Below are 224,352 nucleotides of genomic sequence, written 5' to 3'. Positions count from 1 at the left end.
CGGGCGCCGCCCGGCACGCCGGCAGGCCCGGGGTCACCGCCATGCTCAAGCACGCGGCCCGCTGACCCATGAACCGACTGAGCGCACTCGGCGCCGCCCTCCCGCCCGGCATGGCCGCCGTCGGCATCGGCACCGCCGTCCTCGGTGCCGCCTCCTACGTGCACCTCGCCGTCGCCGGCCACAGCCTCACCACACCGGACATGGCCGCGGTCTCCGTGCTGTGGACGATCGTGATGTCCGTCGGCATGGGCCTGTTCTTCCCCCTCGAACAGGAACTCACCCGGATCGTCGCCGCCAGGGCCGCCCACGGCAGGGGCGCCACCCCGGTGCTGCGCCGCGCCGCCGTCCTCACCACCGGGCTGCTGGCGGCCGTCCTCGGCGTGCTCGCCCTCCTGGCCGGACCCGTCGCGGACCGCTTCTTCGGCGGGGACCTCGCCATGGTCGCCGCACTGGGCGGCGCCTTCGCGGGCCTCGCCCTCACCTTCACCACCCGCGGGATCCTCGCCGGCCTCGGCCGTTTCACCGCCTACGGAACCCAGCTCGCCGTCGACGGCGGGGCCCGCATCGTCCTCGCCCTGCTCTGCGGCGCGGCCGGACTCCACTCCGCCCTGGCGTTCGCCCTCGTCCTCACCGTCGCGCCGCTGCTCTCCCTCGTGGTGACCCTGCCCGCGACCCTGCGCGCCTGCCGCCCCGGCCCACCCGTCGCCTGGCCCGACCTCGTCCGGGGCCTCGGTCCGCTCGTCGCATCGACGCTGCTCGCCCAGGTCATGGTCAACGCGGTCGTCATGAGCGCCCAGCTGCTCGCCCCCACGCAGGCCGCCCTGGTCGCGGCCCTCCTCAACGCCCTCGTGCTGGCCCGGATCCCGCTGTTCGTGTTCGCGGCCGTCCAGCCGACCCTGCTCTCCGGCCTCGCCGGCGTCGATGCCACCGGCGACCGGGAGGGCTTCGCCCGGATGCTCCGCCGCGCCTGTGCCGTCGTCACCGGCCTCTCGGTGCTCGGCGGGGTCGTGGCCGTCCTCGCCGGGCCCTGGCTCATCCGGGTGCTGTTCGCGGCCCCCGACGTCCTGACCCGCCCCGACTTCCTCCTGCTGTCCCTGGGCACCCTCGGCTACCTGCTCGCGCAGGTCCTCGGGCAGGCCCTGATGGTCCGCCACCGGCACCGCGCCCAGCTCGCCGGCTGGCTCGTCGGCACCGCCGCCCTGGTGGCCGTCACCCTGCTGCCCGGCGATGTCGCCACCCGGGTCACCTCCGCCTTCACCGCCGGCACCGCCACGACGGCGCTCGTCATGCTGTGGGCACTCAACCGGCCGGGTGGCGGCGAATCGGCCCCCGGACACGCAGAAGGAATTCCGCAGGACGTCGAATCGGCGAATCGCTGAACGCACAAGGTGGCCCGGAGGAGTTCTCCGGGCCGCCTTGTCGTGGAATTCGACCGTCGAATCAGAAGTGCGGGTCGAGCAGGCTTCCCCACGTCCAGGTGCCGGTCGTGTAGATGGCCAGGTTGTGGGAGACGGTGGCGGGCGCCCAGTTGGTCCCCTGAGCCTGGAGGGTGGATGTCTGCACGTAGTACCCGTCCTTCGGGACCAGGCAGTCCTTCCAGGTGTAGGTGGCGGCTCCGAGATAGATGTCGCGGGCGTTCGTCTCGGTCGGCACCCAGGACCACGTGTACGTGCCCGACGCCAGGTAGATGTCGCGAGTGGTGCAGGACGTCGCCATGTACGAGCCCGGGTTCGCGGCCAGGTACTGGGTCCGCGTGTTGGAGGCCGTGGCGGCAGCCTCCGCCGTGCCGGAGAGGGCCAGCACCCCGGCGGCCGCAGCGGCCGCGGCGACGGCCACACTCTTCTTGAGCATTGTGTTCCCCGCCCTTGCCGATGGATCGAAAAGCGCTCGAAGATTCGCGCGGGGAATAAATGGTGTCAATGCCTTTTCGAAGTCCGGCGGCAGGCCGCTGGATTTTCGCCAATTCCCGCCGTGGAACCGCCGCCGGAAACGGCATCGACCTTGGGCGATGCTATTTCGCGGGGCCGCTCTCCGGTGGCGGAACGGCCGAAAAGGTTCGTCCGGCGACGGAAGACGCCCCGCAGCCGCAGTGCGGGGGCCTCCACCAGGTGCCAGGACAGCACTGCGGCCGCACCGGCGCACAGCACGGACGACACCAGGTAGGGCGCGTACCCCCAGTGGTTCGCCCCCAGCTCCGCCAGCACCTGCTGCGCCGGGAACGCGTAGACGTACAGGCCGTACGAGTAGTCGTGCCGCCGGCCGACCGCCCGCAGCGGCGCCGGGGTGTGCTCGGCCGCCCACAGCAGCAGGTACGCCAGCGCGGGCAGGCCGACCACCGTGAAACCCCCGCAGCGCAGCGACACCGCGAGGACCACCGTTGCGACGGCCGCCGCCCCCGCTCCGCCCCGCCGCACTGCCCCCGGGTGGAACGCCGCGGACGCCCCGAGCGCGAAGGCGAGGAACAGCGGCACCAGCTGCGCGGTGCTGCCGGTGCCGAAGACCGGCAGGTCGAAACCGATGCCGTCCGGGGCGTACGTCGGAGCGCGCAGGCCCGGGTACCCCGGGGCCGCCGCGGCCAGCACCGCCCAGCAGCCGACGGCGAGCAGCGGCACCAGCAGCCGGCCGGCCCGGCGCAGCAGCCCGGCCGCCGCGAGGACGGCCACCACCAGGTACGCGAGCACCTCGTACCGCAGCGACCAGAGCGAACCGTCGAAGGCGTAGGGATGGGGGACTGCGCCCAACAGCCCGCCGATCCCGTACTGGTGCACCGTCACGAGCCAGTTCGCCGCCAGGTATCCCCACGGCCCGTCGGGCCGCCCGAAGAGGTCCGCCACCCCCGCGCCCTCGTGCCACGCCACCGCGGGGGCGACCACCAGGGCCGTCACCAGCAGGCAGCACCACAGGCCCGGGAGGAGCCGCAGCGCCCGGTGCAGCAGGAACCGCCCGACCGGCAGCCGGACGGCGCTGCGGGTGACGAGCAGCCCGGACAGGACGAAGAACCCGCACACCGCCAGGGTGCCCAGGTCCGTCTGGCCGCGTGTCACCCCGGTGCCGGGGTTGCCGCCCCCGAAGCCGAGCGGCCGGGCATGGCTCGCGACGACCGCCAGGGCCAGGAGCAGCCGCAGGAGGCCGAACCCGTTCTCGCGCGACCGGCCCGGGCCGGGCGTGCCGCCCGTCCCTGCCGACAGGCCCGCGCCGGCCACGCCCTTCACCGCGTCCACTCCGCCACTCCGCACCCCTGCCGCCCCCGCGGGCCCACGCCCCTGTCAGACTTCGTGCCACAGGACCATGCCGCGCACCGACCGGAGAGATCGTATGGGAATCACCGCAGCCGTCCGCCGCCGCCTGGGCAAGTACGAGGTCCCGGCCGCCGAGCTGTACCGGTCGGTGTTCATCGATCTCGACAGCCTCGCCACCACGCTCCTCAGCCTCTCCACGCCCGGGCGGATCCTGGAGATCGGCTGCGGCGACGGCGCCGTCGCCGAGCGCCTGGTCGGCGCCCTCCCCGAGGCCGAGTACCTCGGCATCGACGTCATGGACAGCCCCGGCCGGCTCTTCCGCGGCGACCGCGGCCGGGCCACCTTCCGCTCGGTGTACTCGCACGACCTCCGCGCCGAGGAGCCCGGGCTCTTCGACCTCGTCCTCGTCGTCGACGTGCTGCACCACGTGCCGCCGGCCCACCGCGACGCCCTGCTGCGCGACGCCGAGGCGCTCCTCGCCCCCGGCGGCACGCTCATCGTCAAGGAGTGGGAGCGCCGCTCCGACATCGCCCACCTGATGGCCTACACCGCCGACAAGTACGTCTCCGGCGACAAGAACGTCGTCTTCGGCGACCGCGACCAGCTGCTCGCCACCGTCACCGCGGCGCTGCCCGGGATGTCGATCGTCTGCGAGACCAGGGTGCCCCCGAAGCGGAACAACATCCTCTTCGCGCTGCGCCGCACCGAGGGCTGAGCCGCGCGGCCCGGACGCCCCGATTGGCGTTCGGGCTCCGCCGTATGGCAGTATGTCCAAGTTGCTCGGTTGAGTGCCGATGCTGCGCGCCTCCCGCCGGGAGGACCGGAAGCGAGTCCCACGTACTCGTCGTTCCCGTGATGGCCGTTCATACGTCCGCGTTCGCCGCTTCTGCGGTGGGCGTGTGGGCGTAGTGGTGTGTAAGCGACACCGCGGCAGCTGCGGGGCGGACGTACGGGAATCTTCCGGGAAGCGTGGGCGGGGCCTCGACCCGGCGCCTGGTGGGTGCAAGACCTCACCGACCGAAAGCAGGAACCGAAGAGGGAAACCTCTTTGGTTTTTTGCAAGCGGCAGGGCGACACGCCCGACCGCGGGGGTCGGAGAGGGTAACCATCCGGAGGCGCCGCCGGACCAGTCCACTCGGACGAATCCGGTCGCAGAAGCAACAGACGACAGAAGGACTACTGAGTAGCCATGGCGGGACAGAAGATCCGCATCCGGCTCAAGGCCTACGACCACGAGGTCATCGACTCCTCGGCGAAGAAGATCGTCGAGACGGTGATCCGTACTGGTGCGCAGGTCGCAGGCCCGGTGCCGCTGCCCACTGAGAAGAACGTGTACTGCGTCATCCGCTCGCCGCACAAGTACAAGGACTCGCGCGAGCACTTCGAGATGCGTACTCACAAGCGTCTGATCGACATCCTCGACCCCACGCCGAAGACGGTTGACTCGCTCATGCGTCTCGACCTGCCGGCCGGTGTCGACATCGAGATCAAGCTCTGAGAGGCACACCGAAGATGGCTAAGCAGATTAAGGGCATCCTGGGCGAGAAGCTCGGCATGACCCAGGTCTGGGACGAGAACAACCGGATCGTTCCGGTGACCGTCGTCAAGGCCGGGCCGAATGTCGTGACCCAGGTCCACACCGCCGACAGCCCGGCCGGCTACGACGCCGTCCAGATCGGCTTCGGCGAGATCGACCCCCGCAAGGTGAACAAGCCCCTCGCGGGTCACTTCGCCAAGGCCGGTGTCACCCCGCGCCGCCACCTGGTCGAGCTCCGTACCTCGGACGCGTCCGAGTACACCCTGGGCCAGGAGATCACCGCCGAGCTGTTCGAGGCGGGTGTCAAGGTCGACGTGACCGGCACCTCCAAGGGCAAGGGCTTCGCCGGTGTCATGAAGCGTCACAACTTCAAGGGCCTCGGCGCCGGTCACGGCACCCAGCGCAAGCACCGCTCGCCCGGTTCCATCGGTGGCTGCGCCACCCCGGGCCGCGTGTTCAAGGGCCTGCGCATGGCGGGTCGGATGGGCCACGAGCGTGTGACCACCCAGAACCTGACCGTGCACGCGGTCGACGCGGAGAAGGGCCTGCTGCTCATCAAGGGCGCCGTCCCGGGCCCGAACGGCGGCCTCGTCCTCGTCCGCACCGCGGCGAAGGGGCTGTGAAGGATATGACCACCATTGACATCCTGTCGCCGGCCGGCGACAAGGCCGGCAGCCTCGAGCTGCCCGCCGAGATCTTCGACGCCAAGGTCAGCATCCCGCTGATGCACCAGGTCGTCGTCGCGCAGCTCGCCGCTGCCCGCCAGGGCACCCACAAGGTGAAGCGCCGTGGCGAGGTCCGTGGTGGCGGCAAGAAGCCGTACCGCCAGAAGGGCACCGGCCGCGCCCGTCAGGGCTCGACCCGCGCGCCGCAGTTCGCCGGCGGTGGCGTCGTGCACGGCCCCGTGCCGCGTGACTACTCGCAGCGGACCCCGAAGAAGATGATCGTCGCCGCGCTCCGCGGTGCGCTCACCGACCGGGCTCGCCACGAGCGCATCCACGTGATCACCGCGGTGACCGCGACCGATGCGCCGTCGACCAAGGCCGCCAAGAGCCTGTTCGGCAAGATCTCCGAGCGCAAGAACGTCCTCCTGGTCGTCGAGCGCGAGGACGAGCTGGGCCTCAAGTCCGCTCGCAACCTGCCGAACGTGCACATCCTGGACGCCGGCCAGCTGAACACCTACGACGTGCTCGTCTCCGACGATGTGGTCTTCACCCAGGCCGCCTTCGAGCGCTTCGTGGCCGGTCCGGCCGCGTCCGCCAAGGCCGTTGCCGCTGAGGGCGAGCTCGAAGGGAGCGCCGCCTGATGGCTGCGGAGATCACGAGCAAGACGTACACGGACCCCCGTGACGTCCTGATCAAGCCGGTTATCTCGGAGAAGAGCTACTCGCTCCTCGACGAGAACAAGTACACGTTCGTCGTGTCTCCGGACGCCAACAAGACCCAGATCAAGCAGGCCGTCGAGGCGGTCTTCTCGGTCAAGGTCGAGGCCGTCAACACGCTCAACCGGCAGGGCAAGCGCAAGCGCTCCCGCACCGGTTTCGGCAAGCGCAAGGACACCAAGCGCGCCATCGTGACGCTGGCCGAGGGCAACCGCATCGACATCTTCGGTGGTCCGGTCTCCGCCTGACGGAGAACGTGATCGTCGTTAAGGACGAGGACGAAAATGGGTATCCGCAAGTACAAGCCGACTACGCCGGGCCGCCGCGGCTCGAGCGTGGCCGACTTCGTCGAAATCACGCGGTCCACGCCGGAGAAGTCGCTGGTTCGCCCGCTGCACAGCAAGGGCGGCCGTAACAACGCCGGTCGTGTCACCGCCCGCCACCAGGGTGGCGGTCACAAGCGCGCCTACCGCGTGATCGACTTCCGTCGTCACGACAAGGACGGCGTGCCGGCCAAGGTCGCGCACATCGAGTACGACCCCAACCGCACCGCGCGCATCGCGCTCCTGCACTACGCGGACGGCGAGAAGCGCTACATCATCGCCCCCCGTGGCGTCGCGCAGGGTGACCGGATCGAGAACGGCCCCGGGGCCGACATCAAGCCGGGCAACAACCTGCCGCTCCGCAACATCCCGGTCGGTACCACCATTCACGCGGTGGAGCTCCGTCCCGGCGGTGGCGCCAAGCTGGCCCGTTCCGCGGGTTCCGGCATTCAGCTGCTCGCCCGTGAGGGCCGCATGGCGCACCTGCGCATGCCCTCCGGTGAGATCCGCCTGGTCGACGCGCGCTGCCGCGCCACCGTCGGCGAGGTCGGCAACGCCGAGCAGTCGAACATCAACTGGGGCAAGGCCGGCCGCATGCGCTGGAAGGGCGTCCGCCCGACCGTGCGTGGTGTCGCCATGAACCCGATCGACCACCCGCACGGTGGTGGTGAGGGTAAGACCTCCGGTGGTCGCCACCCGGTCTCGCCGTGGGGCAAGCCCGAGGGCCGTACCCGTCGCCCGAACAAGGCGTCGGACAAGCTCATCGTGCGCCGCCGCAAGACCAACAAGAAGCGCTAGGAGCAGGTCAGATGCCGCGCAGTCTCAAGAAGGGCCCCTTCATCGACGACCACCTTCAGAAGAAGGTGGACGTGCAGAACGAGGCGGGCACGCAGAACGTCATCAAGACCTGGTCCCGTCGTTCCGTGATCTCCCCGGCCATGCTCGGGCACACGATCGCGGTTCACGATGGCCGCAAGCACGTCCCGGTGTTCGTCACCGAGTCGATGGTCGGCCACAAGCTCGGCGAGTTCGCTCCCACGCGCACCTTCAAGGGGCACGTGAAGGAAGACCGCAAGTCGAAGCGTCGCTAGTCGCTCCGCGGGCTTGAGCTCAGCGCCAGACAGACTTAAGTGACTTACTCCATTAAGGGGACAACCATGGAAGCCAGGGCCCAGGCGCGGTACATCCGCGTCACGCCCATGAAGGCCCGCCGCGTGGTGGACCTCATCCGCGGCCTTCCGGCCACGGAGGCCCAGGCCGTCCTGCGTTTCGCTCCGCAGGCCGCCACCGTGCCGGTCGGCAAGGTGCTCGACAGCGCCATCGCCAACGCCGCGCACAACTACAACCACTCCAACGTGGACGACCTCTACATCTCCGAGGCGTACGTTGACGAGGGCCCGACCCTGAAGCGGTTCCGTCCGCGCGCCCAGGGCCGTGCCTACCGGATCCGCAAGCGGACCAGCCACATCACCGTGGTCGTCAGCAGCAAGGAAGGGACCCGGTAATGGGCCAGAAGGTTAACCCGCACGGGTTCCGCCTCGGCATCAGCACGGACTTCAAGTCCCGCTGGTACGCCGACAAGCTGTACAAGGACTACGTCAAGGAAGACGTTGCCATTCGTCGCATGATGACGAAGGGCATGGAGCGCGCCGGCATCTCCAAGGTCGAGATCGAGCGCACCCGCGACCGCGTCCGTGTGGACATCCACACCGCCCGCCCCGGCATCGTCATCGGTCGCCGTGGCACCGAGGCCGACCGCATCCGCGGCGACCTCGAGAAGCTGACCGGCAAGCAGGTCCAGCTGAACATCCTCGAGGTCAAGAACCCCGAGCTGGACGCCCAGCTCGTGGCTCAGGGCGTCGCGGAGCAGCTGTCCTCCCGCGTCTCCTTCCGCCGTGCCATGCGCAAGTCGATGCAGGGCACCATGAAGTCCGGCGCCAAGGGCATCAAGGTCCAGTGCTCCGGTCGTCTCGGCGGCGCCGAGATGAGCCGTTCGGAGTTCTACCGCGAGGGTCGCGTGCCGCTGCACACCCTCCGTGCGAACGTCGACTACGGCTTCTTCGAGGCCAAGACCACCTTCGGCCGCATCGGCGTGAAGGTCTGGATCTACAAGGGCGACGTCAAGAACATCGCCGAGGTCCGCGCTGAGAACGCCGCTGCCCGCTCGGGCAACCGCCCGGCCCGTCCCGAGGGCGGTCGTCCCGCCCGCGGTGGCGAGCGCCGTGGTGGCGAGCGCGGTGGCCGCGGCCGTCGTCCCGCCGCTGCCGAGGCCCAGGCCCCGGTCGCCGAGGCGCCCGCCGCTGAGAACACCGGAACGGAGGCCTGACCCCAATGCTGATCCCCCGTAGGGTCAAGCACCGCAAGCAGCACCACCCGAAGCGTCGCGGTGCTGCGAAGGGCGGCACCGAGCTGGCGTTCGGCCAGTTCGGCATCCAGGCCGTGACCCCGGCCTACGTGACGAACCGTCAGATCGAGTCCGCTCGTATCGCGATCACCCGTCACATCCGTCGTGGCGGCAAGGTCTGGATCAACATCTACCCGGACCGCCCGCTCACCAAGAAGCCGGCCGAGACCCGCATGGGTTCCGGTAAGGGTTCGCCGGAGTGGTGGATCGCGAACGTGCACCCGGGTCGGGTCATGTTCGAGCTGTCGTACCCGAACGAGAAGGTTGCTCGCGAGGCGCTCACCCGTGCCGCGCACAAGCTGCCGATGAAGTGCCGGATCGTCCGGCGCGAGGACGGTGAGAGCTGATGTCGGCCGCTACCAAGGCTGCTGAGCTTCGCCAGCTGGACAACGAGGGCCTCGTTGCCAAGCTGCGTGAGGCCAAGGAGGAGCTGTTCAACCTCCGCTTCCAGGCGGCGACCGGGCAGCTCGACAACCACGGCCGGCTCCGGCTGGTCCGTAAGGACATCGCGCGGATCTACACCCTGATGCGCGAGCGCGAGCTGGGCATCGAGACGGTGGAGAACGCCTGATGACTGAGAACACCAACGAGACGCGCGGTTTCCGCAAGACCCGTGAGGGTCTCGTCGTCAGCGACAAGATGGACAAGACCGTCGTCGTCGCCGTCGAGGACCGCGTCAAGCACGCTCTGTACGGCAAGGTCATCCGCCGTACGAACAAGCTGAAGGCGCACGACGAGCAGAACGCGTGCGGTGTCGGCGACCGTGTCCTCCTCATGGAGACCCGGCCGCTGTCCGCGACGAAGCGCTGGCGCGTCGTCGAGATCCTCGAGAAGGCCAAGTAACGAAGCCGATGAGGTACGGCCGTATGTGCACCAGGTCTCCGCAGGCCATCTGCGGGGCTGCTGGTGTGAGCAGCGGCCGGCCCGTCGACTCTCGTTGACGATCAGGAGAAAGCTGTGATCCAGCAGGAGTCGCGACTGCGTGTCGCCGACAACACGGGTGCCAAGGAGATTCTCTGCATCCGCGTTCTCGGTGGCTCCGGTCGCCGCTACGCCGGTATCGGGGACGTCATCGTCGCGACCGTCAAGGACGCGATCCCCGGCGGTTCGGTGAAGAAGGGCGACGTCGTCAAGTGCGTCATCGTCCGCACCGTGAAGGAGCGCCGTCGTCCGGACGGTTCCTACATCCGCTTCGACGAGAACGCCGCTGTCGTTCTCAAGAACACCGAGGGTGACCCCCGTGGTACCCGCATCTTCGGCCCCGTGGGCCGCGAGCTGCGTGACAAGAAGTTCATGAAGATCATCTCGCTCGCGCCGGAGGTGCTCTAATCTCATGGCGAACAGCATGAAGATCAAGAAGGGTGACCTGGTCCAGGTCATCACCGGCAAGGACAAGGGCAAGCAGGGCAAGGTCATCAAGGCCATCCCCGCTGAGAACAAGGTCCTCGTCGAGGGTGTCAACCGGGTCAAGAAGCACACCAAGCCGGGCCCCGGCACCCAGGGTGGCATCGTGACCGTCGAGGCCCCGGTGCACGTCTCCAACGTCCAGCTGGTCGTGGAGAAGGACGGCAAGAAGGTCGTCACCCGCGTCGGCTACCGCTTCGACGACCAGGGCAACAAGATCCGCGTTGCCAAGCGGACGGGTGAGGACATCTGATGTCTGAGACGACTGTTGAGAAGGTGGCCCCCCGCCTCAAGGAGCGTTACAACTCCGAGGTCAAGGGTCAGCTGCAGGAGCAGTTCTCGTACGAGAACGTCATGCTGATCCCCGGCCTGGTCAAGGTCGTGGTCAACATGGGTGTCGGCGAGGCCGCCCGTGACAGCAAGCTGATCGAGGGCGCGATCAAGGACCTGACCGCGATCACCGGTCAGAAGCCGGCCGTGACCAAGGCCCGTAAGTCGATCGCGCAGTTCAAGCTGCGCGAGGGCCAGCCGATCGGCGCCCACGTCACCCTCCGTGGTGACCGCATGTGGGAGTTCGTGGACCGTCTGGTGTCGCTGGCTCTGCCGCGCATCCGCGACTTCCGCGGCCTCTCCCCGAAGCAGTTCGACGGCCGTGGCAACTACACCTTCGGTCTGACCGAGCAGGTCATGTTCCACGAGATCGACCAGGACAAGGTCGACCGTCAGCGCGGTATGGACATCACCGTCGTGACCACCGCTCAGACCGACGATGAGGGCCGGGCGCTCCTGCGCGCTCTGGGCTTCCCGTTCAAGGAGGCGTGAGCCATGGCGAAGAAGGCCCTTATCGCAAAGGCCGAGCGTAAGCCGAAGTTCGGTGTCCGGGCGTACACCCGGTGCCAGCGCTGCGGCCGCCCGCACTCGGTGTACCGCAAGTTCGGCCTGTGCCGTGTGTGCCTCCGTGAGATGGCGCACCGCGGCGAGCTGCCGGGCGTGACCAAGAGCTCCTGGTAATCCAGGCGCCCTAGGCACACCATCGCGATGCAGTGTGCCCGGCTCCGCCGCACTTTTGGGCTTCCGTCCGGAATCCCGTAAGGTGGTGGGGTCGGGCCCCTGCCGCGGCATCTCCGCAGATGCTCGCGGCTCTCGTATGAGGGCTCGCACCCATGTCTTACTACGTCGTAGGTCCCCTGCGCTTGTGCCCCTTTCGCACTCCCCGGAGTGCGCGGAGGGGGACCTGGTGCGGAGAAACCACGGCGAGAGAGGCCTGAGGCCACCATGACCATGACCGACCCGATCGCAGACATGCTCACTCGTCTGCGTAACGCGAACTCGGCGTACCACGACTCCGTCGTGATGCCGTCGAGCAAGATCAAGGCGCACGTCGCCGAGATCCTGCAGCAGGAGGGCTACATCTCCTCCTACAAGGTCGAGGACCCGTCCGAGGGCGAGGTCGGCAAGAAGCTGACCATCGAGCTCAAGTTCGGCCCGAACCGTGAGCGCTCCATCGCCGGCATCAAGCGCATCAGCAAGCCGGGTCTGCGTGTTTACGCAAAGTCCACCAACCTGCCGAAGGTGCTCGGCGGCCTGGGCGTGGCGATCATCTCCACGTCGTCCGGCCTCCTGACCGACAAGCAGGCCGCCAAGAAGGGCGTAGGCGGAGAAGTTCTCGCCTACGTCTGGTAATTCGGGAAACGGAGGTACAGCAATGTCGCGCATTGGACGGCTGCCCATCCCGGTTCCCGCCGGCGTGGACGTCACCATCGATGGCCAGACGGTCTCGGTGAAGGGCCCCAAGGGCACCCTCACCCACGTCGTCGCCGCGCCGATCGAGATCGGCAAGGGCGAGGACGGCACGCTGCTCGTCACCCGCCCGAACGACGAGCGTCAGTCGAAGGCCCTGCACGGCCTGTCGCGGACGCTGGTGGCGAACATGATCACCGGCGTGACCGCGGGCTACCGCAAGTCGCTGGAGATCAGCGGTGTTGGTTACCGAGTCGCCGCGAAGGGCTCCGCCATGGAGTTCTCGCTCGGCTACAGCCACCCGATCCTGGTCGAGGCCCCGGAGGGCATCTCCTTCGTGGTCGAGTCGCCCACCAAGTTCCACGTGGACGGCACTGACAAGCAGAAGGTCGGCGAGGTCGCTGCCAAGATCCGCAAGCTGCGCAAGCCCGACCCGTACAAGGCCAAGGGCGTCAAGTACGCGGGCGAGGTCATCCGCCGCAAGGTCGGAAAGAGTGGTAAGTAAGCGATGAGCGTCTCTGTCAAGATCGGCAAGGGCAACGCCTACAAGAACGCCGCCCGCAAGCGCCGCGCCATCCGCGTTCGCAAGCGCGTCACCGGCACCGAGGTGCGTCCGCGCCTCGTCGTGACCCGCTCGAACCGCCACATGGTCGCCCAGGTCATCGACGACGCCAAGGGTCACACCCTGGCGTCGGCGTCCACCCTCGACGTGTCCATCCGCGGCACCGAGGGCGACAAGACCGAGCTGGCCAAGAAGGTCGGAAGCCTGGTCGCCGAGCGCGCCAAGGCCGCCGGCGTCGAGTCGGTCGTCTTCGACCGCGCGGGCAACCGGTACGCCGGCCGCATCGCCGCCCTGGCGGACGCGGCCCGCGAGGCCGGGCTCGACTTCTAAGCCGCTCGTCGACTCTGTCGGCGGACGTAAACGAGAGAGGTAATTCCAATGGCTGGACCCCAGCGCCGCGGTAGCGGCGCCGGCGGCGGCACCGGCGGCGAGCGGCGCGACCGTAAGCGTGACGACCGGGGCAACGCCCCCGCCGTCGAGAAGACCGCTTACGTCGAGCGCGTCGTCGCGATCAACCGTGTCGCCAAGGTTGTCAAGGGTGGTCGTCGTTTCAGCTTCACCGCGCTGGTCGTGGTGGGCGACGGTGACGGCACCGTGGGTGTCGGTTACGGCAAGGCGAAGGAGGTTCCGGCCGCCATCGCCAAGGGTGTTGAGGAGGCCAAGAAGAACTTCTTCAAGGTCCCCCGTATCCAGGGCACCATCCCGCACCCCGTCCAGGGCGAGAAGGCCGCCGGCGTCGTGCTGCTGAAGCCGGCGTCCCCCGGTACCGGTGTTATCGCCGGTGGCCCGGTGCGTGCCGTCCTGGAGTGCGCCGGCGTTCACGACATCCTGTCGAAGTCGCTCGGCTCGGACAACGCGATCAACATCGTGCACGCCACGGTGGCCGCTCTGAAGGGCCTCGTGCGCCCCGAGGAGATCGCCGCCCGTCGTGGCCTGCCGCTGGAGGACGTGGCCCCCGCCGCTCTGCTGCGGGCCCGCGCGGCTGGGGTGAGCGCCTGATGGCTCGCCTGAAGGTCACGCAGACCAAGTCCTACATCGGTAGCAAGCAGAACCACCGTGACACCCTGCGTTCGCTCGGCCTGAAGCGGCTGAACGACACCGTGGTGAAGGAGGACCGCCCGGAGATCCGCGGCATGGTCCACACCGTTCGTCACCTCGTCACGGTCGAGGAGGTGGACTGACATGGCGGACTCGCCGATCAAGATCCACAACCTGCGGCCCGCCCCCGGAGCCAAGACCGAGAAGACCCGTGTGGGTCGCGGTGAGGGTTCCAAGGGTAAGACCGCCGGTCGTGGTACCAAGGGCACCAAGGCCCGTTACCAGGTTCCGCAGCGCTTCGAGGGTGGCCAGATGCCGCTCCACATGCGCCTGCCGAAGCTGAAGGGCTTCAAGAACCCGGCCCACAAGCAGTTCCAGGTCGTGAACCTGGACAAGCTGGCCGAGCTCTACCCGCAGGGTGGCGAGGTCACCGTGGCCGACCTGGTCGCCAAGGGTGCCGTTCGCAAGAACGAGCTCGTCAAGGTCCTCGGCCAGGGCGAGGTCTCGGTCGCGCTGCAGGTGACGGTCGACGCCGTCTCCGGCTCGGCCGCCGAGAAGATCGCCGCCGCCGGCGGCTCCGTCACCGAGCTCCTCTGAACTCGTTGACCCACGTGGGCCCGTACCTCTCTCGGGAGGTGCGGGCCCGCTGCTTTACCCGCCCACGGGAAATCTGACGTGTGCTCAACACCGGCCAAAACCGGGCATCCCGGCCGGTCGGGGCCCGATGGCGCCGGGACGCGCTTCACCGACGTTGCCGCACACTGTTAGAGTCCGTTGGGTTCCCTTGTAGGCTGCGGGTCAGGCATGCCTGTGCAGTCGTACGGGAGCCAGGAAACCCACACACCCCCCCATCAGGACCGACCCTCCCGCCGTCACCGTGCGGGAGGCGCAGGAGGCACCGTGCTCAGTGCGTTCGCGCGGGCGTTCCAGACGCCCGACCTGCGCAAGAAGCTGCTGTTCACGCTGGGCATCATGGTGCTGTTCCGGCTGGGCGCACACGTTCCGATCCCGGGCGTGAACTTCGTCGCTGTCAACCAGTGCATCAAGGACACCTCGTCCAGTGGCCTCTTCGGCCTGGTGAACCTGTTCAGCGGCAATGCGCTGCTGCAGCTGACGATCTTCGCGCTCGGCATCATGCCGTACATCACGGCCAGCATCATCCTCCAGCTCCTCACCGTGGTGATTCCGCGGCTCGAGGCGCTGAAGAAGGAGGGCCAGGCCGGCCAGGCGAAGATCACGCAGTACACCCGTTACCTGACCATCGGCCTGGCCGTCCTGCAGGGCACCGGCATCGTGGCGACCGCCCGCAGCGGTGCGCTGTTCCAGGGCTGCTCGGTCGCCAACGAGGTCGTCCCGGACGGCAGCGTCTTCCGGATCGCCGTGATGGTCATCACCATGACCGCGGGCACCACCGTGATCATGTGGCTGGGTGAGCTCATCACCGACCGCGGCATCGGCAACGGCATGTCGATCCTGATCTTCACCTCCATCGCGGCCGGCTTCCCCGGCTCGATGTGGGCGATCAAGCAGTCCGGCAAGATCGGCGACGGCTGGGTCGAGTTCTTCAGCGTCATCGCGATCGGCATCGTGGTGGTCTGCCTGGTGATCTTCGTGGAGCAGGCCCAGCGCCGCATCCCGGTGCAGTACGCCAAGCGCATGATCGGGCGCCGCGCCTTCGGCGGCACCTCGACCTACATCCCGCTGAAGGTCAACCAGGCCGGTGTGATCCCGGTCATCTTCGCCTCGTCGCTGCTCTACATCCCCGCGCTGGTGGTTCAGCTCACCAACAGCAAGGCGGGCTGGGCGAACTGGATCAACGGGCACTTCGTCAAGGGCGACCACCCGATCTACATGGCGACGTACTTCGTCCTGATTGTCTTCTTCGCGTTCTTCTACGTGGCCATCTCCTTCAACCCCGAAGAAGTTGCGGACAACATGAAGAAGTATGGTGGGTTCATCCCGGGCATCCGGGCGGGCCGACCGACGGCCGAGTACCTGAACTACGTGCTCACCCGAATCACGTGGCCAGGATCGTTCTACCTGGGCCTTATCGCGCTGATCCCGATGATCGCCCTGGTTGCCTTCAACGCGAACCAGAACTTCCCGTTCGGCGGCACCAGCGTGCTCATCGTCGTCGGCGTCGGACTCGAAACTGTGAAGCAGATCGAGAGCCAGCTCCAGCAGCGCAATTACGAAGGGTTCCTCCGCTGATGCGTATCGTCCTCGTCGGACCTCCCGGGGCCGGGAAGGGTACTCAGGCGCACGTGCTCGCCAAGACCCTGTCCATCCCGCACATCTCCACTGGCGACCTGTTCCGCGCCAACATCAGCCAGGGCACCCCGCTGGGGCTCGAGGCCAAGGCGTACATGGACGCGGGTCGGCTGGTGCCGGACGAGGTCACCATCGGCATGGCCAAGGACCGGATGCTGCAGCCGGACGCCGCGAACGGCTTCCTGCTCGACGGCTTCCCGCGCAACCTGGGCCAGGCCAAGGCCCTGGACGAGTTCCTCGCCGAGCAGGCCATCGTGCTCGACGGCGTGCTCGACCTGGAGGTCCCCGAGGACGAGGTCGTCAAGCGGATCGCCGGCCGCCGGCTGTGCCGCAACGAGGGCAGCCACGTGTTCCACGTGGTCTACAACCCGCCGAAGACCGAGGACGTCTGCGACGAGTGCGGCGGCGAGCTGTACCAGCGCTCGGACGACACCGAGGAGGCCGTGCGGGTCCGCCTGGAGGAGTACCACTCCAAGACGGAGCCGATCATCGGCTACTACGCCGACCAGGGCCTGCTGGTCACCATCTCCGCCCTCGGCAAGGTGGACGAGGTGACCGAGCGCGCGATCGGCGCCCTGGAGCAGAAGAAGTCCGCCTGAGACGGCCCGCAACGGCCGGGAGCCCCCTCACGGGGCCTCCCGGCCGTTGCGGCGTCGTACGGTGGTAGCGAGTGCACGGCCGCCCGGCAAGGACCGGGCGGCGTCCGACAGTGGAAGGCGTGACCAGATGGTGGAGATCAAGACCCCCGAGCAGATCGCGAAGATGCGGGCGGCCGGGCTGGTCGTCGCCGAGGCGCTCAAGGCCTGCCGGGAGGCGGTCGCACCGGGCATCACCACCCAGGAGCTCAACGACATCGCCGACAAGGTCATCACCGACCACGGCGCGACCTCCAACTTCCGTGCCCACCACGGCGGCCTCTGGTTCCCCGGGGTGATCTGCGCCTCGGTCAACAACGAGATCGTCCACGGCATCCCGGGGGAGCGCGCACTGGAGGAGGGCGACCTCATCTCCATCGACTGCGGCGCGATCCTGGACGGCTGGCACGGCGACGCGGCGATCACCGTCGCGGTCGGCGGGACCGCCCCGGAGAACCTTCAGCTGAGCCGGGTCACCGAGGGCTCGATGTGGGCCGGCATCGCCCAGATGAAGAAGGGCAACCGCCTGGTCGACGTCTCCCGGGCGATCGAGGGCTTCATCCGCCGCCAGCCGCTTCCCCCCAAGGGCAAGTGGGGCATCGTGGAGGGCTACGGCGGCCACGGCATCGGCACCGCGATGCACATGGAGCCGCACGTGCTGAACTACGTCGCCGGCCGCGGCAAGGGCCCCAAGCTCGTCCCCGGCACCGTGCTCGCGATCGAGCCGATGGTGACGCTCGGCACCCCGCACTCCACCGTGGTGGAGGACGACTGGACGGTCGTCACCAACGACGGCACCTGGGCCTCGCACTGGGAGCACTCGGTGGCCGTCACCGAGCAGGGCCCGCTGGTGCTGACGGCCTTCGACGGCGGCCGCGCCGAGCTGGCCAAGCTGGGGGTCACCGCCGCCCCGGACCCGCTGGCCTGACATCACGTGCACGAGCGAAGGGCCCGGAGGTTTCGCCCTCCGGGCCCTTCGCCGTATTTTGTCTGCTGACAGCCGTACGAGGAGAAGAGACAGCAGTGCTCAAGGGCTTCCGTGACTTCATGATGCGCGGGAACGTCATCGACATGGCCGTCGGTGTGGTCATCGGTGCGGCGTTCACCGCCGTCGTGACCGGCTTCGTGTCGGCCTTCCTCACCCCGCTGGTCGGTGTGGTGGTCGGCGCCGCGGGCGACTTCAGCAGCTACTCGGCCCACATCGGCGGGGTGGAGTTCAAGTACGGGCAGTTCCTCAACGTCCTGATCGCCTTCCTCATGACCGCGGCGGTGCTCTACTTCTGCGTGGTGCTGCCGGTGACCAAGGCCACCGCCCGCTACATGCCGAAGAAGCCGAAGACCCCGAAGCGCCCCTGCCCCGAGTGCCTGACCGAGATTCCCGAGGCCGCCCGCCGCTGCGCGGCGTGCACCGCGGTGGTCGAGCCGGTCGTGCCGGTCCCCGCTCAGTACCGAGGGTGACCGCGCGGGCCGTTTTGGCGTCCGCTTGGAGCCTGTCGTAGACTGATGCGTCGGCTCCTCGTAGCGTGCTTCGGCACGCCCTCTTCTCGGCAGGAATCCCGCAAGGGCTACCGGACGGGGTGGGGTGGACCCAGGCTCGCACGAGCGTGCCGCATGCGGTAGCCGGCCCCGGAAGGTGGATCTCGCAGTTCATGGCAAAGAAGCAAGGCGCCATTGAGATCGAGGGCACCGTGATCGAGTCTCTTCCGAACGCCATGTTCAAGGTCGAGCTGCAGAACGGTCACAAGGTCCTCGCGCACATCAGCGGCAAGATGCGGATGCACTACATCCGTATCCTCCCGGACGACCGGGTCGTGGTGGAGCTCAGCCCCTATGACCTGACGCGTGGCCGGATCGTCTACCGCTACAAGTAAACAACCGTCAGATCTAGACCCGGAGAACCTGAAGCATGAAGGTCAAGCCGAGCGTCAAGAAGATCTGCGACAAGTGCAAGGTGATCCGCCGCCACGGCCGGGTCATGGTGATCTGCGACAACCTGCGCCACAAGCAGCGCCAGGGCTGATCTCTCCCCAGCATTTCTCGTAGTACTTCGCGCGACGCGCACAACGTCATACGCGGGCTGCCCGATCCGACCCCCTGGGACGGACTGCCACCCCCGGTCAGAGGCCGGGGCTCCCTCGCCGAGAGGCGACGGAGCAGGCGGCACGCAAGACCTCTGAAGAACCACAGGAGCCATGAATGGCACGCCTCGCCGGCGTTGATCTCCCCCGCGAGAAGCGGATCGAGATCGCCCTCACGTACGTGTACGGCATCGGCCGCACCCGCGCCCAGCAGACCCTCGCCGAGACCGGCGTGAGCCCCGACGTCCGGGTTCGCGACATCTCCGAGGAAGACCTCATCAAGCTGCGCGAGTACATCGACGCCAACTACAAGGTGGAGGGTGACCTCCGCCGTGAGGTCGCCGCCGACATCCGCCGCAAGGTCGAGATCGGCTGCTACGAGGGCCTGCGTCACCGTCGCGGTCTGCCCGTCCGCGGCCAGCGCACCCACACCAACGCGCGTACCCGCAAGGGCCCGCGTCGCGCGATTGCCGGCAAGAAGAAGCCGGGCAAGAAGTAGTCCGTCCCGTAACCGGACATCCCTCCGGCCCGCGGGTTAGCGGACCGACCACCTCATCAGGAGAACAGACTTATGCCCCCCAAGGGTCGTCAGGCTGCCGGCGCGAAGAAGATCCGCCGCAAGGAGAAGAAGAACGTCGCTCACGGGCACGCCCACATCAAGAGCACGTTCAACAACACCATCGTTTCGATCACCGACCCCGCGGGCAACGTGATCTCCTGGGCCTCTGCCGGCCACGTCGGCTTCAAGGGCTCGCGCAAGTCCACCCCGTTCGCCGCGCAGATGGCCGCCGAGGCCGCCGCGCGTCGTGCGCAGGAGCACGGCATGCGCAAGGTCGACGTCTTCGTCAAGGGTCCGGGCTCCGGCCGTGAGACCGCGATCCGCTCCCTCCAGGCCACCGGCCTCGAGGTCGGCTCGATCCAGGACGTCACCCCCACCCCGCACAACGGCTGCCGCCCGCCGAAGCGCCGCCGCGTCTGACGCTGCGCCTTCGGGCACACGGCAGGCCCTCCCGGGTCCGCAGTAGTACGTGCGTCGGCCTCCCGCCTGGTGCGGGAGGCCGTACGCTTGAGTCCATCGGCATCAAATAGTGGGTGCCGAAGACAACTGGAGGAACACACCTCATGCTGATCGCTCAGCGCCCCTCGCTGACCGAAGAGGTCGTCGACGAATTCCGCTCGCGGTTCGTGATCGAGCCGCTGGAGCCGGGCTTCGGCTACACCCTCGGCAACTCGCTCCGCCGCACGCTCCTCTCCTCGATCCCCGGCGCCGCTGTCACCAGCATCCGGATCGACGGTGTCCTGCACGAGTTCACCACCGTGCCGGGCGTCAAGGAGGACGTGACCGACCTCATCCTCAACATCAAGCAGCTGGTCGTCTCCTCGGAGCACGACGAGCCGGTCGTGATGTACCTGCGCAAGCAGGGCCCCGGTGTGGTCACCGCCGCCGACATCGCCCCGCCGGCGGGTGTCGAGGTGCACAACCCCGAGCTCGTCCTCGCCACCCTCAACGGCAAGGGCAAGCTGGAGATGGAGCTGACCGTCGAGCGCGGTCGCGGCTACGTCTCCGCCGTCCAGAACAAGGCCTCCGGCCAGGAGATCGGCCGCATCCCGGTCGACTCGATCTACAGCCCCGTGCTGAAGGTCACCTACAAGGTCGAGGCCACCCGAGTCGAGCAGCGGACCGACTTCGACAAGCTCATCGTCGACGTCGAGACCAAGCCCGCCATGCGTCCCCGCGACGCCATGGCCTCGGCCGGCAAGACCCTGGTGGAGCTGTTCGGCCTCGCCCGCGAGCTGAACATCGACGCCGAGGGCATCGACATGGGCCCGTCCCCGACGGATGCCGCCCTGGCCGCCGACCTGGCGCTGCCGATCGAGGAGCTGGAGCTCACCGTCCGCTCCTACAACTGCCTCAAGCGCGAGGGCATCCACACCGTGGGTGAGCTCGTCGCCCGCTCCGAGGCCGACCTGCTCGACATCCGCAACTTCGGTGCGAAGTCGATCGACGAGGTCAAGGCGAAGCTGGCCGGCATGGGCCTGGCCCTCAAGGACAGCCCGCCCGGGTTCGACCCGACCGCTGCCGCCGACGCCTTCGGCGCCGACGACCTGGACGACCAGGGCTACGCGGAGACCGAGCAGTACTAAGGATTTGGGCCGGGGGCGGTCCCCAGCGGACCGCCCCCGTCACCATGCAAGTCGTACGGGCACAGTGCCCGTACGCCCGCTGCGGTACCTGGTACGGCCGCAGTCGGAGATACGAGGAGTCATTCCATGCCGCGTCCCACCAAGGGTGCCCGCCTCGGCGGCGGCCCGCACCACGAGCCCCTGCTGCTCGCCGGTCTGGCCCGTGAGCTGTTCCAGTACGGCCGCATCACCACCACCGAGGCCAAGGCCCGCCGCCTGCGCCCGCTGGCGGAGAAGCTGATCACCAAGGCGAAGAAGGGCGACATCCACAACCGTCGCCTGGTGCGCAAGACCATCACCGACGTCTCGGTGCTGCACACCCTCTTCACCGAGATCGCGCCGCGCTTCGAGAACCGCCCCGGCGGTTACACCCGCATCACCAAGATCGGCACCCGTCGCGGCGACAACGCCCCGATGGCCGTGATCGAGCTGGTCGAGGGCGAGATCGCCACCAAGGCCACCGTCGCCGAGGCCGAGGCCGCTGCCAAGCGCGCGGTCAAGGAGGCCGAGGAGGCCAAGGTCGAGGAGACCAAGGCCGACGAGGCCGAGGCCGCGGAGCCCACCGAGGCCTGACGCCCCCAGGTGTCACCCGGGCCCGCCCTCCCATCCGTGGGGAGGGCGGGCCCGAGCAGTTCCCGCAGGCAGCCCTCCCAGGAGTACGAAGTGGCCAACGACTGTGCCGAGCAGCCCCCCGTCAAGGACGGGCCGGCCGAGGGCTTCCGCCGCATCCGGCTCGACCTCGCCTATCACGGCGCCGAGTTCTCCGGCTGGGCCCGCCAGCGCGGCCGGCGCACCGTGCAGGAGGAGATCGAGAACGCCCTGCAGATCGTCACCCGCAGCGCCATCGGCTTCCCGCTGACCGTGGCCGGCCGCACCGACGCCGGCGTGCACGCCCGCGGCCAGGTCGCCCACGTCGACCTGCCCGAACAGCTGTGGGCCGAGCACGGCGAGAAGCTGCTCCGCCGCCTCGCCGGCCGCTGCCCGCCGACATCCGGATCTACCGGGTCTCCGAGGCACCGCACGGCTTTGACGCCCGCTTCGCCGCGATCTGGCGCCGCTACGCCTACCGGGTCGCCGACCACCCCGGGGGCGTGGACCCGCTGCTGCGCGGCCACGTCCTGTGGCACGACCGCCCGCTCGACATCGAGAAGATGAACGAGGCCGCCCGGCTGCTGCTCGGCGAGCACGACTTCGCCGCGTACTGCAAGAAGCGCGAGGGCGCCACCACCATCCGCACCCTGCTCGAACTGCACTGGGACCGCGTGCCGGTGGACGGCTACGCGACCCAGGAGGGCTCCCTCGCCGTCGCCACCGTCCGCGCCGACGCGTTCTGCCACAACATGGTCCGCTCGCTGGTCGGCGCGATGCTGCTGGTCGGCGACGGCCACCGTCCGGTCGACTTCCCCGGCCAGGTGCTGGCCGGCCGGGTGCGCAACTCCGCGGTCAACGTCGTCCGCCCGTACGGCCTGACCCTGGAGGAGGTCGGCTACCCGGCCGACGGCGAACTCGCCGAGCGCAACCGCCTCGCCCGTCGCATGCGGACCCTGCCCGGACAGGCCTGACCGGCCGCCGGCGGTAAAACGGTTTGGGCCCTGGCTCACCCGCTTGGCACAATCCGGAACCATGGGACACGTCGAGATTTCGCACCTTGAGTACTACCTGCCGGACGGGCGGGTGCTGTTCGCCGACGCGTCCTTCCGGGTCGGCGAGGGCGCCGCGGTCGCCCTGGTCGGCGCCAACGGAGCCGGCAAGACCACCCTGCTGCGCATGATCGCCGGCGACGTGCAGCCGCACGGCGGCAGCGTCACCGTCAGCGGCGGCCTCGGGGTGATGCGCCAGTTCGTCGGCACCAGCGGCCGCGAGGACCGGCGCGACACCCCCGGCGCCCTGCCCGCCGATGCCTCCGTCCGTGACCTGCTGGTCTCCGTCGCCCCCGAGCGCATCGCCACCGCAGCCCGCGCGGTGGACGCCGCCGAGCTCGCCATGCTCGCCCAGGACGACGAGAAGACCCAGATGCGCTACGCCCAGGCGCTCGCCGACTGGGCCGACGCCGACGGCTACGACTACGAGACCGTCTGGGACGTCTGCACCACCGCCGCCCTCGGGATGCCCTTCGACCGGGCGCAGTTCCGCGGCCTCAACACGCTCTCCGGCGGCGAGCAGAAGCGGCTCGTCCTGGAGGCGCTGCTGCGCGGCCCCGAGGAGGTCCTGCTGCTCGACGAGCCGGACAACTACCTCGACGTCCCCGGCAAGCGCTGGCTGGAGGAGGCCATCAAGGCCACCAACAAGACGGTGCTGTTCATCTCGCACGACCGGGAGCTGCTCTCCCGCACCGCCGAGAAGATCATCAGCGTCGAGTCGGGTGCGGCCGGCAGCAGCGTCTGGGTGCACGGCGGCGGCTTCGGCTCCTTCCACGACGCCCGCCGCGCCCGCTTCGAGCGCTTCGAGGAGCTCCGCCGCCGCTGGGACGAGGAGCACGCCAAGCTCAAGAAGCTCGTCGTCACCCTCCGACAGGCCGCCGCGGTCAGCCACGAGATGGCCTCCCGGTACTCCGCCGCGCAGACCCGGCTGAAGAAGTTCGAGGACGCCGGCCCGCCGGAGGCGCCGCCGCGCGAGCAGTCCATCAGCATGCGGCTCAAGGGCGGCCGCACCGGCGTCCGGGCCTTCACCATGGAGCGCCTGGAGCTCAGCGGCCTGATGAAGCCCTTCGACCTGGAGGTCTTCTACGGCGAGCGGGTCGCGGTGCTCGGCTCCAACGGCTCCGGCAAGTCGCACTTCCTGCGGCTGCTGGCCGGCGACGACACCGTGAAGCACGGCGGCGCCTGGAAGCTCGGCGCCCGCGTGGTGCCCGGCCACTTCCGCCAGACGCACGCCCACCCCGAGCTGCTCGGCCGCACCGTGCGGACGATCGTCGAGGAGGAGCACGCGCTCGGCCGCGGCGCCGCGATGGCGGCCCTGCGCCGCTACGAGCTCGACCGCCAGGAGGAGCAGAAGTTCGAGTCGCTCTCCGGCGGCCAGCAGGCCCGGCTGATGATCCTCAAGCTGGAGCTGTCCGGCGCGACGGCGCTGCTGCTCGACGAGCCCACCGACAACCTCGACCTGGAGAGCGCCGAGGCGCTGCAGCAGGGCCTGGAGGCGTTCGACGGCACGGTGCTGTGCGTCACCCACGACCGCTGGTTCGCCCGCAGCTTCGACCGCTTCCTGGTCTTCGGCTCGGACGGCCGCGTCTACGAGTCGCCGGAGCCGGTCTGGGACGAGACCCGGGTGGTCCGTGACCGCTGAGGCGTTTTGACCCCCCGCGGAGCGCCCGGTAAGCTGACCACTTGTTGTGCGTATTGGCTCGCTCTATCTCACGTGAGAGGTCGGTACGCCGGAGACATCAGGCTGACGATCAGCGGCTCCCCTTGAATTGCGTCCAAGGTGGGTCGGGCTGTTCTTTTCGTCCGGTGCTCCTGTCAGGACCCACTCACTGAAAAGCGAAGGCTACGACCGTGCGTACGTACAGCCCCAAGCCCGGCGACGTCCAGCGTCAGTGGCACGTCATCGACGCGACCGACGTCGTGCTCGGCCGCCTGGCCTCCCAGGCCGCCAACCTCCTGCGGGGCAAGCACAAGGCGATCTACGCGCCGCACGTTGACACTGGTGACTTCGTCATCATCATCAACGCCGACAAGGTTCACCTGTCGGGCAACAAGAAGACCCAGAAGATGGCCTACCGCCACAGCGGCTTCCCGGGCGGTCTCCGCTCGGTCCGCTACGACGACCTCCTGGACAAGAACCCGGAGAAGGCCGTCGAGAAGGCCATCAAGGGCATGATCCCGAAGAACAGCCTCGGCCGTCAGATGCTCTCGAAGCTCAAGGTCTACTCGGGCGACCAGCACCCGCACGCTGCCCAGCAGCCGGTGCCGTTCGAGATCACCCAGGTCGCGCAGTAATTCCGGCCGACAGACCCCATCACTGAGTAGCGAGAGCTGAGGAACACCGTGGCCGAGACTGCCATCGAGAACACCCTCGAGGTCGACTTCGACGAGAACGTCGAGGAGTACACCTCGGAGACCGAGTACACCACCGAGTCGCTGGCCGGCCGCTTCGGCGAGGCCATCCCGGGCGCCGGCCTCGGCCGCCGCAAGGAGGCGATCGCCCGCGTGCGCATCGTCCCGGGCACCGGCAAGTGGAAGATCAACGGTCGCACCCTGGAGAACTACTTCCCCAACAAGGTGCACCAGCAGACCGTCAACGAGCCGTTCAAGCTCCTCGAGCTCGACGGCCGTTACGACGTCGTGGCCCGCATCGCGGGTGGCGGCGTCTCCGGTCAGGCCTACGCGCTGCGCCTCGGCGTGGCCCGTGCCCTCAACGAGGCGGACGTGGACAACAACCGCGGCCCGCTCAAGAAGGCCGGCTTCCTGACCCGTGACGCCCGCGCCGTCGAGCGCAAGAAGGCCGGTCTGAAGAAGGCCCGCAAGGCGCCGCAGTACAGCAAGCGCTAATTGCACCCCGGGGGTGCGTGCCGCTCCGGTGGTGCGCACCCCCGGTGCAACCCGTACGCCCCGGAGTACCTCGTGTACTCCGGGGCGTCGTGCTCTCCCGCCCGGTGCGGACGGCGGGAGAGTGGAGAACCAACGAGCAGGGCGAAAAGGACGGGAACAGTGGGACGACTCTTCGGTACGGACGGGGTACGCGGCGTGGCCAACGAGGGCCTGACCGCCGAACTGGCTCTCGGCCTGTCGGTCGCCGCGGCGCATGTGCTCGGCGACGCCGGCGCCTTCGAGGGGCACCGGCCGGTCGCCGTGGTCGGCCGCGACCCGCGGGCCTCCGGCGAGTTCCTGGAGGCCGCCGTCATCGCCGGCCTCGCCAGCGCCGGCGTCGACGTCCTGCGGGTCGGCGTGCTGCCCACCCCGGCCGTCGCCTACCTCACCGGCTCGCTCGGCGCCGACTTCGGCGTCATGCTCTCCGCCAGCCACAACGCGATGCCCGACAACGGCATCAAGTTCCTCGCCCGCGGCGGCCACAAGCTGGACGACGCCATCGAGGACGCCATCGAGGAGCACTACAACCGCTACGGCGTCGGCGACGAGAACTGGAAGCGCCCCACCGGCGCCGCCGTCGGCCGCGTCCGCCAGTACACCGAGGGCTTCGACAAGTACGTCGCCCATCTGATCGCGGTGCTGCCCAACCGTCTGGACGGGGTCAAGGTCGTCATCGACGGCGCCCACGGCGCGGCCGCCCGGGTCGCTCCCGAGGCCTTCGCCCGGGCCGGCGCCGAGGTCGTCTACACCCTGGGCGCCGAGCCCGACGGCCTCAACATCAACGACGGCGTCGGCTCCACCCACCTCGACAAGCTCCGCAGCGCCATGAAGGAGCACCGCGCCGACCTCGGCATCGCCCTCGACGGCGACGCCGACCGCTGCCTGGCCGCCGACGCCGACGGCAACGAGGTCGACGGCGACCAGATCATCGCCATCCTCGCCGTCGCCATGAAGGAGGCCGGCACGCTGCGCCGCAACACCGCGGTCGCCACCGTGATGTCCAACCTGGGCTTCAAGCTGGCCATGCAGCGCGAGGGCATCGACCTGGTGGAGACCGCGGTCGGCGACCGCTACGTGCTGGAGGCGATGAAGCAGCACGGCTTCGCCCTCGGCGGCGAGCAGTCCGGCCACGTCATCCTGCTCGACCACGCCACCACCGGCGACGGCACCCTCACCGGCCTGATGCTGGGCGCCCGCCTGGCCGCCACCAAGCAGTCGCTGGCCGACCTCGCGGCCGTGATGACCCGCCTGCCGCAGGTCCTGATCAACGTGAAGGGCGTGGACAGGAGCCGGGTCGGCACCAGCGCCGAGCTCACCGCCGCGGTCGCCGAGGCCGAGGCCGAGCTGGGCACCACCGGCCGGGTGCTGCTGAGGCCGTCCGGCACCGAGCCGCTGGTCCGCGTCATGGTCGAGGCCGCGGACGAGGCCCGGGCCAAGGCCGTCGCCGAGCGCCTCGCCGACGTGGTCAAGACGCACCTGGGATAACCGCCGAGGGGCGCGCGGACTGCGCGAGGCGGTGGGCGACAACTCGTCACCCACCGCCTCGCGCAGTCCACGCGCCCCTTGTGGCGTTCCGTCAGAGTTTGCGGAGCAGGGCCCGGCGGACCTTGTGGTCCTGGCCCTTCTGCAGGATCAGGGTCGCCCGGCCGCGGGTCGGCAGGACGTTCTCCAGCAGGTTGGGCTTGTTGATGGTGCGCCAGACCTGTCGGCCGTAGTCCATCGCCTCCTCCTCCGGGACTTCGGTGAAGCGCCGGAAGTAGGAGTTCGGGTCCTGGAAGGCCGTCTGGCGGAGCTTGCGGAAGCGGTCCAGGTACCAGCGCTCGATGTCGTCGGTGCGCGCGTCGACGTAGATGGAGAAGTCGAAGTAGTCGGCGACGGCCAGCCGGGTCCTGCCGTCGTTGCCGGGGAGGGCGGGCTGAAGGACGTTCAGGCCCTCGACGATGAGGATGTCCGGGCGCTCCACGGTCAGCCGCTCGCCGGGCACGATGTCGTACACCAGGTGCGAGTAGACCGGGGCGGTCACCCGCTCCTTGCCGGCCTTCACGTCGGCGACGAACCGCATCAGCGCCCGCCGGTCGTAGGACTCCGGGAAGCCCTTGCGGGCCATCAGCCCGCGCCGCCGCAGCTCCGCGTTGGGCAGCAGGAAGCCGTCGGTGGTGACCAGCTCGACCCGCGGATGCTCGGGCCAGCGGGCCAGCAGGGCCTGCAGCAGTCGGGCCGTGGTCGACTTGCCCACCGCCACCGAGCCGGCCACGCCGATGATGAACGGCGTGCGGGTGCGCTCGGTGTCCGGGGTGTCCAGGAAGGTGCCCAGGGTGCCGCGCAGCTCGTGCGTCGCATGGATGTAGAGGTTGAGCAGCCTGGACAGCGGCAGGTAGACGTCCCGAACCTCGTCCAGGTCCAGCGCGGTGCCCAGGCCGCGCAGACGCTCGACCTCGTCGGCCGTCAGCGGCAGAGGCGTGCGCTCCCGCAGCGCACTCCACTCGGACCGGTCCAGATCCACGTACGGGGAGGGGGTGGGAGCCTGGGAGGCGCCCCTCGTACAGAGTTCGGTCAGCACAATGTCCATTGTGGGCCGTCGCGGCCTGCCGGGATGCTGTGTCCTCGGTCACGCGGGGTGTCCGCAAGGCGTGACCGGGGTGAGCAGCGAGCGTGACCTCGGTGAACGAAACGCCGCATATGCTGGCACGCATGTGCGGAATCGTTGGATATGTGGGGTCCCAGACGGCCCTCGACGTAGTGATTGCAGGTCTGCAACGGCTGGAGTACCGGGGTTACGACTCCGCCGGTGTGGCCGTCCAGACCCAGGGGCTCGACGGGCAGTGGAGCCTCGCCACCGACAAGCGGGCCGGGAAGCTCGCCAACCTCCAGAAGTCCCTCGCCGAGACCCCTCTTCCGGCGGGCACCACCGGTATCGGCCACACCCGGTGGGCCACCCACGGCGGCCCGACGGACGCCAACGCCCACCCCCACCTGGACGACGACCGCAAGGTCGCCGTCGTGCACAACGGCATCATCGAGAACTTCGCCCAGCTGCGCGCCGAGATCGCCGAGCGCGGCCACACCCTCCGCTCCGAGACCGACACCGAGGTCGTCGCCCACCTCCTCGCCGAGGCCTACGACGGCGACATGGCCGAGGCCATGCGCGTGGTCTGCCGCCAGCTGGACGGTGCCTTCACCCTCGTCGCCGTGCACGCCGACGCGCCCGACGTGGTCGTCGGCGCCCGCCGCAACTCGCCGCTGGTCGTCGGCCGCGGCGAGGGCGAGAACTTCCTCGCCTCGGACGTCGCCGCCTTCATCGCGCACACCCGCGAGGCGATCGAGCTCGGCCAGGACCAGGTCGTCGAGCTGCGCCGCGAGGGCGTCACGGTGACCGACTTCCACGGCAACCCGGCCGAGGTCCGCGAGTACCACGTCGACTGGGACGCCTCCGCCGCCGAGAAGGGCGGCTACGACTACTTCATGCTCAAGGAGATCGCCGAGCAGCCGAAGGCCGTCGCCGACACCCTCCTCGGCCGGATCGGCACCGACGGCCGGCTCACCCTCGACGAGCTGCGCATCTCCGACCAGGTGCTGCGCGAGGTCGACAAGGTCGTCATCGTGGCCTGCGGCACCGCCTTCCACGCCGGCATGATCGCCAAGTACGCGATCGAGCACTGGACCCGCATCCCCTGCGAGGTCGAGGTCGCCTCGGAGTTCCGCTACCGCGACCCGATCATGGACGACCGCACCCTGGTGATCGCCATCTCGCAGTCCGGCGAGACCATGGACACCCTGATGGCGCTGCGGCACGCCCGCGAGCAGGGCGCCAAGGTGCTGGCCATCTGCAACACCAACGGCTCCACCATCCCGCGCGAGTCGGACGCGGTGCTCTACACCCACGCCGGCCCCGAGGTCGCGGTCGCCTCGACCAAGGCGTTCCTCACCCAGCTGGTCGCCTGCTACCTGGTCGCGCTGTACCTGGGCCAGGTCCGCGGCACCAAGTGGGGCGACGAGATCTTCACCATCATCCGCGAGCTCGGCGACGCTCCGAAGCAGGTGGAGCAGGTGCTGGAGACCATGGAGCCCGTCCGCGAGCTGGCCCGTTCGCTGGCCGACGCCCGCTCGGTGCTCTTCCTCGGCCGCCACGTGGGCTTCCCGGTCGCCCTGGAGGGCGCGCTGAAACTCAAGGAGCTGGCCTACATGCACGCCGAGGGCTTCGCCGCCGGTGAGCTCAAGCACGGCCCGATCGCCCTGATCGAGGAGGGCCTGCCGGTCGTCGTGGTCGTCCCGTCGCCGCGCGGCCGGTCGATCCTGCACGACAAGATCGTCTCCAACATCCAGGAGATCCGCGCCCGCGGCGCCCGCACCATCGTCATCGCCGAGGAGGGCGACGAGGCCGTCGTCCCGTACGCGGACCACCTGATCCGCATCCCGGCGACCCCGACGCTGCTGCAGCCGCTGGTCTCCACGGTGCCGCTGCAGGTCTTCGCCTGCGAGCTGGCCACCGCCAAGGGCCACGAGGTCGACCAGCCGCGCAACCTGGCGAAGTCGGTCACCGTCGAGTAGCCGGCCCCGCCCGACCGGGGCCCCTGCGGTGGCTGTGCCCTACCGCAGGGGCTCCGTGTCGAGCGCGAACGAGAACGGTGCGGGCAGGTCGAGGGGCTTGCCGAAGGCCGCCTGGACGTGGACGGTGTAGTCCCCGTCCGCAGGGTCGGTGAACAGCGTGGCCCGGCCCTCGTCCCGGTCGATCAGCAGGTAACAGGGGATGCCTGCGGCGGCGTAGCCGAGGCGCTTGGCTCCGCGATCCTTCTCGGGGCGGGTGGAGGTGATCTCGAAGACCAGGAGCACACCTGCGGCGTCGGCCCACGGCGCGGCGTGTTCGAAGTGCCCCACCGGGCTGATCGTCCCGTCCGGAATGAACCGGCCGGACGGCGTGATGAGCCCCTTCATGCCCGACAGGTCGAGTTCCGCCGCCGATCTGCGCATGAACTCCCGGGCGAGCAGCGCGAACACGGTCTCGTGAGATCCGTCCGGTGGCGATGTCACGACGATCTCCCCCTCGATGAGCTCGGCCTTGAAGCCCGGCGGGGTGTCCAGCTCCAGGAACGTCCGGAGCAGGTCGTCCGCAGGCAGCGGGTGCTCGACAGCCGGCATGGCAACCATGGCCCTTCTCCCTCCTGCCGATCGGCGCCGTGGCACACGGTAGGCGTACGGATCGGTACCGGAGGGGGCTCGCAGCGGTTCTCACTCGAAAGTGTGCCGTACAGTCCCGGGCAGCGGCCGGTGTCGGAGAAGGAGTACGCGGGTGATCATCGGGGTCGGGATCGACGTCGCGGAGATCGAGCGGTTCGGGGTTTCGCTGGAACGCACCCCGCACCTCGCGGACCGGCTGTTCACCGAGGCCGAACTGACACTGCCGTCCGGGGCGCGCCGCGGCACCGCCTCGCTCGCCGCCCGGTTCGCCGCCAAGGAGGCGCTGGCCAAGGCCCTCGGCGCGCCCCCCGGGCTGCGCTGGACGGACGCCGAGGTGCACACCGAGGACTCCGGCCGGCCGGTGCTCAAGGTCACCGGCACGGTCGCCGAGCGGGCCGCCGCACTGGGCGTCAGGTCGTGGCATGTGTCGCTGAGCCACGATGCGGGCGTAGCGTCGGCGGTAGTGATCGCCGAAGGCTGACGCCAGCCACGGGAGGCCGCCTTGCGCCGTGCACACACCGTCGACCAGGTCCGGGCCGCCGAGGCCGACCTGATGGCCCGGCTGCCGGAGGGCGCGCTGATGCAGCGGGCCGCCGCCGGCCTCGCCGCGACCTGCGCGCGCCTGCTGCCGCGGGTCTACGGCAGCCGGGTGCTGGTGCTGGCGGGCAGCGGGGACAACGGTGGTGACGCCCTGTACGCGGGTGCGCGGCTGGCCCGCCGCGGAGCACGGGTGTCCGCGGTGCTGCTCAACCCGGAGAAGGCGCACGCCGGCGGCCTCGCCGCACTGCGGGCGGCCGGCGGCCGGGTGACGGCGGATCAGGGCGAGTTCGAGCGGGCCGACCTGGTGCTGGACGGCATCGTCGGGATCGGCGGCCGCGGCGGGCTGCGGCCCGAGGCCCAGCCGTACGCCGCACTGCCCCGGCGGGGACGGGTGGTCGCGGTGGACGTGCCGAGCGGCGTGGACCCGGACACCGGCGAGGTGCCGGGGGTGGCGCTGCGCGCGGACGTGACGGTCTGCTTCGGCACCCACAAGCCGGGGCTGCTGGTCGATCCGGGCGCCTCGTACGCCGGTGTGCTGCAACTGGTCGGGATCGGTTTGGAGCTGCCGCCGGCGCCGGTGGCCGTGCTGCAGCACGCGGACGTCGCCGCGCTGCTGCCGCTGCCCGGGGCGGAGAGCGACAAGTACCGGCGCGGCGTGGTCGGGGTGGCGGCCGGTTCGGCGCGCTACCCGGGGGCGGCGGTGCTGGCCGTCGCCGGGGCGCTGCGCGGCGGGGCCGGCGCGGTGCGCTACGCCGGGACGGCGGCCGCCGAGGTGGTGCGGCGCTTCCCGGAGGCGCTGGTGACCGAGGGCGGGCCGCGGGAGGCGGGCCGGGTCCAGGCCTGGGTGGTCGGCCCGGGCTCCGGCGAGGGCGCCGAGGGGCTGCTGCCGCAGGTGCTGGCGGCCGACGTGCCGGTGCTGGTCGACGCGGACGGCCTGACCGAGCTCGCCCGGCTCGGCCCGGCCGCACTGGCCGGCCGGACGGCGCCCACCCTGCTCACCCCGCACACCGGCGAGGCGGCCCGGCTGCTCGCGGGCGCGGACGGCGGAGCGCCGCCCGCCGCGGACGGCCTCGCGGCGGCCCGGCTGGCCACCGCACGGCGGCTCGCCACCGCCTACCGGGCCACCGTGCTGCTCAAGGGCTCCACGACGGTGGTCGCCGACCCGGAGGGCGCCGTCCGGGTGAACCCGACCGGCACGTCCTGGCTCGCCACGGCCGGCAGCGGCGACGTGCTGTCCGGGCTGGCGGGCGCCCTGCTGGCGGCCGGCCTCGGGCCGCTGGACGCCGGCTCCGCGGCCGCCTACCTGCACGGCCTGGCCGGACGCACCGCCGCGGACGGCGCCCCCACCGCCGCCCTGGACGTCGCGGAGGCGCTGCCGGAGGCCTGGCGGGCGGTGCGCTCGGCGGCGGGCGGCCGCTGAGCCCGCCCGCGCCGCCGCGGGCCCGGAGCGGTACGGTGCCGCGGAACCGAATGCTCCGTTTCGTGCGTCTCCCACTGACGACCGCCGTGCCCGGCCGGGGTCGTGAGCCGGGCAGCGGCGCCGGTCTGGGAGACTGATACGCGATGACAACTGCGAAGACGACCGGGACGACCGCCCTCACCCGCGGGGTCCGCGCCGAGGCCGCCATCGATCTGGCCGCCCTGCGCGACAACCTCGCCGCACTGGGGGCGCGCACCGATGCCGCGCTGATGGCCGTGGTCAAGGCGGACGCCTACGGCCACGGCGCGCTGCCGTGCGCCCGCGAGGCGGTCGCGGCAGGCGTCCGCTGGCTCGGCACGGCCACCCCCGAGGAGGCGCTGGCCCTGCGCGCCGCGGGCATCCATCCGGACCAGGCCCGCATCCTGTGCTGGCTGTGGACACCCGGCGGCCCCTGGCAGCAGGCGTTGCGGGCGCACGTCGACGTGTCCGTCAGCGGCCTGTGGGCGCTGGACGAGCTGCTCGCCGCCGTCCGCGAGACCGGCGTGCCCGGCCGCGTCCACCTGAAGGCCGACACCGGCCTCGGCCGCAACGGCTGCCAGCCGCACGACTGGCCCGTCCTGGTCGACGCCGCGCTGCGCGCCCAGGCCGAGGGCATGATCGAGGTCGTCGGCCTGTGGTCGCACTTCGCGGCCGCCGACGAGCCCGGCCACCCCTCCGTCCAGGCCCAGCTGGACTCCTTCGCCGGTGCCGTCGCGCACGCCGAGGGCCGCGGGGTGCGCCCCGAGGTCCGCCACCTGGCCAACTCGCCCGCCACCCTGCTGCTGCCGCAGTCGCACTACGACCTCGTCCGGCCCGGCCTGGCCATGTACGGCCTGTCGCCGGTGCCCGACATCGGCACCCCGGCCGACTTCGGGCTGCGCCCGGTGATGTCGCTCAGCGCGCGCCTCGCCCTGGTCAAGACCGTCCCCGGCGGGCACGGCGTCAGCTACGGGCACCACTACACCACCCCCGGCGACACCACCCTCGGCCTCGTCCCGGTCGGCTACGCGGACGGCATCCCCCGGCACGCCTCCAACACCGGCCCGGTGCAGATCGCCGGCAAGTGGCGCACGGTCGCCGGCCGCGTCGCCATGGACCAGTTCGTGGTGGACCTCGGCGGCGACACCCCGGCCGTCGGCGAGGAGGTCCGGCTCTTCGGCAGCGGCGAGCACGGCGAACCCACCGCCGAGGACTGGGGCCGCGCCTGCGGGACCCTCTCGTACGAGATCATCACCCGGATCGGCTCCAGGGTCCCGCGTCGCTACATCGGCGACAGCGCGTGGACGGGAGCCCGATGACCCAGCCCGCCGACGGCAGCCCCGTCGCCGCGGTGGCCAAGGCCGCCGGGGCGGCCTCCGGCGGCGTGAGCCGGGCCGGGCTGATCGGCATATCGCTCGGCGTGGTCGCGGCCGGCGCCGCCGCGGGCGTCGCCATCGAGCGGCTCACCGTCGGCCGCTCCATGCGCCGCAGGGCCCGCGAGGAACTCGACGCCGCGGCCCCCTACGGCTCGCTGCGCGGCCGCCCGCGCACCGTCGCCGCACCCGACGGCACCGAGCTGTACGTCGAGCTCGACGGTACCGGCTGGGCCGAGCCCGCGCCCGAGCCGGCCGGTGAGGAGGGCCGCCACCGGCGCGCCTGGTTCACCCGGCGGCGCGGCACCGGGCCGGTCGACCGCACCGGGCTGCCCGGCCTGCTCGGCGGCACCGGCGCCCTCACCCGCGCCGACCGGCGCCCCGGACGGGCCGCCGCGGAGGCGCCGCCGCAGCTCACCGTGGTCTTCTGCCACGGCTACTGCCTCAACCAGGACAGCTGGCACTTCCAGCGCGCCGCGTTCCGCGAGGGCATGCGGCTGGTCTTCTGGGACCACCGCAGCCACGGCCGCTCCGAGCGGTCCCGCTCCTACCTCGCCGGCGAGCCCGCCTCGATCGACCAGCTCGGCGCCGACCTCAAGGCCGTCCTCGACGCGGTCGCCCCCGAGGGCCCCGTCGTGCTCGTGGGCCACTCCATGGGCGGCATGACCGTGATGGCCCTCGCCGACCAGTACCCCGAGCTGTTCCGCGAGCGCGTCGCCGGCGTCGGCCTGGTCGGCACCCTCGCCGGCGACTGGAACTCCGTCACCCTCGGCCTCCCGCCGGCCGGCGCCCGGCTGCTGCGCAAGCTCGCCCCCGCCACCGTGAAGCTCCTCGGCCGCCAGGTCGAGCTGGTCGAGGCGACCCGCAGGTTCGGCGCGGACGTCGCCGCCGTCTTCTACCGCCGCTTCTCCTTCGGCTCCAAGGACGTCGACCCGCAGGTCGTCCGGTTCGCCGAACAGCTCCTCGACGCCACCCCGATCGACGTGGTCGCCGAGTTCTACCCGGCGTTCGGCCTGCACGACAAGAAGGCCGCCCTCGCCGCCCTCGACGGCATCCCCGTCCTCGTCCTGGCCGGCAGCGAGGACCTGCTCACCCCGCCCGCGCACAGCGAGGAGATCGCCCGGGCGCTGCCCGGCGCCGAACTCGTCGTCCTCCCCGAGACCGGGCACCTGCTGATGCTGGAACGCCCGGACGAGGTCGACCGGCACCTGTCCGAGCTGCTGCACCGCGCCGCCGACCACGCCCGGGCCGTCCCGCCGCCCGCCCTGCGCCCCGACCACTGACCCGCGGCGCCCGCCGCCACCCGGAAGGACACCGACACCCCCATGGGCAACCAGCTCACCCTCACCGTCGCCACCCCCGAGCGGATGGGCCGGCTCGGGCAGGGGCTCGCCGCGCTGCTGCGCCCCGGCGACCTGGTGCTGCTGCACGGGGAGCTCGGTGCCGGGAAGACCACGCTGACCCGCGGCCTCGGCGAGGGCCTGGGGGTGCGCGGCGCGGTCACCTCGCCGACCTTCGTGATCGCCCGGGTGCACCCCTCGCTGAGCGGCGGCCCGGCCCTGGTGCACGTCGACGCGTACCGGCTCGGCGGCGGCCTGGACGAGATGGAGGACCTCGACCTCGACGTGTCGCTGCCGGAGTCGGTGGTCGTCGTCGAGTGGGGCGAGGGCAAGGTCGAGCAGCTCAGCGAGGACCGCCTGGAGGTCCGCATCGACCGGGCCATCGGCGGCGCCGCCGCCCACCCGGACGACCTGGACCCGCGCCGGGTCACCGTCATCGGCCTCGGCGGCCGCTGGGACGGCATCGACCTCACCGCCCTCGACAAGGGCTGACCCCGCGCCCGCAGGGGCGCCGCCGTGCGACACCTTCCGACACTTGCCGACACTGTGTCGGCAAGGTGTTGCGGCCCGGGCTGCCCTCGTGGTGGGATGGGAGCTGCGGTTAGGTCTGCCTAACTAGGGAGGCGCCCCATGGCGAGCACCACCCCCGCTGCGGCACCCGAGCCGCAGGACCGTCCCGACGAGCCCGCGATCCTGGCCGACCAGGTCCCGATGCGGGCCCTGCTGGCCGCCTGCGCGTCCGCAGCAGCCGTCTCCACCCCGCCCGCGCGGCCCCGGCCCGCCGCCCGCCCGGAGCCCGCCGTCCCGCCGCGCGCAGCCTGACGGGTGCCCCACCGGGGGCCGGTGCCTACGGCGCGACGACCACCCGGGTGCCGGTCGGGGCGAAGTCCCAGAGCAGCTGGCCGTCGGCCCGCGCCGAGCGGATGCCGCCCGTCCGCAGCTCCGGGTCCGGCGGCGCCGTCGACCCGTCCACGGCCGCGCCGAAACCGAACACCACGCCGCCCTGCTGGGTGAACCGCACGACGTGCTCGATCTGCCGGCCGTCGGTGCCCTTCCCGGTCGCCGTCCGGCTGTACACGCTGTAGTTGCCCGGGGTGGGCTCCGTGGACCCCGGCGTCACCGCGAACGAGGCCTGCAGCTGCGGCGTCTTGCGCGGGTCCACCAGCCAGACCCGGTGCTCGGAGACCGAGTACACGACGCGGTAGCCCGTCCCCGAGGAGGCGGGCAGCGCGGGAGCGGAAGGCGCGGGGGCGGCGCTCGGCGTCGCCTCGGCGGGCAGGCCGGTGGCCGCCCGGGCCGCCTCGGCCCGCGCCTGGGCGCCGTCCGCCTGGACGGCCAGCAGCGCCACCACCGCCATGGCCCCCGCCGTCAGCCCGGCCACCACCACGCCAGGACCCATCCTCACCACGCACGCTCCCGCCGCTCGCTCCACGCGTCGGCCCCATCGTGCCAGGTCCGTGCCCGCCCGTAGGCGCGATCCGATGGTGTGTTCCCCACCCCGCCCCGGGCCCCGCCCGCACCGGCGGGGCAGCACCCCCGGCGGACCCTCTAACCTTGGTGCCGTGCTGCTGCTCGCGTTCGACACCGCAACCCCCGCCGTCACCGCCGCCGTCCACGACGGCACGACCGTCCTCGCCGAGTCCTACGAGGTCGACGCCAGACGGCACGGCGAGCTGCTCCTGCCGACCATCGGCGACGTGCTGCGCACCGCCGGCGTCGACAAGCGCGAGCTCACCGCGATCGCGGTCGGGGTCGGCCCCGGCCCGTACACCGGGCTGCGCGTCGGCCTGGTCACCGCGGCCGCCCTCGGCCACGCGCTCGGCCTGCCGGTGCACGGCGTCTGCACCCTGGACGCGATCGCGCACCAGGCCCGCATGGAGGGGCTCACCGGCCCGTTCACGGCGGCCACCGACGCGCGCCGCAAGGAGGTCTACTGGGCCGCGTACGACGAGGACGGCACCCGCACCGACGGCCCCTCGGTCGACCGGCCCGGCGACCTCGCGCCGCCGCAGCGCTCGGTCGGCGCCGGCGCCCTGCTCTACCCGGACACCTTCCCCGGCGCGACCGGCCCGGAGCACGTCACCGCCGGGGCCCTCGCCGACTTCGCCGCCCGCGAGCTGGCGGCCGGCCGGGAGCTGCTGCCCAACGCCCCGCTGTACCTGCGCCGCCCCGACGCCCAGGTCCCGGCCGGCTACAAGGCGGTGCTCCCCGCATGACCGGGCCGTTGGCCGCGGACCGGGACGTCCGATGGACGTGATCCTCCGCCCCATGCGGTGGTGGGACATCGAGCCGGTCATGGAGCTCGAACTGCGGCTCTTCCCCGAGGACGCCTGGTCGCCCGGCATGTACTGGTCCGAGCTGGCCGAGGCCCACCCTGGCGGCTCCCGCCACTACACCGTCGCCACCACCGAGGAAGGCGCGATCGTCGGCTACGCCGGACTGATGGCCGTCGGCGCGGAGAGCGACGTCCAGACCATCGCCGTGGACGAGCGCCTGCAGGGCGCCGGCCTCGGCACCGCCCTGCTGACCGACCTCGTCGAGGAGTCCGCCCGCCGCGGCTGCACCGAACTGCTGCTGGAGGTCCGGGTGGACAACCTGCGCGCCCAGAGGCTGTACGAGCGGTTCGGCTTCCAGCCGGTCGGCGTCCGCCGCGGCTACTACCAGCCCGCGAACGTCGACGCGCTCGTCATGCGCCTAGACCACCCCACGCACGATTCGAAGGACCCGAAGAATGGCTGACGAACCGCTCGTCCTCGGCATCGAGACCTCCTGCGACGAGACCGGCGTCGGCATCGTGCACGGCACCACGCTGCTCGCCGACGCCGTCGCCTCCAGCGTCAACGACCACGCCCGCTACGGCGGCGTCGTCCCCGAGATCGCCAGCCGCGCGCACCTGGAGGCGATGGTCCCCACCATCCAGCGCGCCCTGGACACCGCCGGCGTGAAGGCCACCGACCTCGACGGCATCGCCGTCACCGCCGGCCCCGGCCTGGCCGGCGCGCTGCTGGTCGGCGTCTCCGCCGCCAAGGCCTACGCCTGGGCGCTCGACAAGCCGCTGTACGGCGTCAACCACCTCGCCTCGCACATCTGCGTCGACCAGCTGGAGCACGGCCGGCTGCCCGAGCCGACCATGGCGCTGCTGGTCTCCGGCGGCCACTCCTCGCTGCTGCTGTCCGCCGACATCACCAGCGACGTCCGCCCGCTCGGCGCCACCATCGACGACGCCGCCGGCGAGGCCTTCGACAAGGTCGCCCGGGTGCTCGGCCTCGGCTTCCCCGGCGGCCCGATCGTCGACCGCACCGCCCGCGAGGGCGACGGGAAGGCCATCGCCTTCCCGCGCGGCCTGAGCGCGGCGAACGACCCCGCGTACGACTTCTCCTTCTCCGGCCTGAAGACCGCCGTCGCCCGCTGGGTGGAGGCCAGGCGCCGGGCCGGCGAGGAGGTGCCGATCGCCGACGTCGCCGCCTCCTTCCAGGAGGCCGTCACCGACGTGCTCACCCGCAAGGCCGTCCGGGCCTGCAAGGACAACGGCGTCGACCACCTGATGATCGGCGGCGGCGTCGCCGCCAACTCCCGCCTGCGCGAGATGGCCCAGCAGCGCTGCGACAAGGCCGGCATCGTGCTGCGGGTGCCCCGCCCGGGCCTGTGCACCGACAACGGCGCGATGGTCGCCGCGCTCGGCGCCGAGATGGTCCGGCGCAACCGCACCCCCTCCGCCTTCGACCTGTCCGCGGACTCCTCGCTGCCGGTCACCGAGGTGCACGTCCCGCACACCGAGTTCCACGCGCACGCCCACGAGTCGCTCGGGTGACCCGGGCCCACATGTGGGAGGCCCGTGCCGCCGAGGGGCGGGCCGCCGAGCTGGAGCACTGGGTGCGCGAGAGGGCGCTGCCCGGCCTGCGCGCCGCCGGTCCCGAGCGGCTGGAACTCTTCACCGCCGCGGGCGACCGCGTCCTGCTCATCACCTGGTGGACGGGCGAGCCGGGGCACGTCCCCGATCCGCCGGACGGGTTGCTCGCGCGACCCGTCCACCGGTGGTCGTTCACCAGTACGCACGTCGAGTAGCGTGCTTTCCTGAGAAATCGCTGACCCGGTACTGCGGCCGGGCTGGGTGGGGGAGCGCGCGTTGCCGAAGAGGTCCTTGTCCTGCGTCCTGGGGGCAGCGGCCCTCCTGGCGACCCTGACGGCGTGCGGCAGCACCCCGCGCAGCGCGGCGCAGGCCCCGCCGGCCCGCACCACCGCGCCCGCGAGCGGCGCGCCCGCCACCACCGCGGCGGCCGCCCCCGCCGGCGATCCGGCCGCGGCCCCCGCAGCGGCCTGGGCCAAGTGGGGCCTCAAGCCGCTGCCCGCCGCCCCGGCCGCGCCCGCCGACAAGCCGGTCAAGCTGCCGGCCACCGGGCCCGTCCCGGTCTTCAGCGAGGTGCCGACCACCGACAAGGTCGTCTTCATCACCATCGACGACGGCGCCGAGAAGGACCCGAAGTTCGTCGAGATGGCCACCGACCTCAAGGTGCCCTTCTCGATGTTCCTGACCCGCAACATCGTCCGCAGCGACTACGGCTACTTCAAGCCGCTGCAGGCCCTCGGCAACCGCATCCACAACCACAGCACCGACCACCCCGCGATGAGCGGCCTCTCCGCCGACCGGCAGAAGGCCGAGGTCTGCGACGCCCAGAGCGCTCTCACCGAGCAGTACGGCACCGCCCCGCTGCTGTTCCGCCCGCCCTACGGCGACGGCGCGCACAGCCCCGGCCTGAACAGCGCCGTCCGCCAGTGCGGCCCGCGCGCCGTGGTGCTCTGGCGCGAGTCCATGCAGATCCACGACATGCAGTACCAGTCCGCCGACAAGAAGCTCCGCCCCGGCGACATCATCCTCGCCCACTTCCGCGGCCCCAAGGACCTCAAGGGCGAGACCATGACCAAGATGTTCGGCGAACTGCTCGCCCGCATCCAGGAACAGGGCTTCTCCGTCGGCCGCCTGGAGGACTACATCGCCGCCGGCTGACCCAGCATCATCAGCGGCCCGTGGTCCGTGCGGCTCAGAATCACCGTCACCTCGTGCGGCCCGCTCGGCTTCAGCTGCCGGCGCAGCTCCTCCGGCGTGATCGAGATCCCCCGCTTCTTGATCACCACCGTGCCCGCCCCGCGCTCGCGCAGCAGCGCCTTCAACCGCTTCACGTTGTACGGCTGCACCTCGCCGATCTCGTAGGCGTGCGCGAAGCGGGTGGGCACCAGCTCGTCCGCCGTCACGTACGCGATCTGCGGGTCCACCAGCCGGCCGCCGACGTGCTCCGCCACGTCCGCCACCAGCCCGGCCCGGATCACCGCGCCGTCCGGCTCGTACAGGAAGCGGCCCACCGGGCCCGCCTCCGCGCGCTCACCGGTGCCCGACAGGCTGTGCCCGCCCGGCAGCACCGTCGCCCGGTACGGCGCCGCAGCGGCCGTGCCGAACCAGATCACCGCCTCCTTGACCTCCCCGTGGTCGGAGACCCACTCCGCCTCGGCCCCCTCCGGCACCAGCTCGTGCGGAATGCCGGGAGCGACCTTCAACGCCCCGAACGGCGTGCGCCGCGCCGTCTCCAGCGCCCAGGACAGCGGCGGCGAGTACGCCTCCGGGTCGAAGACCCGCCCCCGCGAGGTGCGCCGCGCCGGATCGGTGAACACCGCGTCGAAGCCCTCGACGTCCACCTCCGTGACGTCCGCGCAGCGCACCTCCACCAGGTCGGCGAGGCCCAGCGCGGCGGCATTCGCCTCCGCCACCGCACAGGTCAACGGATCCCGGTCGACGGCCAGCACCGACACCCCGGCCCGGGCCAGCGCGATCGCGTCCCCGCCGATGCCGCAGCACAGGTCGGCCAGCCGCCGCACCCCCAGGCCCGCGAACCGGGCCGCCCGCCACTCGGCGACGCTGCGCCGGGTCGCCTGCTCCACGCCGTTCGGGGTGAAGTGCATGGCGTCGGCGTCCGCGCCGAACTTCGCCCTGGCCCGCTGCCGCAGCCGCGCCTGCTCCAGCGCCGCCCGCACCAGCTCCGCGGGGTGGCTGCGCCGCAGCCGGGTGGCCAGTGCCAACTCCTGGTCGGGGGTGAACTCCCGCAGTTCGGCGAGCAGGGCCCGCCCCTCGTCGGTCAGCAGCGCCCGGAACGATTCGATCTCCACCCGGCCATTGTCCCCGGGCCCGGCGGCGGGCCGCCGCTCAGCGGCCGAGCGCCGCCAGTGCGGCCGCGACCAGCACCGGCCCGAGCACCACCAGCGAGACCGGGGCGATCCGGTAGCCCCGGCGGGCGGTCGCCGCCATGCCCACCAGCGGCACCGCCACCGCGGCCAGCAGGATGCCGACGCACATCGCCACCGCGCCGGCGCCGCTCCCCGGTGTGGCGAGTGCGAACACCAGGGCGACGGACGCGTAGACGGCGAGGCAGCCGAGCGGCACTTCGAGGGCGAGCAGCCAGGCGGTGTGCAGGAGGTCCCGGCGGACGGACGGTCGGATCGTTGCCATGGGGCAAGCCTGTCGCGGGCGGTGCGCACGCACATGAGTACGACTACTCAGCTTCCCCCGGGGGACACGGGGCGACTCCGTTGGCACTCTGGTTGACTGAGTGCTAACCGCGGCCTATGGTCGTTCCTGGCACTCCCCCTGGGGGAGTGCCAATGCGACGGAGCGCGCCTGACCCCCGCGACGGCAGGCCTGCGGACATCGCCCTTCCCTGTTAGACAACCCCGTAATCTCCGAAGGGGAGCTCGGACGTGACCACCAGCAGCAAGGTTGCCATCAAGCCGCTCGAGGACCGCATCGTGGTCCAGCCGCTCGACGCCGAGACCACCACGGCCTCCGGCCTGGTTATCCCGGACACCGCCAAGGAGAAGCCCCAGGAGGGCGTCGTCCTGGCCGTCGGCCCGGGCCGCTTCGAGGACGGCCAGCGCCTGCCGCTCGACGTCGCCGTCGGTGACATCGTCCTGTACTCCAAGTACGGCGGCACCGAGGTCAAGTACCAGGGCGAGGAGTACCTCGTCCTCTCGGCTCGCGACGTTCTCGCCATCATCGAGAAGTAAGTCGTAACGGCCCGCCCCGGAACCGCGTCAGCTCTGACCCGGGCCGGGGCGTGCTTGTTGGTCAATCCGTAAAACCCTGAGGAAACGGGAACATGGCGAAGATCCTGCAGTTCGACGAGGACGCCCGCCGCTCGCTGGAGCGCGGTGTCAACAAGCTTGCCGACACGGTGAAGGTGACCATCGGCCCCAAGGGCCGCAACGTCGTCATCGACAAGAAGTTCGGCGCCCCCACCATCACCAACGACGGTGTGACCATCGCCCGCGAGGTCGAGCTCGACGACCCGTACGAGAACCTCGGCGCACAGCTCGTCAAGGAGGTGGCCACCAAGACCAACGACGTCGCTGGTGACGGCACCACCACCGCGACCGTGCTCGCCCAGGCCCTGGTCAACGAGGGTCTGCGCAACGTCGCCGCCGGCGCCGGCCCGGCCGCCCTGAAGAAGGGCATCGACAAGGCCGTCGCCGCCGTCTCCGAGCACCTGCTCTCGGTGGCCCGCGAGATCGAGGGCAAGGACGACGTCGCCGCCGTCGCGTCCCTCTCCGCCCAGGACACCCAGGTCGGCGAGCTCATCGCCGAGGCGATCGACAAGGTCGGCAAGGACGGTGTCATCACCGTCGAGGAGTCCAACACCTTCGGCGTCGAGCTCGAGTTCACCGAGGGCATGCAGTTCGACAAGGGCTACCTGTCGCCGTACTTCGTGACCGACGCGGAGCGCCAGGAGGCGGTCCTCGAGGACCCGTACATCCTGATCAACCAGGGCAAGATCTCCTCCATCCAGGAGCTCCTCCCGCTGCTGGAGAAGATCCTGCAGGGCGGCTCCCGCCCGCTGCTGATCATCGCCGAGGACGTCGACGGCGAGGCGCTGTCCACCCTCGTGGTCAACAAGATCCGCGGCACCTTCAACGCGGTGGCCGTCAAGGCCCCGGGCTTCGGCGACCGCCGCAAGGCGATCCTCGGCGACATCGCCGTCCTCACCGGCGGCACCGTCATCTCCGAGGAGGTCGGCCTCAAGCTCGACCAGGTCGGCCTGGACGTGCTCGGCACCGCCCGCCGCGTCACCGTCACCAAGGACGAGACCATCCTCGTCGACGGTGCCGGCGACTCGGACGCCGTGGCCGGCCGCGTCGGCCAGATCAAGGCCGAGATCGCCGCCACCGACTCCGACTGGGACCGCGAGAAGCTGCAGGAGCGCCTGGCCAAGCTGGCCGGCGGCGTCTGCGTCATCAAGGTCGGCGCCGCCACCGAGGTGGAGCTCAAGGAGCGCAAGCACCGCCTGGAGGACGCCATCTCCGCGACCCGCGCCGCGGTCGAGGAGGGCATCGTCGCCGGCGGTGGCGCCTCGCTCGTCCACGCCGCCAAGGTCCTCGAGGGCGGCCTCGGCCTGTCCGGCGACGAGGCCACCGGTGTCGCGGTCGTCCGCAAGGCGCTCGCCGAGCCGCTGCGCTGGATCGCCCAGAACGCCGGCCTGGAGGGCTACGTCATCACCTCCAAGGTCGCCGACCTGGAGACCGGCCACGGCTACAACGCCGCCACCGGCGAGTACGGCGACCTGGTGAAGGCCGGCGTCATCGACCCGGTCAAGGTCACCCGCTCCGCCCTGGAGAACGCCGCCTCCATCGCCTCCCTGCTCCTCACCACCGAGACCCTCGTGGTGGAGAAGAAGGAAGAGGAGGCCGACAACGGCCACGGCCACTCGCACGGCCACGGCCACTCCCACTGACCCCGAGTCGGCCACCCCGGAGGCCCGGCCCTCCCGCCCCACGGCGGGAACGGCCGGGCCTCCGGCGTTTCCGGAAGCGGGGGCATGCCGACGCACCCCCGGGACGCCCCTGCCCGGCCGGTGCCCGCCATCCGCGGCGGTCGGTTCCGCCGGGGTCAAAGGGTGGCTTATAACTGAGCCATGATCGAGGCCCGCCACCTTCGTGTTCTCCGCGCTGTCGCCCGGACCGGCTCCTTCTCCGCGGCCGCCCGCGAACTCGGCTGCACCCAGCCGGCCGTCAGCCAGCAGATGAAGGCGCTGGAGAAGTCGGTGGCCACCCCCCTGGTGGTCCGCTCCGGGAAGGGCATGCAGCTCAGCGAGGCGGGCGAGGTGCTGCTGAAGCACGCCTCCGGCATCCTGGCCGGTCTGTCCGCCGCGGAGGAGGAGGTGGCGGCGATCGCCGGCCTCCGTTCGGGCCGGGTGCGGCTGGTGTCGTTCCCGACGGCGAGCTCCACGCTGGTGCCGCGGGCGGTGGCCCAGGTCAGGGCGGCCAGCCCGGGGATGCGGGTGTCACTGGTGGAGGCGGAGCCGCCGGAGTCGCCGGGGATGCTGCGGGCGGGGGAGTGCGAGGTGGCGCTGGCGTTCCGGTACCCGGACTCGCAGGGCGGTGCCGCGGTGGCACCCTCCCCGCACGCCTCGCCCCGCGAGGCCCGTGCGGCGGCGGTGCTGGAGGCGGCCGCCTCGGCCGCGGCGACCGACTGGTCGGACCTGGTGGTGCAGCCGCTGCTGGACGATCCGCTGGTGGTGCTGGTGCCGGCGGGCCACCGGCTCGCGGACCGGGACGGCCGGCAGCCGGTGGGGCTGGGGGAGCTGGCGGACGAGCCGTGGATCGCGGGCTGTCCGCAGTGCCGCGGGCACCTGGTGGAGCTGTGCGCCGGGGCGGGCTTCGAGCCCCGGATCGACTTCGCGACCGACGACTACCCCGCGGTGGTGGGCCTGGTGGCAGCCGGACTGGGGGTCGCGGTGCTGCCGGGCATGGCGCTGGACGCGGTGCGCCGCGAGGGGGTGGCGGTGGTGCCGTTGGCGACCACCGCGGGGGAGCCCGTGCGGCGCGAGGTGGTGGCCCTGACCCTGCCGGACCTGGCCGGGGTGCCCGCGGTGGGCCTGATGCTGGATCAGCTCACGGCAGCGGCCGCCGCCCGCTGACCGGTCGGCGGCCGCCCTGCCTGGTCGCCGCTGAAACGTTTCTCCATTCTCGGTCCGGCCGGACCCCGGTGCGCCGAGTCTGACCGCACCTCACCGCCGGACGTTCGCCGGCATGGCCAGCGGCACCTCGGCCAGCTGCCGGTTGCGGGAGCGGCCGAGCAGTTCCTCGCGCTCGTCCTCGGTCAGGCCGCCCCACACGCCGTACGGCTCGCGCACGGCCAGTGCGTGCGCCGCGCACTCGGCCCGCACCGGGCACCGCATGCAGACCTCCTTGGCACTGGCCTCGCGCGAGCTGCGCGCGGCCCCGCGCTCGCCCTCGGGGTGGAAGAAGAGAGAACTGTCGACGCCGCGGCAGGCGGCGGAGAGCTGCCAGTCCCAGAGGTCTGCGTTGGGGCCGGGGAGGCGGGAGAAATCTGCCATGGCTCATTCCCTTCAATGACTCAGGACTCGGGCTCGGATCGACGGCTGCAAAAAGGACTCGGGGCCCGCTAGCTGCGGCGAGGCTGCACGGGGCCGGTACGGACACCTGGAAATATGACTTACGCCACTCACCAGGACAAGTCACCCACACACCGACACAACAGTCAATGACCGTATGGAAGCTATAAAAACGGACAAACGGGGCATGGTGGTGGTCAGGCTCCGCGTGGCAATCGGGTGGCAGTGCGCCGGGTCGTCCCGGGGTGCGAGCCCGGGGCTCCGGGCGTACGCACCTCCCGGGCGGCGCGCCGGCTGCAGGAAACTGCGGCGTGTGCACCGCGCGGTGGCTGATCGGTGATGGGTCGGCCACGTACAGTGGTGGGGATGGCCCCGAAGGCCGTAACTCATTCGAGTGACGGTCGTTGGATGTACGGAGGCGGTTAGCGGGCGCCGGACGCCGGGAACGATCGCGGGTGGCATCGGCGATCAGAACGGGGTCCGTCGCCAATCGGCCGTGTCGGAGAGAGTTCGTACCAGCCAGGAGGCTCAACGTGACGCGGATCAGCTGCGGAGGACGGTCATGACATCCGTCCTCGTCTGCGACGATTCCCCGCTCGCCCGGGAGGCGCTTCGCCGAGCGGTCGCGACCGTGCCCGGCGTCGACCGGGTGACCACTGCGACGAACGGTGAGGAGGTCCTCCGCCGCTGGGTGGCCGACCGCTCCGATCTCGTTCTGATGGACGTCCGGATGCCCGGCCTCGGCGGGGTGGAGACGGTCCGGCGGCTGCTGTCCGCCGACCCGGGCGCCCGCATCATCATGCTCACCGTCGCCGAGGACCTGGACGGCGTCGCCCTCGCGGTCGCCGCCGGCGCCCGCGGCTACCTGCACAAGGACGCCTCGCGCGCCGAGCTGCGGGCCACCGTCACCCAGGCGCTCGCCGACCCGACCTGGCGCCTCGCGCCGCGCCGGCTCCGCAGCCCCGACATGGGCGCGGCCCCGACGCTGACGGCGCGTGAGATCCAGGTGCTGGAGGGCATGAGCCACGGCCGCAGCAACGCGGAGATCGGCCGTGAACTGTTCCTCTCCGAGGACACCGTGAAGACGCATGCCCGGCGCCTCTTCAAGAAGCTCGGCGCATCGGACCGCGCGCACGCCGTGGCGCTCGGCTTCCGCTGGGGCCTGGTCCGCTGACAGGGAGCCGCTTTTGCGGCTCCCCGAGCTCGGACGTGTGACGTCGTGGTCCCGAGGCTGCACCATGGAGGAGTGGAGCACCTCGGGGACCAGCGGACGGGTACTGCGGAGACGAGTGCAACCGCAGCAGGAACGACGGGCACAGGGGCGGGAGGCGGCGCGGTGGGTATGGCGATCACGCATAACGTTCCGGTGCACAACTCAGGACGCGATGCCGCGTTCGTCGGACCGACCAGGCACCATGGACCGATGCGTGACGACGAGGCCGCCGCCCCCGGCGAGGCCCGGCCCGACGAGGCACAGCCCGGCGGTTCGGGCGCCGCGCCGTACGCCGCGCCGGGCGCGCCGCGCCGGCCGGTGCTCGGCAACGGGCCGTCGCCGCAGCTCAACGAGGTCGTCGCGGCCGCCGTCGCCGGCGAGGGCCCGGCCGTCGACGCCCTGCTCGCCTACGTCCACCCCCTTGCACTGCGCTACTGCCGCGGCCGGCTCGTCCGGCTGCCCGGCGGCGCCCGGCACCACGTGGACGACGTGGTGCAGGAGGTCTGCGTCGCGGTTCTGTGCGCGCTGCCGCGCTACCGCGACGAGGGCCGGCCCTTCGAGGCCTTCGTCTACGGCATCGCCGCCCACAAGATCGCGGACCTGCAGCGGGCCGCGATGCGCGGCCCCGGCTCCACCGTGATCCCGCCCGGCGACCTGCCGGAGACCCCGGACGAGTCGCTCGGCCCGGAGGAGCGCGCGCTGCTCAGCAGCGACGCCGCATGGATCAAGGAGCTGCTCTCCAACCTGCCGGCCCGCCAGCGCGAGCTGGTGCTGCTGCGGGTCGCCGCCGGCCTGTCCGCGGAGGAGACCGGCGAGGTGCTCGGGATGTCCCCGGGGGCCGTCCGGGTCGCCCAGCACCGCGCGCTCAGCCGACTTCGCGCGCTTGCGGAAGAGTCCTCCTGACTTCTGCGTTGTCAAGGAGAGCGCCAACCGACACTCCGGACACCAGTACCATGAGGTATCGGCGCCTGGGCAGGTCGCCAAAGTTTCGTGGGTGCGACCGGGGTTCCCTTGGAGGAACCTCCAAGCATTGCGGTGTCTTGGCGGTCCGCCCGTGCCGGTGCGCGCGGGTGCGGCGACGGTTCTGACCCAGGCCGACGCCCCGCCCTCCTGAGACCAACGCTCCGGACACCCTCAGCCGGAAGCGATCAGATCAACGGCCGCCACGGAAGGTCCCCACACGATGTCTTACAACGCCGCAGGCGTACCCGAGAAGTTCGCGATGCTCGGACTCACGTACGACGACGTCCTGCTGCTGCCCGGGGCCTCCGAGGTGCTGCCGAACCAGGTCGACACCTCCTCACGGGTCTCCCGCAACGTCCGGGTGAACATCCCGCTGCTGTCGGCGGCGATGGACAAGGTCACCGAGTCCCGGATGGCCATCGCCATGGCCCGCCAGGGCGGCGTCGGCGTGCTGCACCGCAACCTGTCGATCGAGGACCAGGTCGGCCAGGTCGACCTGGTCAAGCGCTCCGAGTCCGGCATGGTCGCCGACCCGATCACCGTCGGCCCGGAGGCCACCCTCGCCGAGGCCGACGCGCTCTGTGCCAGGTTCCGGATCAGCGGCGTGCCCGTCGCCGACCCCGAGGGCCGGCTGCTGGGCATCGTCACCAACCGCGACATGGCCTTCGAGTCGGACCGCAGCCGCCAGGTCCGCGAGATCATGACCCCGATGCCGCTGATCACCGGCAAGGTCGGCATCTCCGGCGAGGACGCCATGGCGCTGCTCCGCCGCCACAAGATCGAGAAGCTCCCGCTGGTCGACGACGACGGCCGGATCAAGGGCCTCATCACGGTCAAGGACTTCGTCAAGGCCGAGCAGTACCCGAACGCCGCCAAGGACGCCGAGGGCCGCCTGCTCGTCGGTGCCGCCGTCGGCGCCTCCGCCGAGGCCTTCGACCGCGCCCAGGCCCTGGTCGGCGCCGGCGTCGACTTCCTGGTGGTCGACACCTCGCACGGCCACAGCCACAACGCGCTGGCCTGGATCGCCAAGATCAAGTCGGCCGTCAAGGTCGACGTCATCGGCGGCAACGTCGCCACCCGCGACGGCGCCCAGGCGCTGATCGACGCCGGTGTCGACGGCGTCAAGGTCGGTGTCGGCCCGGGCTCCATCTGCACCACCCGCGTCGTCGCCGGCATCGGCGTCCCGCAGGTCACCGCCATCTACGAGGCCTCCCTCGCCTGCCGCGAGGCCGGCGTGCCGGTCATCGGCGACGGCGGCCTGCAGTACTCCGGCGACATCGGCAAGGCGCTCGCCGCCGGTGCCGACACCGTCATGCTCGGCTCGCTGCTGGCCGGCTGCGAGGAGTCGCCCGGCGAGCTGCAGTTCATCAACGGCAAGCAGTTCAAGTCGTACCGCGGCATGGGCTCGCTCGGTGCCATGCAGTCGCGCGGCCAGGGCCGCTCGTACTCCAAGGACCGCTACTTCCAGGCCGAGGTCGCCTCGGACGACAAGCTCGTGCCCGAGGGCATCGAGGGCCAGGTGCCCTACCGCGGCCCGCTCTCCGCGGTGCTGCACCAGCTGGTCGGCGGCCTGCGGCAGACCATGGGGTACGTCGGCGCGGCCACCATCGCCGAGATGGAGAGCAAGGGCCGCTTCGTCCGGATCACCGCGGCCGGCCTCAAGGAGAGCCACCCGCACGACATCCAGATGACCGTCGAGGCCCCGAACTACACCAGCCGCTGATCCGGCGGGCAGGTCGGTTCGACCACCGGGGCGCGGGGACCGCGCGCGGCGGGAGGTGCAGGCAGCACCCTCCGGCCCGCGCGGTCCCCGCGCCCCTTTCTCCGGTCCGCCGTGTCGCGGACGGTGGGGCGGGCGTCCGGGCAGGTGCGGGATACTGGGGGGCGGCCCGGGGTGACCCGGCCTGGAGAAGCAAAGCAGCAGAAGGGCTCGAAGTGACTGAGATCGAGATCGGGCGAGGCAAGCGCGGCCGCCGGGCGTACGCCTTCGACGACATCGCCGTCGTCCCCAGCCGCCGTACGCGTGACCCGAAGGAGGTCTCGATCGCCTGGCAGATCGACGCCTACCGCTTCGAGCTGCCCTTCCTGGCGGCCCCGATGGACAGCGTGGTCTCGCCGCAGCAGGCCATCGCCATCGGCCGCCTCGGCGGTCTCGGTGTGCTCAACCTCGAAGGCCTGTGGACCCGTTACGAGGACCCGCAGCCGCTGCTCGAGGAGATCGCCGCGATCTCCGACGAGGCCGCCGCGACCCGCCGCCTCCAGGAGATCTACTCCGAGCCGATCAAGGCCGAGCTGATCGGGCAGCGCATCAAGGAGGTGCGCGACTCCGGCGTGGTCACCGCCGCCGCGCTCTCCCCGCAGCGCACCGCCGAGTTCTCCAAGGCCGTGGTCGACGCCGGCGTCGACGTCTTCGTCATCCGCGGCACCACGGTCTCCGCCGAGCACGTCTCCTCCGCCGCGGAGCCGCTCAACCTCAAGCAGTTCATCTACGAGCTCGACGTGCCGGTGATCGTCGGCGGCTGCGCCACCTACACCGCCGCGCTGCACCTGATGCGCACCGGCGCGGCCGGCGTGCTGGTCGGCTTCGGCGGCGGCGCCGCGCACACCACCCGCAACGTGCTCGGCATCCAGGTGCCCATGGCCACCGCGGTCGCCGACGTGGCCGCCGCCCGCCGCGACTACATGGACGAGTCCGGCGGCCGCTACGTGCACGTCATCGCGGACGGCGGCGTCGGCTACAGCGGCGACATCGCCAAGGCCGTCGCCTGCGGTGCGGACGCCGTGATGATCGGTGCCGCGCTCGCCCGCGCCACCGACGCCCCCGGCAAGGGCCACCACTGGGGCATGGAGGCCGTCCACGACGACGTGCCGCGCGGCAAGAAGGTCGACCTGGGTACCGTCGGCACCATCGCGGAGATCCTCACCGGCCCGTCCCACACCCCGGACGGCACGATGAACCTCTTCGGTGCGCTGCGCCGCGCCATGGCCACCACCGGCTACTCGGAGCTCAAGGAGTTCCAGCGCGTCGAGGTGACCGTCAACCCGGCGCTGAACCACGGCTGATCCGGTCGGCGCACCTGCGCCTGCGAAGCCCCCGGCCGCTGCGGCCGGGGGCTTCGGCGTACGCGGTGAAGGCCTGTCAGGGGTGGCCCCGGGTGGAGTGATCGTGCAGTCGGGTGGGAGGATTCGTGAACATGTACGAGCCGGTGGGACGACCGACCCGCTCGCGCCAGTGCTTTTTCGGCCACGAACGGGACCCCGGCCGGTTGCCGACCGTCCGAAGCCTGCGGGGCCGATTGGTCCAGGGCCGAAGCGACAGGGGATGATGGACACTTGGCGTTCTGAGCCCCGGGTGGCGCCGCCCGCTGCGGCCCGACGCGCCGTCATGAACACACGGCCAGCAAAACATGGGGGAGCGCACCGATGACGCAGCCGCAGGAGCCCACCGGCCGTCTGCTCGCCGGCCGGTACCGGTTGAGCGAGGTGCTCGGCCGTGGCGGGATGGGCACGGTCTGGCGGGCCGAGGACGAGATGCTCGGCCGGATCGTCGCCGTCAAGGAACTGCGGATGACCGACGCGGTCGACGAGGACGAGAAGCACCGCCTGATCGTCCGGACCCTGCGCGAGGCCAAGGCCACCGCCCGCATCCGGCACACCGCCGCCGTCACCGTCTTCGACGTCGTCGAGGAGGACGAGCGGCCCTGGATCGTCATGGAGCTGGTCGAGTCCCGCTCGCTCGCCGACGTCGTCAAGGACGACGGCCCGCTGAAGCCCGCCCGCGCCGCCGCCATCGCCCTCGACGTCCTGGGCGTGCTCTGCGCGGCCCACGAGCACGGCATCCTGCACCGCGACGTGAAGCCCTCCAACGTGCTGATCGGCGACGACGGCCGGGTGGTGCTCACCGACTTCGGCATCGCCAGCGTCGAGGGCGACACCTCCGTCACCTCCACCGGCATGCTGGTCGGCGCCCCCTCGTACATCTCGCCCGAGCGGGCCAGGGGCAGGAAGCCCGGCCCGCCGGCCGACATGTGGTCGCTCGGCGGCACCCTCTACGCGATGGTCGAGGGCAACCCCCCTTACGACCGCGGCTCGGCGCTCGCCACGCTCACCGCCGTGATGACCGAGGACCTCACCCCGCCGGCGAACGCCGGACCGCTGCGGCCGGTCATCGAGGGGCTGCTGGAGAAGGACCCGGAGAAACGGCTGGACGCCTCCGCGACCCGCGCCATGCTGCGCCGGATCGTCGCCGAGGACACCGCGCGCGCCGAGGCCACCACCCAGCAGGCCGTTCCGCTGGCCGGAACCGGGCGCACCACCGCGGCGCCCGCAGCCGCCTCGGCCGCGGCGACGGCCGCAGCCGCAGCGGCGGCGCCGGCCGCCGCGAAGCAGCCCGCGCCGGCGAAGCCCGCAGCCGCACCGCCGACCGCCCCGCCCGCCGAGCCCAGGCGGGGCGGCGTCGGGACCGTCCGGGTCGGCAGCCGCTCGGCCGAACCGCTGCCGGTCGCCGCCGCTGCCGTGCCGCCGGCCCCGCCGACCGAGCCGATGCCCGCCGTACCCGGAGGGGCGGGCGGGAACGGACGGCAGGGCGGTATCCCGCGCCCGGCCCTGCTGGCCGGCGGCGCGCTGCTGCTCGTCCTGGTGCTGGTCGGCACCGTCCTGCTGATGCGCGACACCGGCGGCGGCAAGCACAAGGCCGGCCGGTCCACCGACTCCGCGGCCTCGGCCTCCGCCCCCGCGACCACCGGCGGCTCGGCGGCCCCGGCCGTCTCCCCGCCGTCCGGCGCGCCCTCCTCCGCGACCCCGGCCTCCCCCTCGGCGAGCGCGCAGGCCCCGGACACCGCCGCCCCGGGCACCCCGGCCCCCGGCACGCCCGCCCCCGGCGGCGACGGCGCCGTCCCGGCGGGCTACCGGACGGTCCGCGACGGCTCCGGCTTCTCGATCGTGCTGCCCGACTGGATGGCCGACAAGGGCCAGGACTACGACGCGACCAGCCGCAAGTTCGAGGGCAACGGGCTCAAGCTGGTGGTCGACTGGAAGGTCGGCGCAGGCGAGAGCGCGCTCGCCGACTGGGAGGCCAGCGAGCGCAGCCAGACCTTCCGCAACTACAAGCGCGTCCAGCTGAAGGGGATCACCTACCGGGGCTGGACCAACGCCGCCGACTGGGAGTGGACGTACGGCAGCAGCGCCACCTACCACTCGCTGAACCGGGGCTTCGTCACCGGCGAGGGCAAGTACGGCTACGCCCTCTACTGGACGAGCACGGACGCGGACTGGAACTCGGCGGCCAACGCGGCGGCCCGCACGACCGGCTTCGCCACCTTCCAGCCGGCCCCCTGACACCCCGACACGCAGGCGGCCCGGACGCGCACCACCGTCCGGGCCCAGGGCGTGTTTTCAAAGGTCATGGGTGCACCACAAGGGGCGACCCAAGCACCTTTGAAGACCCGCCCTGGCGCCGGTCAGCCGATCAGGCGCTGCTTGGCCCGGGTGAACTCCTCGTCGGTGAGCGCACCGGCGGAGTGCAGCGCGGCCAGCCGCTCCAGCTGGTCCAGCAGGTCGGCCGGGGGTGCCGCAGCGGCCGGCGCGGCAGTCTGCGCCTCGGCGGCCAGGCGGCGGGCCTCCGCGGCCGCGGTGCGCACCCGCTCGGCGAACGGCTCGGCCTTCACGACGTCCTCGAAGCGGTGCGCCCCGGTCAGCGCGACCACCTTCAGCACCTCGCCGTTGATCCGGGAGCGGGTCACCGTCACGTCGGTCACCGCGGTCAGCGCAACCGGCACCGGCGGCTTGCCGTCCTTGAGGAAGAGCAGCCGATGGCTGGTCAGCACCAGGGCACCCTTGCGGAAGTGGTCGGGGTGGCGTCCGGCGGTCGCCGCGACGGGCTCCTCGCCCGGTACGGCCCCGGCCTCCACGGTGCGCACGGCCGCGTTCCTGGCGTCCTGGTTGTTGCCGCTGCCGAGCACGTCGAAGGCCACGTCGATCAGATCCGTCCAGTCCATGCTGCGAGCTTATGGTGTGCGGCGACGTACCCTGGCCGGGTCGAGAGGAAGTCGGACATGCAAGCGGCCCCCGGTCAGCTGGTGTCCGGACGGTACCGGGTGACGGACCGTCCGACGGGAGCCGGCCTGCCCGCACAGGACGTGCACACGGGCGCGCCGGTGCTGCTGCACGCCCTCGACCTGCCCGAACTCCTCGTGCCCGGGCAGCTGTACGACGAGCCGGACCCGCGCGAGGGGCACCGGCTCGCCGAGCGGGTCGCGGCCGCCGCCGAACGCGCGCCCCGGCACCCCCGGCTGCTGGTGGAGCCCGGCGCGGCGGCCGAGCAGGGCGTGCTCTGGATCGCGTCCGAGCGCCTCGCGGGCGCGCCGCTCGCCGAACTCGCCGGGGCCGGCCCCGTCCCGCCGTACCGGGTCGCGGAGCTGGCCGCCGACCTCGCCGGCGCCCTGCGCGCCCTGCACGAGGTCGGGACCACCCACGGCAACGTCACCGCCGACGCGGTGACCGTCTGCGAGGACGGTGCGGCGATGCTCGGCGGGCTGCTCCTCGGCACGGCCGAGGAGGCGCTCTGCGAGGAGCTCGGCGGCGGGGTGCCGCACCGGCTGTACGAGGTGCGGGCCGACCTGCTCGGCCCCCGCGCCGAGCGTTGGCCGGCCGACGCCGGCCCGCCCGCCGACTGCTGGGCGCTCGGCGTGCTGCTCTACCGGCTGCTGACCGGCCACGGCCCCTACCCGGAGGGCGACCTGCCGACCCTGCTCGCCGCCGTCCGCGACGGGCGCCGCTACCCGGCCGACGGCTGCGGGCCGCTGCGCGGCCTGGTCGAGGAGCTGCTGGACCTCGGGCCCGAGGCCCGGCCCACCGCGGCCGCCGTCCAGCAGCGCCTGCGCGCCCTGCTGGCGGGCGCCCCGGAGCCGTTCGGGCCGACGGAGGAGACGCCGCTGCTCCCGGTGCCGCGCCCGGCCGGCCCGGTCGTGCCGCACCCCCGCGGGCGGGCCCGGGGCGAGGGCCGGCTGCCGGTGCCGCGCGGGCCGTCCCGGGTGCCGCCGGCGCTGCTCGGCCCGCTGCTCGTCGGCGGGGTGATGCTGGCCCTGCTGGCCGCCCTCGCCGCGGTCGTCCTGACGGCCGGCTGAGGCGGAGCGGCGGCTCCGGGCCCCTTTTTTCGGGCCCCGGCGCAGGGCCGCCTAATCTGTGGTTGGAAGATGTCCGTGCGGTGAGTCTGCGGTGCACCGATACCTCCGTCACGGTGACGGTGGACTGAGTATGGGGGAGCGGTCGCCATGGGCGTGCAGGACCGGTCGACGGAGGGCGCGGACACCGGCCGGGTACTGGCCGGCCGCTACGCACTGGGGGACCGCCTCGGCCGCGGCGGCATGGGCACCGTGTGGCGCGCCCGCGACGAGATGCTCGACCGCGAGGTGGCGGTCAAGGAGCTCACCGTCAGCCACCTGCCCGAGGAGGAGCTGGAGATCCTGCAGTCCCGCATGAAGCGGGAGGCCAGAGCGGCCGCCAGGATCAAGCACCCCGGTGTGATCACCATCCACGACGTCCTGGAGGACGACGGCCGGCCGTGGATCGTCATGGAGCTCGTCGACGGGCGCTCGCTCGCCGACGTGATCAGCCAGGACGGCACGCTGCTCCCGCGCGAGGCCGCCGAGGTCGGCCTGCAGGTGCTCGCCGCACTGCACCGCGGCCACCAGCTCGGCGTGCTGCACCGCGACGTCAAGCCGGCCAACGTGCTGCTGGAGAAGGGCACCGGACGGGTCGTCCTGCTGGACTTCGGCATCGCCACCTTCGAGGGCTCCACCGAGCTCACCCGCCCCGGCGACCTGGTCGGCTCGCCCGACTACCTGGCGCCCGAGCGGGCCCAGGGCGAGCGGCCGGGACCTGCCTCCGACCTGTGGGGCCTCGGCGCCACGCTGTACGCCGCGGTGGAGGGCGAGTCGCCGTTCCGCCGCACCTCCCCGCTGACCACCCTGGCCGCCGTCGTGGGCGACCCGCTGCCGGAGCCCCGCCGGGCCGGTGCGCTCGGCCCGGTGCTGGCCGCGCTGATGACCAAGGACGCGGCCCAGCGGCCGACCGCCGACGAGGCCGCCAGGATGCTCCGCCAGGTGACCGCCGGGCACACCATCGGTATGAAGGCGCAGCCCGGCCCCGCGCACCGGGTGCCGACCCAGCAGGTGCCGGTGGTCGACCGGACGGAGTCGCCCGCGCGCCCGGCCGCCGGAGCCGTCCCGACCGCGCCGACGCTGCCCGTCCCGGACGGTGCCGCACCGGCCGCCGCTGCCGCACCTGCCGCGGCCGTCCCGGGGGCGGCCGTCCCGCCGGTGGAGACGACCCTGCCCGTCGGGCCCGCGGCGGGCGGCGCCGGCAGGCGGGGCCGCCGCACCCGGATCCTGCTGGTCGCCGCGCTCGTCGTCGCCCTGCTGGCCGCCGGCGGCGTGTACGCCTACCAGAACCGCTCCGGCACCGGCGCCACCCCGGACGACGGGAAGAGCACCGGCACCCCGCAGATCACCGTGCCGACGACCGGCCCGTCCGACACCCCCGGCCCGGCGCCCAGCGGCTACAGCTGGAAGCAGGACGCGGCGGGCTTCCGCTTCCCGGTGCCGAACGCCGTCAACGGGAAGCCGTGGCTGCGCTCCACGGACAACAACGAGATCTACTACAGCCCCGACAACAAGGTGCACTACCTGCAGTTCGCGGTGACGGTCGGTCAGCCGCTCACCCCGCTCGAGCACTTCGAGCAGATGGAGGAGAGCATCGCCAAGAACCGGCCCGCCTACCGCCGGGAGAGCCTGAGCGAGATCAAGGTCAACGGCCAGGAGGGCGCGGTCTGGGAGTTCAGCTACCAGTCGCTGGACGGCTCCGGCCGCCGCCACCTCAAGGAGGCGGAGTTCCGCACCGAGGACGGCACCTCCTACGACGTGCTGGTCGCCTCGCCGGAGAAGGACTGGCAGGAGGCGCTGCGCCGCTTCACCATCGTGCTGAACAACTTCTCGGTGGAGCGCTGATCCGGCACGGGGCGTGACCGGACCGCCACGGAAAATGGGTGTTACCGGCGGGTACACATCCGGGCCGGGAGGGCCTAGGCTGCGCTCCATGACGGACACCACGGCAGACACCCAGGCCCGGTCCACCGACGAGGCCGGACGCAACCCCGCCGCCCCCGGCGCCGCCCGCACGGTCGCCTCGGCCGTCACCCCCGCCCTGGTCGCCCGGCTCGCCCGCGGCATCACCGTCGGCGAGGACGCCGAGCTGGTGGTGACCGCCGCCCCGCTCACCGGCGAACCGCTGGCGAGCCTGCCGCAGTCCACCCCGGCCGACGTCGAGGAGGCCTACCGCCGCGCCCGCCGCGCCCAGAAGGCCTGGGCCGCCCTGCCCGTCCGCCGCCGCGGCGCCGTCCTGCTGCGCTTCCACGACCTGCTGCTGGCCCGGCAGGACGAGGTCCTCGACCTGATCCAGGCCGAGACCGGCAAGACCCGGCTGCACGCCTTCGAGGAGGTGCTGGCAGCCGCCTCCGCCGCCCGGCACTACGGCCGCAAGGCCGCCTCCTACCTGCGCGACCGCCGCCGCGGCGGCGCACTGCCGGTGCTCACCCACACCCTGGAGGGCCGCCGCCCCAAGGGCGTGATCGGCCAGATCTCCCCCTGGAACTACCCGCTGGAGCTGTCCGTCAGCGACGCGCTGCCCGCCTTCGCGGCCGGCAACGCCGTGGTCAACAAGCCGGACACGCAGACCGCGCTCACCGCGCTGTGGGCCCGCGAGATCCTCGTCGAGGCCGGCCTGCCCGCCGACCTCTGGCAGATCGTGGTCGGCGACGGCCCGGTGGTCGGCCCGGCCGTGGTCGAGCACGCCGACTACGTCTCCTTCACCGGCTCCACCCGCACCGGCCGCCAGGTCGCGCAGCAGGCCGCCGGCCGCCTGGTCGGCGCCTCCCTGGAGCTCGGCGGCAAGAACGCCCTGCTCGTCCTCGCCGACGCCGACCTCGACCGGGCAGCCGAGGGTGCCGTCCGGGCCTGCTTCTCCTCCGCCGGCCAGCTCTGCATCTCCATCGAGCGGCTGCTTGTGCACCGCTCGGTCGCCGACGAGTTCCTCGCCCGCTTCACCGCCCGCACCAGGGCGCTGCGGCTCGGCGGCGGCCTCGCGTACGGCGCCGACATGGGGTCGCTGGTCTCCGGCCGCCAGCTGGAGACCGTCACCCGGCACGTCGAGGAGGCCGTCAAGGCCGGCGCCACCGTGCTGGCCGGCGGCCGCCCGCGCCCCGACCTCGGCCCGCTGTTCTACGAGCCCACCGTGCTCGACGGCGTCACCCCCGGCATGGCGGTCTGCACCGAGGAGACCTTCGGCCCGGTCGTCTCGGTCTACCGCTTCGACACCGAGGACGAGGCCGTGGAGATCGCCAACTCCACCCCGTACGGCCTGAACTCCAGCGTCTGGACGAAGGACGCCCGGCGCGGCCGTGCCGTCGCCGCCCGGCTGCACACCGGCACCGTCAACGTCAACGAGGCCTACGCCGCCGCCTACGGCTCGGTGGCCTCCCCGATGGGCGGCATGGGCGACTCCGGCCTCGGCCGCCGGCACGGCGCCGAGGGCATCCTGCGCTTCACCGAGGCGCAGACCGTCGCCACCCAGCGGCTGCTGCCGATCGGCCCCTCGCACGGGCTGGACGACGAGCGGTTCGCGGCCCTGCTGACCACCGGCCTCAAGGCCCTCAAGGCCTTCGGTTTCCGGTAGGCCCGCACGCGCCGGGGCGGCCCCCACCCGGCCGCCCGCGCCGGGCCGTACCGCGGACCACCCCCACCCTCGAAGGAGCAGCGGCACCATGGCGGACAACGGCGGATTCGACTACGACGTGCTGGTGGTCGGCTCGGGATTCGGCGGCTCGGTCGCCGCCCTGCGCCTCACCGAGAAGGGCTACCGGGTCTGCGTCCTGGAGGCCGGCCGCCGCTGGTCGGCCGACAGCCTGCCCAAGAACTCCTGGGACCTGCGCAACTACCTGTGGGCGCCCGCCCTCGGCCTGTACGGCATCCAGCGCATCCACCTGCTGAGCAACGTGCTGGTGCTGGCCGGCGCCGGCGTCGGCGGCGGCTCGCTCAACTACGCCAACACCCTGTACGTCCCGCCGAAGCCCTTCTTCGAGGACCGCCAGTGGGGGCACATCACCGACTGGCAGGAGGAGCTCGCCCCGTACTACGACCAGGCGCAGCGGATGCTCGGCGTGCGGCTCAACCCGACCGTCACCGCCGCCGACACCCACCTGAGGACCACCGCCGAGCGGATGGGCGTCGGCGACACCTTCCACCTGGCCCCGGTCGGCGTCTTCTTCGGCGACGGCAAGGACTCCGACGGCAGCTGCTCCGCCGCCCCCGGCGGCGAGGTGCCGGACCCGTACTTCGGCGGCGCCGGCCCCGCCCGCCGGGCCTGCACCGAGTGCGGGGAGTGCATGACCGGCTGCCGGCACGGCGCCAAGAACATGCTGATCGAGAACTACCTCTACCTGGCAGAGCAGGCCGGGGCCGAGGTACGGCCGCTGACCACCGTGACCGGCCTCACCGAGGACGCCGACGGCGGGTTCTCCGTCACCACCGTCGCCACCGACCGCCGCCGCAAGGGCCCGCGCGCCGTGCTGCGCGCCCGCCAGGTCGTCCTGGCGGCCGGCACCTACGGCACCCAGACGCTGCTGCACACCATGCGCGACACCGGCCGGCTGCCGCGGATCTCCGCCAAGCTCGGCTTCCTGACCCGCACCAACTCGGAGTCGCTGGTCGGCGCGCTCACCGACAACCGCCGCTACCGGCGGAAGACCGGCGCGGACAAGGCCGACTTCACCCGGGGTGTGGCCATCACGTCCTCGATCCACCCGAACGAGAACACCCACATCGAGCCGGTCCGCTACGGCAAGGGCTCCAACGCCATGGGCCTGATGACCATCCTGCAGTTCCCGCACCGCCGCTCCAACCTGCTGTCCTACCTGGCCACCACCGTCCGCCACCCGGTGCTGTCGGCCCGCAACCTGTCCAAGTACCGCTGGTCGGAGCGGACGATCATCGGCCTGGTCATGCAGTCGCTGGACAACTCGCTGACCACCTTCCGCAAGCCGAAGGGCCTCGGCCGCGGCCTGCTCACCGCGAAGCAGGGCCACGGCGCACCCAACCCGGAGCACATCCCCGAGGGCGAGGAGGCCGCGCGCATCCTCGCCGACGAGATCAACGGCTTCGCCGGCACCAACATCGGCGAACTGATGCGGATGCCGATGACCGCGCACTTCCTCGGCGGCTGCCCGATCGGCGAGGACGCCGAGCACGGCGTCATCGACCCCTACCACCGGCTGTACGGGCACCCCGGCATCCACGTGGTGGACGGCGCCGCCGTCTCCGCGAACCTGGGCGTCAACCCCTCGCTGACGATCACCGCCCAGGCCGAGCGCGCCATGTCGCTCTGGCCGAACAACGGCGACGCCGACCAGCGGCCCGCCCAGGGCGGGGCCTACCGCCGGGTGGCCGCCGTCGAGCCCAAGCAGCCGGCCGTCCCCGCCGGGGCCTTCGGTGCGCTGCGGCTGCCCCTGCTGCCCGTCCCGACGGTGCCGGCCCGCAAGGACCCGGCCCGGCCGGCGGCCGATTGACACCCCTCCGCCCCCGGTGGGAGAACGGTGTTTCCGACCGTCGGGCGGGGGACTTGGGGGAGCGCCATGCCGATCTGCACGGGCTGCGGGGCGGCCTCGGCGGGGTGGGCGCGCAGCTGCGCCGCCTGCGGCCGGACCTTTCCGCCCGCCCGCTCCGACGACGGCCACCGGGCCGGCGCGGCCGGACGGATCGGTGAGATCGGCGAGGTCGGCGAGGCCGTGGAGACCGCGCCGGACGGCCGCTGGGGCCTGGGCGTCCCGTACCGCCCGGAGCGGCCCTGGGCGGCCGCGGGCAGCAGGCTGCTCGCCGACTGGCTGCCCGCGCTGAAGGCCGTCGCCGCCCCGACCGGCCTGCTGGTGGCCGCGGCCGTACTGCTGGCCCTGCCCGAGCACCTGCTGTGGCCCGTCACCGCCGAGTACGGAGACCGCCTGCGCGCCTCGCTGGCCCTGGTACTGACGGCGTTCGGTGCACCGCTGCGCCTGCAGGCGGGCCCCGGCGCCGACCTGTGGACACCGGGGCCCGGCCTCCAGCTGCGGGTCGTGCCGCTGCTGGTCGGCGCCGGCTGGCTCGCCCTGCTCGGGCTCGGCCTGCGGGCCCGGCGGCGTGCGAACGGCCCTGCCGACGCCGGGTCGGTGCTCGCCGAGTCGGCGCGGACGGCGGCCGCGGCCGCGGCCGGCGCCCTGCTGCTGGGCGCCGTCGGCCGGGTCACCCTGCTGCCGAAGGGGGCCGGTCCGCAGGAGGGCGGCGCGACGGTCGAGCCGGGGCTGCTGACCGCCGCCGCCGGTGCGGCGCTGGCCGCCGCCCTGCTCGCCGCGGCCGTGCACGGCTCCGGCCCGGTGCGGGCCTGGTTCGCGCGGCACGCCGTGCTGCACGGCCTGCCGGGCGCGGCCCGGGCGACCGGCCTCGCGCTGGCGGGCACGCTGGGTGCGGCCGGCGCCGCCGTGCTCGTCCTGGCCGCGGTGCTGCCGCAGGCGCCGCCGGTGTGGGTGTGCCTCCCGCTGGCGGTCAACGGCGGACTGTTCCTGCTCGCCCTCGGTTCGGGCGCCGTCCTGCAGTTCCGCGACCGCGGCCCGGGGGCCGGCTGGGAGCGCGAGCTGTCGCTGTTCGACCCGGACGGGACGGCCGGGCCCTGGCCGTGGGCGGTGCTGCTCGCGGCGGCGGGCGCGCTGCTGCTGGCCCGGTCGGTGCACCGGCAGCGGCTCGGCCCGGCGGACCGGCTGACGGCGGCGGCGCTGTACGCCTGCGCGCTCACCGCCCTCGACGCCGTGGCGGGGCTGTCGGTCCGTTCCGCGGCGGCGCCGGGCGGTGACGCCGGGGCCTCCTGGGCGATTGCGGCCGACACCGCCCTGATCGCCCATCTGCTCTGGGCGGCGGTCGGAGCACTCCTGCTGCCGCCGATCTTCGCCCGGCTGCGACCGGCGCACGGGGAACCGCCCGCGCCGGCGCACGGCCCGGCCGACACGCCCCCGCCGCTCGGGCCCGCGGTGCCCTTCGGGGGAGAGGTCCTGGACTCGCACCGGGACCGGCACCGCACCTGATCGGTCGCCCGGGTCCGGACAGGGCAAAGGGCCCCGCGGGGGAACGGGGCCCTTTGTCGTTCAGCACGCGGCGTCAGGGCTGCGCCGGGTGCTGGGGTGACGGCGCCGGGGGAAGTGCGCCGTCGTGTCGAATGGCTTGGGAACGGCGGCAGGTCGCCCGGTGGTGTACGGGCCCCGCCGCGTGCGCGGGCCGGGTCGGCCCCTCACGGAGCGTGAGGTGATAACCGTTGTCGTCGCCGGGCCGCGGACTCTCCGCAGCACCGGCCGCGCCGCCCTCGCGAGGCGGTCGGCCAACCCCCACAACCAGCATCGTGATGGACGGAAGCCGTACTGTGCAACCGATTCGGCGCAGTTCGACAGAGTCCGTTTCCCGTTGGTGATCCCTCCGTCCCTCCGGCCGGCGGGGCGGCGCGGGTGCCGCCCCGCCGGGGCCGGGCGGGAGTGTCGACTACGCTGCGTAGTAGTTGCAAGCAGGGGCGCACAGGGGCGTGCACAGGGCGGCCGAAGGGTGGGACGGGGCGGCCGAGGAGTGGTACGGCCCGTGGGTACGGGCGGGGCGCAGATGTGCCCGAGAGGCGGGGAGGTCGGCGCCGGCGCCGACCTCCCCGCCCCGACGGTCCGTTCCGGTCGCGGCCGGGGTCGCTGTCCCCTGCTGCCCGGCAGCCGCACCGCCGCGCGGTCCCACGGCGGGCCGTCGGCCCGCCACGCGCGGGGGTGGACCGGATCGGGTCCACGCGTGGTCCTGCCGACCGTCCGGTGCGGCCCGAGCCTGGCGGGTTCGGTGCGGTCCGTACGGTCATGCGGTGCAACGATTCGCCTGACGGCCGGTCACGGCCGCGGCGGTCGGCAAGCGGGTGAACCGCCGACCTGTGGGCGCAGAAGGGGCGTCGGAACGGCGGCCCGGCCGCCGGGCGGTCCGAGCGTTCGAGCCGCCCCGGTAGACTCGGCTGCAGACACTCCCCACACCCGCCGGAAGGCCGTCCGTGTCCTCTGCTTCCCCGGACCAGTCCGCAACCGAGAACGACACCGTCCTGGTCGTCGACTTCGGTGCCCAGTACGCCCAGCTCATCGCCCGCCGGGTGCGTGAGGCCCGGGTCTACAGCGAGATCGTGCCGAGCACCATGCCGGTCGCCGAGATGCTCGCCAAGAACCCGAAGGCGATCATCCTCTCCGGCGGGCCGTCCTCGGTCTACGAGGAGGGCGCGCCGCGGCTCGACCGTGCGCTGTTCGAGGCCGGTGTCCCGGTCTTCGGCATGTGCTACGGCTTCCAGCTGATGGCGATCACGCTCGACGGCACCGTCGACAACACCGGTGCCCGTGAGTACGGCCGCACCCCGCTGACCGTCAGCCGCACCGGCTCCACCCTGTTCGAGGGCGTCCCGGCGCAGCACTCGGTGTGGATGTCGCACGGCGACGCCTGCTCGGCCGCGCCCGAGGGCTTCACCGTCACCGCCTCCACCGACGTGGTCCCGGTCGCCGCCTTCGAGAACGACGACCTCAAGCTGTACGGCGTCCAGTACCACCCCGAGGTGCTGCACTCCGACCACGGCCAGCAGATCCTCGAGCACTTCCTGTACCGCGGCGCGGGCATCGCGCCGGACTGGACGACGCACAACGTCGTCGACGAGCAGGTCGCGCTGATCCGCGCGCAGGTCGGCGACAAGCGCGCCATCTGCGGCCTGTCCGGCGGTGTGGACTCCGCAGTCGCCGCCGCCCTGGTCAACAAGGCCATCGGCGACCGGCTGACCTGCGTGTACGTCGACCACGGCCTGATGCGCAAGGGCGAGACCGAGCAGGTCGAGAAGGACTTCGTCGCCGCCACCGGCGTGCAGCTGAAGGTCGTCGACGCCAAGGAGCGCTTCCTGACCGCGCTGGCCGGGGTCAGCGACCCGGAGCAGAAGCGCAAGATCATCGGCCGGGAGTTCATCCGGGTCTTCGAGCAGGCGCAGGCCGAGATCGTCGCCGAGGCCGGCGAGCACGGCGAGTCGGTGGAGTTCCTCGTCCAGGGCACCCTGTACCCGGACGTGGTGGAGTCCGGCGGCGGCACCGGCACCGCGAACATCAAGTCGCACCACAACGTCGGCGGCCTGCCGGAGGACCTCCAGTTCCAGCTGGTCGAGCCGCTGCGCAAGCTGTTCAAGGACGAGGTCCGGATGGTCGGCCAGGAGCTCGGCCTGCCCGGGGAGATCGTCCAGCGCCAGCCGTTCCCCGGCCCGGGCCTCGGCATCCGGATCGTCGGCGAGGTCACCGAGGAGCGTCTGGACCTGCTCCGCGAGGCCGACGCCATCGCCCGCGAGGAGCTCACCGCGGCCGGCCTCGACGGCCAGATCTGGCAGTGCCCGGTCGTGCTGCTCGCCGACGTCCGCAGCGTCGGCGTCCAGGGCGACGGCCGCACCTACGGCCACCCGATCGTGCTGCGCCCGGTCTCGTCCGAGGACGCCATGACCGCCGACTGGTCGCGCCTGCCCTACGACGTGCTGGCGAAGATCTCCACCCGGATCACCAACGAGGTCCGCGACGTGAACCGCGTCGTGCTGGACGTCACCAGCAAGCCGCCGGGCACCATCGAGTGGGAGTGATCCCGCCGGCCGATCGAACGGCCGATTGAACAACCGCGCCGCCGCTTCCGTACCAGGGAGTGGCGGCGCGGCTGTGCACGCCGCCGGACCTGCCGCGGAAGTCGAGCGGCAACGGGCAGAATCGGACCGGACCTGTCAGCAGTTGACAGGCCGTGAGGGAAGGGCGACGGCATGACCGGGGCGCACGACGGACACGGACGGCCCGACGGCACCGCTCGGCACTCGCCGTCACCGCACACCCCCTCCCGCCGCGAGGAGTGGAAGCGCACCGCCACGCGGTACGCGACCCTGCCGCTGCGGTTGTTCCTCGGCGTCACCTTCGTGTACGCCGCGTTCGACAAGCTCTCCGACTCCCACTACCTGGCCGGGGCGGGCGACGCCGCCTCCTTCGTCTCGCAGACCCAGGCCGCCAAGGAGAGCAGTCCGATCGGCTGGGCACTGGGCCCCGCGCTCCAGGCGCCGACCTTCTTCGCCCTGCTGATCGCCTTCGGCGAGCTCGCCGTCGGCCTCGGCACCCTGTTCGGGCTCTGGGGCAGACTCGCCGCGGCCGGCGGCGCCGTGATCAACCTGACGCTGTTCCTCACCGTCAGCTGGAACGTCTCGCCCTACTACCTCGGCAACGACCTCGCCTACCTGATGGCCTGGACGCCGCTGGTGCTGGCCGGCACCCCGTACCTGTCCGTCGACGGCTACCTCGCCCGGCGCGCCGAACGGGACCGCCTGCGCGGCCTGCCCGAGGGCGCCGTCCGCCGGCGGGCACTGCTCGACGGCGGGATCGCCGCCGTCGCCCTCGGCGGCGCCGGGCTGCTCGCCGGCTCGCTCACCGCCACCTTCGGCCGCGACCGCAAGGCCGTCGCCGACAGCCCGGCCACACCCTCGACGCCCGGCTCCACCAACCCGGCCCCGGCCGGCAGCCCGAGCGGCTCGCCCACCGGCGGCAGCAAGGTCACGGTGGCCGCCAAGGACGTCCCCGTCGGCGGATCGGCCCAGGTCAAGGACCCGGCCACCGGGGACGCCGTCTACATCGTGCAGCCCACCACCGGGCAGTACTGCGGCTTCTCCGCGATCTGCACCCACTCCGGCTGCACCGTCGACGCCCCGCGCGACGGCCGGATGTACTGCCCGTGCCACGGCTCCCGCTTCGACGCCAGGACCGGCGCGGTGGTCAACGGCCCGGCCACCAAGCCGCTCCCCAAGTACACCGTGACCAAGAGCGGCGACCGGCTGGAGCTGGGCCCGCAGCAGGCCTGAGCCGCGCGGCCCGCAGGCTCCCCGCCCCTCACGGCTCCCGGGGCGGGGAGGGCGGCGGCAGCTCGCCGCCCCGGCCCCGCCGGGCGACCGCCGCCACCGCTCCGGCCAGGCCGGCCGCCCCGAGGCCGATCAGCGCCACCGGGATGACGATCCGGCCGTTCACCGTCCGGTCGTTCAGCGACGCCACCAGGTAGACCGCGGCGACCACCGTGAACAGCGTTCCCGAGATCAGCGAGAACAGGTCGAGCCGGTGCTTCCTCATGCCTGGGCCACCTTGATGTCTCCGAGCCCGACCGTCAGCGTGAGGTCGAGCTTCCCGCGGGAGGCCGTCCCGCTCGGCGGGTGCAGCGTGTACGTGTGGTTGTTGTTGGTGCCGGACAGGTGCTCCCCGTTCGGCAGCCGGATGTCCCCGGCCAGGTTGCGCACGGTCAGTTCGACGTCGACGTCCTGCCGCAGCAGCACCTTCAGGTCGCCCGCGCCCAGCCGGACGGAGCTGGTCAGCGTCGCGCCGGCCGGGTCCAGCCCGGTCAGGTCGAGGGTGGCGTCGCCCGCCCCCAGGTCGTAGTGCTCCTGCAGCGCCGCGGCGCTCACCGGTGCCCAGGTGCGGTCGCCCACCCCGGCGTGCAGGGCCGCACCGGAACCGCCCGCCGCCGCCAGCACCAGGGTCAGCAGCAGCGCCGGGACGGCCAGCCCGCGGGCCCGCCCGAACTTGGCGCCGACCAGCTGCACCAGGCCCAGCGCCAGCAGCGCCGCCGCCAGCACCGTCGCGATGCGCACCGGCTCGCCCTGCCGGTCGGCCAGCCACCAGGCCAGCGCACCCGCACCGGCCGCCAGCAGCACCCCGACCCCGCCGAGGCCCGCCCCGCCGTGCCGCCCGTGCCGCTGCACGGCCGCCGGCCGCGGGGGCTCGGGCGGCCCGGTCGGTGCCTTGCGCAGCGGATCGCCCTCCGGCAGGTCCGTCCGCTGCCACCAGGCCTGCGCCGGCACCCCCGGCGGCGGGGTCTGTGCGCCGTACGGATTGCGCTCCGGGTGCCGCGGGTCCCACAGGTACCCGCTCGGGCCGGGCGGCGGAGTGTCCTGCGGGACCCGGCCGGCCGCGCGGTCCCGGGCGTGCTGCGCGGCGTGGTCCTCGCGGACGGCGCGCAGCTTCTCGTGCATCTCCGCCTTGCGGGCCTGCCACTCCGCCTGGAAGTCCTCGCCGAACCGGCGCTGCCAGGTCTTCCAGTCCAGCTGCTCGACCGGCTCCTCCAGCCGGTCGTACGGGCCGTCCTGGCCCTGCGGGGCCCCACCGCCCCGGGCCCGGCGGCGCCGCTCCGGATCGTGGCGGACCGCCAGGAACACCAGGCCGCCGAGCAGCAGCAGCGGGAAGAGCTGCCCGCCGTCGCCCATCGAGGAGAAGAACACCCCGGTGCCGATCACCGTCAGCAGCACCGCGCCGATCGACTGCCCGTCCACCCGGCCGGTCAGCACCCGCTGCAGCTCCGTCCGCCCCGGCTCCCCCTCGACCGGCTCGCGCGGCACGATCAGCCACGCCAGGCCGTACAGGAACAGGCCGAGGCCGCCCGACAGGCAGAGCACCGCGACGACCACCCGGAACACCACCGGGTCGATGTCGAGGTGGCGGCCGAGCCCGCCGCACACGCCGGCCACCACCCGGTGCTGCCCGCTGCGGGTCAGCGGCGGGCGCTGCGCCGCGGGCGGCGGGGTGTCCCCGGCCGGTGCGTCGGCGGCGGTGTCGGCCTGCGCGGCCGTGCTCTGCTCGTCGGTCATGGCACCATCCTGGTGGCTGCCGGGCCCGCGCCCAACCGCCCGTAGCCCCGGACGGACCCTGATCTGTCCCTGAGGGACTTCCGGGGCCGACCCTGATGCACCGCCACCGCTTGACATGAGACCGTCTGTGGCGTGGCAGCACCCGGCAGCGAGACCCAACACAGCGAATCCGATGCCCCGACCGTCCCCGGCGGGCCGGCCGACCCGCCCTACCGCCGGCTGTACCGCAGCCCGCACGGGCGGATGCTCGGCGGTGTGGCGCACGGGCTGGCCGTCCACCTCGGGCTGCCCGTCAGCTGGGTCCGCGGTGCCTTCGTGCTGCTCTTCTTCGCCCAGGGCATCGGCGCGCTGCTGTACGCCGCGTTCTGGTTCGTGGTGCCGATCGGCATCGGCGAGCCCGCCCCCGGCGCGGCCACGCAGTGGGCCTACGTCAACGGCTCCTTCGTCCGGGTCGGCGCCGGAACGAGGGCCGAGGGGCCGACCAAGCGCGAGCGCCGCGGCCTCGGCCGCCTGCGCGACGTGCTCCAGCGGACCTTCCACGGCCTGCCCGCCGACGCCCCCGCCCCGCAGGCCGGTGCCGCCGCCCCGCCCGCCGGCGGTCGGCGCACCGGAGGGATAGGCCAGCTCCTCGCCCTGCTGATGCTGGTCGTCGGCATCGTCGCCCTGCTGAACGCCCTGCACATCCAGACCGCCAAGCCGTACGTGTGGCCGCTGCTGACCGTCGGCGTCGGCGTCGCCCTGGTCTGGCGGCAGGCCGACGACTCCCGCTGGCAGCGCTGGTTCGGCCTGGACGAGGGGTCGAAGCGGCGCAGCGCCTTCGCCCGGGTCGGCGCCGGTGTGCTGCTGGTCGTGGCCGGCATCGTCGGCTTCCTCATCCTGCAGGGCAGCGGGTCCACGGTGGCCTCGGTCGTCGAGGCCTCGCTCGCGGTGCTGGCCGGCATGCTCGTCCTGGTCGGCCCGTACGCGCTGCGCATGTGGCAGGACCTCGGCGCCGAGCGCACCGCCCGCATCCGCGCCCAGGAGCGCGCCGAGATCGCCGCGCACGTGCACGACTCGGTGCTGCACACCCTCACCCTGATCCAGCGCAGGGCGGAGGACCCGAAGGAGGTGCTGCGCCTCGCCCGCGCCCAGGAGCGCGAGCTGCGGCTGTGGCTGTACCGCCCGGAGGCGGTCGCCGAGTCCGCGCCGGACACCCTCGCCGAGCACATCAGGGCCGTGGTCGCCGAGGTCGAGGACCGGCACGGGGTGGCCGTGGAGCTGGTCTGCGTCGGCGACTGCCCGATGGACGAGCGGATCGCGGCGCAGATGCAGGCCGCGAGGGAGGCGATGGTCAACGCGGCCAAGTACGGTGGCGGGGGACCGGTCCAGGTCTACGCGGAGGTGGAGGGGAGGACGGTGTCGGTGTTCGTCCGCGACCACGGCCCCGGCTTCGACCCCGACGCGGTGCCCGAGGACCGGATGGGCGTGCGGGAGTCGATCGTCGGCCGGATGAAGCGCAACGGCGGCACCGCACGGGTGCGGCCGGCGGCGGGCGGCGGCACCGAGGTCGAGCTGGAGATGGAGAGGGCAGATGACTGACGCAGGGGGAACCGTGCCGGAGCGCACCGCGCGCGTCGTCCTGGTGGACGACCACCGGATGTTCCGCACCGGTGTGCGGGCCGAGATCGGCCGTACCGAGACCACGGGGATCGACGTGGTGGGCGAGGCCGACGACGTCGAGTCGGCGGTGCAGGTCGTCGCCGAGACCCGGCCGGACGTCGTACTGCTCGACGTCCACCTGCCCGGCGGTGGCGGCGTCGAGGTGCTGCGCCGCTCCGCGCCGCTGATGGGCGAGCAGGGCGGGGTGCGCTTCCTGGCGCTGTCCGTTTCCGACGCCGCCGAGGACGTGATCGGCGTGATCCGCGGCGGTGCCCGCGGCTACGTCACCAAGACCATCACCGGCACCGACCTGGTGAACGCGATCTTCCGGATCGCCGACGGCGACGCCGTCTTCTCGCCGCGCCTCGCCGGGTTCGTGCTGGACGCCTTCGCGGCCACCGACACCCCGCCCGTCGACGAGGACCTCGACCGGCTGACCCAGCGCGAGCGCGAGGTGCTGCGGCTGATCGCCCGCGGCTACGCGTACAAGGAGATCGCCAAGCAGCTGTTCATCTCGGTGAAGACGGTGGAGAGCCACGTCTCCGCGGTGCTGCGCAAGCTGCAGCTGAGCAACCGGCACGAGCTGACCCGCTGGGCGACCGCCCGCCGCCTGGTCTGACCGCGGCGGGGCTCCCGGCACGGCGGCCGCCCGGGGCGTGACGAGCATCACGTCGGCCCCCCGGGCGGGGCCGCCGGGCCCCGGGCGTCCGCTCCGACCAGCGGCGGGGCCCCCTCCGGGGGGCGGATCAGGGGTGCGCGAACGGCGCCCGGGGCTGCTGAGCCACATGCAACTCTCAGGGTGGATTCATGCGTCTATAGGATGAGCCCCGCCCGTGCCGGACCACATCCTCCCCGAGCTCCGGTGGGCCACCCGACCCCCCGGACCGAGAGCGCGGCTATGACCTCCCCCGTGAAGACATCGGCATCTGTGCCCGTGCAGTACCAGCAGGTGGCCGAAGAACCGGGGCAGGGATCCCCCGAGCCGCCGGCCCCCGCCGCGCGGCCCAAGCGCCCCCGCCTCTACGTCCTGGACGGCCTGCGCCTGATAGCCGCGCTCGGCGTCCTCGCCTGGCACTGGCTCGGCGTCGAGCGCTTCCCGGGCATCTGGCACGGATCGCCGGGCAAGCTGATGCCGCTCGGCCACCTCGTGGGCGCCTACAGCTGGACGGGCGTGGAGCTGTTCTTCCTGATCAGCGGCTTCGTCATCTGCATGTCCTGCTGGGGCCGCTCGGTCGGCGACTTCGTCACCTCCCGCGTGGTGCGGCTCTTCCCGGCGTACTGGGTCTGCGTGCTGCTCACCACGGCCGTCCTGATGGTCGTCCCGAAGATCTGGGGCGACAACACGCACCGCCCGGACCCGTCGCGCATCCTCACCAACCTGAGCATGGCCAACATGCCGCTCGGCGTGGACAACATCGACCCGGTCTACTGGACGCTCTGGGCCGAGCTGCGCTTCTACATCCTCTTCGGCGTGATGGTGGCCTTCGGTCTCACCTACCGCCGGGTGCTGGCCTTCTGCGGCGTCTGGGGCTTCATGGCGCTGATCGCCGGCTCGGTCAACATGCCGCTGCTCGTCACGGTGTTCCAGCCGACCTACGCCTGGTTCTTCATCGGCGGCATCGCGATCTACCTGATGTACCGCTTCGGCCAGAACCTGCTCCTCTGGGGCATCCTGGGCTTCTGCTGGCTGATGTCGCAGCACCAGATGAAGGGCGTCATCGGCGGCTACGAGTACGGCACGCACCACCACCTGTCCTGGGCGATCACGGTGTCCATCACCACCGCCGCGTTCGTGCTGGTCACCGCCGCCGCGCTCGGCGCGTTCAACCGGATCCAGTGGAAGTGGCTGACGGTCGCCGGAGCCCTCACCTACCCGCTCTACCTGCTGCACCAGGAGATCGGCTGGCAGTTGATCACCCGGATCAGCCGCCACCTCGCCCCGTACCCGACGTTCTTCGTCGTCACGGCGATTATGCTGCTTGCCGCGTGGCTCGTGCACCGACTGGTCGAGCGCCCGCTGGCGCCGGTCATGAAGCGCCTCATGGAGAAGGCCTTCCAGCAGGTGCGCGCCGCCGACGGCGCGCCGGTGCGGGCGGCCCGCAAGCACTGACGGAGCGGCTCAGGGCCTCCTCCGTCACCATCCGACGACGATCACCTCTGGAGACCCGACAGCCATGACCGCGAGTGTCGCTGACCGAGACCGCCACCTGGACCCGGAAACCGCCGGGTCCACGGCGGCAGGCCGGCTGACGGGGGGAGCACGCGCTCTGCTGACCAGAGCCGTCTGGCTCTGGCCCGCGCTGTTGACACTGGCGCTGGGCGTCCGCGGCAGCTGGCGTCCGCAGCTGTGGCGCGACGAGCTCGCCACCTGGAGCGCCGCCACCCGCAGCACCGGCGAGATGTTCGACATGCTCAAGCACGTCGACGCCGTCTCCGGGCTCTACTACCTGTTCATGCAGGGCTGGATCGGCCTCTTCGGCGACTCCGCGGCGGTGATGCGGCTCCCGTCGGCCCTGGCGATGGCGGGCGCGGCGGTGTTCGTGACGCTCACCGCACGCAAGGTGTTCGACGACCGCACCGCCCTCTTCGCCGGCCTGCTCTTCGCCGTCGTGCCGTCGATCTCCCGGTACGCGCAGGAGGCCCGGGCCTACGGCTTCGTGGTGCTGGCGGTCTCCGCCGCCACCTGGCTGCTGCTGCGGGCGATCGAGCGCCCCGTCCTGCTGCGCTGGCTGCCGTACACGGTGGCGGTCGCCGCGGCGGGCCTGTTCCACATGGTGTCGCTGCTCTTCCTGTCCGGCCACGCGGTGATCGTGTTCTTCCAGTGGCGGCGGGAACGCAACCGCAAACTCCTGACGGGCTTCGGCGCCTCGGTGCTGATCGGCCTCCTGCCGGTCGTCCCGCTCGTCCTGATCGGACAGCGCCAGGTCGGCCGGCAGATCTCCTGGCTGGAGACCCCGTGGCTGCAGACCTACATCGAGTACTGGCACAACCTGTTCGGCTCGGCCCTGGTCAGCGGCTGCTTCCTGGTACTGGCCGCGATCCCGGGCGGCTGGGCGCGGCACCGCCAGCGGGTCTTCGAGATCGGCACGGTCGCGGTCCTGCCGATCGCGATCAGCTGGGTCCTCTCGCACGGCCCCAGCGTGTACTTCTTCGAGCGCTACCAGCTCTACACCGTGCCCGCCTGGTGCATCCTGGCCGCGGCCGGGCTCAACTCCCTGCGCCCCCGCATCCTCGGCGTCGTGGGCCTGGTGCTGGTGGCGGCGATCGGCATCCCGGACCAGCAGAAGCTCCGCACCTCCGTCTCGCACGAGCAGACCGACGGCCGGCGGGCCGCACAGGTCATCGCCGACCGGTACCGGCCCGGGGACGGCTTCGCCCCGATCCGCGGCGACGACAAGTGGATGATGATCGACCTGGAGATCCGGTACTACCTGCCGGACCGGGTGAAGCTGAAGGACGTCCTGATCGCGAAGGACGCGATCGAGCGCGGCGACCTGTTCGCCTCGAGCTGCCCGGTGCCCGCCGACTGCCTGGGCACGCCGCGGATCTGGGTGGTGGCCATGGGCGACGGCGAGGACCCGCTGGAGCGCTTCCCGAAGAAGCAGGCCGCGGCGCTCCGCGCGTCGTACGAGCAGACCGAGATCAAGCACGTCCGGGGCCTGACGGTGGCCCTGTGGGAACGCACGTCCGACTGAGCGTCACGCTGGGTTGACGCCGCGTTTGCATTGTGCGGCGTCTGGGGCTGTCATCGTGAGGTGTCGCGTTTCCCGACTCGGTCCCGGCACCGGGAGCACGCGATGTCCACCGGTGCCGGAACCGCCTCCGCCACTGGGGTGCGAGTGTCCGCCGAACCAGCCGTCCGCAGCGCCGAGCCCGAACGGGCCGAACGGCGCCGCGACCGGCTGAGGACGGCCCTGCGCTCCGCCGCGCCCGCACTGCTCGGCTACGCAGCGGTCCGGGCCCTCGGGGTGCTCCTCCTCGTCGTCTGGGGCGCCCGCCGAGGCACCCCCGGCCTCGGGCGGCTCAGCACCCTCTGGGACGCCTACTGGTACAACCGGATCGCCACCCGCGGCTACGCCGGGACGGCGCCGGTGCCGGGCCCGTACGGTCCCTACGAGCCGTACGCGTTCTTCCCGGCCCATCCGGCGCTGGTCCGGCTGGTCGACACCGTGCTGCCGCTGCCGGCCAACCGGGCGGCACTGCTGGTCGCCTGGACGGCCTCGCTCGCCGCCGCCTGGGGCGTGTACGCCGTCGCCGCGCGGCTCTACGGGCAGCGGGCGGGCGTCGTCGCCGCCGTCCTGTGGGGTGTCACCCCGTACGCCGTGGTGGAGAGCGCCGCCTACTCCGAGCCGCTGTTCACCGCCCTCGCCGTCTGGTCGCTGTACGCCGTGCTGACCCGGCGCTGGGTGTGGGGCGGGGTGCTCTGCCTGCTGGCGGGGCTGGCCCGGCCGACCGGGATCGCGCTCGCGGCGGCGGTGTCCCTGACCGCCCTGTGGGAGCTCGTCCGGGGGCGCGGCGGCCCGCGGGCGGCGCTCGCCGCCGTCCTCGCACCACTCGGCTTCCTCGGTTACCTCGCCTGGGTCGGCGCCGTGAAGGGCCGCTGGGACGGCTACTTCCGGGTGCAGGACGCCTGGCACTCGCACTTCGACTTCGGCCGCAGCACCCTGCGCTCCTTCGGCGACCTGCTGACCGACGCCGACCAGGTCTGGCTCACCCAGGTCGTGGTCGCCGTCGTTCTGATCGGGTCGGTGGTGCTCCTCGGCATGTCCGCGATCCAGCGCCAGCCGCTCCCGCTGCTGCTGTACAGCGCCGCGATGCTCGCCCTGGCCCTGGCCGACGCCGCCTACTTCAATTCGCGGGCGCGCTTCCTGCTGCCGGCCTTCGCCCTGCTGCTGCCGGTCGCGACCGGCCTCGCCCGGGTCCGCAGCCGTGCGTCGCTCGTCCTGCTGCTCTCCTCCGCCGCCGTGGTCTCCGCGGCGTACGGCGGATTCGTGGCCTTCGTCTACCCCGACGCCCCCTGAGGAACCGTCGGCCCGACGGGCCGTCGGCCCGCCCCCTCCGGGGCCCGGGCCGACGGACGGCCGCCAGGCGCCGCCTGGTACGGTGACGGGTCGTCCGGTCGTATCGAACCGGCGTGCGGACTTCCGGGGTCGGGGGGAACCGCTGACATGACAGCCGGTCAGTGCTGCAGGTGAATCGCGTGGACCCGGCCCGCCGCGGCGGGCCTGCGCGGGCCTGCAGGGCGGCGCAGAGTCCAGGAGAGAAGCAGCGGCCATGAGTGTGACCGACAGACCGGCGGAGCGGACAGGTACGTCGAAGCGCGGCACCGCCGCTGCGGCCGCCGCCGGACGGGGCCGGGCCGGCCGGGTCCTGGTGGACCTGGTCAAGCCGCTGGCCGTCTACGGCGTCGTCAAGGCGGCGGGCCTCGCCGTCTTCCTGTGGCTGCTGCACTACTCCCGCGAGTACCGCAACAAGCCGATCGGCTCCGGCGGCGGCCGCCGCCCGTGGGACGTCCTCGGCACCTGGGACGGCTGGTGGTACCAGGACATCGCCTCCCGCGGCTACCACCCCCAGGTGCTGTCCGCACACGCCCAGCTCTCCGAGGTGCGGCCCAACTCCGCGGCCTTCTTCCCGCTCTACCCGGGCCTGATGCGCGGCGTCTCGGAGATCACCGGGCTCGGCGTGTACGGCGCGGGCATCCTGATCTCGGTCGTCGCGTCCTTCGTGGCCGCGGCCGGCATCTTCATGGTCGTCCGGCTGATGGGCGGCACGCGGGCCGGCGTCGTCGCGACCGGCCTGTGGGGCCTGGCGCCCGGCTCCGGCGCCGAGTGGGCGGTCTACTCGGACTCGCTGTTCGTCGCGCTCGCCTCCTGGGCGTGCTGGGCAGTCATGACCAGGCGCTGGCTGACCGCCGGCACGCTGGCCTTCGTGGCGGGCTTCAACCGGCCGACGTCGGCGGCGATCATCGCCGCGGTCGGCCTGTCCGCGCTGATCGCGCTCTTCCGCCGCAAGGACGGCGTGCTCCGCCCGCTGACCGCCATGCTGATCGCCCCGTGGGGATTCCTCGGCTACCTGGCCTGGGTCGGCTGGGCGATGGGCCGGCCCACCGGCTACTTCATGATCCAGCGCTCCTGGAACCACTACTTCGACGCCGGCAACTTCATGATCCACGCCATCCCGGAGATCATGATCGGCCGCTTCCACTACCTCTGGCCCTGGCCGCTCGCCGACATGTTCAGCCTCGCGGTCCTCATGCTGGTGCCCGCCCTGCTCTTCCTCCTCCTGCGCAGGCGCCCGCCGCTGGTGCTGATCGTCTTCACCCTGCTCACCATCGCCTCGACCGTCACCAGCCAGCAGATCTTCTCCAACGTGCCGCGCTACCTGCTGCCGGCCTTCCCGCTGTGGATCCCGGTGGCGCTGGCCCTGCAGCGGCTGAAGTGGACGTCGCTGGCGCCCGTGCTGCTCTTCTTCGGTGCGGCCTCCGGCTGGTACGCCGGCTACCTGATGTTCCAGCTCGGCACCCCGTAGCGGCCGCCGCTGTGCCGCGGGCCCGGGGCGGTTCGGCCGACCCGGGCCGGAGTGTCGGCGGCGGGTCATACACTCGGAATGCCATGACTAGCCTCTTTGACGACCTCCCGCTCCCCGGCTTCGAGAGCCCCTCGCTCGGGTCGAGCCCCGCCCACGACGAGCCGCCGATGGACGAGGAGCCGCCGTTCGAGGAGGCCATCCCGGACGGGCTCTTCGAGACCGACTTCACCGAGGAGCCGGACCGGGACGCCTGGCACCGCAACGGCGCCGCCCGCACCGTCGTCGACCCCGAGCAGCTGCTCGCCGGCATGAACGACCCGCAGCGCGACGCCGTCCTGCACCACGGCACGCCGCTGCTGATCGTCGCCGGCGCGGGCTCCGGCAAGACCCGGGTGCTCACCCACCGGATCGCGCACCTGCTCGGCGCCCGCGGCGTGCAGCCCGGCGAGATCCTGGCGATCACCTTCACCAACAAGGCCGCCGGGGAGATGCGCGAGCGCGTCGAGGAGCTGGTCGGCCCGCGGGCCCGCGCGATGTGGGTCTCCACCTTCCACAGCGCGTGCGTGCGCATCCTGCGCCGCGAGTCCAAGCTGCTCGGCTTCACCTCGTCGTTCTCCATCTACGACGCGGCCGACTCGCAGCGCCTGATGGCCCTCGTCTGCCGCGACCTGGACCTCGACCCCAAGCAGTTCCCGCCGAAGTCCTTCACCGCCAAGATCAGCAACCTCAAGAACGAGCTGATCGACGAGGAGACGTACGCCGACCGGGCCGCCAACCCGATGGAGAAGAAGCTCGCCGAGGCGTACACCCTCTACCAGCGGCGCCTGCGCGAGGCCAACGCGCTGGACTTCGACGACATCATCATGACCACGGTCAACCTGCTCCAGGCCTTCCCCGACGTCGCCGAGCACTACCGCCGCCGCTTCCGGCACATCCTGGTCGACGAGTACCAGGACACCAACCACGCCCAGTACACGCTGGTCAGGGAGCTGTCCGGCGGTGCTCTCTCCGACGCGCCGAAGCTCACCGCCGACGGCGAGTTCGTCAACCCGAACGCGGCCCGGCTCGCCCAGATCCCGCCGGCCGAGCTCTGCGTGGTCGGCGACGCCGACCAGTCGATCTACGCCTTCCGCGGCGCGACGATCCGCAACATCCTCCAGTTCGAGGAGGACTACCCCAACGCCACGACCATCCTGCTGGAGCAGAACTACCGCTCCACGCAGACCATCCTCAGCGCCGCCAACGCCGTCATCGAGCGCAACACCAACCGGCGCAAGAAGAACCTCTGGACGGCCGGCGACCAGGGCGAGCGGGTGGTCGGCTACGTCGCCGACGACGAGCACGGCGAGGCCCAGTTCATCGCCGACGAGATCGACCGGCTCACCGACAAGGGCGAGGCCCGCCCCGGCGACGTGGCGATCTTCTACCGCACCAACGCGCAGTCCCGCGTCTTCGAAGAGGTCTTCATCCGGGTCGGCCTGCCGTACAAGGTCGTCGGCGGTGTCCGCTTCTACGAGCGCAAGGAGGTCCGGGACATCCTGGCCTACCTGCGCGTCCTCTCCAACCCCGAGGACACCGTCCCGCTGCGCCGCATCCTCAACGTGCCCAAGCGCGGCATCGGCGAACGCGCCGAGGCGATGATCGACGCCCTCGCCGCCCGCGAGCGGATCAGCTTCGCCCAGGCGCTCCGGCGCGTCGACGAGGCGTACGGCATGGCCGCGCGCTCGGCCAATGCGGTGAAGAAGTTCAACGCGATGATGGCCGGGCTGCGGCAGGTCGTCGAGTCCGGCGCCGGCCCGGCCGCCGTGCTGGAGGCCGTCCTGGAGGAGTCCGGCTACCTCGCCGAGCTCCAGGCCTCCACCGACCCGCAGGACGAGACCCGGATCGAGAACCTCCAGGAGCTCGCCTCCGTCGCCCTGGAGTACGAGCAGGACCCGGGCGAGCGCCCCGAGGGCGAGGACGCCGAGGGCGCCCCGCCGGTCGGCTCGCTCGCCGACTTCCTGGAGCGCGTCGCCCTGGTCGCCGACTCCGACCAGATCCCGGACGACGAGGAGGGGCAGGGCGTCATCACGATGATGACCCTGCACACCGCCAAGGGCCTGGAGTTCCCGGTGGTCTTCCTCACCGGCATGGAGGACGGGATCTTCCCGCACATGCGGGCCCTCAACCAGGTCAAGGAGCTGGAGGAGGAGCGCCGGCTCGCCTACGTCGGCCTCACCCGCGCCCGGCAGCGGCTCTACCTGACCCGCTCGGTGCTCCGCAGCGCCTGGGGCCAGCCCGCCTACAACCCGGCCTCCCGCTTCCTGGAGGAGATCCCGGAGACCCTGGTCGAGTGGAAGCGCACCGGCGCGGCGGCCGTCCCGGCGGCCCGCGGCTTCTCACCGTCCTCCTCGGGCCCCTCCCGCTCGTACGGATCCTCCGGCGGCGGCTCGGCCCGCTCCACGGCGGCGGTGCCGCAGCCCGGCTGGGCGAAGTCGGCGCGGAAGGTCACCGAGCGCGAGGTCGTCGGCCTGGCGGTCGGCGACCGGGTCAGCCACGACACCTTCGGGCTCGGCACCGTCGTCGCCACCCAGGGCGCCGGCGACCGCGCCCAGGCGACCATCGACTTCGGCAGCTCCGGGCGCAAGCAACTGCTGCTGCGCTACGCCCCGGTCGAGAAGCTCTGAACGGGTCGAGAAGCTCTGAGCGGGTGACCACGTAGGGGCGCCTGCTCAAGGGCACACGGGGTGACCACTCAGGGGTGCGCCCCTCATCGGCTCGGTCACCCGCCGGTGCCGGCGGGCCGCCGCGGGTCCAGGCCGTGGGCGAGCAGCCAGGGCAGCGGGTCGACCGGGGCCCCGCCGGCGGGCCGTACCTCGAAGTGGAGGTGCGGCCCGGTGGCGTTCCCGGTCGCTCCCGCGAGGCCGATCACCTCGCCCGCCCGGACGCGGCCGCCCCGCATTTGGTACCCGCTCAGGTGCGCGTACCAGGTCTCGGTGCCGTCCGCCGCGGTGACGACCGCCAGGTAGCCGTACGAGCCGCTCCAGCCGGTGGTCACCGTGCCGTCGGTGACCGCGCGGACGGGCGTGCCGGTGGCCACCGGGAAGTCGATGCCGGTGTGCCGCGCCGCCCAGTGCGGCCCGGCCTGCCCGAAGCGGGCGCTCAGCCCGGGTACGTCGACCGGCAGCACGTACGGCGGCCGCGCGGCCTCGGCGGGCTGCTGCTCGTCCTCGCGTTGCCGCCCGGACTGCTGCCGGGCGGCGAGCGCCGCCCGGGCAAGTTCGCGGTCGGCCCGGTCGTTGTCGGGCCGCTGGCCCGCCGGCCCGCGCGAGGGGGTGTGGGGGCCCGACGGCGGAGGGCCGGGCAGCCGGGTGCGGTCGGCGTGGACGGTCGCGGCCGCCACCCCGAAGACCCCGAGGGTGGCCGCGGAGGGCAGTGCGACGGTGAGCACCGCCCGCCGGGTGGTGCTCGGGCGCTGGCCGCGGTGCTGGCCGCGCGGCCGGTCGGCGGTGCCGGCCGACCCGGGCAGCGGCCGGTGGATCGGGATACGGATCGGGATGCGGACGGGGGAGCGTCTGACCGTCATCGCGCCGCCTCCTCGGAATCGGGAGTGACCGGGAGAAAACAGTCGAGACTGTAGCCCTTGATCACGAGCGCGGACGAAGTGCGCATCTCAGCATGCGTGGCGCTCCGTCAGGGGGCCCGCCGCCCAGGCCTCCAGGGCGTGTCGGACGGCGGCCACCGCCCGCGGATGGGCCGGCAGCCCGATGTGTCCGGCGCCCGGCACGGCCACGTGGTCGGTGCACAGGTCGGGGTGGTCGAGGCGGGCGTTCCGCCGCGGCAGCACCACCTCGTCCAGTTCGCCCCGGACGCAGGTGAAGTGACTGGTGCACTGCGGCGCGGGCAGTCGCAGCTCGGTCAGCAGCTCGCTGCCGGGGCGCAGCTGCCGGGTGATCGGGAAAGGGTTCGGCAGCAGCGCGGCCGAGGTGCCCCCGTGCGGGGTGGCCAGGGTGACCACCTCGGGGGCGAGTTCGTGTCCGCCGAGCCGCTGCACGTAGTAACGGGCGATCAGGCCGCCGAGGCTGTGCCCGACCAGGGCCACCGGCCGGCCGCCGTGCGCCTGCACCGCCCACTCGACGTGCCGGGCGAGCAGGACGGCGGCTGCCCGGACGTCCCGGGTGAGCGGCGAGTAGTTGAGGGCGTGCAGGTGCGTCCAGCCGTGCCGGTGCAGGGTGCGGCGCAGCGGCGCGAAGACGGCCCGGTTGTCGGCGAAGCCGTGCAGGAGCAGCACGGGGTCGTGCCGGGGCCGTGCGGCCGGCGGCACGGGCCGGTCGGGGCAGGGTCGGGGCCGCTGCTCCGGCGGGATGCCGGTGGGGTAGCGGACCAGGTGGGTGGCGAGCGCGGCGGCTTCCGCGCCGGCTCCGCGGACGGTGGCGGCCGTCCGCTGGAACGGGATGGTCATGCGGCTCTCCCCGGCAGGACACGGCGCGGGGGCCCCTGCGGCGGCCGACGCAGGGGACAGGGAAAGGGGCGGTACCTGGGCGCGCCCGGCAAGGCCCGCCGGGCGTGCGACGCGTACGGTCGGACACGCCCCGGGGGCGGCTGCCGGGCAGCCCTGTGATTTTCCCCTGCGGTCGGCGGGCGAAAACCGCCGAGCCCTTCCGGCGGGGTTACGCTGCCCCCAGGTCTGTCGGAGGCTGTTGACACCGCGTCCGCGTCCGAGCGGTCGGCCGGACGGTGGACGACGAGGTCCAGGAGGCAGTGATGGGTGTGTCGGGGCCGATCCGTGTGGTGGTCGCCAAGCCGGGTCTGGACGGCCATGACCGGGGCGCGAAGGTGATCGCCCGCGCTCTGCGCGACGCCGGTATGGAGGTCATCTACACCGGCCTGCACCAGACGCCGGAGCAGATCGTCGACACGGCGATCCAGGAGGACGCCGACGGCATCGGGCTGTCCATCCTCTCCGGTGCCCACATGACCCTCTGCGCGAGGGTGCTCGAGCTCCTGCGGGAGCGCGAGGCCGAGGACATCAAGGTCTTCTGCGGCGGGATCATCCCGGACGGGGACATCGCGCAGCTCAAGCAGCTCGGCGTGGCCGACGTCTTCACCCCGGGCACGCCCACCCGGTCGGTGGTCAGCTGGGTCGAGGCGAACCTCCGCCCGGCGGGCTGAGCACAGCCGATCGGCGTTCTTCCGGGCCGGGCCCCGCTCCGCGCGGGTGCCCGGCCCTTCGCCGTGCCCGCGTGTCAGGGCGCGAGTTCGGCGAGCATCACGGCCCGCAGCCGGAGCGTCTCAGCGAGCCGGGTGAAGGTGTCGGCCCAGGCGGTGTCCGGTGCGGCGTCGGCGGCGAGCGCCTCCACCGCGGGGGCGGCCTCCGGGGCGAGCGCCCGCTCGGTCATGCCGAGCACACCGCTGTGGCTCCACGGGTAGGCGCCGGAGCCGGCGGCCCGCTCCAGCGCGGCGACGACCGCGGTGGAGAGCGGGGGTGTCCACGGGGTGGCGCAGGCGCCGAGCAGTTGGAAGGCGTCGCCGAGCCCGTTGGTGCGGATGAACGCGGCCGTCCAGGCGGCCCGCTCGGCCGGCGGCAGGACGGCGAGCAGCTTGGCGGGCGCCCCGGCGGCCCGGCCGGCGCCGGCGGAGCGGGGGGCCGGGCCGAGCAACGCCCGGGCCCAGGCCTCGTCCTGCTGGCGGACGGCGGCGCGCGCCCAGGCCTCGCGCAGATCGGCCGACCAGTCGGTGCCGTCGGCCTCGCCGCCCTCGCGTGCGGGCAGCCGCAGCAGCTGCTCCGGGGCGAGCCCGGTGGACTCCGTCCACAGCGCGAGCGGGGCGGCCGCCACGATCTCGCCCAGCCACCAGGACCGCTGCCCGCGGCCGGTGGGCGACTTGAGCGGGATGCCGTCCCGCTGCATGGCGGTGTCGCACTCGGCGGGCGGGTGGACGGCGAGCCGGCCGTCGAGCGGTTGTACGCAAGCCTGCGCGCGCTCCGCCATCCGGGCGGCCAGGGCGGAGCCCGGCAGGGTGGAGAGCAGCTCGGCGGCGGTGCTGCGGACGTTCTTGCTGCGGTCGCCCAGGGCGGCCTCCAGGAACTCCTCGTCCGCCGTGGAGAGGCCCTCCTGCAGGGCGTCCAGGAACAGCAGGCGGTCCTCGGCGCGCTCGGTGGCCCAGGTGCTGCGGAGCAGTGCGAGGCCGGCCGGGGGATCGCTGCGGCGCAGCCGCGTCAGGTGGGTGACCCGCTCGGCGAACAGGCCCTCCTGCCAGATCTGCTCGCCGGCCGCGGGGCCGCCGTCGTCCGTTGCCCCGGTCCCTCCGGAAGGGCCGGCGCCGGTCGTGCGGGTGACGAACCGCCAGTCGGTGTTCCGCTCGGCGAGCCAGCGGCCGAGCGGCCCGGCCAGCGCCACCACGTCGGGGCGCAGCTCGCTGCGGGCGCGGGCGGTGTCCAGCAGTGCGGGGACGTGCGCGGGCGGCAGCCGGTACCCGTGTGCCCGGGCGGCGGCCAGCCACTGGGGGAGCAGCTCGGTGAGGTTGGCGAGGCTGGTGTCCGGCCCCCGGCCGCCGAGCAGGAAGCCCAGGCGGCGCGCGGCGGGCTCGGGCAGCTCGGGCCGCGGGTCGCCGTCGGCCGGCGCCGGGACGGCGGGCGGGGGCAGCGCGCAGCCGCCGGCCCGGCGCGCCACGATGGCGAGCGCCGCCAGGTCGAGCAGGGCCGTCGCCGGGTCGGTGCGGTCGACGGCGTCGGCCGCGCCGGTGAACGCGGGGGAGCCGCCGACGCCGGGCAGCGGGCGGCGGTCGGTGCCGAGCAGTGCGGCGGTCTGCAGCTCGGACCAGCTGTCGTGGGCGGTGGTGGTCGGTGCCGTCACGGCCGGCCTCCCGTCGGGTGGGTCTGGTGTCGGTGGCGGGAGGTGCCCGCCCGGGGCGCGGTCACTGGCCGAGGCCGATCGCGCGGCCGTCGGCGGACCAGGCGGTGACCGGGGCGAACCCGGCGTGCCCGTACTCGCCGAACAGGGTGACCGGGTGTCCGGCGGAGACCGCGGCCAGCCGCCAGAGCGCCTGCTCGGGCGCGGAGCCGTGCCTGACCGGGACGGCGCTGCGGCCGTCCGTCAGCTGCCAGCCCTCCGGCCCGAGGACGGGCACCACCGCGCCCAGCACGGCCGGCCAGGCGTCCAGCCACGGGTCGTCGGCGACGGCCTCGCCGTAGCCGGCCACCGCCTCGGCGGGGGAGACACCGGCCGGCGGCCCGGGCGGGGCGGCCTCCGGCTCGCCGTACCGGGTGCCGAGGACGGCGCGCAGCGGGCGGGCGCCCGGGTGGTAGGCCATGTCGGCCTCCAGCACCCGGCCGGTCGGCAGCGCCACCTCGGGCGCCTTGCCGGGGCTGCCGAAGGAGAGGAGCAGGGCCGGGCGGCCGGTCTTGGCGCCGCGCAGCCAGATCCGGCGGGTGGTCAGCCGGTCGTCGGCGGTGTCCCGGCTGCCGAGGACGTGCCAGCGGTCGCGGACCGTCGGCCCGGCCAGCACCTCGTCGGCGCCGGTGCTGAACCCGATCCGGGTGCGGACGGTCGCGGCGAGCGGCGCGGGCAGCTCGTCGACCCGGCCGTAGGCGCCGGCCAGCAGGTGCAGCAGGGCGTACTCCTCCAGCAGGCCGTCCTGCGGGGTGTGTGCCAGCTCGCGGGCGCGGGCGGCGAGGCCGGGGGCCTGGGCGTCGACCATGCGGGCGGCGACCTCCTCCCAGCCGCCGGAGGCGTGGTCGGCCAGCCCGTGCCGGACGCCGTCGGCGAGCCGCAGCCGCAGCTCCCGGGCGCCGGCGGCGACCCGTGCGGCCCGCTGCCCGGCGCGCCGGGCAGCGGCCGCGTCGTCCTTGGCGGACTCCCGGCGCTCCTGCTGCCGGACGGCCTTCTGCTCGGCGGCGTCCCGGCGCTTGGCCAGCCACTCGGCGACCCACTCGGGCTGCTCGGCCCCCTCCGCGACCGCAGGGGAGCCGGCGCTCCACAGCAGCAGCAGCCCGAGCACGTGCTTGCACGGGAACTTCCGGCTGGGGCAGGTGCACCGGTACGCCGGCCCGGAGAGGTCGACACAGGGGAAGTACGGCGTCTTCCCGCTGCCCTTGCACGCGCCCCACAGCGCGCCGCCGCCCCACCCGGCGTCCGTCCACGGCGCGGGCGCGGACAGCTTGCCGGCCGCCTTCAGCGACGCCTGGTCGGGCGCGAGCGACAGGACGTGTTCGTTGCTCCAGCGTTCCTCCATGCCGACGACGCTAGGGCGGGCCACTGACAGTCGGGCGCGGAGGAACTGACGGCCGGTCACCGTGCCGTCCGCGGTTGTCAGTGGCCCGGTGCATGGTGGTTCCAGCAGGCCGAAAGGGCGTACGAAACGCCCGTCCGGCCGTGCCCGACCGCGCCCGTGACGGGTTCTCCGCGACCGATCCGGCGCCGACCCGACGGTCCGACGACCCGGTAGTCCGACGATCCCGATCAGCCCGTGCCCTGCCACAGCCATGCCCGGCGGCCCGTACCCAGGAGTTGCAGATGACCACCGAGACGACCACTCGTACGAGTGAAGTCCTCCGCCTCCACGCCGAGGACGCCTTCGCGGCCGAACTCGACGCCCTCGCCGCCGCCGACGACCGCCCCCGCCCCGCGCGCTGGCGGCTCTCGCCCTGGGCCGTCGCCACCTACCTGCTCGGCGGCGAGCTGCCCGACGGCACCGTGATCACCCCCAAGTACATCGGCCCGCGCCGCGTGGTCGAGGTCGCCGTCACCACCCTGGCCACCGACCGCGCCCTGCTGCTGCTCGGCGTGCCCGGCACCGCCAAGACCTGGGTCTCCGAGCACCTGGCCGCGGCCATCAGCGGCGACTCCACCCTGCTCGTCCAGGGCACCGCAGGCACCCCCGAGGAGGCCGTCCGCTACGGCTGGAACTACGCCCAGCTGCTCGCCAACGGCCCCAGCCGCCAGGCCCTGGTGCCCTCCCCGGTGATGCGCGCCATGGCCGACGGCAAGATCGCCCGCGTCGAGGAGCTCACCCGCATCCCCGCCGACGTGCAGGACAGCCTGATCACCATCCTCTCCGAGAAGACCCTCCCGGTGCCCGAGCTCGGCGACGAGACCCAGGCCGTCCGCGGCTTCAACCTCATCGCCACCGCCAACGACCGCGACCGCGGCGTCAACGACCTCTCCTCCGCGCTGCGCCGCCGCTTCAACACCGTCGTTCTGCCGCTGCCCGCCACCCTCGACGAGGAGGTCGACATCGTCGGTCGCCGGGTCAACCAGCTCGGCCGCTCCCTCGACCTGCCCGAGCTGCCGACCGGCGCCGAGGAGATCCGCCGCGTCGTCACCGTCTTCCGCGAGCTGCGCTCCGGCATCACCGCCGACGGCCGCACCAAGGTCAAGACGCCCAGCGGCACCCTCTCCACCGCCGAGGCGATCTCCGTGCTCACCAACGGCCTCGCCCTCGCCACCCACTTCGGCGACGGCATGCTCCGCGCCTCCGACGTCACCGCCGGCATCGTCGGCGCCGTCGTCCGCGACCCGGTCGCCGACCGGACGGTCTGGCACGAGTACGTCGAGGGCGTGCTCCGCGAGCGGGACGGCTGGAAGGACTTCTACCGCGCGGCCCGCGAGCACACCCGCTGACGATCCCGACCGCCGACGCGACCCACCCAGAGAACCACCGAGAGCGAGGTCCACGACCATGAGCGCAGAGGTCACCCTGCTCGGCGTCCGCCACCACGGGCCCGGCTCCGCCCGGGCCGTGGCCGCCGCCCTGGAGCAGCTCAAGCCCGATGCGGTGCTGATCGAGGGCCCGCCCGAGGCCGACGCGATCGCCGCCCTGGCCGCCGACAAGGAGATGCAGCCGCCGGTCGCCCTGCTCGCCCACGTCGTCGACGACCCGGCCAGGGCCGCCTTCTGGCCGTTCGCGGTGTTCTCCCCCGAGTGGGTCGCCCTCCGGTACGCCGTCGACCACGACGTCCCGGTCCGCTTCGTCGACCTGCCCGCCGCGCACACCTTCGCGCTCGCCGAGGCCCCGTCGGGCGTGCCGGGGGGCACGTCCGACGCGGCGGCGGACGCGGAAGCGGCCGGCGGGGGCACCGGCGACCCGATCGCCGCCCTCGCCGCAGCCGCCGGCCACGACGACCCCGAGCGCTGGTGGGAGGACGTCGTCGAGCACCGCTCCCCGGGCGACGACGCCCTCGCCCCCTTCGCCGCGGTTGCCGAGGCCATGGCCGCCATCCGCGAGGGCGCCCCCGCCGGGCCGCACACCCGCCGCGACGAACTCCGCGAGGCGTACATGCGCCAGCAGATCCGCGCCGCCCGCCGGGCCGGCCACGAGCGGATCGCCGTGGTCTGCGGCGCCTGGCACGTCCCCGCCCTGCAGACCATGCCGACCGTCGCCCACGACCGCGCCCTGCTCACCGGCCTGCCCAAGGCGAAGACCGAGATCACCTGGGTGCCGTGGACGCACCGCAGGCTCTCCCAGCACACCGGCTACGGCGCCGGCATCGACTCGCCCGGCTGGTACCACCACCTCTTCACCAGCCCCGACCGGCCGATCACCCGCTGGATGACCGGCATCGCCGACCTGCTCCGCGCCGAGGACCACCCGGTCTCCTCCGCGCACGTCATCGAGGCCGTCCGGCTCGCCGAGACGCTCGCCGTGATGCGCGGCCGCCCGCTCGCCGGCCTCGGCGAGACCCTCGACGCCGTCCGCTCCGTCATGTGCGACGGCTCCGACGTCACCCTCGCCCTCGTCCACGAACGGCTGGTCGTCGGCGACGCCCTCGGCGAGGTGCCCGACGGCGCCCCCGCCGTGCCGCTCCAGCGCGACCTCGCCCGCCTCCAGCGCAGCCTGCGCCTCAAGCCCGAGGCCGCCGAGCGCGAACTCGTCCTCGACCTGCGCAAGGAACTGGACGCCAACCGCTCCCGCCTGCTCCACCGGCTGCGCCTGCTCGGCGTCGACTGGGGCGTCCCCGCCCGCTCCGCCGTCAACTCCACCGGCACCTTCCGGGAGACCTGGCGGCTGCGCTGGGAGCCCGAGTACGCCGTCCGGGTCGTCGAGGCCGCGCACTGGGGCACCACCGTCGAGGACGCCGCCTGCGGCAAGGCCGCCCGGCAGGCCGCCGACGCCCCCGACCTCGCCGTCCTCACCGGCCTGGTCGAGCAGTGCCTGCTCGCCGGCCTCACCGGCGCCCTGCCCGCCGTGATGCGCGTCCTCGCCGACCGCGCCGCCCTGGACACCGACGTCGCCCACCTCGCCGCCGCGCTGCCCGCCCTCGTCCGCGCCCTGCGCTACGGCGACGTGCGCGGCACCGACGGCAGCGCACTCGAAGAGGTCGCCCGCGGCCTCGCCGAGCGGATCAGCGTCGGCCTGCCGCCCGCCTGCACCGGCCTGGACGCCGACGGCGCCGCGACCATGCGGGCCCACCTCGACGCCGTGCACACCGCCGTCGGCCTGCTGTCCGCCGCCCCGGCCGACGCCGCCGGCGACACCCCCGCCGACCGGTGGGCCGCCGCCCTGCGCTCCCTGGCCGCCCGCGAGCCCTCCGCCGGGCCCGCCACCGGCGTCCCCGGCCTGCTCCGCGGCCGCGCCGTCCGGCTGCTCCTGGACGACGCCCGGATCGACTCCGCCGAGGCCGGCCGCCGGATGGGCCTGGTGCTCTCCCCGGCCGGCGCCCCCGCGGACGCGGCCGGCTGGATCGAGGGCTTCCTGGCCGGCGGCGGCGCCCTGCTGCTGCACGACGCCGCCCTGCTCGGCCTGCTCGACGACTGGCTGACCGGCGTCCCCGGCGACACCCTGATCGACCTGCTGCCGGTGCTGCGCCGCACCTTCTCCGCACTGGAGGCGGGCGTGCGCCGCACCATCGGCGAGCGCGCCGCGGCCGGCCCGCTCGGCACCGCCGTCCCGCTCGCCGCGGCAGCTCGGCCCGAGGCGTTCGACGAGGCCCGCGCCGACGCCGCACTGCCCGTCCTGGCCCTGCTTCTCGGGCTCCCGGGCACCGTCGCGCCGGCCCCGCTGCCCTTCGTCCCGCGCCAGCCCGACGGCCGCAACAGCTAGGGCCTGCCCGCAAGATCCGCCGGACAGGTCCTGACGACCACCGCCCGCCGGGCTGTCAGACCCGGCTGGTTGCATGGCCGTTGAGCAGCCCCCGAGCAGCCCTTGCGGGCCCGCCGTGCCGCGCCCCCGCCCGCCCGCACCCTTCCGGAGGAGCACCCATGACCGCGACCCACGCTCCGCTCGACCCCGCCGCCGAGCGGCTGCGCCGCTGGCGGATGGTGCTCGGCGGCGAGGCCGACGGCACCGGCCACCGGCCGTCCGGGCGGGACGCCGCGATGGACGGCGCGCTCGCCGCGCTCTACCGCGGTGCCGACGCGGAGGGCGCCCGCGGTGCGGTCCGCAGCGCCGGCCTCGGCGGCTCGGCCCCGCAGGTCGCCCGCTGGCTCGGCGACATCCGCGAGTACTTCCCGACCACCGTCGTCCAGCTGATGCAGCAGGACGCGATCTCCCGCCTGGGCCTCGACCGCCTGCTGCTCGAACCGGAGATGCTGGAGGCCGTCGAGCCGGACGTCCACCTGGTCGGCACCCTGCTCTCGCTGAAGAACGCCCTGCCGGAGACCACCAGGGAGACGGCCCGCGCCGTGGTCGGCAAGGTGGTGGCCGACCTGGAGCGCCGGCTCGCCGACCGGACGCGGGCCACCCTCGGCGGCGCGCTGGACCGCTCCGCCCGGGTCAACCGCCCCCGGCACCGCGACATCGACTGGGACCGCACTATCCGCGCCAACCTCAAGAACTACCTCCCCGGCGCCGGCCCGGACGGCAACGGCACCGTCGTCCCCGAGCGCCTGATCGGCTACGCCCGGGCGCAGCGCGCGGTCAAGAAGGACGTCGTCCTGTGCATCGACCAGTCCGGCTCGATGGCGGCGTCGGTGGTGCACTCCGCCGTGTTCGGGGCCGTGCTGGCCTCCATGCGCAGCCTGGACACCCGCCTGGTCGTCTTCGACACCTCCGTGGTCGACCTGACCGAGCAGCTCACCGACCCGGTGGACGTCCTCTTCGCGACCCGGCTCGGCGGCGGCACCGACATCAACCGCGCCCTGGCCTACTGCCAGTCGAGGATCACCCGCCCGTCCGAGACGATCGTGGTGCTGATCAGCGACCTCTACGAGGGCGGCATCCGCAACGAGATGCTGAAGCGGGTCGCGGCGATGAAGGCGGCGGGCGTGCAGTTCATCGCGCTGCTCGCGCTCTCCGACGAGGGCGCCCCGGCCTACGACCGCTCCCACGCCGCGGCGCTGGCCGCGCTCGGCGCCCCGGCCTTCGCCTGCACCCCGGACGCCTTCCCCGAGATCATGGCCGCGGCGATCGAGAAGCGCCCGCTGCCCGTCCCGGACGAGCACCGGGTCCTCTCCTAGGCCCGTCCCAGGGCCCGTCGTGGACGAATTCACCCTTTCGGGTGCGGGACGTCCGCATCTCACCCCGGCGGGGCACCGGATGAGAGCCCGCGCCGGACCTGCCCGGGTGCACCCGTTGTGACGGTTCTCACCAACCAGGACACGGCCCCGGGCGAAACACGCCCGTCGTACGGGGATAACCTGCCAGACGGACGTGACGCGCGTGTTGATTGACGATGCGCCCGGCGCTGTACGGACCGCAAGGCCGTAGTTCTGCGTATCCGCGCAGCTCCGACGCCCCGCAGCGAAGATCCTGCCGTGGCACGCTCGAAGAGACACAATCCGCGACCACGAACAAGGACAAACACGTGGACCTGTTCGAGTACCAGGCGAGGGACCTCTTCGCCAAGCACGGTGTGCCCGTGCTTGACGGCGATGTCATCGAGAACGCCGCAGACGCTGCCGCCATCGCGGAGCGCTTCGGCGGCCGCGCCGTCGTCAAGGCTCAGGTGAAGGTCGGCGGCCGAGGCAAGGCCGGCGGCGTCAAGCTCGCCTCCGACCCGGCGGACGCCGTCGCCAAGTCCGAGGCCATCCTCGGCATGGACATCAAGGGCCACACCGTCCACAAGGTGATGCTGGCCCAGACCGCCGACATCCAGGACGAGTACTACGTCTCGTTCCTGCTCGACCGCACGAACCGCACCTTCCTGGCGATGGCCAGCGTCGAGGGCGGTGTCGAGATCGAGGTCGTGGCGGAGGAGAACCCCGACGCGCTCGCGAAGATCCCGGTCGACGCCAACGAGGGCTGCACCCCGGAGAAGGCCGCCGAGATCGTCGCCGCCGCGAAGTTCCCGGCCGACGTCGCCGACCAGGTCGCCGAGGTCCTCCAGCAGCTGTGGAAGGTCTTCATCGCCGAGGACGCGCTCCTCGTCGAGGTCAACCCGCTGATCAAGTCCGGCGAGGGCAAGATCATCGCGCTCGACGGCAAGGTCTCGCTGGACGAGAACGCCGACTTCCGCCAGCCGGAGCACGAGGCGCTCGAGGACAAGGCCGCCGCGAACCCGCTGGAGGCCGCGGCCAAGGCCAAGGGCCTCAACTACGTCAAGCTCGACGGCCAGGTCGGCATCATCGGCAACGGCGCGGGCCTCGTCATGAGCACCCTCGACGTGGTCGCCTACGCCGGTGAGAACCACGGCGGCGTGAAGCCCGCCAACTTCCTCGACATCGGCGGCGGCGCCTCCGCCGAGGTGATGGCGAACGGCCTGGAGATCATCCTGGGCGACACCGACGTCAAGTCGGTCTTCGTCAACGTCTTCGGCGGCATCACCGCGTGCGACGCGGTCGCCAACGGCATCGTGCAGGCCCTGGCCCTCCTCGAGGAGAAGGGCGAGGCCGTCACCAAGCCGCTCGTCGTCCGCCTGGACGGCAACAACGCCGAGCTGGGTCGCAAGATCCTGACCGACGCCAACCACCCGCTCGTTCAGCAGGTGGACACCATGGACGGTGCGGCCGACCGCGCCGCCGAGCTGGCCAACGCCAAGTAAGGAAGGGGACTTTCACATGGCTATCTTCCTTACCAAGGACAGCAAGGTCATCGTTCAGGGCATGACCGGCTCCGAGGGCATGAAGCACACCCGCCGCATGCTCGCCTCCGGCACCCAGATCGTCGGCGGTGTGAACCCGCGCAAGGCCGGCACCACGGTCGACGTCGACGGCACCGACGTGCCCGTCTTCGGCACCGTCGCCGAGGCCATCGAGAAGACCGGTGCCGACGTCACCGTCATCTTCGTGCCGCCGAAGTTCACCAAGGACGCCGTCGTCGAGGCGATCGACGCCGAGATCGGCCTCGCGGTCGTCATCACCGAGGGTGTGCCGGTCCACGACTCGGCCGCCTTCTGGGCGTACGCCGGTGCCAAGGGCAACAAGACCCAGATCATCGGCCCGAACTGCCCCGGCCTGATCTCCCCCGGACAGTCGAACGCGGGCATCATCCCCGCCGACATCACCGGCCAGGGCAAGATCGGCCTGGTCTCCAAGTCCGGCACCCTGACCTACCAGCTCATGTACGAGCTGCGCGACATCGGCTTCTCCTCGGCCGTGGGCATCGGTGGCGACCCGGTCATCGGCACCACCCACATCGACGCCCTCAAGGCGTTCCAGGAGGACCCGGAGACCGAGCTCATCGTCATGATCGGTGAGATCGGCGGCGACGCCGAGGAGCGTGCCGCGGCCTACATCGCCGAGCACGTCACCAAGCCGGTCGTCGGCTACGTCGCGGGCTTCACCGCGCCCGAGGGCAAGACCATGGGCCACGCCGGCGCCATCGTCTCCGGCTCCTCCGGCACCGCCCAGGCGAAGAAGGAGGCCCTCGAGGCCGCCGGCGTCAAGGTCGGCAAGACGCCGTCCGAGACCGCCCGCCTGGCCCGCGAGCTCTTCGCGGCCGCCAAGTAAGGCTGCCTCCGGCAGACGCCACGCGCGAGGGCGCCGCGGACATCCGTCCGCGGCGCCCTCGCCGTTTCCTCCGCACCTCAGGGCAGCAGCTGCGGCACCTCGGCGGGCCCGAGCGTCGGGCAGGGCCAGAGCGGCGCGCAGGGGACGGACACCACCAGCGCCCGGTCCGAACCGCCCTGCTCCGGAGCGGGGGCGGCATCGGCCGTCGGGCCGCCCTCCGCGGGCTGTTCCGCCGGCCCGGACGGGGTGTCGCCGGCGCCGTCCGGGGCCGCGGCGGGCCGAGCGCTCGCCCGCGGCGCCGCCGGGTTGCACCAGGGGCTCCGCAGCCCCGGTTCGCGCCCCGGTGCGGCAGGGCCCGCGCTGCCGGTGTCGAAGGACGAGCACACCTCCGGCGGCGGGGCCACCGCCGCCGGCCGGGGCTTGGCGGCGACCGGCGCGTCCGACTGCAGGGAGACCACCAGTGCGGCCACCATCGCGCCGCCCATCGCCAGCGTGAGCAGCGCCGCCGCACCGGTGACCGCATGGGCCCGCCGGCGCGCCCCGACCACCAGCAGCCCCGGCGAGGGCCGCCGCGGGGACGGGCAGGCCCGCACCGCGGCCCCGTGCAGGAGCGCGCCGAGCTCCGGGCCGAAACCCGGTGCCCACGGGTCGGCGCCCACCACCTCGGGCACCGCCCGGGCCAGCTCCTCGCGTGCCGCCCGCACCCGCCCCTCGGCCGCCGCCGTGCTGGACTCCACCTCCACCGCCACGGCCTCCGCCGACAGCCCGACCGCGTCGTGCAGGACGACCGCCCGGCGCTGCGGCCGGGTCAGCCGGTGCATCGCCGTCAGCAGCGCCTTGTCCTGCGGAGTGGGCCGGCCCTCGACCGCCCGGCGCCGGTTCCGTTCCTTCCGCACCTTGATCGCCCGGTGCGGCAGGTGGTGCGCGCGGGCCCGCCGCGGGCCGCCCCGGCGCCACGGTGACAGCGCCGATTCGAACGCCGCAGCCCGGACGAAGCCCTCCGGGTCGGGCAGCGCCGCCACCTCCTCCCACCGCAGCGCCGCTGCCCCCAGGGCGATCCGGACGCTGTGCAGGGCCCGGTGCTGCGAGCCGGTGACCAGGTAGGTCTGCTGCACCAGCCGGGTGTGGACATCGGCGCTGAAGGCCTCGAAGTCTGTGTGGCGGTGCACTGGTGCGGAGGGTTCGGGCGCGACAGGCTCCGGCGCGACGGGTTCCGTTGCGGCGGCCGGTGGCGGGCCGGGCTCCTGGACGGGCGCTGCGGCGGACCCCTGCGACCGGTCGGCGCCGCCCTCCGTACCCAGCAGGTCGGCCAGCCGGGCGGCCTCGGCGCGCGAGCCGACGCCGAGTTTGCGCATCGCCCGGGTCAGGTGGGTCCGGGCGGTGGCGGGGGAGATGCCGAGGGCGGCGGCGATGGCCCGGTTGTCCTCGCCTGCCGCCAGCCGGGCGACGACCTGTGCCTCACGCGGGGTCAGCCGCCGCAGCAGCCGGGCCGCCTCCTCCCCGGCACGTGCCGAGGGGGCCCCGGCCGCCGGGGGAGTGCCGTCGGCCGGAGGCGCGTCGGCCGCCGGGGGAGCGCCGCTGGTCGGGCCCGCGGGTTCGTCCCCGGCCCGGTCGGCCTTCGAAGGTGCGGTCACCGGAGATCCTTACGGCGGCAGCAGAGTCGAATAAGGCACATAAGCAAATAATCCGGGACACGGCGAAGCTTTGCCGCTTCACGGGGCGCAACGGGTGATCTTGGGAGCATGTGGCCCATGACGCAGTTGATGGGCCGTCCGATCCTGGCCCTGCCCGACGACCTGGGCAGTCGCTCCCCGTTCGCCGACCTCCTCGCCGGCGCCCGTACGGCCCTTCTCGCACTCTCCGTGATCGCCGTCCCCGTCCTCGGCCTGTGGGTTCTCACGCCGTACGCGGACGTCACCGCCCACGGTGCACTGCGGCTCTCCTGTGCCCTCTGGCTGCTCGGCCACGGCGCCCCGCTCACCCGCGGCCCCGGCGGGGCACCGCTCACCCTCACCCCGCTGCTGCTCACGGCCGTCAGCCTCGCGCTGCTCCGCCGGGCCGGCGCCCGGGCGGCGGCCCGCACCCCGCAGGGGCCCGGCGCCTGGCGTTCCGTGCTGTCGCTCGGCGCCGGCTACCTCACCGTCGCCGCCCTCGCCGTCGCCGAGTGCAGCGGCACGGAGGCGGTCCTGCAGGCCGAACCGCTGACCGACCTCCCGGCCGTCGCCGGGGTCGCCGCCGCGGGCCTCGCCTGGGGTCACTGGAGCACGCACGGCATGACACGGCCCGCGCTCCCGGCGGCCGCCGCCGACCGGCTCCGGCGCTGGGAGACGGCCGAGTGGGCACCGCCCGCCGGAGCCGCCGCCGTCCTGCGCCGCACCGCCGGTGCCTGGCTGCTCGGACTGCTCGCCGCCGGCGGCCTGCTCCTCACCGCGGCCGTGGCACTCGGCACCGCCGGACGCTCCGCGACCGGCCTGGCGGACGGCCCGGCCGGAATCCTCGGGCTCCTCCTGGCCTGCACCCTGCTGCTGCCGAACGCCCTGCTGTGGGCCGCCGCCTACGGCCTGGGACCGGGCTTCGCCGTCGGCACCGGCACCACCGTGTCGCCGCTCGGCACGCAGCTGGGCGCGGTGCCCGAGTTCCCGCTGTTCGCCCTGCTGCCGGCCGGCTCCCCGGGGATCGCCTGGCAGGCCGTCCTCGGCGCCCTCCCGCTGCTGGCCGGCGCGGTGCCGGCCCTGCTGCTCGGCCGCGCCGCGGCGGGCCGCAGCACCGCCCGGCCCTGGCCCCCGGCCGCGGTCGCCGTGGTCGCCCTCGCCGCCGTCCTGGCCGCCGCCGCAGCGGCCGGCGCAGCCGCCTGGCTGGCCGGCGGGGCACTCGCCGCCGGACGCATGTCCACCCTCGGCCCCGTCCCCTGGCGGGTCGCCCTCACCGCCGCGGGCTGGTCCGCCCTCGTCGTCCCGCCCGGCGCCCTGCTGACCCGCTGGACCCTCTCCCGCACGGCCCCGCGCCCCCGGGCCGCCGCCACCGTCCGCCTCCGCACCGCACAGCTACGGGCCACCCTCCACCGCCTGGTCACCCGTCTCGCCGCCCACCCCCGACCCGCCGACGACTGACCCACCCACCCCCAGGGACGCGGGGAACCGCGCGCATGCGGAGGTCACAGGGCCGCAGCCCCGCCGGGCTTGCACCAAGGGTCGGGCCTGCTCCTCAGGGGCGCGGGGAACTGCGCGCAGCGGAAGGCCCGGCGCCGCAGCTCCCGCTGCCTCGTGCAGCCCCGCCCCCGCGGGGAAAGCGTCCGGGTCGGGCCTGCTCCTCAGGGGCGCGGGGAACCGCGCGCAGCGGAAGGCCGGGCGCCGCAGCTCCCGTTGCTTCGTGCAGCCCCGCCCCCGCGGGGAAAGCGTCCGGGTCGGGCCTGCTCCTCAGGGGCGCGGGGAACTGCGCGCAGCGGAAGGCCCGGTGCCGCAGCTCCCGTTGCTTCGTGCAGCCCCGCCCCCGCGGGGAAAGCGTCCGGGTCGGGCCTGCTCCTCAGGGCCGCGGGGAACTGCGCGCAGCGGAAGGCCCGGTGCCGCAGCTCCCGTTGCCTCGTGCAGCCCCGCCCCGCCGGGCATGCCTCCCCGGAGGGGGTCAGCGGTTGCCCGGGTTGGTGATCTGGGTGATGACGTCCGGGGCGAGGTCATTGCAGCTCTGCGACGCCTCCGTGGTCAGGGCGTCGTTGATGCAGGTCACGTAGTCGTGGTAGTAGAGCTGGAAGCCGAAGATGCTCAGCGTGAAGATCACGGCCACGCCGCCGGTGAGCAGGCCGCCGAGCGCCGCCGGCACCTGTGGGCGGGTCGGCTGCGGCTGTGCCCAGCCGCCGATCCGCGCCGTGCCCAGGGCGTGCGGATTGCCGCCGGAGGCCGCACCCGCCGCACCCGCCGTACCCGCCGCGGCCGTGGCACGCCCGCTCCGCAGGGCACTGACCCCCCAGTACGCGGCGAGCGCGCCGAGCAGCAGGGCGAGGTACTGCATCCCGACGACCGAGCAGAACAGCCCGGCCATGCCGGCACTTAGCGCGTAGCGGGCGCGCCGGTGGACGGGGTCGGTCGGGTCGAAGCGCGGCTGCGGCGGCTCGGACCAGCCGCCGCGGTAGCCGGGGCTCCACGGGTGCGGCGGCGGCACCTGGGGCCGCTCGTCCGGGTCGTCCCGGTCACCGCGGTTGTCGCGGTCGCCGCCGCCCTGGCCCTCCGCCGGGGGGTGGGGGTGAGCGCGGGGCCGCCACGGCCGGTCGGGGGCATCCGCCGGCGGCGGCGCGAACGGGTTGCGCTCGCCGGTGTCGTCTCCGCTGCTCATCGTGTCAGCCATTCCTTCTCGTCCGGGGGCGTCGGACCGCTCCGGAGCGGTCCGCGCCTCCAATGATCCCGCAGGCCGATCCGGGCGCGGAGCCGCCCTGCCGGTCCGCCGCCGGAGCCGTACCGCGGGCCCGCACCGCACACCTGCACGACCGCACCGCCTGCCCCGTCCGGCGGGCCCCATGCGCACCGCGGCACCGCAGGGCGAGATCCGTGTCTCAACTACGCGCGTAGCGTGGCCCGCTGGTGACAGAACGCCTTCGACCAGCCGTTATCGTGGTGACGGTCAGCAGTCCACAACGGTTCCCGGGGCCCCGCAGCGCAGCGGCGACACCCCCGCGGCGCCGTCCCAGGCTCGACCTGCCGCCGCCCGTAGTGGCCCCACCGACGGTGGACGTACCAGCGGGCGACACGACATACGGAGAATCGCGCAGTGGCCGCCGCTTCCGCCCAAGTCTTCCCGCCGCGTACGCCCGGACCGGCCCGTCTGGTGGTCCTGGTCTCGGGATCGGGCACCAATCTGCAGGCGCTGATCGACGCGGTTCAGGACCCGGCCTACGGCGCCGAGGTCCTCGCCGTGGGTGCGGACCGCACCGACATCGCCGGCCTGAAGCGGGCCGAGGCCGCGGGCATCCCGACCTTCGTCCACCGCATCGCGGACCACGCCGACCGGGCCGCCTGGGACGCCGCGCTGACCGCCTCGGTCGCCGGGTACGAGCCCGACCTGGTGGTCACCGCGGGCTTCATGAAGATCCTCGGTCCGGAGTTCGTCGGCGCCTTCGCCGGCCGGATCGTCAACACCCACCCCGCCCTGCTGCCGTCCTTCCCCGGCGCGCACGGCGTGCCGGACGCCCTCGCCCACGGCGTGAAGGTCACCGGCTGCACCGTCCACCTGGTCGACGCCGGCGTGGACACCGGGCCGATCATCGCGCAGGGCGTCGTGGAGGTCCTCGACGCCGACCACGCCGATGGCGGCGAAGCGCTGCACGAGCGCATCAAGACTGTCGAGCGCAAGCTGCTCGTCGAGGTCGTGGGCCGGCTGGCCCGCGAAGGCCACCGCATCGAAGACCGAAAGGTATGGATTCCGGCATGAGCGCCGCCCACAGCACGCCCCCCGTCTCCGAGAACGTACGCCCGATCCGCCGCGCGCTGATCAGCGTCTACGACAAGACCGGACTGGAGGAGCTGGCCCAGGGCCTGCACGCCGCCGGGGTCGCCATCGTGTCCACCGGCTCCACCGCGGGCCGGATCGCCGCGGCCGACGTGCCGGTGACCGAGGTCTCCGAGCTGACCGGCTTCCCGGAGTGCCTGGACGGCCGGGTCAAGACCCTGCACCCGCGCGTGCACGCCGGCGTCCTCGCCGACCTGCGCCTGGAGTCGCACCGCGAGCAGCTGGCCGAGCTGGGTGTCGAGCCCTTCGATCTGGTCGTGGTGAACCTCTACCCGTTCAAGGCGACGGTCGCCTCCGGCGCCACCCCGGACGAGTGCGTCGAGCAGATCGACATCGGCGGCCCGTCGATGGTCCGCGCCGCGGCCAAGAACCACCCCTCCGTCGCGGTCGTGGTCGACCCGGCCCGCTACGACGACGTGCTCGCCGCGGTCAAGGGCGGCGGCTTCGACCTGCTGACCCGCAAGCGCCTGGCCGGCGCGGCCTTCGCGCACACCGCCGCCTACGACGTGGCCGTGGCCTCCTGGTTCGAGGAGTCCGGCTACACGGAGTCGGAGGAGGCCTTCCCGGCGTTCCTCGGCTCCACCTGGGACCGCCAGAACGTGCTCCGCTACGGCGAGAACCCGCACCAGCAGGCGGCGCTCTACACCGACGGCTCCGGCGGCCTCGCGGGCGCCGAGCAGCTGCACGGCAAGGAGATGTCCTACAACAACTACATGGACACCGACGCCGCGCGCCGCGCCGCGTACGACCACGCCGAGCCGGCCGTCGCGATCATCAAGCACGCCAACCCGTGCGGCATCGCCGTTGGTGCGGACGCCGCCGAGGCGCACCGCAAGGCGCACGCCTGCGACCCGGTCTCCGCGTACGGCGGCGTGATCGCGGTGAACCGCCCGGTCTCCGTCGAGCTGGCCGAGCAGATCGCCCCGATCTTCACCGAGGTCGTCGTCGCCCCCGGCTACGAGGACGGCGCCCTCGAGGTGCTGACCAAGAAGAAGAACCTGCGCGTGCTGCGCGCCCCCGAGGCGCCCGCCGACGCGCTGGAGGTCCGCCGGATCAGCGGCGGCGTTCTGCTGCAGCAGGTCGACAAGGTGGACGCGGCCGGTGACGACCCGTCGACCTGGACGCTGGCCACCGGCGAGGCGCTCTCCGAGGCGGAGCTCGCCGAGCTGTCCTTCGCCTGGCGTGCCTGCCGGGCCGTCAAGTCCAACGCGATCCTGCTGGCCAAGGACGGCGCCTCGGTCGGTGTCGGCATGGGCCAGGTCAACCGCGTGGACTCCTGCAAGCTCGCGGTCGAGCGGGCCGGCGACCGCGCCCAGGGCTCCTTCGCCGCCTCCGACGCGTTCTTCCCGTTCGCGGACGGCCTGGAGATCCTGGTCGCCGCCGGCGTGAAGGCCGTTGTGCAGCCCGGCGGTTCGATCCGCGACGAAGAGGTGGTCGCGGCGGCCGCCAAGGCCGGCGTCACGATGTACCTGACCGGTACCCGGCACTTCTTCCACTGATCCGCAACGCCGAAGGCCCCCGCACTCCGAGGAGTGCGGGGGCCTTCGGCGTCGCGGTCGGCGGGAGGGCCGATCACTGGGACTTGACGACCACCGAGCTCATGATCTTGTCGGCGAAGGTCTGCTTCTTGGCGTCCCACAGCGGCCACAGGTAGCCGAGGCAGCAGATGCCGTCGACGGCGTGGCAGATCTTGCGGACGAAGGCCATGCCGAAGCCCAGCGGCTGGCCGTCGGCCTCGCGCAGGACGCGGATGTTGACCATCTTCTTGCCGGGGGTCTGGCCGGTGGTGCCCTCGTTGTAGATCAGCCACAGGCCGCCCGCGATCGCCAGCAGCCAGCCGATGCCCATCACGATCAGGCCGACGGGGGAGATGCCGCCGCCGGTGCAGCTGGTCGCGTAGGTCACCGGGTCGACGGTGCACTCCGCCTTGGAGACGCCGATCGCGCCGCCGATCGCGTAGAAGATCATCGCCGGCACGCCGACGATCAGGTAGTCGACGATGTACGCCGCGACGCGCGAACCCCAGCCCGCGTAGAACTGCTGCACCTGGGCCGCGTTGCCGTACGGGCCCGGCTGCTGCGGGATGCCGTAGCCGGGCGCGCCGTAGCCGGGGGCCGGCGGCGGGGCCTGCTGCGGGTAGCCGTAGCCGGGGGCCGGCGGCGGAGCCTGCTGCGGGTAGCCGTAGCCCGGGGCCGGGGGCTGCTGGCTGTACGGGTTGTTCGGGTCGGGCGGGTAACTCATCGGATGCCTCCGGGCAGGAAGGAGTGTGGACGGAACAGGGAAATCCTGGGGACCGGCGGGCAGTTGAGGCGCCGACCGGGTGGGACACTAGCGGAAAGGCCTGACATGGCGGGGATCAATACCCGTCAGGTTCCGCTCAGTTCAGGGACGTGAGATGCCGAGGCGGTGCAGCTGCCACGTCCAGGCCAGCGCTAAGGCCGCCCCGATCAGCAGGTTGCGCCGGCCGTTCGGCATCTCCCACCACCAGCGGCCCGGGCCGAGCGGCGCGGCCAGCAGGGCGAGGGCCGCCACCACGGTGACCGGGTTGGCGGCCAGCGCCGCACCCCAGTGGCCGTGGCCGGCCTCGATGAAGACGGTGGTGCTGCCGCAGGCCGGGCAGGGGATGCCGGTGAACTTGCGCAGCAGGCAGAGCACACCGGGGTCGTGGGCGTCGTGCAGCTGGGCGACCGCCACGGCGGCGACGGCGCCGCCCGCTCCGCGCAGCAGCACCCGCATCAGCGCACCCGACACCGTGTCGGCGGTGCGCCGCCAACGGGTCGTCAGTGCGCCTGCGAACGAGGGCGCGGGGACGGTCACGGCTGGACGCTGAAGTAGAAGACCACGATCGCGATGGAGATCAGCACCGCGAGGACGTTCAGCACGATCCCGCCGATCGCCGCGTTGCGGCCGACCCCCGTCTGGTTCGACTTGTTCAGGCCCGAGATGCCGACGCCGAGGCCGACCAGGCCGAGGAACCCGCCGTAGAAACACGACGTCAGAATGCCGATGAAGCCCAGCACCACGGACGCGGTGGCCGCCGAGTTGGCCTGGACCACCACCGGCCCCGGGGCTGCGTAGGGCTGCGGCTGCTGCGGGTAGCCGTACCCGGGCTGCTGCGGCTGCTGGTACTGCGGTGCGCCGTACCCGGGCGTGCCGTAGGGCTGCTGCGGCTGGCCGTAGCCGCCGTACGGGTCCGGCTGGTACGGATTGCTCACTGTGGTCTTCCCCCGACGATCGTCCCCCGTGTCCCCGACGGCCTGTCACCAGAACGCGGGCAGCAGAATTTGCTCCGGGTCATGGTGGTCGTTACCACGGGGCGCTGTCCAGCCGCGACCGGCCCGCGGACACAAATGTGGCACAACCGCAACCCGGGCCGCACGCTCCGTGCGCGGCTCCGCGACAGTCCGTGCGGCACCGGCCGGGCGTGCCGGCCGGGGGCGTGCAAGGCGGCGTGCACCGGTGTGGCCGCGCCCCCCGGCAGGCCGCGGCCCGCGGCGCGGCCGCCGGCGCCGATCCGGGAGAATGGGGCCATGACTGCCCAGATTCTCGATGGCAAGGCCACCGCGGCCGCGATCAAGTCCGAACTCGCCGTCCGTGTGGCGGCCCTCAAGGAGCGGGGCATCGTCCCCGGCCTCGGCACCGTCCTGGTCGGCGACGACCCGGGCAGCCGCTGGTACGTCAACGGCAAGCACAAGGACTGCGCCGAGGTCGGCATCGCCTCCATCCAGCGCGAACTGCCCGCCACCGCGACCCAGCAGGACGTCGAGGACGTCGTCCGCGAGCTCAACGCCGACCCGGCCTGCACCGGCTACATCGTGCAGCTGCCGCTGCCCAAGGGCCTCGACCCCAACCCCGTCCTGGAACTGATGGACCCGGACAAGGACGCCGACGGCCTGCACCCCACCTCGCTCGGCCGCCTGGCGCTCGGCATCCAGGGCCCGCTGCCGTGCACCCCGCTCGGCATCGTCGAGCTGCTCCGCCGCCACCAGGTCGAGATCAACGGCGCCGAGGTCGTCGTGCTCGGCCGCGGTGTCACCGTCGGCCGCTCCATCGGCCTGCTGCTGACCCGCAAGAGCGAGAACGCCACCGTCACCCTCTGCCACACCGGCACCCGGGACCTCGGCTACCACCTGCGCAAGGCCGACATCGTGATCGCCGCCGCCGGTGTGCCGCACCTGGTCAAGCCGGAGGACGTCAAGCCCGGCGCGGCCGTGCTCGACGTCGGCGTCAGCCGCAGCGAGGGCAAGATCGTCGGCGACGTGCACCCCGGCGTGGCCGAGGTCGCGGGCTGGATCTCCCCGAACCCGGGCGGCGTCGGCCCGATGACCCGCGCCATGCTGCTCAACAACATCGTCGAGGCGGCCGAGCGCCGCGCCGGCCACTGATTCCGATGGCAGTCGTACGGGCCCCCCGCTCCCGGCGCAGGCCGCTGAAGACCACCGGCACCCTGCCGCCGGAGGGCTCGGCGGCCGCGCTCGGCCGCGGCCACTCGCTGCCGGTGCGCCAGTGGCCGATAAGCCTGGTGCTGGCGGTGGCCGGTCTCGGCATCCTCGTGACCTGGGCCGCCGACTTCAAGATCGGTCTGCTGATCGTCGGCGCCTCGCTGCTGCTCGGCGCGGCCCTGCGGGCCGCCCTGCCGGAGGTCGGCATGCTGGCGGTGCGCAGCCGGTTCACCGACGTCGGCGTGCTGACCTTCCTCGGCGGGGTGATCGTCCTGCTGACACTGGTGGCGCAGCCCGACCCCTGGCTGCACCTCGCATGGCTGGACGACATCGGGCGGCTGGTCGGCCGGCCCCGGCACTGACCGGCGCGGCCCGGCGGCGGCGCGCGGGCGGACACCCCGCGCCCGCGCCGCCGGCGGGCCGCGCGCTGTGTGACGCATCAGCCACGCCCGGCAAGGCGGCATAGGCTTGCCTTTGCGATAACCTGACGCAGGTCTCTCGATATCGAGAGATCATCCTCGGCTCCAGTGCGCCGACGACGTGCCTGGGGCACCTGGCGATTTGCTGGAGAAGGTAGAAATGACTCGCACCCCCGTCAACGTCACCGTTACCGGAGCTGCCGGCCAGATCGGCTACGCGCTGCTCTTCCGCATCGCCTCGGGTCACCTGCTCGGTGCCGACGTTCCGGTGAACCTCCGACTCCTGGAGATCCCGCAGGGCCTCAAGGCCGCCGAGGGCGTCGCCATGGAGCTCGACGACTGCGCCTTCCCGCTGCTGCGCGACATCACCATCACCGACCAGGCCGCCACCGCCTTCGACGGCGCCAACGTGGGCCTGCTCGTGGGCGCCCGCCCGCGCACCGCCGGCATGGAGCGCGGCGACCTGCTGCAGGCCAACGGCGGCATCTTCGGCCCGCAGGGCAAGGCCATCAACGACCACGCCGCGGACGACATCAAGGTCCTGGTCGTCGGCAACCCGGCCAACACCAACGCCCTCATCGCCCAGCGCAACGCCCCGGACGTCCCGGCCGAGCGCTTCACCGCGATGACCCGCCTCGACCACAACCGCGCCGTCGCCCAGCTCGCGAAGAAGGCCGGCGTCACCGTCGAGGACGTCAAGAAGGTCACCATCTGGGGCAACCACTCCGCCACCCAGTACCCCGACCTCTTCCACGCCGAGATCGCCGGCAAGTCCGCCTTCGAGGCCGCCGGCTCCGACCAGGCCTGGGTCGAGGACTTCTTCATCCCGAAGGTCGCCAAGCGCGGCGCCGAGATCATCGAGGTCCGCGGCGCGTCCTCGGCCGCCTCGGCCGCCAACGCCGCCATCGACCACGTGTACACCTGGGTCAACGGCACCCCGGCCGGCGACTGGACCTCCATGGGCATCGTCTCCGACGGCTCCTACGGCGTGCCGGAGGGCCTGATCTCCTCCTTCCCGGTCACCACCCAGGACGGCAAGTTCGAGATCGTCCAGGGCCTGGACCTCTCCGACTTCGACCGCGCCCGCATCGACGCCTCCGTCCGGGAGCTCGCCGAGGAGCGCGACGCTGTCGCCGAGCTCGGCCTCATCTGAGACCGGTCTCCCCGAGGCTGACGGACGGCCGGGTGCCCCTGGGGCGCCCGGCCGTCCTTCTACACTCCTGTCGTGACCGAAAACCTCGAGGACGCCGCGCTCGTCCTCGTCTTCATCATGCTGGGCGGTCTGTTCAACGTCGCCGAGATCTCGCTGATCTCGCTGCGCGAGGGCCAGATCCGCGCCCTGGAGGCGGCCGGCACGCGCCGCGCGGCCCGGGCGGCCCACCTCGCGGCCGACCCCAACCGCTTCCTCGCCGCCGTCCAGGTCGGCGTCACCTGCATGGGCTTCCTTTCCGCCGCCTTCGGCGCGGACACCCTGGCCGGCAAGGTCGCCCCGCTCTTCGTCGACCTCGGCCTCTCCGAGGGGCTCGCCGACACCGTCGCCCTGGTCGTCCTCACCCTGGTCATCAGCTACGCCTCCCTGGTGCTCGGCGAACTGACGCCCAAACGGATCGGCCTGCAGCGCGCCGACTCCATCGCCGTGCTCGCCGCCCCCGTCGTCGACGTCATGTCGGTGGTGCTGCGCCCGGTCATCTGGCTGCTCGGCCACTCCACCAACCTGATGGTCCGGCTGTGCGGCGGCGACCCGTCGGCCGGCCGCGGCTCGATGAGCTCCGAGGAGCTGCGCGGCCTGGTCGCCGCCAACACCGAGCTCGGCAGCGACGAGCGCGCCCTGATCAACGACGTCTTCGCGGCCGGCGAGCGACAGCTGCGCGAGGTGATGAAGCCGCGCACCGAGGTCACCTTCCTGGACGCCGAGCGCCTGGTCTCGGAGGTCCGCCCGGAGACCGACTCCGCCCCGCACTCGCGCTACCCCGTGGTCGAGGGCTCCTACGACGCGGTCACCGGCTTCGTCCACGTCCGCGACCTGTACGGGGCGCGCGGCGCCAAGGCGGTGCGGGTGCGCGACCTCACCCGGCCGGTCAAGCTGCTGCCCGCCACCAAGCGGGTGCTGGAGGCGATGGGCGAGATGCGCCGCGAGGGCCACCATCTGGCCATCGTGGTCGACGAGTACGGCGGCACCGCCGGCATCGTCACCCTGGAGGACCTCGTCGAGGAGGTCATCGGCGAGATCCGCGACGAGTACGACGCCCTGGACACCACCGCCACCCGGCGCCTGGCCGGCGGCGGCGTGGAGCTCGACGGCCTGCTCAACCTGGCCGACTTCGCCGACGAGACCGGCGTCGCACTGCCCGAGGGCCCCTACGAGACGGTGGCCGGCTACCTCGTCCGGGAGCTCGGCCGGCTGCCCGAGAACGGTGACGCGGTCACCACCGAGGACGGGGTCCGGCTGACCGTCGCCAAGCTGGACGGGCGGCGGATCGAACGTGTCCGGGTGAGTGCGGTCACACTGTCGGAACCTCCAGGGGCAGATGTTTCCTGAGCGGTCGGTGAAACTGGAACAATGGCCGACATGGTCAACGCAGCGGTCGCAGGTCCGGTCAAGGACCGTCCCCGGGTGCTCTCCGGCATCCAGCCCACCTCGGGCTCGTTCCACCTCGGCAACTACCTGGGCGCCGTCCAGCAGTGGGTCGCCCTGCAGGAGGCCAACGACGCCTTCTACATGGTCGTCGACCTGCACGCGATCACCGTCGAGCAGGACCCGGCCCAGCTCCGCGAGAACACCCGGATCTCCGCGGCCCAGCTGCTCGGCGCCGGCCTCGACCCGGAGCGCTGCACCCTGTTCGTCCAGTCCCACGTGCCCGAGCACGCGCAGCTCGGCTGGGTGATGAACTGCCTCACCGGCTTCGGCGAGGCCTCCCGGATGACGCAGTTCAAGGACAAGTCCGCCAAGCAGGGCAGCGACCGCACCACGGTCGGCCTGTTCACCTACCCGATCCTGCAGATCGCCGACATCCTGCTCTACCAGGCCGACCTCGTGCCGGTCGGCGAGGACCAGCGCCAGCACCTGGAGCTCACCCGGGACCTCGCGGAGCGCTTCAACACCCGCTACAGCCCCACCTTCACGGTGCCGAAGCCGCACATCCTCAAGGAGACCGCCAAGATCCTGGACCTCCAGGACCCGTCGGCCAAGATGAGCAAGTCGGCCTCCTCCGCCAAGGGCCTGGTCAACCTGCTCGACGACGCCAAGGTCAGCGCCAAGAAGTTCAAGAGCGCCGTCACCGACACCGGCACCGTCGTCTCCTACGACGAGGAGGAGAAGCCCGGCGTCTCCAACCTGCTGCGCATCCACTCCGCGCTCAGCGGGCAGTCGATCGAGCAGCTGGTCGCGCACTTCGAGGGCAAGATGTACGGCGCCCTCAAGACCGAGCTGGCCGAGCTCTTCACCGAGTGGGTGACGCCCTTCCAGGCCCGCACCAGGGCCTACCTGGAGGACCCGGCCGAGCTGGACCGCGTCCTCGGCCTCGGCGCCGAGAAGGCCCGCGAGGTGGCGTCCGAGACGCTCGCCACCGTGTACGACCGCATCGGCTTCCTGGCGCCCAAGCGCTGATGCCGCCGACCGCCGGAGCAGTGCCCGACGGCGACGGTCTCCGGGAGCCCGAGGAGCTCCCGGAGACCGTCACCATCGGCGTGTCGATATCGGTGCCGGAGCCCTGGGGCTCGGCGATCCAGGACGCCCGCGCGGGCCACGGCGACCCGCACGCCCGGTCCATACCCACCCACGTCACCCTGCTGCCGCCGACCGAGGTGCCGGCCGCACGGCTGCCGGAGATCGAGGCGCACCTGCGCGCGGTCGCGGCCGTGCACCGGCCGTTCCCGATGCTGCTGCTGGGCAGCGGCACCTTCCGGCCGGTCTCCCCGGTGGTGTTCGTCCGCGTCGAGGGCGGCGCCCAGGAGTGCCGCGGGCTGGAGGCGGACGTCCGCTCCGGGCCGCTCGCCCGCGAGCTCGCCTTCCCGTACCACCCGCACGTCACGGTGGCGCACGGCCTGCCCGACGACATCCTGGACGAGGCGTTCGAGAAGGCGCGCGGCTTCAACGCGGCGTTCACGGTGCCCGGCTTCGGGCTCTCCCGCTTCGGCCCGGACGAGGTCTGGCGGCCCTGGCGCGACTACACCTTCGGCGGGTAGCCGCGCCGGGGCGCCGCCCCGGTCAGCCCTTCCGGCCCCGGCCCGCCCTGCGGGCCGGGATCAGCGCCAGGCAGAACGCACCGATGAACATCGGGCCGACCATGTACCGGTACAGCGGGGCCGGGTTGGCCGCCAGCACCGTCAGCTGGAAGCCGACCATGACGCCGGCCAGCGCCAGTGCCGACCGCATCCGCCGGCCGCGGGCGAACACCAGCAGCGCCGCGTACCCGATGTAGCACCAGGTCGCGCCGCGGAACAGCAGCCAGTCGAGCTGCTTGACCTTGGCGGCGGTGTACCAGAACTCGGCCAGGTGGCGGAGCTTGTACGACACCGGGTTGCTGTACAGCGCGAAGCGGTTGGGGTTGGAGGCCATCGGGCTGCCCGGCGGTGCGACGCCGTACAGCTCCTTCGGCGTGGGCGCCGGGCTGGCGATCCAGGTGTAGGCGGCCCGGTCGGCCGGGCCGGGGAACGGCGACCAGGCGATGTGGCCGCGGCAGATCCGTGCGTTCAGGACCAGGTCGGGGCGCTTCTCGGCGACCTTCGTCCAGATCTGCATCAGCCGGTCGTTGACCCGCTCCGCGGCCGGCCGGTCGAAGTTCCAGGCGAGCACCAGCTGGTCCGACACGTAGCAGTTGCTGCCGCCCCTGGTCCAGTCGGCCAACGGGGTGACCTGGGCCATCACGGCCTTGTCCGCCGCGCTGAAGAGGCCCGGCTCGGAGGCGTACGCCACCGCGACGTCGTGGTAGTTCAGCGAGTAGACCGAGCTCTTGGCCGGCTGCTTGATGCCCAGCGACGGGTAGACCACCAGCTGGAGGACGAGCGACAGGCCCACCGCGAACAGCGTCAGCACGGTCAGGCGGACCCGGCGGCCGCGGATACCCACGGCCAGCGCCAGGCCGGCGATCAGCGCCACGCCCAGGCCGTTGTTGCGGAACAGGCCCATGCCGACCAGGGCCGCCGCCAGCACCCACCAGTCCGCCCGGTTCGCCCGGCGGGAGACCAGCCGCGCGCCGGCCGCGAAGGCGAGCACCGAACACAGCGTGAACGGCACGTCCTTCCAGATGTAGACGACGAACGCACCGGTCGGCGGCGCCATCGCCAGCAGCAGCGCGATCGGCGCCGTCCAGCGCGCCCGCGCACCGAGGCCCTTCAGGGCCACACAGGTGTACGCCAGCACCGCCGACGCCAGGAAGGTCTGGGCGAGGGTCAGCACGGCGAGCTTGCCCGGCACGTGCAGGGCGAGCAGGACCAGCACGTTGTAGGCCACCGAGTGCTCGGAGCTCCAGTAGCCGGTGGTCACCTGCGAGACGTAGGCCGCCGAGTCGTAGCTGGTCAGGCCCGGGTAGAAGGCGGCCCACCAGAGCAGCAGCACGGCCTCCACACTGACGCCGACGTACAGCGGCAGCCGCCACCGGGCCGGGACGCGCCGGGCGTGCCTGGCGTGCTCCCAGTCCTCGGCCGTGGGGTCGTCGAGAAGTGCGGTCATCGGTCTGCCTCAGGGTCGGGCGGGGACGTGGTGGCCCACCTTATCGGTGGAACCGAACTCCCGATCGGTCACGGTCGCCGTGCGAGGTCGAGCATCCGGTCCACCACCCGGGCGGCGGCACCGCCGTCGTCCAGACGGCAGTGGGTGGCGCGGAACCGCTCGTACGCCGCGGCGTGCGCCCCGGTGAGCTCGGCCGGGCCGGCCAGGTCGCGCAGCGCCGCGATCACCTCGTCCGAGGTCGGGATCAGCGGCCCGGGAGCCTCCGCCTCGAAGTCGAAGTAGAAGCCGCGCAGGGTGTCCCGGTAGTGCTCCAGGTCGTAGGTGAAGAAGAGGATCGGCCGGCCGGTGATGGCGAAGTCGAACATGATCGACGAGTAGTCGGTGACCAGCACGTCCGCGGCGAGCAGCAGCTCCTGCACGTCCGGGTAGTCGCCGACGTCGTACAGGAAGCCGTCCCCGGCACCCGGCAGCGGCTCGCGGACGTGGGCATGCGGCCGCACCAGCAGCACGTGGTCCTCGCCGAGGGCGGCCCGGGCGGCGTCCGTGTCGAGCCGCAGGCCCAGCTCGAAGCCGTCGCCGTTGGCGCGCTGCTGGTCCTCCCGCCAGGTCGGCGCGTACAGCACGATCCGCTTCCCGTCGGGGATGCCCAGCCGCTGCCGGACGGCCTGCCCGCCCTCGCCGACGGCCAGCACGTCGTTGCGCGGGTAACCGGACTCCAGGACCTCGCCCTCGTACCGGAACGCCCGCCGCAGGATCGGCGTCGCGAACGCGCTGGGGGAGACCAGCAGGCTCCACTGCGGCACCTCGCGGGCCAGCGCCTCCAGGTAGCCGTGGTCGGCCAGCCAGGCGTTCTCCACGTCGTGCGCTATCCGCTTCAGCAGCGAGCCGTGCCAGGTCTGCACGACCACCTGCCCGGGGCGGCGCTGGAGGAAGTCGGGGAAGTGCGTGTTGCCGACCAGGTAGCGGCTGGTGGCCAGCGCCTCGTACCACTCGGCGCTGTGCGAGCGGACGGCCCGGGCGCCGGGCGGCACCGCGGCCTGCGCGTCGTCCACCACCCACAGGTGCTCCAGCCCGGCGCCGCGCCGCACCAGTTCGGCGTGGACGGCCTTCGGGGAGTCCGCGTAGCCGCGGCCGCCGAAGACGTCGTACAGCACGGCCTCGCGCAGCGGCAGCTCCCGGGCCGCCCGGTAGCCGGTGGTGCGCAGCCGCTCCTGGGCGTAGGCGCTGCGTTCGGCCGCCGGTATCACCGGCGTCGAGTCGACCAGCAGGGTGTCGTGCCAGCGGCGCTGCAGCACGATGCGCTTGTCGCCGTCGGTCCGTATCTCGGCGGGCAGGTCGTCCAGCACGGCGGGGGCGAGCATCAGCGACTGCTCGGCGGACGCGTCGCCGACCGGGCGGAGCCACAGCTCCCACACGCCCTGGCGGAGCGGGTGCGCGACGCCGTCGGAGGCGGTGACGACGGCCGGCACCCGGACGGCCGTCCGCTCGGCCCGCGCGACGGGGCGGCGCACCTCGCCGGTGCCGTTGGAGTGCCGCAGCACGAGCTCCAGCGGCCCGTCGCCGGGCAGCAGGGCGTGCAGGCCCAGGTCGAAGCCGTCGCCGTCCGAGGCGACGGAGTCCACCAGTACGCCGCCGCCCTGGACGCACAGCTGCAGGTGGCCGTCGGCGAGCTGCTTGACGTGCAGGACGCGGTCGGTGCCGGGCAGCCGGTGCAGGCCGGACACCGGGCCCCCGCGCTCGTCGAGGACGGCGCGCAGGCGACCGCCGTCCGGCAGCGCGAACTCGGCGTCCCAGTGCTCCAAGTCCTCGGCCTCGCGGCCGTCCGCGGTGAGCGGGGCGAGCGGCAGGTCGACGGCGAAGCCGGAACCGTCGGCGCCGACCGGGTGGTCCAGCAGTGCCTCGGACTGCCGGTGGCGCAGCCGCAGCACGGTGCCCTCCGGCAGGTCGCCCTGCCCGGACAGGTGCAGGACGCCGCCGTCCGCGGTGAGGCCGGTGATCCGGGCACGCACCTGCTCGACCCGCAGCCGCAGCCCCTGGTCGGTGGCGAAGTACGGGACGATCCGCACGTCGTGGTCGACCCAGCGCAGTGTCGGGTACTCGGCCGAGCCGCACCAGTGCGGGGCGAGCGGGCCGGTGTGCCGGCGCAGGCCCGCCACCAGGGTGGCGCCGATCCGCCAGACGCCCTTCTTCCAGCCCCCGCCCGACCGCAGCCGCTCCAGGTCGAGGACGGCGGTGAAACCCGACCAGTCGTGGTTGAAGCGGGCCTGGCCGCTCTCGTCGGTCGCCTCGGGGAGGTGCACCCGGCGGGTGCGGAGCAGGATCGGACGGGCTCGCCCGCCCGGCTTTGCGGTGAGCGTGGTGAGCCCGGCGGAGAGGCGGCCCGTGTCGCGGTCGCCGGGGTGGGCGAAGCCGGTGATCTCCAGCCCGCGCTCCGTCCAGCGGACGGCACGGGCCCCGAAGACGGCGGGCTCGGGCTCGGCGGGGTTCGCCGCCTCCGGGGAGGAGGCGGTGGCGGGCACGGTGGCGGTGGGCATCGGGGGCGGCTCTCCGAGGTGCTGGCGGCCGGGTGGGCCGGCTGTCCCCGTCGTGTCGCTTGGGGGAGGGCCGGGGGAGCGGCGACGACACTGGCGTGAACTGCGGACGCCATCTCACACCGGGTCCGACGCGCAGGTCAACCGCCTGCCCCTGGGAGTTTCCCCAGTACACGGGGGTGCGTCGGGGGCGAACCGCTGCCCGGAGGGTGTACGACCCTCCGGGCAGCCCCTCAGAGGGCCTCAGCCCAGCAGCGCGTCCACCGCCCGGGCCGCGGCCCGGCCGTCGTCCAGGTCGTTGTACGTCTCGCGGAACACGGCGTACGCCTCGGCGTGTTCGGCCGCGACCCGGTCGATCCGGCCGAGCGCCTCGACCACGGCCTCCGAGGTGGCCAGCAGCGGCCCGGGGGCCGTCGCCTCGAAGTCGAAGGAGAAGCCGCGCAGGTTGTCCCGGTAGTGCTCCAGGTCGTAGGTGAAGAAGAGGATCGGCCGGCCGGTGTTCGCGAAGTCGAACATGATCGACGAGTAGTCGGTGACCAGCACGTCCGCGACCAGCAGCAGCTCCTGCACGTCCGGGTAGGTGGAGACGTCCCAGACGTAGCCGTTGCCGGCGTCCGCGACCTGGCCGCACACCATGTCGTGGGTGCGCACCAGCAGCACCTGGTCGTCGCCGAGCGCGGCCCGGGCGGCGGCCAGGTCGAGCCGCAGGTCGAGCTGGTAGCCGTCCTGCGGCCGGCGGCGGTCCTCGCGGAAGGTCGGCGCGTAGAGCACCACCTTCTTGCCCTCCGGAAGGCCGAGCCGCTCGCGGACCCGCTCCGCGGTCTTCTCCCGGTCCGCGGCGAACAGCACGTCGTTGCGCGGGTAGCCGGACTCGACGATCTCGCCCTCGAAGCGGAAGGCCCGCCGCAGCACCGGGGTGGACCAGCGGTTCGGCGAGAGCAGCAGGCTCCACTGCGGCACCTCGTGGCCGAGGTGCTTGAGGTACTCCGAGTCGGTGAACCAGATCTTCTCGAAGTCGTGGCCGATCCGCTTGAGCGGCGTGCCGTGCCAGGTCTGCAGCACGGTCTGGCCCTCGCGGCGGACGAAGAAGTCGGGCAGGTGCGTACCGGTGACGACGTACCGGGCGGTGGCCAGCGCCTCGAACCACTCCGGGCTCCACTGCCGGACGGCCTCGGCGGTCTGCGGCAGGTCGGCCTGCATGTCGTAGGAGGTCCACAGGTGGCGCAGCGGTGCCCCGCGGCGGACGAGCTCCTCGTGGATCGCCCGCGCCGAGTCCGCGTAGCGGCCGCCGAGCGGGGACACGTACAGCACGCTGTCGGTCAGCGGGCGGGTCTGCCGCTCGGTGAAGCCGTGCCGCAGCTTGCGCTGCGAGTAGCCGCTGCGCTCCTCCGGGAGCAGCGCCTGGTGCGACTCCAGCGACAGGCCGTCGTAACCGCGGCGCTCCAGGGTGATCCGCTTGCCGCGGGCCTCGACCTCCAGCGGCAGGGTGCCGTGGCAGGAGGGGGAGAGCAGCGCGGTCGGCCAGAGCGTGTCGGCGGCGGCGCCGACACGGCGGAAGAAGACCTCCCAGGTGCCCATGGCGAGCGGCACCCGGCCCGCGAAGGAGGCGGTCGGCACGGCCGGCAGCGCGGCCTTGAACCGGCGGTCGGTGATCTCCACCGGGTAGCAGTGCTCCTCCTCCCGCCAGCTGTGCCGGATCACCAGCTCGTAGCGGTGGGTGCCGCCGAGCGGGAACGAGCCGCTGACCAGGAAGCCCTCGGTGTCGTGGGCCGCGGTGATCCCGTCGATCACCGGCTGCAGCACCTGGTCGGCGAACTGCAGGTACCCGCTGGGGGAGGCCTTGGTGTACAGCGCCCGGGTGTCGCCGGCGATCGGCAGGTCGAGCTGCTCGGTCGCGGCCCGCTCGTCCAGCACCACCGGGACGGTGGTGCCGTCGGCGAGCTCGACCTCGGTGTCCCAGCGGTCGCGCAGCCGCTCGGCGGAGCCCGGGTCGAGCGCGGCCCAGGCCTCGCGGACGGCCGTCATGTCGGCGATCGGGACGGTCGAGGAGAACGGCACCTCGCGGCCGGCCGGGGCGCCGAGCTCCAGCGGGAAGTGCAGGTCGCGGTCGGACTCGACGTGCTTGAGGCGCAGCCGGGCGCCGGCCAGGTTCAGCCCGGAGACGGCGAGGCCGGCCACGGTCACGCTGCCGCCCGAGGCGGTGACGCCGGCGGCCCGCACCCGCACCCGCTCGATGCGCAGGTTGAGGTGGTTGTCCTTGAGCCACGGCACGACCCGGACGTCCTGCTCGACCCAGTGCACCGGCGGGTACTCGGCGGAGTCGCTCCAGCCGCCGGAGATCCGGCCCTTGTAGACGCCGCCCTTGCCGATGCCGGCGACCAGCACCCGCCAGGAGCCCTCGCGCCACTCGCCGCGGTGCTTGAACCGCTTGGGGTCGATCGTCGCCGAGAAGCCGGCCCAGTCGCAGCTGTACAGGTCGTGCGGGGAGCTGGCGGTGGCCTCGGGGCTGTACTGCGCCTTGGCGGGCAGGGCCAGCACCCGGCGGCCCTTGGCCTCGCGGAGCACCAGCAGCCGGACCATGTCGGTGCGGTTCTCGACGCCGAGGTGCTCGGGGAAGGCGTGGCCGGCCAGCCGGAGCCTGCCGTCCACCCAGGAGGCCTCGTAGAGGCGGCTGCGCATGACCAGGGCGTTGTCCAGCCGCAGCACGTCGGCGGGCACGCTCTTGCGGCCGCCGCGCAGGAACGGGTAGTCGGCGTAGGCGCGGAGCAGGCCGCGGGCCGGGGCGGCGCCGTTGCTGTCCTTCTCGAACCGCATCTGCTCGACGAGCTCGTCCATCCGGCCCTGCAGGGTCAGGTGGTACTTGAGGCGCAGCGGCGCGCGCAGCTTGCGGATCTGCTCGGGGCCGATGGCGCGCAGCAGCCGGCCGACGCACTCCTGGTAGGCGTTGCGGTAGTCCCGGTCGCCCTCCAGGACGGACCAGAAGAACATCGGGATCTCCTCGACGAGGTTGTTCTCGTCGTAGGTGCGCAGGTAGCGCTTGAACTTCGGGTCGGTCTGCTTGAGCAGCCAGGCCCGGACGAGCTCCATCGAGGTGACCCGGTCGATCAGGCCCTTCGGGTTGGTCTTCATCTGCGTGATCGACATTTCGCCGACCTCGCGCTCGCGCCAGTGGTAGATCGGCTCGGAGAGCACGTCGACGCTGGTCGCCAGGTAGTGGTGGGGCACGCTCACCGGGGCGTCCTCGTACAGGATGCCCTCGGGGTAGAGGATCTCCGCGCCGTCGAAGAAGGAGCGGCGGTAGACCTTGTTCCACGCGGTGCGGTCGGTGACCAGCGTGGGGATCTCGGTGATGTGCGTCCGCAGCCGGGTCTCCTTGAACGGCTTGCGGTGGCCGCCCGACTGGTAGTAGCCGACGGCGCGGAAGCGCAGCACGTTGCCGGTGCAGAAGTCGGAGCCAGTCTCGTCCAGGGTGCCGATCATCAGCTCGTAGGCGCTCGGCGGGAGCGTGTCGTCGCTGTCGACGAAGGCGAGGAACTCGGTGCCCTCGGCGATGTGCCGGTAGCCGGTGTTGCGGGCCGCCCCCAGGCCCTTGTTCTCCTGCTGCACGAGCCGGAACCGCGGATCCTTCGAGGCGTACGCCTCGGCGATGGCGGCGCTGCCGTCCTTGGAGCCGTCGTCCACCATGACGCACTCCAGATCCGTGAAGGTCTGGGCGGCGATGGAGTCCAGGCACTCCTCGAGGTAGCGCTCGACGTTGTAGATCGGGACGACGACGGAGAGTCGAGGGGCCATCGGGCTTGCGGGCCTTTCATCGGGGGCGTCGGCCGCGGGTGAATCGGCACAGATGTACGGAGATCCTACCGTCCGGGGCCCGGGCGCCCCCGGTACGGCAGGTCAGGGAACGAGGCCGACGAGCACGTACTCGTTGTACTTGAAGACCTTGCCCGCGGCCTCCGGCAGCGGGAAGGAGTACGTCCGCCCGATGCGGAGCCCGAACTCCCCGGCGAGGGTGCGCAGCCCCTCGAAGTCGACGAAGCGCACGTGCGTCGGGTCGGAGCGGTAGCCCGCCGCCTGCGGGGTGATCAGCACGACCTTGCCGCCGGAGCGGATGCTCGGCAGGTAGCCGGCCATCAGCTCCTTGCAGGTCTCCAGGTCCAGGTGCTCCAGCACGTGCGCGACCAGCATGCTGTCGAAGGCGCCGGGCCGGCTGAGCTCCGGGTCCGCCCGGAACTCGTCGGCGGTGTACGCCGTCAGGCCGCGGGCCCGGGCGGTGGCCACCGAGGTCTCGTTGTGGTCCACGCCGACGCTGTCCGGGCCGCAGTTCTGCAGGTTCCGGCCGACGCCGCAGCCCACGTCCAGCACCCGGCCGAGGCCCAGCCGGCGCAGGTTCCAGCGGTACGGGGCCTGGGTGGGCAGCAGCCGCTTGATGCCGGACTGCTCCAGGGTCACCAGGCGCTCCGTGTAGGAGGCCTCGGCGGTGGCGCCGCCGGCGGGGACGGACGCGGCGTTCGGCTCGCGGGCTTCGGGCATGGTCGGCCTCTTGGGGAGTGGGCGGTGCGGCGGGGCCGGGGGCGCCACCGCGCACGGGGGTGACCCGATGGTACGGCCAGCGGTCGAGACCTGTCCGACCGGTCGGGGGGTGCGCGGCCCGGGCCGCGGCGGCTAGTCTGCCGCTGGCCGCGCGCCGGTTCCCGGGCGAGACCCGTCCGGAGATCACGGTCGACTGAGCGCCCCCTTAGAATGAGCTGCAAATGCCCCGCTTCAGCGTGATCGTCCCCGTCTACCAGGTCGAGGAGTACCTGGCCGAGTGCCTCGACTCGGTGCTGTCCCAGTCGTGCGCTGACTTCGAGCTCGTTGCCGTCGACGACCGCTCGCCGGACGGCTGCGGGGCGATCCTGGACGAGGCCGCCGGGCGCGATCCGCGCATCAAGGTGCTGCACCTCGACGAGAACGTGGGCCTCGGCCGCGCCCGCAACGCCGGCCTCGAGGTCGCCACCGGCGACTACGTGATCTTCCTGGACAGCGACGACACGCTCACCCCCGGCCTGCTGCAGGCCGTCGACGACCGCCTCGAGGCCTGCGCCGACCCGGACATCCTGGTCTACGACTACGCGCGCACCTACTGGGACGGCCGCGTGGCACGCTCCAACTCGGCACCGCTGTTCGCCCGTTCGAGCCCGGACGTGTTCGACCTGGACGGCCGCCCGGACCTCCTCGACCTGCTGATGGTGGTCTGGAACAAGGCCTACCGCCGCGACTGGATCGACGCCGAGGGCCTCACCTTCCCCGCCGGGTACTACGAGGACACCCCGTGGACCTTCCCGGCGCTGCTCGCGGCCGGCCGGATGACCATGCTCGACCGGGTCGGCGTCCACTACCGCCAGCGCAAGCAGGGCGGGAACATACTCGCCACCGTCAGCCGCAAGCACTTCGACATCTTCGACCAGTACGACCTGGTCTTCGCCTTCCTCGACCGGCGCCCCGACCTCGACCGCTGGCGGCCGGTGGTCTTCGCCCGGATGGTCCACCACCTCAGCACCGTGGTCAGCCGCCCCGACCGGGTGCCGCCCGGCGACCGCCGCGAGTTCTTCCGCAGAGCCGCCCGGCACTGCGCCCGGCTCCGCCCCTCCGGCTACCGGCCCGCCGCCGGCGCCGAGGGCGTGCGCACCGAACTGCTCAGCCACGGCCGCTACCTCACCTTCCAGAGCGTGCGCGCCCTCGCCCGGACACGGCAGCTCGCCGCCCGGGCCGCCCGCCGGGCCAAGCGCGCCGCCGCCGTCCGCGACGTCACCCCGCCGCAGGGCCGCCCCGCCGCACCCCCCGCGGGCACCACCCGCCCCGACGGCACCGCCTCCGACATCGGCACCTGACCCCGCCGGCGGGTTGTAGGCCACTCAGGCACTGCCCGGCCGCCGCGCCGACGGGCTCGGCCGCTCCGCCCGGAGCGGGCGGTATACAGGATCGGTCGTCGCTCTTTCAGGTGATCCGATGGGTAGGCCCGTGGAATTCCTCGCCCGTCTCCCGGTCGTCGGCCCGCTCGTGGCCCGCCTGATGCAGAGCCGTGCCTGGAAGGCCTACCGGCTCTTCACGGACACCCAGGGCAACCGACTGGCCGGCGCGGTCACCTTCTTCGGCTTCCTCGCACTCTTTCCGCTGCTCACCGTGGCCCTGGCGATCGCCGCCGCGACGCTCTCCGACGCCCGGGTGGACGAACTCCAGCAGGACATCGCCGACCAGGCCTCCGGCCTCTCCGACGCCGTCGACCTGGACGCGCTGGTCGCCAACGCGGCCACCGTCGGTGTGATCAGCGGGGTGATCCTGCTGCTGTCCGGGCTCGGCTGGGTGGAGACCATGCGCAGCTCGATCCGCGCCGTGTGGCGGCTGCCCGAGGACCCGGGGAAGGTGCTCGTCCGCAAGGCCTGGGACTGCCTCGTGCTGCTCGGCCTCGGCGCGGTCTGCCTGCTCTCCCTCGGCGCCTCCGCGGGCGCCACCACCCTCACCCGGCGTCTCGCCGATGCGATCGGCCTGTCCGGCGGGGCCGGCCGCGCCGTGCTCACCCTGGCCGGCTTCGTCATCGCCGTCGGCGCCGACCTGCTGCTCTTCGCCTACCTGCTGGCGCCGTTCCCGAGGATCACCGACCAGACCCGCCGGGCCCTCCTCGGCGGCGCACTGATCGGCGCGATCGGCTTCGAGGTGCTCAAGGTGGCCCTCTCCTCGTACCTCGGCTCGGTGGCGGGCCGCAGCCTGTACGGGGCCTTCGGCGTCCCGGTGGCGCTGCTGCTGTGGATCGACTTCGTCGCCCGGCTGCTCCTCTACTGCGCCGCCTGGACGGCCCTGGCCGATCCGGCCGCCGCCCGGATGCGTACCCACGACCAGGGCCGCAGGCTGATCGAAGCGTCCCACGAGAAGTGAGTCCGGCCCCCTGTCGGGCACACTCGGACGTGACTAGGATCACGTCCTACTTCTCATCCGGCTCTCATCCGGCACACCCCCGCCGGCCGAGCCCGCATCGCGACATCCTGTCCGCCGCCACACCTGGAGCGCCACGTGACCAGCGCAGAGACCACCGCCGCCACCCCCGTCCCGCGCACGCCGGACGACGTGCCGGGCTGGTTCTGGAAGGCAGACCAGGACATCTTCGGCTGGCTGCTGAGCCGCCAGACCGCCGCCGGGACCACCGGCGACCTGCTGGAACTCGGCGCCTACCTCGGCCGCAGCGCCGTCGTACTGGGCCAGTACCTGCAGCCCGGCGAGACCTTCACCGTCTGCGACCTCTTCGACTCGGACGCCCCGGACGACGAGAACTCGGCCGAGATGGCGATGTCCTACCGCAAGACCCTCACCCGACAGGCCTTCGAGGCCAACTACCTGGCGTTCCACGCGGAGCTGCCGGCCATCGTCCAGGCGCCGACCTCGGTGCTGGCCGACGGCCGCATCCCGGCCGACTCCTGCCGCTTCGTGCACGTGGACGCCTCGCACCTGTACGAGCACGTCGCCGGCGACGTGCTGGTCGCCCGGGACGTCCTCGCCAAGGACGGCGTGGTGGCCTTCGACGACTACCGGGCCCCGCACACCCCCGGCGTGGCCGCCGCCGTCTGGGAGGCGGTCTTCGACCTCGGCCTGAAGCCGGTCTGCCTCACGCCGGAGAAGTTCTACGGCACCTGGGGCGACGCCGAGGCCGTGCAGAAGGAACTGCTCGCCCGCGACTGGAAGGCCGAGGGCTTCCGGATGGACGACGAGCTCATCGCCGGCCACACCTGCTACCGGCTCGCCTTCGACGGCCCGCAGCCGAACGGTGCGCCCGCCGCCCGCCCGGCCCCCCCGCAGCGCTCCACCGCACGGAAGATCGCCATCGACGTGCTTCCGCCGTTCGCCACCCGCGCCGCCCGCAAGGCGCTCCGCGCCGCCCGGGCCCGCGGCCGGCGCTGACGCCCGCGGCGGCCCCCGGCCCGGGTCAGCGCCGCCGCACCGCCGTGGCGGCGCCGGCCCACCGGCGCAGCGCCGGGCGCAGCGAGAGCCGCCCGGCCCGCTGCCGGCGCAGCCGGAGGGCCGCCGCCACCGCGGCCGCCGCGCACAGCCCGGCGGCCAGCATCCCTGCCGTGCCGCCCTTGCGGTGCGCGCGCTCGGACTCGCGGTCCGGGGCCGGGGCGGCCACCGGCGGGGCGGCGGGCGCCGGCCGGTGCGGGCTCGGCGCGGCGGAAGGCACGACGTCCGGCACCGGGTTGGGCCGCGGCTCGGCCGACGGAGCGGCCTGCACGGCCGAGGTGTCCTCGGCCAGCACACCCACCGGCGTCACCCGGTCGACCGCGGCGAAGCCCCAGTCGAGCAGGGCGGCGGCCTCGTCGTACACCTTCTGGTAGGTCGAGGTGTGCATCACGGTGACCAGCAGCAGCCGGCCGTCCCGCTCGGCCGCACCGGTGAAGGTCGAGCCGGCGTTGGTGGTGTAGCCGTTCTTCACGCCGATCAGGCCCGGGTACTTGCCCAGCAGCCGGTCGGTGTTGGCGATGCCGAAGCTGCCGCGCTGCCCGGTGGCCCGGTCGACGGCGCCGGGGAACTGCGCGTCCCGGGTCGAGCAGTACGCCCGGAAGTCCGGGTTGCGCAGGCCCGCGCGGGCGAACAGGGTCAGGTCGTACGCCGAGGAGACCTGGCCGTCCTGGTCGTAGCCGTCCGGGGTGACCACGTTCGTGTCGTTGGCCTGCAGCGCGTCCGCCCTGGCCTGCATCTGGGCGACGGTCCGCTCGATCCCGCCGTTCATGTGGGCGAGCACGTGCACCGCGTCGTTGCCGGAGCTCAGGAAGACCCCGCGCCACAGGTCCTCCACCTTGTAGTCGAGGTCCTCCTTGATCCCGACCAGGCTGCTGCCCGCGCCCAGCCCGGTGAGCTCCTCCGGGGCGACCCGGTGCACCGCCTCGCGGTCCAGCTTGGGCAGCACCGTGTCGGCGAACAGCATCTTCAGGGTGGACGCCGGCGGCAGCCGGGTGTGCGCGTTGTACGAGGCCAGCACCTCGCCGGTGGTGCCGTCGGCGACCAGCCAGGAGCGCCCGGTCAGACTGCCCGGCAGGTCCGGTGCGCCCGAGTTCGGGGCCACCTGCACCCCGGGCCGGGCCAGCCGCTCGCCGCCGACGGCCTCGGCGGCGGCCTGCGGGACGGCCGCGGCGGCACCCGGGGCGAGGGCCAACAGGCCGGCGGCGGCTGCGGCGGCACATCGGTGGACGAAGTGACGGTCGGTCAGCATTTCCGGAACGTACCCGCCGGGCCGCCCGGCGCCGCCCGGCCGCCGCCGACTCCCCCCGAACGGATGCGCCCGGGCGGGCTGCGCATACTGGACGGGCAGCACACCGACGCCCGCGAAGGACCCCCGATGAAGCTCAGCCGCCGCACCTCCTGGTTCCTCACCGCCTTCGGCGTGTGGTCCCTGATCATCTGGACGACCTTCGTCAAGAATCTCTGGAAGGACTCCGGCGGCCAGGCCTTCACCGGCGGCGACCACTCCCAGCCGACCGCCTTCTTCTGGGTCCACCTCCTGCTCGCCGCGACCTCCCTCGTCCTCGGCATCGCCATCGGCGTCCTCGGCGTCCGCGGCCTGCGCGCCCGCTCCGCGGACTGACGCCGAAACCCTTTGCCCGGCGGGGAGTTCGGCTGGAATGATCTCCGCCGTGTGCGCACCGTGCGTACACGCGTGCGTCTCCTTGGGGTGGATCACACAGTGTTCCGTACGGTCTCTCCGCGCCTGCTGGCCTCGGCCGCCGGCATCGCCCTCGCCACCGGGCTCCTGGCAGCACCGGTGGCCTCCGCCGCCACCGACGGCCGTGCCACCGACCCCGCCGTCGTGCCGAGCCCGGGCTTCTTCGGCACCGGCGTCCGCACCGACGCCTGCGACGGCACCACGGCGCCCGGCTGGATCGCCACCGCCGCGCCGGCCCTCACCGCCCGCACCGCCGCGGACCGGGCGCGCTTCAAGGTCTGGGACGAGACGGGCAGCAAGGTCTTCGACGGCGAGGGCGACGCGGTCGACGGCACCGCCACCGCCCGGCCCGCCGGCCTCACCGAGGGCCGCACCTACACCTGGCAGGCCAAGGGCGCCGGCGGCGGAGCCCCCACCGCCGAGTGCCGCTTCCGCATCGACACCACCGCACCCGCCCTCACCGTCGACTCGGCCGACTTCCCGGCCTCCGACAGCGGCCGGACCCCGCAGAAGTACGCCGGCCAGACCGGCACCTTCACCGTCGCCGGCAGCGACGCCGCCTCCGGCGTGGCCTGCTACCGGTACGTCCTCAACGGCACCCCGAGCGTCGGCAACGACTGCACCGGCGCCGTGCGGCCCGCCGCGGACGGCAGCGCAACCTTCACCCTGAAGCCGAAGGACTGGGGCACCAACATCCTCACGGTGCAGGCCTTCGACGAGGCGGGCAACGCCTCCCGGCCGGTCGTCTACACCTTCTACGCGCCGTGGAACCCCACTCCGCCGCCGAGCGCCCCGGGCGACGTCGACGGCGACGGCGTACCGGACATCCTCGTCCCCGGCAGCGACGGCTCCCTGCAGATCGTCAGCGCCGCGGGCGACAGCACCGCCGCGGCCACCATCCTCCCTGCCACCCTCGCCCCCGACACGACCGACTGGTCCGCCTACCGGCTCGCACACCGCGGCTGGGACCCGGGCAGCCACGGCCCGGTCGACGACCTGCTCGCCCACCGGCCCGGCGGGACGGCGCTGTACCTGTACCGGAACTTCGACCAGGGCGCCTTCCGGCACGGTGTCACCCTGGTGCACCGCCCGGAGTCAGCCGACCCGGCCTTCACCACTGACTGGTCGCACACCGAGCAGCTCGTCGCGCTCGGCTCGCTCGACGACTACCAGCAGAGCTCCCTGCTGACCGTCGAGGACGGCGACCTCTGGCTGCTCACCGACCCCGGCTTCAACTACGGCTACCAGACCGTCCGACGCCTCTCCACCACCGGCGCCTGGGCCGGCTACGACGTGGTCGCACCCGGCAGCGCGGCCGACGGCAGCCTCGCCCTGTGGTCCCGCGAGCGGGCCACCGGCACCCTGCGCACGTACCCGATCGCGAAGCAGGCCGACGGCACGTACGACTTCTCCGCGCTCGCCGACCCGTCCGCCGGCACCGCCGTCGGCACCTTCCCCGCCGCCGAGTACCCGCTGCTCGGCAGCTCCGGCGACGGCGACGGCGACGGCCGGCCCGACCTGTACGCCGTCACCGCCGCCCGCCACCTGCTGACCTTCGACGGCACCGCCGCCCCGAAGGACCTCGGCGCCCTGCGCTGAACCCCGCACGGCAGAACGCCCGAGGGCCCGTCCGGACGAACCGGACGGGCCCTCGGGCGTTCGCTGCTCCGAATCAGAAGCGGCGGGTGACCAGCGCGCGCTTCACCTCGGCGATCGCCTTGGTGACCTCGATGCCGCGCGGGCAGGCCTCCGAGCAGTTGAAGGTGGTGCGGCAGCGCCACACGCCCTCACGGTCGTTGAGGACCTCGAGCCGCTGCTCCGCACCCTCGTCGCGCGAGTCGAAGATGAAGCGGTGCGCGTTGACGATCGCGGCCGGGCCGAAGTACTGGCCGTCGTTCCAGAACACCGGGCAGGACGACGTGCACGCCGCGCACAGGATGCACTTGGTGGTGTCGTCGAACCGCTCGCGGTCCTCCTGGGACTGCAGGCGCTCACGCGTCGGGTCGTTCCCCTTGGTGATGAGGAACGGCATGACGTCCTTGTACGCCTGGAAGAACGGATCCATGTCGACGATCAGGTCCTTCAGGACCGCGAGGCCCTTGATGGGCTCGACCGTGATCGGCTTCTCCGGGTTGACGTCCTTGATCAGCGTCTTGCACGCCAGCCGGTTGCGGCCGTTGATGCGCATGGCGTCCGAGCCGCAGATGCCGTGGGCGCACGAGCGGCGGTACGTCAGGGTGCCGTCCTGCTCCCACTTGACCTTGTTGAGGGCGTCCAGGACGCGCTCCTTCGGGTCCATCAGCAGCTGGTAGTCCACCCACACCGGGTCCGGGTGCTCCTCCGGGTTGAACCGGCGGATCCGCAGGGTGACGTTGATCAGCGCGGTCGCGCCCGCCTCGGCCGCGTCCAGAGCGGCCGAGTGCTTCTCCAGGGTCGGAGTGCTCATCAGTACTTACGCTCCATCGGCTGGTAGCGGGTCTGCACGACCGGCTTGTAGTCGAGGCGGACGGAGGTGCTGCCGTCGGCGGCCTCCTCGCGGTACGCCATGGTGTGCTGCATGAACTTCACGTCGTCGCGGCTCGGGAAGTCCTCGCGGTAGTGGCCGCCGCGGGACTCCTCGCGGGCCAGCGCCGAGACGACCGTGACCTCGGCCAGGTCGAGCAGGTTGCCCAGCTCGATGGCCTCCAGCAGGTCGGTGTTGAAGCGCGAGCCCTTGTCCTGGATGGCGACGTTCTTGTACCGCTCGCGCAGCGCGGCGATGTCGGCGACGGCCTGCTTGAGGGTGTCGCCGGTGCGGTACACGGACGCGTTGGCGTCCATGGACTCCTGCATCTCCTTGCGGAGCTGCGCCACCGACTCGGTGCCGGTCGACTCGCGCAGCGCGTCGACCATGTCCTGCACCAGCTCGGCCGGGTTCTCCGGCAGCGGCACGAACTCGTTGTTGGCGGCGAACTCGGCGGCGGCGAGACCCGCGCGGCGACCGAACACGTTGATGTCCAGCAGCGAGTTGGTGCCCAGGCGGTTGGCGCCGTGCACCGAGACGCAGGCGACCTCGCCGGCGGCGTACAGGCCGGGGACGACGTCGGTGTTGTTCAGCAGCACCTCGCCCTCGACGTTGGTCGGGATGCCGCCCATGCCGTAGTGCGCGGTGGGCTGGATCGGGATCGGGTCCGTGTAGGGCTCGATGCCGAGGTAGGTGCGCGCGAACTCGGTGATGTCCGGCAGCTTGGCGTCCAGCTGCTCCGGCGGGAGGTGCGTCAGGTCCAGGTAGACGTGGTCGCCGTCCGGACCGCAGCCGCGGCCCTCGCGGATCTCGCTGTAGATCGCGCGCGAGCAGACGTCGCGGGAGGCGAGGTCCTTCATGACCGGCGCGTAGCGCTCCATGAAGCGCTCGCCGTCCTTGTTGCGCAGGATGCCGCCCTCGCCGCGGGCGCCCTCGGTGAGCAGGATGCCCATGCGCCAGATGCCCGTCGGGTGGAACTGGAAGAACTCCATGTCCTCCAGCGGCAGGCCCCGGCGGTACGCCACGGCCTGGCCGTCACCGGTCAGGGTGTGCGCGTTCGAGGTGACCTTGAACATCTTGCCGGTGCCGCCGGAGGCGAAGACGACCGCCTTGGCCTGGAAGACGTGGATCTCGCCGGTGGCCAGCTCGTAGGCGACGACGCCGGCCGTGCGGCCCTCGTTGATCAGCAGGTCGAGGACGTAGAACTCGTTGAAGAACTCGACGCCGTGCTTGACGCAGTTCTGGAACAGCGTCTGGAGGATCATGTGACCGGTGCGGTCGGCCGCGTAGCACGAGCGGCGGACGGGGGCCTCGCCGTGGTTGCGCGAGTGGCCGCCGAAGCGGCGCTGGTCGATCCGGCCCTGCTCGGTGCGGGAGAAGGGGAGACCCATCTTCTCCAGGTCGATGACCGCGTCGATGGCCTCCTTGCACATGATCTCGGCGGCATCCTGGTCGACCAGGTAGTCACCGCCCTTGACCGTGTCGAAGGTGTGCCACTCCCAGTTGTCCTCCTCGACGTTGGCGAGGGCGGCGCACATGCCGCCCTGGGCCGCGCCGGTGTGGGAGCGGGTCGGGTAGAGCTTGGTCAGCACCGCGGTGCGGCTGCGCTGGGTCGACTCGATGGCCGCGCGCATGCCCGCGCCGCCGGCGCCGACGATGACCGTGTCGTACTGGTGAATCTGCATGGGGGTAAGCGCCTCTGGCTCTGCCGATTAGATGTTCGGGTCGAAGGTGAAGATCACCAGGGTGCCGAGCAGCACGGTGAACACCGTGGCGGCACCCATGATGGTCTTCAGCCAGAGCCGAGTGGAGTCCTTCTCGGCGTAGTCGTTGATGACGGTCCGCATGCCGTTGGCGCCGTGGAGCATGGCGAGCCACAGCATCAGCAGGTCCCAGCCCTGCCAGAACGGCGAGGCCCAGCGGCCGGCCACGAAGGCGAAGCCGATCTTGGAGACGCCGCCGTCCAGCACCAGCATGATCAGCAGGTGGCCGAGGATCAGGAAGACCAGCACCACGCCGGAGAGCCGCATGAACAGCCACGCCAGCATCTCGAAGTTGGTACGGGTGCGGCGCGGGGTCTTCTTGGTGCGCGTGCGGGCCGGCTCGACGACGAACGCGTCGGCAGGGTTGCCGGTACCCAGGCCCTGGCCGGTGTGGGCCTGGGCGGACGGGACGACAAGAGTGTCGGAGATCTCGTTGGCCATCGCGGATCAGCCCCCGAACCAGGTGCGAAGAGTGTGCTGAAGGATCGGGTAGAAGGCGCCGGCCATCAGGACGACCCACACGCCCACGACGGTCCACAGCAGCTGCTTCTGGTACTTGGCGCCCTTCGACCAGAAGTCGACCGCCACGACCCGCAGGCCGTTCAGCGCGTGGAACAGGATGGCGGCGGTGAGGCCGTACTCCATCAGGTTCACGAGGGGCGTCTTGTACGTCTCGATGACGTTGTCGTAGTCCTGCGGGGAGACCCGGACCAGAGCAGTGTCGAGGACGTGCGCGAAAAGGAAGAAGAAGATGAGGACGCCGGTGACTCGGTGAGCCACCCAGCTCCACATGCCTTCCCGGCCGCGGTACAGCGTTCCAGCCGGCACGGAAAACCCTCCGGAAGCGATTGGGGGCTCGGCCGGCTTCGGTGTCGGTCAGCCCGGCCGGGTACGGTCCACCGGCCGCGAGCATCCTATCGACGCCTTGTCGGGAACCGCCTCCGGGGGGCTCAGGTGTGATCAATCAGGCACTCACGGCCTAACGCGGCCCCGATTCGTGACAGGCTGTGCCGGTGCGGTCGCACTGCGGTGCCGATCGTCCGACCCGCCATGCCCGGACCGAGCCGTACGAGGACCGCCTTGCCCCTCCGCCCCGCCGCCGTCCTCTGCTGCACCGTCCTCTGTGGTGCCGTGCTGCTGTCGGCGGTCGGATGCACCACCGTCTCCGCCTCCGCGGACCGGGCGGTGCCGGCCGAACGCACCCTGGACGCCGCCGGACTGCGGGCCGCCACCGTCACCGCGGCCGACCTCGGCGCCGGATGGAGCGTCACCGTGATGAGGCCCGAGCCGGGGCGCCCGGCGCCGGCGGCGGGGCGCGAGACGGCGGACGTGCCGGCCTGCCAGCCCGTCCTGGACGCGCTGGCGCCGGACAAGGGGAAGTCCGGCCCGCTTGCCGAGACCGATCTGAGCGTGGCCCCGGCCGGGCGCCCCCAGGCCACCGTCTACGCCGGGCTGCTCGCCTTCGAGCCCGGCCGCGCGGAGCAGGTCCGCCGCGCCCTGGACGTGCTGCTGACCCGGTGCCGGACGTTCCGCTCGACGACCCCGGTCGACGGCGCGAGCCGCGGGCCCGGCGCCAAGGGCGCCCCGGCCAGGCCCGTCACCACCCTGCACCGGCTGGAGCGGGCCGAGGCAGCCGTGCCGGAAGGGGTGGACGCGGTCACCGCATTCACCCTGACGGATGAATCGGGCGGCACCGAGCTGCGCCGCCGTGCCGTGGTCGCCCGGGTGGGCACGGCACTCGCCTTCTTCTCCACGCTCGGCACCGCGGCCGAGCCCGCCCCCGTGCCGGACGAGCGGATCGTCCGGGCGCAGGCGGCGCGGCTGCGGGCGGCCCAGCGCGGGTGACCCGGCGCGGGTGACCGGCCGGGGCGGTGCACCGGCCGGTCGTCAGCGGGCTCCGGCCTCCGCGGAGTGCCGGGCCACCAGGTGGGCCAGCCGCATCAGCGCTATCCGGCGCAGCTCGTCCGCGGCGACCAGCCGCTCCTCGTCCGGGTCGTTGGCCAGCCGGGTGCGGATGGAGGTGAGCACGGTGTCGAGCATCTCCTCGTGGGCCACCCCCTCCAGGCAGACCACGAAGACATGGCCGAACCGTGCCTCGTACGCCGCGTGCGCCGCCCGCAGCGCGGTGTGCGCGGCCTGGCTGCCGGGCGCCCGCATCCCGAGCAGCGGCTGCGGCATCCAGCTCTCGTCCGCCAGGGCCTCCGCGAGGTCGGCCGGGCGCAGGTCGTAGGAGGCCTCGCTCGCCGCGGCGAGCAGGGACTCTATGTCGGGGTAGGGCCGGTGGGCGGTGAGCCGCAGGGCCCAGCGGTGGCTGCCGCAGCAGGCGAGCAGGGCTTCTTCGGCGGCGCCGGCGTCGGCCTCGTTGAAGCGGTGCAGCCCGAGCAGGGACGGATCCGTCGAAGCGTCGGGACGCTGCGGCGGGATGTCGCTGGCCAGCGGGTCCTCCTCGTGAGGGCGGGAAGGGGGGATGCTCCAGAGACGAAAGGTAGGCGCTGCACAGTTGCGCGGCGGACCGGAGAAGAGCGGAAAGAGGGAAAAGGGGCCGGGCGCGCAGACGTGTGCCCGTGCTGTGCCATCAAGGTAGTTGAGGGCTCATCAGTTGGGGAGGGAGCGCGCAGAATTCACTCGATCGAGCTATCAAGTTGTGACGTTGACACTTTTTCGTCAGCTCCCTCCCCCCTGGACGGACCCCGGACGGACCCCTGTGGAGCCCGTCGTGGGGCCGCCTCCGCGGCGGCGGGCTCAGAGCTCGCGGTGCACCTTGTGGTTGGCGGCCTGCGCGCGGGGGCGGACGACCAGCAGGTCGATGTTGACGTGCGGGGGCCGGGTGACCGCCCAGGACACGGTGTCCGCGATGTCCTCCGAGGTGAGCGGCTCGGCGACGCCCGCGTACACGGCGGCGGCCCTGTCCTCGTCCCCGCGGAAGCGGGTCACCGCGAACCCCTCGGACTTCACCATGCCGGGCGCGATCTCGATCACCCGGATCGGCTCTCCGCACAGCTCCAGCCGGAGCGTGGCCGCGATGGTGTGCGCGGCGTGCTTGGCCGCGACGTACCCGCCGCCGCCCTCGTACGCGGCCAGGGCCGCGGTGGAGGACATCACGAGCACCGTGCCGTCGCCGGTGGCGCGCAGCGCGGGCAGCAGCGCCTGCGTCACGTTGAGCACGCCGATCACGTTGACCTCGTACATGGCCCGCCAGTCGGCCGGGTCGCCGCTCTCCACGCTCTCCGCGCCGATGGCGCCGCCGGCGTTGTTGACCAGCACGTCGACCCGGCCGATCCCGGCCGCGAAGGAGTCCACGGCCGCCCGGTCGGTGACGTCCAGGGTGCGGGCGCGGCCGCCGATCTCCTTGGCCAGCGCCTCGATCCGGTCGGTGCGGCGCGCGGTCAGCACCACGTCGAAGCCGTCCGCGGCCAGGCGGCGCGCGGTGGCCGCGCCGATCCCGCTGCTGGCGCCGGTGACGACGGCCACCTTCTGCTCGGTCATTGCCACTCCCACAAAAACGGTCCGGTCTGCACCGCCGATCATCTCAACCGGCCCCCGGCCGGTCGCGGGCGGCGTCCCGGCCACGGCCTCCACCCGCCCGGGGCCTCCTCCGGCTAGATTGCGAAGCCCGGCCAGTCCGCGTCCCGGGCCCCGCCGCCCGGGCTCCCCACCACGGAGGACCGCCATGCCGTCCGAGCCCCGCCGCTCCGAGTCGGGCCTGCCGATCGAGCCGCTGTACGGCCCCGAGAGCCTCGCCGGATGGGACCCGGCGGAGAGGCTCGGCCGGCCCGGCGAGTACCCCTTCACCCGGGGCGTCTACCCGACCATGTACACCGGGCGGCCGTGGACGATGCGGCAGTACGCGGGCTTCGGCACCGCCGCCGAGTCCAATGCGCGCTACCGGCAGCTGATCGCCAACGGCACCACCGGCCTGTCCGTCGCCTTCGACCTGCCCACCCAGATGGGCTACGACTCGGACGCCGCCCTCGCGTCCGGCGAGGTCGGCAAGGTCGGCGTGGCGATCGACAGCGTCGAGGACATGGGCGTGCTGTTCGGTGGCATCCCGCTGGGCGAGGTCTCCACCTCGATGACCATCAACGCGCCCGCCTCGGTGCTGCTGCTGCTCTACCAGCTGGTCGGCGAGGCCCAGGGCGTCCCGCCGGCCCGGCTCTCCGGGACGGTCCAGAACGACGTGCTCAAGGAGTACATCGCCCGCGGCACCTACATCTTCCCGCCGAAGCCCTCGCTGCGGCTGGTCGCCGACGTCTTCCGGTACTGCCGGGCCGAGATCCCGCGCTGGAACACCATCTCGATCTCCGGCTACCACATGGCCGAGGCCGGGGCCGACCCCGCGCAGGAGATTGCCTTCACGCTCGCCGACGGCATCGAGTACGTCCGCACCGCCGTCGCGGCCGGCATGGCGGTGGACGACTTCGCCCCGCGGCTGTCCTTCTTCTTCGTCTCCCGCACCACCCTGCTGGAGGAGGTCGCCAAGTTCCGTGCCGCCCGGCGGATCTGGGCCCGCGTCATGCGGGACGACTTCGGTGCGAAGGACCCGAGGTCGCAGATGCTCCGCTTCCACACCCAGACCGCCGGCGTGCAGCTCACCGCCCAGCAGCCCGAGGTCAACCTGGTGCGGGTCTCCGTCCAGGCGCTGGCCGCGGTGCTCGGCGGTACCCAGTCGCTGCACACCAACAGCTTCGACGAGGCCATCGCGCTGCCCACCGAGAAGGCCGCCCGGCTCGCCCTGCGCACCCAGCAGGTGCTGGCCTACGAGACCGACGTCACCGCCACCGTCGACCCCTTCGCCGGCTCCTTCGTCGTCGAGCGGATGACCGACGAGGTGGAGGCCGCGGCGCTGGACCTGATGGCGAAGGTGGAGGAGGCCGGCGGGGCGGTCGCCGCGATCGAGCAGGGCCTGCAGAAGGCCGCGATCGAGCGGACGGCCTACCGGATCCAGCAGGAGCAGGACTCCGGCGCCCGCACCGTGGTCGGGGTGAACCGCTTCCGGCTGGACGAGGAGGAGCCGTACGAGCCGCTGCGGGTCGACCCGGCGATCGAGCAGCAGCAGGCCGCCCGGCTGGCCCGGCTGCGCGCCGACCGGGACGGCCGGGCGGTCGGGAGCGCCCTGGACGCCCTGCGCCGGGCGGCCGGCGGCCCGGACAACGTGCTGTACCCGATGAAGGAGGCGCTGGCCGCGCGGGCCACGGTGGGCGAGGTGTGCGACGCCCTGCGCGAGGTCTGGGGCACGTACACCCCGGTCGACCGGTTCTGACGGCCTGCCGGGGCTCCGCCCGGACAGCCCGTCAGGGGCGCGCACCGGTGTTGCGGCCGTCGGCGGACCTCCCGGGCGGCGTGTCCGCGGCGGGCGCCGTGTCCACCCGGGGGCGGGGCTCGTTGGGCAGGGCGGCGATCACCAGGAAGGCGGCTGAATCGGAATGTCATACCCATCTGCCCGGCCGCTATGCACCGAAAGGGGCACGACTTCGCGGGAAGTCGGGCCAAATCCCCTCCACCGGCCTACTCTTGTTGAGGTGAACGATCCTCAGCCCGTTGATCGGGCCGCCCTCGCCACCGCCGTCCGCCCTGGCTCGGACCTCCGCGCCCGGGTACGGGCGCACGAGGCCGAGCTGATCGCGTTCCGGCGCGATCTTCACCGGCACCCGGAGCTGGGCCGCCAGGAGTTCCGCACCACCCGGCTGCTGCGCGAGCGGCTGACCGAGGCCGGGCTGGAGCCGCGGGTGCTCCCCGGCGGCACCGGGATGACGGTCGACATCGTGCCGGCGGGCACCCCCGAGGGCACGCCGCTGCTGGCGTTCCGGGCGGACATCGACGCGCTGCCGATCGACGACGCCAAGACCGACGTGCCCTACCGCTCCACGCTGCCCGGGCGGGCGCACGCCTGCGGGCACGACGTGCACACCGCGGTGGTGCTGGGCACGGCGCTGGTGCTGGCCGAGGCGGCCCGGTCGGGCGAGCTGCGGCAGCCGGTCCGGATGATCTTCCAGCCGGCCGAGGAGGTCATGCCGGGCGGGGCGCTGGACGTCATCAAGGCGGGCGGGATGGAGGGGGTCGGCCGGATCTTCGCCGTGCACTGCGACCCCAAGGTGCAGGTCGGCCGGATCGGCCTCAAGGTCGGCGCGATCACCTCGGCCTGCGACCGGCTGCTGCTGTCGCTCGACGGCCCGGGCGGCCACACCGCCCGCCCGCACCTCACCACCGACCTGGTGACCGCGGTCGCCCGGATGGCGGCGGACCTGCCGGCGGCGCTCGGCCGCCGGATGGACCCGCGCTGGGGCGTCAGCCTGGTCTTCGGCCGGATCGCCGCCGGCTCCGCGCCCAACGCCATCCCGCAGCACGCCGAGCTGGAGGGCACCGTCCGCTGCCTGGAGCTGGCCGGCTGGCGGGAGGCTCCGGAGATCCTGGACGAGCTGATCGCCCGGATCGCCGAGACGCACCGGGCGAAGTGGACGCTCGACTACCACCGCGGCGTCCCGCCGGTGGTCAACGAGCACGTGTCGATCGGCCAGCTGGAGCGGGCGATGACCGCGTGCTTCGGCGACGGAGAGTCGCCGGTGGTGGAGGACACCGAGCAGAGCCTCGGCGGCGAGGATTTCTCCTGGTACCTGGAGCACGCGCCGGGCGCGCTGGCCCGGCTCGGTGTCCGCGCCCCGCACGAGAAGGGCGTCCGGGACCTGCACCAGGGCCGGTTCGACGTCGACGAACGGTCGATCGGCATCGGGGTGGAGCTGTTCTGCGCACTCGCCCTGGAGCACGCGCGCACCTGAGAAGCCCAGCTCGGAGGCCGCGCCGGCCGCAGCCCGGCGCGGCTTCTGCCTGTCGTGGACGCATCGGCGTAGGGTGTTGTCCTGATACCACTCGGTAGTGACATCGCGTTGAACAAAGGTGGCGGTCTGTCCGGTTTCGTCCGGGCGGATGACCACATTTTGATAACAACCCGAATGCCTCCGCAGGCCGTAATACAACTGTGTTCTACGCGCGTTACGGTGGCGCTCGACCACGCCAAACGGGTGTGTGAGAAGGAGATACTCCCTTGCGCCGTTCACTGAAGCTCGCCGCGGTAGTGCTCTCGGGTTCCCTGGGCATCGCCTCGCTCGCCGCTTGCGGCGCAAAGAGCACCGACAACACCTCGTCCGGCGCCTCCTCGGGCGCCACCTCCGGCATCAAGGTCGGCATGGCCTACGACATCGGCGGCCGTGGCGACCAGTCGTTCAACGACTCCGCCGCCCGCGGCCTGGACAAGGCCAAGGACCAGCTGGGCGTCCAGGTCACCGAGGCCGAGGCCAAGACCGGTGAGGCCGAGGCCGACAAGGAGGCCCGCCTCAAGTCCCTGGTCAGCGCCGGCTACAACCCGGTCGTCGCCGTCGGCTTCGTCTACCAGGCCGCGGTCGAGAAGGTCGCCAAGGAGAACCCGAACGTCAAGTTCGCGATCATCGACTCGGCCTCCGACACCCAGCCGAGCAACGTCACCTCGCTGACCTTCGCGGAGCAGGAGGGCTCGTACCTCGCCGGCGTCGCCGCCGCCTCCAAGAGCAAGGCCAAGCACATCGGCTTCATCGGCGGCGTGCAGTCCGAGCTGATCAAGAAGTTCGAGGCCGGCTACAAGGCGGGCGCCAAGTCCGTCGACCCGAACGTCGTGGTCGAGACCACCTACCTCACCACCCCGCCGGACTTCAGCGGCTTCACCGACCCCGGCAAGGGCAAGGAGGCCGCGCAGGGCCAGCTCGACAAGGGCGCGGACGTCATCTACTCCGCCGCCGGCTCCTCGGGCAACGGCTCCATCGAGGCCGTCGCATCCAAGGGCAAGTGGGCCATCGGCGTCGACTCCGACCAGGCCAACCAGCCGGCTCTGGCCAAGTACAAGGCGAACATCCTGACCTCCATGGTCAAGAACGTCGACGTCGCCGTGTTCGACTACATCAAGTCGGTCAAGGACGGCAACCCGATCACCGGCGTCAAGAACTTCGACCTCAAGGCCGAGGGTGTGTCGCTGTCCCAGACCGGTGGCTTCCTGAAGGACATCCAGCCGAAGCTCGACGCCGCCACCCAGGCGATCACCTCCGGCGCCACCAAGATCCCCACCACCCCGGAGAACTGATCCGGCGCTCCTGACCACCGCCTCCTGCCCGGCGGTGGCACCGGGGCCGACGACATCACCGGAGGGCCCGGCGGGGCGCGTAGGACGCGTCCCGCCGGGCCCCGCCCGTTCCACCCACAGACACCAGGCACTCCGGCGCAACGGTGCGCACGACGACCACAGGAGATCGCCATCACCGCTTCCGATCCCGCCCTCGACCAGGGCGGCACCCCCAGCGCGGGGACGGCGACACCGGCCGTCGAACTGCGCGGCATCACCAAGCGCTTCCCCGGCGTCGTGGCCAACCACGACATCGACATCACCGTGCGACGAGGCACCGTGCACGCCCTCATGGGCGAGAACGGCGCCGGCAAGTCCACCCTGATGAAGATCCTCTACGGCATGCAGAAGCCGGACGAGGGCACCATCGCCGTCAACGGCAAGCAGGTGCAGCTCAACACCCCGGCGGACGCCATCGCCCTCGGCATCGGCATGGTGCACCAGCACTTCATGCTCGCCGACAACCTCACCGTCTGGGAGAACATCGTCCTCGGCGGCGAGAAGATCCACGGCATGGGCGCCAAGGCCCGGGCGAAGATCCAGGAGATCTCCGACCAGTACGGCCTGGGCGTGCGCCCGGAGGCCCTGGTCGAGGACCTCGGCGTCGCCGACCGCCAGCGCGTGGAGATCCTCAAGGTCCTCTACCGCGGCGCCACCATCCTGATCCTCGACGAGCCCACCGCCGTCCTGGTGCCCCAGGAGGTGGACGCGCTCTTCGACAACCTCCGCGAGCTGAAGGCGGAGGGCGTCACCGTCATCTTCATCTCCCACAAGCTGCACGAGGTGCTCGCGGTCGCCGACGCGATCAGCGTCATCCGACGCGGCACCACCGTCGGCGACGCCGACCCCAAGACCGTCACCGCCCGGCAGCTCGCCGAGCTGATGGTCGGTGCCGAGCTCCCCTCCCCGGAGAGCCGCGAGTCGACGGTCACCCAGGACGAGATGCTCCGCGTCGACGGCCTGCGGATCGCCAAGACCGACGCCGAGGGCATCGAGCGCGTCGTCCTCGACGACATCTCGCTGCGCATCCGCCGCGGCGAGGTCCTCGGCATCGCCGGCGTCGAGGGCAACGGCCAGGCCGAGCTCGTCGAGGCCATCATGGGCATGCTGCCGCTGGACGCCGGCACCGTGACCCTCGGCGGCAAGGACGTCACCGGAGAGCTGACCCGCGCCCGCCGCGAGGCCGGTGTCGGCTACATCCCCGAGGACCGCCACCGCCACGGCCTGCTGCTGGAAGCCCCGCTCTGGGAGAACCGCATCCTCGGCCACGTCACCGAGACGCCGAACTCCAAGGGCGTCCTGCTCGACCCGGCCGGTGCCCGCAAGGACACCCAGCGGATCGTCGAGGAGTTCGACGTCCGCACCCCCGGCATCGAGGTCACCGCGGCCTCCCTCTCCGGCGGCAACCAGCAGAAGCTGATCATCGGCCGCGAGATGAGCCACAACCCCAAGCTGCTGGTCGCGGCCCACCCGACCCGCGGCGTGGACGTCGGCGCCCAGGCGCAGATCTGGGAGCACATCCGCAGGGCCCAGCGCGAGGGCCTCGCCGTGCTGCTGATCTCCGCCGACCTCGACGAGCTGATCGGCCTCTCCGACACCATCCGGGTGATCTACCGCGGCCGCCTGGTCGCCGACGCCGACCCCGCCACCGTCACCGCCGAGGACCTCGGCACGGCCATGACCGGCGCCGCCCGCGGCCACATCGAGTCCGAGCCCGAGGCCGTCGCCGAGGAGCGGGCCGCCGCGGCCGAAGGCACCGATACGGTCTCCGACCACACCGCCGACGACGACACGCAGGCGGGGGAGTAATCCATGACCAGTCCCAACCCGGCCGCCAAGCGCTCGTTCGCCTCGCGGTTCGACGGTGAGAAGATCCTGCTCGCCCTGGCCGCGCCCGTGCTGGCCGTGCTGCTCTCGGTGGCGCTCTGCTCCCTGCTGCTGGCGGTCTCCGGCAAGAACGCCTTCGACGCCTTCGACGTGATGATCCGGTACGGCACCGCCTCCGACGGCCAGGTGCTGACCCTCAACCGGACCACCGTCTACTACATCGCCGGTTGCGCCGCGGCGTTCGGCTTCCGGATGAACCTGTTCAACATCGGCGTCGAGGGCCAGTACCGCCTCGGCGTGCTGTTCGCCGCGTACGTCGGCAGCCAGGTCGACCTGCCGTCCTTCATCCAGATCCCGCTGCTGCTGGTCACCGCCATGCTCGTCGGCGGTCTGTGGGCCAGCGTCGCCGGTGTGCTGAAGGTCTACCGCGGCGTCAGCGAGGTCATCTCGACCATCATGCTGAACGCGATCGCCACCGCCGTCGTCGGCCTGTTGCTCCTCCCCGGCCGCTTCGCGCCGGCCAAGAGCGCCAACGCCAACGTGATCCAGACCGCCCCGGTCTCCGAGTCGAGCCACTTCTTCTCGATCGAGACCGCCGGCGGCACGCTCTGGGGCTTCATCTTCGTCGCGATCCTGATCGGCGTGCTGTTCCAGTTCACCCTGACCCGCACCCGGTTCGGCTTCGACCTGCGCGCCACCGGCCGCTCGGAGAGCGCGGCCAAGGCCTCCGGCGTCAACGTCAAGCGCATGGTGCTGACCAGCATGGCGGTCTCCGGTGCCATCGCCGGCCTCATCGGCATCCCGGAGCTGCTGCAGAGTTCGTTCTACTTCGGCCAGAGCATCCAGCTGAACCTGGGCTTCATCGGCATCTCGGTGGCCCTGCTCGGCCGCAACAGCCCGATCGGCATCGCCTTCTCCGCGCTGCTCTTCGCCTTCCTGGACGTCTCCGGCACCCAGCTCCCGCTGCAGGGCGACTACCCGCAGGAGATCGTCGTCGTCATGCAGGGCACCATCGTCATCTGCGTCGTCGTCGCCTACGAGCTGGTCCGCCGCTACGGCCTCAAGCGCCAGCAGCAGAAGGTCGGTGCCGAGCTCGCCGCCCAGGCCGCCGCGGCCGCCAACAAGGAGGTTGCCGCGTGAGCACCGCCACCACCGCCCGGCCGAAGACGCCGGGAGCCCCGACGAAGAAGCCGAAGATCACCTGGCCGATCGTGCTCCTGCTGATCGCGGGCGCCCTCGTCCTGGTCTCCGCCGTCGGCGCGGCCACCGACAACCACGGTCTGACCGCCTCCGGCCAGATCAGCGCCGCTCTCGGCGCCGCCGTCCCGATCGCGATGGCCGGTCTCGGCGGTCTGTGGTCGGAGCGGGCCGGCGTGGTCAACATCGGCCTCGAAGGCATGATGGTCGCCGGCACCTTCTGCGGCGCCTGGGGCGGCTTCCTGGTCAGCCCGTGGTTCGGCCTGCTCGCCGGCATGGCGGGCGGCGCGCTCGGCGGCCTGCTGCACGCCCTGATCACCGTCACCTTCGGCGTCGACCACATCGTCTCCGGCGTCGGCATCAACCTGCTGATCCCGGGCATCTGCGCCTACGTGAACCGGATCTACTACCGGGACTACGTGGCCGACGGCGCCGGCGCCAACCAGTCGCCCCCGTCCGACGCGCTGCCCACCATCACGATCCCCGGGCTGTCGGACTGGCTGAAGGACATCGAGAACCACCACTGGTTCCTGGTCTCCGACGTGGCCGGCATCGTCGGCGGTGTGGTCACCAACCTGTCGGTGGTCATCGTGATCGCCGCCGTGCTGATCGTCGCCAGCTACTTCCTGCTGTGGCGCACGGTGTTCGGCCTGCGCCTGCGCTCCTGCGGCGAGAACCCGACCGCCGCCGAGACGCTGGGCGTCAACGTCTACAAGTACAAGTACTTCGCGGTCGTCGCCTCGGGCGCGTTCGCCGGCCTCGCCGGCGCGTACCTCTCGCTGGTCGCGGCGCACTTCTACAAGGACGGCCAGACCCAGGGCCGAGGCTTCATCGGCCTCGCCGCGATGATCTTCGGCAACTGGATGCCGGGCGGCCTCGCGGTCGGCGCCGGCCTGTTCGGCTTCACCGACAGCCTCCAGCTGCGCGACGCGGACAACGTCCACGTGCTGCTGCTGGTCATCGCGCTCGCCATGGGCCTGCTCGCCATGTGGCACGGCTACCGCCGCAAGTACACCACCGCGGTGATCAGCCTGGTGGTCGGCGGCGGCCTCGGCCTCTGGTTCGCGCTGACCGACTCGGTGGAGCGCCCGCTGATCGTCGCCACGCCGTACGTGATCACGCTCGTCGTGCTCGCACTGGCCTCGCAGCGCCTGCGTCCGCCGAAGGCCGACGGCCAGATCTACCGCAAGGGCGAAGGCAAGTGACCACCGCAGCACCGGCACCCGACTGGGAGGCGCTGCGGGACGCCGCCCGCGCCGCCATGGGGCACGCGTACGCGCCGTACAGCAAGTTCCCGGTCGGGGCGGCGGCGCTGGTCGATGACGGGCGGATCGTCACCGGCTGCAACGTGGAGAACGCCTCGTACGGGCTCGGGCTGTGCGCCGAGTGCGGCCTGGTCTCCGCGCTGCACGCCAGCGGCGGCGGCCGGCTGACCGCGTTCACCTGTGTGGACGGCGCCGGCACCCTGCTGATGCCCTGCGGCCGCTGCCGGCAGCTGCTGTACGAGCACGGCGGCCCGGAGCTGCTGGTGGACCTGCCGTCCGGGGTGAAGACCATGGACGAGGTCCTGCCGGACGCCTTCGGACCGGAGCGGCTCTAGCACGCCGCGTTGTTACGCGCGTAGAGTGTCGCGCAGAGCCCCCCTCCGGGGCCCTGCGCGGCACTCTTCGCCTTTCCTGCACCCTGAGCCGCCCTGCACCTCTTGGAGACCCCATGGACGCCCCCTCCGTCATCCGGACCAAGCGCGACCGCGGAGAGCTGACCGACGCCCAGATCGACTGGGTCATCGACGCCTACACCCGCGGCGAGGTCGCCGACGAGCAGATGTCGGCCCTGGCGATGGCCATCCTGCTGAACGGCATGAACCTCCGCGAGATCAGCCGCTGGACGGACGCGATGATCCGCTCCGGCGTCCGGATGGACTTCTCCTCGCTCGGCGTGCCCACCTCCGACAAGCACTCCACCGGCGGCGTCGGCGACAAGATCACCCTGCCGCTCGCCCCGCTGGTCGCCGCCTGCGGCGCCGCCGTCCCGCAGCTCTCCGGCCGCGGTCTCGGCCACACCGGCGGCACCCTCGACAAGCTGGAGTCCATCCCCGGCTGGCGCGCCCTGCTCTCCAACGAGGAGATGCTCCAGGTCCTCCGCGGCACCGGCGCGGTCATCTGCGCCGCCGGTGACGGCCTCGCCCCCGCCGACAAGAAGCTCTACGCGCTGCGCGACGTCACCGGCACCGTCGAGGCCATCCCGCTGATCGCCTCCTCGATCATGTCGAAGAAGATCGCCGAGGGTACCGGCGCGCTCGTCCTCGACGTCAAGGTCGGCTCCGGCGCCTTCATGAAGAACCTCGGCGACGCCCAGGAGCTCGCCCGCACCATGGTCGGCCTCGGCAAGGCCGCCGGCGTCAACACCGTCGCCCTGCTCACCGACATGTCCACCCCGCTCGGCCTCACCGCCGGCAACGCGCTCGAGGTCCGCGAGTCCGTCGAGGTGCTGGCCGGCGGCGGCCCCGCCGACGTCGTCGAGCTCACCCTGGCGCTCGCCCGCGAGATGCTCGACGCGGCCGGCGTGCACGGCAAGGACCCGGCCGACGCGCTGCGGGACGGCTCCGCCATGGACCACTGGCGCCGCATGATCGCCGCCCAGGGCGGCGACGTCGACGCCCCGCTGCCGGTCGCCCGCGAGCAGCACGTCATCCCGGCCCCCGCCTCCGGCGTCCTCACCGCTCTCGACGCGTACGCCGTCGGTGTCTGCGCCTGGCGCCTCGGCGCCGGCCGCGCCCGCAAGGAGGACCCGGTGCAGGCCGGCGCCGGCGTCGAGATGCACGCCAAGCCCGGCGACACCGTGGTGGCCGGTCAGCCGCTGCTGACCCTGCACACCGACACCCCCGAGCGCTTCGACTACGCGATCGAGGCCCTCAAGGACGGCGTCGCGGTCACCCCCGAGGGCACCGCCTTCACCCCGAACCCGATCGTCCTCGACCGCATCGCCTGACCAGGACCGACCGCCCCGGGGCTGCCGATTCCCGCCTGTCCGTCAGGCGTACGTCAGCAGCCCCGAGGTGTCGACCCGCCAGGGGCCCACGGTGACGGTGTCCCCGAACACGAAGTGCGTCCGCGAGGCGTACCCGGGCTCGTCGTGCACGATGCCGGTGCCCTTGCGGGGGTCGACCAGCAGGTAGAGCGGGATGCCCATGGCGGCGTAGTCGCGGACCTTGGCCTCGTAGTCGTTCTCCGGGTTGGACTTGGAGACCACCTCGACGACGAGCAGCACCTCGTGGGGGAGGAACGAGGGTTGTTCCCTCTCCAGTGCCTCCTCGGCGAACACCATGAGATCTGGGCAGCGCAGCCGACCGAGCCCGACATCCTCCAGATCGGCGCCGGGGTGGGCGACATAACCCGGATGTGTCGAGGGGAGCTGGGCGTTGAGCTGACGGGCGATCCTCAGCACGGCGAGTTCGTGGCGGCGGACTGGCGACATCATCATGACGATCTCGCCGTTCGCGATCTCGACCTTCCCTATCCCGGGCACCTTCGGAAGCTGATCCGCAATCTCGCGCAGTCGGGCGTACACAGCCGGATCGATGCTCATGCCCGGAGTTTAGCTCCGCCTACCAGTCGTCAGCGGGCCGTGGCGAGGGTGCGGCGTTCGACGACCGCGCGGCGGGTGGCGTAGAGGGTGATGCCGGCGGCGAGGGTCATGGCGGACAGGCCCACGGCGGCGGCGCCGGACCAGCCGGTGGCGTGGTAGGCGTCGGCGCCGATCGTGCCGCCGAGGCTGTTCCCGAGGTAGTAGGCGATCAGGTAGAGCGCCGAGGCCTGGGCGCGGCCGGTGGTGGCGGTGCGGCCCACCGCGGAGGAGGCGGTGGCGTGGCCGGCGAAGAACCCGGCCGTGATCAGGACGAGCCCGGTCAGGGCGGCCGCCAGCGAGCCGGAGAGCGAGAGCAGCAGGCCCGCGGTGGTGAGGCCGATCGCCGCGTAGAGGGTGCCGCGGCGGCCCAGTCGGCCGACCAGCTTCCCGGCGAAGGCCGAGGAGGCGGTGCCGACCAGGTAGACCACGAAGATCGAGGCGGCCACCGACTGCGGCAGGTCGAAGGGCGCGGCGACCAGCCGGTACCCGACCGTGTTGTAGACGGCGCCGAACACCGCCATGAAGAGCAGCCCCAGGGCGTACAGCCGCAGCAGCAGCGGGTTGCGCAGGTGCCCGCCGACGGTGCGGGCGAGCGCGCGGGCGTCCACCGCGGCCGGGGTGAAGTTCCGGGCCGCCGGGATCAGTGCGCGGAAGGCGAGCACGGAGAGCAGCGCCAGCAGCGCGGAGACCGCGAGGCCCCAGCGCCAGCCCCAGGCGGCCGCGGCCCAGCCGGAGACGAGCCGACCGCTCATCCCGCCGATCGAGTTGCCGGCCACGTACAGCCCCATCGCCGAGGCCAGCGCACTCGGGTGGACCTCCTCCGCGAGGTAGGCCATCGCGGTGGCGGGCAGCCCGGCGAGTGCGGCGCCCTGCAGCACCCGCAGCACCACCAGGGCGGTGAGGTCCGGGGCGAAGGGCAGCGCCAGCGCCAGGACGGCGGCGGAGGCGATCGAGGCGGTCATCACCGCCGTCCGGCCGTACCGGTCGGAGAGCGCGCTGGCGGGCAGCAGCGCGAGGGCGAGGCCCAGGGTGGCCGCCGAGGCCGTCCAGCTGGCCTGGCCGGGCGTCAGGTCGAGGTCGGCGGAGAGGATCGGCAGCAGGCCCTGCGTGGAGTACAGCAGGACGAAGGTGGCCACACCGGCCGCGAAGAGGGCCAGGTTGGCGCGCCGGAAGGCGCGGTCCCCCGGGCGGAGGCGGCGGTCGGCGGCGGAGCCTGCGCCTGGGCCGGAGGCTGAGTCGGCGGCGGAAGGGGACGACGGCGAGAGGGCACCCGGCAGCGTGGCTGCGGATGCCCCGGTACTGGCGGGCGACATGCCTCGAACGTAGGGCCCGTGCGGCTGATGCGTCCAATACATGAATCGTGGAGAATCCATGCCATGACGCATGACAGCAGCTCACTGCCGCCCCGCCCGGCCGAGCTGGACCCGGAGTCGCCCGTGGTCCGCCTCACACCGCAGCTGGCGCAGTTCGCGGCGGTCGCACGGCTGGAGCACGTCACCCAGGCCGCACAGCTGTTGGGCATGCCGCAGCCGACGCTCTCCCGCGCGGTGGCACGGCTGGAGGCCGAGCTCGGCGTCGACCTGCTGGCCCGTCAGGGGCGTACCGTCCGGCTGACCCGGGCCGGCCTGCTGCTGCTCGCCTCGGTGGAACGGGCGCTCGCCGAACTGGAGCGCGGCGCGGAGGCGGCCCGGGCGGAGGCCGATCCGGCGGCCGGCCGGGTCGCGTTCGGCTTCCTCCACACCATGGGGACGGAGGCGGTGCCCGCCCTGCTGCGGGACTTCCGCACCACGCATCCGCGGGTGCGGTTCCAGCTGGTGCAGGACTACGTCGCCGCCATGCTGGAACGGCTGCGGGCCGGCGAACTCGACCTGTGCCTGGTCTCGCCGCTGCCGGACGCGCCCGACCTCACCGCCCGGCACCTGGACGAGCAGCGGCTGCCGCTGGCCGTCCCGGCCGACCACCGGCTGGCCGGGCGGCGACGGATCAGGCTGGCCGAGGTGGCCGAGGAGCCGTTCGTCGCGGTCGAGGAGGGGTACGGGCTGCGGGTGATCACCGACGGGTTCTGCGCCGAGGCGGGCTTCGCGCCGCGGATCGCCTTCGAGGGCGAGGAGGCGGAGACCCTGCGGGGGCTGGTCGCGGCCGGGCTGGGGGTGGCGCTGCTGCCGCCGGCGCTGGTGCCGCGGCCGGGTGTGGTGGAGCTGGAGGTGACCGCCCCGCGGACCCGGCGGGCGATCGGCCTGGCCTGGGTGACGGGCCGACCGCTCACACCGCCGGCGGCGGCCTTCCGCGACTTCGTGCTGTCCCGCAAGGGAGTACTGCTGGGCGGGCACTGAGGGGGTCGCGCCGAGGGCGCCGGCGGCACCCCCCCGGCCCTCGGCCGGGAAGTGCCCCCGGCGCCCCTGGGGGCACGCCGGTTGCAAGGTCAGGCAAGAGTGGTGGCGAGGCGCTCCAGGACGTCGGGCCAGCCCTTGCCCATGCCGTCGAGGGCGGCGCGGCCCATCGGGGAGTCGAGGTCGAAGCCGGCGTGTTCGAGGAAGAGCCGGGTGCCGTGGCCCTCGGGGGCGAGCCGCCAAGTGATCGTGGTGTCCAGGTTGCCCTCGGCGAAGGTGTACCGCAGGAGCCGCTCCTCCTCGACCGCGGTGACCTCGCACTGCTGCCGCCCCCAGGGCCCCATGTCCAGGGTGAAGCGGTGCCCGACGACCGGCCGGACGTCGCCCGCCGCCCACCAGCGGGCGTGCAGCTCGGGGTCGGTGAGGGCGCGCCAGACGGCGGCCGGCGGGTGCGGAAGGAAACGGTCGCAGTGGATCGTGTCGGAGTCGGTCACGGTCTCTCCTCGTCGAGCAGGTCGCTGAGGGCGCTCATACGGTCGCGCCAGTAGTGTTCGAACGGATGCAGCCAGGAGCCGACCTCGGCCAGCGGCCCGGCGTCGAGGTGGTAGTACCGCTGCCGGCCGCGCGGCTCCTCGCGGACCAGCCCGGCCTGCCGGAGCACCTGGAGGTGCTCGGAGACCGCGGGCCGGCTGAGGTCGAACCTGCCCGCGAGGTCGTTGACCGGCCGCGGGCCCTCCAGCAGGGCTGCGAGCAGGGCGCGCCGCACGGGGTTGGCGAGTGCGCCGAAGACGTCCGTTGCCATGCCCGAACCATAGGTCGGGAATTTCCGACACGTCAAGCGTCGGAAATCTCCGACATGACGACACGCGGGCGGATCGAGTAGGAATCTACGCGCGTAGGAGCTACACTCCCGCAATGGAGAAGCAGATCCCTGCCACCGCGGGCACCACAGGCCCCCGCATTCCCACCGCCGACCAGATCGCCCGTGCCCCGAAGGTGCTCCTGCACGACCACCTCGACGGCGGGCTGCGCCCGGAGACCATCGTCGAACTCGCGGCCGCCTGCGGCTACGAGGGCCTCCCCACCACCGACCCGGTCAAGCTCGGCGAGTGGTTCCGCGAGGCGGCCGACTCCGGCTCGCTGGTCCGCTACCTGGAGACCTTCGCGCACACCTGCGCCGTCATGCAGACCCGCGAGGCGCTGATCAAGGTCGCCGCCGACTGCGCCGAGGACCTCGCCGCCGACGGCGTCGTGTACGCCGAGGTCCGGTACGCCCCCGAGCAGCACCTGGAGGCCGGGCTCACCCTCGACGAGGTCGTCGAGGCCGTGAACGAGGGCTTCCGCCTCGGCGAGGCCAACGCCCGCGCCGCCGGCCGCCGCATCCGGGTCGGCACCCTGCTCACCGCCATGCGGCACGCCGCCCGGTCCACCGAGATCGCCGAGCTGGCCAACCGCTACCGCGACCAGGGCGTGGTCGGCTTCGACATCGCCGGCGCCGAGGCGGGCCACCCGCCCACCCGGCACCAGGCCGCCTTCGACTACCTCAAGGGCGAGAACAACCACTTCACCATCCACGCCGGCGAGGCCTTCGGCCTGCCGTCGATCTGGGAGGCCCTGCAGTGCTGCGGCGCCGACCGGCTCGGCCACGGCGTCCGCATCGTCGACGACATCACCGTCGGCGAGGACGGCTCGGTGCAGCTCGGCCGCCTCGCCGCATACGTCCGCGACAAGCGCGTCCCGCTGGAGATGTGCCCCACCTCCAACCTGCAGACCGGCGCTGCCGCCTCCTACGCGGAGCACCCGATCGGGCTGCTCAGCCGACTGAAGTTCCGGGTCACCGTCAACACCGACAACCGGCTGATGAGCGGCACCAGCATGAGCCGCGAGTTCGGGTACCTGGTGGAGGCCTTCGGCTACACCCTGGGCGACATGGAGTGGTTCACCGTCAACGCGATGAAGTCCGCCTTCCTGCCCTTCGACGAGCGCCTCGCCATGATCAACGACGTGATCAAGCCCGGCTACGCCGAGCTCAAGGCGGAGTGGCTGTTCTCGGGCGCCTGAGCCCGGGCGTCCGCCCCCTCCCGGTCCGCCGGGCGGGGGCGGGGCCGTCGCCGGGGCCCCGCTCCCGCCCGGTCGCGGTACCGCCGCCGGCCATCCTGGGATCGTCCGACTAATCAGTCCTGTGAGTGACTCTCCGTTGATCCGCATTCGATGTTCTCACTACGGTGTGCCAGTCATTGCTGACCAGGTGTGACGGCGGGCGCCCTAGGGGCGGCCGCATCACGGGCACCGACGAGGACTCGAGGACCAACGCATGAAGCAGGCAACTCTGAAGGCCGCCGGCACCGCCGCTCTGGGCGTCGCGATCGCCGCAGCGGCCGCAGGCACCGCCTCCGCCGCCGCCCCGGGCGGGCTCGGGCTCCCGACCAGCGCGCTGACCAACCCCGGCGTGACCGGCGCGGTGCCCGGTGCCGTCCAGAAGGTGCCCGGCGGCAACGAGGTCACCCAGGCCGTCGGCACCCTCAACCCGGAGGTCGGCGGCAAGCTGACCCCGGCCGCCCCGGCCGAGGCGCCCGCGCACGAGGCGGCTCCGGCCGCCGACGCCGCGCCGGAGGCCGCCCCGGCCGCCGCGGACCGCGCCCTGCCGCCCGTCCCCGGCGCCCAGGGCCTGGAGAAGACGCCGGTCGGCGGCGTGCTCGGCACCGTGAGCGGCCTCGGCGCCGGCACCGGCGGCGGCCTGCCCGGCATCGGCGGCTGACACCGCACGCGCCAACGGCGAAGGGCCGCCCCCGGGTTGCGGGGGCGGCCCTTCGCCGTCGGTCACGGCTCCTGCGGGAGCAGCAGCCAGAGCGCCAGGTAGATCAGGAACTGCGGGCCGGGCAGCAGGCAGGACAGCAGGAAGATGATCCGCACCGTCCACGGGGTGAGGCCGAAGCGCTTCGCCAGCCCGGCGCAGACGCCGGCGATGACGCGGTTGTGGCGGGGGCGGGCGAGCGTGCTCATCAGAGGACTCCCAGGTCACGGGCCCGGTCCGGTCCGTCCGGCGGGCATGTGTCCATCGTGCTCGCCCGGCCCGCGGAAAACGTCAGCCCCGATACCGATCCACACCCCTGGCATCTCACCGGGGCGGCGGACGGCGCTCTCAGGGTCCCCCTCAGGGCCGCCCCCGAGACCGCGGCCCCGGAGACGGCTGCCGCGGTGGTGCAGTGGGGTCGTCCAGCGGATCGGCGGGCACGGCGACTTCACGCGGACGAACGGAACGGGCGGCCGGAGTGACCGGTCCGAACCCGCCCGCGGTTACCGTGCGGTGGGGCTGCCGGGGGCGAACGGGGCCGCGGGGGAGGCGAGTTCGTACCTGAACTGGTGCGGCTCGGCCGACTCGCGGGGGCGCTCGGCGCGCGCCCGGTCGCGGCTGCGTGCGTTCAGCAGCAGGGCCCGGGCGGCCGGGACGACGAGCAGGTGGCAGGCGGCGGCGCCCGCGGTGCCCAGGATGATGTCGTCCACGTTCAGCACATGGCCCGGCGCCCAGCTCTTGAGGATCTCCAGCCCGGTGGCGAGCAGGGCGGCCCCGCCGGCCGTGCGCAGGAAGGACGGCAGCCAGGCCGTCCGCAGCCGACCGGAGGCGAGCGGCAGCAGCACCCCGAACGGGGCGAGCGGCAGGATGCCGGTGGCGAGCTCCCAGGCACCGGCGTACCCGCCCAGGGTCAGCGCCCGCTCGACCGAGGCCAGCGGGGTGAGGTTGGCCGGGTAGGTCCACCCCACGGCGGCCGGGCGCAGGACGAGGCCGACCAGCAGCAGGCCGTACACCGCCGGAAGCAGCTGTGCGGCGACCCGCAGCGGGCGGAACGCGCCCTGCGGGGGCGAGGTCCGGTCGGTCGGCTCGCCGTCCTCGATCGCTTCGTCCCCGGTCACTGCGCCGGTGCGGGTGGTGGTGCCATGTCGGTGCACAACCGGGTGGACGCGACCTCGGCCGCGGACGGTTCCACACCGGTTCCCGGGGCTGTCACGGGCAGTGCGAGGCCGAAGCGCTCGGCGTCGTGGTCGTGCTGAAGAGCGGCGCCGGGCTCTTCGCGGCCCCTGCCGTCGCCCCCGGTGCCGCCGGGGACGCCTCCCCGGGAGCCTGTTGTCCGGGCTGGGCCCCGGCCCGGGTGCCCGTCGCGGTCGGGGCGGCGGACGCCGTCGGCGTGGCCGCCCGCGGGACCTGCACCGGCGTCGGGCAGGCCGTGCGGCTGGCGGGCGCCCCGGCGTCCACCGGGACCGCCGTCGGGCGGATGCCGCAGCCGGCCGCGGCCGCCGCCAGCAGGACCAGCGCCGCCGCCCTCCGTACCGCGCTCACTGTTCGTCCTCCAGGCTGGGCGGGGTGTGCGGCAGGGTCAGGGTGAAGACCGCTCCGCTCTCCGCGTTGGCGGCCGTGATGGTGCCGCCGTGGATCTGTGCATTGGCCATCGCGATGGACAGGCCGAGGCCGCTCCCCTCGGACCGGGCCCGGCCCTTGTCGGCCTTGTAGAAGCGGTCGAAGACGTGCGGCAGGACTTCCTCGGGGATGCCGGGGCCGCTGTCGCGGACCTCGACGACGACCTTGTCGCCCTCCTCCCGCACCACGACCCGCACCGGCGAGCCGCCGTGCTTGAGCGCATTGCCGATCAGGTTGGCGAAGACGACGTCCAGCCGGCGCGGGTCGGCCATCAGCCGGACGCCGCGCGGGGCGTCCACCTCGACGGCGTCGTACCAGGCGCGGCCGTCGATGCAGGACATCACCAGGTCGGCTATGTCCACCTCGTCGGCGACCAGCTTGGCGGTGCCGGCGTCGAAGCGGGTCACCTCCATGAGGTTCTCCACCAGGTCGGAGAGCCGGCGGGTCTCGCTGACCACCAGTCGCACCGCGGGCTCGATCATCGGGTCGAGCGAGTCCGCCTCGTCCTCCAGGATGTCGGTGACGGCGGTCATCGCGGTGAGCGGGGTGCGCAGTTCGTGCGACATGTCGGCGACGAACCGGCGGCTCTGCGCCTCGCGTGCGCTCAACTCCTCGACCTGGTGCGACAGGGACTCCGCGGTGCGGTTGAACGTCCGGGCCAGGTCGGCGAGTTCGTCGCCGCCCTCGACCTCCAGGCGGGTGTCCAGCTTGCCCTCGCCGAGCCGCCGGGCGGCCTCGCCGAGCCGGCGCACCGGCCGCAGCACGGTCGCCGAGGCGGCCTGCGCCAGCAGCGCCGAGCCGATCAGCGCGAGCAGCGTCGCGATCGCCAGCGACCAGCCGAGCGTGTTGAGGTCGGCCCGTTCGTCCTCCAGCGACTTGAACATGTAGGCCGTCGGCCCGGACGGCACGACCTTGGTGCCGCCCACCAGGAACGGCCGGTTGCCCAGGTTCACCCGCTGCCAGTACAGGTGGTACGCGTACGGGTTGCCGGCGCCCACGTCGCGCGGGGTGGCCACCGCCCGCTGCAGGGCCTCCGGCACGTTCGCCAGGGTGAACCGCGCCGGGTCGGAGGAGACCTTGCACCCCGGCAGCGCCGGATCGTCCACCACCACGTCGTAGTTGAGCCCGGAGGACGCCACCTGCTGCGCCAGCTCGGAGAGTTGGGGGCAGTCGGGCTGCAGCGGCAGGTCGGAGACGTTCCGGGTCAGCGAGACCCTGAAGTCGTTCAGCGCGGTGTCCTGGGCGCGCTTGAGGACGGCGTCGCGGTTCAGCCAGTACGCGATGCCGGAGGCGGACACCGCGGTGATCAGCGCGACGGCGGCGAACACCGCGATCAGGCGGACCCGGAGCGAGCGCAGGCGCCGCCACGGACCGGAGCGGCGGCGCTGCGGGGTCTGGGGGTCAGTCAACGGGTCTCACAGACGGGAACGGGAGAAACAGGCGGCCGGTCGGTCGGTCACTGGGAGGGCGGGTCGAGCCGGTAGCCGACCCCGCGCACGGTGCGGATCAGCGTCGGCGCGGACGGCACGTCCTCGACCTTGGCCCGCAGCCGCTGCACACAGGCGTCCACCAGCCGGGAGTCGCCCAGGTAGTCGTGCTCCCACACCAGCCGCAGCAGCTGCTGCCGGGACAGCGCCTGGCCCGGCCGGCGGCTCAGCTCCAGCAGCAACCGCAGCTCGGTCGGGGTGAGTTGGAGATCCATCCCGTCCTTGGTCACGGTCATCGCCGAGCGGTCGATGACCAGGCTGCCGTAGGTCGAGGAGTCGGAGCTCTCCCGTTCGCCGCGGCGCAGCACGGCCCGGATGCGGGCGTCCAGCACGCGCGGCTGCACCGGCTTGACCACGTAGTCGTCGGCGCCGGACTCCAGGCCCACCACCACGTCGATGTCGTCGGAGCGCGCGGTGAGCAGGATGATCGGCAACTGGTCGGTCCGGCGGATGCGGCGGCACACCTCGAAACCGTCGATGCCGGGCAGCATGACGTCCAGCACGATCAGATCCGGACGCTGCTCCTTGAACAGCTTCAGTCCGTCCTCGCCGGAGGACGCGGCGGCCACACGGTGGCCCTGGCGGGTGAGGGCGAGTTCGAGACCGGTCCGGATGGCGTCGTCGTCCTCGATCAGAAGCAGGAAAGGCACGGCCTCATTCTGGCCCACCCGGGGCTGCAGATCACCCACCCGGGTGGTTGCTGAACGGTCGCGGGAACCGGAGGCCCCGATTCTGTCGTCCGGCGGGGTGTGGCACAGCTGCGGCCGGAACCGCCGGAGGCTGTGACAGCCCTGTGACAGTCGGCGGACACCGCCATGACGACGGGCGGGCAGGATTTTCCTTGTCGCCGGGAACGACCGGGTGAAACCGGAGGGAACGGCGACGGGGAACCGCACGTACCGACCATGGGGGCGCACGATGAACGCAACGCTTCTGACCCGCAACGCGGCCGTCCGCGCAGCGCGTTCGACCGCGAACCCGCGGACCAGGTACGAGGTGCGGACCGACGAGACGTCCGGTGCCGTGATCGTACGGGGGTGCGCACACCGCACCGGCGCCCACCGCCCCAGTGGCGGCGGGCACGTGGGGGAGCTGTACGGGATCGGCCGCAAGGGGAGTGCGGCCGACAGCAGCTCGACCCTGACGCTCCGGGGAGTTCTCCCGGTCGGCGGCCAGGGCCGGGGCATCCCGATGGGGGAAGGCCTGCGCGGCGCCGGCTCGGGGGAGCCGGACGCCCGCCAGGCCGCAGGCACCACGCTGCTGCGGCTCACGCCCGCAGCGGCGGGTGCCGAGGACGGTCGGCAGGGAGGCGCGCAGGGGGAGCGCTCGGCCGAGGCGGCGGACCGCATTGCGGAGTTCACCGCGTACGTGCGCGAGCGCCGCGCCTCCCTGTACGCCACCGCGTACCACCTCACCGGTGACCGCTACGAGGCCGAGGACCTGCTGCAGAGCGCGCTCTTCAGCACCTACCGCGCCTGGGACCGGATCACCGACAAGGCCGCGGTCGGGGGCTACCTCCGCCGCACCATGACCAATCTGCACATCTCCGCCTGGCGGCGCCGCAAGGTCAACGAGTACCCGACCGAGGAGCTGCCGGAGACGGCCGGCGACACCGACGCGATGGGCGGCACCGAGCTGCGCACCGTGCTGTGGCAGGCGCTGGCCAAGCTGCCGGAGAACCAGCGGACCATGCTGGTGCTCCGCTACTACGAGGGCCGCACCGACCCGGAGATCGCCGACATCCTCGGCATCAGCGTCGGCACCGTCAAGAGCAGCATCTGGCGCGCCCTGCGCCGGCTGCGCGACGACGAGCAGCTCAACCGCACCGGCGACACCGTGCACGCCTTCGGCGAGCTGGTCGCCTGACAACAGGACTCCCGTCGGGGGACGGGTGAAGGGTTCGCGGATTCGCGGCAGGCCTACTCGGGGGAGTGGCCGGCCGACGGGGGAACGTCCGCCGACCCTGACATGCAGGAGCCCGGTGCCGGGGAGAGGCACCGGGCTTCTGTGCGTCGTCCGGGAGCCGCCGCCCGGGGCGGCCGGTCGGGACGGGTCAGGCGTTGGCGGGCTCGGGGCTGCGGGCGGCCAGCGCGGTGATCCGCCGCTCGGCCTCCGGCCCCGCGCAGGCGTGGGCGCCGAGCCCGACCTGGCGGGCCACGATGCCGCGCTCGGCCCGCATCAGCCGCCAGCCGCGGCGCAGCAGGTACGGCACCGACTTGCGCCCCTCGCGGACGTCCCGGCGGAAGCGCCGCCAGGCGGTCGTGGTGGCTCGGTTGCGCAGGCAGATCGCCGCGCCGAGCAGCCCCTCGGCCTCGCAGCGGCCGACGAGTTCGGCGGCGAAGATGCCCTCGGCGACGAACGCGGGCGTGCCGTCCAGGGAGAGCGGGCGGGAGCCGGTGCGGCCGTTGGCCGGGATCGAGTACACCGGGACGTCGGCCCGGCCGTCCTCGGCCAGGGCGCGGATCGCCGCCATCGCCTGGTCGGCGTGCCAGGACAGCGGGGAGTCCCAGTCCGTCCCGCCGTCGGGCAGCTGCGGCAGCGTCGGGTCGTCGCCGTCCTTGTAGAAGTCGTCGAGCTGGAGCACCGGGAGGCCTGCGCGCTCGGCGAGCGAGGACTTCCCCGATCCCGAGGGGCCCGACAGCAGGACGACGCGGGCGCGCAGGGTCGGCGCCGGGTTCAGCGGGGAGTCACTCACGGGACACCAGTCTGACGCATCGGGGGCGCCCGCCGGTACCGGTCGGACGTCCCCGGGCCAATCTCACACGCCCGCCGGGCCCGGGACGGGAACAGCCGCTCCCCGCACGACGAAGAGCGGGACCCGCACCCCCGGTCGGGAGGGTGCGGGCCCCGCTCTTCGTCGCGGCCCGGTGGTCAGATGCCCATCGGGTGCCAGACCGTCTTGGTCTCCAGGAAGGAGGTCAGCCGCTTGGTGCCCGGCGCCTCCGTCCAGTCCGCGGCGGCCGGGTCGGCGGCCGGCCGCAGGACGCGCTTGAGGGTCTCCGCGGCGGCCGCCTCCAGGGCGGCGGCCGCGCCCGGCCCGTCCGGCTGGATCGCGCCGGTCAGGTCGATGCCGTTGACGTCCTGGTGGGACGCCAGCGTCGGGGCGATGTCGGCCGTGCGGCCGGACAGCACGTTGACCACGCCGCCGGGCAGGTCGGAGGTGGCCAGCACCTCGCCGAGCGACAGCGCCGGCAGCGGCGCGTCGGTGGCGGCGGCGACCACCACGGTGTTGCCGGTGGCGATCACCGGGGCGATCACCGACACCAGGCCGAGGAAGGAGAAGCCGTGGCCGGCCTGCGGGGCCAGCACGCCGACCACACCGGTCGGTTCGGGCGTCGACAGGTTGAAGTACGGCCCGGCGACCGGGTTGGCGTTGCCGGCGACCTGGGCGACCTTGTCCGTCCAGCCCGCGTACCAGACCCAGCGGTCGATCGCGGCGTCCACCAGCGCGGCGGCCTTCTTGGCGCCCAGGCCCTCCGCGGTGGCCACCTCGGCGGTGAACTGCTCGCGGCGGCCCTGCAGCATCTCGGCGACCCGGTACAGCACCTGGCCGCGGTTGTACGCGGTGGTGCCGGACCAGCCCTTGACCGCGGCGCGCGCTGCCACGACGGCGTCCCGGGTGTCCTTGCGGGTGCCGAGCGGGGCGTTGGCGAGCCACTGGCCCTTGGAGTCGGTCACCTCGTACACCCGTCCGCTCTCGGACCGCGGGAACTTCCCGCCGACGTACAGCTTGTAGGTCTTGAGGACGTCAAGACGCAGTGCCACATCAGACATCGAGGTAGGCCTCCAGACCGTGCCGGCCACCCTCGCGGCCGTAACCCGACTCCTTGTAGCCGCCGAACGGCGAGGCCGGGTCGAACTTGTTGAAGGTGTTGGCCCAGACCACACCGGCCTTGAGCCGGCTCGCCGTCCACAGGATGCGCGAGCCCTTCTCCGTCCAGATGCCGGCGGAGAGGCCGTACGGGGTGTTGTTGGCCTTCTCGACCGCCTCGGCGGGGGTGCGGAAGGTCAGCACCGACAGCACCGGGCCGAAGATCTCCTCGCGGGCGATCCGGTGGGCCTGGCTGACGCCGGTGAACAGGGTCGGGCGGAACCAGTAGCCGGTGCCCGGCAGGTCGCAGGAGGGCGACCAGCGCTCGGCGCCCTCGGCCTCGCCGGAGTCGGTCAGCTCGGTGATCCGGGCCAGCTGCGCCGAGGAGTTGATGGCACCGATGTCGGTGTTCTTGTCCAGTGGGTCGCCGACCCGCAGGGTCGACATCCGGCGCTTGAGCGCCTCCAGGAACTCGTCCTGCACCGACTCCTGGACGAGCAGCCGGGAGCCCGCGCAGCAGACGTGGCCCTGGTTGAAGAAGATGCCGTTGACGATGCCCTCGACGGCCTGGTCGATCGGCGCGTCGTCGAAGACGATGTTCGCGGCCTTGCCGCCGAGCTCCAGCGACAGCCTGGTGCGGCTGCCTGCCAGCTGCCGGGCGATCGAGCGGCCGACCGGGGTGGAGCCGGTGAAGGCGACCTTGTCCACGTCCGGGTGGGCGGTCAGCGCGGCGCCGGTGCGGCCGTCGCCGGTGACGATGTTGACGACGCCCTTCGGCAGACCGGCCTGGCGGCAGATCTCGGCGAAGCGCAGCGCGGTCAGCGGGGTGGTCTCGGCCGGCTTGAGGACGACCGTGTTGCCGGTGGCCAGCGCCGGGGCGATCTTCCACGCCAGCATCATCAGCGGGAAGTTCCACGGGATGACCTGGGCGGCGACGCCGACCGGCTTCGGGTTGGGGCCGTAGCCCGCGTAGTCCAGCTTGTCCGCCCAGCCCGCGTAGTAGAAGAACCACGCGGCGACCATCGGCACGTCGAAGTCGCGGGTCTCGCGGATCGGCTTGCCGTTGTCGATCGACTCCAGCACCGCCAGCTCGCGGGAGCGCTCCTGGACGATCCGGGCGATCCGGAACAGGTACTTGGCGCGCTCGCTGCCGGGCAGTGCCGACCAGTCGGCGAAGGCCTTGCGGGCGGCGGCGACCGCGCGGTCGACGTCCTCCCCGGTGCCCTGCGCGAACTCCGCCAGCACCTGCTCGGTGGCCGGGTTGACGGTCTTCAGGGCCTCGCTGCCGGAGGAGTCGACGAACTCGCCGCCGATGAAGTGGCCGTACGAGGTCGCGATGTCGCCGGCCGCGGCCGGGGACTCCGGCGCGGGCGCGTACTCGAAGAGGCCGCCGCGGGGGGCCTGCGCCACGGGCTCGTCGGTCTTCTTGGTGTTCTTGGCCATCTGTCTCAGTCCACCGTCACGTAGTCAGGGCCGGAGTACCGTCCGGTGGTCAGCTTCTGGCGCTGCATCAGCAGGTCGTTGAGCAGGCTGGAGGCGCCGAAGCGGAACCAGTGCGGGCTCAGCCAGTCGTCGCCGAGGGTCTCGTTGACCATCACCAGGTACTTCATGGCGTCCTTGGTGGTCTTGATGCCGCCGGCCGGCTTCACACCGATCTGCACACCGGTCGCAGCGCGGAAGTCGCGGACGGCCTCCAGCATCAGCAGGGTCACCGGGGGAGTGGCGTTCACCGCGACCTTGCCGGTGGACGTCTTGATGAAGTCCGCGCCGGCCAGCATCGCCAGCCAGGAGGCGCGGCGCACGTTGTCGTACGTCTGCAGCTCGCCCGTCTCGAAGATCACCTTCAGGTGGGCGGAGGTGCCGTCGGGGCGGCGGCAGGCCTCCTTGACCGCGGTGATCTCGTTGAAGACGTCCAGGTAGCGCCCGGACAGGAAGGCGCCGCGGTCGATCACCATGTCGATCTCGTCAGCGCCGGCGGCGACCGCGTCCGCGGTGTCGGCGAGCTTCACCGGCAGGGCAGCGCGGCCGGCCGGGAAGGCGGTGGCGACCGAGGCGACCTGGATGTCGGTGCCGCGCAGCGCCTCCTTGGCGGTGGCGACCATGTCCGGATAGACGCAGATCGCCGCGACCCGCGGGGTCGTCGGGTCGGACGGGTCGGGGTTCCGGCCCTTGGTGCACAGCGAGCGCACCTTGCCGACCGTGTCCGCGCCTTCCAGCGTGGTCAGGTCGATCATCGAGATCGCCAGGTCGATGGCGTACGCCTTCGCCGTGGTCTTGATCGAGCGGGTGCCGAGGGTGGCGGCGCGAGCCTCCAGGCCGACCTGGTCGACGCCGGGCAGGCCGTGCAGGAAGCGGCGGAGCGAGGCCTCGGACGCCGCGACGTCCGCGAGGCCGCTGGCCGCAGCGCCAGGGGCGTGGGCTGCAAGAGTGGACATAGTCACCAGACCAGCATATCTACGCGCGTAGCGATCCGCTAGGGGACCCGGGTTTCGATGCCGGACCGAGATGTGGCCGGTCATGGGTGCCTCCCCGGCGCGGCGGCGGCGCTTGCGCCCGGTGCGGCGGCGTGTTCGAGCGCGGCGCGGGCGGCCGGGAAGAATGCCAGGGTGACTTCCGCAGCCGAACAGCCCGCGCCCCGCAAGAAGACCGGCCGACGCCCCGGCGGGGCCGACACCCGGCGCACGGTCCTGGAGGCCGCGCGGGCCGAGTTCGCCGCCCGCGGCTACCAGAAGGCCAGCATGCGGGCAATCGCCCGGGCCGCCGGAGTGGACGCCGCGCTGCTGCACCACTACTTCGGCAGCAAGGACAAGCTGTTCCTGGCAGCCCTGGAGTTCCCGATCGACCCGCGCATGGTGGTCGACCAGGTGCTGGCCGGCGACCGGGCGGCGGTCGGCGAGCGGGTCGCCCGCTTCGTCCTCGCCCTGTGGGACCAGCCGACCGTCCGGGACAGGCTGCTGGCCGTCCTGCGGACGGCCGCCGCCTCCGAGGAGGTCGCCGGGCTGATGCGCGGCTTCATGGTGACCGAGGTGGTCTCCCGGCTCGCCGCCGACCTCGACGTGCCGCAGCCCGAACTCCGGGTCGAGCTGGTGATGTCGCAGATCCTCGGGCTGGCCATGGCCCGGTACGTGATCGCCGTCGAACCGCTGGCCTCGGCCGCCCCCGAGGAGGTGCTGCCGCTGCTCGCCCGCGCCGTCCAGGGCTACCTCGTCGAGCCCTGACGCCGGAGCGGGTCCGTCGACGGCGTCCGGGCAGGCATCAGGGGCGGGGGCGGGCCGATCAGGGGCACGGGGAACCGTGCAATCCGGATGCGGACCACCGTCCGGGTCCCGGCGTGGCCCGGAGCCGATGTGTGACCAGTCCCGATTGCGCAGTTCTCCTCGGCCTTCGGCCCGGGAGGTGCCCACGCGCCCCTGGGTGGCGCCCCCGCGTCCGCGGCCCGTCTCCAGGTGTCTTGACGGGCTGCCTGCGGCACGCAAAACTCATCGCATGATGAATTCAGTGGCGGGGCCCGGCCCCGCGATCCGGACCACCGGGCTCACCGTGGTCCGCGGCGGCCGCCCCGTGCTGCACGGCCTCGACCTGGAGATCCCGCGCGGCTCGGTCACCGGCCTGCTCGGCCCCAGCGGCTGCGGCAAGACCACCCTGCTCCGCTCGATCGTCGGCGTGCAGCGCACCGCCGGCGGCGAGGTCGAGGTGCTCGGCCGCCCCGCGGGCCACGCCGACCTGCGCCACCGGGTCGGCTACGTCACCCAGGCGCCCTCCGTCTACGCCGACCTCACCGTCACCGAGAACCTCGCCTACTTCGCCGCCGTCCTCGGCGCACCGAAGAGCGACCCCGCCCGGGTGATCCACCAGGTCGGCCTGACCGGCCACGAGCACGACCCCGCCGGCCGGCTCTCCGGCGGCCAGCGCGCCCGCGTCTCGCTCGCCGCCGCCCTGCTCGGCACCCCCGAACTCCTCGTCCTGGACGAGCCGACCGTCGGCCTCGACCCGGTGCTCCGCCAGGACCTCTGGAAGCTCTTCCGCTCCCTCGCCGAGGACGGCGCCACCCTGCTGGTCTCCAGCCACGTCATGGACGAGGCCACCCGCTGCGACCGCCTGCTGCTGATGCGCGACGGCGGGCTGCTCGCCCACGACACCCCGGCCGCGCTGCTCGACGCCACCGGCGCCGCCGACATCGACACCGCCTTCCTCCGCCTCGTCGAGGGCGCCCCCGCCGACACCGCCGATGCCCTGGAGGGCGGCCGATGAGCACCCAGCGCACCCTCGCCACCGCCCGCCGCGTCCTCGCCCAGCTGCGCCACGACCCGCGCACCGTCGCCATGCTGCTGGTCGTCCCGTGCGTCCTGCTGACCCTGCTCCGCTACATGTACGACGGGCAGCCGCAGGCCTTCGACCGGATCGGCGCCGCCCTGCTCGGGATCTTCCCGCTGCTGGTGATGTTCCTGGTCACCTCGGTCGCCATGCTGCGCGAACGCACCACCGGCACCCTGGAGCGGCTGCTCACCATGCCGCTCGGCAAGCTCGACCTGCTGCTCGGCTACGCCCTCGCGTTCGGGCTCGTCGCCCTCGTCCAGGCCGCCCTCGCCTCCGCGCTCACCATCGGCCTGCTCGGCCTGGACGTCGCCGGCCCCACCTGGTTGCTGTTCGCCGTCGCGGTCGGCGACGGCCTGCTCGGCATGGCCCTCGGCCTGTTCGTCTCGGCCTTCGCCGCGACCGAGTTCCAGGCCGTGCAGTTCCTGCCCGCCGTCCTGCTGCCGCAGTTCCTGCTCTGCGGCCTGTTCGTGCCGCGCGAGCAGATGGCCGACGTGCTGCGCTGGGCCTCCGACGTCATGCCGCTCTCCTACGCGGTCGACGCCATGAGCAGGCTGACCGTGCACTCCGGCGTCGGCGGCGAGGTCGTCCGCGACCTGGCGGTCATCGCCGGCTGCGCCCTGCTCGCCCTCGGCCTCGGTGCGGCGACCCTGCGCCGCCGCACCCCCTGACGGCCGCGCCGGCCGGCCCGCCCGGCCCGCGCACCGTGACCCGCACGAACCACCGGCCCCGGGTCCCTGGGGCCGGTGGTTCCCATGCGGCAGAATCGTCCCCATGACCGATTCCGACGGCACGCCGCACCCCGGCCCGGCCGCACCCGAGGAGCAGTACGCCGACCGCGTCTACCGCTCCGGCCCCGGCATCATCTCCGGCGTCCTGCTGCTCGCCGTGGCCGCCTGGCTGATCGGCGACGCCGTGATCTCCGGCACCGGCCGCACCCCCTGGGTGGCGCTGGCGGCCGCGCCGGTCTTCGTCTTCCCGGTGATCGCCTACACCCTGCGGCCCGCGGTGTACGCCAACGAGCGCCGCCTGCTGGTCCGCAACCCGCTGCGCACCGTCAACGCGCCGTGGTCGGAGGTGGAGGGGCTGCGCTCCGGCTACTCCGTCGAGCTGTTCGCCGGAGGCCACAAGTACCAGGTGTGGGCGGTGCCGGTGTCGATCCGCCAGCGCAAGGCCGCCACCCGGCGTGCGGCGCGGGTCGCCAAGGACGGCACCCCGCAGCCCACGCTCCGGCCCGGCGAGAACGACCCCACCCGGGCCTGGTCCGACCAGGTGGTCGGCAACCTGCAGGAGATGGCCGAGCGGTGCGCCGGCAAGCCCGAGGCGAAGGGCGAGGTGTCCGTCAGCTGGTGCTGGTGGGTGATCGCCCCGACCGTGTTCGGGCTGATCGCCCTGGTCACCCTGATCGTCGCCGGCTGACGGCCGGCCGCCGTACGGGCAGCGCAGTACGGACGCCGCAGTGAACGAAGGGGCCCGCCGACCACTGGTCGGCGAGCCCCGGTGCTGTCGAGGGCGCCTCCCGGCCGGCGAAGCGGGGTGCCGGCCGGGAGGCGCCGGCCGTCAGGCGTCGATGCCTGCGGCAGCCGCGAGGTCGCGCTTGATGCCCGCGAGCAGGACGGCGGCCCGCTCGCGCGCGGCGGCCAGCCCGGTGGCGCCGGCGACCGGCAGGACGACCTCCAGGTAGCACTTGAGCTTGGGCTCGGTGCCGGAGGGTCGGACGACGATGCGGGCCGAGCGGACGCCCTCGCCGGCCAGGTAGTAGCGCAGACCGTCGGTGGCGGGCAGGTCGGCGGAGCCGGCCGTGAGGTCGTCGGCGCGCTCCACCCGGAGCCCGGCCAGCTCCACGGGCGGCCGCTCGCGGAGCCGGTGCATGGCGTCGGCGATCAGCGCCAGGTCCTCGACCCGGACGGAGAGCTGGTCGGTGGCGTGCAGGCCGTGCTCCAGCGCCAGGTCGTCGAGCAGGTCGGCGAGCGTACGGCCGGACTGCTTGAGGGTGGCGGCGAGTTCGGCGACCAGCAGGGCGGCGGTGATGCCGTCCTTGTCGCGCACGCCGGCCGGGTCGACGCAGTAGCCGAGCGCCTCCTCGTAGCCGTAGCGCAGCTCCTCGGCGCGGGAGATCCACTTGAAGCCGGTGAGCGTCTCGGCGTAGCCGAGGCCCGCGGCGGCGGCGATCCGGCCGAGCAGGGTGGAGGAGACGATGGTGGTGGCGAAGGTGCCGCCGACCCGCTTGGCGACCAGGGCCGAGCCGAGCAGGGCGCCGACGTCGTCGCCGCGCAGCATCCGCCAGCCGCCGTTGCCCTCGACCGGGACGGCCACCGCGCAGCGGTCGGCGTCCGGGTCGTTGGCGATGACGATGTCCGGGCCGACCGAGGCGGCCGTCCGGAAGGCGAGGTCCATCGCGCCGGGCTCCTCCGGGTTGGGGAAGGCCACGGTCGGGAAGTCGGGGTCGGGCTCGGCCTGCTCGGCGACCACGGTGGGCGCGGGGAAGCCGGCCTGCTTGAAGGCGGCGAGCAGCACGTCGCGGCCCACGCCGTGCAGCGGGGTGTAGACGACGTCCAGGTCGCGCGGGCCGGCCGGGTCGAGCACGGTGACGGCGCGGTTCAGGTAGGCCTCGACGACGTCGTCGCCGAGCACCTCCCAGCCGCCCTCGGCGAGCGGGACGTCGGCGAGGGCGCCGATCGCGTCGATCTCGGCGGCGATGTCGGCGTCGGCCGGCGGGACGATCTGCGAGCCGTCGCCGAGGTAGACCTTGTAGCCGTTGTCCTGCGGCGGGTTGTGGCTGGCGGTGACGGTGACGCCGGCCGCGGCGCCGAGGTGGCGGATCGCGAAGGCGAGCACCGGGGTGGGCAGCGGCCGCGGCAGCAGGGCGGCGCGCAGGCCGGCGCCGACCACCGCGGCGGCGGTGTCCCTGGCGAAGTCCCACGACTTGTGCCGGGCGTCGTAGCCGATCACCACGAGGTCGCCGAGCTGCGGGTTCTTGCGCACGTAGGCGGCGAGGCCGGCGGCGGCGCGGATGACGACGGCCCGGTTCATCCGCATCGGGCCGGCACCGAGCTCGCCGCGCAGGCCGGCGGTGCCGAACTGCAGGCGGCCGGCGAAGCGCTCGGCCAGCCGGGACCAGGCGATGCGTTCCTCGGACTCGGCGTCGGGGCCCTCGGCGGCGGCGAGCAGCTCGGTGAGCTCCGCGCGGGTCTGCGGGTCTGGGTCCTCCGCGAGCCAGGTGCGGGCCCGGGCGAGGAGGTCGGTGGTTTGTGCCTGCGCCATGCTGCGAGCTCCAAACGGGGTGTGGGCCGGTCGGCGGCGGCCCGGCACCGCGTGGTGCCGGGCCGCCGCCGGTCTACTGATTCTGCGTCAGGACGTGCTCAGATCCGCTCAAGGACCTTCGCCAGCAGTTCGCCCATCCGCTCGGCGCTGGCCTTGCCGGCCTCCAGCACCTCTTCGTGGTTGAGCGGCTCGCCGGTCATGCCGGCGGCCAGGTTGGTGACCAGCGAGATGCCGAGCACCTCGGAGCCGGCCTCGCGGGCGGCGATGGCCTCCAGGGTGGTGGACATGCCGACGAGCTCGCCGCCGATCACCCGGGCCATGTTGACCTCGGCCGGGGTCTCGTAGTGCGGGCCGCGGAACTGCACGTAGACGGCCTCGTCGAGGGTCGGGTCGACCTCGCGGCACAGGGCGCGCAGGCGCTTGGAGTACAGGTCGGTGAGGTCGACGAAGTTGGCGCCGACGATCGGCGAGTCGGCGGTGAGGTTGATGTGGTCGCTGATCAGGACCGGCTGGCCCGGGGTCCAGCCCTGGCGCAGGCCGCCGCAGCCGTTGGTGAGGACGATGATCCCGCAGCCGGCGGCGGCGGCGGTGCGCACGCCGTGCACCACGGTGGCCACGCCGTGGCCCTCGTAGTAGTGGTTGCGGCCGAGGAAGATCAGGGCGCGCTTCTCGCCGATCTTCACGGAGCGGATGCGGCCGGCGTGCCCGGCGACGGCGGGGGCGGGGAAGCCCGGGAGCTCGGTGACGGCGAACTCGGCCACGGTCTCGCCGAGCGCGTCGGCGGCCGGCACCCAGCCGGAGCCCATGACGAGGGCGACGTCGTGGCGCTCGGCGCCGGTCAGCTCGCGGAGGCGGTCGGCGGCGGCCCGGGCGGCGGCGTAGGGGTCGGCGGAGACGACCGACTGAGGAGATGCGTTCACACTGCCGAGGATAGACAAGATTCGCCTACGCGCGTAGACCAACCCGCCAAGACGCGCCGGATCGTTACCCGAATCGTCCGTAAAGACCGGGAATCGCCGGTCGTCGGGCCCGCCGTTCGGCGGATCGCACGAGCCGGCCGGTGCGCCGGGTGCCGCGGCGCGCGCCCGCGGCGGTTCAGCAGGGGCGGCGGCGCAGGTCCCGCACGTAGTCGTCGGGGGCGCCGGCGCTCTCCGCCGCGTCCGCGATCAGCCCGAGGTAGCGGGCGGCGGGCAGCCCGCCCTCGTAGTCGTTGAGCACGTACGTCCACACCGGGATGTCGCCCTCCAGGGTGTGCGCCCGCAGCCTGATCTTGCGGTAGATCCCGAGCTGGACGCCCTCCCAGCGGTCGAGGCCCTCCTCGTCCACCGGCGAGACGTCGTACAGCGAGACGAACACCTGGTCCTTCTCGTCCTCCACCACCGTGGCCAGCGAACCCTCCCAGCCGAGGTGCTCGCCGCCGAAGGTCAGCCGCCAGCCGTCCAGCCAGCCCGTGCCGCGCAGCGGGGAGTGCGGAGCACGCCGGGTCATCTGCCGGGCGTCGAGGTTCGTGGCGTACGCGGCGTAGAGCGACATGGGCGCCAGCCTACGGGAGAGCGCTGCCCGGGACGGGGACGGGGAGCGCTCACCGCGGCCCCCGGGCGGGGTGAGCACATGGCAACGCCCCCGGCGTGGCTTTGGTTCCGGCATGCGGGAGAATGGTCCTCGTGACTCGGATCGTGATCATCGGTGGCGGACCCGGCGGATACGAGGCGGCCCTGGTGGCAGCCCAGCTCGGCGCGGAGGTGACCGTCGTCGACCGCGACGGTCTGGGAGGATCGGCGGTGCTGACGGACTGCGTGCCGTCCAAGACGCTGATCGCCACCGCCGAGGTGATGACGACCTTCGACAGCTCCTACGAGGAGCTCGGCATCATCGTCGCCGACGACACCCCGCCGCTGGCCAAGTCCGCCCGGGTGGTCGGCGTCGACCTCGGCAAGGTCAACCGCCGTGTGAAGCGCCTCGCGATCGCCCAGTCCCACGACATCACCCAGGCCGTCACCCGGGCCGGCGTCACCGTGCTGCGCGGCAAGGGCCGCCTCGGTGCCGGCGGCCAGGCGGTGGACGGCTCCCGCGAGGTCGTCGTCGACCGCGAGGACGGCACCAGCGAGACGCTGCGCGCCGACGCGGTGCTCATCGCCACCGGCGTGCACCCCCGCGAGCTCCCGGACGCCCAGCCGGACGGCGAGCGCATCCTGACCTGGACGCAGGTCTACGACCTGGACGAGCTGCCGCGCGAGCTGATCGTGGTCGGCTCCGGCGTCACCGGCGCCGAGTTCGCCGGCGCGTACCAGGCGCTGGGCTCCAACGTCACCCTGGTGTCCAGCCGCGACCGCGTCCTGCCGGGCGAGGACCCGGACGCCGCCGAGGTGCTGGAGGACGTCTTCCGCCGCCGCGGCATGAACGTGATGAGCCGTTCGCGCGCCGAGAGCGCCAAGCGGATCGGCGACAAGGTCGAGGTCACCCTCTCCGACGGCACCGTGATCGAGGGCACCCACTGCCTGATGGCGGTCGGCTCGATCCCCAACACCGCGAACATGGGCCTGGAGGAGGCCGGGGTCACCCTCAACGACTGGGGCCAGATCAAGGTCGACCGGGTCTCCCGCACCACCGCCCCCGGCGTCTACGCGGCCGGCGACTGCACCGGCGTCTTCATGCTCGCCTCGGTCGCCGCGATGCAGGGCCGGATCGCCATGTACCACGCGCTCGGCGACGCGGTGCAGCCGCTCAACCTGAAGACCGTCGCCTCCAACGTCTTCACCGACCCGGAGATCGCCACCGTCGGCTACACGGCCGCCGACGTGGCCGGCGGCAAGATGGACGCCGTCGAGGTCAAGCTGCCGCTGCGCGGCAACCCGCGGGCCAAGATGCAGGGCATCAGGGACGGCTTCGTGAAGCTGTTCTGTCGCCCCGGCACCGGCATCGTGGTCGGCGGCGTCGTGGTCGCGCCGCGCGCCAGCGAACTCATCCATTCGATTTCGCTCGCCGTGGACAACAACCTGACGGTCGAACAGGTGGCCGGCGCGTTCACCGTGTACCCCTCGCTCTCCGGCTCCACCGCGGAGGCCGCCCGCCAGCTGCACATCCGCAAGCGCGAGAGCTCGGACTCCTGACCCGCTGAGCACAGTTGGGGCGGTCGCCGCGGCGGCCGCCCCTTCTCGTCCACCCGTGCGGCCGAGCGCGTGCCGCGCGTCCCGCGGCGCGAATTGTACGGTCGCGCGCCGCTCGCACGTGAGCGTTTCCGGTTACCAGCTGCAAACGCCTGAAAGCAGACGGTCATTCGGGTTACCGTCGGTTCCGTGTTTGCTGCAGAACGTCGCCAGTTGATCCTCGAAATGGTGCGCGCCAACGGAGCGGTCTCGCTCCGGGAGTTGGCCCGCGTCGTCCAGACCTCCGAAGTCACCGTCCGCCGGGACGTCCGGGCCCTGGAGGCCGAAGGGCTGCTCGACCGCCGCCACGGCGGTGCGGTGCTTCCCGGAGGCTTCAGCCGGGAGCCCGGCTACCCGCAGAAGACCCACCTCGCCGCGGCCGAGAAGAGCGCCATCGCCGACCTGGCCGCCGGCCTGGTCGAGGAGGGCGACGCCGTGGTCGTGGGCGCCGGCACCACCACCCAGGAGCTGGCCCGCCGGCTCGCCCGGGTGCCGGGCCTCACCGTGGTCACCAACTCGCTGCTGGTGGCCCAGGCGCTGGCGCACGCCAACCGGGTCGAGGTGGTGATGACCGGCGGCACCCTGCGCGGCTCCAACTACGCCCTGGTGGGCAGTGGCGCCGAGCAGTCGCTGGCCGGCCTGCGGGTGGCCAAGGCCTTCGTCTCGGGCAGCGGCCTGACCGCCGAGCGCGGCCTGTCCACCACCAACATGCTGTCCGCGAGCGTGGACCGCGCACTGGTGCAGGCCGCCGCCGAGGTGATCGTCCTCGCCGACCACACCAAGCTCGGCGCCGACACCATGTTCCAGACGGTGCCGACGGACGCCATCACCCGGCTGGTCACCGACGAGCAGTCCGCCGCCCAGGACCCGACCGCCCGGGAGCTGGACGCGCTCGCCGACTGCGGGGTGCAGATCTCGCTGGCCCCGCTCGGCACGCCCGCGGAGCCGCCGGTGCACAGCGGTCCGGCCCACCCGATGGCGGGGCACCAGCCGCCGCCGGGGGCCGTCCCGCGCCGCTCGGCCCCGCCCGGGGCACCGCTGCCCGGCCAGCGCCGCCCCGCCGTGCACGCCGGCCTGATCGCCCGTCCGATGGCCACCGGCCGCCCCTGAAACGGCGGACGGCCGGCCCGCACACCCCGAGGGGTGCGGACCGGCCGTCCGGGCTGTCCCGCCGGGGCGGGTCAGTTGTCCTTGATCTCGCAGAGCGCCGCGCCGCTGCTGACGCTCGCGCCGACCTCGGCCTTCAGACCGACGATGGTGCCGGACTTGTGGGCGTTGAGCGGCTGCTCCATCTTCATGGCCTCGAGGACGACGATCAGCTCGCCCTCCGCGACGACCTGGCCCTCCTCGACGGCGACCTTGACGATGGTGCCCTGCATCGGGGAGGCGAGGGTGTCGCCGCTGACCGCGGAGCCCGCCTTCTTCGCGCCGACCCGGCGCTTGGCGACCTTGGTGCCGGTGGCCGCCGGGGCGCTGGCGACGCCCAGCGAGGAGGGCAGCGAGACCTCGATCCGCTTGCCGCCGACCTCGACCACGACGGTCTCGCGGCCCTCGGCCTCGTCACCGTCGCCGCCGGCGCCGGTGAAGGCCGGGATGGTGTTCTGGAACTCGGTCTCGATCCAGCGGGTGTAGACCTTGAACGGCTCGTCGCTGCCGTGCACCTCGGGCGCGAACGCCGGGTCGGTCACCACCGCGCGGTGGAACGGGATGGCGGTCGCCATGCCCTCGACCTTGAACTCCTCCAGCGCGCGGGCGGCACGCTGCAGGGCCTGCTGCCGGGTGGCGCCGGTGACGATCAGCTTGGCGAGCAGCGAGTCCCAGGCGGGGCCGATGACCGAGCCGGTCTCGACGCCGGCGTCCAGGCGCACGCCCGGACCGGACGGCGGGGAGAACAGCGTCACGGTGCCGGGGGCGGGCAGGAAGTTGCGGCCCGGGTCCTCACCGTTGATGCGGAACTCCAGCGAGTGGCCGCGGATCTCCGGGTCGTCGTAGCCGAGCTCCTCGCCGTCGGCGATCCGGAACATCTCGCGGACCAGGTCGATGCCGGTGACCTCCTCGGAGACCGGGTGCTCGACCTGCAGGCGGGTGTTGACCTCCAGGAAGGAGATCAGGCCGTCCTGGGAGACCAGGAACTCGCAGGTGCCGGCGCCCACGTAGCCCGCCTCGCGGAGGATGGCCTTGGACGCGCGGTACAGCTCCGCGTTCTGCTCGTCGGTCAGGAACGGCGCGGGGGCCTCCTCGACCAGCTTCTGGTGGCGGCGCTGCAGCGAGCAGTCGCGGGTGGAGACGACGACCACGTTGCCGTGCTGGTCGGCGAGGCACTGGGTCTCGACGTGCCGCGGCTTGTCCAGGTACTGCTCGACGAAGCACTCGCCGCGGCCGAAGGCGGCGACCGCCTCGCGGACGGCGGACTCGTACAGCTCGGGGATCTCCTCGAGCGTGCGGGCGACCTTCAGGCCGCGGCCGCCGCCGCCGTACGCCGCCTTGATGGCGACCGGCAGGCCGTGCTCGGTGGCGAAGGCGACGACCTCGTCGGAGCCGGAGACCGGCTCCGGGGTGCCGGCGACCAGCGGCGCGCCGGCGCGCTGGGCGACGTGGCGGGCGGTGACCTTGTCACCGAGGTCGCGGATGGCCTGCGGCGGCGGGCCGATCCAGATCAGCCCGGCGCCGATGACGGCCTGGGCGAAGTCGGCGTTCTCCGAGAGGAAGCCGTAGCCGGGGTGGACGGCGTCCGCACCGGAGTCGGCGGCCGCCTTCAGCACCTTGGCGATGTCCAGGTAGCTGGTCGCGGGGGTGTCGCCGCCGAGCGCGTAGGCCTCGTCGGCCGCGCGGACGTGCAGCGCGTCCCGATCCGGCTCGGCGTAGACGGCGACGCTGGCAATACCGGCGTCCCGACACGCCCGGGCGACGCGGACAGCGATCTCTCCGCGGTTGGCGATGAGCACCTTGCGCACTGTGGCTCCCTTCTTGAACCTCGTTGAGTCTAGGGATCTAAGGGCACTACCGGCGAGTAGTCCCTGGTGGTGAGCTAGCCCACACGGAGCGTCACCCGAATTCGTGATCACGCGACCACGCAGCGGCAGACCCCGCTGGTAGAGACGCTACGCGCCGCGGTCGGCCGCGGCGCGCGGCGCCCCGGAGGAGCGTCCGCGCGGCCGTGGCCTTCGCCACACGGCGGTCAGGCCGCCGCCGTGGCGGCCTCCCGCTTGGTGGTCGCCTTGGCGGTGACCTCGGCGGCGAGCTCGACCACGTCCGGCCCGTACGCCCCGGGGTTGACCACCTTCAGCACCACGACGAACGTGCTGTCCGTGCCGTGCCGACGCGCCAGCGCGCGGTGGTTGGCCGCCAGGTAGCGGACCGCCGCGTGGTTGGACGTGGAGGTCTGACCGGATATCAGGAAGACCGGCCGGTCTCCCGCTCCGGCGTGCACCCTGGCCAGCAGGGCGTACACCGGCACGCCCTCCTGGACCGGCCGGGTGAGCGGGAACTCCTGGTCGCCCACCGTGATCGTCAGATCGGTGTCCCCCGCGGCGGCGGTCACCCCGGGCAGCCAGGACGCCAGGTGGGCGGCCGTCCGGTTGTTGCTGGACGGCCCGCCGAGGCAGAACTCCGCCTTGGCGCCGAGCCCCTGGCGCACCTGGTCGTGCGCCACGATCTCGGCCCGCGCCCCGCACTCGCGCACCAGGGCGGCGAGTTCCATCAGCGCGTACACGTCGTTGCGTGCGACGGCCGTGGAGGCCCGCGCCCCGGCGTCCCGATTGACCACCAGGAGGCACTCGGTGCCCTCCGGCATGCCGAAGAACCGCTGGGTGCGCTCCAGCCTGCGCCGGCGGCGCACGGTCTGGGCGATCCAGCCGATGCCCGCGCTGATGGCCGAGGCCACCAGTCCGAGCACCACGTTGAGGACGCTGTCGGTCATCTCCCCCGCTCCTTCCGGCCGACGGCTGCGTCAGCCTATCGGGGGACGGTACGGGGCCGGGCTGGCCCGCCGCGACAGTAGTTCGCCCCCGGTTCTGTCCGATTCCGCAGGGCACCGGGCGGAGTCTTGCGTTCCGCTTCTTCCGTTATTGGTATGGACCATTGACGGCCCGGAGGGCGCCCCCTAGCGTGGCGCCGCGTCGGGCGGCCGCCGGCCGCCCCCGGACCGGGGGAGTTGTTGTCATGCGGACCACCACGGGGGTGCGGCTGGCGGCTGTGCTGGCCGCTGTCGCGGTGCTGGCGGGCTGCGGATCGGGCAGCGGGCCGGACGGCGGCAGACCCGGACCCGCGGCCGCGAGCAGCCCGGAGAGGTACGGCTGCCTCACCGAGGAGCAGGCCGCCGAGGGTTCCGTCACGATCGACGGACTGGCCCCCGTGCAGGCCTGGTTCCGCGACTCGGAGGCGGGCGGCGCGAAGACCGCCGTGGTCCTCTCGCACCAGAACGGCGGCACCCTCTGCGACTGGATCCCCTACCTGGACGCCTTCACCAGGGCCGGGTACGCGGTGCTGCCCTACACCGCCAACGGGAACGTCTCCGACAACATCGAGCAGGTGGCCGCCCACCTCAAGGCCAAGGGCATCGCCCGGCTCGTCCTGGTCGGCGCCTCCAAGGGCGGCACCGGCTCGATCGTCGCCGGCTCGCTGCCCGACCTGCCGGTGCCGGCGGCCGCGGTGGTCTCGCTCAGCTCGGCGGAGTCCTTCGGCGGCGACAGTGCGAGCAACGCCGTCAAGCGGCTGACCGCCCCCGTCCTGTTCGCCGCGGAGGAGAACGACCAGCCCTTCGCCGACTACGCCCGCAGCCTGCACGCCGCGGCGGCCGCCGCCGACAAGCAGCTCAAGCTCTACCCGGGCGGCAACCACGGCGCCCCGCTGCTCTCCGACGGCGCCCTGCCCGACGTGCTGGCCTTCCTGGCCCGGGCGGCGCCGCCGCAGGGCTGAGCCGGGCGTGCGGGCCCCGGACCGGAGGCCGCTCAGACCCAGAGGTCGGTGATCCGCACGTCCAGGTCGGCGAGCAGGCGCCGCAGCAGCGGCAGCGACAGGCCGATCACATTGCCCGGGTCGCCGTCGATGCCCTCCACGAACGGGGCCGACCGGCCGTCCAGCGTGAACGCCCCGGCGACGTGCAGCGGCTCGCCGGAGGCGATGTACGCGGCGACCTCCTCGTCGTCGGGGGTGCCGAAGCGCACGGTGGTCGAGGCGGTCGCCGAGGACTGCCGGCCGGTCACCGTGTCGACCACGCAGTGGCCGGTGCGGAGCACGCCCTCGCGGCCGCGCATCGAGCGCCAGCGCTCCAGCGCCTCGGCCGCGTCCGCGGGCTTGCCGAGCGCCAGCCCGTCCAGCTCCAGCACCGAGTCGCAGCCGATCACCAGCTCGCCGCCGGTGAGGCCGGCGGCGACCGTCTTGGCCTTGGCCTCGGCGAGCACCAGGGCGAGCTCGGCGGGGGTGGCGGCGGTGAGCGCGTCCTCGTCGACGCCGCTGACCCTGACCTGCGGGTCGAGGCCGGCCTGGCGGAGCAGCCCGAGCCGGGCCGGGGACGCGGAGGCGAGAACGAGGGTGCGGCGTTCGGTCATGCCGCCCAGCCTAGGGGGTGCCGTCGGCACCCGGGTGACCCTCTCACCGGACCAGCAGGACGGCTGCGACGAAGGCGAGGACCGCCAGCAGCGGGCCGGCGCGGCGCAGCATCCGCTGCGCCCTCCTCGCTTCGGGGGAGGGCTCGTCGCGGGGGTCTGACCAGAGCACCTCACCAGCCTGCGCCGAGGGCTCCGCGGGCGCCTGAGTACGCGTACTCAAACCCTCCTGCCCCGTCCGGCACCCTTGACGGGCGGGCCGGCCGGCCCTGCAATGGTGCGGACGTCTTGTCGCGTCCATGATCCGTGCGGGCGGAGGGTGCGGCGGCGTCACCAGGTCAGGGACTCCCCGGGCGCCCACCGGTGCCCGGTTTTCCGCAGGTTCCAGCCGAGGAGACGTACCGTGCCCCGTTCGTCCGTCAGATTAGAGGCCCTCCGCCCGTATGCGGTGGCCCTGTTCCGCGTCGTCGCAGGCCTGCTGTTCACGGCCCACGGCGCCGCCTCGCTGTTCGGCGTCCCGGCCAGCGGCCGGGGCGGCGCCACGGTGGAGGCGTGGTCCTGGCCCGGCTGGTACGCCGCGGTCATCCAGCTCGTCGGCGGCGCCCTGGTGCTGCTGGGCCTCGCGACCCGCGCGGCGGCCGTCGTCTGCTCCGGCTCGATGGCGTACGCCTACTTCTCCGTGCACCAGGAGCACGCGCTCTGGCCGATGCAGAACGGCGGCGAGCCGGCCGCCCTGTTCGCCTGGGTGTTCCTGCTGATCGCGGTGCTCGGCCCCGGCGCGGTGGCCCTGGACGGCCTGCTGGGCCGCCGACCGGCCGCCACGGGCTGACCGGCCCGACCGGCCCGACCGGTCCTGCCGCAGAACGCAGAACGCCGGACGGCCCGGTGCACCGCCCCGCGAAGGGGGGTGCACCGGGCCGTCCTGCTGCCTCGGAACTAGCGGGCCCAGCCGGAGGTCCGCCAGGCGGCGGGGCCGTGGGCCGGCATGCTGCGCATCTTCCGCGCGTGGTCGCGCCACGGGGAGGCCGGGCCGCCCGCCCGGCCGGCCGCCTCTGCGGCTGCCTGCGCGGCGGCGGCCCGGGAATGGACCACCGCCAGGACGGTGGCCAGCTCCTCGGGGGTCGGCTGCCCGTGCAGCACCTGGATGGGGGCCATGGGTCAATCCTCTCCCGGAACGGACTACAGCGGAATGTTGCCGTGCTTCTTCGGCGGCAGGGTCTCGCGCTTGCCGCGCAGCGCCCGCAGCCCGCGCACGATGTGCCGGCGGGTCTCGCTCGGCGCGATGACCGCGTCCACGTAGCCGCGCTCGGCGGCCAGGTACGGGTTGAGCAGGGTGTCCTCGTACTCGGCGACCAGCTCGGCGCGACGGGCGTCGACGTCCTCGCCCGCCTTGGCGGCCGCGGCGAGCTCGCGGCGGTAGACGATGTTGGCCGCGCCCTGCGCGCCCATCACGGCGATCTGCGCGGTCGGCCAGGCCAGGTTGAGGTCGGCGCCGAGGTGCTTGGAGCCCATGACGTCGTACGCGCCGCCGAAGGCCTTGCGGGTGATCACGGTGATCAGCGGCACGGTGGCCTCGGCGTAGGCGTAGATCAGCTTGGCGCCGCGGCGGATGATGCCGTCCCACTCCTGGCCGGTGCCGGGCAGGAAGCCCGGCACGTCGACGAAGGTCAGCACCGGGATGTTGAAGCTGTCGCAGGTCCGCACGAAGCGGGCGGCCTTCTCGCTGGCGTCGATGTCCAGGCAGCCGGCCAGGTCCATCGGCTGGTTGCCGACGATGCCGACCGGGTGGCCCTCGACCCGGCCGAAGCCGGTGATGATGTTGCCGGCGAACAGCGGCTGGGTCTCCAGGAACTCGCCGTCGTCCAGGACGTGCTCGATCACCTTGTGCATGTCGTACGGCTGGTTCGCCGAGTCCGGCACGATGGTGTCGAGTTCGAGGTCCTCGTCCGTGATGGAGAGGTCGGCCTGCTCGGGGTAGACCGGCGGGTCGGAGAGGTTGTTGGAGGGCAGGTACGACAGCAGGTTCTTGACGTACTCGATCGCCTCCTTCTCGTCCGCGGCCAGGTAGTGCGCGTTGCCCGACTTGGTGTTGTGGGTGCGGGCGCCGCCCAGCTCCTCCATGCCGACGTCCTCGCCGGTGACCGTCTTGATGACGTCCGGGCCGGTGATGAACATGTGCGAGGTCTGGTCGGCCATCACCACGAAGTCGGTGATCGCGGGGGAGTACACCGCGCCGCCCGCACAGGGGCCCATGATCAGGGAGATCTGCGGGACCACGCCCGAGGCGTGCACGTTGCGGCGGAAGATCTCGCCGTACAGGCCGAGCGAGACCACGCCCTCCTGGATGCGCGCACCACCGGAGTCGTTGATGCCGATGACCGGGCAGCCGGTCTTCAGCGCGAAGTCCATCACCTTGACGATCTTCTCGCCGAACACCTCGCCGAGGGAGCCGCCGAAGACCGTGAAGTCCTGCGCGAAGACCGCGACCTGACGGCCGTCGATCGTGCCGTAGCCGGTCACCACACCGTCGCCGTACGGACGGTTCTTCTCCTGGCCGAAGTTGGTCGAGCGGTGCCGGGCGAACTCGTCGAACTCGACGAACGAGTCCTCGTCCAGCAGCTCGACAACCCGCTCACGCGCCGTCAGCTTGCCCTTGGCATGCTGCTTCTCGACGGCTGCGGCAGAGCCGGAGTGCACCGCCTCGTCGATCCTGCGCCGCAGATCGGCGAGTTTCCCGGCGGTGGTGTGCGGGTCGTACGGCGCCTCGGTCATTGAGGTGGCTCTCCCTGGTCCTTGGCCGCTCCCGGAGCCGACGACGGCATGAGGGCAGGGCGGCACTGCGACTACCGCGAAGTAGCGTAGCCAGCGGCAGACGAATCGTGTTATGGCCAGCGACACAGTGTGTCGGAACGGCTTCTGCGGGACGATGGCTGTTTTTGTCGCCGTGTTGTCGCCGTGTTGTCGCCCACTCGCCTCCGGCCCTCTTGATCCGGCGCCGACGGTCGTCGCTGCTGTGACTCGCCCGCTCGCCTCCGGCCCTCTTGATCCGGCGCCGACGGTCGTCCCTCCGTCGCTCCTTCGTCGCTCCCTCGCTCCTCCCTTTCGGCACCGGCGGGCCCTTCGGCTCGGGGCGGGGCGCTCCCGTGTTCCCCGCTTTGGTGTCGGCGGGCCCTTCGGCTCGGGGCGGGCCGTGCTTCTTGCCGGGCCGGCTCGGGTGGGTGTTGCTCGGGCCGCTGGTGCGGTGGCCCGTCGGTAGGCTGGCCAGGTGACCGACGCCGATCAGCCCGAGCCCACCCGCCCCCGCCGCAGTGGCCTGCGAGGCTTCGGCCACACCGGCCCCTCGCCGTGGACGGACCTGGAACGCCCGCCGCTGGACGCCGCGGTCCTCCGGCACGACCTGGTCGTCCCCGGCGGCCTGTGGACCTCCCTCGACGTCGTCACCGAGACCGGCTCCACCAACAGCGACCTCGCCGCCCTCGCCCGCGAGGGTGCCCCCGAGGGCGCCGTGCTGATCGCCGAGGCGCAGAACGCCGGCCGCGGCCGCCTGGAGCGCCGCTGGAGCGCCCCGCCGCGATCCGGTCTCTTCCTCTCCGTGCTGCTGCGGCCCACCGGCGTGCCGGTCGAGCGCTACGGCTGGCTGCCCATCCTGGTCGGGGTCGCCGCGGCCGCCACCGTCTCCCGGATCGCCGAGGTCGACACCGGCCTGAAGTGGCCCAACGACCTGCAGGTCGTCATCGGCGGCGAGGAGCGCAAGATCGGCGGCATCCTCACCGAACTCTCCGGCGGTGCGGTCGTCGCCGGACTCGGCATCAACGTCACCCTCCGCACCGGGGAACTCCCCGTGCCCGCCGCCGGCTCGCTCGCCCTGGCGGGTGCCGCCGTCACCGACCGGCAGACCCTGCTGCGCGGCCTGCTCCGCGAGTTCGCCGAGGTGTACGGCGAGTGGCGGGCCGCGGCCGGCGACCCGCACGCCAGCGGGCTGCTGCCCGCGTACACCGCCCGCTGCACCACGCTCGGCCGGACGGTGCGGGTGCAGCTCCCCGGCGACCGCGAACTCGCGGGCGAGGCCGTCGCGGTGGACGGCGACGGCCGGCTGGTCGTCCGTACCGCCGACGGCACCCGCCACCCGGTGGCGGCGGGCGACGTGGTGCACGTCCGCCCGGAGCGTCCCGAGTCCGCCTGATCCGGACGGATGCCCCGGATTGCGGGATTCCGTGCGAACATTCCACCTGGCAGCGGTGTGAGGCGCGCCACTACCCATGGGTGGTCGGCCGCCCTTGACAGGCAGGACAAGAGGAAGTGCGGCGACCGCACGGGGATGGACCGGTGGCAGACGAGGAATCGGGCAACGGCAGCGGCGGTCACGGCTCCGGGAACAGCGGGACGGGCGAACGCACCGTCGCGCTCGAACTGGAGCGGCTGATCCTCGACGCCCCGCGCAGATACACCCCCTACCAGGCCGCGCGCGCGGCCGACGTGTCCATGGATCTGGCCACCCGGTTCTGGCGGGCGATGGGCTTCCCCGACATCGGGCAGTCCCGGGCGCTCACCGACAACGACGTGATCGCCCTGCGCCGCCTGGCCGGCCTGATCGAGTCCGGGCTGCTCAGCGAGTCGATGGCGATCCAGGTCGCCCGTTCCACCGGTCAGACCACCGCCCGGCTGGCCGGCTGGCAGATGGACACCTTCCTGGAGAACCTCACCCAGGCCGTCGAGCCCGGCCTCACCCGGGCCGAGGTCGCCTACCCGCTCACCGAACTCCTGCTGCCCGAGCTGGAGCAGTTCCTGGTCTACGTCTGGCGCCGCCAGCTCGCCGCCGTCACCGGCCGCGTGGTGCACGCCGCGGAGGACACCGAGATCACCAGCGGCCGGCTCGCCGTCGGCTTCGCCGACCTGGTCGGCTTCACCCGGCTCTCCCGCCGGCTGGAGGAGGAGGAGCTCGGCCACCTCGTCGAGACCTTCGAGAACACCTGCTCCGACCTGATCGCCGGCCAGGGCGGCCGCGTCGTCAAGACCCTCGGCGACGAGATCCTCTACGTCACCGAGGACCCGGGCGTCGCCGCCGAGATCGCCCTCGCCCTGGTCGAGACGCTCGCCAAGGAGGACACCATGCCCGCACTGCGGGTCGGTATGGCCTTCGGCACCGTCACCTCGCGGATGGGCGACGTCTTCGGCACCACCGTCAACCTGGCCAGCCGGCTCACCTCGATCGCCCCGCGGGACGCCGTCCTCGTCGACGGCGAGTTCGCCGCCGCGCTGGAGCAGACCGGCGCGGTGCCGCCGCACGACCCGGAGGACCCGGCCGGGCGGCAGGCGGAGGGCGGATTCCCGTTCCACCTCCAGCCGATGTGGCGCCGCCCGGTGCGCGGGCTCGGCCTGGTCGAGCCCTGGCTGCTCACCCGGAGCCACGACGTCGACTGATCCGCCGCGGAAGCTGCGCGACTCCCCTTGACAAATCGGGCACAGCCTTACCAAACCGCCATAATCTTGGTCCAGGACGGATGCCCACCAGGGCGGACCAAGGGACGAGGCGATCCGGTTGAGCGGTGAGGCGGACAGGGCGGAGCTGGCCGGCCAGCCCCCTTCCACCCCGGACGTGCGCCTGCGTGCGGTCGTCGAACTGGCCCACGACATGGCCGGTGCACTGACCCCGCTGGAGGCCGTTCGGGCCGCCGCCGTCCGCGCCACCGCGGCACTGGAGGCCACGATGGCCGCCGTCTCGGTCTGGGACCGCGAGTCCGGCCGCCTCCGGGTGCTCGCGAACTTCGGCGAACTCGCCGCGGGGGAGGAGGAGTTCCCCGAGGACGAGTCCTACCCGGTGGCTGACTTCCCGGAGATCGTCACCTACCTCGAAGAGCACTGGACCACCGGCCGGCTGCCCCGCGCCTGGGTGCAGACCGCCGAGGACACCGAACCCCACCCGCAGGGCCAGCCGGGCCACCCGGCCGCCGGTGCGTTCTGCCGCCAGCGCGCCGCCGGGCTGCGCCGGCGCGGCCGCGAGTGCTGCCTGGTCGCCCCGATCGTGCTGCACGGCCAGGCCTGGGGCGAGCTCTACCTCGCCCGCCGCGCGGGGCTCCCGGTCTTCGACGAGGGCGACATCGACTACGCGACGCTGCTCGCCGCCCAGATCTCCGCCGGCCTCTCGCAGACCGAACGCCTGGCCGACCTGCGCCGCCTCGCCTTCACCGACCCGCTCACCGGCCTCGCCAACCGCCGCGCCGTCGACGCCCGGCTGGAGAGCGCCCTGCAGGCCCACAACCGGGACAACACCGTCGTCAGCCTGGTCGTCTGCGACGTCAACGGACTCAAGCGGGTCAACGACCAGCTCGGGCACGAGATGGGCGACCGGTTGCTGGAACGATTCGCCCACCAGCTCTCGCTGTGCGCCGCCAAGCTGCCCGGCAGCCTCGCCGCCCGGCTCGGCGGCGACGAGTTCTGCCTGCTCGTCGAGGGCCAGAAGGCCGACGAGGTGGTCGCCGTCGCCGAGGAGCTCTGCGCCCGCGCCCTGCAGCTCACCGAGGGCGAGGGCGTCGCCTGCGGCGTCGCCTCCACCGGCGACTCCATCGGCCCGGTCTCCACCGCCGACCGGCTGTTCCGGCTCGCCGACGCCGCCCAGTACCGGGCCAAGGCCTCCCGGGCCGCCCACCCCGTGGTGGCCGGCCGCAGCCACGGCCCCGGCTTCTCGCCCGACCCGACCGTGATGCTCGCCGACGCCGCCGACCCCCACCACCGCGCCGACAGCCGCCGCGGCGGCCCCGGCCAGCGCGGCAACGGCGACCGCCGGCGCTTCCGCGGCGCCGCCCGCAGCGCCGACCCCGGCCAGCTGCTCACCACCGTGCTCGCCGCCCTCGACCAGAACGAGGTCCAGCGCACCAGCCACCCCGCCGACACCCTCGCCCGGATGGTCACCGTCGCCGAGACCTCCGCCCGCCTCCTCGACGCGGTCGCCTGGTGGGTCTCGTACGTGCCGCCCGGCTCGCACCTCATGCGCACCGCCCAGCACGCCGTCTACCGGATGACCAGCGGCCCGAGCAGCACCGGCGCCGCCACCCAGCGCGCCCAGATCGAGGCCCCCGACGCCGTCTTCGACCTGCGGCACTACCCGCTGACCCGGCGGGCCTCCCGCGGCGGCGGCTTCGCCCTGCGGGCCGGCGCGCCCGGCAACGACCCCTCCGAGGAGGCGGTCATGGTGGTCAGCGGCTACAAGGCCATGGTCGCCGCGGGCGGCCCGAACCCGGCCGGCGGCTGGCTGGTCGAACTCTTCGCGGACGAGGCCACCCTGCCGCTCGGCCAGATCGCCTCCGCCCTCCGTGCCCTGGTCGCCGTGGCCCTCTCCGGCCCCTCCTCCCCGCCACCGGATTAGACGCCCCCGACGGGGTGTCCGGGACGTGCCCGGCCGGTCACAGGTGGGCCACAGGGGCGTGCCGGGGGCTGGGCCGTGCCGCCCGGACGTGCCACAGTGGCCGGACAGGATCGGGGGACCGGGAGGGACCATGCGTACCAAGCTGGCGGGGACACTTCTCGCACTGGCGTTGGCGGTCGGCGGTACGGCGCTGGCCGAGGGCGAGGCGGCGGCGGTGACCCGCGGTGCGCCGGCGGCAGCCGTCCAGCAGGCGCCGGCGGCCGCACCCGCGGCGGCCGTGCAGAAGAGTTCCGGCACCAAGAGCTCCGGCTCGAAGAGTTCCGGTTCGAAGAGCTCGGGGACGAAGACCTCCGGGACGAAGACCGTCCAGGTGGCCAAGTCCAAGTCCAAGTCGAAGTCCAAGAAGAAGAAGAGCTTCTTCGGCACGGTCGTCGGCGTCGTGATCGGCATCGTCGTGCTGGGCATCGTGCTGGTGGTCGTGATCGCCGTGGTGCTGGCGATGCGCAAGCGCAGGAACTGACGCGGCGCCGGGTGGCGGTGCGTCAGCCGGCCGCCACCCGTTCGGCACCCGTGTACACATTGGCGCTCTCGCCGCGCAGGAAGCCCACCAGGGTCAGGCCGAGCTCCTCGGCGAGGTCGACCGCGAGCGAGGAGGGCGCCGAGACCGCGGCCAGCAGCGGCACGCCCGCCAGCGCCGCCTTCTGGGTCAGCTCGAACGAGGCCCGGCCGCTGACCAGCAGTACGTGCCCGGTGAGCGGGAGCCGGCCCTCGCGCAGCGCCCAGCCGACCACCTTGTCGACCGCGTTGTGCCGGCCCACGTCCTCGCGGACGCAGAGCAGTTCGCCGCGCGCGTCGAAGAGCCCGGCGGCGTGCAGTCCGCCGGTGGAGTCGAAGGCCCGCTGGGCCGCGCGGAGCCGGTCCGGCAGGCCGTACAGCAGGCCGGGGGAGACCCGCAGGCCGTCCTCGGCGACCGGCCACCGGCTGTGGGTGCGGACGGCCTCGACGGTGTCCCGGCCGCACAGGCCGCAGGCGCTGGTGGTGAGCAGGTTGCGGTGCCCGGACAGCGGCGCGGCGTCGCCGCGCACGGTCGCGTCGACCACGTTGTAGGTGTTGGCGCCCTCGGCGTCCGTCCCCGCGCAGTAGCGCAGGGCGGCCAGCTGCTCGGTGCGGTGGACGACGCCCTCGCCCACCAGGAAGCCGGCGACCAGGTCGAAGTCGTGGCCGGGGGTGCGCATGGTGACGGTGAGCGGTTCACCGCCGAGCCGGATCTCCAGCGGCTCCTCCGCCGCCAGCGCGTCGGGTCGCACGCCCGTCTCGGTGCCGCGCAGCCGCACCACCCGGCGCCGTACCGTCGCCCGTGCCATCGACTCCTCCGTAAGCCTCGCTCCGCTGTGCCCAGCCTGCGGCACCGCCGGGCCCGAACGGAAATCCTGCGGACGGCCGCCGCCGGACGGCCGCGTCCGCGGTTGTCAGAATTCCATTCACCTGGTGTCATTGTGCATATGGATATGCACGGTGCTGTGGCCCCCGACGCGCCACTGGTCCAGGTCGGCAAGGCCGACGTCACTGCCGAGGACGTCCTCGCCGTCGCCCGGGGCAACGCCCGGGTCGAGATCGGCCCGGACGCGCTCGCCGAGATGGCCGGCGCCCGCGCCCGGATCGACGCGCTCGCGGCCGAGCCGCGCCCGGTCTACGGCGTCTCCACCGGCTTCGGCGCCCTCGCCGTCCGCCACATCAGCCCCGAGCTGCGCGCCCAGCTGCAGCGCTCGCTGGTGCGCTCGCACGCCGCCGGCATGGGCCCGGTGGTCGAGCGCGAGGTCGTCCGCGCCCTGATGTTCCTGCGCATGAAGACCCTCGCCTCCGGCCGCACCGGCGTCCGCCCGCTGGTCGCCGAGACGATGGCCGCCCTGCTCAACGCCGGCATCACCCCGGCCGTCCGCGAGTTCGGCTCGCTCGGCTGCTCCGGCGACCTCGCCCCGCTCTCGCACTGCGCCCTGGTGCTGATGGGCGAGGGCACCGCCTTCGGCCCGGACGGCGTGGAGAAGGACGCCGCGGAGCTGCTCGCCGCCGCCGGCATCGAGCCGGTCGAGCTGCTGGAGAAGGAGGGCCTCGCCCTCATCAACGGCACCGACGGCATGCTCGGCATGCTGGTCATGGCCATCGCCGACCTGCAGCGGCTCTTCACCACCGCCGACATCACCGCCGCGATGAGCCTGGAGGCGCTGCTCGGCACCGACAAGGTGCTCGCCCCCGAGCTGCACGCCCCGATCCGCCCGCACCCCGGCCAGGCGCTCTCCGCCGCCAACATGCTGGCCGTCCTCAAGGGCTCCGGCCTCACCGGCCACCACCAGGACGACGCGCCGCGCGTCCAGGACGCCTACTCGATCCGCTGCGCCCCGCAGGTCGCCGGCCAGCGCCGGCCGCGACACCGTCGCGCACGCCCGTACGGTCGCCGAGCGCGAGCTCGCCGCCTCGGTCGACAACCCGGTGGTGCTGCCGGACGGCCGCGTCGAGTCCAACGGCAACTTCCACGGCGCCCCGGTCGCGTACGTGCTGGACTTCCTCGCCATCGCCGCCGCCGACCTCGGCTCGATCTCCGAGCGCCGCACCGACCGGCTGCTCGACAAGGCCCGCTCGCACGGTCTGCCGGCCTTCCTCGCCGACGACCCGGGCGTGGACTCCGGCCTGATGATCGCCCAGTACACGCAGGCCGCCCTGGTCAGCGAGAACAAGCGGCTCGCCGTGCCGGCCTCGGTCGACTCCATCCCGTCCTCCGCGATGCAGGAGGACCACGTGTCCATGGGCTGGTCCGCCGCGCGCAAGCTGCGCCAGGCGGTCGCCAACCTGGGCCGGGTGCTTGCCGTGGAGCTGGTCGCCGCCGGCCGTGCGCTGGAGATCCGTGCGGAGGGCGGCAGCGGCCCGATCGCCCCGGCCACCGCCGCCGCGATCGCCGCGGCCCGCGAGGCCGGCGTCGGCGGCCCCGGCCGGGACCGCTTCCTGTCGCCGGACCTGGAGGCGGCCGCCGCCCTGGTCGCCTCGGGCGACCTGGTCACGGCGGTCGAGCGGGTCACCGGCCCGCTGGCCTGATCCGGGCCGGGGCGGGCGGGATCACTCCCACCCGCCCCGGTTCCGCTCCCGGCTGCGGCCCGAACGGGCGGAGGAGACGTTGATGCCGACGATGCCGGCCCAGCAGACGATCAGGCCGAGCAGGCCTGAGCTCTCGGCGGCGATGGCCGACAGCGGGATGCCCATCACCAGCGAGAGCACCTGCACCTTGAACTGCGGGTTGCCGGGGCGCCGCTGCGGCGTGCCGGGGGAGCCGAGCCGTTCGGCGACGCGCTGCTCGACCCGGGCGTCGAGCCGGGCGTCCAGCCGTGCGAGGAAGGAGTCGACGATCTCCGCCTCGTACTCCTTGCCGAGTTCCTTGCGGGTCTGCAGCGCGGCGTCGAGGTCGCGGGCGAGGTCGTCCTTGCGTAGGTCCATGCCCTCAGCGTCCTCGCGCGGACGGGCGGAGGTCCACCGCAGCGGCGCGATTTCCGGGACGGCTCAGGGCTGTCTCGGGGTGTCCCCGGGGGCGACCCCGAGGTGCTGCCGCCAAGGCGTACGGGCATCCTCCGCGGAGGACCTGCACGCCGGGCCCGTCCCGATCCTCGAAACACCGTTGCCCACATGCCAGGACTGCGCGACAGTCGTCCCAGCCGCCGTCGCCAACGGCGTGCGCCGCTCACGAGCCCGGAGGTACGGCCGATGACAGCCCTGGACGAGACCGGCACCGTCGGCCCCTCCGCCCGACTGCTCCAGCTCTTCGAGGGCCACCGGCTGACGCCCACCCAGCGCCGGATCGCGCACTCCCTCGTCCGGCACGCCACCGAGGCGCCCTTCATGTCCAGCGTGGAGGTCGCCGAGCTGGCCGGTGTCAGCCAGCCCTCGGTGACCCGCTTCGCGGTCGCCCTCGGCTACGACGGCTACCCGGCGCTGCGCAAGCAGTTGCGCGAGCTCGGCGCGGGCGAGGCCGCCCCGGCCGCCGAGACCCCGGCGGACGCCGTCCGCAACGAGCACCAGCAGGCCGTGCTCGCCGAGATCGAGCACCTGCGCCACCTCGCGGACCTGCTCGCGGACCCGGAGCCGATCGTCCGGGCCGCGCGGGTGCTCGCCGCCTCCCGCCCGCTGCCGGTGCTCGGCCTGCGGGCCGCCTCGGCGCAGGCGCACGGCTTCGCGTACTTCGCGGCCAAGGTCCACCCGGACGTCCGGCTGCTGGACGAGGGCGGCTCGATGCTCGCCGACCGGATCGAGCAGGCGGCGGCCGCGGGAGCCACCGCGCTGGCCTGCTTCGCCCTGCCGCGCTACCCGCGGGAGCTGATGGACGCTCTGATCACCGCCCGCGGCTGCGGCCTGACGGTGGTCACGGTGGCCGACAGCGCGTTCGCGCCGGTCGCCAAGCTCTCCGACGTGATGCTGCCGGCCGCGGTCGGCACCGGGCTGGTCTTCGACACCGCCTGCGCGCCGATGATGCTCGGCCGGGTGCTGCTGCAGACCATGTGTGACGAACTGCCCGGCGCCGAGGCGCGCCTGGAGGCGATCGAGCAGTCGGCGGCGGCCCGGGGGCTGTTCCTGGAGTAGCCGTCAGCCCCGGGGCGGGCCGCGGCACTCGACGGCGCGCGGCGTGCAGGTGTGCGCGCGGAGACGGGTTGGCGCCGGGCCGCGAGCGGGCATCCCCTTCTCAGGGGCCCGGTCCCGGGCGCCGGACGGGGGTGTCCGAGATGCGCGTGATCCACCAGATGAGAATGACCGCACGTCTGGCCGACGGCACCGACGAGTGGTCCTGTCCGACCTGCGGCCGGCGGATCGCCCTGCGCCGCCCGCCGAACCCCGGCATCACCGTGCTGGAGCCGGGCGACGACTCCGCCGTCCACATCGGGGCCACCGAGCAGAGCGTCGCCGACCGGGCGGCCGCCGAGGCGGCCGAGCGCTACGGCCTGGGCCCCGTCCAGGAGATCCCGCGCCCGCCCGAGCGGGAGCCGCGGCAGCCGGAGGGCGGCCGTGAGCCCGCCGCCTTCGACGCGGACGACCGGGCCTGGCTGGCCGAGATCGGTATCGACTGGAAGGGTGGCAACGCGGCCTGAACCGTGCCCGGCAGGGGCGGGAATAGCGGCGGGGGCGGGGTCGTTCAGCCGGATGTAGTTGAAAGCTGAACGACCTGGGGAGTGAGTGCCATGCAGTTCGGGATCTTCACCGTCGGTGACGTCACCGAGGACCCGACGACCGGCCGCACGCCGAGCGAGCACGAGCGGATCAAGGCCATGGTGGCGATCGCGCTCAAGGCCGAGGAGGTGGGCCTGGACGTCTTCGCGACCGGCGAGCACCACAACCCGCCCTTCGTGCCGTCCTCGCCGACGACCATGCTCGGGCACATCGCGGCCCGCACCGAGCGGCTGATCCTCTCCACCTCGACCACGCTGATCACCACCAACGACCCGGTGAAGATCGCCGAGGACTTCGCGATGCTCCAGCACCTGGCCGACGGCCGGGTCGACCTGATGCTCGGCCGCGGCAACACCGGCCCGGTCTACCCGTGGTTCGGCCAGGACATCCGCCAGGGCATCCCGCTCGCGATCGAGAACTACGCCCTGCTCCACAAGCTGTGGCGCGAGGACGTGGTCGACTGGCAGGGCCGCTTCCGCACCCCGCTGCAGGGCTTCACCTCGACCCCGCGCCCGCTCGACGGCGTCCCGCCGTTCGTCTGGCACGGATCGATCCGCAGCCCCGAGATCGCCGAGCAGGCCGCCTACTACGGCGACGGCTTCTTCGCCAACAACATCTTCTGGCCCAAGGAGCACTTCCAGCGCCTGATCAACCTCTACCGCGAGCGGTACGCGCACTACGGCCACGGCACCGCCGAGCAGGCGGTCGTCGGCCTCGGCGGCCAGGTGTTCCTGCGCCGCAACTCGCAGGACGCGGTGCGCGAGTTCCGCCCGTACTTCGACAACGCCCCGGTCTACGGGCACGGGCCCTCGCTGGAGGAGTTCACCGAGCAGACCCCGCTGACCGTCGGCAGCCCGCAGGAGGTCATCGACAAGACGCTCACCTTCCGCGAGTCCTTCGGCGACTACCAGCGCCAGCTGTTCCTCGTCGACCACGCCGGCCTGCCGCTGAAGACCGTCCTGGAGCAGCTCGACCTGCTCGGCGAAGAGGTGATCCCGGTGCTGCGCAAGGAGTTCGCCAACGGCCGGCCCGTCGAGGTGCCGGACGCCCCCACCCACGCCTCGCTGCTCGCCCGGCGCGCGGCCGCAGCCGCCGGCGACACCGCCGCCACCGCCACCGAGGAGACCGTATGACTGCCGCACTGAAGCTGGTCGCCGTCTCGGCCGGCCTGTCCCAGCCCTCCTCCACCCGGCTGCTCGCCGACCGGCTGGCCGGCGCCGTCCGCGCCGGGCTGGACGGCCGGCGGGAGGTGGAGACCGAGGTGATCGAGCTGCGCGACCTCGCCGGCGAGATCGCCAACAACCTGGTCACCGGCTTCCCCGGGCCCCGGCTGCGCGCCGCGCTGGAGTCGGTCGCCTCGGCGGACGCCCTGATCGCGGTCACGCCGATCTTCAGCGCCTCCTACAGCGGTCTCTTCAAGTCCTTCTTCGACGTGCTGGATCCGGACGCACTGACCGGCACGCCGGTGCTGATCGCCGCCACCGGCGGCACCGCCCGGCACTCGCTGGCCCTGGAGCACGCGCTGCGGCCGCTCTTCGCCCATCTGCGCGCCGTCACCGTGCCCACCGCGGTCTTCGCGGCCTCGGAGGACTGGGGGCCGGGCGGTGACGCCGAGGGGCTCGCCCCGCGGATCGCCCGGGCCGGCGGCGAACTGGCCGACCTGCTGGCCGGCCGTCCGGCGAGGCCCCGGACGGAGCCCGGGGTGGTGCCCTTCGAGCAGCAGCTGGCGGCGCTCCGGGCGGGCTGAGCGGGCGCTCCCACGGCGGGCGGCGGGACCTCGGAGGTCCCGCCGCCCGCCGTCGTGCGCGGGGCGCGCCGCCGCGCGGGGCGGGTCGGTTCCTGGTCCGATGGTGCTGAGGTCTGGCTTCCGGGTGAATGACTGGATATATTCAGTCTCGGTAAGCCTGAATGAATTCATCCGCAAGGAGGCCGGAGGCATGGTGGACCAGGTGAGCGGCCCGCGCGAGGTCCGCGCGGCGCGCGGTACGAAGCTGACCGCGCAGGGCTGGCAGCAGGAGGCCGCCCTGCGGATGCTCATGAACAACCTCGACCCCGAGGTGGCCGAGCACCCCTCGAAGCTGGTCGTGTACGGCGGCACCGGCAAGGCCGCCCGCGACTGGCGCTCGTACGACGCGATGGTCCGTACCCTGCAGAACCTCAAGCAGGACGAGACCATGCTGGTGCAGTCCGGCCGCCCGGTCGGCGTCATGCAGACCCACGAGTGGGCGCCGCGGGTGCTGATCGCCAACTCCAACCTGGTCGGCGACTGGGCGAACTGGGAGGAGTTCCGCCGCCTGGAGTCGCTCGGCCTCACCATGTACGGCCAGATGACCGCCGGCTCCTGGATCTACATCGGCACCCAGGGCATCCTCCAGGGCACCTACGAGACCTTCGCCGCGGTCGCCGACAAGAAGTTCAACGGCACCCTCGAAGGCACCATCACCCTCACCGCCGGCCTCGGCGGCATGGGCGGCGCCCAGCCGCTCGCCGTCACCATGAACGGCGGCGTCGCGATCTGCATCGACTGCGACCCCTCCCGGATCGCCCGCCGGATCGAGCACCGCTACCTGGACGTGGAGGCATCGAGCCTCGCCCACGCCCTCGAACTTGCCACCGCCGCCCGGGACAAGAAGCAGCCGCTCTCCATCGGCCTGCTCGGCAACGCCGCCGAGCTGGTCCCGCAGCTGCTCGCGATGGACGCCCCGATCGACATCGTCACCGACCAGACCAGCGCCCACGACCCGCTGAGCTACCTGCCGATCGGCGTCGAGTTCGACGACATGGCCGCCTACGCCGCCGAGAAGCCCGCCGAGTTCACCGAGCGCTCCCGCGAGTCGATGGCCAAGCACGTCGAGGCCATGGTCGGCTTCCAGGACCGCGGCGCCGAGGTCTTCGACTACGGCAACTCCATCCGCGGCGAGGCCCAGCTCGCCGGCTACGACCGGGCGTTCGCCTTCCCCGGCTTCGTCCCGGCCTACATCCGCCCGCTGTTCTGCGAGGGCAAGGGCCCGTTCCGCTGGGCCGCGCTCTCCGGCGACCCGCAGGACATCGCCAAGACCGACAAGGCCGTCCTCGACCTCTTCCCGGAGAACGAGTCGCTGCACCGCTGGATCAAGATGGCCCAGGAGAAGGTCCACTTCCAGGGCCTCCCGGCGCGCATCTGCTGGCTCGGCTACGGCGAGCGCGACAAGGCCGGCGAGCGCTTCAACGACATGGTCGCCTCCGGCGAGCTGTCCGCGCCCATCGTCATCGGCCGCGACCACCTGGACTGCGGCTCGGTCGCCTCCCCGTACCGCGAGACCGAGTCCATGCTGGACGGCTCCGACGCCATCGCCGACTGGCCGCTGCTCAACGCCATGGTCAACGTCGCCTCCGGCGCCTCCTGGGTCTCCATCCACCACGGCGGCGGCGTCGGCATCGGCCGCTCCATCCACGCCGGCCAGGTCACCGTCGCCGACGGCACCGCGCTCGCCGGCGAGAAGATCCGCCGCGTGCTCACCAACGACCCGGGCATGGGCGTCATCCGGCACGTCGACGCCGGCTACGACCGCGCCGTCGAGGTCGCCGACGAGCGGGGCGTGCGCGTCCCCATGGGCGAGCTGTGACCGACACATTCCAGCGGATGTGGGCGGAGCTGCTCCCCGTGGGCCGCTCCGCCTCGTCCGGCGGTTACCGCCGCTTCGCCTGGAACTCCGCCGACACCGAATGCCGGGCCTGGTTCGAGGAGCAGGCCCGCAACCGCGGCCTGCACTACGAGCTCGACCGCAACGGCAACCAGTGGGCCTGGCTCGGCGACCCGCAGGGCGAGGGTGCCGTCGTCACCGGCTCGCACCTGGACTCCGTCCCGGACGGCGGCGCCTTCGACGGCCCGCTCGGCGTGGTCTCCTCCTTCGCAGCCCTGGACGAACTCCGCGCCCGCGGCGCCGAGTTCACCAAGCCGCTGGCGATCGTCAACTTCGGCGACGAGGAGGGCGCCCGGTTCGGCGTGGCCTGCATCGGCTCCCGGCTCACCGCCGGCGTGCTCTCCAGGGAGCAGGCGCACGGGCTGCGCGACGCCGACGGCGTCCGGCTGCCCGACGCCATGGAGAAGGCCGGCCACGACCCCGACGCCATCGGCGCCGACCGCGAACGGCTCGCCCGCATCGGCGCGTTCGTCGAACTCCACGTCGAGCAGGGCCGCTACCTGGACGAGCACCAGAGCGTCGGCGTCGCCAGCGCGATCTGGCCGCACGGCCGCTGGCGGTTCGACTTCCACGGCGAGGCCAACCACGCCGGCACCACCCGCATCGAGGACCGCCGCGACCCGATGCTCACCTACGCCAACACCGTGCTCGCCGCCCGCAAGAAGGCCCGGCTGGCCGGTGCCCTCGCCACCTTCGGCAAGGTCGCCGTCGAGCCCAACGGCACCAACGCCATCGCCTCCCTCGTCCGCGGCTGGCTCGACTCCCGCGCCGCCGACGAGGCCACCCTCGACCGGGTGGTGGAGGAGATCCGGCAGGCCGCCCTCGAACGCGGCGAACGCGACGGCGTCCGGGTCGAACTGACCCGCGAGTCGTTCACGCCCGTCGTCGACTTCGACGGCCCGCTGCGCGACCGCCTCGCCCGGGTCATCGGCCGCGGCAGGCCCGACGCGGTGCCGGTGCTGCCCACCGGCGCGGGACACGACGCCGGAATCCTGGCATCCGCGATTCCGACCGCCATGCTTTTCGTACGGAACCCCACCGGCGTCTCGCACTCCCCGGCAGAGCACGCCGAGGAGGCCGACTGCCTCGCGGGCGTGGCGGCGCTCGCCGACGTACTGGAGGACCTCGCATGTCAGGGCTGACGTACTGGGCGGAGCACGCCTGGCTGCCGCATGCCAACGGCACCGTCGTCGAGAGGGACGTGCTGATCGCCGTCGGCCCCGGCGGACGGATCGCCCACGTCACCCCCGACAGCGGCCCCTGCCCGTCCGGCGCCGTCCGCCTCGGCGGCCTGCTGCTGCCCGGCCAGGCCAACGCCCACTCGCACGCCTTCCACCGGGCGCTGCGCGGCAACGTCCAGGTCGGCTCCGGCACCTTCTGGACGTGGCGGGACACCATGTACCGCTTCGCCGGCGCCCTCGACCCGGACAGCTACCTCGACCTCGCCACCGCCGTCTACGCCGAGATGGCGCTCGCCGGCATCACCGCCGTCGGCGAGTTCCACTACCTGCACCACGCCCCCGGCGGCGGCCGCTACGACGACCCCAACGCGATGGGCCACGCCCTGATCGAGGCGGCGCACCGGGCCGGCATCCGGATCACCCTGCTGGACACCTGCTACCTGTCCTCCGGCTTCGGCGCCGAGGTCACCAAGCCCCAGCTGCGGTTCAGCGACGGCGACGCCGACGCCTGGGCCGCCCGCGCGGACGCCCTCAAGCCCACCGACCACGCCAGGATCGGCGCGGCCGTCCACTCCGTCCGCGCGGTGCCCGCCGACCAGCTGGCCACCGTCGCGCACTGGGCGGCCATGCGGAAGGCCCCGCTGCACGTCCACCTCTCCGAGCAGACCGCCGAGAACGACGCCTGCCTCACCGCCCACGGCGTCACCCCGACCCGGCTGCTCGCCGACCACGGCGTCCTCGGCCCGCGCACCTCCGCCGTGCACGCCACCCACCTCACCGACGAGGACGTCCGGCTGCTCGGCGACTCCTCCACCACCATCTGCATGTGCCCCACCACCGAACGGGACCTCGCGGACGGCATCGGCCCGGCCCGCCGCCTCGCCGGCTCCGGCTGCCCGATCAGCCTCGGCAGCGACAGCCACGCCGTGATCGACCCGTTCGAGGAGGCCCGGGCACTGGAGCTGAACGAACGGCTCCGCACCCGGACCCGCGGGCACTGGACGGCCCACGCGCTGCTCCGCGCCGGCACCGAGGACGGCCACGCCTCCCTCGGCTGGCCGGAGGCCGGCCGGATCGAGGTCGGGGCACTGGCGGACTTCACCGCCATCGCCCTGGACACCGTCCGTACCGCCGGGCCCGGGCCGCAGCTCGGCGCCGAGACCGCCGTGTTCGCCGCCTCGGCGGCGGACGTCCGGCACGTGATCGTCGGCGGCCGCCACATCGTCAAGGACGGCGTCCACCAGCTCGTCCCCGACGTCGCCGACGCCCTCCGCACCTCCATCACCACCCTGGGGACCTGAGAGGCGATGCCAGGGGCGCGGCGGGCCGGCCACTCAGGGGCACGGGGAACGCGCGATCCGGATACCGCTCACCTTGCGTACTCGGGCTCACCCGGCTGCGCAGTACCTCGCGCCCCATCGGCGTCCCCATCTTGAAAGGACAACGTTGAGCACCCTCATCACCGACATCGGCAGCCTGGTCACCAACGACCCCGGGAGAGAGAGAGAGAGAGAGAGAGAGAGAGAGAGAGAGAGAGAGAGAGAGAGAGAGAGAGAGAGAGAGAGAGAGAGAGAGAGAGAGAGAGAGAGAGAGAGAGAGAGAGAGAGAGAGAGAGAGAGAGAGAGAGAGAGAGAGAGAGAGAGAGAGAGAGAGAGAGAGAGAGAGAGAGAGAGAGAGAGAGAGAGAGAGAGAGAGAGAGAGAGAGAGAGAGAGAGAGAGAGAGAGAGAGAGAGAGAGAGAGAGGAGAGAGAGAGAGAGAGAGAGAGAGAGAGAGAGAGAGAGAGAGAGAGAGAGAGAGAGAGAGAGAGAGAGAGAGAGAGAGAGAGAGAGAGAGAGAGAGAGAGAGAGAGAGAGAGAGAGAGAGAGAGAGAGAGAGAGAGAGAGAGAGAGAGAGAGAGAGAGAGAGAGAGAGAGAGAGAGAGAGAGAGAGAGAGAGAGAGAGAGAGAGAGAGAGAGAGAGAGAGAGAGAGAGAGAGAGAGAGAGAGAGAGAGAGAGAGAGAGAGAGAGAGAGAGAGAGAGAGAGAGAGAGAGAGAGAGAGAGAGAGAGAGAGAGAGAGAGAGAGAGAGAGAGAGAGAGAGAGAGAGAGAGAGAGAGAGAGAGAGAGAGAGAGAGAGAGAGAGAGAGAGAGAGAGAGAGAGAGAGAGAGAGAGAGAGAGAGAGAGAGAGAGAGAGAGAGAGAGAGAGAGAGAGAGAGAGAGAGAGAGAGAGAGAGAGAGAGAGAGAGAGAGAGAGAGAGAGAGAGAGAGAGAGAGAGAGAGAGAGAGAGAGAGAGAGAGAGAGAGAGAGAGAGAGAGAGAGAGAGAGAGAGAGAGAGAGAGAGAGAGAGAGAGAGAGAGAGAGAGAGAGAGAGAGAGAGAGAGAGAGAGAGAGAGAGAGAGAGAGAGAGAGAGAGAGAGAGAGAGAGAGAGAGAGAGAGAGAGAGAGAGAGAGAGAGAGAGAGAGAGAGAGAGAGAGAGAGAGAGAGAGAGAGAGAGAGAGAGAGAGAGAGAGAGAGAGAGAGAGAAGAGAGAGAGAGAGAGAGAGAGAGAGAGAGAGAGAGAGAGAGAGAGAGAGAGAGAGAGAGAGAGAGAGAGAGAGAGAGAGAGAGAGAGAGAGAGAGAGAGAGAGAGAGAGAGAGAGAGAGAGAGAGAGAGAGAGAGAGAGAGAGAGAGAGAGAGAGAGAGAGAGAGAGAGAGAGAGAGAGAGAGAGAGAGAGAGAGAGAGAGAGAGAGAGAGAGAGAGAGAGAGAGAGAGAGAGAGAGAGAGAGAGAGAGAGAGAGAGAGAGAGAGAGAGAGAGAGAGAGAGAGAGAGAGAGAGAGAGAGAGAGAGAGAGAGAGAGAGAGAGAGAGAGAGAGAGAGAGAGAGAGAGAGAGAGAGAGAGAGAGAGAGAGAGAGAGAGAGAGAGAGAGAGAGAGAGAGAGAGAGAGAGAGAGAGAGAGAGAGAGAGAGAGAGAGAGAGAGAGAGAGAGAGAGAGAGAGAGAGAGAGAGAGAGAGAGAGAGAGAGAGAGAGAGAGAGAGAGAGAGAGAGAGAGAGAGAGAGAGAGAGAGAGAGAGAGAGAGAGAGAGAGAGAGAGAGAGAGAGAGAGAGAGAGAGAGAGAGAGAGAGAGAGAGAGAGAGAGAGAGAGAGAGAGAGAGAGAGAGAGAGAGAGAGAGAGAGAGAGAGAGAGAGAGAGAGAGAGAGAGAGAGAGAGAGAGAGAGAGAGAGAGAGAGAGAGAGAGAGAGAGAGAGAGAGAGAGAGAGAGAGAGAGAGAGAGAGAGAGAGAGAGAGAGAGAGAGAGAGAGAGAGAGAGAGAGAGGAGAGAGAGAGAGAGAGAGAGAGAGAGAGAGAGAGAGAGAGAGAGAGAGAGAGAGAGAGAGAGAGAGAGAGAGAGAGAGAGAGAGAGAGAGAGAGAGAGAGAGAGAGAGAGAGAGAGAGAGAGAGAGAGAGAGAGAGAGAGAGAGAGAGAGAGAGAGAGAGAGAGAGAGAGAGAGAGAGAGAGAGAGAGAGAGAGAGAGAGAGAGAGAGAGAGAGAGAGAGAGAGAGAGAGAGAGAGAGAGAGAGAGAGAGAGAGAGAGAGAGAGAGAGAGAGAGAGAGAGAGAGAGAGAGAGAGAGAGAGAGAGAGAGAGAGAGAGAGAGAGAGAGAGAGAGAGAGAGAGAGAGAGAGAGAGAGAGAGAGAGAGAGAGAGAGAGAGAGAGAGAGAGAGAGAGAGAGAGAGAGAGAGAGAGAGAGAGAGAGAGAGAGAGAGAGAGAGAGAGAGAGAGAGAGAGAGAGAGAGAGAGAGAGAGAGAGAGAGAGAGAGAGAGAGAGAGAGAGAGAGAGAGAGAGAGAGAGAGAGAGAGAGAGAGAGAGAGAGAGAGAGAGAGAGAGAGAGAGAGAGAGAGAGAGAGAGAGAGAGAGAGAGAGAGAGAGAGAGAGAGAGAGAGAGAGAGAGAGAGAGAGAGAGAGAGAGAGAGAGAGAGAGAGAGAGAGAGAGAGAGAGAGAGAGAGAGAGAGAGAGAGAGAGAGAGAGAGAGAGAGAGAGAGAGAGAGACTCGGTTCGGGTCCGCTGGGGCTGGTGGAGAACGCGGCCGTCGTGGTGGACGGCGGGCGGATCGCCTGGGTCGGCCCGGCCGCGGCGGCCCCCGCCGCGGACGACCGCTTCGACGCCGCCGGCCGCGCCCTGCTGCCGGGCTTCGTCGACTCCCACTCGCACCTGGTCTTCGCCGGCGACCGCACCGCGGAGTTCAACGCCCGGATGTCCGGCCAGGCGTACTCCGCCGGCGGCATCCGGACGACCGTCGCGGCCACCCGCGCCGCCTCCGACGCCGAACTCGACGCCAACCTCGCCCGCTTCTTCCGCGAGGCGCTGCGCCAGGGCACCACCACCGTCGAGTGCAAGTCCGGCTACGGGCTGACCGTCGAGGACGAGGCCCGGTCGCTGCGGATCGCGGCGACCCACACCCCGGAGACCACCTATCTGGGTGCGCACGTGGTCGCGCCGGAGTTCGCCGAGGACCCGGCCGGCTACGTCGCGCTGGTGACCGGCGAGATGCTGGACGCGTGCGCCCCGCACGCCAAGTGGGTGGACGTCTTCTGCGAGCGCGGCGCCTTCGACGGCGACCAGGCGCGGGCGGTGCTGACCGCGGGCATGGCCCGCGGCCTGGTGCCGCGGGTGCACGCCAACCAGCTGTCGTACGGCCCGGGTGTGCAGCTGGCGGTGGAGCTGGGTGCGGCCTCGGCCGACCACTGCACCCACCTGACCGACGAGGACGTCTCCGCGCTCGCGAACTCGGACACCGTCGCCACCCTGCTCCCCGGCGCGGAGTTCTCCACCCGCGCCGCCTACCCGGACGCCCGCCGCCTGCTGGACGCGGGCGCGTCGGTTGCGCTGTCCACGGACTGCAACCCCGGGTCGAGCTTCACCTCGTCGATGGCCTTCTGCATCGCGGTGGCCGTCCGCGAGATGGGGATGACCCCGGACGAGGCCGTGCACGCGGCGACGGCGACGGGTGCGAAGGCGCTGCGCCGGACCGATGTCGGCACCGTCACGGTGGGCGCCCGCGCCGACCTGCTGCTGCTGGACGCGCCCTCGCACGTGCACCTGGCGTACCGGCCGGGTGTGCCGCTGACCGCGGCGGTCTGGCAGAACGGCGTGCGCGAGGTCTGAGCCCGCGCCCGGGCCGGGCGGACACGCAGAAGGGAGGGCGCGATCCGCGCCCTCCCTCGTTCATGACCGGGTTGTGCCCGGGTGGGACCAGTTTTTCCGGTTCGCCCCGCCGCCGGCAACCGCCGTCCGGGGGGATTCCCGCGGCCCGTTCCCCCGCCGGTCGGCGGGGTACGGAAGCGGCCCGGCACGGGGTTTCCGTGCCGGGCCGCTTCACCGCAGTGCACGCCCGGGTCGGGCGCGGCGCTGCGTCAGTGCACGTCGCCCATGAGGCGGACGACCTTCTTGCGGTACATCGCCAGGCCGAGGCCGGCGACGATCGCTGCGACGCCCTGCAGGGCGAAGTACCAGGTGGTGCCGGTGGCGTCGCCGAGGACGAGCTGGATGATGGCTGCCACGCAGTCACCGGCGGTGACGGCGAGGAACCAGACGCCCATCATCTGGCTGGCGTACTTGGCCGGGGCCAGCTTGGTGGTGACCGAGAGGCCGACCGGGGAGAGGGTCAGCTCGCCGACGGTCTGGACCAGGTAGACCACCGCCAGCCACAGCGGGGTGACCTTGACGCCGCCCGCGGCGGCGGCCATCGCCAGCATCATGACCAGGAAGGACGCGCCGATCATCAGCAGGCCGAAGGCGAACTTCATGGTGGTGCTGGGGTTCTTGCCGCGGCGCGAGAGCGCCACCCACAGCCAGGCGAAGACCGGTGCCAGCGCCATGATGTAGAGCGGGTTCAGCGACTGGAACCAGCTGGACGGGAAGTTGAACCCGAGCAGCGTGGAGGCGGTGCTGTCGTCGGCGAAGACGCTCAGCGTGGAGCCGGACTGGTCGTAGATCATCCAGAACACGGCGGCGGCCACGAAGAACCAGATGTAGCCGCTCATCTTGGACTGCTCGGCGGCGTCGAGGTCCTTGTCGCGCTTGACCCGGGCGAAGACGAACACCGGGGCGGCGATGCCCGCGATCGACAGCGGCCAGATCGCCCAGTCGATGGTGAAGCGGCCGCTCAGCACGACGACGGCGTAGAACACGACCGCGACGGCCAGCCACAGGGCGGCCTTGCGGAAGATCGCGCGCTTCTCGTCGGCCGGCATCGGGGAGGTGACCACGTCGCTGGCGGAGGCCAGGTGGCGGGTGCCGAGCAGGAACTGGCCGAGGCCCAGCGCCATGCCGACGCCGGCGAGGGCGAAGCCCAGGTGCCAGTTGACGCTCTGGCCGACGGTGCCGATGACCAGCGGGGCGGCGAAGGCACCGAGGTTGATGCCCATGTAGAAGATGGTGAAGCCGCCGTCGCGACGGGGGTCGTTCGGGCCGTCGTACAGGTGGCCGACCATCGTCGAGATGTTGGCCTTCAGCAGGCCGGAGCCGAGCGCGATGAAGCCGAGGCCGGTGAAGAACGAGGCCGAGGCGGGCACGGCGAGCAGGAAGTGGCCGATCATGATGATCGTGCCGCCGAGCGCCACGGTCTTGCGGGCGCCGAGGAAGCGGTCGGCGATCCAGCCGCCCGGCAGGGCGAGCAGGTACACCATCGCGTTGTAGACGCTGTAGACCGCCGTGGCCACGGCGATCTTCATGCCCAGGCCGCCCTCGGTGGTGGCGGCGGTCATGTAGAGCACCAGCAGGGCACGCATGCCGTAGAAGCTGAATCGCTCCCACATCTCGGTCATGAAGAGGGTGGCGAGCCCCCGGGGGTGCCCGAAGAAGGTCTTGCCACTGGAAGGGGCCGGGCGGATGCCGGCGTCCAGGGTGGTAGTCGCCATGTGTGGTGGGTTCCTTGCCTGTGTTCGTCCGCCGAGGGGGTGTTGGCAGACGGGGACCGGACCACTGTACGGGTGCCATGACACGACATCGGATGACAAGTCCACAGGCGTCGGTATTGTCCGAGTAAAGTCCCCGCACTCTTCAAGGTGCTATTCGATGGTAACTCGGGAAATCTTCCTTCGAAACGAAGATCGAACTTGAGAATTGCTGCACCCTGGCCCCCGGAACCGTTCTCGACGCGGACATGGCGGCCGGAAGGTAACGATCACGCTGCTGTGAAGTAGTTCACAGCCCCCTCGTGATCACCGGAGCGGACTACCATCACCCCCATGACCTGTGTGCTGCTGGCCGAGGACGACCCGGCAATCTCCGAACCGCTGGCCCGCGCGCTCCGTCGCGAGGGGTACGAGGTGCTCGTCCGCGAGGACGGTCCGGCCGCACTGGCTGCGGGCCTCGCCGAGGACGTCGACCTGATCGTCCTCGACCTGGGCCTGCCCGAGATGGACGGACTGGAGGTCTGCCGTCGGCTGCGCGCCGACGGCCGCAGCTGCCCCGTCCTGGTGCTCACCGCCCGCGCCGACGAGGTGGACACGGTGGTCGGCCTCGACGCCGGCGCCGACGACTACGTCACCAAGCCCTTCCGGCTGGCCGAACTGCTCGCCCGCGTCCGGGCGCTGCTCCGCCGCGGCAACGTCGACCAGCTCACCACCGGCGCCCACGGCGTCAAGATCGACATCGAGTCGCACCGCGCCTGGCTCGGCGAGGAGGAGCTGACCCTCTCCGCCAAGGAGTTCGAGCTGCTCCGGGTCCTGGTGCGGGACGCCGGCCGGGTCGTCACCCGCGAGGAGATCATGCGCCAGGTCTGGGACACCACCTGGTGGACGTCGACCAAGACGCTGGACATGCACATCTCCTGGCTGCGCAAGAAGCTCGGCGACGACGCGGCCAACCCCCGCTACATCGCCACCGTCCGCGGCGTCGGCTTCCGCTTCGAGAAGAACTGACCCCGCGCGGCCCGTCCCGGCCGCCCGACCGTAGAACCACCGAGCGAAGGCGTTCCCCGGCGTGAAGCGCAGAATGATCAACTCGCTGCTGGGCGTCGTCCTGGTGGTGGTCGCGGTGTTCTGCGTCCCGCTGGCGCTCATCGAGAAGCAGAGCATCGTCAACGCGGCCGAGGACCGGGTCGACGCCGCCGCCGTCCGCGTCCTCGGCCTGGTCGAGAGCCGGCTGGCCGCGGGCGAGCCGGTCACCGGGGAGAAGTTCGCCGCCCAGGTCACCGACGGCTCGTTCGTCACCGTCGACATCCCCGGCCAGCCGCTCATCGCGGCCGGCCTGCCGGTCGACGGCCCGGCGATCAGCGCCACCGAGGAGGGCGCCAGCGGCGAGAAGGTCACCGTGCAGCAGTCCCGCGAGGCCGTCGACCACGAGATCGGCAACATGCTGCTGCTGCTCGGCGTGGTCGCGCTGCTCGCCGTCCAGGCCGCGGTGGCCCTCGCGGTCTGGCAGGCCAAGCGCCTCGCCCGGCCGCTCACCGAACTCGCCGAGACCGCCGAGCGGCTGGGCTCCGGGGACCCGCGTCCGCGCGAGCGCCGCTACGGCGTCCCCGAGCTCGACCGGATCGCCGAGGTGCTCGACGTCAGCGCCGTCCGGATCGCCCGGATGCTCACCGCCGAGCGCCGGCTCGCGGCCGACGCCTCGCACCAGCTCCGCACCCCGCTCACCGCACTCTCCATGCGGCTGGAGGAGATCACCGCACTCGCCGAGGATCCGGACACCGTCAAGGAGGAGGCGACCATCGCCCTCCAGCAGGTCGAGCGCCTCACCGACGTCGTCCAGCGACTCCTCACCAACCAGCGCGACCCGGCCAGCCCGACCGCCGTCACCTTCGAACTCGACGACGTGCTCAAGCAGCAGGCCGAGGAGTGGAGTGCAACGCTGCGGGCGAGCGGCCGGCAGCTGCTGATGGAGGGCCTGCGCGGCACCACCGTGCTGGGCACGCCCGGCACGGTCGCCCAGGTGATGGCCACCCTGATCGAGAACTCGCTGATGCACGGCGCCGGCGACATCACGCTGCGGGTCCGGCGCACCGGCTCCTCGGTCGTCGCCGAGGTCCAGGACGAGGGGCCGGGCGTCCCGCGGGAGCTCGGCAACCGCGTCTTCGAACGGGCGGTCAGCGGCCGCAACTCCACCGGAATCGGCCTGGCCGTCGCCCGCGACCTCGCCGAGGCCGACGGCGCCCGCCTGGAACTGCTCTCCCTGAAGCCCCCGGTCTTCGCCCTCTTCCTGGGCAGCGGCCGCAGCGACGATCCTGCGTGAAGCCGGCCCCGGGGCTACTTCACGTAGTGGGGTTCCTCGGCCGCCAGCAGCAGTTCGGCCTCGGTGACCACCTCGGGCTCCGGCTCGGCCAGCTCCGGCATCGCCTTGAACACCCAGGTGCGGTACGAGACGAAGCGGAACACCGTGCCGACCGCCAGGCCGGCCACCTTGGCGACCAGCTGCTCCACGTGCGTGGTCAGGCCGAGCACGTACACCGAGAAGCCGAGCACGCCGGTCTCGATCAGCATGCCGGCGCCGCTGAACAGCAGGAACAGCGTGATCTCGCGCTTGCGGGAGGCCGCGTCGCGGTCCTTGTACAGCCAGTACCGGTAGCCGAGGTAGTTGGTGGTGATGGCCACCAGGGTCGCGGCGACGTTGGAGCGCAGCGAGGCCAGGCCGAGGCCGTTGATGCAGATCCAGAAGACGACGAAGTTGACGGCGACACCGCTCAGCCCGACGAGGCCGAACTTGATCACCTCGTCGGACATGCCGCGGAGGCGCTGCAGCAACGGCGGCTTGGTCGCGGTGGTCGTGGTCATCCGGGGTGTCTCCTGAGTGGCGTACCGACAGGACGGCAGGGTGCCCGCGCGGGCGCAGCGCGAATGGGCGCCTCGTGTACGCACGTGCGTGGCGAAGGCCCGGGCCACCAGGCTACTCGCTCCCACCGGCCCCATCGGCGCCCGCCGCCGCTCCCGCACCCCGGGCAACCGCCTGTGCACCGGCTCCGACCGGCCCGGATATCCTGGGCAGCGTGACTTTCGCGGGCAACGCAAAATTTCCGGTGGTCGGCGTGATCGGTGGCGGGCAGCTGGCGCGCATGGCGCACCAGGCCGGCATCCCCCTCGGCATCCGCTTCAAGCTCCTCGCCGACACCCCTCAGGACTCGGCGGCACAGGTGGTCTCCGACGTGGTCCTCGGCGACTACCGGGACCTGGAGACGCTGCGGCGCTTCGCGGCCGGCTGCGACGTGATCACCTTCGACCACGAGCACGTGCCGACCGAGCACCTGCGGGCGCTGCAGGCCGACGGCATCGCCGTCCGCCCGGGCCCGGACGCCCTGGTCAACGCCCAGGACAAGGGTGTGATGCGGGCGAAGCTGGACTCGATCGGCGTGCCCTGCCCGCGCCACCGGATCGTGGCCGACCCGGCCGACGTCACCGCCTTCGCGGCGGAGGGCTCCGGCTACCCGGTGGTCCTGAAGACCGTCCGCGGCGGCTACGACGGCAAGGGCGTCTGGGTGGTCGCCGACGAGGCCGAGGCGGCGGCGCCCTTCCTGGCCGGCGTGCCGGTGCTGGCCGAGGAGAAGGTCGACTTCGAGCGCGAGCTGGCCGCGAACGTGGTCCGCTCGCCCAGCGGCCAGGCGGTCGCCTACCCGGTGGTGGAGAGCATCCAGGAGAACGGCGTCTGCGCCGAGGTGACCGCGCCCGCGCCGGACCTCGACCCGCAGCTCGCCGCCGAGGCCCAGCAGCTCGCGCTGCGGATCGCCGGCGACCTGGACATCACCGGCCACCTCGCGGTGGAGCTGTTCCAGACCCGCGACGGCCGCATCCTGGTCAACGAACTGGCGATGCGCCCGCACAACTCCGGCCACTGGTCCCAGGACGGCTCGGTCACCTCGCAGTTCGAGAACCACCTGCGGGCCGTCCTCGACCTGCCGCTCGGCGACCCGCGCCCGCGCGCCCCGTGGACGGTCATGGTCAACGTGCTCGGCGGCGACTACCCGGACATGTACCACGCCTTCCTGCACTGCATGGCCCGCGACCCCGGCCTCAAGATCCACATGTACGGCAAGGACGTGAAGCCGGGCCGCAAGGTCGGCCACGTCAACGTCGTCGGGGACGACCTCGACGACGTCCGCGAGCGCGCCCGTCACGCGGCCGCCTACCTGCGAGGAACGATCACCGAATGAGCACCCCCGAGGCCCCCGTCGTCGGCATCGTCATGGGATCGGACTCCGACTGGCCCGTGATGGAGGCCGCCGCGCAGGCCCTCGACGAGTTCGAGGTCCCCTACGAGGTGGACGTGGTCTCCGCGCACCGGATGCCGCGCGAGATGGTGGCCTACGGCGAGCAGGCGCACGCCCGCGGCCTGAAGGCGATCATCGCCGGCGCCGGCGGCGCCGCGCACCTGCCCGGCATGCTGGCCTCGGTCACCCCGCTGCCGGTGATCGGCGTCCCGGTGCCGCTGAAGTACCTGGACGGCATGGACAGCCTGATGTCCATCGTGCAGATGCCCGCGGGCGTGCCGGTGGCCACCGTGTCCATCGCCGGCGCCCGCAACGCCGGCCTGCTGGCCGTCCGGATGCTGGCCGCCTTCGACCGGGACCTCGCCGAGCGCATGGTGGACTTCCAGGCCGAGCTGAACGCCCAGGCCACCGAGAAGGGCAAGAAGCTCCGCGCCCGGGTCGCCGGCAACCAGGGCTGAGCCGCCGGGTGAGCCCGGGGCGGGCGCGGCCGCTGGGGTAGAACGGGGTCATGACCCCTGAACTGCTCGACCGCGCCCGCGCCGTGCTCCGCGACACCCCCGTGGTGGACGGGCACAACGACCTCCCCTGGGCGATGCGCTCCCAGGTCGGATACGACCTGGACGCCGTCGACCTGGCGGTGGACCAGAGTGCCCGCCTGCACACCGACCTCGGCCGGCTGCGCGCCGGCGGGGTCGGCGCGCAGTTCTGGTCGGTCTACGTGCGCAGCGACCTCGCGGGCGACCGGGCGGTCAGCGCCACCCTGGAGCAGATCGACTTCGTGCACGCCCTGACGGCGCGCTACCCGGACGTGCTGCGCACGGCGCTGACCGCGGACGACATGGAGGCGGCCCGCGCCGAGGGCCGGATCGCCTCGCTGATGGGCGCCGAGGGCGGCCACTCGATCGACTGCTCGCTGGCCACCCTGCGTGCCCTGCACGCCCTGGGTGTGCGGTACCTGACGCTCACCCACAACGACAACGTGCCGTGGGCGGACTCGGCGACCGACGAGCCGGCCGCGGGCGGGCTGACCGCCTTCGGCGAGGAGGTCGTCCGGGAGATGAACCGGCTGGGCATGCTGGTCGACCTCTCGCACACCTCCGCCGACACCATGCGGGCGGCGCTCCGGGTCTCCGAGGCGCCGGTGATCTTCTCGCACTCCTCCGCGCGCGCCGTCTGCGACCACCCGCGCAACGTCCCGGACGACGTGCTGGCCGCGCTGGCGGCCAACGGCGGCCTGGCGATGGCGACCTTCGTCCCGAAGTTCGTGCTGCCCGCGGCCATCGAGTGGACCCTGGCGGCGGACGAGAACATGCGCACCCACGGCTTCCACCCGCTGGAGACGACGCCCGCGGCGATGGACTGCCAGCGCGCGTACGAGGCGGCGCACCCGCGCCCGGTCGCCACCCCGGCCACCGTCGCCGACCACCTCGACCACATGCGCGAGGTCGCCGGCATCGACCACATCGGCATCGGCGGCGACTACGACGGCACCGCCTTCGTCCCGTCGGGGCTGGACGACGTGGCCGGCTACCCGAACCTGGTCGCCGAACTGCTCGGCCGCGGTTGGTCCGAGGCCGACCTCGGCAAGCTGACCTGGCACAACGCGGTCCGGGTGCTGCGCGAGGCCGAGTCGGTCGCCCGCCGCCTGCAGGCCGTCCGCCGCCCGTCCATCGCCACCGTGGAGCTGCTGGACGGCCGGGGTTGACCTTGCCCCTGGGGCAGACGGGAGCGTGGGGGACGTGGAGGACGACGAACTGCTCGCCATCGGGGCGTTCGCCCGCCGCGCCCGGCTCTCGCCGAAGGCGCTGCGGCTGTACGACCGGCAGGGGCTGCTGCCGCCCGACCGGGTCGACCCGGTCACCGGCTACCGGTACTACCGGGAGAGCCGGCTGGCGGCGGCCCGGCTGATCGTCCGGCTGCGCGGGCTCGACATGCCGCTGACCACGGTCGCCGAGGTCCTGGCCGCGCCGGGGCCGGAGGCGGCCGGGCTGGTGGCGGCGTACTGGGAGTCCGTGGAGCACCGGGTCGCGGCGCAGCGCGAGCTGGCGGCGCACCTCCGCATCCGACTGTCGGGAGGCGAAGGGAGATTGGACATGTACGGGATCGAGCAGCGCGAGGTGCCGGAGCAGCTGGTGCTCACCGAGCAGCGGCACGCCGGGCCGGAGGACCTGCCGGTGTGGATTCCGCAGGCCTGCGACCGGCTGGCCGAGGCCGCGAAGGCCTACGGCGGGGTGGCTGCGGCGCCGTTCGTGGTCTACCACGGCGAGGTCAACGAGGACAGCGACGGCCCCGTCGAGGTCTGTGTGCCGATCGATCCGGCGCACGCCGGATCGGTGGCGCACGCGCACCGCACCGAGCCGGCCCACCGCGAGGCGTACACCACGATCAGCAAGGCGCAGGTGGCCTACCCGCAGATCCTCTCGGCCTACGACGCCGTCTTCGAGTGGGCGCACGCCGAGGGGCGGACGGTCGTCTCCTCCCCGCGCGAGGTGTACTTCGCGGACTGGGCCACCGCCGCGGCGGGCGACCCGGTCTGCGACATCGCGGTGCCGGTGGCGTAGGGCGTGCCTCACGCCCCCGGGCTCAGAGCAGCGGCAGCTCGATGGCCGGGCACTTGTCCATGACCATGTCGAGCCCCGCGGCCCGGGTGCGGTCGTAGGCGGCCTCGTCGATCACGTCCAGCTGGAACCAGACCGCCTTGGCGCCCACCTCGACGGCCTGGTCGGCGACCTCGCCGGCCAGGCCGGAGTTGACGAACACGTCGACCACGTCGACGGGGAAGGGGATGTCGGCGAGCGCGGCGTAGCCCTGCTCGCCGAGCACCGTCTCGGCCTTCGGGTGGACGGGCACCACCCGCTTGCCCGCCCGCTGCAGCACGCGGGCGACGCCGTACGCCGCCCGCCGGGTGTTGGTGGACAGGCCGACCACCGCCCAGGTGTCGCCCGACTCCTGGAGGATCCTGCGGACCGTCGCGTCGTCTCCGTACGTCATGCCGGGGACAACCGGCCGGCGGGTGCGGTCATTCCGCGCCCGGCCGGCCCATCCCCCGATAGGTCCAACCGGCGGCCCGCCAGGCGGTGGCGTCGAGCACGTTCCGGCCGTCCAGGATGCGCCGCTCGGCGACCAGCGCGCCGACCTCCGCCGGGTCCAGCTCGCGGAACTCCTGCCACTCCGTCAGGTGCAGCACCACGTGGGCGCCCTGAACGGCCTCCAGCGCGGACGCCGCGTAGGACAGGCTGGGGAACATCTTGCGGGCGTTGTCCATGGCCTTCGGGTCGTACACCGTGACCTGGGCACCCTGGAGCTGGATCTGGCCGGCGACGTTCAGTGCGGGGGAGTCCCGGATGTCGTCCGAGTTGGGCTTGAACGCGGCGCCGAGGACTGCCACCCGGCGGCCCAGGAAGCCGCCGCCGCACTGCTCGCGGGCGAGCTCGACCATCCGGGAGCGGCGCCGCATGTTGATCGAGTCGACCTCGCGGAGGAAGGTCAGCGCCTGGTCGGCGCCCAGCTCGCCGGCCCGCGCCATGAACGCCCGGATGTCCTTGGGCAGGCAGCCGCCGCCGAAGCCGAGGCCCGCGTTGAGGAACTTGCCGCCGATCCGGGCGTCGTAGGAGAGCGCCTTGGACAGCTGCACCACGTCGGCGCCGGCGGACTCGCAGACCTCGGCCATCGCGTTGATGAAGGAGATCTTGGTGGCGAGGAAGGAGTTGGCCGCGGCCTTCACCAGCTCGGCGGTCGGGAAGTCCGTCACCACGAAGGGCACGCCCTCGGAGATCGGCGTCGCGTACACCTCGCGCAGCAGCTGCTCGGCGCGCTCGCTGCGCACGCCGACCACCAGGCGGTCCGGGTGCAGGGTGTCGCCGACGGCGAAGCCCTCCCGCAGGAACTCCGGGTTCCAGGCCAGCTCGGCCTGCTCGCCGACCGGGGCCAGGGCGGCGAGCCGCTCGGCCAGCCGGTTCGCGCTGCCGACCGGCACGGTCGACTTGCCGACGACCAGGGTCGGCCGGGTCAGGTGCACCGCCAGCGAGTCGAGCGCGCTGTCGACGTAGCTCATGTCGGCGGCGAACTCGCCCTTCTTCTGCGGGGTGTTGGTGCAGATGAAGTGGACGTCGCCGAACTCGGCGACCTCCTCCCAGGAGTCGGTGAAGCGCAGCCGGCCGCTGGAGCCCTCGTGGCCGGCGACGTGCTTGACCAGCAGGTCGGCCAGGCCCGGCTCGTACATCGGCACCCGGCCGGCGGCCAGCGACGCAATCTTCTCCGGGTCGATGTCCAGGCCGAGCACCTCGAAGCCGAGCTCCGCCATGCAGGCGGCGTGCGTCGCGCCGAGGTAGCCGGTACCGATCACCGTGATGCGGAGGGCCACGTGCTTCCCCTTCAGTCCAGGTTGCCGGGCCGCTCGGGGTACGGGCGGCCGCAGCCACCGATGGTATCCGGGCCCGGCGCCGTGTCGAGCCCGTCGATAACGGCCGGGTTGCCGAAATGCCGACCGGGGCCCGCGGGGGCGCGCCGGGCGGCACAATGCGCGCATGGGAGCGAGGGAGCGCGAAGAACCCGAGGGGGAGCGCCCGGCGACGCGGAGGAGGGCGGTGCCGAAGGCGGCGGCGGGCCCGGGGACGGGGAGGGCGAGGTCCGGCGCAGGCGGCGGACCCGCCGGGTCCTGGTGTGGACGCTGGCCGTCCTGCTGGCGCTGCTGTTCGGCGGGGCGGGCGCCGCGTACTGGACGGTGGACCACTACGCCTCCTCGGTGGAGCGCATCCCCGGCGCCTTCCCCACCCTGCCCGCCGACCGGCAGCCCGCCGCCGTCCCGAACGCGGGCACCACCTTCCTGCTGGTCGGCCTGGACGCCCGCTCGGACACCGCCACCACCGGCAAGGGCGCCAAGGCCCCCGCCTGGAAGGCCGGCGCCCAGCGCAGCGACACGATGATGCTGCTGCACATATCCGCGGACCGGAAGGGCGCGTCGATCATCTCCATCGCCCGGGACACCCTGGTCGAGGTGCCCGGCCACGGGAAGTCGAAGATCAACGCGGCGTACTCCTGGGGCGGCCCGGCGCTGATGGTGGAGACGGTGCAGAACCTCACCGGCATCAAGGTCGACCACATCGCGGTGATCGACTGGAACGGCTTCCGGGCGCTCACCGACGCGGTCGGCGGCGTCGACATCACCATCCCGCAGACCATCGAGGGCCGCGGCGAGGCCCGCCAGTGGGACGCCGGCACCCACCACATGAGCGGCGAGCAGGCGCTGCTGTACGTCCGCGAGCGGTACGGCCTGCCCAACGGCGACCTGGACCGCAGCAAGCGCCAGCAGAACTTCCTGCGCGCGCTGATGATCCAGACCATGGACGCCGGCACGCTCGGCAGCCCCGCCCGGCTCACCGGCCTGCTGCAGGCGGTCGGCGACGTGGTCAGCGTGGACGACCGGCTCAGCAACACCGACCTCTACGACCTCGCCTGGAGCCTGCGCGGGTTGCGCCCGGACGGCGTGCGCTTCATGAACGCGCCCTTCGGCGGCTTCGACACGGTGGACGGCCAGTCCGTGGTGCTGCTCGACCGGGCCGCCGCCACCACGCTCTGGGAGGCCGTGCGCAACGACCGGATGGACCAGTACCTGGCCGAGCACCGCACCACCAGCGACACCCTGGGCGACAGCGTGCGCTGACGGCCCCGCCGCACGTCCTGTTGTGCATGTCACCCTGCCGGGAGATTGTGCAACGCGCCTAGAATGAGGAGTACCACTTGCTACTTAACGGTAACTAACAACTCGAGGGGCGAGACACATGGCGGGCAACTCCGGAGCGGATTTCGACCTCTTCCGCTTGACCGAGGAGCACGACATGCTCCGTGACGCGGTGCGGTCGCTGGCCGAGGCGAAGATCGCCCCGTTCGCGGCCGAGGTCGACGAGCAGGGCCGGTTCCCGCACGAGGCGCTGGAGGCGCTGCAGGGCAACGACCTGCACGCGGTGCACGTGCCGGAGGAGTACGGCGGCGCGGGCGCGGACGCGCTGGCCACCGTGATCGTGATCGAGGAGGTCGCCCGGGTCTGCGCCTCGTCCTCGCTGATCCCCGCGGTGAACAAGCTCGGCTCGCTGCCCGTCCAGCTGTCCGGCTCGGAGGAGCTGAAGGCCAAGTACCTGGGCGCGCTCGCCCGCGGCGAGGGCATGTTCTCCTACTGCCTGTCCGAGCCGGAGGCCGGCTCGGACGCGGCCGGCATGAAGACCCGCGCGGTCCGCGACGGCGACTTCTGGGTGCTCAACGGCGTCAAGCGGTGGATCACCAACGCCGGCGTGTCCGAGTTCTACACCGTCATGGCGGTCACCGACCCGGCGCTGCGCTCCAAGGGCATCTCCGCGTTCGTGGTCGAGAAGGGCGACGAGGGCGTGTCCTTCGGCGCCCCGGAGAAGAAGCTCGGCATCAAGGGCTCGCCGACCCGCGAGGTCTACTTCGACAACGTGCGGATCCCCGCCGACCGGATGATCGGCGCCGAGGGCACCGGCTTCGCCACCGCGATGAAGACCCTCGACCACACCCGGGTCACCATCGCCGCGCAGGCCATCGGCATCGCCCAGGGCGCCCTCGACTACGCCAAGGGCTACGTCCAGGAGCGCAAGCAGTTCGGCAGGGCCATCGCCGAGTTCCAGGGCATCCAGTTCATGCTCGCCGACATGGCGATGAAGCTGGAGGCGGCCCGCCAGCTCACCTACGCCGCCGCCGCGAAGTCCCAGCGCACCGACGCCGACCTGACCTTCTTCGGCGCCGCCGCCAAGTGCTTCGCCTCCGACGCCGCGATGGAGATCACCACCGACGCCGTCCAGCTCCTCGGCGGCTACGGCTACACCCGCGACTACCCGGTCGAGCGGATGATGCGCGACGCCAAGATCACCCAGATCTACGAGGGCACCAACCAGGTCCAGCGCATCGTCATGGCCCGCAACCTCCCGTAACCCGCGAGCTGCGCCAAGCCTCAGGAGGCCCCCCGCGGGGCGAGCGAGCCGCTCGCCCGGCCGGGGGCCCCGTGCGTGCGGGGCTCCTCCCGCAGGCCGATGCACCGGGCCGGGATGCCCGCCCAGACCTCGCCCCGCCCGGTGGAGCGGGTCAGCACCGCGTTCGCCCCGACGATCGTCCCCGCGCCGACCGTCAGCACGCCCTCCTTGCAGACGATCTTCGCGCCGGCGCAGACCACCACGCCGTCCTCCAGCACCACCCGCCGCATCGCGCTCCGCTCCTGCGGCACCCACGGGTCGGCCCGGCCGACGGTGACCCCGTTGTACAGCGTCACATCGGCGCCGATCGTGGTGTACGGGTGCAGCACGGTGCCGAAGCCGCGGTGGAAGACCTTCAGCCCCGGCCCGATCTCGACCGCGGCCGGCACCTCCATCCCGTACAGCGCGAGGACCTCCTGGACGAGGCGGCCCAGCAGCGGACGGCGGCGGCGGTAGATCAGGGACGTCACCAGAGACATGCGGCACATTGTGACGGAGCGGACGCACAGCGTGCCGGAAACCGGCGCGCGGGGCCGCGCACCGTCCGGTGGACGGCGCGCGGCCCCGCGCACGCGCCTGCGGCGCTCCCGGCCCGGCTACTTCTTCAGGTCCGGCACCGGGGTGTCGTTCTTGAACGCGTCGAAGACCTGCTTGGACTTGGCCGCGTCCCACTTCACCGCCGACTCGCCGGTCGGGGTGCGGAAGTCCGGGTTGCCGATCGGCACCGTGATGCTCTTGCCGTCGCCGCCGGAGACGCCCTTCATCGCCAGGAACAGCGAGCCCAGGTCGGTCAGGCCCGCGTCCTCGTCCACGATCAGCGTGCCCAGGCCCGAGCTCACCATCGGGTAGAAGGTGAACGGGTTGAGCAGCGTCACCGGGGAGGCCGCCTGGCTCGCCAGCGCGCTCAGGAACTTCTGCTGGTTGCGCATCCGGCCGAGGTCCTGGTCGGCCATCTGGTGCCGCTGGCGGACGAACGCGAGCGACTCCTTGCCGCTCAGCGTCTGGCAGCCCGCCTTCAGGTCCAGGCCGGAGTCCCGGTCCTTCACGTCCTTCTCGATGCACATGTCCACACCGCCGACCGAGTCGACGATCCCGACGAAGCCGGCGAAGCCGATCTCCGCGTAGTGGTCGATGTGCACACCCGTGTTGAACTCCACGGTCTGCACCAGGAGCCGGCCGCCGCCGCGGGCGAAGGCCGCGTTGATCTTCGACGTGGCCTCCGGGATCTTCTTGCCGCTGCCACTGGTGTCCTGGTGCGCGGGGATCGTCACCCAGGAGTCGCGCGGGATCGACATCAGGGTGTTCCCGTTGTCGCCGATGTGCAGCAGCATCATCGAGTCGCTGCGCTTGCCCTGCGCGGAGCCGGTGTGCAGCGCGTCCTCGTCCGCGTCCGACAGGCCCTGTCGGCTGTCCGAGCCGACGATCAGCCAGTTGGTGCCCTCGCCGGTCGGCGGGCGGCCCTCGTACGAGGCCAGCACGTTCTCGTGGTTGAGCTTGGAGTCGGCCCACACGTAGGTGCCGATGCCGGTCACCAGCAGCGCACCGACCAGGGCCAGCGCACCCACCTTGATCTTCCGGCTGCGCGGCCAGCTCGACGGCGTCGCGGGCACAGCAGGTCTCGGACCGCCGGGGCCACCGGGGCCGCCCGGGCCCGCCGGATCCGCCGGCCGGCCGGGGCCGGCTGCTGCGCCTGGCCGTGGCCCTGCGGAGGCTGGGCCTGGCCGTGGCCCTGCGGAGGCTGGGCCTGGCCGTGGCCCTGCTGCGGCTGACCGTAGCCCTGCTGCGGCGGGACGGTGGCACCCCCGTACGCCCCCCGGCCGCCCTGGGCGCCGCCCGGCGTGCCCGCACCGGCGCCGCGCGGGTTGAGCTCCGGCGGCAGCGGCGGCTCGGCAGCCGCACCGCCCTGGCGGTACCCGCCGTTGCCCTGACCGTACGCGCCCCCGCCCCCCGGGCGGTCCTCCTGCCACGTGTTCATGTGGGAGAGGATGCCCGAAACCGGCACGGTGCAGTTGTCCGGCCCCCGTCCGGGAGCCCCTTGTATCCGATTTGATGCACGGCACGGACGTATCAGCGGAATGTTCACCTGCTGGAACCAACCTTGACCGGCCGAAACGGCCCGTGCTTGCATCATCGGCATGGAACAGCGATGGATTCTCACGCGTCGGCGGCACGTCGACCTGCTGCGTGTGGCCCGCTCGCTGTGTCGTGGCTGACCGCTCGCCCGCATCCCGCATCCCCCGCACCGCACCGCCCCACGGCGGTGCGCGCCGCGTTGCACCGCTTCCACGCATTTCACGTGTCTCTCCGGGCCCCGACCCCGCCCGAGCGGCCCGCCACGACCCGAGGTGAACCCATGGCCACCGTCCTGTCCGTCTCCGGCTCCCCCTCCCGCACCTCCCGCACCACGCGGCTGCTGCGCCACGTCGACGCCCGGCTCGCCGCCCACGGCCACGACGTGGTGCCCTTCGAGGCCCGTGCCCTGCCCGCCGAGGCCCTGCTCTCCGCCGACACCTCCCACCCGGAGATCGCCCGCGCGATCGAGCTCTTCGCCGAGGCCGACGGCATCGTCATCGGCACCCCCGTCTACAAGGCCGCCTACTCCGGGTTGCTCAAGACCCTCCTCGACCTGCTCCCGCAGTACGCGCTGCGCGGCAAGGCGGTGCTGCCGCTCGCCACCGGCGGCTCCACCGCCCACGTCCTCGCCGTCGACTACGCGCTGCGCCCGGTGCTCAGCTCGATGGGGGCCGCCCACATCACCCAGGGCTGGTTCGTCCTCGACCGGCACGTGTCCGTGCGCGAGGACGGCACCACCGAGATCGAGCGGGAGACCGACGTGCTGCTCGGCCCGGTGGTCGACACCTTCGCCTCGGCACTGGTCCGGACAGGGGAGTTCGCCGCGGTCGCCGGCTGACCCTGGTACCAGGGGTGCGGTCCCCTAGGGGGAGGCGGGCCGCACCCCGTACATCTCCCGGTCAACCCGCTTCCTCCCGGCGGAGGACGAGACGGCCACCGCCCGCTCCTAACGTGGTTCCTACAGCCCGCACCCATACGGGGGTGGTGCTGGCCCCACCATCAAGACGGCTGTCTGCACCATGTCGCAGGACGGGTGGCAGCAGCGAGGCTGTGGGGCGACGGGTGGACGACGTACCGAGGAGATCCCAGTGACGACGGCAGCCAAAGCCGTGCATGACCACCAGCTGCCCGGCGGGCAGGGCGACGTTGCCGCGTCCGCACGCCAGGTGACCAAGGCCTACGGCGCCGGGGAGACCCGGGTCACGGCCCTCGACGCCGTCGACGTGGACATCCACCGCGGGCGGTTCACCGCGATCATGGGCCCGTCGGGCTCCGGCAAGTCGACCCTGATGCACTGCCTGGCCGGCCTGGACACGGTCAGCGAGGGGCACATCTGGATCGGCGACGCCGAGATCACCGGCCTCAAGGACAAGCAGCTCACCCGGCTCCGCCGGGACAAGATCGGCTTCATCTTCCAGGCGTTCAACCTGCTCCCCACGCTGAACGCGCTGGAGAACATCACGCTGCCGATGGACATCGCCGGCCGCAAGCCCGATACCGCCTGGCTCGACCAGGTCATCGAGACGGTCGGCCTCGCCGAGCGCCTCAAGCACCGGCCGACCCAGCTCTCCGGCGGCCAGCAGCAGCGCGTCGCGGTCGCCCGCGCCCTCGCCGCCCGCCCCGAGATCATCTTCGGTGACGAGCCCACCGGCAACCTCGACTCCCGCTCCGGCGCCGAGGTGCTCACCTTCCTGCGCCGCTCGGTCGACGAGCTGGGCCAGACCATCGTCATGGTCACCCACGACCCGGTCGCCGCCGGCTACGCGGACCGCGTGCTCTTCCTCGCCGACGGCCGGATCGTCGACGAGATGCAGGCCCCGACCGCCGATTCCGTCCTCGAGCGCATGCGCCGCTTCGACGGCAAGCGCACCAGCTGAGCCGGGGGCCGACACCGATGATGCTCAAGACCTCCCTACGGAGCTTCTTCGCCCACAAGGGGCGAATGGTCCTCTCTCTGATCGCCGTCGTGCTGTCCGTGGCCTTCGTGTCCGGCACGCTCGTCTTCTCCAACACCGCCACCAGCACCTTCGACCGGCTCTTCGCCTCCACCGCCTCCGACCTGTCGGTCAGCCAGGCCAAGGACGACCTCACCGCCGGCGAGGAGGACGGCGGCACGGCCACCACCGTGCCGGTCGACACCGTGCAGAAGCTCTCCGGCCTGCCCGGTGTGAAGACCGCCCTCGGCCAGGTCATGGTCCAGAGCGCGACCCTGGTCGACCCGAACACCAACAAGGCCATCGGCCCCACCTCCGGTGCGCCCACCCTCACCGGCAACTGGGTCGAAACCCCGCGCAACTCCGTCGACATCACCTCCGGCAGCGCCCCCAAGGGCGCCGGCCAGATCATGCTCGACGCCGACACCGCCAAGAAGGCCAAGCTCAAGCTCGGCAGCCCGCTGCGCGTCATCACCAAGAGCGGCAGCTACGACTTCACCATCTCCGGCATCGTCACCTTCCGGACGACCAACCCCGGTGCGGCGCTGGCCTTCATGGACACCCCCACCGCCCAGCAGGACCTCCTCGGCACCACCGCCTTCACCACCGTCGACCTGTTCGGCGACGGCAGCCGCAGCAACGACCAGCTCAAGCAGCAGGCCCTCTCCGCCCTCGGCAGCGGCTTCGAGGCCAAGACCGCCGCCGAGCAGAAGGCCGAGAACGCCAAGGACGTCGGCTCCTTCCTCAACTTCATGAAGTACGCCATGCTCGGCTTCGCCGGCATCTCCCTGCTGGTCGGCGGCTTCCTGATCATCAACACCTTCTCCATGCTGGTCGCCCAGCGCACCCGTGAGATCGGCCTGCTGCGGGCCATCGGCGGCAGCCGCAAGCAGGTCAACCGCTCGGTGATGGTCGAGGCGCTGATCCTCGGCGTGCTCGGCTCCACCATCGGCCTGGCCGCCGGCCTCGGCATCGCCACCCTGCTGATCCAGCTGATGAAGGCCGCCGGGATGAACCTCGACGCCTCCTCGCTGGACATCACCTGGACGGTCCCCGTCGCCTCCTACGCGGTCGGCGTGCTGATCACCCTGGTCGCCGCCTGGTTCCCGGCCCGCCGGGCCGGCCGGATCTCCCCGATGGCCGCCCTGCGCGACCACGGCACCCCGGCCGAGGCCTCCGCCAACCGCATCCGCGCCGTCGTCGGCCTGGTCGTCACCGGTCTCGGCGCGGCGGGCCTGGCCGCCGCCGCGGGCGCCGACAAGGCCGCCACCGGCGGCCAGTGGCTCGGCCTCGGCGTCGTGCTCAGCCTGGTCGGCTTCGTGATCATCGGCCCGCTGCTCGCCACCGGCATCATCCGGGTGCTGGGTGCGGTGCTGCCGGCCCTGTTCGGCCCCTCCGGCAAGCTCGCCCAGCGCAACGCGATGCGCAACCCGCGCCGCACCGGCGCCACCGCCGCCGCCCTGATGATCGGCCTCGCACTGGTCACCGGCGCCTCCGTGGTGACCTCCTCGATGGTCAGCTCGGCCAACGCCCAGATCGACAAGTCGGTCGGCGCCGACTACATCGTCGCCGGTGAGGGGATGGGCGCCGCCCTGACCCCGGCCATGGTCTCCGCCGCCAAGGCCACCCCGGGCATCGCCCACCTCACCGAGGCCAAGCAGATCCCCGCGATCATCACCGCCCCGGACGGCAGCACCACCAAGTCCGAGCTGGTCGCCGCCACCCGGACGTTCACCGAGGACTTCCGCCTCAAGACCGCCGCCGGCAGCCTCACCGCCGCCTTCGACGGAGGCATCGCCGTCCCCGAGGACTGGGCCACCAAGCACCACCTCAAGGTCGGCGACCAGGTCAAGGCCGATTACGGCAAGGGCCGCACCCAGTCCCTGCCGATCGGTCAGATCACCTCCTCCGGTGAATCGATGTTCGCCGGCGCCTACATCGTCAACACCGACACCGTCACCAAGGCCATCCCCGAGAAGGACCTGCCCACCAGCTTCCAGCTGTACGGCAAGGCCGCGCCCGGCGCCGACCCCGACCAGACCCTGACCGCCCTGCAGAAGTCCCTGGAGGCTTACCCGCAGATCAGCGTCCGGGACCAGGCCGGTTACAAGGACCTGATCCAGCAGCAGGTCAACCAGCTGCTCTACATGGTCTACGGCCTGCTCGGCCTGGCGATCGTGGTCGCCGTCCTCGGTGTCGTCAACACCCTGGCCCTCTCGGTGGTCGAGCGGACCCGCGAGATCGGCCTGCTGCGGGCGATCGGCCTGTCCCGCCGTCAGCTGCGCCGGATGGTCCGGCTGGAGTCCGTGGTGATCGCCGTCTTCGGCGCCCTGCTCGGCACCGGCCTCGGCCTCTCCTGGGGCATCACCTCCCGCAAGGTGCTCGCCACCCAGGGCCTGGACACCCTGACCGTCCCGACCGGCACCATCGTCGCGATCCTGGTGGCCTCCGCGGTGGTCGGCCTGCTGGCCGCCCTCCTCCCGGCCTTCCGCGCCGGCCGGATGAACATCCTGGCGGCCATCGCCACCGACTGACCGAACCACGACCTACGGGGGCCGCGGTACCGACGGGGGACCCGCGGAACGGAGGGGCCGGGCCGAGCGCCCGGCCCCTCCGGCGTCCCCGGCCACCGTGCCGCAACCGCCCCGGCCGCCGCCGCCGCGGCAGCCCCTGCCATCATCGCCGCATGTCAGAGACGCCCCTGCTGTCCGAAGCCCCGCCGCTCACCGCCGCCGAGGCCGGCGGTCCGGCGCCTGCGGACGGCCCGCGGGAGCCCGCTCGGGTCGTCGGCATGCCGCTCGTGGTGCGCTGCACCGCGGGCCCGCTCATCGGCGTGCTGGCGAGCCTCTACGCCACCAGTGCCACGAGCCACAGCTGGTTCGGCGGGCTGGTGGTCCCGCTGGGTGGCGCGCTCCTGGGACTGGAGAACCTGGCCCGGATCCTCACCTGGCAGATCGGTCAGGACCGTGACGGCCTGTTGGTGGCCTCGGGCCTCCGGGTGCGCCGCTGGAGCTGGGACGAGGTGAAGGGCGTGACCGTGCGCGGGAGCACGCTGACCCTGCAGTTCAAGGGCGGCGACCGGGTGTCGGTCCGGGCCTGGCCGACCCGGTTGGACGGCCATCGCCTCAACTCCGGCGGCTTCGCAGTCGCCGTGGCCGGGATCGTCTCCGCGTCGGCCGCCTGTCCGCAGCGCCGCCCGGCCGAGGCGCTGCCGGCCTTGGCCGTCGGCCGCCCGCAGCTGTTGTTGAACCGGCTCTCGGTCGCCGCTCTCGTCCTGTTCGCCGTGGGCCGGTACTTCCTGTAGCACCCGACGTGCCGGGGCTCAGCCGCAGCTGATCTCGCTTCCGCTTTCGGCGGCCACCGCCGGGGAGGCGGACGCAGAGGCCGGGGCGGTGCCCGCAGGCGCGGCCGGTGACGGTGCGGCCGAGGGTGCGCCCGGCCCGCGGTAGTCGGGGCCGACCACGACCTGGAGGGTGGCGCCGAGGCCGGGTACCGGGACGAGTTCGGCGCCCGGGAGGGAGCCGGCGAGGGTCTTGGCCGACTCGTCCCAGCGCGGGTCGTAGCGGACGGCCGTGCGGGCGGCGGCCGTGTCCGCGTTGGACGGGGTGCCGGTGGTGGCGAAGCCCGCCCGGCGCAGTTCCTCGTCGACCTTGAAGCCGAGCCCGGTCGTGCCGGTGCCGTTCAGCACCTGGACCCGGATCTGACCGGCGGGGACGCCTCCGGCCGCGGCCTCCCCCGACGCCGACGCCGAGCCGGGGGAGGCCGAGGGCGCCGGTGCGGGGTGCTCGGTCAGCGGCCTGCCCTGCCGGACGGTGTCGAACAGCGCCTTCGCCGCCTTGGTGTCCCACAGCACCGTCGACCCCCACCCGGGCACCGGGTGGTCGACGTCGGCCACCGGCACGGTGGCGAAGTCCGCGGCGCCGGCCGACAGGTCCTTCAGCCGGGCGGCGAAGTCGAGCAGCGCGCCGGTGGACAGGCCCTTGTCGGCCTTGACCGACTTCAGGGTGCTGCTGAGCACCGAGCCGAGGCGGGCCGGGTCGAGCAGCATGTCGTGGGAGGTGGCCTGGCGCAGGAGCTGGGCGACGAACCGTTGCTGGCGGCGCATCCGTCCCAGGTCGGAGCTGCCGTCCACGTGCCGGGCGCGCACGTACTTCAGCGCCCCGGCGCCGTCCAGCCTGCTGGTGCCGGCGGGCAGGTCCAGCCCCGAGTACGGGTCCTTCAGCGGCTTGGCGGTGCACACCTCGACCCCGCCGAGGGCGTCCACCGCACTGACGAAACCGAGGAAGTTGATCTGCAGGTAGTGGTCGATCCGCAGGCCGGTGTTCTGCTCCACCGTGCGGACGGTGAGCGGCGCCCCACCCATCCCGTAGGCCGCGTTGATCTTGCCCTTGGCGGCCGGCACCTGCCGGCGGGTGGCCGGGTCCTGGTGGGCGGGGATCTCGACGTACGAGTCGCGGGGGATGCTCACCACCGTCGCCCGGCCGCCGTTCCCGGCGAGTTGGACGATCATCAGGGTGTCGGTGCAGTGGCACGACTCGCCACCCGCGTGCAGCACGTTCTTGAGGGTGTTCTCCGGGATGCCCTCGCGCTCGTCCGTGCCGACCACCAGGAAGGTGGTGAGCCCCTCGTCGGCGGGCCGGCCGCCGCCGCCGATGGCGTCGACCCGCTGGATCGCGTCGCCCACCCCGTGCAGCACCACCCACCCGGTACAGGAGGTGGCCAGGACGGCCAGCGAGAGCGCACCGGCCGCCCACCGCCCCCAGCGCCGCCGTAATCCGGTCTTCGCGCCCGTTCCCGCCGCGGACCTGCGCTGCCGTCCTCTCGCTGCCGGGGGAGGCCCGCCGCGCCCGCCGCCCTGCCGTCCGATGCCACCGCGGCCCGCACCACCGCCGCGCCCTGCACCACCGCCGTGCCCGGCCCCGCTGTACCCGTGGCCGCCACGCCCTGCACCGTCCTGCCCGCGGCCGCTTCCCCGGGAAGGCCCGCCGTGCCCGCCGGACTGCCCCCGCGCGCGGCGGGGCGGCGGTGGTCCTGGACGGGGCGAGGAGGGCATCTTCGGGATGGTAGGCCCGCCGCGAGCCCGCCCGTGCCACGGCACGCCGCCGGTCACCCGGGTCGGCGAAACGTTCCGTCGCACGGGTCCGGGCGCGCGCCGGGGGCCGCCGGAGGACCCTCGTCTGACATCGCCGGGGCCGCGCCGGTACCGTGGGGCGCAATGAACACCAAGGCTGCTGAGGAGCTGCCGGCGGTCTCCGTGATCATGCCGGTGCTCAACGAGGAACGTCACCTGCGCACCGCCGTCCGGCACATCCTGGAACAGGAGTACGCCGGCGATCTCGAGGTGGTGATCGCGCTCGGACCGTCCACCGACCGGACCGACGAGATCGCCGCCGAGCTGGTTGCCGAGGACCCGCGGGTCCGTACGGTGCCCAACCCCACGGGCCGCACCCCGGCCGGGCTGAACGCCGCGATCCGCGGCTCGCGTCACCCGATCGTGGTACGGGTCGACGGGCACGGTCTGCTGACGCCGGGCTACGTCGACACCGCCGTCCGGCTGCTCGGCGAGATGGAGGCGGCCAACGTCGGCGGCATCATGCACGCCGAGGGCGAGACCGAGTGGGAGAAGGCGGTCGCCGCCGCCATGACCTCGAAGATAGGGGTCGGCAACGCGGCCTTCCACACCGGCGGCCTGGCCGGTGCGGCCGACACCGTGTACCTGGGCGTCTTCCGCCGCGAGGTGCTGGAACGGCAGGGCGGCTACAACGAGGAGTTCATCCGCGCCCAGGACTGGGAGCTGAACTACCGCATCCGCCAGGACGGCGGGCTGATCTGGTTCACCCCGCAGCTGCGGGTCACCTACCGGCCGCGGCCGAGCGTGCGGGCGCTGGCGAAGCAGTACAAGGACTACGGTCGCTGGCGCCGGGTGGTGACCCGCTACCACCGCGGCTCGGTGAACCTCCGCTACCTGGCCCCGCCGGCGGCCCTGCTGGCCTGCCTGGCCGGCCTGGTGCTCGGTGCGGCGCTGCACCCGGTCTTCCTGGTCGTCCCGGGCGGCTATGCGCTGGGCATCCTGGGCGGTTCGGTGGTCGAGGGCCGCGGGCTGTCCGCCCGGGCCAGGCTGCAGCTGCCGGTCGCCCTGGCGACCATGCACATGAGCTGGGGCTTCGGCTTTCTCACCTCGCCGCGCAAGCTCGCCCGCCGGGTGATCGCCAGCAAGCGGCCCGAGCCGATGACGCCGCGCACCGAGACGGCCTGACGCCCGCGCCCGGCCCGCGGGGAGGCCTTCCCCCGGTCCGGGCGAAACGCCCCCTCGGCCCGCTCCCCGGCGCTATCTTCGGCGCCATGGGGATCACCGAGGGGGAGTCCGGCCGCACGGCGGCCGCCGCCGAGCACCGCCCGGACGTGCGGATCGAGCCGAGCGCCGACGTGGACGGGCGGGCCGTGATCGGCAGGGGCAGCACCGTCTGGCACCTCGCCCAGGTGCGCGAGCACGCCCAGATCGGCGCCGAGTGCATCATCGGCCGCGGCGCGTACGTCGGCCCGGGCGTGCGCCTGGGCGACCGGGTCAAGCTGCAGAACCACGCGCTGGTGTACGAGCCCGCGGTGGTCGAGGACGGCGTGTTCGTCGGCCCGGCCGCGGTGCTGACCAACGACCTGTACCCGCGCTCGGTCGACCCGGACGGGCGGCTGAAGCGCGGCGACGACTGGCAGGCGCGCGGGGTGACGCTCCGGCAGGGGTGCTCGATCGGCGGCCGCGCGGTGCTGGTCGCCGGGGTGACGGTCGGCCGCTGGGCCCTGGTCGCGGCCGGTGCGGTGGTGCACCGGGACGTCCCGGACTTCGCCCTGGTGGCCGGGGTGCCGGCCCGCCGGATCAAGTGGGTCGGCCGGGCCGGCGAGCCGCTGGAGCCGGCCGGCGAGGGCCGCTGGCTCTGCCCGCGCACCGGCGAGCAGTACGCCGAGGCGGACGGCCTGCTGTCACCGCTCGCGGAGAGCGGTGACGGGCCGTCCGCCTGAGTGTCCGTCAGTAGGTGTACAGGCCGCCCTGCGGGACGACGGTCATGCAGTTCTTGTCGTTGTCCGAGGTCTCGGCGTCGACGGAGGTCGGCAGCGCGGTGGGCGCCGGGGCCGCGGTGAACGTGGTGCCGCTCTTCCAGTCCGCCCCGATCACCAGGCTCAGCGTGGTGGACTTGCCGGACTCCACCAGGGCGCTCGCCGGCAGGCCGAGCGCGGCGGCCACCGCCTGGGCCTTGGCCTGCTGGCCCGCGCCGTAGGTGAGCTTCGTGGTGTCCCGGGTGCCGCCGCCGGGCGCCGTCCCCGCCTTGGTGAATCCGGCCGCCACCAGGGCCTTCTTGACGTCGTTCGCCCGGTTGGTGATCCCGGTGCCGTTCTGGACGGTCACCGCGACGGTGCTCTTCGCGGGCGCGTCGGCACCGGCCGCCGGCGAGGGCACGGCGGACGGGGTGGGGGAGGCGGACGGTGCCGCGGCCGCGCCCTTGTCGTCCAGCGGGGTGTCAGCGAGCAGCATCTTCCAGATCTGCTGCACGTCGGGCTGCTTGAGGAGCAGCTTGGCGTTCGGCTCCTTCGGGTCCGCGATCACCGGGACGGTCAGCGTCGTCGTCCGCTCGGTGGGTATCTGCTTCAGGTCGTTGCCGAGGTCGTACAGCTTCTTCAGGTCGGCGATGTCCTTGTCGACGCTGAGCGACTTGGTGGCGGCCTCGGCGAGCGACATCAGCTGCCCCGGGTCGCTCAGCCGTCCGCTGGACTTCAGCTCGCGGATCATCGAGCTCAGGTACATGTGCTGCGCCTTGGTGCGGCCGATGTCGGAGCCCCAGGCGTCGCGGGTGCGCAGCCACTTGAGGGCGTCCTCGCCCTTGAGCGGGTGGGTGCCCTTGGGGACCTTCAGGTCGGTGCCGCCGTGGCCGGGGCGGTAGCGGTCCCACATGTTGCGGTCCACGCAGACGGGCACGCCGCCGATGGCGTCGGCCATCCGGACGACACCGCCGAAGTCGACCATCATGTAGTGGTCGATGTCGAGGCCGGTCAGGCTGATCCAGGTGCCGACGACGCAGCCCGGGCCGCCCCGGGAGAGCGCCACGTTGATCGCGGTGTGCGTGGTCGACTGGTAGGTCTTCCCCTTGTCGTCGTGGCAGGTCGGGATGGTGACCATGGTGTCGCGCGGAATGCTGATCATCGAGGCGTTGGTGCGGTCGGCGGAGACGTGCAGCAGCATCTGGACGTCGGCCAGGCCGGGGCGGTCCGCCTCGCCGGCCGAGCCGCCGAGCGCCACGTTCTCGGCGGAGCCGCGGCTGTCGGTGCCGATCATCAGGATGTTGAGCGGGGTCCGGCCCTTGGCATCGGGTGCGGTCCGGGCGCCCTGCTCGTCCGTCAGGTTCTTGGTGCCGGCCTGGATGTTGCCGTTGAGGTGCCGGTAGTACAGGTAGCCCGCACCGCAGCCGGCCACCAGCGTCGCGCCGGTGGTGATGGCCACGATGCGCAGCCAGCGTCGGCGCGGCCCGCGCCGGCCCCCCGCGCCCTCCTGCCGGGCCCTGCGGGCCGCTGCCCGGCCGCCCGGTATCGGCTCAACGCTCGTCATCGTGGTCCCGCCCAGTCTCCTGCCCCGGTGGCCGGTCGGCCGGTGGGGCGATGCCGGACCGCCGGCGGGCATGCGGCACGGAGGCGCCCCCGCGCCGGCTCGGCCCGGTCTCCCCCTGGCCGGTCGGTCTACAGACAAGACGCGCGGCGCGGCGGAAAGGTTACAGAACTGACCGGGCGAGAACGGAAAATGACGCTGGGTCGACGGATCGGCTACTTCGCGCACACACCGGTGTCGTCGGCCTGGAGCCGCTGCAGGTTCTTCGGCGGTACGGTCGGCGGGGGAGACGGCGACACCGCGGCGGCAGTTCCGCCGACGGCCGCCGTGCCCGCTCCCGACGGGCCGCCGGCCGCGGGGTCGTAGTCGCGTCCGAGCACCACGACCAGGCCGTCCCCGGTGCCGAGCGAGGCGCTCTGCCGGACGGAGCCGGCGGGCAGCCCCAGCGCGGCGGCGAGGGCCGCGGCCTCCTCGGCCCGCCCGGCCGGGTAGCCGATCGAACTGGCGGCGGCGGCCTGCGTGTTCCCGCCCACGGTGGCCCGGCTGAAGCCCTGCGCCTGGAGCTCGGCGGTCGCCCGACCGGCCTGCCGCCCGACACCGCTGCCGTTGCGGACGATCACGTCGACCTCGGCCGGGTCCACCAGCGGGCCGATGCCCGGGTGGCCGGACGCGCGGCTCGCCGGGGTGGCGGTGGAGCGCGGGCCGCCCGGGGTGCGGCCGCCGGCCGCGGAGGGCGCAGAGGGCCCGGCGGATGCAGAGGGCCCGGCGGACGCCCCGGTGCCGTTCCCCGGGGCGGCCGCGGCGGGTGCGGGGGAGTCCAGCGGCCGGTCGGCCGCGATCAGCGAGAAGAGCTGGGCGGCGTCCGGCTGGCGCAGGGCGAGCCGGCCCTTGTTCCGCGGGTCGTCGACCACCGGCACGGTGGTGAAGGTGATGTGCCGGGTGTCGACCGTGCCGAGGTCGAGCGCGAGGTCCTTGAGCCGCCGGACGTCGTGGATGCCGGAGTCGACGGTGAGCGCCCTGGTCGCGGCGTCGGCGAGGTGCCAGAGCTTGGCGGGGCTGGTCAGGGTGTCACTGCTCTTGATCTTGCGGATCATCGAGCCGAGGAACTGCTGCTGGAGGGGGATGCGGGTGAGGTCGCCGCCGAGTCCGACGGCGTGCCGGGTGCGGACAAAGGCCAGTGCCTCCTCGCCCTGCACCACGTGCCGGCCCTTGGCCATCCGCAGCTGCGAGTCCGGGTCGTCGATGTCCTTGGCCGCGCAGACCTCGACACCGCCGACGGCGGTGGAGAGCGTCTTGACCGCGTCGAAGTCCACCATCATGAAGTGGTCGACCCGAATGCCCGTCAGCTTCTCGACGGTCGTCCAGGTGCAGCCCGGGTCGCGGCCCTCCTCGCCGAGGCTTGCGTTGAACATCGCCCGCCGCTTCCCGGGGATCAGCCTGCCCCCGGTGCGGCACTCGGGGATCTGCACCATCAGGTCGCGCGGGATGCTGAGCACCGTGGCATTGCTGCGGTCCCGGGAGACGTGGAACAGCAGCGTGGTGTCGGCGTGCCCGGTGCTGCCCTCGTCGCCGTACTCGCGGCCCAGACCCACCCGGCTGTCGGTGCCGATCACCAGGAGGTTGACCGTGCCGTCGATGGCCTGCGGCCGGTCGCTCTCCGCGCCGACGTGGACGTCCACCGAGGTGATGTTCCCGTTGATGTGCCGGTACGCGTAGTACGCGCCGCCGCAGCCGGCGACCAGGGCCAGGGCGGTGGCGATCCCCGTCCAGCGGGCGGCCCGCCGGCCGCGCTCGGCGGACCTGCGGCCGCGCCGCCGCTCCGCCCGCCCGCCCGTGCGGGTGCCGTCGGCGGGGTGTCCGCCCGTGGCTCTCCTGCGGCGCCCCGGGGCGGAGGCCTGGATCGCTTCGTCGGGCCGCGGACCGGTCGGGTCGGCCGCGCGGGGGAAGGTGCCCGGAGCAGTGCCCGGACGCCGCTGTCCGCTGTTCATCCCGGCCACCCTAGAGGAGCCCGTACGCCGTTCCGCGCGTATCGGACGGATGTGACCCGCCCTGGTGAACCGCCGGACGACGCGGAACGCCCGCGCGTTCGGACGGCCCCCGAAGGGGGAGTCCGGTGCGCGGGCGCTCCGTGGCGGGCCGGCCCGCCGTGGTCGAAGAGGGAAGCCCGGATGGGCCGTTCGGGTCAGCCGAGGCGCAGGGTCACCCGTTCGGCCTCGATGCGCTTCTCCCACTGATCGTCCGTCAGCCCCTCGGAGTTCCGGCAGAGCACCACCGAGGCGCCGGCGGCGAGCGGCGCCAGCAGCCCGGCCTCCAGGCCCGCCCAGTCCTCGTAGCCGAGGGTCGACAGCACCCGGTCGCCGGTGCCGATGCCGAGCCGGGCCGCGCCCTCGCGGGCGAGCTGCACTGTCTGCTCGCCGGTCAGCTTCAGCGGCAGACCGTCGATTTGGGTCTCCAGCGCCTGGGCATGCGGGTCGACCGGGGAGTACGGGGCGAACCGGTCGCCCTGCCCGGGCACCTCGGCGGCGTAGTCGAGGAATCCGTCCGGTCGATGGGGGAAGCGGCCGCCGAGCGGGCGCAGCGCGAGCGCCACCCGTTCGCCGGAACAGGCCTCGGCGGCCTGCAGGCCGTCCGGGCCGCTGATCACCAGGTCGGCGGAGCCGGGGTCGCCGCCGGGGACGGCGGTCACCCCGACGGACCAGCAGGCCAGCAGCCACACCGCGGTCTGCCAGTGCGCGGGCAGCAGCAGGGCGGCCCGGTCGTCGGGGCCGGCATTGAGCTCGTCCTGCAGCAGATTGGCGGTCTTGGCGACCCAGTTGTCGAAGGTCTTCGCGGACAGTTCGACCCGTTCGCCGGTCGAGTCGTCGTAGAAGGTGATCAGGGGGCGGGACGGGTCGGCATCGGGGGCACCGGGGCGCAGGTAGGCATGCAGCAGCTCGGCGGGGATGCGGGCGTCGGCAGCGAAAGGCGCAGTCATGGTGCAGTCCACCCTACGGCCTTCGGGTATGCGTCCGGCAGGGGTGTCCGGGGCGGGCGAGCGGCGTGGCGGCCTGGGTTTTTTGCCGTCAGTATCCGATTTATGCGCCTTGAACGAAGGGCCGCCCTCGCGGCGGCCGCCACCACGACCACCCTGCTGCTGACGTCCCTGGCCGCCGTGCCCGCGCACGCGCGTCCCGCGCCGGGCGGCGTCACCACCGTCCCGCTGGAGTCCCCCTCCCAGCGCGGCGCCGACACCGAGCGCGGCCTCGCCCCGCGCACCACACGGACCTTCGCCCTCGTCGGCCTCAGCTGGGACGACCCGTCGGCCGTCCTTGACGGCGGCGTCCAGGTCCGCACCCGCAGTGCGCTGACCGGTGCCTGGGGCCCCTGGTACGACCTGGAGGCCGAGCAGGACGACCGTCCGGACGAGCCCACCGGGCGCGGTGCCACCGCGCCGCTGTGGGTCGGGCCGAGCGACGGCGTCGCCGTCCGGGTGACCGCCGGGAGCCACCCCTTCCCGTCCGGGTTACGGGCCGAACTCGTCGACCCCGGCACCGATCCGGCGGGCCTGCCCGACCCGAGGCCCGCCGAGCCCGCGCCGCGCGCCGCCGGGGCCGCCCCCCGGCCGGGCATCGTCACCCGGGCCGGCTGGGGCGCCGACGAGTCGATCCGCGAGAGCGGCTTCGTCTACACCGGCGACGTCCGCGCGGTCTTCGTCCACCACACCGACACGGCCAACGACTACTCCTGCAGCGACGCCCCCAAGATCATCCGGTCGATCTACCAGTACCACGTGAAGAGCCTCGGCTGGCGGGACATCGGCTACAACTTCCTCGTCGACCGCTGCGGCACCATCTACGAGGGCCGCGCCGGCGGCGTCGCCGAACCCGTCCAAGGCGCCCACACGCTCGGCTTCAACACCAACTCCGCCGGCGTCGCCGCCCTCGGCTCGTACGTCTCCGTCGGAGCGCCGGAGGCCCAGGTCGACGGCGTCACCCAGATCGCCGCCTGGAAGCTCGGCCTCACCGGCAAGGACGCCAGGGGCACCGCCACCCTGGTCTCCGCCTCCGACGGCAGCAAGTACAAGAAGGGCACCTCGGTCAAGTTCAACGCGATCTCCGGACACCGCGACGCCTTCAACACCGAGTGCCCCGGCGAGGAGCTCTACGCCCGCCTCGGCGACATCCGGGACTGGGCGGCCACCCTGCAGGGACGGTGAGCCCGCACTCCCCGACCCGGCCCGCACGACCCGACCCGGCCCGCACGACCCCCGAACGAGCCCGGCACGACCACCGCACGACCACCGGCCGGACCGCCGCCCCCGCGGCCGGTCCGGCCGATCACTGCGCCCCGCGCTCCCGGCGTATCCTTCGAGGCGCCCGCGGCGGAGCCGCCCGCGCGGCGGGCCGGGCGGACGAGAGGGAGTGACACGCAATGCCGGGCACGGTACGGACGTGGCGCCCCGGCCATCCGCTCGACCTCGGCCGCACCCTGTTTCCGCTGCGGCGCGGCCCCGCCGACCCGGCCTTCCGCACCACTCCCGACGGCTCGGTCTGGCGCGCCTCGCGCACCCCGGCCGGCCCCGGCACCCTGCGGATCACCCCGCGCTCCGCCGAGATCGAGGCCCAGGCCTGGGGCCCCGGCGCCGACTGGCTGCTGGACGGGCTGCCGCGGCTGCTCGGCGCCGAGGACGATCCCGGCGCACTGGTCCTCCCGCCCGGGCCGCTCCGCGAGGCCCAGCGCAGCCACCCCGGAGTCCGGCTCGCCCGGACGGGCCTGGTCATGGAGTCGCTCGTCCCGGCCGTCCTCGAACAGAAGGTCACCACCCTGGAGGCGCACCGGGCCTGGCGGACCCTGCTGCACGACTTCGGCACGCAGGCACCCGGGCCGCTGGACGGGCTGCGGGTGCCGCCCTCGGCCCGCGACTGGGCGATGATCCCGAGCTGGGAATGGCACCGTGCCGGCGTCGACCCGAAGCGGTCGGCGACGGTCGTCCGGGCCGCACGGCTCGCCCCGCGGATGGAGGAGGCCGCCGGCCTCGGCCACGAGGAGGCCTTCGCCCGGTTGACCGCCGTCCCCGGCATCGGGGTGTGGACGGCGGCCGAGACGCTGCAGCGCGCCAACGGGGACCCGGACGCGGTGTCGGTCGGCGACTTCCACCTGCCCAACACGGTCGGGTGGGCGCTGGCCGGGCGGCCGCGGAGCGACGACGCCCAGATGCTGGAGCTGCTGGAGCCCTACCGCCCGCAACGCCACCGCGTGTGCCGCCTCATCGGCCTCACCGGCGCCCGCGCCCCCCGCTACGGCCCCAGACTCACCCCCAACGACCACCGCCACAGGTGACCCGTGGGGGCAGCCTGAGCGGTGGCCCCGGGCTCCCAGGTGGTGACCCCGTCAGCGGGTGGTGAGGAAGGGGCCGGCCGGGCGGGGCGGGCGGTCCTTGGGGGTTTCGGCGGGGCGGCCCACGGCGACGGCCCCCATCGGGTCCCAGGTGTCGGGCAGGTCGAGGACCCGGCGGACGGTGTCGCGGCAGAACATCGTGGACGACACCCACGCGGAGCCGTACCCCTCGCCGGTGAGCGCCACCAGCAGGTTCTGCACGGCGGCGCCGATCGCGACGGTGAACATCTCCCGTTCGGCGGTGCTGCGCCGGGCGTCCGGGTAGTCGTGCGAGCCGTCCATGACGAGGCACGGCACCACCAGGTACGGGGCGTTGCGCAGGACGTCGCCCCGGGCCGTCCGCCGGGCGATCTTCTCCTCGTCCCACCCGTCGAGTTCGCGCAGGTCGCGCCGCCAGGCGTCCAGCATGGCGTCCAGCAGGTCCACACGGGCCTGCGGGCTCTCCAGCAGGACGAACCGCCAGGGGGTGGTGTGGTGCGGTGCCGGGGCGGTGACGGCTGCGGCGACGGCGCGGCGGACGGCCGCCGGGTCGACCGGTTCGGCGGTGAAGGAGCGGACGGTCCGCCGGAGGGTGACGGCCTGGCGCAGTGCCTCGGAGGTGCCGAGGCGGAACATGTCGTCGGTGGCGGGCCGGATCAGCGGCCGTACGCCGTCGCCGTGTTCGTCGGTGACGAGGTGGCCGAGGCCGCGGACGACGGCGACCGGGGTGCCGGTGGCCTTGCCCTTCACCAGGTCGCCGGCGGCCGCGAGCTCGTCGGCGGTGGCGGTGACGGTGAGCTGCAGCGGGTTGCCGTGGCTGTCGGTGCGGCCGCGGTGGTCCTCGAGCACGGACAGGCCGGCCGCGCCGACGGCGACATCGGTCAGCCCGGTGCGCCAGGGGCGGCCGAAGGTGTCGGTGACGACGACGGCGAGCCGGCGGCCGGTCAGTTCCCCGAGCCGTTCGCGCAGGGCGCGTGCGGAGGCGTCCGGGTCCTCGGGCAGCAGCAGGACGGTGCCGGGCGCGGTGTTGGAGGCGTCCACGCCGGCGGCGGCCATCACCAGGCCGTTGCGGTTCTCGACGATCCGGGCGGGGCCGCGCCGGGCGACCACCCGGACGGTCTCCGCGTCGATCGCCGCCTCCCGGTCGGCGGCCTGCAGGATGCGCCCCTCGGCCTTGCTGACGATCTTCGAGGTGACGAGCAGGATGTCGCCGTCCTCGAAGGCGCCGTACTTGGCGATGAGTTCGCCGAGGTCGGCGCCGGGCGCGATCTCCGGCAGGCCGGTGACCGGGAGGACCTCCAGGCTCACGCGCGTACCTCCTCGGCGAGCTGCAGGGCGGCCCGGGCCATGTCGGCGGTGGCCGCGACGTCGGTCATCAGCAGCGGCACGGCCCGGCAGCGGATGCCCGCGGCCTCGACCGGGGCCACGGCGTCCTCGTCGGCGGTGTCGACCAGCCAGCCGTCGAGCAGGTCGGCGCCGTAGTACTCGGCCACGGCCCGGGCGGTGGACTCCACGCCGACCGCGGCGAGCACCTTGTCGGCCATGCCGCGCACCGGCGCCCCGCCGATGATCGGGGAGAGCCCGACGACCGGGGCCGCGGTGCCGGCGACGGCCTGCCGGATGCCGGGCACGCCGAGGACGGTGCCGATGGAGACCACCGGATTGGACGGCGGGAGGAGGACGACGTCGGCCGCGGCGATCGCCTCCAGCACGCCGGGCGCGGGCTTGGCGGTGTCGGCGCCGACCGCGACGATCGCCTCGGCGTCGACCGCGGCGTGCAGCCGCACCCAGTACTCCTGGAAGTGGACGGCGCGGGTGCCGCGCTCGTCGGTGATCCGGACGTGCGTCTCGACCCGGTCGTCGCTCATCGGGATCAGCCGCACCCCCGGCTGCCAGCGGTCGCACAGCGCCTCGGTGACGGCGCTCAGCGGGTAGCCGGCGGCGAGCATCTGGGTGCGGACGATGTGGGTGGCGAAGTCCCGGTCGCCGAGGCCGAACCAGTCGGGCCCGACACCGTACGCCTTCATCTCCTCCTTGACCGACCAGGTCTCGTCGGCCCGGCCCCAGCCCTGTTCCTCGTGGATGCCGCCGCCGAGGGTGTACATGACGGTGTCGAGGTCCGGACAGACCTTCAGCCCGAAGAGGTGGATGTCGTCGCCGGTGTTCCCGATGACGGTGATCTCGTCGCCGGGGGCGACGGCCTCCTTCAGCCCGCGCAGGAAGCGCGCCCCACCGATTCCGCCAGCCAAAGCCACGATGCGCATGGGGTCATCCTGCCAGCAGGCCGGGCCCTCACCGCGGTTCGGGCTGGTGCTGTGCCACGGTGGCGCCGTACTGGTTCATCTCCACCAGGCCCGGCGTGTAGAGGTGGACGGAGACGGCGGGCTCCAGTGCGGCGTTGACCACCTCGTGGAGGTAGCCGGGGGAGAGCACCCGCTGCCCGCCGGGCTTCAGCACCCGGGTGCCCTCGCCGGCGCGGGTCAGCGAGCGCTCGGTGAGCTCGCCCTGCACGACGGCCATCACGCCGGAGGACCGGCCGTGGTCGTGGAAGCCGCTGCTCTGGCCGGGCAGCCAGCTGAGCAGCCAGACCTCGTAGCCGGGGCCGGTCTCCAGCCGGGCGTACCAGCGGGTCAGCGCGTCGTACTGCACCAGCGGCTCCCACCGGGCGCGGTCGGCGGCGATCTCGCGGACGAGGCGGGCGTACTCGGCGACGGTGGTGGGGTGCTGCGGGACGTCGGTGCGGGCGAGGTGGGGGAAGGCCAGCGGGTCGCCGGCGATGGAGACGTCGCTCAGGCCGTCGGTCCAGGGGCGGCGCGGGGCGGCCAGGCGGACGGGGCCGCCGGCGGCGGTGCGGAGGGCGTTCTTCTTGCGGTCGCGGTTGCGCTGGCGGAGGCGGGGCATTCGCACGGGGGTCCTCGGATCGTCCGGGTCGGTCGGGGGTCAGCCGATCCGCGGAGATTCGGGACGTGTCGCGCGGCGGCCTCGGTGTTCGGGCTGAAGGCGGCGCGCGGTGGGACGCGTGCGCCTAGATACAGCAGGAACAGAGGCGACAACAGGAGATCGCGGCAGCCCGCAGGGCGGCCTGGCGGCCGGTGCGGCTGGTGGCGAACTCTGACATGGGGGCAAGGAGACCGCACCAGGGGCGGCAGTGTCAACCCGATCTCCGGGACATTCGGGTCACATCAGGCACCAACCACCGGATGGAGTGATAAATCACCCTCTAGGTTTCGATGCGAAGATCGCCGGGAAGGCAGCCCGGTACCCGGGCAACCGGGCCGCCTCCGCGGGCGTCTTCTTGATCGGGAGCAGGCCGGAGCCCGATCGCCGGGACCGGCTCGTGGGGCCGGTCGGTGCTGACTGTATGTCAGTTCTCGGAAGCCTTTGGGTGCCTGTGTCTGCTCCGAGTGGAATGTCCGGGTTGTCCGGATATGTACACTATTGGTAGCGGCTTGGTTCCGGGGAGTGAATCCTCGGCCCAATACCAGAGCTCGGCTTGACTGGGCCAGAGCGGCGCAACTGTAATTTCACTCGTGTCGTTCCGCCGCTCAGGCAACGGCAACACCACGGGGACGCCAAGAGGGGCAGAGGAGGCGCGCCAGATGAGCGAGCTCTTTGAGCTTTTGATCGGTGACGGCATCGCAGAGGACGACGAAGAGGAACTCGGCTGGCAGGAGCGCGCACTCTGCGCCCAGACCGACCCGGAGTCCTTCTTCCCCGAGAAGGGCGGATCGACCCGCGAG

210 protein-coding genes and 4 pseudogenes (2 of these 214 running past the window's edge) are annotated in these 224,352 nt (G+C 72.7%); 145 read left to right on the top strand and 69 right to left on the bottom strand.

Annotated features, from left to right (window positions below):
- Both ACQ614_RS15060 and ACQ614_RS15055 read left to right on the top strand, forming a co-directional pair.
- Positions 1–65, top strand: the 3' portion of a protein-coding gene (locus ACQ614_RS15060) for a glycosyltransferase family 2 protein (RefSeq protein ID WP_431679075.1). The gene continues 820 nt to the left of window position 1, outside the view; 65 of the gene's 885 nt are visible here — the last part of the coding sequence; its start codon lies beyond the left edge, outside the window; it ends in the stop codon at positions 63–65.
- 3 nt (positions 66–68) lie between these two features.
- A complete protein-coding gene (locus ACQ614_RS15055) occupies positions 69–1,379 on the top strand; it encodes a lipopolysaccharide biosynthesis protein (RefSeq protein ID WP_431679074.1) in 1,311 nt (436 codons plus the stop codon).
- A gap of 61 nt (positions 1,380–1,440) precedes the next feature.
- Here ACQ614_RS15055 and ACQ614_RS15050 read toward each other — a convergent pair whose 3' ends face one another.
- Both ACQ614_RS15050 and ACQ614_RS15045 read right to left on the bottom strand, forming a co-directional pair.
- Positions 1,441–1,851, bottom strand: a complete 411-nt coding sequence (locus tag ACQ614_RS15050; RefSeq protein ID WP_431679073.1) for a hypothetical protein — start codon at positions 1,849–1,851, stop codon at positions 1,441–1,443.
- 65 nt (positions 1,852–1,916) lie between these two features.
- Positions 1,917–3,221, bottom strand: coding sequence for an acyltransferase family protein (locus ACQ614_RS15045; protein WP_431679072.1), 1,305 nt, complete (start codon positions 3,219–3,221; stop codon positions 1,917–1,919).
- Between the two features lie 94 nt (positions 3,222–3,315).
- Between ACQ614_RS15045 and ACQ614_RS15040 the strand changes: the two genes are divergently transcribed.
- The 37 genes and pseudogenes from ACQ614_RS15040 to glmM all read left to right on the top strand — a co-directional run bounded on the left by ACQ614_RS15040 (position 3,316) and on the right by glmM (position 26,807).
- Positions 3,316–3,954, top strand: coding sequence for a class I SAM-dependent methyltransferase (locus ACQ614_RS15040; protein ID WP_431679071.1), 639 nt, complete (start codon positions 3,316–3,318; stop codon positions 3,952–3,954).
- Between the two features lie 474 nt (positions 3,955–4,428).
- Positions 4,429–4,737: a 30S ribosomal protein S10 gene (gene rpsJ / locus ACQ614_RS15035; RefSeq protein ID WP_012785157.1), complete on the top strand. Its 309-nt coding sequence runs from the start codon at positions 4,429–4,431 to the stop codon at positions 4,735–4,737.
- 14 nt (positions 4,738–4,751) lie between these two features.
- Positions 4,752–5,399, top strand: a complete 648-nt coding sequence (gene rplC, locus ACQ614_RS15030; RefSeq protein WP_030263524.1) for a 50S ribosomal protein L3 — start codon at positions 4,752–4,754, stop codon at positions 5,397–5,399.
- Between the two features lie 5 nt (positions 5,400–5,404).
- Positions 5,405–6,082, top strand: coding sequence for a 50S ribosomal protein L4 (gene rplD, locus ACQ614_RS15025; RefSeq protein ID WP_363493296.1), 678 nt, complete (start codon positions 5,405–5,407; stop codon positions 6,080–6,082).
- Entirely contained in the window at positions 6,082–6,405 is a 324-nt protein-coding gene (gene rplW, locus ACQ614_RS15020) for a 50S ribosomal protein L23 (RefSeq protein ID WP_411543755.1), read from the top strand. The genes rplD and rplW overlap by 1 nt, the downstream gene beginning before the upstream one ends.
- Before the next feature lie 36 nt (positions 6,406–6,441).
- Complete coding sequence (gene rplB / locus ACQ614_RS15015; RefSeq protein WP_095874451.1) at positions 6,442–7,278, top strand: 50S ribosomal protein L2; 837 nt, start codon at positions 6,442–6,444, stop codon at positions 7,276–7,278.
- Between the two features lie 11 nt (positions 7,279–7,289).
- Positions 7,290–7,571 (top strand): 30S ribosomal protein S19, encoded by a 282-nt coding sequence (gene rpsS / locus ACQ614_RS15010; protein ID WP_014136283.1) that lies wholly within the window; start codon positions 7,290–7,292, stop codon positions 7,569–7,571.
- A gap of 66 nt (positions 7,572–7,637) precedes the next feature.
- Positions 7,638–7,985 carry a 50S ribosomal protein L22 gene (gene rplV, locus ACQ614_RS15005; protein WP_095874452.1) on the top strand — a complete coding sequence of 116 codons (348 nt, stop codon included), beginning with the start codon at positions 7,638–7,640 and terminating at the stop codon, positions 7,983–7,985.
- A complete protein-coding gene (rpsC, locus tag ACQ614_RS15000) occupies positions 7,985–8,806 on the top strand; it encodes a 30S ribosomal protein S3 (RefSeq protein WP_363493299.1) in 822 nt (273 codons plus the stop codon). Before rplV ends, rpsC begins: the two co-directional genes overlap by 1 nt.
- 5 nt (positions 8,807–8,811) lie before the next feature.
- A complete protein-coding gene (gene rplP / locus ACQ614_RS14995) occupies positions 8,812–9,231 on the top strand; it encodes a 50S ribosomal protein L16 (RefSeq protein WP_030232476.1) in 420 nt (139 codons plus the stop codon).
- A complete protein-coding gene (rpmC, locus tag ACQ614_RS14990) occupies positions 9,231–9,455 on the top strand; it encodes a 50S ribosomal protein L29 (RefSeq protein ID WP_345697575.1) in 225 nt (74 codons plus the stop codon). Before rplP ends, rpmC begins: the two co-directional genes overlap by 1 nt.
- Positions 9,455–9,727, top strand: a complete 273-nt coding sequence (rpsQ, locus tag ACQ614_RS14985) for a 30S ribosomal protein S17 (protein WP_014136278.1) — start codon at positions 9,455–9,457, stop codon at positions 9,725–9,727. The genes rpmC and rpsQ overlap by 1 nt, the downstream gene beginning before the upstream one ends.
- Before the next feature lie 114 nt (positions 9,728–9,841).
- Entirely contained in the window at positions 9,842–10,213 is a 372-nt protein-coding gene (gene rplN / locus ACQ614_RS14980; protein WP_145790774.1) for a 50S ribosomal protein L14, read from the top strand.
- 16 nt (positions 10,214–10,229) lie between these two features.
- Positions 10,230–10,541, top strand: a complete 312-nt coding sequence (gene rplX / locus ACQ614_RS14975) for a 50S ribosomal protein L24 (protein ID WP_363493329.1) — start codon at positions 10,230–10,232, stop codon at positions 10,539–10,541.
- Complete coding sequence (gene rplE, locus ACQ614_RS14970; RefSeq protein ID WP_030263480.1) at positions 10,541–11,110, top strand: 50S ribosomal protein L5; 570 nt, start codon at positions 10,541–10,543, stop codon at positions 11,108–11,110. Before rplX ends, rplE begins: the two co-directional genes overlap by 1 nt.
- A gap of 3 nt (positions 11,111–11,113) precedes the next feature.
- A complete protein-coding gene (locus tag ACQ614_RS14965; protein ID WP_030263476.1) occupies positions 11,114–11,299 on the top strand; it encodes a type Z 30S ribosomal protein S14 in 186 nt (61 codons plus the stop codon).
- A gap of 264 nt (positions 11,300–11,563) precedes the next feature.
- The gene (rpsH, locus tag ACQ614_RS14960; protein WP_363493302.1) at positions 11,564–11,971 is read left to right on the top strand and encodes a 30S ribosomal protein S8; all 408 of its coding nucleotides are present in this window, start codon (positions 11,564–11,566) and stop codon (positions 11,969–11,971) included.
- Between the two features lie 22 nt (positions 11,972–11,993).
- Positions 11,994–12,533 (top strand): 50S ribosomal protein L6, encoded by a 540-nt coding sequence (rplF, locus tag ACQ614_RS14955; protein WP_363493304.1) that lies wholly within the window; start codon positions 11,994–11,996, stop codon positions 12,531–12,533.
- Between the two features lie 3 nt (positions 12,534–12,536).
- A complete protein-coding gene (gene rplR / locus ACQ614_RS14950; protein ID WP_363493306.1) occupies positions 12,537–12,920 on the top strand; it encodes a 50S ribosomal protein L18 in 384 nt (127 codons plus the stop codon).
- Positions 12,921–12,968: 48 nt separating this feature from the next.
- Positions 12,969–13,589 (top strand): 30S ribosomal protein S5, encoded by a 621-nt coding sequence (gene rpsE, locus ACQ614_RS14945; protein ID WP_263104954.1) that lies wholly within the window; start codon positions 12,969–12,971, stop codon positions 13,587–13,589.
- Positions 13,589–13,771, top strand: a complete 183-nt coding sequence (gene rpmD / locus ACQ614_RS14940) for a 50S ribosomal protein L30 (RefSeq protein ID WP_014136270.1) — start codon at positions 13,589–13,591, stop codon at positions 13,769–13,771. Before rpsE ends, rpmD begins: the two co-directional genes overlap by 1 nt.
- A 1-nt stretch (position 13,772) precedes the next feature.
- Positions 13,773–14,225: a 50S ribosomal protein L15 gene (rplO, locus tag ACQ614_RS14935; protein ID WP_095874457.1), complete on the top strand. Its 453-nt coding sequence runs from the start codon at positions 13,773–13,775 to the stop codon at positions 14,223–14,225.
- Between the two features lie 303 nt (positions 14,226–14,528).
- Entirely contained in the window at positions 14,529–15,839 is a 1,311-nt protein-coding gene (gene secY, locus ACQ614_RS14930; RefSeq protein WP_431679070.1) for a preprotein translocase subunit SecY, read from the top strand.
- Positions 15,839–16,498, top strand: coding sequence for an adenylate kinase (locus tag ACQ614_RS14925; RefSeq protein WP_363493312.1), 660 nt, complete (start codon positions 15,839–15,841; stop codon positions 16,496–16,498). Before secY ends, ACQ614_RS14925 begins: the two co-directional genes overlap by 1 nt.
- A 127-nt stretch (positions 16,499–16,625) precedes the next feature.
- The gene (gene map / locus ACQ614_RS14920) at positions 16,626–17,462 is read left to right on the top strand and encodes a type I methionyl aminopeptidase (RefSeq protein ID WP_363493314.1); all 837 of its coding nucleotides are present in this window, start codon (positions 16,626–16,628) and stop codon (positions 17,460–17,462) included.
- A gap of 95 nt (positions 17,463–17,557) precedes the next feature.
- Positions 17,558–17,992: a large conductance mechanosensitive channel protein MscL gene (gene mscL / locus ACQ614_RS14915; protein WP_431679069.1), complete on the top strand. Its 435-nt coding sequence runs from the start codon at positions 17,558–17,560 to the stop codon at positions 17,990–17,992.
- A 191-nt stretch (positions 17,993–18,183) separates the two neighbouring features.
- On the top strand, positions 18,184–18,405 hold the full coding sequence (gene infA, locus ACQ614_RS14910) for a translation initiation factor IF-1 (protein ID WP_003956442.1): 222 nt from the start codon (positions 18,184–18,186) through the stop codon (positions 18,403–18,405).
- 35 nt (positions 18,406–18,440) lie between these two features.
- Positions 18,441–18,554 carry a 50S ribosomal protein L36 gene (gene rpmJ, locus ACQ614_RS14905; RefSeq protein WP_003956441.1) on the top strand — a complete coding sequence of 38 codons (114 nt, stop codon included), beginning with the start codon at positions 18,441–18,443 and terminating at the stop codon, positions 18,552–18,554.
- Between the two features lie 176 nt (positions 18,555–18,730).
- On the top strand, positions 18,731–19,111 hold the full coding sequence (rpsM, locus tag ACQ614_RS14900) for a 30S ribosomal protein S13 (RefSeq protein ID WP_030263448.1): 381 nt from the start codon (positions 18,731–18,733) through the stop codon (positions 19,109–19,111).
- Positions 19,112–19,183: 72 nt separating this feature from the next.
- Entirely contained in the window at positions 19,184–19,591 is a 408-nt protein-coding gene (gene rpsK, locus ACQ614_RS14895; RefSeq protein WP_030232513.1) for a 30S ribosomal protein S11, read from the top strand.
- A gap of 143 nt (positions 19,592–19,734) precedes the next feature.
- Positions 19,735–20,757: a DNA-directed RNA polymerase subunit alpha gene (locus tag ACQ614_RS14890; RefSeq protein WP_030263446.1), complete on the top strand. Its 1,023-nt coding sequence runs from the start codon at positions 19,735–19,737 to the stop codon at positions 20,755–20,757.
- Positions 20,758–20,883: 126 nt separating this feature from the next.
- Entirely contained in the window at positions 20,884–21,369 is a 486-nt protein-coding gene (gene rplQ, locus ACQ614_RS14885) for a 50S ribosomal protein L17 (RefSeq protein ID WP_431679068.1), read from the top strand.
- A 90-nt stretch (positions 21,370–21,459) separates the two neighbouring features.
- Positions 21,460–22,358: pseudogene (gene truA, locus ACQ614_RS14880) on the top strand (tRNA pseudouridine(38-40) synthase TruA).
- Between the two features lie 61 nt (positions 22,359–22,419).
- Positions 22,420–24,078, top strand: a complete 1,659-nt coding sequence (locus tag ACQ614_RS14875; protein WP_431679067.1) for an ABC-F family ATP-binding cassette domain-containing protein — start codon at positions 22,420–22,422, stop codon at positions 24,076–24,078.
- A 209-nt stretch (positions 24,079–24,287) separates the two neighbouring features.
- Complete coding sequence (gene rplM / locus ACQ614_RS14870) at positions 24,288–24,731, top strand: 50S ribosomal protein L13 (RefSeq protein ID WP_030263432.1); 444 nt, start codon at positions 24,288–24,290, stop codon at positions 24,729–24,731.
- A gap of 48 nt (positions 24,732–24,779) precedes the next feature.
- Entirely contained in the window at positions 24,780–25,283 is a 504-nt protein-coding gene (gene rpsI, locus ACQ614_RS14865; RefSeq protein ID WP_431679066.1) for a 30S ribosomal protein S9, read from the top strand.
- 159 nt (positions 25,284–25,442) lie between these two features.
- Positions 25,443–26,807 carry a phosphoglucosamine mutase gene (gene glmM / locus ACQ614_RS14860; RefSeq protein WP_431679065.1) on the top strand — a complete coding sequence of 455 codons (1,365 nt, stop codon included), beginning with the start codon at positions 25,443–25,445 and terminating at the stop codon, positions 26,805–26,807.
- Positions 26,808–26,898: 91 nt separating this feature from the next.
- On the opposite strand, the gene coaA is transcribed toward glmM, so the two are convergent.
- Positions 26,899–27,891: a type I pantothenate kinase gene (gene coaA, locus ACQ614_RS14855; RefSeq protein WP_431679064.1), complete on the bottom strand. Its 993-nt coding sequence runs from the start codon at positions 27,889–27,891 to the stop codon at positions 26,899–26,901.
- Between the two features lie 122 nt (positions 27,892–28,013).
- Here coaA and glmS point away from each other — a divergent pair, with 122 nt between their 5' ends.
- Positions 28,014–29,870, top strand: a complete 1,857-nt coding sequence (glmS, locus tag ACQ614_RS14850; RefSeq protein WP_431679063.1) for a glutamine--fructose-6-phosphate transaminase (isomerizing) — start codon at positions 28,014–28,016, stop codon at positions 29,868–29,870.
- 39 nt (positions 29,871–29,909) lie between these two features.
- Here the strand turns inward: glmS and ACQ614_RS14845 are convergent, their stop codons facing one another.
- On the bottom strand, positions 29,910–30,458 hold the full coding sequence (locus ACQ614_RS14845) for a Uma2 family endonuclease (RefSeq protein WP_431683930.1): 549 nt from the start codon (positions 30,456–30,458) through the stop codon (positions 29,910–29,912).
- A 151-nt stretch (positions 30,459–30,609) separates the two neighbouring features.
- Between ACQ614_RS14845 and ACQ614_RS14840 the strand changes: the two genes are divergently transcribed.
- From ACQ614_RS14840 to ACQ614_RS14815, 6 genes are all read left to right on the top strand, one after another.
- Positions 30,610–30,978, top strand: coding sequence for a holo-ACP synthase (locus ACQ614_RS14840; RefSeq protein WP_363491903.1), 369 nt, complete (start codon positions 30,610–30,612; stop codon positions 30,976–30,978).
- A 21-nt stretch (positions 30,979–30,999) separates the two neighbouring features.
- Positions 31,000–32,457 (top strand): NAD(P)H-hydrate dehydratase, encoded by a 1,458-nt coding sequence (locus ACQ614_RS14835; protein ID WP_431679062.1) that lies wholly within the window; start codon positions 31,000–31,002, stop codon positions 32,455–32,457.
- 143 nt (positions 32,458–32,600) lie between these two features.
- Positions 32,601–33,794 carry an alanine racemase gene (gene alr / locus ACQ614_RS14830; RefSeq protein ID WP_431679061.1) on the top strand — a complete coding sequence of 398 codons (1,194 nt, stop codon included), beginning with the start codon at positions 32,601–32,603 and terminating at the stop codon, positions 33,792–33,794.
- The gene (locus ACQ614_RS14825; RefSeq protein WP_431679060.1) at positions 33,791–35,131 is read left to right on the top strand and encodes an alpha/beta fold hydrolase; all 1,341 of its coding nucleotides are present in this window, start codon (positions 33,791–33,793) and stop codon (positions 35,129–35,131) included. The genes alr and ACQ614_RS14825 overlap by 4 nt, the downstream gene beginning before the upstream one ends.
- Positions 35,132–35,173: 42 nt before the next feature.
- Positions 35,174–35,680, top strand: coding sequence for a tRNA (adenosine(37)-N6)-threonylcarbamoyltransferase complex ATPase subunit type 1 TsaE (tsaE, locus tag ACQ614_RS14820; protein ID WP_431679059.1), 507 nt, complete (start codon positions 35,174–35,176; stop codon positions 35,678–35,680).
- Positions 35,681–35,818: 138 nt separating this feature from the next.
- Positions 35,819–36,010, top strand: coding sequence for a hypothetical protein (locus tag ACQ614_RS14815; RefSeq protein WP_431679058.1), 192 nt, complete (start codon positions 35,819–35,821; stop codon positions 36,008–36,010).
- 25 nt (positions 36,011–36,035) lie between these two features.
- Here ACQ614_RS14815 and ACQ614_RS14810 read toward each other — a convergent pair whose 3' ends face one another.
- On the bottom strand, positions 36,036–36,587 hold the full coding sequence (locus ACQ614_RS14810; RefSeq protein ID WP_431683929.1) for a hypothetical protein: 552 nt from the start codon (positions 36,585–36,587) through the stop codon (positions 36,036–36,038).
- A gap of 163 nt (positions 36,588–36,750) precedes the next feature.
- Here ACQ614_RS14810 and tsaB point away from each other — a divergent pair, with 163 nt between their 5' ends.
- From tsaB to ACQ614_RS14785, 5 genes are all read left to right on the top strand, one after another.
- A complete protein-coding gene (gene tsaB, locus ACQ614_RS14805; protein ID WP_431679057.1) occupies positions 36,751–37,404 on the top strand; it encodes a tRNA (adenosine(37)-N6)-threonylcarbamoyltransferase complex dimerization subunit type 1 TsaB in 654 nt (217 codons plus the stop codon).
- Between the two features lie 31 nt (positions 37,405–37,435).
- On the top strand, positions 37,436–37,927 hold the full coding sequence (gene rimI, locus ACQ614_RS14800) for a ribosomal protein S18-alanine N-acetyltransferase (protein WP_363491896.1): 492 nt from the start codon (positions 37,436–37,438) through the stop codon (positions 37,925–37,927).
- Positions 37,920–38,999 carry a tRNA (adenosine(37)-N6)-threonylcarbamoyltransferase complex transferase subunit TsaD gene (gene tsaD / locus ACQ614_RS14795; protein WP_431679056.1) on the top strand — a complete coding sequence of 360 codons (1,080 nt, stop codon included), beginning with the start codon at positions 37,920–37,922 and terminating at the stop codon, positions 38,997–38,999. The genes rimI and tsaD overlap by 8 nt, the downstream gene beginning before the upstream one ends.
- 11 nt (positions 39,000–39,010) lie before the next feature.
- Positions 39,011–39,253, top strand: a complete 243-nt coding sequence (locus tag ACQ614_RS14790; RefSeq protein WP_431679055.1) for a hypothetical protein — start codon at positions 39,011–39,013, stop codon at positions 39,251–39,253.
- 61 nt (positions 39,254–39,314) lie between these two features.
- The gene (locus tag ACQ614_RS14785; RefSeq protein ID WP_431679054.1) at positions 39,315–40,193 is read left to right on the top strand and encodes a polysaccharide deacetylase family protein; all 879 of its coding nucleotides are present in this window, start codon (positions 39,315–39,317) and stop codon (positions 40,191–40,193) included.
- Here the strand turns inward: ACQ614_RS14785 and ACQ614_RS14780 are convergent.
- Entirely contained in the window at positions 40,175–41,344 is a 1,170-nt protein-coding gene (locus tag ACQ614_RS14780; RefSeq protein WP_431679053.1) for a class I SAM-dependent methyltransferase, read from the bottom strand. The genes ACQ614_RS14785 and ACQ614_RS14780 overlap by 19 nt on opposite strands.
- Positions 41,345–41,381: 37 nt before the next feature.
- Positions 41,382–41,684, bottom strand: a complete 303-nt coding sequence (locus ACQ614_RS14775; protein WP_431679052.1) for a hypothetical protein — start codon at positions 41,682–41,684, stop codon at positions 41,382–41,384.
- Between the two features lie 248 nt (positions 41,685–41,932).
- Here ACQ614_RS14775 and groES point away from each other — a divergent pair, with 248 nt between their 5' ends.
- The 3 genes from groES (at position 41,933) to ACQ614_RS14760 (ending at position 45,144) form a co-directional block, all read left to right on the top strand.
- Positions 41,933–42,238 (top strand): co-chaperone GroES, encoded by a 306-nt coding sequence (gene groES / locus ACQ614_RS14770; protein WP_014136232.1) that lies wholly within the window; start codon positions 41,933–41,935, stop codon positions 42,236–42,238.
- Between the two features lie 92 nt (positions 42,239–42,330).
- Positions 42,331–43,959, top strand: a complete 1,629-nt coding sequence (groL, locus tag ACQ614_RS14765; RefSeq protein ID WP_363491890.1) for a chaperonin GroEL — start codon at positions 42,331–42,333, stop codon at positions 43,957–43,959.
- Between the two features lie 180 nt (positions 43,960–44,139).
- Complete coding sequence (locus ACQ614_RS14760; RefSeq protein WP_363491889.1) at positions 44,140–45,144, top strand: LysR family transcriptional regulator; 1,005 nt, start codon at positions 44,140–44,142, stop codon at positions 45,142–45,144.
- A gap of 90 nt (positions 45,145–45,234) precedes the next feature.
- On the opposite strand, the gene ACQ614_RS14755 is transcribed toward ACQ614_RS14760, so the two are convergent.
- Positions 45,235–45,564, bottom strand: coding sequence for a WhiB family transcriptional regulator (locus ACQ614_RS14755; protein ID WP_095874485.1), 330 nt, complete (start codon positions 45,562–45,564; stop codon positions 45,235–45,237).
- A 580-nt stretch (positions 45,565–46,144) separates the two neighbouring features.
- On the opposite strand from ACQ614_RS14755, the gene ACQ614_RS14750 reads away from it, so the two are divergent.
- The 5 genes from ACQ614_RS14750 to ACQ614_RS14730 all read left to right on the top strand — a co-directional run bounded on the left by ACQ614_RS14750 (position 46,145) and on the right by ACQ614_RS14730 (position 53,095).
- Entirely contained in the window at positions 46,145–46,756 is a 612-nt protein-coding gene (locus tag ACQ614_RS14750) for a response regulator transcription factor (protein ID WP_014136228.1), read from the top strand.
- 249 nt (positions 46,757–47,005) lie between these two features.
- Positions 47,006–47,698, top strand: coding sequence for an RNA polymerase sigma factor ShbA (gene shbA, locus ACQ614_RS14745; protein ID WP_431679051.1), 693 nt, complete (start codon positions 47,006–47,008; stop codon positions 47,696–47,698).
- Between the two features lie 280 nt (positions 47,699–47,978).
- Positions 47,979–49,481, top strand: a complete 1,503-nt coding sequence (gene guaB, locus ACQ614_RS14740; RefSeq protein ID WP_363491887.1) for an IMP dehydrogenase — start codon at positions 47,979–47,981, stop codon at positions 49,479–49,481.
- 212 nt (positions 49,482–49,693) lie between these two features.
- Positions 49,694–50,821: a GuaB3 family IMP dehydrogenase-related protein gene (locus ACQ614_RS14735; RefSeq protein WP_363491886.1), complete on the top strand. Its 1,128-nt coding sequence runs from the start codon at positions 49,694–49,696 to the stop codon at positions 50,819–50,821.
- 360 nt (positions 50,822–51,181) lie between these two features.
- Positions 51,182–53,095: a protein kinase domain-containing protein gene (locus ACQ614_RS14730; protein WP_431679050.1), complete on the top strand. Its 1,914-nt coding sequence runs from the start codon at positions 51,182–51,184 to the stop codon at positions 53,093–53,095.
- Between the two features lie 122 nt (positions 53,096–53,217).
- Here ACQ614_RS14730 and ACQ614_RS14725 read toward each other — a convergent pair whose 3' ends face one another.
- Complete coding sequence (locus ACQ614_RS14725; protein ID WP_363491884.1) at positions 53,218–53,754, bottom strand: SHOCT domain-containing protein; 537 nt, start codon at positions 53,752–53,754, stop codon at positions 53,218–53,220.
- A 57-nt stretch (positions 53,755–53,811) separates the two neighbouring features.
- Here ACQ614_RS14725 and ACQ614_RS14720 point away from each other — a divergent pair, with 57 nt between their 5' ends.
- The 8 genes and pseudogenes from ACQ614_RS14720 (at position 53,812) to ACQ614_RS14685 (ending at position 65,743) form a co-directional block, all read left to right on the top strand.
- Positions 53,812–54,882: a hypothetical protein gene (locus tag ACQ614_RS14720; protein WP_431679049.1), complete on the top strand. Its 1,071-nt coding sequence runs from the start codon at positions 53,812–53,814 to the stop codon at positions 54,880–54,882.
- A 147-nt stretch (positions 54,883–55,029) separates the two neighbouring features.
- A complete protein-coding gene (locus ACQ614_RS14715; protein WP_431679048.1) occupies positions 55,030–56,763 on the top strand; it encodes a serine/threonine-protein kinase in 1,734 nt (577 codons plus the stop codon).
- Positions 56,764–56,851: 88 nt separating this feature from the next.
- The gene (locus tag ACQ614_RS14710; protein WP_431679047.1) at positions 56,852–58,486 is read left to right on the top strand and encodes a succinic semialdehyde dehydrogenase; all 1,635 of its coding nucleotides are present in this window, start codon (positions 56,852–56,854) and stop codon (positions 58,484–58,486) included.
- Positions 58,487–58,574: 88 nt separating this feature from the next.
- A complete protein-coding gene (locus ACQ614_RS14705; RefSeq protein ID WP_431679046.1) occupies positions 58,575–60,374 on the top strand; it encodes a GMC oxidoreductase in 1,800 nt (599 codons plus the stop codon).
- Between the two features lie 66 nt (positions 60,375–60,440).
- Positions 60,441–61,913, top strand: coding sequence for a hypothetical protein (locus ACQ614_RS14700; RefSeq protein ID WP_431679045.1), 1,473 nt, complete (start codon positions 60,441–60,443; stop codon positions 61,911–61,913).
- A 983-nt stretch (positions 61,914–62,896) separates the two neighbouring features.
- A complete protein-coding gene (gene guaA / locus ACQ614_RS14695) occupies positions 62,897–64,492 on the top strand; it encodes a glutamine-hydrolyzing GMP synthase (RefSeq protein ID WP_431679044.1) in 1,596 nt (531 codons plus the stop codon).
- 261 nt (positions 64,493–64,753) lie between these two features.
- Positions 64,754–65,212: pseudogene (locus ACQ614_RS14690) on the top strand (DoxX family protein); the annotation flags it as partial.
- A 231-nt stretch (positions 65,213–65,443) separates the two neighbouring features.
- A complete protein-coding gene (locus tag ACQ614_RS14685) occupies positions 65,444–65,743 on the top strand; it encodes a ubiquinol-cytochrome c reductase iron-sulfur subunit (protein ID WP_431683928.1) in 300 nt (99 codons plus the stop codon).
- 28 nt (positions 65,744–65,771) lie between these two features.
- On the opposite strand, the gene ACQ614_RS14680 is transcribed toward ACQ614_RS14685, so the two are convergent.
- On the bottom strand, positions 65,772–66,005 hold the full coding sequence (locus ACQ614_RS14680; protein ID WP_363491876.1) for a hypothetical protein: 234 nt from the start codon (positions 66,003–66,005) through the stop codon (positions 65,772–65,774).
- Positions 66,002–67,513, bottom strand: a complete 1,512-nt coding sequence (locus tag ACQ614_RS14675; protein ID WP_431679043.1) for a PspC domain-containing protein — start codon at positions 67,511–67,513, stop codon at positions 66,002–66,004. Before ACQ614_RS14675 ends, ACQ614_RS14680 begins: the two co-directional genes overlap by 4 nt.
- 219 nt (positions 67,514–67,732) lie before the next feature.
- On the opposite strand from ACQ614_RS14675, the gene ACQ614_RS14670 reads away from it, so the two are divergent.
- The 7 genes from ACQ614_RS14670 (at position 67,733) to pcrA (ending at position 78,345) form a co-directional block, all read left to right on the top strand.
- Positions 67,733–69,091, top strand: a complete 1,359-nt coding sequence (locus tag ACQ614_RS14670) for an ATP-binding protein (protein WP_431683927.1) — start codon at positions 67,733–67,735, stop codon at positions 69,089–69,091.
- The gene (locus tag ACQ614_RS14665; protein WP_363491872.1) at positions 69,084–69,770 is read left to right on the top strand and encodes a response regulator transcription factor; all 687 of its coding nucleotides are present in this window, start codon (positions 69,084–69,086) and stop codon (positions 69,768–69,770) included. The genes ACQ614_RS14670 and ACQ614_RS14665 overlap by 8 nt, the downstream gene beginning before the upstream one ends.
- Positions 69,771–70,085: 315 nt before the next feature.
- On the top strand, positions 70,086–71,261 hold the full coding sequence (locus ACQ614_RS14660) for an acyltransferase family protein (RefSeq protein ID WP_431679042.1): 1,176 nt from the start codon (positions 70,086–70,088) through the stop codon (positions 71,259–71,261).
- A gap of 64 nt (positions 71,262–71,325) precedes the next feature.
- Positions 71,326–72,846, top strand: a complete 1,521-nt coding sequence (locus ACQ614_RS14655; RefSeq protein ID WP_431679041.1) for a glycosyltransferase family 39 protein — start codon at positions 71,326–71,328, stop codon at positions 72,844–72,846.
- Between the two features lie 144 nt (positions 72,847–72,990).
- Positions 72,991–74,172: a hypothetical protein gene (locus ACQ614_RS14650; protein ID WP_431679040.1), complete on the top strand. Its 1,182-nt coding sequence runs from the start codon at positions 72,991–72,993 to the stop codon at positions 74,170–74,172.
- 253 nt (positions 74,173–74,425) lie between these two features.
- The gene (locus ACQ614_RS14645) at positions 74,426–75,679 is read left to right on the top strand and encodes a hypothetical protein (RefSeq protein ID WP_431679039.1); all 1,254 of its coding nucleotides are present in this window, start codon (positions 74,426–74,428) and stop codon (positions 75,677–75,679) included.
- 83 nt (positions 75,680–75,762) lie between these two features.
- The gene (gene pcrA, locus ACQ614_RS14640; protein WP_431679038.1) at positions 75,763–78,345 is read left to right on the top strand and encodes a DNA helicase PcrA; all 2,583 of its coding nucleotides are present in this window, start codon (positions 75,763–75,765) and stop codon (positions 78,343–78,345) included.
- Between the two features lie 95 nt (positions 78,346–78,440).
- Here pcrA and ACQ614_RS14635 read toward each other — a convergent pair whose 3' ends face one another.
- Complete coding sequence (locus ACQ614_RS14635) at positions 78,441–79,244, bottom strand: M23 family metallopeptidase (RefSeq protein ID WP_431679036.1); 804 nt, start codon at positions 79,242–79,244, stop codon at positions 78,441–78,443.
- A gap of 87 nt (positions 79,245–79,331) precedes the next feature.
- Positions 79,332–80,120: an esterase/lipase family protein gene (locus ACQ614_RS14630; RefSeq protein ID WP_363491864.1), complete on the bottom strand. Its 789-nt coding sequence runs from the start codon at positions 80,118–80,120 to the stop codon at positions 79,332–79,334.
- Between the two features lie 302 nt (positions 80,121–80,422).
- Between ACQ614_RS14630 and ACQ614_RS14625 the strand changes: the two genes are divergently transcribed.
- Positions 80,423–80,830: a cobalamin B12-binding domain-containing protein gene (locus ACQ614_RS14625; RefSeq protein ID WP_431679034.1), complete on the top strand. Its 408-nt coding sequence runs from the start codon at positions 80,423–80,425 to the stop codon at positions 80,828–80,830.
- Between the two features lie 74 nt (positions 80,831–80,904).
- Here ACQ614_RS14625 and ACQ614_RS14620 read toward each other — a convergent pair whose 3' ends face one another.
- Positions 80,905–82,512, bottom strand: a complete 1,608-nt coding sequence (locus ACQ614_RS14620) for a DUF5691 domain-containing protein (protein ID WP_431679032.1) — start codon at positions 82,510–82,512, stop codon at positions 80,905–80,907.
- Between the two features lie 61 nt (positions 82,513–82,573).
- Positions 82,574–83,890, bottom strand: coding sequence for an SWIM zinc finger family protein (locus ACQ614_RS14615; RefSeq protein ID WP_431679031.1), 1,317 nt, complete (start codon positions 83,888–83,890; stop codon positions 82,574–82,576).
- 281 nt (positions 83,891–84,171) lie between these two features.
- Between ACQ614_RS14615 and ACQ614_RS14610 the strand changes: the two genes are divergently transcribed.
- The 5 genes from ACQ614_RS14610 to sucD all read left to right on the top strand — a co-directional run bounded on the left by ACQ614_RS14610 (position 84,172) and on the right by sucD (position 91,482).
- On the top strand, positions 84,172–85,278 hold the full coding sequence (locus ACQ614_RS14610; RefSeq protein WP_363491861.1) for an ATP-binding protein: 1,107 nt from the start codon (positions 84,172–84,174) through the stop codon (positions 85,276–85,278).
- A 58-nt stretch (positions 85,279–85,336) separates the two neighbouring features.
- On the top strand, positions 85,337–87,697 hold the full coding sequence (locus ACQ614_RS14605; RefSeq protein WP_431679029.1) for a DUF5682 family protein: 2,361 nt from the start codon (positions 85,337–85,339) through the stop codon (positions 87,695–87,697).
- Positions 87,698–87,855: 158 nt separating this feature from the next.
- Positions 87,856–89,052: a VWA domain-containing protein gene (locus ACQ614_RS14600; protein ID WP_431679027.1), complete on the top strand. Its 1,197-nt coding sequence runs from the start codon at positions 87,856–87,858 to the stop codon at positions 89,050–89,052.
- Between the two features lie 347 nt (positions 89,053–89,399).
- Positions 89,400–90,575 carry an ADP-forming succinate--CoA ligase subunit beta gene (gene sucC / locus ACQ614_RS14595; protein WP_363491858.1) on the top strand — a complete coding sequence of 392 codons (1,176 nt, stop codon included), beginning with the start codon at positions 89,400–89,402 and terminating at the stop codon, positions 90,573–90,575.
- Between the two features lie 16 nt (positions 90,576–90,591).
- Positions 90,592–91,482 carry a succinate--CoA ligase subunit alpha gene (sucD, locus tag ACQ614_RS14590; protein WP_363491857.1) on the top strand — a complete coding sequence of 297 codons (891 nt, stop codon included), beginning with the start codon at positions 90,592–90,594 and terminating at the stop codon, positions 91,480–91,482.
- Positions 91,483–91,559: 77 nt separating this feature from the next.
- Here sucD and ACQ614_RS14585 read toward each other — a convergent pair whose 3' ends face one another.
- Positions 91,560–93,116, bottom strand: coding sequence for a LuxR C-terminal-related transcriptional regulator (locus ACQ614_RS14585; RefSeq protein WP_431679025.1), 1,557 nt, complete (start codon positions 93,114–93,116; stop codon positions 91,560–91,562).
- Between the two features lie 117 nt (positions 93,117–93,233).
- On the opposite strand from ACQ614_RS14585, the gene ACQ614_RS14580 reads away from it, so the two are divergent.
- Entirely contained in the window at positions 93,234–94,592 is a 1,359-nt protein-coding gene (locus ACQ614_RS14580; protein WP_431679024.1) for a cell division protein PerM, read from the top strand.
- A 511-nt stretch (positions 94,593–95,103) separates the two neighbouring features.
- Here the strand turns inward: ACQ614_RS14580 and ACQ614_RS14575 are convergent.
- Complete coding sequence (locus ACQ614_RS14575; protein WP_431679023.1) at positions 95,104–95,808, bottom strand: hypothetical protein; 705 nt, start codon at positions 95,806–95,808, stop codon at positions 95,104–95,106.
- A 432-nt stretch (positions 95,809–96,240) separates the two neighbouring features.
- On the opposite strand from ACQ614_RS14575, the gene purN reads away from it, so the two are divergent.
- Both purN and purH read left to right on the top strand, forming a co-directional pair.
- Complete coding sequence (gene purN, locus ACQ614_RS14570) at positions 96,241–96,900, top strand: phosphoribosylglycinamide formyltransferase (protein WP_431679021.1); 660 nt, start codon at positions 96,241–96,243, stop codon at positions 96,898–96,900.
- On the top strand, positions 96,897–98,477 hold the full coding sequence (gene purH, locus ACQ614_RS14565) for a bifunctional phosphoribosylaminoimidazolecarboxamide formyltransferase/IMP cyclohydrolase (protein WP_431679019.1): 1,581 nt from the start codon (positions 96,897–96,899) through the stop codon (positions 98,475–98,477). The genes purN and purH overlap by 4 nt, the downstream gene beginning before the upstream one ends.
- A gap of 73 nt (positions 98,478–98,550) precedes the next feature.
- Here purH and ACQ614_RS14560 read toward each other — a convergent pair whose 3' ends face one another.
- From ACQ614_RS14560 to ACQ614_RS14550, 3 genes are all read right to left on the bottom strand, one after another.
- Complete coding sequence (locus ACQ614_RS14560; protein WP_431679017.1) at positions 98,551–99,219, bottom strand: RDD family protein; 669 nt, start codon at positions 99,217–99,219, stop codon at positions 98,551–98,553.
- 141 nt (positions 99,220–99,360) lie between these two features.
- Positions 99,361–99,795, bottom strand: a complete 435-nt coding sequence (locus ACQ614_RS14555; protein WP_431679015.1) for a DUF2752 domain-containing protein — start codon at positions 99,793–99,795, stop codon at positions 99,361–99,363.
- On the bottom strand, positions 99,792–100,193 hold the full coding sequence (locus ACQ614_RS14550) for a hypothetical protein (protein ID WP_431679013.1): 402 nt from the start codon (positions 100,191–100,193) through the stop codon (positions 99,792–99,794). The genes ACQ614_RS14555 and ACQ614_RS14550 overlap by 4 nt, the downstream gene beginning before the upstream one ends.
- Positions 100,194–100,508: 315 nt before the next feature.
- Here ACQ614_RS14550 and ACQ614_RS14545 point away from each other — a divergent pair, with 315 nt between their 5' ends.
- The 6 genes from ACQ614_RS14545 to ACQ614_RS14520 all read left to right on the top strand — a co-directional run bounded on the left by ACQ614_RS14545 (position 100,509) and on the right by ACQ614_RS14520 (position 106,024).
- The gene (locus ACQ614_RS14545) at positions 100,509–101,363 is read left to right on the top strand and encodes a bifunctional methylenetetrahydrofolate dehydrogenase/methenyltetrahydrofolate cyclohydrolase (protein WP_431679011.1); all 855 of its coding nucleotides are present in this window, start codon (positions 100,509–100,511) and stop codon (positions 101,361–101,363) included.
- Between the two features lie 5 nt (positions 101,364–101,368).
- The gene (locus tag ACQ614_RS14540; RefSeq protein ID WP_431679010.1) at positions 101,369–101,782 is read left to right on the top strand and encodes a DUF3017 domain-containing protein; all 414 of its coding nucleotides are present in this window, start codon (positions 101,369–101,371) and stop codon (positions 101,780–101,782) included.
- A gap of 217 nt (positions 101,783–101,999) precedes the next feature.
- Complete coding sequence (locus ACQ614_RS14535) at positions 102,000–102,992, top strand: malate dehydrogenase (RefSeq protein ID WP_431679009.1); 993 nt, start codon at positions 102,000–102,002, stop codon at positions 102,990–102,992.
- A gap of 72 nt (positions 102,993–103,064) precedes the next feature.
- Entirely contained in the window at positions 103,065–104,378 is a 1,314-nt protein-coding gene (locus tag ACQ614_RS14530) for a hemolysin family protein (RefSeq protein WP_431679007.1), read from the top strand.
- A gap of 30 nt (positions 104,379–104,408) precedes the next feature.
- The gene (gene trpS / locus ACQ614_RS14525; RefSeq protein WP_363491843.1) at positions 104,409–105,446 is read left to right on the top strand and encodes a tryptophan--tRNA ligase; all 1,038 of its coding nucleotides are present in this window, start codon (positions 104,409–104,411) and stop codon (positions 105,444–105,446) included.
- Positions 105,446–106,024 (top strand): 2'-5' RNA ligase family protein, encoded by a 579-nt coding sequence (locus ACQ614_RS14520; protein WP_431679006.1) that lies wholly within the window; start codon positions 105,446–105,448, stop codon positions 106,022–106,024. Before trpS ends, ACQ614_RS14520 begins: the two co-directional genes overlap by 1 nt.
- A 22-nt stretch (positions 106,025–106,046) precedes the next feature.
- On the opposite strand, the gene ACQ614_RS14515 is transcribed toward ACQ614_RS14520, so the two are convergent.
- From ACQ614_RS14515 to ACQ614_RS14500, 4 genes are all read right to left on the bottom strand, one after another.
- Positions 106,047–107,510 (bottom strand): hypothetical protein, encoded by a 1,464-nt coding sequence (locus tag ACQ614_RS14515; RefSeq protein WP_431679004.1) that lies wholly within the window; start codon positions 107,508–107,510, stop codon positions 106,047–106,049.
- A 68-nt stretch (positions 107,511–107,578) separates the two neighbouring features.
- Positions 107,579–110,044, bottom strand: coding sequence for a CDP-glycerol glycerophosphotransferase family protein (locus tag ACQ614_RS14510; protein WP_431679003.1), 2,466 nt, complete (start codon positions 110,042–110,044; stop codon positions 107,579–107,581).
- A gap of 240 nt (positions 110,045–110,284) precedes the next feature.
- The gene (locus ACQ614_RS14505) at positions 110,285–113,833 is read right to left on the bottom strand and encodes a bifunctional glycosyltransferase/CDP-glycerol:glycerophosphate glycerophosphotransferase (RefSeq protein ID WP_431679001.1); all 3,549 of its coding nucleotides are present in this window, start codon (positions 113,831–113,833) and stop codon (positions 110,285–110,287) included.
- Between the two features lie 102 nt (positions 113,834–113,935).
- A complete protein-coding gene (locus ACQ614_RS14500) occupies positions 113,936–114,571 on the bottom strand; it encodes a class I SAM-dependent methyltransferase (protein WP_431679000.1) in 636 nt (211 codons plus the stop codon).
- A gap of 221 nt (positions 114,572–114,792) precedes the next feature.
- Between ACQ614_RS14500 and ACQ614_RS14495 the strand changes: the two genes are divergently transcribed.
- The 3 genes from ACQ614_RS14495 (at position 114,793) to ACQ614_RS14485 (ending at position 117,970) form a co-directional block, all read left to right on the top strand.
- Positions 114,793–115,911 (top strand): glycosyltransferase family 2 protein, encoded by a 1,119-nt coding sequence (locus ACQ614_RS14495; RefSeq protein ID WP_431678999.1) that lies wholly within the window; start codon positions 114,793–114,795, stop codon positions 115,909–115,911.
- Positions 115,912–116,029: 118 nt separating this feature from the next.
- Complete coding sequence (locus tag ACQ614_RS14490) at positions 116,030–116,953, top strand: YihY/virulence factor BrkB family protein (RefSeq protein ID WP_431678997.1); 924 nt, start codon at positions 116,030–116,032, stop codon at positions 116,951–116,953.
- Between the two features lie 135 nt (positions 116,954–117,088).
- On the top strand, positions 117,089–117,970 hold the full coding sequence (locus ACQ614_RS14485; protein ID WP_363491836.1) for a class I SAM-dependent methyltransferase: 882 nt from the start codon (positions 117,089–117,091) through the stop codon (positions 117,968–117,970).
- Positions 117,971–117,995: 25 nt separating this feature from the next.
- On the opposite strand, the gene ACQ614_RS14480 is transcribed toward ACQ614_RS14485, so the two are convergent.
- Complete coding sequence (locus ACQ614_RS14480) at positions 117,996–119,276, bottom strand: D-alanyl-D-alanine carboxypeptidase family protein (protein WP_431678995.1); 1,281 nt, start codon at positions 119,274–119,276, stop codon at positions 117,996–117,998.
- Positions 119,277–119,402: 126 nt separating this feature from the next.
- On the opposite strand from ACQ614_RS14480, the gene ACQ614_RS14475 reads away from it, so the two are divergent.
- Together ACQ614_RS14475 and ACQ614_RS14470 are read left to right on the top strand one after the other, a co-directional pair.
- On the top strand, positions 119,403–119,648 hold the full coding sequence (locus tag ACQ614_RS14475; protein ID WP_363491834.1) for an SCO4848 family membrane protein: 246 nt from the start codon (positions 119,403–119,405) through the stop codon (positions 119,646–119,648).
- Between the two features lie 99 nt (positions 119,649–119,747).
- Positions 119,748–121,325, top strand: a complete 1,578-nt coding sequence (locus ACQ614_RS14470) for a hypothetical protein (protein ID WP_431678994.1) — start codon at positions 119,748–119,750, stop codon at positions 121,323–121,325.
- A gap of 73 nt (positions 121,326–121,398) precedes the next feature.
- On the opposite strand, the gene ACQ614_RS14465 is transcribed toward ACQ614_RS14470, so the two are convergent.
- Genes ACQ614_RS14465 through sdhC form a run of 4 tightly spaced genes read right to left on the bottom strand, consistent with a single transcriptional unit; the run spans position 121,399 to position 124,820 of the window.
- On the bottom strand, positions 121,399–122,172 hold the full coding sequence (locus ACQ614_RS14465; protein ID WP_363491832.1) for a succinate dehydrogenase iron-sulfur subunit: 774 nt from the start codon (positions 122,170–122,172) through the stop codon (positions 121,399–121,401).
- Positions 122,172–123,914 carry a succinate dehydrogenase flavoprotein subunit gene (gene sdhA / locus ACQ614_RS14460; protein WP_431678992.1) on the bottom strand — a complete coding sequence of 581 codons (1,743 nt, stop codon included), beginning with the start codon at positions 123,912–123,914 and terminating at the stop codon, positions 122,172–122,174. Before sdhA ends, ACQ614_RS14465 begins: the two co-directional genes overlap by 1 nt.
- 27 nt (positions 123,915–123,941) lie before the next feature.
- Entirely contained in the window at positions 123,942–124,433 is a 492-nt protein-coding gene (locus tag ACQ614_RS14455) for a succinate dehydrogenase hydrophobic membrane anchor subunit (RefSeq protein ID WP_431678991.1), read from the bottom strand.
- Positions 124,434–124,439: 6 nt separating this feature from the next.
- The gene (gene sdhC / locus ACQ614_RS14450) at positions 124,440–124,820 is read right to left on the bottom strand and encodes a succinate dehydrogenase, cytochrome b556 subunit (protein ID WP_431678990.1); all 381 of its coding nucleotides are present in this window, start codon (positions 124,818–124,820) and stop codon (positions 124,440–124,442) included.
- Between the two features lie 252 nt (positions 124,821–125,072).
- Here sdhC and ACQ614_RS14445 point away from each other — a divergent pair, with 252 nt between their 5' ends.
- The gene (locus ACQ614_RS14445) at positions 125,073–125,837 is read left to right on the top strand and encodes a hypothetical protein (RefSeq protein ID WP_431678989.1); all 765 of its coding nucleotides are present in this window, start codon (positions 125,073–125,075) and stop codon (positions 125,835–125,837) included.
- Positions 125,838–125,879: 42 nt separating this feature from the next.
- Here the strand turns inward: ACQ614_RS14445 and ACQ614_RS14440 are convergent, their stop codons facing one another.
- Complete coding sequence (locus ACQ614_RS14440; RefSeq protein WP_431683926.1) at positions 125,880–126,323, bottom strand: 2-oxo-4-hydroxy-4-carboxy-5-ureidoimidazoline decarboxylase; 444 nt, start codon at positions 126,321–126,323, stop codon at positions 125,880–125,882.
- 411 nt (positions 126,324–126,734) lie between these two features.
- Positions 126,735–127,478, bottom strand: a complete 744-nt coding sequence (locus ACQ614_RS14435) for an SDR family oxidoreductase (protein ID WP_431678988.1) — start codon at positions 127,476–127,478, stop codon at positions 126,735–126,737.
- Positions 127,479–127,662: 184 nt separating this feature from the next.
- Between ACQ614_RS14435 and ACQ614_RS14430 the strand changes: the two genes are divergently transcribed.
- The 8 genes from ACQ614_RS14430 to ACQ614_RS14395 all read left to right on the top strand — a co-directional run bounded on the left by ACQ614_RS14430 (position 127,663) and on the right by ACQ614_RS14395 (position 138,150).
- On the top strand, positions 127,663–129,252 hold the full coding sequence (locus tag ACQ614_RS14430; RefSeq protein WP_431678987.1) for an acyl-CoA mutase large subunit family protein: 1,590 nt from the start codon (positions 127,663–127,665) through the stop codon (positions 129,250–129,252).
- A 259-nt stretch (positions 129,253–129,511) separates the two neighbouring features.
- Positions 129,512–130,765 carry an amidohydrolase gene (locus ACQ614_RS14425; RefSeq protein ID WP_431678986.1) on the top strand — a complete coding sequence of 418 codons (1,254 nt, stop codon included), beginning with the start codon at positions 129,512–129,514 and terminating at the stop codon, positions 130,763–130,765.
- A 266-nt stretch (positions 130,766–131,031) separates the two neighbouring features.
- On the top strand, positions 131,032–132,096 hold the full coding sequence (locus tag ACQ614_RS14420; protein WP_431678984.1) for a BMP family lipoprotein: 1,065 nt from the start codon (positions 131,032–131,034) through the stop codon (positions 132,094–132,096).
- A gap of 276 nt (positions 132,097–132,372) precedes the next feature.
- Complete coding sequence (locus ACQ614_RS14415) at positions 132,373–133,944, top strand: ABC transporter ATP-binding protein (RefSeq protein WP_431678983.1); 1,572 nt, start codon at positions 132,373–132,375, stop codon at positions 133,942–133,944.
- A 3-nt stretch (positions 133,945–133,947) separates the two neighbouring features.
- Complete coding sequence (locus ACQ614_RS14410) at positions 133,948–135,102, top strand: ABC transporter permease (protein WP_431678981.1); 1,155 nt, start codon at positions 133,948–133,950, stop codon at positions 135,100–135,102.
- Entirely contained in the window at positions 135,099–136,364 is a 1,266-nt protein-coding gene (locus ACQ614_RS14405; protein WP_431678979.1) for an ABC transporter permease, read from the top strand. Before ACQ614_RS14410 ends, ACQ614_RS14405 begins: the two co-directional genes overlap by 4 nt.
- Complete coding sequence (locus ACQ614_RS14400; RefSeq protein ID WP_431678978.1) at positions 136,361–136,759, top strand: cytidine deaminase; 399 nt, start codon at positions 136,361–136,363, stop codon at positions 136,757–136,759. The genes ACQ614_RS14405 and ACQ614_RS14400 overlap by 4 nt, the downstream gene beginning before the upstream one ends.
- A 113-nt stretch (positions 136,760–136,872) precedes the next feature.
- Positions 136,873–138,150 (top strand): thymidine phosphorylase, encoded by a 1,278-nt coding sequence (locus tag ACQ614_RS14395; protein ID WP_431678977.1) that lies wholly within the window; start codon positions 136,873–136,875, stop codon positions 138,148–138,150.
- Between the two features lie 42 nt (positions 138,151–138,192).
- Here ACQ614_RS14395 and ACQ614_RS14390 read toward each other — a convergent pair whose 3' ends face one another.
- Entirely contained in the window at positions 138,193–138,747 is a 555-nt protein-coding gene (locus ACQ614_RS14390; protein ID WP_431678975.1) for a Uma2 family endonuclease, read from the bottom strand.
- A 29-nt stretch (positions 138,748–138,776) separates the two neighbouring features.
- Entirely contained in the window at positions 138,777–140,099 is a 1,323-nt protein-coding gene (locus ACQ614_RS14385) for an MFS transporter (RefSeq protein ID WP_431678974.1), read from the bottom strand.
- 63 nt (positions 140,100–140,162) lie between these two features.
- Here ACQ614_RS14385 and ACQ614_RS14380 point away from each other — a divergent pair, with 63 nt between their 5' ends.
- The gene (locus tag ACQ614_RS14380) at positions 140,163–141,119 is read left to right on the top strand and encodes a LysR family transcriptional regulator (protein WP_431678972.1); all 957 of its coding nucleotides are present in this window, start codon (positions 140,163–140,165) and stop codon (positions 141,117–141,119) included.
- 89 nt (positions 141,120–141,208) lie between these two features.
- Here ACQ614_RS14380 and ACQ614_RS14375 read toward each other — a convergent pair whose 3' ends face one another.
- Positions 141,209–141,610 (bottom strand): SRPBCC family protein, encoded by a 402-nt coding sequence (locus tag ACQ614_RS14375; RefSeq protein WP_363491816.1) that lies wholly within the window; start codon positions 141,608–141,610, stop codon positions 141,209–141,211.
- Positions 141,607–141,918 (bottom strand): ArsR/SmtB family transcription factor, encoded by a 312-nt coding sequence (locus tag ACQ614_RS14370; RefSeq protein ID WP_431678971.1) that lies wholly within the window; start codon positions 141,916–141,918, stop codon positions 141,607–141,609. Before ACQ614_RS14370 ends, ACQ614_RS14375 begins: the two co-directional genes overlap by 4 nt.
- 113 nt (positions 141,919–142,031) lie before the next feature.
- Here ACQ614_RS14370 and ACQ614_RS14365 point away from each other — a divergent pair, with 113 nt between their 5' ends.
- Positions 142,032–143,177, top strand: coding sequence for an adenosine deaminase (locus ACQ614_RS14365; protein ID WP_431678969.1), 1,146 nt, complete (start codon positions 142,032–142,034; stop codon positions 143,175–143,177).
- 253 nt (positions 143,178–143,430) lie between these two features.
- Positions 143,431–143,874 carry a hypothetical protein gene (locus tag ACQ614_RS14360; protein ID WP_431678968.1) on the top strand — a complete coding sequence of 148 codons (444 nt, stop codon included), beginning with the start codon at positions 143,431–143,433 and terminating at the stop codon, positions 143,872–143,874.
- Between the two features lie 62 nt (positions 143,875–143,936).
- On the opposite strand, the gene ACQ614_RS14355 is transcribed toward ACQ614_RS14360, so the two are convergent.
- The 4 genes from ACQ614_RS14355 to ACQ614_RS14340 form a co-directional block, all read right to left on the bottom strand.
- A complete protein-coding gene (locus tag ACQ614_RS14355) occupies positions 143,937–144,119 on the bottom strand; it encodes a PspC domain-containing protein (RefSeq protein ID WP_431678966.1) in 183 nt (60 codons plus the stop codon).
- Between the two features lie 294 nt (positions 144,120–144,413).
- Positions 144,414–145,028, bottom strand: a complete 615-nt coding sequence (locus ACQ614_RS14350) for a VanZ family protein (RefSeq protein ID WP_431678964.1) — start codon at positions 145,026–145,028, stop codon at positions 144,414–144,416.
- Between the two features lie 420 nt (positions 145,029–145,448).
- Positions 145,449–146,939 carry an ATP-binding protein gene (locus tag ACQ614_RS14345; RefSeq protein WP_431678963.1) on the bottom strand — a complete coding sequence of 497 codons (1,491 nt, stop codon included), beginning with the start codon at positions 146,937–146,939 and terminating at the stop codon, positions 145,449–145,451.
- A gap of 47 nt (positions 146,940–146,986) precedes the next feature.
- On the bottom strand, positions 146,987–147,667 hold the full coding sequence (locus ACQ614_RS14340) for a response regulator transcription factor (RefSeq protein WP_363491809.1): 681 nt from the start codon (positions 147,665–147,667) through the stop codon (positions 146,987–146,989).
- A 268-nt stretch (positions 147,668–147,935) separates the two neighbouring features.
- Here ACQ614_RS14340 and ACQ614_RS14335 point away from each other — a divergent pair, with 268 nt between their 5' ends.
- Positions 147,936–148,883 carry a SigE family RNA polymerase sigma factor gene (locus tag ACQ614_RS14335; protein ID WP_431678961.1) on the top strand — a complete coding sequence of 316 codons (948 nt, stop codon included), beginning with the start codon at positions 147,936–147,938 and terminating at the stop codon, positions 148,881–148,883.
- Positions 148,884–149,070: 187 nt separating this feature from the next.
- Here ACQ614_RS14335 and ACQ614_RS14330 read toward each other — a convergent pair whose 3' ends face one another.
- From ACQ614_RS14330 to deoC, 4 genes are all read right to left on the bottom strand, one after another.
- Entirely contained in the window at positions 149,071–149,712 is a 642-nt protein-coding gene (locus tag ACQ614_RS14330; protein ID WP_431678959.1) for an ATP-binding protein, read from the bottom strand.
- Positions 149,713–149,888: 176 nt separating this feature from the next.
- A complete protein-coding gene (locus tag ACQ614_RS14325; RefSeq protein WP_431678957.1) occupies positions 149,889–150,791 on the bottom strand; it encodes an aldehyde dehydrogenase family protein in 903 nt (300 codons plus the stop codon).
- Complete coding sequence (locus ACQ614_RS14320) at positions 150,784–152,271, bottom strand: aldehyde dehydrogenase family protein (protein ID WP_431678955.1); 1,488 nt, start codon at positions 152,269–152,271, stop codon at positions 150,784–150,786. The genes ACQ614_RS14325 and ACQ614_RS14320 overlap by 8 nt, the downstream gene beginning before the upstream one ends.
- A 5-nt stretch (positions 152,272–152,276) precedes the next feature.
- On the bottom strand, positions 152,277–153,263 hold the full coding sequence (gene deoC, locus ACQ614_RS14315) for a deoxyribose-phosphate aldolase (RefSeq protein ID WP_431683925.1): 987 nt from the start codon (positions 153,261–153,263) through the stop codon (positions 152,277–152,279).
- A 171-nt stretch (positions 153,264–153,434) separates the two neighbouring features.
- On the opposite strand from deoC, the gene ACQ614_RS14310 reads away from it, so the two are divergent.
- The 4 genes from ACQ614_RS14310 to ACQ614_RS14295 all read left to right on the top strand — a co-directional run bounded on the left by ACQ614_RS14310 (position 153,435) and on the right by ACQ614_RS14295 (position 156,561).
- Complete coding sequence (locus ACQ614_RS14310; protein WP_431678953.1) at positions 153,435–154,046, top strand: TetR family transcriptional regulator; 612 nt, start codon at positions 153,435–153,437, stop codon at positions 154,044–154,046.
- Positions 154,047–154,314: 268 nt separating this feature from the next.
- The gene (locus ACQ614_RS14305) at positions 154,315–155,079 is read left to right on the top strand and encodes an ABC transporter ATP-binding protein (RefSeq protein WP_431678952.1); all 765 of its coding nucleotides are present in this window, start codon (positions 154,315–154,317) and stop codon (positions 155,077–155,079) included.
- Positions 155,076–155,813, top strand: a complete 738-nt coding sequence (locus ACQ614_RS14300; protein ID WP_363491798.1) for an ABC transporter permease — start codon at positions 155,076–155,078, stop codon at positions 155,811–155,813. Before ACQ614_RS14305 ends, ACQ614_RS14300 begins: the two co-directional genes overlap by 4 nt.
- Before the next feature lie 103 nt (positions 155,814–155,916).
- On the top strand, positions 155,917–156,561 hold the full coding sequence (locus ACQ614_RS14295; protein WP_431678951.1) for a PH domain-containing protein: 645 nt from the start codon (positions 155,917–155,919) through the stop codon (positions 156,559–156,561).
- Between the two features lie 141 nt (positions 156,562–156,702).
- On the opposite strand, the gene ACQ614_RS14290 is transcribed toward ACQ614_RS14295, so the two are convergent.
- From ACQ614_RS14290 to ACQ614_RS14280, 3 genes are all read right to left on the bottom strand, one after another.
- On the bottom strand, positions 156,703–158,406 hold the full coding sequence (locus tag ACQ614_RS14290; RefSeq protein ID WP_431678949.1) for a phospho-sugar mutase: 1,704 nt from the start codon (positions 158,404–158,406) through the stop codon (positions 156,703–156,705).
- A gap of 98 nt (positions 158,407–158,504) precedes the next feature.
- A complete protein-coding gene (locus ACQ614_RS14285; RefSeq protein ID WP_363499873.1) occupies positions 158,505–159,326 on the bottom strand; it encodes a purine-nucleoside phosphorylase in 822 nt (273 codons plus the stop codon).
- A gap of 175 nt (positions 159,327–159,501) precedes the next feature.
- Entirely contained in the window at positions 159,502–159,939 is a 438-nt protein-coding gene (locus ACQ614_RS14280) for a gamma-glutamylcyclotransferase (RefSeq protein ID WP_363499875.1), read from the bottom strand.
- Between the two features lie 122 nt (positions 159,940–160,061).
- Here ACQ614_RS14280 and ACQ614_RS14275 point away from each other — a divergent pair, with 122 nt between their 5' ends.
- Both ACQ614_RS14275 and ACQ614_RS14270 read left to right on the top strand, forming a co-directional pair.
- On the top strand, positions 160,062–161,516 hold the full coding sequence (locus ACQ614_RS14275; RefSeq protein ID WP_431678947.1) for an NAD(P)H-quinone dehydrogenase: 1,455 nt from the start codon (positions 160,062–160,064) through the stop codon (positions 161,514–161,516).
- A 222-nt stretch (positions 161,517–161,738) separates the two neighbouring features.
- Complete coding sequence (locus tag ACQ614_RS14270; RefSeq protein ID WP_431683924.1) at positions 161,739–162,662, top strand: DeoR/GlpR family DNA-binding transcription regulator; 924 nt, start codon at positions 161,739–161,741, stop codon at positions 162,660–162,662.
- 71 nt (positions 162,663–162,733) lie between these two features.
- Here ACQ614_RS14270 and ACQ614_RS14265 read toward each other — a convergent pair whose 3' ends face one another.
- Entirely contained in the window at positions 162,734–164,506 is a 1,773-nt protein-coding gene (locus ACQ614_RS14265) for an acetyl/propionyl/methylcrotonyl-CoA carboxylase subunit alpha (protein ID WP_431678946.1), read from the bottom strand.
- Positions 164,507–164,730: 224 nt separating this feature from the next.
- Entirely contained in the window at positions 164,731–165,471 is a 741-nt protein-coding gene (locus ACQ614_RS14260; protein WP_431678945.1) for a hypothetical protein, read from the bottom strand.
- A 242-nt stretch (positions 165,472–165,713) separates the two neighbouring features.
- On the opposite strand from ACQ614_RS14260, the gene ACQ614_RS14255 reads away from it, so the two are divergent.
- On the top strand, positions 165,714–166,469 hold the full coding sequence (locus ACQ614_RS14255; protein ID WP_431678943.1) for an alpha/beta hydrolase family protein: 756 nt from the start codon (positions 165,714–165,716) through the stop codon (positions 166,467–166,469).
- Positions 166,470–166,501: 32 nt separating this feature from the next.
- Here the strand turns inward: ACQ614_RS14255 and ACQ614_RS14250 are convergent, their stop codons facing one another.
- Both ACQ614_RS14250 and mmpB read right to left on the bottom strand, forming a co-directional pair.
- Entirely contained in the window at positions 166,502–167,101 is a 600-nt protein-coding gene (locus ACQ614_RS14250) for a nucleoside triphosphate pyrophosphatase (RefSeq protein ID WP_431678942.1), read from the bottom strand.
- A gap of 43 nt (positions 167,102–167,144) precedes the next feature.
- Complete coding sequence (gene mmpB, locus ACQ614_RS14245) at positions 167,145–167,270, bottom strand: morphogenic membrane protein MmpB (protein ID WP_363499889.1); 126 nt, start codon at positions 167,268–167,270, stop codon at positions 167,145–167,147.
- Positions 167,271–167,546: 276 nt separating this feature from the next.
- Between mmpB and ACQ614_RS14240 the strand changes: the two genes are divergently transcribed.
- Positions 167,547–167,927 carry a DoxX family protein gene (locus ACQ614_RS14240; protein ID WP_431678940.1) on the top strand — a complete coding sequence of 127 codons (381 nt, stop codon included), beginning with the start codon at positions 167,547–167,549 and terminating at the stop codon, positions 167,925–167,927.
- Positions 167,928–168,034: 107 nt separating this feature from the next.
- Here the strand turns inward: ACQ614_RS14240 and ACQ614_RS14235 are convergent, their stop codons facing one another.
- Together ACQ614_RS14235 and ACQ614_RS14230 are read right to left on the bottom strand one after the other, a co-directional pair.
- Positions 168,035–168,253 (bottom strand): acyl-CoA carboxylase subunit epsilon, encoded by a 219-nt coding sequence (locus tag ACQ614_RS14235; protein WP_095874580.1) that lies wholly within the window; start codon positions 168,251–168,253, stop codon positions 168,035–168,037.
- A gap of 24 nt (positions 168,254–168,277) precedes the next feature.
- Positions 168,278–169,870 carry an acyl-CoA carboxylase subunit beta gene (locus tag ACQ614_RS14230; RefSeq protein WP_431678939.1) on the bottom strand — a complete coding sequence of 531 codons (1,593 nt, stop codon included), beginning with the start codon at positions 169,868–169,870 and terminating at the stop codon, positions 168,278–168,280.
- A gap of 541 nt (positions 169,871–170,411) precedes the next feature.
- Here ACQ614_RS14230 and ACQ614_RS14225 point away from each other — a divergent pair.
- From ACQ614_RS14225 to ACQ614_RS14210, 4 genes and pseudogenes are all read left to right on the top strand, one after another.
- Positions 170,412–171,281, top strand: a complete 870-nt coding sequence (locus ACQ614_RS14225) for a biotin--[acetyl-CoA-carboxylase] ligase (protein WP_431683923.1) — start codon at positions 170,412–170,414, stop codon at positions 171,279–171,281.
- A gap of 116 nt (positions 171,282–171,397) precedes the next feature.
- Entirely contained in the window at positions 171,398–172,519 is a 1,122-nt protein-coding gene (locus tag ACQ614_RS14220) for an adenylate/guanylate cyclase domain-containing protein (RefSeq protein WP_431678938.1), read from the top strand.
- A gap of 211 nt (positions 172,520–172,730) precedes the next feature.
- Positions 172,731–173,867: pseudogene (locus ACQ614_RS14215) on the top strand (diguanylate cyclase domain-containing protein); the annotation flags it as partial.
- A gap of 724 nt (positions 173,868–174,591) precedes the next feature.
- Complete coding sequence (locus ACQ614_RS14210; protein WP_431678937.1) at positions 174,592–174,981, top strand: hypothetical protein; 390 nt, start codon at positions 174,592–174,594, stop codon at positions 174,979–174,981.
- A 22-nt stretch (positions 174,982–175,003) separates the two neighbouring features.
- On the opposite strand, the gene fdhD is transcribed toward ACQ614_RS14210, so the two are convergent.
- Positions 175,004–175,825, bottom strand: coding sequence for a formate dehydrogenase accessory sulfurtransferase FdhD (fdhD, locus tag ACQ614_RS14205; RefSeq protein ID WP_363499900.1), 822 nt, complete (start codon positions 175,823–175,825; stop codon positions 175,004–175,006).
- Positions 175,826–175,963: 138 nt separating this feature from the next.
- Here fdhD and hutH point away from each other — a divergent pair.
- Positions 175,964–177,548 (top strand): annotated as a pseudogene (hutH, locus tag ACQ614_RS14200) (histidine ammonia-lyase).
- A gap of 21 nt (positions 177,549–177,569) precedes the next feature.
- Here hutH and ACQ614_RS14195 read toward each other — a convergent pair.
- Positions 177,570–177,944, bottom strand: a complete 375-nt coding sequence (locus ACQ614_RS14195) for a hypothetical protein (RefSeq protein ID WP_431678935.1) — start codon at positions 177,942–177,944, stop codon at positions 177,570–177,572.
- A 264-nt stretch (positions 177,945–178,208) separates the two neighbouring features.
- Here ACQ614_RS14195 and ACQ614_RS14190 point away from each other — a divergent pair, with 264 nt between their 5' ends.
- From ACQ614_RS14190 to ACQ614_RS14160, 7 genes are all read left to right on the top strand, one after another.
- Entirely contained in the window at positions 178,209–179,081 is an 873-nt protein-coding gene (locus tag ACQ614_RS14190; protein WP_431678934.1) for a MurR/RpiR family transcriptional regulator, read from the top strand.
- A 164-nt stretch (positions 179,082–179,245) separates the two neighbouring features.
- Positions 179,246–179,584, top strand: coding sequence for a hypothetical protein (locus ACQ614_RS14185; RefSeq protein ID WP_431678932.1), 339 nt, complete (start codon positions 179,246–179,248; stop codon positions 179,582–179,584).
- 90 nt (positions 179,585–179,674) lie between these two features.
- Complete coding sequence (locus ACQ614_RS14180) at positions 179,675–180,796, top strand: LLM class flavin-dependent oxidoreductase (protein ID WP_431678931.1); 1,122 nt, start codon at positions 179,675–179,677, stop codon at positions 180,794–180,796.
- The gene (locus ACQ614_RS14175) at positions 180,793–181,410 is read left to right on the top strand and encodes an FMN reductase (protein ID WP_431678930.1); all 618 of its coding nucleotides are present in this window, start codon (positions 180,793–180,795) and stop codon (positions 181,408–181,410) included. The genes ACQ614_RS14180 and ACQ614_RS14175 overlap by 4 nt, the downstream gene beginning before the upstream one ends.
- 202 nt (positions 181,411–181,612) lie before the next feature.
- Entirely contained in the window at positions 181,613–183,268 is a 1,656-nt protein-coding gene (gene hutU, locus ACQ614_RS14170) for a urocanate hydratase (protein WP_431683922.1), read from the top strand.
- Positions 183,269–183,285: 17 nt separating this feature from the next.
- The gene (locus ACQ614_RS14165) at positions 183,286–184,488 is read left to right on the top strand and encodes an allantoate amidohydrolase (protein WP_431683921.1); all 1,203 of its coding nucleotides are present in this window, start codon (positions 183,286–183,288) and stop codon (positions 184,486–184,488) included.
- Complete coding sequence (locus ACQ614_RS14160; protein WP_431678929.1) at positions 184,476–185,828, top strand: formimidoylglutamate deiminase; 1,353 nt, start codon at positions 184,476–184,478, stop codon at positions 185,826–185,828. Before ACQ614_RS14165 ends, ACQ614_RS14160 begins: the two co-directional genes overlap by 13 nt.
- Before the next feature lie 179 nt (positions 185,829–186,007).
- Here the strand turns inward: ACQ614_RS14160 and ACQ614_RS14155 are convergent, their stop codons facing one another.
- Positions 186,008–188,680 carry a hypothetical protein gene (locus tag ACQ614_RS14155; protein WP_431678928.1) on the bottom strand — a complete coding sequence of 891 codons (2,673 nt, stop codon included), beginning with the start codon at positions 188,678–188,680 and terminating at the stop codon, positions 186,008–186,010.
- Here ACQ614_RS14155 and hutI point away from each other — a divergent pair.
- On the top strand, positions 188,567–189,640 hold the full coding sequence (gene hutI / locus ACQ614_RS14150) for an imidazolonepropionase (RefSeq protein ID WP_431683920.1): 1,074 nt from the start codon (positions 188,567–188,569) through the stop codon (positions 189,638–189,640). The genes ACQ614_RS14155 and hutI overlap by 114 nt on opposite strands.
- Before the next feature lie 248 nt (positions 189,641–189,888).
- Here the strand turns inward: hutI and ACQ614_RS14145 are convergent, their stop codons facing one another.
- Positions 189,889–191,394 (bottom strand): peptide MFS transporter, encoded by a 1,506-nt coding sequence (locus ACQ614_RS14145; RefSeq protein ID WP_431678927.1) that lies wholly within the window; start codon positions 191,392–191,394, stop codon positions 189,889–189,891.
- Positions 191,395–191,724: 330 nt separating this feature from the next.
- Here ACQ614_RS14145 and ACQ614_RS14140 point away from each other — a divergent pair, with 330 nt between their 5' ends.
- Both ACQ614_RS14140 and ACQ614_RS14135 read left to right on the top strand, forming a co-directional pair.
- A complete protein-coding gene (locus ACQ614_RS14140; RefSeq protein WP_363500478.1) occupies positions 191,725–192,399 on the top strand; it encodes a response regulator transcription factor in 675 nt (224 codons plus the stop codon).
- A gap of 61 nt (positions 192,400–192,460) precedes the next feature.
- A complete protein-coding gene (locus tag ACQ614_RS14135; RefSeq protein ID WP_431678926.1) occupies positions 192,461–193,711 on the top strand; it encodes an ATP-binding protein in 1,251 nt (416 codons plus the stop codon).
- Positions 193,712–193,725: 14 nt separating this feature from the next.
- Here ACQ614_RS14135 and ACQ614_RS14130 read toward each other — a convergent pair whose 3' ends face one another.
- Positions 193,726–194,250: a GtrA family protein gene (locus ACQ614_RS14130; RefSeq protein WP_431678925.1), complete on the bottom strand. Its 525-nt coding sequence runs from the start codon at positions 194,248–194,250 to the stop codon at positions 193,726–193,728.
- Positions 194,251–194,528: 278 nt separating this feature from the next.
- Here ACQ614_RS14130 and ACQ614_RS14125 point away from each other — a divergent pair, with 278 nt between their 5' ends.
- From ACQ614_RS14125 to ACQ614_RS14110, 4 genes are read left to right on the top strand one after another with little or no spacing between them, the layout of a single operon-like run.
- Complete coding sequence (locus ACQ614_RS14125; RefSeq protein WP_431683919.1) at positions 194,529–195,620, top strand: 5-(carboxyamino)imidazole ribonucleotide synthase; 1,092 nt, start codon at positions 194,529–194,531, stop codon at positions 195,618–195,620.
- The gene (gene purE / locus ACQ614_RS14120; RefSeq protein ID WP_431678923.1) at positions 195,617–196,135 is read left to right on the top strand and encodes a 5-(carboxyamino)imidazole ribonucleotide mutase; all 519 of its coding nucleotides are present in this window, start codon (positions 195,617–195,619) and stop codon (positions 196,133–196,135) included. Before ACQ614_RS14125 ends, purE begins: the two co-directional genes overlap by 4 nt.
- Before the next feature lie 50 nt (positions 196,136–196,185).
- Positions 196,186–197,382: a dipeptidase gene (locus ACQ614_RS14115; RefSeq protein WP_431678921.1), complete on the top strand. Its 1,197-nt coding sequence runs from the start codon at positions 196,186–196,188 to the stop codon at positions 197,380–197,382.
- 25 nt (positions 197,383–197,407) lie between these two features.
- The gene (locus ACQ614_RS14110) at positions 197,408–198,238 is read left to right on the top strand and encodes a MerR family transcriptional regulator (RefSeq protein ID WP_431678920.1); all 831 of its coding nucleotides are present in this window, start codon (positions 197,408–197,410) and stop codon (positions 198,236–198,238) included.
- 22 nt (positions 198,239–198,260) lie between these two features.
- On the opposite strand, the gene ACQ614_RS14105 is transcribed toward ACQ614_RS14110, so the two are convergent.
- Positions 198,261–198,668 (bottom strand): CoA-binding protein, encoded by a 408-nt coding sequence (locus ACQ614_RS14105; protein ID WP_431678918.1) that lies wholly within the window; start codon positions 198,666–198,668, stop codon positions 198,261–198,263.
- Between the two features lie 28 nt (positions 198,669–198,696).
- On the bottom strand, positions 198,697–200,040 hold the full coding sequence (locus tag ACQ614_RS14100) for a UDP-glucose dehydrogenase family protein (RefSeq protein ID WP_363500454.1): 1,344 nt from the start codon (positions 200,038–200,040) through the stop codon (positions 198,697–198,699).
- Positions 200,041–200,337: 297 nt separating this feature from the next.
- On the opposite strand from ACQ614_RS14100, the gene ACQ614_RS14095 reads away from it, so the two are divergent.
- Together ACQ614_RS14095 and ACQ614_RS14090 are read left to right on the top strand one after the other, a co-directional pair.
- A complete protein-coding gene (locus ACQ614_RS14095; RefSeq protein ID WP_431678916.1) occupies positions 200,338–201,339 on the top strand; it encodes an LCP family protein in 1,002 nt (333 codons plus the stop codon).
- A 118-nt stretch (positions 201,340–201,457) separates the two neighbouring features.
- The gene (locus ACQ614_RS14090; RefSeq protein WP_431678915.1) at positions 201,458–202,621 is read left to right on the top strand and encodes an acyl-CoA dehydrogenase family protein; all 1,164 of its coding nucleotides are present in this window, start codon (positions 201,458–201,460) and stop codon (positions 202,619–202,621) included.
- A 20-nt stretch (positions 202,622–202,641) separates the two neighbouring features.
- Here ACQ614_RS14090 and ACQ614_RS14085 read toward each other — a convergent pair whose 3' ends face one another.
- From ACQ614_RS14085 to ACQ614_RS14075, 3 genes are all read right to left on the bottom strand, one after another.
- Complete coding sequence (locus ACQ614_RS14085; RefSeq protein WP_431678913.1) at positions 202,642–203,139, bottom strand: hypothetical protein; 498 nt, start codon at positions 203,137–203,139, stop codon at positions 202,642–202,644.
- Positions 203,140–203,256: 117 nt separating this feature from the next.
- Positions 203,257–204,225, bottom strand: a complete 969-nt coding sequence (locus tag ACQ614_RS14080; RefSeq protein ID WP_431678912.1) for an LCP family protein — start codon at positions 204,223–204,225, stop codon at positions 203,257–203,259.
- Positions 204,189–204,635 (bottom strand): hypothetical protein, encoded by a 447-nt coding sequence (locus ACQ614_RS14075; RefSeq protein WP_431678911.1) that lies wholly within the window; start codon positions 204,633–204,635, stop codon positions 204,189–204,191. Before ACQ614_RS14075 ends, ACQ614_RS14080 begins: the two co-directional genes overlap by 37 nt.
- Before the next feature lie 378 nt (positions 204,636–205,013).
- Between ACQ614_RS14075 and ssuE the strand changes: the two genes are divergently transcribed.
- From ssuE to ACQ614_RS14055, 4 genes are all read left to right on the top strand, one after another.
- The gene (ssuE, locus tag ACQ614_RS14070; RefSeq protein ID WP_363498884.1) at positions 205,014–205,571 is read left to right on the top strand and encodes an NADPH-dependent FMN reductase; all 558 of its coding nucleotides are present in this window, start codon (positions 205,014–205,016) and stop codon (positions 205,569–205,571) included.
- A gap of 250 nt (positions 205,572–205,821) precedes the next feature.
- Complete coding sequence (locus ACQ614_RS14065) at positions 205,822–206,610, top strand: ABC transporter ATP-binding protein (protein WP_431678910.1); 789 nt, start codon at positions 205,822–205,824, stop codon at positions 206,608–206,610.
- 65 nt (positions 206,611–206,675) lie between these two features.
- The gene (locus tag ACQ614_RS14060) at positions 206,676–209,201 is read left to right on the top strand and encodes an ABC transporter permease (RefSeq protein ID WP_431678908.1); all 2,526 of its coding nucleotides are present in this window, start codon (positions 206,676–206,678) and stop codon (positions 209,199–209,201) included.
- A gap of 152 nt (positions 209,202–209,353) precedes the next feature.
- Positions 209,354–209,971: a hypothetical protein gene (locus tag ACQ614_RS14055; RefSeq protein WP_431678906.1), complete on the top strand. Its 618-nt coding sequence runs from the start codon at positions 209,354–209,356 to the stop codon at positions 209,969–209,971.
- 18 nt (positions 209,972–209,989) lie between these two features.
- Here the strand turns inward: ACQ614_RS14055 and ACQ614_RS14050 are convergent, their stop codons facing one another.
- Positions 209,990–211,363 (bottom strand): LCP family protein, encoded by a 1,374-nt coding sequence (locus ACQ614_RS14050; RefSeq protein WP_431678904.1) that lies wholly within the window; start codon positions 211,361–211,363, stop codon positions 209,990–209,992.
- Between the two features lie 519 nt (positions 211,364–211,882).
- On the opposite strand from ACQ614_RS14050, the gene ACQ614_RS14045 reads away from it, so the two are divergent.
- Both ACQ614_RS14045 and ACQ614_RS14040 read left to right on the top strand, forming a co-directional pair.
- Positions 211,883–212,923, top strand: a complete 1,041-nt coding sequence (locus tag ACQ614_RS14045; RefSeq protein ID WP_363498872.1) for a glycosyltransferase family 2 protein — start codon at positions 211,883–211,885, stop codon at positions 212,921–212,923.
- 86 nt (positions 212,924–213,009) lie between these two features.
- On the top strand, positions 213,010–213,681 hold the full coding sequence (locus ACQ614_RS14040; protein ID WP_431678902.1) for an acyltransferase: 672 nt from the start codon (positions 213,010–213,012) through the stop codon (positions 213,679–213,681).
- Between the two features lie 7 nt (positions 213,682–213,688).
- Here ACQ614_RS14040 and ACQ614_RS14035 read toward each other — a convergent pair whose 3' ends face one another.
- From ACQ614_RS14035 to ACQ614_RS14025, 3 genes are all read right to left on the bottom strand, one after another.
- On the bottom strand, positions 213,689–215,155 hold the full coding sequence (locus ACQ614_RS14035; protein ID WP_431678901.1) for an LCP family protein: 1,467 nt from the start codon (positions 215,153–215,155) through the stop codon (positions 213,689–213,691).
- A gap of 317 nt (positions 215,156–215,472) precedes the next feature.
- Complete coding sequence (locus ACQ614_RS14030) at positions 215,473–217,245, bottom strand: LCP family protein (protein ID WP_431678900.1); 1,773 nt, start codon at positions 217,243–217,245, stop codon at positions 215,473–215,475.
- Positions 217,246–217,439: 194 nt separating this feature from the next.
- Positions 217,440–218,231: a TIGR03089 family protein gene (locus ACQ614_RS14025; protein WP_431678898.1), complete on the bottom strand. Its 792-nt coding sequence runs from the start codon at positions 218,229–218,231 to the stop codon at positions 217,440–217,442.
- Positions 218,232–218,333: 102 nt separating this feature from the next.
- Between ACQ614_RS14025 and ACQ614_RS14020 the strand changes: the two genes are divergently transcribed.
- Entirely contained in the window at positions 218,334–219,452 is a 1,119-nt protein-coding gene (locus tag ACQ614_RS14020) for a peptidoglycan recognition protein family protein (RefSeq protein WP_431678897.1), read from the top strand.
- A 215-nt stretch (positions 219,453–219,667) separates the two neighbouring features.
- A complete protein-coding gene (locus ACQ614_RS14015; RefSeq protein ID WP_431678895.1) occupies positions 219,668–220,576 on the top strand; it encodes a DNA-3-methyladenine glycosylase family protein in 909 nt (302 codons plus the stop codon).
- A gap of 51 nt (positions 220,577–220,627) precedes the next feature.
- Here ACQ614_RS14015 and ACQ614_RS14010 read toward each other — a convergent pair whose 3' ends face one another.
- From ACQ614_RS14010 to ACQ614_RS14000, 3 genes are read right to left on the bottom strand one after another with little or no spacing between them, the layout of a single operon-like run.
- Positions 220,628–221,920, bottom strand: coding sequence for a coenzyme F420-0:L-glutamate ligase (locus ACQ614_RS14010; protein ID WP_431678894.1), 1,293 nt, complete (start codon positions 221,918–221,920; stop codon positions 220,628–220,630).
- The gene (gene cofD / locus ACQ614_RS14005; protein ID WP_431678892.1) at positions 221,917–222,876 is read right to left on the bottom strand and encodes a 2-phospho-L-lactate transferase; all 960 of its coding nucleotides are present in this window, start codon (positions 222,874–222,876) and stop codon (positions 221,917–221,919) included. The genes ACQ614_RS14010 and cofD overlap by 4 nt, the downstream gene beginning before the upstream one ends.
- Before the next feature lie 28 nt (positions 222,877–222,904).
- Positions 222,905–223,513: a cysteine dioxygenase gene (locus ACQ614_RS14000; protein WP_431678890.1), complete on the bottom strand. Its 609-nt coding sequence runs from the start codon at positions 223,511–223,513 to the stop codon at positions 222,905–222,907.
- Positions 223,514–224,211: 698 nt separating this feature from the next.
- Between ACQ614_RS14000 and ACQ614_RS13995 the strand changes: the two genes are divergently transcribed.
- Positions 224,212–224,352: the 5' portion of a WhiB family transcriptional regulator gene (locus tag ACQ614_RS13995; RefSeq protein WP_363498842.1), read on the top strand. Its footprint extends 135 nt past the window's final position; the window shows 141 of its 276 coding nt (coding positions 1–141); the start codon lies at positions 224,212–224,214; the stop codon falls past the right edge of the window.

This window comes from Kitasatospora dryopteridis (assembly GCF_050749075.1).
Classification (GTDB): Bacteria; Actinomycetota; Actinomycetes; order Streptomycetales; family Streptomycetaceae; genus Kitasatospora.
The sequence above is the reverse complement of the archived record's forward strand: the minus strand, read 5'-3'. Positions and strand labels throughout refer to the sequence as shown.

What these genes read in the sequence shown, in the direction of transcription:
- ACQ614_RS15055 (WP_431679074.1), top strand. Translation starts at nt 69, where the DNA reads ATGAACCGACTGAGCGCACTCGGCGCCGCCCTCCCGCCCGGCATGGCC.
- ACQ614_RS15050 (WP_431679073.1), bottom strand. Translation starts at nt 1,851, where the DNA reads ATGCTCAAGAAGAGTGTGGCCGTCGCCGCGGCCGCTGCGGCCGCCGGG.
- ACQ614_RS15040 (WP_431679071.1), top strand. Translation starts at nt 3,316, where the DNA reads ATGGGAATCACCGCAGCCGTCCGCCGCCGCCTGGGCAAGTACGAGGTC.
- rpsJ (WP_012785157.1), top strand. Translation starts at nt 4,429, where the DNA reads ATGGCGGGACAGAAGATCCGCATCCGGCTCAAGGCCTACGACCACGAG.
- rplC (WP_030263524.1), top strand. Translation starts at nt 4,752, where the DNA reads ATGGCTAAGCAGATTAAGGGCATCCTGGGCGAGAAGCTCGGCATGACC.
- rplD (WP_363493296.1), top strand. Translation starts at nt 5,405, where the DNA reads ATGACCACCATTGACATCCTGTCGCCGGCCGGCGACAAGGCCGGCAGC.
- rplW (WP_411543755.1), top strand. Translation starts at nt 6,082, where the DNA reads ATGGCTGCGGAGATCACGAGCAAGACGTACACGGACCCCCGTGACGTC.
- rplB (WP_095874451.1), top strand. Translation starts at nt 6,442, where the DNA reads ATGGGTATCCGCAAGTACAAGCCGACTACGCCGGGCCGCCGCGGCTCG.
- rpsS (WP_014136283.1), top strand. Translation starts at nt 7,290, where the DNA reads ATGCCGCGCAGTCTCAAGAAGGGCCCCTTCATCGACGACCACCTTCAG.
- rplV (WP_095874452.1), top strand. Translation starts at nt 7,638, where the DNA reads ATGGAAGCCAGGGCCCAGGCGCGGTACATCCGCGTCACGCCCATGAAG.
- rpsC (WP_363493299.1), top strand. Translation starts at nt 7,985, where the DNA reads ATGGGCCAGAAGGTTAACCCGCACGGGTTCCGCCTCGGCATCAGCACG.
- rplP (WP_030232476.1), top strand. Translation starts at nt 8,812, where the DNA reads ATGCTGATCCCCCGTAGGGTCAAGCACCGCAAGCAGCACCACCCGAAG.
- rpmC (WP_345697575.1), top strand. Translation starts at nt 9,231, where the DNA reads ATGTCGGCCGCTACCAAGGCTGCTGAGCTTCGCCAGCTGGACAACGAG.
- rpsQ (WP_014136278.1), top strand. Translation starts at nt 9,455, where the DNA reads ATGACTGAGAACACCAACGAGACGCGCGGTTTCCGCAAGACCCGTGAG.
- rplX (WP_363493329.1), top strand. Translation starts at nt 10,230, where the DNA reads ATGAAGATCAAGAAGGGTGACCTGGTCCAGGTCATCACCGGCAAGGAC.
- rplE (WP_030263480.1), top strand. Translation starts at nt 10,541, where the DNA reads ATGTCTGAGACGACTGTTGAGAAGGTGGCCCCCCGCCTCAAGGAGCGT.
- ACQ614_RS14965 (WP_030263476.1), top strand. Translation starts at nt 11,114, where the DNA reads ATGGCGAAGAAGGCCCTTATCGCAAAGGCCGAGCGTAAGCCGAAGTTC.
- rpsH (WP_363493302.1), top strand. Translation starts at nt 11,564, where the DNA reads ATGACCATGACCGACCCGATCGCAGACATGCTCACTCGTCTGCGTAAC.
- rplF (WP_363493304.1), top strand. Translation starts at nt 11,994, where the DNA reads ATGTCGCGCATTGGACGGCTGCCCATCCCGGTTCCCGCCGGCGTGGAC.
- rplR (WP_363493306.1), top strand. Translation starts at nt 12,537, where the DNA reads ATGAGCGTCTCTGTCAAGATCGGCAAGGGCAACGCCTACAAGAACGCC.
- rpsE (WP_263104954.1), top strand. Translation starts at nt 12,969, where the DNA reads ATGGCTGGACCCCAGCGCCGCGGTAGCGGCGCCGGCGGCGGCACCGGC.
- rpmD (WP_014136270.1), top strand. Translation starts at nt 13,589, where the DNA reads ATGGCTCGCCTGAAGGTCACGCAGACCAAGTCCTACATCGGTAGCAAG.
- rplO (WP_095874457.1), top strand. Translation starts at nt 13,773, where the DNA reads ATGGCGGACTCGCCGATCAAGATCCACAACCTGCGGCCCGCCCCCGGA.
- ACQ614_RS14925 (WP_363493312.1), top strand. Translation starts at nt 15,839, where the DNA reads ATGCGTATCGTCCTCGTCGGACCTCCCGGGGCCGGGAAGGGTACTCAG.
- map (WP_363493314.1), top strand. Translation starts at nt 16,626, where the DNA reads ATGGTGGAGATCAAGACCCCCGAGCAGATCGCGAAGATGCGGGCGGCC.
- infA (WP_003956442.1), top strand. Translation starts at nt 18,184, where the DNA reads ATGGCAAAGAAGCAAGGCGCCATTGAGATCGAGGGCACCGTGATCGAG.
- rpmJ (WP_003956441.1), top strand. Translation starts at nt 18,441, where the DNA reads ATGAAGGTCAAGCCGAGCGTCAAGAAGATCTGCGACAAGTGCAAGGTG.
- rpsM (WP_030263448.1), top strand. Translation starts at nt 18,731, where the DNA reads ATGGCACGCCTCGCCGGCGTTGATCTCCCCCGCGAGAAGCGGATCGAG.
- rpsK (WP_030232513.1), top strand. Translation starts at nt 19,184, where the DNA reads ATGCCCCCCAAGGGTCGTCAGGCTGCCGGCGCGAAGAAGATCCGCCGC.
- ACQ614_RS14890 (WP_030263446.1), top strand. Translation starts at nt 19,735, where the DNA reads ATGCTGATCGCTCAGCGCCCCTCGCTGACCGAAGAGGTCGTCGACGAA.
- rplQ (WP_431679068.1), top strand. Translation starts at nt 20,884, where the DNA reads ATGCCGCGTCCCACCAAGGGTGCCCGCCTCGGCGGCGGCCCGCACCAC.
- ACQ614_RS14875 (WP_431679067.1), top strand. Translation starts at nt 22,420, where the DNA reads ATGGGACACGTCGAGATTTCGCACCTTGAGTACTACCTGCCGGACGGG.
- coaA (WP_431679064.1), bottom strand. Translation starts at nt 27,891, where the DNA reads ATGGACATTGTGCTGACCGAACTCTGTACGAGGGGCGCCTCCCAGGCT.
- glmS (WP_431679063.1), top strand. Translation starts at nt 28,014, where the DNA reads ATGTGCGGAATCGTTGGATATGTGGGGTCCCAGACGGCCCTCGACGTA.
- ACQ614_RS14845 (WP_431683930.1), bottom strand. Translation starts at nt 30,458, where the DNA reads ATGCCGGCTGTCGAGCACCCGCTGCCTGCGGACGACCTGCTCCGGACG.
- alr (WP_431679061.1), top strand. Translation starts at nt 32,601, where the DNA reads ATGACAACTGCGAAGACGACCGGGACGACCGCCCTCACCCGCGGGGTC.
- ACQ614_RS14825 (WP_431679060.1), top strand. Translation starts at nt 33,791, where the DNA reads ATGACCCAGCCCGCCGACGGCAGCCCCGTCGCCGCGGTGGCCAAGGCC.
- tsaE (WP_431679059.1), top strand. Translation starts at nt 35,174, where the DNA reads ATGGGCAACCAGCTCACCCTCACCGTCGCCACCCCCGAGCGGATGGGC.
- ACQ614_RS14815 (WP_431679058.1), top strand. Translation starts at nt 35,819, where the DNA reads ATGGCGAGCACCACCCCCGCTGCGGCACCCGAGCCGCAGGACCGTCCC.
- ACQ614_RS14810 (WP_431683929.1), bottom strand. Translation starts at nt 36,587, where the DNA reads ATGGGTCCTGGCGTGGTGGTGGCCGGGCTGACGGCGGGGGCCATGGCG.
- rimI (WP_363491896.1), top strand. Translation starts at nt 37,436, where the DNA reads ATGGACGTGATCCTCCGCCCCATGCGGTGGTGGGACATCGAGCCGGTC.
- tsaD (WP_431679056.1), top strand. Translation starts at nt 37,920, where the DNA reads ATGGCTGACGAACCGCTCGTCCTCGGCATCGAGACCTCCTGCGACGAG.
- ACQ614_RS14790 (WP_431679055.1), top strand. Translation starts at nt 39,011, where the DNA reads ATGTGGGAGGCCCGTGCCGCCGAGGGGCGGGCCGCCGAGCTGGAGCAC.
- ACQ614_RS14775 (WP_431679052.1), bottom strand. Translation starts at nt 41,684, where the DNA reads ATGGCAACGATCCGACCGTCCGTCCGCCGGGACCTCCTGCACACCGCC.
- groL (WP_363491890.1), top strand. Translation starts at nt 42,331, where the DNA reads ATGGCGAAGATCCTGCAGTTCGACGAGGACGCCCGCCGCTCGCTGGAG.
- ACQ614_RS14760 (WP_363491889.1), top strand. Translation starts at nt 44,140, where the DNA reads ATGATCGAGGCCCGCCACCTTCGTGTTCTCCGCGCTGTCGCCCGGACC.
- ACQ614_RS14755 (WP_095874485.1), bottom strand. Translation starts at nt 45,564, where the DNA reads ATGGCAGATTTCTCCCGCCTCCCCGGCCCCAACGCAGACCTCTGGGAC.
- ACQ614_RS14750 (WP_014136228.1), top strand. Translation starts at nt 46,145, where the DNA reads ATGACATCCGTCCTCGTCTGCGACGATTCCCCGCTCGCCCGGGAGGCG.
- shbA (WP_431679051.1), top strand. Translation starts at nt 47,006, where the DNA reads ATGCGTGACGACGAGGCCGCCGCCCCCGGCGAGGCCCGGCCCGACGAG.
- guaB (WP_363491887.1), top strand. Translation starts at nt 47,979, where the DNA reads ATGTCTTACAACGCCGCAGGCGTACCCGAGAAGTTCGCGATGCTCGGA.
- ACQ614_RS14730 (WP_431679050.1), top strand. Translation starts at nt 51,182, where the DNA reads ATGACGCAGCCGCAGGAGCCCACCGGCCGTCTGCTCGCCGGCCGGTAC.
- ACQ614_RS14725 (WP_363491884.1), bottom strand. Translation starts at nt 53,754, where the DNA reads ATGGACTGGACGGATCTGATCGACGTGGCCTTCGACGTGCTCGGCAGC.
- ACQ614_RS14720 (WP_431679049.1), top strand. Translation starts at nt 53,812, where the DNA reads ATGCAAGCGGCCCCCGGTCAGCTGGTGTCCGGACGGTACCGGGTGACG.
- ACQ614_RS14715 (WP_431679048.1), top strand. Translation starts at nt 55,030, where the DNA reads ATGGGCGTGCAGGACCGGTCGACGGAGGGCGCGGACACCGGCCGGGTA.
- ACQ614_RS14710 (WP_431679047.1), top strand. Translation starts at nt 56,852, where the DNA reads ATGACGGACACCACGGCAGACACCCAGGCCCGGTCCACCGACGAGGCC.
- ACQ614_RS14705 (WP_431679046.1), top strand. Translation starts at nt 58,575, where the DNA reads ATGGCGGACAACGGCGGATTCGACTACGACGTGCTGGTGGTCGGCTCG.
- ACQ614_RS14700 (WP_431679045.1), top strand. Translation starts at nt 60,441, where the DNA reads ATGCCGATCTGCACGGGCTGCGGGGCGGCCTCGGCGGGGTGGGCGCGC.
- ACQ614_RS14680 (WP_363491876.1), bottom strand. Translation starts at nt 66,005, where the DNA reads ATGAGGAAGCACCGGCTCGACCTGTTCTCGCTGATCTCGGGAACGCTG.
- ACQ614_RS14675 (WP_431679043.1), bottom strand. Translation starts at nt 67,513, where the DNA reads ATGACCGACGAGCAGAGCACGGCCGCGCAGGCCGACACCGCCGCCGAC.
- ACQ614_RS14665 (WP_363491872.1), top strand. Translation starts at nt 69,084, where the DNA reads ATGACTGACGCAGGGGGAACCGTGCCGGAGCGCACCGCGCGCGTCGTC.
- ACQ614_RS14655 (WP_431679041.1), top strand. Translation starts at nt 71,326, where the DNA reads ATGACCGCGAGTGTCGCTGACCGAGACCGCCACCTGGACCCGGAAACC.
- ACQ614_RS14645 (WP_431679039.1), top strand. Translation starts at nt 74,426, where the DNA reads ATGAGTGTGACCGACAGACCGGCGGAGCGGACAGGTACGTCGAAGCGC.
- pcrA (WP_431679038.1), top strand. Translation starts at nt 75,763, where the DNA reads ATGACTAGCCTCTTTGACGACCTCCCGCTCCCCGGCTTCGAGAGCCCC.
- ACQ614_RS14635 (WP_431679036.1), bottom strand. Translation starts at nt 79,244, where the DNA reads ATGACGGTCAGACGCTCCCCCGTCCGCATCCCGATCCGTATCCCGATC.
- ACQ614_RS14630 (WP_363491864.1), bottom strand. Translation starts at nt 80,120, where the DNA reads ATGACCATCCCGTTCCAGCGGACGGCCGCCACCGTCCGCGGAGCCGGC.
- ACQ614_RS14625 (WP_431679034.1), top strand. Translation starts at nt 80,423, where the DNA reads ATGGGTGTGTCGGGGCCGATCCGTGTGGTGGTCGCCAAGCCGGGTCTG.
- ACQ614_RS14615 (WP_431679031.1), bottom strand. Translation starts at nt 83,890, where the DNA reads ATGGAGGAACGCTGGAGCAACGAACACGTCCTGTCGCTCGCGCCCGAC.
- ACQ614_RS14610 (WP_363491861.1), top strand. Translation starts at nt 84,172, where the DNA reads ATGACCACCGAGACGACCACTCGTACGAGTGAAGTCCTCCGCCTCCAC.
- ACQ614_RS14605 (WP_431679029.1), top strand. Translation starts at nt 85,337, where the DNA reads ATGAGCGCAGAGGTCACCCTGCTCGGCGTCCGCCACCACGGGCCCGGC.
- ACQ614_RS14600 (WP_431679027.1), top strand. Translation starts at nt 87,856, where the DNA reads ATGACCGCGACCCACGCTCCGCTCGACCCCGCCGCCGAGCGGCTGCGC.
- sucD (WP_363491857.1), top strand. Translation starts at nt 90,592, where the DNA reads ATGGCTATCTTCCTTACCAAGGACAGCAAGGTCATCGTTCAGGGCATG.
- ACQ614_RS14580 (WP_431679024.1), top strand. Translation starts at nt 93,234, where the DNA reads ATGACGCAGTTGATGGGCCGTCCGATCCTGGCCCTGCCCGACGACCTG.
- ACQ614_RS14575 (WP_431679023.1), bottom strand. Translation starts at nt 95,808, where the DNA reads ATGAGCAGCGGAGACGACACCGGCGAGCGCAACCCGTTCGCGCCGCCG.
- purH (WP_431679019.1), top strand. Translation starts at nt 96,897, where the DNA reads ATGAGCGCCGCCCACAGCACGCCCCCCGTCTCCGAGAACGTACGCCCG.
- ACQ614_RS14560 (WP_431679017.1), bottom strand. Translation starts at nt 99,219, where the DNA reads ATGAGTTACCCGCCCGACCCGAACAACCCGTACAGCCAGCAGCCCCCG.
- ACQ614_RS14545 (WP_431679011.1), top strand. Translation starts at nt 100,509, where the DNA reads ATGACTGCCCAGATTCTCGATGGCAAGGCCACCGCGGCCGCGATCAAG.
- ACQ614_RS14540 (WP_431679010.1), top strand. Translation starts at nt 101,369, where the DNA reads ATGGCAGTCGTACGGGCCCCCCGCTCCCGGCGCAGGCCGCTGAAGACC.
- ACQ614_RS14535 (WP_431679009.1), top strand. Translation starts at nt 102,000, where the DNA reads ATGACTCGCACCCCCGTCAACGTCACCGTTACCGGAGCTGCCGGCCAG.
- trpS (WP_363491843.1), top strand. Translation starts at nt 104,409, where the DNA reads ATGGTCAACGCAGCGGTCGCAGGTCCGGTCAAGGACCGTCCCCGGGTG.
- ACQ614_RS14520 (WP_431679006.1), top strand. Translation starts at nt 105,446, where the DNA reads ATGCCGCCGACCGCCGGAGCAGTGCCCGACGGCGACGGTCTCCGGGAG.
- ACQ614_RS14515 (WP_431679004.1), bottom strand. Translation starts at nt 107,510, where the DNA reads ATGACCGCACTTCTCGACGACCCCACGGCCGAGGACTGGGAGCACGCC.
- ACQ614_RS14510 (WP_431679003.1), bottom strand. Translation starts at nt 110,044, where the DNA reads ATGCCCACCGCCACCGTGCCCGCCACCGCCTCCTCCCCGGAGGCGGCG.
- ACQ614_RS14505 (WP_431679001.1), bottom strand. Translation starts at nt 113,833, where the DNA reads ATGGCCCCTCGACTCTCCGTCGTCGTCCCGATCTACAACGTCGAGCGC.
- ACQ614_RS14500 (WP_431679000.1), bottom strand. Translation starts at nt 114,571, where the DNA reads ATGCCCGAAGCCCGCGAGCCGAACGCCGCGTCCGTCCCCGCCGGCGGC.
- ACQ614_RS14495 (WP_431678999.1), top strand. Translation starts at nt 114,793, where the DNA reads ATGCCCCGCTTCAGCGTGATCGTCCCCGTCTACCAGGTCGAGGAGTAC.
- ACQ614_RS14490 (WP_431678997.1), top strand. Translation starts at nt 116,030, where the DNA reads ATGGGTAGGCCCGTGGAATTCCTCGCCCGTCTCCCGGTCGTCGGCCCG.
- ACQ614_RS14480 (WP_431678995.1), bottom strand. Translation starts at nt 119,276, where the DNA reads ATGCTGACCGACCGTCACTTCGTCCACCGATGTGCCGCCGCAGCCGCC.
- ACQ614_RS14475 (WP_363491834.1), top strand. Translation starts at nt 119,403, where the DNA reads ATGAAGCTCAGCCGCCGCACCTCCTGGTTCCTCACCGCCTTCGGCGTG.
- ACQ614_RS14465 (WP_363491832.1), bottom strand. Translation starts at nt 122,172, where the DNA reads ATGAGCACTCCGACCCTGGAGAAGCACTCGGCCGCTCTGGACGCGGCC.
- sdhA (WP_431678992.1), bottom strand. Translation starts at nt 123,914, where the DNA reads ATGCAGATTCACCAGTACGACACGGTCATCGTCGGCGCCGGCGGCGCG.
- ACQ614_RS14455 (WP_431678991.1), bottom strand. Translation starts at nt 124,433, where the DNA reads ATGGCCAACGAGATCTCCGACACTCTTGTCGTCCCGTCCGCCCAGGCC.
- ACQ614_RS14435 (WP_431678988.1), bottom strand. Translation starts at nt 127,478, where the DNA reads ATGACCGAGCAGAAGGTGGCCGTCGTCACCGGCGCCAGCAGCGGGATC.
- ACQ614_RS14430 (WP_431678987.1), top strand. Translation starts at nt 127,663, where the DNA reads ATGCCGTCCGAGCCCCGCCGCTCCGAGTCGGGCCTGCCGATCGAGCCG.
- ACQ614_RS14410 (WP_431678981.1), top strand. Translation starts at nt 133,948, where the DNA reads ATGACCAGTCCCAACCCGGCCGCCAAGCGCTCGTTCGCCTCGCGGTTC.
- ACQ614_RS14395 (WP_431678977.1), top strand. Translation starts at nt 136,873, where the DNA reads ATGGACGCCCCCTCCGTCATCCGGACCAAGCGCGACCGCGGAGAGCTG.
- ACQ614_RS14390 (WP_431678975.1), bottom strand. Translation starts at nt 138,747, where the DNA reads ATGAGCATCGATCCGGCTGTGTACGCCCGACTGCGCGAGATTGCGGAT.
- ACQ614_RS14385 (WP_431678974.1), bottom strand. Translation starts at nt 140,099, where the DNA reads ATGTCGCCCGCCAGTACCGGGGCATCCGCAGCCACGCTGCCGGGTGCC.
- ACQ614_RS14380 (WP_431678972.1), top strand. Translation starts at nt 140,163, where the DNA reads ATGACGCATGACAGCAGCTCACTGCCGCCCCGCCCGGCCGAGCTGGAC.
- ACQ614_RS14370 (WP_431678971.1), bottom strand. Translation starts at nt 141,918, where the DNA reads ATGGCAACGGACGTCTTCGGCGCACTCGCCAACCCCGTGCGGCGCGCC.
- ACQ614_RS14365 (WP_431678969.1), top strand. Translation starts at nt 142,032, where the DNA reads ATGGAGAAGCAGATCCCTGCCACCGCGGGCACCACAGGCCCCCGCATT.
- ACQ614_RS14360 (WP_431678968.1), top strand. Translation starts at nt 143,431, where the DNA reads ATGAAGCAGGCAACTCTGAAGGCCGCCGGCACCGCCGCTCTGGGCGTC.
- ACQ614_RS14355 (WP_431678966.1), bottom strand. Translation starts at nt 144,119, where the DNA reads ATGAGCACGCTCGCCCGCCCCCGCCACAACCGCGTCATCGCCGGCGTC.
- ACQ614_RS14335 (WP_431678961.1), top strand. Translation starts at nt 147,936, where the DNA reads ATGAACGCAACGCTTCTGACCCGCAACGCGGCCGTCCGCGCAGCGCGT.
- ACQ614_RS14325 (WP_431678957.1), bottom strand. Translation starts at nt 150,791, where the DNA reads ATGTCTGATGTGGCACTGCGTCTTGACGTCCTCAAGACCTACAAGCTG.
- ACQ614_RS14320 (WP_431678955.1), bottom strand. Translation starts at nt 152,271, where the DNA reads ATGGCCAAGAACACCAAGAAGACCGACGAGCCCGTGGCGCAGGCCCCC.
- deoC (WP_431683925.1), bottom strand. Translation starts at nt 153,263, where the DNA reads ATGTCCACTCTTGCAGCCCACGCCCCTGGCGCTGCGGCCAGCGGCCTC.
- ACQ614_RS14305 (WP_431678952.1), top strand. Translation starts at nt 154,315, where the DNA reads ATGATGAATTCAGTGGCGGGGCCCGGCCCCGCGATCCGGACCACCGGG.
- ACQ614_RS14300 (WP_363491798.1), top strand. Translation starts at nt 155,076, where the DNA reads ATGAGCACCCAGCGCACCCTCGCCACCGCCCGCCGCGTCCTCGCCCAG.
- ACQ614_RS14295 (WP_431678951.1), top strand. Translation starts at nt 155,917, where the DNA reads ATGACCGATTCCGACGGCACGCCGCACCCCGGCCCGGCCGCACCCGAG.
- ACQ614_RS14290 (WP_431678949.1), bottom strand. Translation starts at nt 158,406, where the DNA reads ATGGCGCAGGCACAAACCACCGACCTCCTCGCCCGGGCCCGCACCTGG.
- ACQ614_RS14280 (WP_363499875.1), bottom strand. Translation starts at nt 159,939, where the DNA reads ATGTCGCTCTACGCCGCGTACGCCACGAACCTCGACGCCCGGCAGATG.
- ACQ614_RS14275 (WP_431678947.1), top strand. Translation starts at nt 160,062, where the DNA reads ATGGTCCTCGTGACTCGGATCGTGATCATCGGTGGCGGACCCGGCGGA.
- ACQ614_RS14270 (WP_431683924.1), top strand. Translation starts at nt 161,739, where the DNA reads ATGGTGCGCGCCAACGGAGCGGTCTCGCTCCGGGAGTTGGCCCGCGTC.
- ACQ614_RS14260 (WP_431678945.1), bottom strand. Translation starts at nt 165,471, where the DNA reads ATGACCGACAGCGTCCTCAACGTGGTGCTCGGACTGGTGGCCTCGGCC.
- ACQ614_RS14255 (WP_431678943.1), top strand. Translation starts at nt 165,714, where the DNA reads ATGCGGACCACCACGGGGGTGCGGCTGGCGGCTGTGCTGGCCGCTGTC.
- ACQ614_RS14250 (WP_431678942.1), bottom strand. Translation starts at nt 167,101, where the DNA reads ATGACCGAACGCCGCACCCTCGTTCTCGCCTCCGCGTCCCCGGCCCGG.
- ACQ614_RS14235 (WP_095874580.1), bottom strand. Translation starts at nt 168,253, where the DNA reads ATGGCCCCCATCCAGGTGCTGCACGGGCAGCCGACCCCCGAGGAGCTG.
- ACQ614_RS14230 (WP_431678939.1), bottom strand. Translation starts at nt 169,870, where the DNA reads ATGACCGAGGCGCCGTACGACCCGCACACCACCGCCGGGAAACTCGCC.
- ACQ614_RS14210 (WP_431678937.1), top strand. Translation starts at nt 174,592, where the DNA reads ATGCGTACCAAGCTGGCGGGGACACTTCTCGCACTGGCGTTGGCGGTC.
- fdhD (WP_363499900.1), bottom strand. Translation starts at nt 175,825, where the DNA reads ATGGCACGGGCGACGGTACGGCGCCGGGTGGTGCGGCTGCGCGGCACC.
- ACQ614_RS14195 (WP_431678935.1), bottom strand. Translation starts at nt 177,944, where the DNA reads ATGGACCTACGCAAGGACGACCTCGCCCGCGACCTCGACGCCGCGCTG.
- ACQ614_RS14190 (WP_431678934.1), top strand. Translation starts at nt 178,209, where the DNA reads ATGACAGCCCTGGACGAGACCGGCACCGTCGGCCCCTCCGCCCGACTG.
- ACQ614_RS14185 (WP_431678932.1), top strand. Translation starts at nt 179,246, where the DNA reads ATGACCGCACGTCTGGCCGACGGCACCGACGAGTGGTCCTGTCCGACC.
- ACQ614_RS14180 (WP_431678931.1), top strand. Translation starts at nt 179,675, where the DNA reads ATGCAGTTCGGGATCTTCACCGTCGGTGACGTCACCGAGGACCCGACG.
- ACQ614_RS14175 (WP_431678930.1), top strand. Translation starts at nt 180,793, where the DNA reads ATGACTGCCGCACTGAAGCTGGTCGCCGTCTCGGCCGGCCTGTCCCAG.
- ACQ614_RS14165 (WP_431683921.1), top strand. Translation starts at nt 183,286, where the DNA reads ATGTGGGCGGAGCTGCTCCCCGTGGGCCGCTCCGCCTCGTCCGGCGGT.
- ACQ614_RS14160 (WP_431678929.1), top strand. Translation starts at nt 184,476, where the DNA reads ATGTCAGGGCTGACGTACTGGGCGGAGCACGCCTGGCTGCCGCATGCC.
- ACQ614_RS14145 (WP_431678927.1), bottom strand. Translation starts at nt 191,394, where the DNA reads ATGGCGACTACCACCCTGGACGCCGGCATCCGCCCGGCCCCTTCCAGT.
- ACQ614_RS14140 (WP_363500478.1), top strand. Translation starts at nt 191,725, where the DNA reads ATGACCTGTGTGCTGCTGGCCGAGGACGACCCGGCAATCTCCGAACCG.
- ACQ614_RS14130 (WP_431678925.1), bottom strand. Translation starts at nt 194,250, where the DNA reads ATGACCACGACCACCGCGACCAAGCCGCCGTTGCTGCAGCGCCTCCGC.
- ACQ614_RS14125 (WP_431683919.1), top strand. Translation starts at nt 194,529, where the DNA reads ATGGCGCACCAGGCCGGCATCCCCCTCGGCATCCGCTTCAAGCTCCTC.
- purE (WP_431678923.1), top strand. Translation starts at nt 195,617, where the DNA reads ATGAGCACCCCCGAGGCCCCCGTCGTCGGCATCGTCATGGGATCGGAC.
- ACQ614_RS14115 (WP_431678921.1), top strand. Translation starts at nt 196,186, where the DNA reads ATGACCCCTGAACTGCTCGACCGCGCCCGCGCCGTGCTCCGCGACACC.
- ACQ614_RS14105 (WP_431678918.1), bottom strand. Translation starts at nt 198,668, where the DNA reads ATGACGTACGGAGACGACGCGACGGTCCGCAGGATCCTCCAGGAGTCG.
- ACQ614_RS14090 (WP_431678915.1), top strand. Translation starts at nt 201,458, where the DNA reads ATGGCGGGCAACTCCGGAGCGGATTTCGACCTCTTCCGCTTGACCGAG.
- ACQ614_RS14085 (WP_431678913.1), bottom strand. Translation starts at nt 203,139, where the DNA reads ATGTCTCTGGTGACGTCCCTGATCTACCGCCGCCGCCGTCCGCTGCTG.
- ACQ614_RS14075 (WP_431678911.1), bottom strand. Translation starts at nt 204,635, where the DNA reads ATGAACACGTGGCAGGAGGACCGCCCGGGGGGCGGGGGCGCGTACGGT.
- ssuE (WP_363498884.1), top strand. Translation starts at nt 205,014, where the DNA reads ATGGCCACCGTCCTGTCCGTCTCCGGCTCCCCCTCCCGCACCTCCCGC.
- ACQ614_RS14060 (WP_431678908.1), top strand. Translation starts at nt 206,676, where the DNA reads ATGGTCCTCTCTCTGATCGCCGTCGTGCTGTCCGTGGCCTTCGTGTCC.
- ACQ614_RS14055 (WP_431678906.1), top strand. Translation starts at nt 209,354, where the DNA reads ATGTCAGAGACGCCCCTGCTGTCCGAAGCCCCGCCGCTCACCGCCGCC.
- ACQ614_RS14045 (WP_363498872.1), top strand. Translation starts at nt 211,883, where the DNA reads ATGAACACCAAGGCTGCTGAGGAGCTGCCGGCGGTCTCCGTGATCATG.
- ACQ614_RS14040 (WP_431678902.1), top strand. Translation starts at nt 213,010, where the DNA reads ATGGGGATCACCGAGGGGGAGTCCGGCCGCACGGCGGCCGCCGCCGAG.
- ACQ614_RS14030 (WP_431678900.1), bottom strand. Translation starts at nt 217,245, where the DNA reads ATGAACAGCGGACAGCGGCGTCCGGGCACTGCTCCGGGCACCTTCCCC.
- ACQ614_RS14025 (WP_431678898.1), bottom strand. Translation starts at nt 218,231, where the DNA reads ATGACTGCGCCTTTCGCTGCCGACGCCCGCATCCCCGCCGAGCTGCTG.
- ACQ614_RS14020 (WP_431678897.1), top strand. Translation starts at nt 218,334, where the DNA reads ATGCGCCTTGAACGAAGGGCCGCCCTCGCGGCGGCCGCCACCACGACC.
- ACQ614_RS14015 (WP_431678895.1), top strand. Translation starts at nt 219,668, where the DNA reads ATGCCGGGCACGGTACGGACGTGGCGCCCCGGCCATCCGCTCGACCTC.
- cofD (WP_431678892.1), bottom strand. Translation starts at nt 222,876, where the DNA reads ATGCGCATCGTGGCTTTGGCTGGCGGAATCGGTGGGGCGCGCTTCCTG.
- ACQ614_RS14000 (WP_431678890.1), bottom strand. Translation starts at nt 223,513, where the DNA reads ATGCCCCGCCTCCGCCAGCGCAACCGCGACCGCAAGAAGAACGCCCTC.